210 protein-coding genes, 11 tRNA genes, 1 other RNA gene and 1 pseudogene (2 of these 223 only partly in view) are annotated in these 230686 nt (G+C 28.2%); 67 read left to right on the plus strand and 156 right to left on the minus strand.

All coding sequences use genetic code 11. From position 1 onward, the window contains the following. The 3 genes from ccsA to I1A51_RS05525 all read left to right on the plus strand — a co-directional run. Positions 1–833, plus strand: the end of a protein-coding gene (ccsA, locus tag I1A51_RS05515; RefSeq protein ID WP_231373967.1) for a cytochrome c biogenesis protein. It extends 2281 nt beyond the left edge of the window; only the last 833 of its 3114 coding nucleotides appear in the window; the start codon falls outside the window, past its left edge; its stop codon occupies positions 831–833. 84 nt (positions 834–917) lie between these two features. Further along, positions 918–1433 carry a DUF2892 domain-containing protein gene (locus I1A51_RS05520; protein WP_196891874.1) on the plus strand — a complete coding sequence of 172 codons (516 nt, stop codon included), beginning with the start codon at positions 918–920 and terminating at the stop codon, positions 1431–1433. Positions 1434–1544: 111 nt separating this feature from the next. Beyond that, positions 1545–2516 (plus strand): YpdA family putative bacillithiol disulfide reductase, encoded by a 972-nt coding sequence (locus I1A51_RS05525; RefSeq protein ID WP_196891875.1) that lies wholly within the window; start codon positions 1545–1547, stop codon positions 2514–2516. Between the two features lie 70 nt (positions 2517–2586). On the opposite strand, the gene radC is transcribed toward I1A51_RS05525, so the two are convergent. Then, positions 2587–3285, minus strand: a complete 699-nt coding sequence (radC, locus tag I1A51_RS05530) for a RadC family protein (protein WP_196891876.1) — start codon at positions 3283–3285, stop codon at positions 2587–2589. Between the two features lie 58 nt (positions 3286–3343). Between radC and trkA the strand changes: the two genes are divergently transcribed. Together trkA and I1A51_RS05540 are read left to right on the plus strand one after the other, a co-directional pair. After that, complete coding sequence (gene trkA / locus I1A51_RS05535; RefSeq protein WP_196891877.1) at positions 3344–4696, plus strand: Trk system potassium transporter TrkA; 1353 nt, start codon at positions 3344–3346, stop codon at positions 4694–4696. A 2-nt stretch (positions 4697–4698) separates the two neighbouring features. Beyond that, the gene (locus I1A51_RS05540; RefSeq protein ID WP_196891897.1) at positions 4699–6198 is read left to right on the plus strand and encodes a TrkH family potassium uptake protein; all 1500 of its coding nucleotides are present in this window, start codon (positions 4699–4701) and stop codon (positions 6196–6198) included. A gap of 57 nt (positions 6199–6255) precedes the next feature. Here the strand turns inward: I1A51_RS05540 and I1A51_RS05545 are convergent, their stop codons facing one another. The 5 genes from I1A51_RS05545 to I1A51_RS05565 all read right to left on the minus strand — a co-directional run bounded on the left by I1A51_RS05545 (position 6256) and on the right by I1A51_RS05565 (position 14553). After that, entirely contained in the window at positions 6256–7776 is a 1521-nt protein-coding gene (locus I1A51_RS05545) for an NAD(P)/FAD-dependent oxidoreductase (protein ID WP_196891899.1), read from the minus strand. Next, complete coding sequence (locus I1A51_RS05550; protein ID WP_196891901.1) at positions 7764–9143, minus strand: radical SAM/SPASM domain-containing protein; 1380 nt, start codon at positions 9141–9143, stop codon at positions 7764–7766. Before I1A51_RS05550 ends, I1A51_RS05545 begins: the two co-directional genes overlap by 13 nt. Then, a complete protein-coding gene (locus tag I1A51_RS05555; protein ID WP_196891903.1) occupies positions 9143–11614 on the minus strand; it encodes a hypothetical protein in 2472 nt (823 codons plus the stop codon). The genes I1A51_RS05550 and I1A51_RS05555 overlap by 1 nt, the downstream gene beginning before the upstream one ends. A gap of 18 nt (positions 11615–11632) precedes the next feature. Further along, a complete protein-coding gene (locus tag I1A51_RS05560; protein WP_196891905.1) occupies positions 11633–13102 on the minus strand; it encodes a ferritin-like domain-containing protein in 1470 nt (489 codons plus the stop codon). A gap of 230 nt (positions 13103–13332) precedes the next feature. Then, positions 13333–14553 (minus strand): NAD(P)-dependent oxidoreductase, encoded by a 1221-nt coding sequence (locus tag I1A51_RS05565; protein ID WP_196891907.1) that lies wholly within the window; start codon positions 14551–14553, stop codon positions 13333–13335. A 109-nt stretch (positions 14554–14662) separates the two neighbouring features. Between I1A51_RS05565 and ssrA the strand changes: the two genes are divergently transcribed. Continuing rightward, positions 14663–15062, plus strand: a transfer-messenger RNA (tmRNA) gene (ssrA, locus tag I1A51_RS05570). Positions 15063–15122: 60 nt separating this feature from the next. Beyond that, positions 15123–15833, plus strand: coding sequence for an AAA family ATPase (locus tag I1A51_RS05575; protein WP_196891909.1), 711 nt, complete (start codon positions 15123–15125; stop codon positions 15831–15833). Between the two features lie 114 nt (positions 15834–15947). Here the strand turns inward: I1A51_RS05575 and I1A51_RS05580 are convergent, their stop codons facing one another. The 10 genes from I1A51_RS05580 to I1A51_RS05625 all read right to left on the minus strand — a co-directional run bounded on the left by I1A51_RS05580 (position 15948) and on the right by I1A51_RS05625 (position 25741). Beyond that, positions 15948–17093: a DUF3103 family protein gene (locus tag I1A51_RS05580; protein ID WP_196891911.1), complete on the minus strand. Its 1146-nt coding sequence runs from the start codon at positions 17091–17093 to the stop codon at positions 15948–15950. Between the two features lie 271 nt (positions 17094–17364). Next, positions 17365–17859, minus strand: a complete 495-nt coding sequence (locus I1A51_RS05585; protein ID WP_231373968.1) for a DUF2165 domain-containing protein — start codon at positions 17857–17859, stop codon at positions 17365–17367. Positions 17860–18165: 306 nt separating this feature from the next. Beyond that, a complete protein-coding gene (gene trpA / locus I1A51_RS05590; protein ID WP_196891915.1) occupies positions 18166–18933 on the minus strand; it encodes a tryptophan synthase subunit alpha in 768 nt (255 codons plus the stop codon). Next, positions 18917–20110, minus strand: coding sequence for a tryptophan synthase subunit beta (trpB, locus tag I1A51_RS05595; protein WP_196891917.1), 1194 nt, complete (start codon positions 20108–20110; stop codon positions 18917–18919). The genes trpA and trpB overlap by 17 nt, the downstream gene beginning before the upstream one ends. Then, a complete protein-coding gene (locus I1A51_RS05600) occupies positions 20100–20717 on the minus strand; it encodes a phosphoribosylanthranilate isomerase (protein WP_196891919.1) in 618 nt (205 codons plus the stop codon). Before I1A51_RS05600 ends, trpB begins: the two co-directional genes overlap by 11 nt. A gap of 197 nt (positions 20718–20914) precedes the next feature. Next, on the minus strand, positions 20915–21715 hold the full coding sequence (gene trpC / locus I1A51_RS05605) for an indole-3-glycerol phosphate synthase TrpC (RefSeq protein ID WP_196891921.1): 801 nt from the start codon (positions 21713–21715) through the stop codon (positions 20915–20917). Between the two features lie 6 nt (positions 21716–21721). Further along, complete coding sequence (trpD, locus tag I1A51_RS05610; RefSeq protein ID WP_196891923.1) at positions 21722–22708, minus strand: anthranilate phosphoribosyltransferase; 987 nt, start codon at positions 22706–22708, stop codon at positions 21722–21724. Position 22709: 1 nt separating this feature from the next. Continuing rightward, on the minus strand, positions 22710–23291 hold the full coding sequence (locus I1A51_RS05615) for an anthranilate synthase component II (RefSeq protein WP_196891925.1): 582 nt from the start codon (positions 23289–23291) through the stop codon (positions 22710–22712). Positions 23292–23302: 11 nt separating this feature from the next. Beyond that, complete coding sequence (locus tag I1A51_RS05620; RefSeq protein ID WP_196891926.1) at positions 23303–24694, minus strand: anthranilate synthase component I family protein; 1392 nt, start codon at positions 24692–24694, stop codon at positions 23303–23305. A gap of 366 nt (positions 24695–25060) precedes the next feature. After that, the gene (locus I1A51_RS05625) at positions 25061–25741 is read right to left on the minus strand and encodes a cell division ATP-binding protein FtsE (protein ID WP_196891928.1); all 681 of its coding nucleotides are present in this window, start codon (positions 25739–25741) and stop codon (positions 25061–25063) included. Between the two features lie 270 nt (positions 25742–26011). Between I1A51_RS05625 and I1A51_RS05630 the strand changes: the two genes are divergently transcribed. Beyond that, complete coding sequence (locus I1A51_RS05630; RefSeq protein ID WP_196891930.1) at positions 26012–29458, plus strand: fibronectin type III domain-containing protein; 3447 nt, start codon at positions 26012–26014, stop codon at positions 29456–29458. A gap of 69 nt (positions 29459–29527) precedes the next feature. Here the strand turns inward: I1A51_RS05630 and rsmG are convergent, their stop codons facing one another. Both rsmG and I1A51_RS05640 read right to left on the minus strand, forming a co-directional pair. After that, entirely contained in the window at positions 29528–30157 is a 630-nt protein-coding gene (gene rsmG, locus I1A51_RS05635) for a 16S rRNA (guanine(527)-N(7))-methyltransferase RsmG (protein WP_196891932.1), read from the minus strand. Positions 30158–30269: 112 nt separating this feature from the next. Next, a complete protein-coding gene (locus I1A51_RS05640) occupies positions 30270–32321 on the minus strand; it encodes a dipeptidyl-peptidase 3 family protein (RefSeq protein WP_196891934.1) in 2052 nt (683 codons plus the stop codon). A gap of 96 nt (positions 32322–32417) precedes the next feature. On the opposite strand from I1A51_RS05640, the gene I1A51_RS05645 reads away from it, so the two are divergent. After that, entirely contained in the window at positions 32418–32948 is a 531-nt protein-coding gene (locus I1A51_RS05645) for an SRPBCC family protein (RefSeq protein ID WP_196891936.1), read from the plus strand. Positions 32949–32996: 48 nt separating this feature from the next. On the opposite strand, the gene I1A51_RS05650 is transcribed toward I1A51_RS05645, so the two are convergent. Both I1A51_RS05650 and I1A51_RS05655 read right to left on the minus strand, forming a co-directional pair. Further along, complete coding sequence (locus tag I1A51_RS05650; protein ID WP_196891938.1) at positions 32997–33485, minus strand: methylated-DNA--[protein]-cysteine S-methyltransferase; 489 nt, start codon at positions 33483–33485, stop codon at positions 32997–32999. Further along, positions 33469–34236 carry a TatD family hydrolase gene (locus tag I1A51_RS05655; RefSeq protein WP_196891940.1) on the minus strand — a complete coding sequence of 256 codons (768 nt, stop codon included), beginning with the start codon at positions 34234–34236 and terminating at the stop codon, positions 33469–33471. The genes I1A51_RS05650 and I1A51_RS05655 overlap by 17 nt, the downstream gene beginning before the upstream one ends. Before the next feature lie 32 nt (positions 34237–34268). Between I1A51_RS05655 and I1A51_RS05660 the strand changes: the two genes are divergently transcribed. The 5 genes from I1A51_RS05660 (at position 34269) to I1A51_RS05680 (ending at position 37385) form a co-directional block, all read left to right on the plus strand. Next, positions 34269–34709 carry a retropepsin-like aspartic protease gene (locus I1A51_RS05660; RefSeq protein WP_196891942.1) on the plus strand — a complete coding sequence of 147 codons (441 nt, stop codon included), beginning with the start codon at positions 34269–34271 and terminating at the stop codon, positions 34707–34709. 28 nt (positions 34710–34737) lie between these two features. After that, positions 34738–35931, plus strand: coding sequence for a molybdopterin molybdotransferase MoeA (locus tag I1A51_RS05665; protein ID WP_196891944.1), 1194 nt, complete (start codon positions 34738–34740; stop codon positions 35929–35931). A 1-nt stretch (position 35932) separates the two neighbouring features. Then, entirely contained in the window at positions 35933–36406 is a 474-nt protein-coding gene (gene moaC, locus I1A51_RS05670; RefSeq protein WP_196891945.1) for a cyclic pyranopterin monophosphate synthase MoaC, read from the plus strand. Between the two features lie 200 nt (positions 36407–36606). Then, the gene (locus tag I1A51_RS05675) at positions 36607–37113 is read left to right on the plus strand and encodes an RNA polymerase sigma factor (protein ID WP_196891947.1); all 507 of its coding nucleotides are present in this window, start codon (positions 36607–36609) and stop codon (positions 37111–37113) included. 2 nt (positions 37114–37115) lie between these two features. Then, positions 37116–37385, plus strand: a complete 270-nt coding sequence (locus I1A51_RS05680; protein WP_196891949.1) for a hypothetical protein — start codon at positions 37116–37118, stop codon at positions 37383–37385. Positions 37386–37458: 73 nt separating this feature from the next. On the opposite strand, the gene I1A51_RS05685 is transcribed toward I1A51_RS05680, so the two are convergent. From I1A51_RS05685 to ahcY, 3 genes are all read right to left on the minus strand, one after another. Further along, positions 37459–38643, minus strand: a complete 1185-nt coding sequence (locus I1A51_RS05685; RefSeq protein ID WP_196891951.1) for a pyridoxal phosphate-dependent aminotransferase — start codon at positions 38641–38643, stop codon at positions 37459–37461. Positions 38644–38667: 24 nt separating this feature from the next. After that, positions 38668–39762, minus strand: coding sequence for a fatty acid desaturase family protein (locus I1A51_RS05690; protein ID WP_196891952.1), 1095 nt, complete (start codon positions 39760–39762; stop codon positions 38668–38670). Between the two features lie 243 nt (positions 39763–40005). Further along, entirely contained in the window at positions 40006–41322 is a 1317-nt protein-coding gene (ahcY, locus tag I1A51_RS05695) for an adenosylhomocysteinase (protein ID WP_196891954.1), read from the minus strand. A 149-nt stretch (positions 41323–41471) separates the two neighbouring features. Here ahcY and I1A51_RS05700 point away from each other — a divergent pair, with 149 nt between their 5' ends. The 5 genes from I1A51_RS05700 to I1A51_RS05720 are packed head-to-tail and all read left to right on the plus strand — an operon-like array spanning position 41472 to position 44241. Continuing rightward, positions 41472–42098 carry a 4'-phosphopantetheinyl transferase family protein gene (locus tag I1A51_RS05700; protein ID WP_196891956.1) on the plus strand — a complete coding sequence of 209 codons (627 nt, stop codon included), beginning with the start codon at positions 41472–41474 and terminating at the stop codon, positions 42096–42098. After that, positions 42099–42854: a geranylgeranylglyceryl/heptaprenylglyceryl phosphate synthase gene (locus tag I1A51_RS05705; protein WP_196891957.1), complete on the plus strand. Its 756-nt coding sequence runs from the start codon at positions 42099–42101 to the stop codon at positions 42852–42854. Next, positions 42838–43098 carry a YkoF family thiamine/hydroxymethylpyrimidine-binding protein gene (locus tag I1A51_RS05710; protein ID WP_196891959.1) on the plus strand — a complete coding sequence of 87 codons (261 nt, stop codon included), beginning with the start codon at positions 42838–42840 and terminating at the stop codon, positions 43096–43098. The genes I1A51_RS05705 and I1A51_RS05710 overlap by 17 nt, the downstream gene beginning before the upstream one ends. Next, entirely contained in the window at positions 43082–43711 is a 630-nt protein-coding gene (gene pnuC, locus I1A51_RS05715) for a nicotinamide riboside transporter PnuC (RefSeq protein ID WP_196891961.1), read from the plus strand. The genes I1A51_RS05710 and pnuC overlap by 17 nt, the downstream gene beginning before the upstream one ends. After that, the gene (locus I1A51_RS05720) at positions 43672–44241 is read left to right on the plus strand and encodes an AAA family ATPase (protein WP_196891962.1); all 570 of its coding nucleotides are present in this window, start codon (positions 43672–43674) and stop codon (positions 44239–44241) included. Before pnuC ends, I1A51_RS05720 begins: the two co-directional genes overlap by 40 nt. Positions 44242–44287: 46 nt before the next feature. On the opposite strand, the gene I1A51_RS05725 is transcribed toward I1A51_RS05720, so the two are convergent. From I1A51_RS05725 to I1A51_RS05885, 33 genes are all read right to left on the minus strand, one after another. Then, positions 44288–44509, minus strand: coding sequence for a hypothetical protein (locus I1A51_RS05725; RefSeq protein ID WP_196891964.1), 222 nt, complete (start codon positions 44507–44509; stop codon positions 44288–44290). Positions 44510–44587: 78 nt separating this feature from the next. Next, positions 44588–46447 (minus strand): phosphatidylinositol-specific phospholipase C domain-containing protein, encoded by a 1860-nt coding sequence (locus tag I1A51_RS05730; RefSeq protein WP_196891966.1) that lies wholly within the window; start codon positions 46445–46447, stop codon positions 44588–44590. A gap of 400 nt (positions 46448–46847) precedes the next feature. Further along, positions 46848–48722 carry a phosphatidylinositol-specific phospholipase C domain-containing protein gene (locus tag I1A51_RS05735; protein WP_196891969.1) on the minus strand — a complete coding sequence of 625 codons (1875 nt, stop codon included), beginning with the start codon at positions 48720–48722 and terminating at the stop codon, positions 46848–46850. Positions 48723–49071: 349 nt separating this feature from the next. After that, positions 49072–50823: a TonB-dependent receptor gene (locus I1A51_RS05740; RefSeq protein WP_196891971.1), complete on the minus strand. Its 1752-nt coding sequence runs from the start codon at positions 50821–50823 to the stop codon at positions 49072–49074. Positions 50824–50834: 11 nt separating this feature from the next. Beyond that, positions 50835–53861, minus strand: a complete 3027-nt coding sequence (locus tag I1A51_RS05745; RefSeq protein ID WP_196891973.1) for a tetratricopeptide repeat protein — start codon at positions 53859–53861, stop codon at positions 50835–50837. A gap of 294 nt (positions 53862–54155) precedes the next feature. Further along, complete coding sequence (locus I1A51_RS05750; protein WP_196891975.1) at positions 54156–55379, minus strand: peroxiredoxin family protein; 1224 nt, start codon at positions 55377–55379, stop codon at positions 54156–54158. Between the two features lie 257 nt (positions 55380–55636). Next, a complete protein-coding gene (locus I1A51_RS05755; protein WP_196891977.1) occupies positions 55637–56320 on the minus strand; it encodes a DUF6962 family protein in 684 nt (227 codons plus the stop codon). A gap of 22 nt (positions 56321–56342) precedes the next feature. Continuing rightward, positions 56343–56936, minus strand: a complete 594-nt coding sequence (locus I1A51_RS05760; RefSeq protein WP_196891979.1) for a hypothetical protein — start codon at positions 56934–56936, stop codon at positions 56343–56345. Positions 56937–57029: 93 nt separating this feature from the next. Further along, a complete protein-coding gene (locus tag I1A51_RS05765) occupies positions 57030–58646 on the minus strand; it encodes an amidohydrolase (RefSeq protein WP_196891981.1) in 1617 nt (538 codons plus the stop codon). An 18-nt stretch (positions 58647–58664) separates the two neighbouring features. Further along, a complete protein-coding gene (locus tag I1A51_RS05770; protein WP_196891983.1) occupies positions 58665–60110 on the minus strand; it encodes a M20/M25/M40 family metallo-hydrolase in 1446 nt (481 codons plus the stop codon). Positions 60111–60247: 137 nt separating this feature from the next. Beyond that, positions 60248–62614: a GumC family protein gene (locus tag I1A51_RS05775; RefSeq protein ID WP_196891985.1), complete on the minus strand. Its 2367-nt coding sequence runs from the start codon at positions 62612–62614 to the stop codon at positions 60248–60250. Between the two features lie 7 nt (positions 62615–62621). Beyond that, positions 62622–63305: a polysaccharide biosynthesis/export family protein gene (locus I1A51_RS05780; RefSeq protein ID WP_231373969.1), complete on the minus strand. Its 684-nt coding sequence runs from the start codon at positions 63303–63305 to the stop codon at positions 62622–62624. Between the two features lie 208 nt (positions 63306–63513). Continuing rightward, entirely contained in the window at positions 63514–65406 is a 1893-nt protein-coding gene (locus tag I1A51_RS05785; protein WP_196891989.1) for a polysaccharide biosynthesis protein, read from the minus strand. A 67-nt stretch (positions 65407–65473) separates the two neighbouring features. After that, positions 65474–66589, minus strand: a complete 1116-nt coding sequence (locus I1A51_RS05790) for a DegT/DnrJ/EryC1/StrS family aminotransferase (RefSeq protein ID WP_196891991.1) — start codon at positions 66587–66589, stop codon at positions 65474–65476. Positions 66590–66595: 6 nt separating this feature from the next. Further along, positions 66596–67246, minus strand: coding sequence for an acetyltransferase (locus tag I1A51_RS05795; RefSeq protein WP_196891993.1), 651 nt, complete (start codon positions 67244–67246; stop codon positions 66596–66598). After that, entirely contained in the window at positions 67239–67880 is a 642-nt protein-coding gene (locus I1A51_RS05800) for an MBL fold metallo-hydrolase (protein ID WP_196891995.1), read from the minus strand. The genes I1A51_RS05795 and I1A51_RS05800 overlap by 8 nt, the downstream gene beginning before the upstream one ends. Then, positions 67858–68577 carry an SDR family NAD(P)-dependent oxidoreductase gene (locus tag I1A51_RS05805; RefSeq protein WP_196891997.1) on the minus strand — a complete coding sequence of 240 codons (720 nt, stop codon included), beginning with the start codon at positions 68575–68577 and terminating at the stop codon, positions 67858–67860. The genes I1A51_RS05800 and I1A51_RS05805 overlap by 23 nt, the downstream gene beginning before the upstream one ends. Beyond that, positions 68578–68790, minus strand: a complete 213-nt coding sequence (locus tag I1A51_RS05810; protein ID WP_196891999.1) for an acyl carrier protein — start codon at positions 68788–68790, stop codon at positions 68578–68580. Positions 68791–68792: 2 nt separating this feature from the next. Further along, the gene (locus tag I1A51_RS05815) at positions 68793–69863 is read right to left on the minus strand and encodes a 3-oxoacyl-ACP synthase III family protein (protein ID WP_196892001.1); all 1071 of its coding nucleotides are present in this window, start codon (positions 69861–69863) and stop codon (positions 68793–68795) included. A 9-nt stretch (positions 69864–69872) separates the two neighbouring features. Beyond that, positions 69873–70103 carry an acyl carrier protein gene (locus I1A51_RS05820; RefSeq protein WP_196892003.1) on the minus strand — a complete coding sequence of 77 codons (231 nt, stop codon included), beginning with the start codon at positions 70101–70103 and terminating at the stop codon, positions 69873–69875. Next, positions 70093–70959: a formyltransferase family protein gene (locus tag I1A51_RS05825; protein WP_196892005.1), complete on the minus strand. Its 867-nt coding sequence runs from the start codon at positions 70957–70959 to the stop codon at positions 70093–70095. Before I1A51_RS05825 ends, I1A51_RS05820 begins: the two co-directional genes overlap by 11 nt. Before the next feature lie 7 nt (positions 70960–70966). Further along, positions 70967–72484, minus strand: coding sequence for an amino acid adenylation domain-containing protein (locus I1A51_RS05830; RefSeq protein ID WP_196892007.1), 1518 nt, complete (start codon positions 72482–72484; stop codon positions 70967–70969). Positions 72485–72495: 11 nt separating this feature from the next. Beyond that, entirely contained in the window at positions 72496–73098 is a 603-nt protein-coding gene (locus I1A51_RS05835) for a sugar transferase (protein WP_196892009.1), read from the minus strand. Between the two features lie 23 nt (positions 73099–73121). Beyond that, complete coding sequence (locus I1A51_RS05840) at positions 73122–74282, minus strand: glycosyltransferase family 4 protein (protein ID WP_196892011.1); 1161 nt, start codon at positions 74280–74282, stop codon at positions 73122–73124. Positions 74283–74285: 3 nt separating this feature from the next. Beyond that, entirely contained in the window at positions 74286–75659 is a 1374-nt protein-coding gene (locus I1A51_RS05845) for a phenylacetate--CoA ligase family protein (protein ID WP_196892013.1), read from the minus strand. Continuing rightward, positions 75659–76801 (minus strand): CapA family protein, encoded by a 1143-nt coding sequence (locus tag I1A51_RS05850; RefSeq protein WP_196892015.1) that lies wholly within the window; start codon positions 76799–76801, stop codon positions 75659–75661. Before I1A51_RS05850 ends, I1A51_RS05845 begins: the two co-directional genes overlap by 1 nt. After that, positions 76779–77960, minus strand: coding sequence for an O-antigen ligase family protein (locus I1A51_RS05855; RefSeq protein ID WP_196892016.1), 1182 nt, complete (start codon positions 77958–77960; stop codon positions 76779–76781). The genes I1A51_RS05850 and I1A51_RS05855 overlap by 23 nt, the downstream gene beginning before the upstream one ends. Continuing rightward, positions 77953–79137, minus strand: coding sequence for an oligosaccharide flippase family protein (locus I1A51_RS05860; protein WP_196892018.1), 1185 nt, complete (start codon positions 79135–79137; stop codon positions 77953–77955). The genes I1A51_RS05855 and I1A51_RS05860 overlap by 8 nt, the downstream gene beginning before the upstream one ends. A 73-nt stretch (positions 79138–79210) precedes the next feature. Continuing rightward, positions 79211–80500 carry a nucleotide sugar dehydrogenase gene (locus I1A51_RS05865; protein WP_196892026.1) on the minus strand — a complete coding sequence of 430 codons (1290 nt, stop codon included), beginning with the start codon at positions 80498–80500 and terminating at the stop codon, positions 79211–79213. A gap of 178 nt (positions 80501–80678) precedes the next feature. Next, positions 80679–82016 carry a UDP-glucose dehydrogenase family protein gene (locus tag I1A51_RS05870; RefSeq protein WP_196892028.1) on the minus strand — a complete coding sequence of 446 codons (1338 nt, stop codon included), beginning with the start codon at positions 82014–82016 and terminating at the stop codon, positions 80679–80681. Between the two features lie 14 nt (positions 82017–82030). Then, complete coding sequence (locus I1A51_RS05875; protein WP_196892030.1) at positions 82031–83017, minus strand: SDR family oxidoreductase; 987 nt, start codon at positions 83015–83017, stop codon at positions 82031–82033. Positions 83018–83111: 94 nt separating this feature from the next. Then, positions 83112–83888, minus strand: coding sequence for a tRNA pseudouridine(38-40) synthase TruA (truA, locus tag I1A51_RS05880; protein ID WP_196892032.1), 777 nt, complete (start codon positions 83886–83888; stop codon positions 83112–83114). Positions 83889–83891: 3 nt separating this feature from the next. After that, positions 83892–84476 (minus strand): hypothetical protein, encoded by a 585-nt coding sequence (locus I1A51_RS05885; protein WP_196892034.1) that lies wholly within the window; start codon positions 84474–84476, stop codon positions 83892–83894. Between the two features lie 238 nt (positions 84477–84714). On the opposite strand from I1A51_RS05885, the gene I1A51_RS05890 reads away from it, so the two are divergent. From I1A51_RS05890 to I1A51_RS05905, 4 genes are all read left to right on the plus strand, one after another. Next, positions 84715–84789, plus strand: a tRNA-Val gene (locus I1A51_RS05890). 38 nt (positions 84790–84827) lie between these two features. Next, positions 84828–84902 (plus strand) — tRNA-Val (locus I1A51_RS05895). Positions 84903–84939: 37 nt separating this feature from the next. Further along, positions 84940–85014: transfer RNA gene (locus I1A51_RS05900), tRNA-Val, on the plus strand. 37 nt (positions 85015–85051) lie between these two features. Beyond that, positions 85052–85126 (plus strand) — tRNA-Val (locus tag I1A51_RS05905). 78 nt (positions 85127–85204) lie between these two features. Here I1A51_RS05905 and I1A51_RS05910 read toward each other — a convergent pair. From I1A51_RS05910 to I1A51_RS05975, 14 genes are all read right to left on the minus strand, one after another. Beyond that, on the minus strand, positions 85205–85888 hold the full coding sequence (locus I1A51_RS05910) for a response regulator (protein ID WP_196892035.1): 684 nt from the start codon (positions 85886–85888) through the stop codon (positions 85205–85207). A 236-nt stretch (positions 85889–86124) separates the two neighbouring features. Next, the gene (locus I1A51_RS05915; RefSeq protein ID WP_196892037.1) at positions 86125–86688 is read right to left on the minus strand and encodes a DUF6515 family protein; all 564 of its coding nucleotides are present in this window, start codon (positions 86686–86688) and stop codon (positions 86125–86127) included. Positions 86689–86760: 72 nt separating this feature from the next. After that, positions 86761–87657 (minus strand): helix-turn-helix domain-containing protein, encoded by an 897-nt coding sequence (locus tag I1A51_RS05920; protein WP_196892039.1) that lies wholly within the window; start codon positions 87655–87657, stop codon positions 86761–86763. A gap of 84 nt (positions 87658–87741) precedes the next feature. Next, on the minus strand, positions 87742–88626 hold the full coding sequence (locus tag I1A51_RS05925; RefSeq protein WP_196892041.1) for an oxidoreductase: 885 nt from the start codon (positions 88624–88626) through the stop codon (positions 87742–87744). 11 nt (positions 88627–88637) lie between these two features. Then, a complete protein-coding gene (locus I1A51_RS05930) occupies positions 88638–89747 on the minus strand; it encodes a DUF3237 family protein (protein ID WP_196892043.1) in 1110 nt (369 codons plus the stop codon). Between the two features lie 6 nt (positions 89748–89753). After that, positions 89754–90326 (minus strand): SRPBCC family protein, encoded by a 573-nt coding sequence (locus I1A51_RS05935; protein ID WP_196892045.1) that lies wholly within the window; start codon positions 90324–90326, stop codon positions 89754–89756. Positions 90327–90436: 110 nt separating this feature from the next. After that, positions 90437–91228 (minus strand): MipA/OmpV family protein, encoded by a 792-nt coding sequence (locus tag I1A51_RS05940; RefSeq protein WP_196892047.1) that lies wholly within the window; start codon positions 91226–91228, stop codon positions 90437–90439. A 185-nt stretch (positions 91229–91413) separates the two neighbouring features. Beyond that, positions 91414–92247 (minus strand): hypothetical protein, encoded by an 834-nt coding sequence (locus I1A51_RS05945; protein ID WP_196892049.1) that lies wholly within the window; start codon positions 92245–92247, stop codon positions 91414–91416. A gap of 44 nt (positions 92248–92291) precedes the next feature. Next, positions 92292–92993, minus strand: a complete 702-nt coding sequence (locus tag I1A51_RS05950) for a hypothetical protein (protein ID WP_196892050.1) — start codon at positions 92991–92993, stop codon at positions 92292–92294. A gap of 152 nt (positions 92994–93145) precedes the next feature. Then, a tRNA-Pro gene (locus I1A51_RS05955) sits at positions 93146–93220 on the minus strand. Positions 93221–93428: 208 nt separating this feature from the next. Continuing rightward, positions 93429–94274 carry a bifunctional helix-turn-helix domain-containing protein/methylated-DNA--[protein]-cysteine S-methyltransferase gene (locus I1A51_RS05960; RefSeq protein ID WP_196892052.1) on the minus strand — a complete coding sequence of 282 codons (846 nt, stop codon included), beginning with the start codon at positions 94272–94274 and terminating at the stop codon, positions 93429–93431. After that, positions 94261–95682, minus strand: a complete 1422-nt coding sequence (locus tag I1A51_RS05965) for a pyridoxal phosphate-dependent decarboxylase family protein (RefSeq protein WP_196892054.1) — start codon at positions 95680–95682, stop codon at positions 94261–94263. Before I1A51_RS05965 ends, I1A51_RS05960 begins: the two co-directional genes overlap by 14 nt. A 245-nt stretch (positions 95683–95927) precedes the next feature. Beyond that, a tRNA-Pro gene (locus I1A51_RS05970) sits at positions 95928–96002 on the minus strand. Between the two features lie 68 nt (positions 96003–96070). Beyond that, positions 96071–96403: a thioredoxin family protein gene (locus tag I1A51_RS05975; protein ID WP_196892056.1), complete on the minus strand. Its 333-nt coding sequence runs from the start codon at positions 96401–96403 to the stop codon at positions 96071–96073. A gap of 144 nt (positions 96404–96547) precedes the next feature. On the opposite strand from I1A51_RS05975, the gene trxB reads away from it, so the two are divergent. Then, positions 96548–97495: a thioredoxin-disulfide reductase gene (gene trxB, locus I1A51_RS05980; RefSeq protein WP_196892058.1), complete on the plus strand. Its 948-nt coding sequence runs from the start codon at positions 96548–96550 to the stop codon at positions 97493–97495. A gap of 271 nt (positions 97496–97766) precedes the next feature. Here the strand turns inward: trxB and I1A51_RS05985 are convergent, their stop codons facing one another. Both I1A51_RS05985 and I1A51_RS05990 read right to left on the minus strand, forming a co-directional pair. Further along, on the minus strand, positions 97767–98681 hold the full coding sequence (locus tag I1A51_RS05985) for a bifunctional metallophosphatase/5'-nucleotidase (protein ID WP_196892060.1): 915 nt from the start codon (positions 98679–98681) through the stop codon (positions 97767–97769). 2 nt (positions 98682–98683) lie between these two features. Then, entirely contained in the window at positions 98684–99439 is a 756-nt protein-coding gene (locus I1A51_RS05990) for a 5'-nucleotidase C-terminal domain-containing protein (RefSeq protein WP_196892061.1), read from the minus strand. A gap of 52 nt (positions 99440–99491) precedes the next feature. On the opposite strand from I1A51_RS05990, the gene I1A51_RS05995 reads away from it, so the two are divergent. From I1A51_RS05995 to I1A51_RS06005, 3 genes are read left to right on the plus strand one after another with little or no spacing between them, the layout of a single operon-like run. Further along, the gene (locus I1A51_RS05995; protein WP_196892062.1) at positions 99492–100010 is read left to right on the plus strand and encodes a DUF6913 domain-containing protein; all 519 of its coding nucleotides are present in this window, start codon (positions 99492–99494) and stop codon (positions 100008–100010) included. Beyond that, positions 100011–100886 carry a 4-hydroxy-tetrahydrodipicolinate synthase gene (gene dapA / locus I1A51_RS06000; RefSeq protein WP_196892063.1) on the plus strand — a complete coding sequence of 292 codons (876 nt, stop codon included), beginning with the start codon at positions 100011–100013 and terminating at the stop codon, positions 100884–100886. It begins immediately after the preceding gene. Positions 100887–100895: 9 nt separating this feature from the next. Further along, entirely contained in the window at positions 100896–101405 is a 510-nt protein-coding gene (locus tag I1A51_RS06005) for a ferritin (RefSeq protein WP_196892064.1), read from the plus strand. Positions 101406–101458: 53 nt separating this feature from the next. Here I1A51_RS06005 and era read toward each other — a convergent pair whose 3' ends face one another. Continuing rightward, positions 101459–102340 (minus strand): GTPase Era, encoded by an 882-nt coding sequence (gene era / locus I1A51_RS06010; RefSeq protein WP_196892065.1) that lies wholly within the window; start codon positions 102338–102340, stop codon positions 101459–101461. A gap of 172 nt (positions 102341–102512) precedes the next feature. Here era and I1A51_RS06015 point away from each other — a divergent pair. Further along, positions 102513–102585 (plus strand) — tRNA-Met (locus tag I1A51_RS06015). 95 nt (positions 102586–102680) lie between these two features. Here I1A51_RS06015 and I1A51_RS06020 read toward each other — a convergent pair. From I1A51_RS06020 to I1A51_RS06060, 9 genes are all read right to left on the minus strand, one after another. Further along, a complete protein-coding gene (locus I1A51_RS06020) occupies positions 102681–103100 on the minus strand; it encodes a nuclear transport factor 2 family protein (protein WP_196892066.1) in 420 nt (139 codons plus the stop codon). Positions 103101–103379: 279 nt separating this feature from the next. After that, positions 103380–104252 carry a helix-turn-helix domain-containing protein gene (locus I1A51_RS06025; RefSeq protein ID WP_196892068.1) on the minus strand — a complete coding sequence of 291 codons (873 nt, stop codon included), beginning with the start codon at positions 104250–104252 and terminating at the stop codon, positions 103380–103382. A 64-nt stretch (positions 104253–104316) separates the two neighbouring features. Further along, complete coding sequence (locus tag I1A51_RS06030; RefSeq protein WP_196892070.1) at positions 104317–105147, minus strand: MBL fold metallo-hydrolase; 831 nt, start codon at positions 105145–105147, stop codon at positions 104317–104319. 166 nt (positions 105148–105313) lie between these two features. Continuing rightward, complete coding sequence (locus I1A51_RS06035) at positions 105314–106126, minus strand: energy transducer TonB (protein WP_196892072.1); 813 nt, start codon at positions 106124–106126, stop codon at positions 105314–105316. 26 nt (positions 106127–106152) lie between these two features. Beyond that, complete coding sequence (locus I1A51_RS06040) at positions 106153–106545, minus strand: ExbD/TolR family protein (protein WP_196892074.1); 393 nt, start codon at positions 106543–106545, stop codon at positions 106153–106155. Positions 106546–106554: 9 nt separating this feature from the next. After that, positions 106555–107247 carry a MotA/TolQ/ExbB proton channel family protein gene (locus I1A51_RS06045; RefSeq protein ID WP_196892076.1) on the minus strand — a complete coding sequence of 231 codons (693 nt, stop codon included), beginning with the start codon at positions 107245–107247 and terminating at the stop codon, positions 106555–106557. A gap of 129 nt (positions 107248–107376) precedes the next feature. After that, on the minus strand, positions 107377–108741 hold the full coding sequence (gene nhaD, locus I1A51_RS06050) for a sodium:proton antiporter NhaD (protein ID WP_196892084.1): 1365 nt from the start codon (positions 108739–108741) through the stop codon (positions 107377–107379). Between the two features lie 13 nt (positions 108742–108754). Then, a complete protein-coding gene (locus I1A51_RS06055; RefSeq protein ID WP_196892086.1) occupies positions 108755–109987 on the minus strand; it encodes a Glu/Leu/Phe/Val dehydrogenase in 1233 nt (410 codons plus the stop codon). Between the two features lie 46 nt (positions 109988–110033). Further along, a complete protein-coding gene (locus I1A51_RS06060; RefSeq protein ID WP_196892087.1) occupies positions 110034–111101 on the minus strand; it encodes an anhydro-N-acetylmuramic acid kinase in 1068 nt (355 codons plus the stop codon). Positions 111102–111258: 157 nt separating this feature from the next. On the opposite strand from I1A51_RS06060, the gene I1A51_RS06065 reads away from it, so the two are divergent. Next, on the plus strand, positions 111259–112401 hold the full coding sequence (locus I1A51_RS06065; protein ID WP_196892090.1) for an acyl-CoA dehydrogenase: 1143 nt from the start codon (positions 111259–111261) through the stop codon (positions 112399–112401). 82 nt (positions 112402–112483) lie between these two features. Here the strand turns inward: I1A51_RS06065 and I1A51_RS06070 are convergent, their stop codons facing one another. The 3 genes from I1A51_RS06070 to I1A51_RS06080 form a co-directional block, all read right to left on the minus strand. Next, positions 112484–115966, minus strand: a complete 3483-nt coding sequence (locus I1A51_RS06070) for a T9SS type A sorting domain-containing protein (protein WP_196892092.1) — start codon at positions 115964–115966, stop codon at positions 112484–112486. A 137-nt stretch (positions 115967–116103) separates the two neighbouring features. Next, positions 116104–116925, minus strand: a complete 822-nt coding sequence (locus I1A51_RS06075) for a hypothetical protein (protein ID WP_196892094.1) — start codon at positions 116923–116925, stop codon at positions 116104–116106. A gap of 629 nt (positions 116926–117554) precedes the next feature. After that, positions 117555–118274 carry a hypothetical protein gene (locus I1A51_RS06080; RefSeq protein WP_196892096.1) on the minus strand — a complete coding sequence of 240 codons (720 nt, stop codon included), beginning with the start codon at positions 118272–118274 and terminating at the stop codon, positions 117555–117557. Between the two features lie 383 nt (positions 118275–118657). On the opposite strand from I1A51_RS06080, the gene I1A51_RS06085 reads away from it, so the two are divergent. The 3 genes from I1A51_RS06085 to I1A51_RS06095 are packed head-to-tail and all read left to right on the plus strand — an operon-like array spanning position 118658 to position 121182. Continuing rightward, entirely contained in the window at positions 118658–118837 is a 180-nt protein-coding gene (locus tag I1A51_RS06085; RefSeq protein WP_196892098.1) for a hypothetical protein, read from the plus strand. 52 nt (positions 118838–118889) lie between these two features. Then, on the plus strand, positions 118890–120515 hold the full coding sequence (locus tag I1A51_RS06090) for an ATP-binding protein (protein WP_196892100.1): 1626 nt from the start codon (positions 118890–118892) through the stop codon (positions 120513–120515). 1 nt (position 120516) lies between these two features. Continuing rightward, positions 120517–121182 (plus strand): response regulator, encoded by a 666-nt coding sequence (locus I1A51_RS06095; protein ID WP_196892102.1) that lies wholly within the window; start codon positions 120517–120519, stop codon positions 121180–121182. 43 nt (positions 121183–121225) lie between these two features. Here the strand turns inward: I1A51_RS06095 and I1A51_RS06100 are convergent, their stop codons facing one another. The 6 genes from I1A51_RS06100 to I1A51_RS06125 are packed head-to-tail and all read right to left on the minus strand — an operon-like array spanning position 121226 to position 127304. Beyond that, entirely contained in the window at positions 121226–122353 is a 1128-nt protein-coding gene (locus I1A51_RS06100; protein ID WP_196892104.1) for an ABC transporter permease, read from the minus strand. After that, a complete protein-coding gene (locus tag I1A51_RS06105) occupies positions 122350–123462 on the minus strand; it encodes an ABC transporter permease (protein ID WP_196892106.1) in 1113 nt (370 codons plus the stop codon). The genes I1A51_RS06100 and I1A51_RS06105 overlap by 4 nt, the downstream gene beginning before the upstream one ends. Then, a complete protein-coding gene (locus I1A51_RS06110) occupies positions 123459–124190 on the minus strand; it encodes an ABC transporter ATP-binding protein (RefSeq protein ID WP_231373970.1) in 732 nt (243 codons plus the stop codon). The genes I1A51_RS06105 and I1A51_RS06110 overlap by 4 nt, the downstream gene beginning before the upstream one ends. Then, positions 124180–125103 (minus strand): ABC transporter ATP-binding protein, encoded by a 924-nt coding sequence (locus I1A51_RS06115; protein ID WP_196892108.1) that lies wholly within the window; start codon positions 125101–125103, stop codon positions 124180–124182. Before I1A51_RS06115 ends, I1A51_RS06110 begins: the two co-directional genes overlap by 11 nt. A 5-nt stretch (positions 125104–125108) precedes the next feature. Next, a complete protein-coding gene (locus tag I1A51_RS06120) occupies positions 125109–126017 on the minus strand; it encodes an HlyD family secretion protein (RefSeq protein ID WP_196892110.1) in 909 nt (302 codons plus the stop codon). Between the two features lie 3 nt (positions 126018–126020). Beyond that, positions 126021–127304: a TolC family protein gene (locus tag I1A51_RS06125; protein WP_196892112.1), complete on the minus strand. Its 1284-nt coding sequence runs from the start codon at positions 127302–127304 to the stop codon at positions 126021–126023. A gap of 160 nt (positions 127305–127464) precedes the next feature. On the opposite strand from I1A51_RS06125, the gene I1A51_RS06130 reads away from it, so the two are divergent. Beyond that, positions 127465–128682 carry a hypothetical protein gene (locus tag I1A51_RS06130; protein WP_196892114.1) on the plus strand — a complete coding sequence of 406 codons (1218 nt, stop codon included), beginning with the start codon at positions 127465–127467 and terminating at the stop codon, positions 128680–128682. A 46-nt stretch (positions 128683–128728) separates the two neighbouring features. On the opposite strand, the gene scpA is transcribed toward I1A51_RS06130, so the two are convergent. The 5 genes from scpA to I1A51_RS06155 form a co-directional block, all read right to left on the minus strand. Next, entirely contained in the window at positions 128729–130795 is a 2067-nt protein-coding gene (scpA, locus tag I1A51_RS06135) for a methylmalonyl-CoA mutase (RefSeq protein ID WP_196892116.1), read from the minus strand. After that, positions 130788–132182 carry a methylmalonyl-CoA mutase subunit beta gene (locus tag I1A51_RS06140; protein ID WP_196892117.1) on the minus strand — a complete coding sequence of 465 codons (1395 nt, stop codon included), beginning with the start codon at positions 132180–132182 and terminating at the stop codon, positions 130788–130790. Before I1A51_RS06140 ends, scpA begins: the two co-directional genes overlap by 8 nt. A gap of 107 nt (positions 132183–132289) precedes the next feature. Continuing rightward, complete coding sequence (locus I1A51_RS06145; RefSeq protein WP_231373971.1) at positions 132290–132547, minus strand: FtsB family cell division protein; 258 nt, start codon at positions 132545–132547, stop codon at positions 132290–132292. A gap of 81 nt (positions 132548–132628) precedes the next feature. Continuing rightward, positions 132629–133234, minus strand: a complete 606-nt coding sequence (gene udk / locus I1A51_RS06150) for a uridine kinase (RefSeq protein WP_196892120.1) — start codon at positions 133232–133234, stop codon at positions 132629–132631. A gap of 89 nt (positions 133235–133323) precedes the next feature. Further along, positions 133324–133944, minus strand: a complete 621-nt coding sequence (locus I1A51_RS06155) for a DUF6515 family protein (RefSeq protein ID WP_196892121.1) — start codon at positions 133942–133944, stop codon at positions 133324–133326. 170 nt (positions 133945–134114) lie between these two features. Here I1A51_RS06155 and I1A51_RS06160 point away from each other — a divergent pair. Next, positions 134115–134198 (plus strand) — tRNA-Leu (locus I1A51_RS06160). 170 nt (positions 134199–134368) lie between these two features. Further along, a complete protein-coding gene (locus I1A51_RS06165; protein ID WP_196892123.1) occupies positions 134369–135571 on the plus strand; it encodes a tyrosine-type recombinase/integrase in 1203 nt (400 codons plus the stop codon). Positions 135572–135838: 267 nt separating this feature from the next. Here I1A51_RS06165 and I1A51_RS06170 read toward each other — a convergent pair whose 3' ends face one another. Continuing rightward, positions 135839–135982: a hypothetical protein gene (locus I1A51_RS06170; protein ID WP_196892125.1), complete on the minus strand. Its 144-nt coding sequence runs from the start codon at positions 135980–135982 to the stop codon at positions 135839–135841. 405 nt (positions 135983–136387) lie between these two features. On the opposite strand from I1A51_RS06170, the gene I1A51_RS06175 reads away from it, so the two are divergent. Further along, a complete protein-coding gene (locus I1A51_RS06175; RefSeq protein ID WP_196892126.1) occupies positions 136388–136582 on the plus strand; it encodes a hypothetical protein in 195 nt (64 codons plus the stop codon). A gap of 83 nt (positions 136583–136665) precedes the next feature. On the opposite strand, the gene I1A51_RS06180 is transcribed toward I1A51_RS06175, so the two are convergent. The 5 genes from I1A51_RS06180 to I1A51_RS06200 form a co-directional block, all read right to left on the minus strand. After that, on the minus strand, positions 136666–137970 hold the full coding sequence (locus tag I1A51_RS06180; protein ID WP_196892128.1) for a DUF4153 domain-containing protein: 1305 nt from the start codon (positions 137968–137970) through the stop codon (positions 136666–136668). Positions 137971–138004: 34 nt separating this feature from the next. Further along, positions 138005–138187, minus strand: coding sequence for a hypothetical protein (locus tag I1A51_RS06185; protein WP_196892129.1), 183 nt, complete (start codon positions 138185–138187; stop codon positions 138005–138007). A gap of 19 nt (positions 138188–138206) precedes the next feature. After that, complete coding sequence (locus I1A51_RS06190) at positions 138207–139103, minus strand: ATP-binding protein (protein WP_196892131.1); 897 nt, start codon at positions 139101–139103, stop codon at positions 138207–138209. 13 nt (positions 139104–139116) lie between these two features. Beyond that, positions 139117–140010 carry a hypothetical protein gene (locus I1A51_RS06195; RefSeq protein WP_196892133.1) on the minus strand — a complete coding sequence of 298 codons (894 nt, stop codon included), beginning with the start codon at positions 140008–140010 and terminating at the stop codon, positions 139117–139119. A gap of 328 nt (positions 140011–140338) precedes the next feature. After that, a complete protein-coding gene (locus I1A51_RS06200) occupies positions 140339–140530 on the minus strand; it encodes a hypothetical protein (RefSeq protein ID WP_196892134.1) in 192 nt (63 codons plus the stop codon). Positions 140531–140863: 333 nt separating this feature from the next. On the opposite strand from I1A51_RS06200, the gene I1A51_RS06205 reads away from it, so the two are divergent. Then, entirely contained in the window at positions 140864–141325 is a 462-nt protein-coding gene (locus I1A51_RS06205) for a helix-turn-helix domain-containing protein (protein WP_196892136.1), read from the plus strand. Positions 141326–141336: 11 nt separating this feature from the next. Here the strand turns inward: I1A51_RS06205 and I1A51_RS06210 are convergent, their stop codons facing one another. Next, positions 141337–141492, minus strand: coding sequence for a hypothetical protein (locus I1A51_RS06210; protein ID WP_196892137.1), 156 nt, complete (start codon positions 141490–141492; stop codon positions 141337–141339). A 328-nt stretch (positions 141493–141820) separates the two neighbouring features. Between I1A51_RS06210 and I1A51_RS06215 the strand changes: the two genes are divergently transcribed. Both I1A51_RS06215 and I1A51_RS06220 read left to right on the plus strand, forming a co-directional pair. After that, on the plus strand, positions 141821–142477 hold the full coding sequence (locus I1A51_RS06215; protein WP_196892138.1) for a hypothetical protein: 657 nt from the start codon (positions 141821–141823) through the stop codon (positions 142475–142477). 415 nt (positions 142478–142892) lie between these two features. Continuing rightward, positions 142893–144131 carry a HEPN domain-containing protein gene (locus I1A51_RS06220; RefSeq protein WP_196892139.1) on the plus strand — a complete coding sequence of 413 codons (1239 nt, stop codon included), beginning with the start codon at positions 142893–142895 and terminating at the stop codon, positions 144129–144131. 276 nt (positions 144132–144407) lie between these two features. On the opposite strand, the gene I1A51_RS06225 is transcribed toward I1A51_RS06220, so the two are convergent. Beyond that, positions 144408–145355: a putative phage abortive infection protein gene (locus I1A51_RS06225; protein ID WP_196892140.1), complete on the minus strand. Its 948-nt coding sequence runs from the start codon at positions 145353–145355 to the stop codon at positions 144408–144410. Between the two features lie 275 nt (positions 145356–145630). Here I1A51_RS06225 and I1A51_RS06230 point away from each other — a divergent pair, with 275 nt between their 5' ends. The 7 genes from I1A51_RS06230 to I1A51_RS06260 all read left to right on the plus strand — a co-directional run bounded on the left by I1A51_RS06230 (position 145631) and on the right by I1A51_RS06260 (position 155813). Continuing rightward, entirely contained in the window at positions 145631–146431 is an 801-nt protein-coding gene (locus I1A51_RS06230) for a phospholipase D-like domain-containing protein (RefSeq protein ID WP_196892141.1), read from the plus strand. Between the two features lie 186 nt (positions 146432–146617). Then, positions 146618–148180, plus strand: a complete 1563-nt coding sequence (locus I1A51_RS06235; RefSeq protein WP_196892143.1) for a type I restriction-modification system subunit M — start codon at positions 146618–146620, stop codon at positions 148178–148180. Then, positions 148177–149412, plus strand: a complete 1236-nt coding sequence (locus tag I1A51_RS06240; protein WP_196892144.1) for a restriction endonuclease subunit S — start codon at positions 148177–148179, stop codon at positions 149410–149412. Before I1A51_RS06235 ends, I1A51_RS06240 begins: the two co-directional genes overlap by 4 nt. Positions 149413–149432: 20 nt before the next feature. Next, the gene (locus I1A51_RS06245; RefSeq protein ID WP_196892146.1) at positions 149433–151076 is read left to right on the plus strand and encodes an ATP-binding protein; all 1644 of its coding nucleotides are present in this window, start codon (positions 149433–149435) and stop codon (positions 151074–151076) included. A gap of 22 nt (positions 151077–151098) precedes the next feature. Then, positions 151099–154311 (plus strand): type I restriction endonuclease subunit R, encoded by a 3213-nt coding sequence (locus I1A51_RS06250; protein ID WP_231373972.1) that lies wholly within the window; start codon positions 151099–151101, stop codon positions 154309–154311. Then, on the plus strand, positions 154304–154996 hold the full coding sequence (locus I1A51_RS06255) for a M48 family metallopeptidase (RefSeq protein ID WP_196892148.1): 693 nt from the start codon (positions 154304–154306) through the stop codon (positions 154994–154996). The genes I1A51_RS06250 and I1A51_RS06255 overlap by 8 nt, the downstream gene beginning before the upstream one ends. Before the next feature lie 19 nt (positions 154997–155015). Continuing rightward, on the plus strand, positions 155016–155813 hold the full coding sequence (locus I1A51_RS06260; protein WP_196892150.1) for a GIY-YIG nuclease family protein: 798 nt from the start codon (positions 155016–155018) through the stop codon (positions 155811–155813). Between the two features lie 41 nt (positions 155814–155854). Here the strand turns inward: I1A51_RS06260 and I1A51_RS06265 are convergent, their stop codons facing one another. Genes I1A51_RS06265 through I1A51_RS06275 form a run of 3 tightly spaced genes read right to left on the minus strand, consistent with a single transcriptional unit; the run spans position 155855 to position 159514 of the window. Continuing rightward, positions 155855–157366: an ADP-ribosylglycohydrolase family protein gene (locus I1A51_RS06265; protein ID WP_196892152.1), complete on the minus strand. Its 1512-nt coding sequence runs from the start codon at positions 157364–157366 to the stop codon at positions 155855–155857. Next, a complete protein-coding gene (locus tag I1A51_RS06270) occupies positions 157363–158028 on the minus strand; it encodes a DarT ssDNA thymidine ADP-ribosyltransferase family protein (protein ID WP_231373973.1) in 666 nt (221 codons plus the stop codon). Before I1A51_RS06270 ends, I1A51_RS06265 begins: the two co-directional genes overlap by 4 nt. Before the next feature lie 7 nt (positions 158029–158035). Continuing rightward, positions 158036–159514 (minus strand): 3'-5' exonuclease, encoded by a 1479-nt coding sequence (locus I1A51_RS06275; protein WP_196892156.1) that lies wholly within the window; start codon positions 159512–159514, stop codon positions 158036–158038. Between the two features lie 375 nt (positions 159515–159889). Here I1A51_RS06275 and I1A51_RS06280 point away from each other — a divergent pair, with 375 nt between their 5' ends. Both I1A51_RS06280 and I1A51_RS06285 read left to right on the plus strand, forming a co-directional pair. Continuing rightward, entirely contained in the window at positions 159890–160060 is a 171-nt protein-coding gene (locus I1A51_RS06280; protein ID WP_196892158.1) for a hypothetical protein, read from the plus strand. 13 nt (positions 160061–160073) lie between these two features. Beyond that, positions 160074–160646, plus strand: a pseudogene (locus tag I1A51_RS06285) (tyrosine-type recombinase/integrase); the annotation flags it as partial. 46 nt (positions 160647–160692) lie between these two features. On the opposite strand, the gene I1A51_RS06290 reads toward I1A51_RS06285, so the two are convergent. The 4 genes from I1A51_RS06290 to I1A51_RS06305 form a co-directional block, all read right to left on the minus strand. Further along, complete coding sequence (locus I1A51_RS06290) at positions 160693–162162, minus strand: leucine-rich repeat domain-containing protein (protein ID WP_196892162.1); 1470 nt, start codon at positions 162160–162162, stop codon at positions 160693–160695. After that, a complete protein-coding gene (locus I1A51_RS06295; RefSeq protein WP_196892163.1) occupies positions 162162–163442 on the minus strand; it encodes an RHS repeat domain-containing protein in 1281 nt (426 codons plus the stop codon). The genes I1A51_RS06290 and I1A51_RS06295 overlap by 1 nt, the downstream gene beginning before the upstream one ends. Before the next feature lie 8 nt (positions 163443–163450). Continuing rightward, positions 163451–163894 (minus strand): DUF6531 domain-containing protein, encoded by a 444-nt coding sequence (locus I1A51_RS06300; RefSeq protein WP_196892164.1) that lies wholly within the window; start codon positions 163892–163894, stop codon positions 163451–163453. A 155-nt stretch (positions 163895–164049) separates the two neighbouring features. Next, the gene (locus I1A51_RS06305; protein WP_196892165.1) at positions 164050–164823 is read right to left on the minus strand and encodes an N-acetyltransferase; all 774 of its coding nucleotides are present in this window, start codon (positions 164821–164823) and stop codon (positions 164050–164052) included. Between the two features lie 214 nt (positions 164824–165037). Between I1A51_RS06305 and I1A51_RS06310 the strand changes: the two genes are divergently transcribed. The 4 genes from I1A51_RS06310 to I1A51_RS06325 all read left to right on the plus strand — a co-directional run bounded on the left by I1A51_RS06310 (position 165038) and on the right by I1A51_RS06325 (position 168727). Beyond that, the gene (locus tag I1A51_RS06310) at positions 165038–165853 is read left to right on the plus strand and encodes a hypothetical protein (RefSeq protein ID WP_196892166.1); all 816 of its coding nucleotides are present in this window, start codon (positions 165038–165040) and stop codon (positions 165851–165853) included. A 135-nt stretch (positions 165854–165988) separates the two neighbouring features. After that, a complete protein-coding gene (locus tag I1A51_RS06315) occupies positions 165989–166744 on the plus strand; it encodes an SDR family NAD(P)-dependent oxidoreductase (protein WP_196892167.1) in 756 nt (251 codons plus the stop codon). Positions 166745–166924: 180 nt separating this feature from the next. Then, on the plus strand, positions 166925–167836 hold the full coding sequence (locus I1A51_RS06320) for a helix-turn-helix domain-containing protein (RefSeq protein ID WP_231373974.1): 912 nt from the start codon (positions 166925–166927) through the stop codon (positions 167834–167836). Positions 167837–167959: 123 nt separating this feature from the next. Then, entirely contained in the window at positions 167960–168727 is a 768-nt protein-coding gene (locus I1A51_RS06325; RefSeq protein WP_196892169.1) for a Rossmann-fold NAD(P)-binding domain-containing protein, read from the plus strand. Positions 168728–168792: 65 nt separating this feature from the next. Here I1A51_RS06325 and I1A51_RS06330 read toward each other — a convergent pair whose 3' ends face one another. The 5 genes from I1A51_RS06330 to I1A51_RS06350 all read right to left on the minus strand — a co-directional run bounded on the left by I1A51_RS06330 (position 168793) and on the right by I1A51_RS06350 (position 172203). Continuing rightward, on the minus strand, positions 168793–169257 hold the full coding sequence (locus tag I1A51_RS06330; protein ID WP_231373975.1) for a nuclear transport factor 2 family protein: 465 nt from the start codon (positions 169255–169257) through the stop codon (positions 168793–168795). A gap of 1 nt (position 169258) precedes the next feature. Beyond that, on the minus strand, positions 169259–170218 hold the full coding sequence (locus tag I1A51_RS06335) for a hypothetical protein (RefSeq protein ID WP_196892171.1): 960 nt from the start codon (positions 170216–170218) through the stop codon (positions 169259–169261). 165 nt (positions 170219–170383) lie between these two features. Then, positions 170384–171094, minus strand: coding sequence for a hypothetical protein (locus I1A51_RS06340; RefSeq protein ID WP_196892173.1), 711 nt, complete (start codon positions 171092–171094; stop codon positions 170384–170386). A gap of 172 nt (positions 171095–171266) precedes the next feature. Continuing rightward, positions 171267–171761, minus strand: coding sequence for a nuclear transport factor 2 family protein (locus tag I1A51_RS06345; RefSeq protein WP_196892175.1), 495 nt, complete (start codon positions 171759–171761; stop codon positions 171267–171269). 4 nt (positions 171762–171765) lie between these two features. Next, a complete protein-coding gene (locus I1A51_RS06350) occupies positions 171766–172203 on the minus strand; it encodes a winged helix-turn-helix transcriptional regulator (protein WP_196892177.1) in 438 nt (145 codons plus the stop codon). Positions 172204–172331: 128 nt separating this feature from the next. Between I1A51_RS06350 and I1A51_RS06355 the strand changes: the two genes are divergently transcribed. Then, on the plus strand, positions 172332–173204 hold the full coding sequence (locus I1A51_RS06355; protein ID WP_196892179.1) for a hypothetical protein: 873 nt from the start codon (positions 172332–172334) through the stop codon (positions 173202–173204). Between the two features lie 23 nt (positions 173205–173227). On the opposite strand, the gene I1A51_RS06360 is transcribed toward I1A51_RS06355, so the two are convergent. After that, a complete protein-coding gene (locus I1A51_RS06360) occupies positions 173228–173935 on the minus strand; it encodes a DUF6000 family protein (RefSeq protein ID WP_196892181.1) in 708 nt (235 codons plus the stop codon). Positions 173936–174179: 244 nt separating this feature from the next. On the opposite strand from I1A51_RS06360, the gene I1A51_RS06365 reads away from it, so the two are divergent. After that, entirely contained in the window at positions 174180–174806 is a 627-nt protein-coding gene (locus tag I1A51_RS06365) for a hypothetical protein (RefSeq protein WP_196892183.1), read from the plus strand. 55 nt (positions 174807–174861) lie between these two features. Here I1A51_RS06365 and I1A51_RS06370 read toward each other — a convergent pair whose 3' ends face one another. Both I1A51_RS06370 and I1A51_RS06375 read right to left on the minus strand, forming a co-directional pair. Continuing rightward, complete coding sequence (locus I1A51_RS06370; RefSeq protein ID WP_196892185.1) at positions 174862–175311, minus strand: DoxX family protein; 450 nt, start codon at positions 175309–175311, stop codon at positions 174862–174864. A gap of 121 nt (positions 175312–175432) precedes the next feature. Beyond that, entirely contained in the window at positions 175433–175891 is a 459-nt protein-coding gene (locus tag I1A51_RS06375) for a GyrI-like domain-containing protein (RefSeq protein ID WP_196892187.1), read from the minus strand. Between the two features lie 216 nt (positions 175892–176107). On the opposite strand from I1A51_RS06375, the gene I1A51_RS06380 reads away from it, so the two are divergent. From I1A51_RS06380 to I1A51_RS06395, 4 genes are all read left to right on the plus strand, one after another. Continuing rightward, on the plus strand, positions 176108–177106 hold the full coding sequence (locus I1A51_RS06380) for a nucleoside hydrolase (protein WP_196892189.1): 999 nt from the start codon (positions 176108–176110) through the stop codon (positions 177104–177106). A 261-nt stretch (positions 177107–177367) separates the two neighbouring features. Further along, positions 177368–178861, plus strand: a complete 1494-nt coding sequence (locus I1A51_RS06385; protein ID WP_196892191.1) for a MotA/TolQ/ExbB proton channel family protein — start codon at positions 177368–177370, stop codon at positions 178859–178861. A 4-nt stretch (positions 178862–178865) separates the two neighbouring features. Further along, positions 178866–179591 carry an OmpA/MotB family protein gene (locus I1A51_RS06390; protein ID WP_196892193.1) on the plus strand — a complete coding sequence of 242 codons (726 nt, stop codon included), beginning with the start codon at positions 178866–178868 and terminating at the stop codon, positions 179589–179591. Beyond that, positions 179581–180420, plus strand: a complete 840-nt coding sequence (locus tag I1A51_RS06395; RefSeq protein ID WP_196892195.1) for an HNH endonuclease signature motif containing protein — start codon at positions 179581–179583, stop codon at positions 180418–180420. Before I1A51_RS06390 ends, I1A51_RS06395 begins: the two co-directional genes overlap by 11 nt. A gap of 55 nt (positions 180421–180475) precedes the next feature. Here I1A51_RS06395 and I1A51_RS06400 read toward each other — a convergent pair whose 3' ends face one another. The 3 genes from I1A51_RS06400 to I1A51_RS06410 form a co-directional block, all read right to left on the minus strand. Then, entirely contained in the window at positions 180476–180952 is a 477-nt protein-coding gene (locus I1A51_RS06400; RefSeq protein WP_196892197.1) for a DUF6314 family protein, read from the minus strand. A gap of 157 nt (positions 180953–181109) precedes the next feature. Continuing rightward, the gene (locus I1A51_RS06405) at positions 181110–181604 is read right to left on the minus strand and encodes a hypothetical protein (RefSeq protein WP_196892199.1); all 495 of its coding nucleotides are present in this window, start codon (positions 181602–181604) and stop codon (positions 181110–181112) included. Between the two features lie 15 nt (positions 181605–181619). After that, positions 181620–182024 carry a hypothetical protein gene (locus tag I1A51_RS06410; protein WP_196892201.1) on the minus strand — a complete coding sequence of 135 codons (405 nt, stop codon included), beginning with the start codon at positions 182022–182024 and terminating at the stop codon, positions 181620–181622. Positions 182025–182091: 67 nt separating this feature from the next. On the opposite strand from I1A51_RS06410, the gene I1A51_RS06415 reads away from it, so the two are divergent. Then, a complete protein-coding gene (locus I1A51_RS06415) occupies positions 182092–182622 on the plus strand; it encodes a GNAT family N-acetyltransferase (RefSeq protein ID WP_196892203.1) in 531 nt (176 codons plus the stop codon). Between the two features lie 4 nt (positions 182623–182626). Here I1A51_RS06415 and I1A51_RS06420 read toward each other — a convergent pair whose 3' ends face one another. Both I1A51_RS06420 and egtB read right to left on the minus strand, forming a co-directional pair. After that, the gene (locus I1A51_RS06420) at positions 182627–183571 is read right to left on the minus strand and encodes an L-histidine N(alpha)-methyltransferase (RefSeq protein WP_196892205.1); all 945 of its coding nucleotides are present in this window, start codon (positions 183569–183571) and stop codon (positions 182627–182629) included. Positions 183572–183576: 5 nt separating this feature from the next. Then, complete coding sequence (gene egtB / locus I1A51_RS06425; protein ID WP_196892207.1) at positions 183577–184731, minus strand: ergothioneine biosynthesis protein EgtB; 1155 nt, start codon at positions 184729–184731, stop codon at positions 183577–183579. A 130-nt stretch (positions 184732–184861) separates the two neighbouring features. Between egtB and I1A51_RS06430 the strand changes: the two genes are divergently transcribed. Further along, a complete protein-coding gene (locus I1A51_RS06430) occupies positions 184862–185896 on the plus strand; it encodes a helix-turn-helix domain-containing protein (RefSeq protein WP_196892208.1) in 1035 nt (344 codons plus the stop codon). 106 nt (positions 185897–186002) lie between these two features. Next, positions 186003–187118, plus strand: coding sequence for a nuclear transport factor 2 family protein (locus I1A51_RS06435; RefSeq protein ID WP_196892210.1), 1116 nt, complete (start codon positions 186003–186005; stop codon positions 187116–187118). A gap of 145 nt (positions 187119–187263) precedes the next feature. Here I1A51_RS06435 and I1A51_RS06440 read toward each other — a convergent pair whose 3' ends face one another. The 6 genes from I1A51_RS06440 to I1A51_RS06465 form a co-directional block, all read right to left on the minus strand. Then, positions 187264–189429: a polyribonucleotide nucleotidyltransferase gene (locus tag I1A51_RS06440; protein ID WP_196892211.1), complete on the minus strand. Its 2166-nt coding sequence runs from the start codon at positions 189427–189429 to the stop codon at positions 187264–187266. 143 nt (positions 189430–189572) lie between these two features. Further along, complete coding sequence (gene rpsO, locus I1A51_RS06445) at positions 189573–189842, minus strand: 30S ribosomal protein S15 (RefSeq protein WP_196892218.1); 270 nt, start codon at positions 189840–189842, stop codon at positions 189573–189575. A gap of 160 nt (positions 189843–190002) precedes the next feature. After that, a complete protein-coding gene (gene accD / locus I1A51_RS06450) occupies positions 190003–190863 on the minus strand; it encodes an acetyl-CoA carboxylase, carboxyltransferase subunit beta (protein ID WP_196892220.1) in 861 nt (286 codons plus the stop codon). Positions 190864–190974: 111 nt separating this feature from the next. After that, positions 190975–192042 (minus strand): class II fructose-bisphosphate aldolase, encoded by a 1068-nt coding sequence (gene fbaA / locus I1A51_RS06455; protein ID WP_196892222.1) that lies wholly within the window; start codon positions 192040–192042, stop codon positions 190975–190977. Positions 192043–192171: 129 nt separating this feature from the next. Beyond that, on the minus strand, positions 192172–193098 hold the full coding sequence (locus tag I1A51_RS06460) for a ketopantoate reductase family protein (RefSeq protein ID WP_196892224.1): 927 nt from the start codon (positions 193096–193098) through the stop codon (positions 192172–192174). A 74-nt stretch (positions 193099–193172) separates the two neighbouring features. Continuing rightward, positions 193173–193790: a MarC family protein gene (locus I1A51_RS06465; protein ID WP_196892226.1), complete on the minus strand. Its 618-nt coding sequence runs from the start codon at positions 193788–193790 to the stop codon at positions 193173–193175. A gap of 190 nt (positions 193791–193980) precedes the next feature. Between I1A51_RS06465 and I1A51_RS06470 the strand changes: the two genes are divergently transcribed. Beyond that, on the plus strand, positions 193981–196446 hold the full coding sequence (locus I1A51_RS06470) for a DUF5686 and carboxypeptidase regulatory-like domain-containing protein (RefSeq protein WP_196892227.1): 2466 nt from the start codon (positions 193981–193983) through the stop codon (positions 196444–196446). 66 nt (positions 196447–196512) lie between these two features. Here the strand turns inward: I1A51_RS06470 and I1A51_RS06475 are convergent, their stop codons facing one another. Then, a complete protein-coding gene (locus I1A51_RS06475) occupies positions 196513–197115 on the minus strand; it encodes an alpha-ketoglutarate-dependent dioxygenase AlkB family protein (protein ID WP_196892229.1) in 603 nt (200 codons plus the stop codon). An 87-nt stretch (positions 197116–197202) separates the two neighbouring features. Here I1A51_RS06475 and I1A51_RS06480 point away from each other — a divergent pair, with 87 nt between their 5' ends. Further along, positions 197203–197619, plus strand: a complete 417-nt coding sequence (locus I1A51_RS06480; protein WP_196892231.1) for a hypothetical protein — start codon at positions 197203–197205, stop codon at positions 197617–197619. 46 nt (positions 197620–197665) lie between these two features. Here I1A51_RS06480 and I1A51_RS06485 read toward each other — a convergent pair. From I1A51_RS06485 to I1A51_RS06605, 25 genes are all read right to left on the minus strand, one after another. Next, a tRNA-Thr gene (locus tag I1A51_RS06485) sits at positions 197666–197739 on the minus strand. 44 nt (positions 197740–197783) lie between these two features. Then, positions 197784–197857 (minus strand) — tRNA-Thr (locus I1A51_RS06490). Between the two features lie 43 nt (positions 197858–197900). Then, a tRNA-Thr gene (locus tag I1A51_RS06495) sits at positions 197901–197974 on the minus strand. Between the two features lie 175 nt (positions 197975–198149). Further along, positions 198150–198842: a response regulator transcription factor gene (locus tag I1A51_RS06500; protein WP_196892233.1), complete on the minus strand. Its 693-nt coding sequence runs from the start codon at positions 198840–198842 to the stop codon at positions 198150–198152. A gap of 6 nt (positions 198843–198848) precedes the next feature. Continuing rightward, positions 198849–199604: a sensor histidine kinase gene (locus I1A51_RS06505; RefSeq protein ID WP_196892237.1), complete on the minus strand. Its 756-nt coding sequence runs from the start codon at positions 199602–199604 to the stop codon at positions 198849–198851. Next, entirely contained in the window at positions 199553–199888 is a 336-nt protein-coding gene (locus I1A51_RS06510) for a hypothetical protein (RefSeq protein WP_196892245.1), read from the minus strand. The genes I1A51_RS06505 and I1A51_RS06510 overlap by 52 nt, the downstream gene beginning before the upstream one ends. A 324-nt stretch (positions 199889–200212) precedes the next feature. Then, positions 200213–200986 (minus strand): hypothetical protein, encoded by a 774-nt coding sequence (locus I1A51_RS06515; RefSeq protein WP_196892247.1) that lies wholly within the window; start codon positions 200984–200986, stop codon positions 200213–200215. Positions 200987–201137: 151 nt separating this feature from the next. After that, positions 201138–201548, minus strand: a complete 411-nt coding sequence (locus I1A51_RS06520; RefSeq protein ID WP_196892248.1) for a hypothetical protein — start codon at positions 201546–201548, stop codon at positions 201138–201140. 117 nt (positions 201549–201665) lie between these two features. Then, positions 201666–202298: a hypothetical protein gene (locus I1A51_RS06525; protein WP_196892250.1), complete on the minus strand. Its 633-nt coding sequence runs from the start codon at positions 202296–202298 to the stop codon at positions 201666–201668. 111 nt (positions 202299–202409) lie between these two features. Further along, complete coding sequence (locus I1A51_RS06530) at positions 202410–202862, minus strand: hypothetical protein (RefSeq protein WP_196892251.1); 453 nt, start codon at positions 202860–202862, stop codon at positions 202410–202412. Positions 202863–202941: 79 nt separating this feature from the next. Continuing rightward, positions 202942–203769, minus strand: a complete 828-nt coding sequence (locus I1A51_RS06535; protein WP_196892253.1) for a hypothetical protein — start codon at positions 203767–203769, stop codon at positions 202942–202944. Positions 203770–203777: 8 nt separating this feature from the next. Continuing rightward, complete coding sequence (locus I1A51_RS06540; protein ID WP_196892255.1) at positions 203778–204254, minus strand: RHS repeat-associated core domain-containing protein; 477 nt, start codon at positions 204252–204254, stop codon at positions 203778–203780. An 81-nt stretch (positions 204255–204335) separates the two neighbouring features. Further along, a complete protein-coding gene (locus tag I1A51_RS06545) occupies positions 204336–204827 on the minus strand; it encodes a hypothetical protein (protein ID WP_196892257.1) in 492 nt (163 codons plus the stop codon). Between the two features lie 19 nt (positions 204828–204846). Beyond that, on the minus strand, positions 204847–208308 hold the full coding sequence (locus I1A51_RS06550) for an RHS repeat-associated core domain-containing protein (protein ID WP_196892259.1): 3462 nt from the start codon (positions 208306–208308) through the stop codon (positions 204847–204849). Positions 208309–208329: 21 nt separating this feature from the next. Further along, positions 208330–208911, minus strand: a complete 582-nt coding sequence (locus I1A51_RS06555; RefSeq protein WP_196892261.1) for a hypothetical protein — start codon at positions 208909–208911, stop codon at positions 208330–208332. 12 nt (positions 208912–208923) lie between these two features. After that, positions 208924–210240 (minus strand): tetratricopeptide repeat protein, encoded by a 1317-nt coding sequence (locus tag I1A51_RS06560; protein WP_196892262.1) that lies wholly within the window; start codon positions 210238–210240, stop codon positions 208924–208926. Further along, positions 210240–211991: a type VI secretion system Vgr family protein gene (locus I1A51_RS06565; RefSeq protein ID WP_196892264.1), complete on the minus strand. Its 1752-nt coding sequence runs from the start codon at positions 211989–211991 to the stop codon at positions 210240–210242. The genes I1A51_RS06560 and I1A51_RS06565 overlap by 1 nt, the downstream gene beginning before the upstream one ends. Before the next feature lie 114 nt (positions 211992–212105). Then, complete coding sequence (gene tssD, locus I1A51_RS06570) at positions 212106–212504, minus strand: type VI secretion system tube protein TssD (protein WP_196892266.1); 399 nt, start codon at positions 212502–212504, stop codon at positions 212106–212108. Between the two features lie 426 nt (positions 212505–212930). Continuing rightward, positions 212931–214529 carry an SH3 domain-containing protein gene (locus tag I1A51_RS06575; RefSeq protein ID WP_196892268.1) on the minus strand — a complete coding sequence of 533 codons (1599 nt, stop codon included), beginning with the start codon at positions 214527–214529 and terminating at the stop codon, positions 212931–212933. Positions 214530–214531: 2 nt separating this feature from the next. Beyond that, positions 214532–219154 (minus strand): LysM peptidoglycan-binding domain-containing protein, encoded by a 4623-nt coding sequence (locus I1A51_RS06580; protein ID WP_196892270.1) that lies wholly within the window; start codon positions 219152–219154, stop codon positions 214532–214534. A gap of 3 nt (positions 219155–219157) precedes the next feature. Further along, complete coding sequence (locus I1A51_RS06585; protein WP_196892272.1) at positions 219158–220234, minus strand: hypothetical protein; 1077 nt, start codon at positions 220232–220234, stop codon at positions 219158–219160. Between the two features lie 3 nt (positions 220235–220237). Further along, positions 220238–222043 (minus strand): type VI secretion system Vgr family protein, encoded by a 1806-nt coding sequence (locus I1A51_RS06590; protein WP_196892274.1) that lies wholly within the window; start codon positions 222041–222043, stop codon positions 220238–220240. 112 nt (positions 222044–222155) lie between these two features. Then, positions 222156–222554: a type VI secretion system tube protein TssD gene (gene tssD / locus I1A51_RS06595; protein ID WP_196892276.1), complete on the minus strand. Its 399-nt coding sequence runs from the start codon at positions 222552–222554 to the stop codon at positions 222156–222158. Between the two features lie 313 nt (positions 222555–222867). Beyond that, positions 222868–224229, minus strand: a complete 1362-nt coding sequence (locus I1A51_RS06600; RefSeq protein ID WP_196892278.1) for a DUF5458 family protein — start codon at positions 224227–224229, stop codon at positions 222868–222870. A 395-nt stretch (positions 224230–224624) separates the two neighbouring features. Further along, entirely contained in the window at positions 224625–225083 is a 459-nt protein-coding gene (locus I1A51_RS06605; RefSeq protein ID WP_196892285.1) for a type VI secretion system contractile sheath small subunit, read from the minus strand. A gap of 110 nt (positions 225084–225193) precedes the next feature. On the opposite strand from I1A51_RS06605, the gene I1A51_RS06610 reads away from it, so the two are divergent. The 4 genes in view from I1A51_RS06610 to I1A51_RS06625 are tightly spaced (at most 6 nt apart) and all read left to right on the plus strand, a layout consistent with a single transcriptional unit that may run on beyond the window. Next, the gene (locus tag I1A51_RS06610) at positions 225194–225625 is read left to right on the plus strand and encodes a GPW/gp25 family protein (protein ID WP_196892287.1); all 432 of its coding nucleotides are present in this window, start codon (positions 225194–225196) and stop codon (positions 225623–225625) included. A gap of 6 nt (positions 225626–225631) precedes the next feature. Further along, positions 225632–227407, plus strand: coding sequence for a type VI secretion system baseplate subunit TssF (locus tag I1A51_RS06615; protein ID WP_196892293.1), 1776 nt, complete (start codon positions 225632–225634; stop codon positions 227405–227407). Position 227408: 1 nt separating this feature from the next. Beyond that, the gene (locus I1A51_RS06620; protein ID WP_196892295.1) at positions 227409–229847 is read left to right on the plus strand and encodes an AAA family ATPase; all 2439 of its coding nucleotides are present in this window, start codon (positions 227409–227411) and stop codon (positions 229845–229847) included. Between the two features lie 3 nt (positions 229848–229850). Further along, positions 229851–230686, plus strand: the 5' portion of a protein-coding gene (locus I1A51_RS06625) for a hypothetical protein (protein ID WP_196892297.1). It continues 100 nt past the right edge of the window; 836 of the gene's 936 nt are visible here — the first part of the coding sequence; the start codon lies at positions 229851–229853; the stop codon falls past the right edge of the window.

Here is a 230686-nt window from a genome sequence, read left to right on the forward strand (position 1 = left end):
ACCTTATTCTTACAGCAATAATCGTAATTTTATTCTTATTACATACTGTAGGTTTAGGAGCAATTTGGTATATCAGTGGACATGCACCATGGAGTAATGCATACGAATCCATCATTTATGTAGCTTGGGCTACAATGCTTTTTGGATTAATTTATGGAAGAAAATCTTCTATGACAATTGCTGCAACAGCTTTCTTAACAGCAATGATGTTAATGATTGCAATGGGTAACTGGATTGATCCAGAAATAGGAAACCTTGCTCCAGTATTAAATTCATGGTGGTTAATGGTACACGTAGCTGTAATTGTTGCAAGTTATGGTCCTTTTGGATTAAGTATGATTTTAGGAATCATCGCGATGATTTTAATGTTATTAATGAATGATAAAAACAAGAAAAAATTAAAATCTCAAATAAAAGAACTTACTTATATCAACGAAATGTCTATGACTGTTGGTTTAGTTCTTCTGGTAATTGGAAACTTCCTAGGTGGAATGTGGGCGAACGAAAGTTGGGGACGTTACTGGGGATGGGATCCGAAAGAAACTTGGGCTTTAATTAGTATTATGTTGTATTCTTTCGTATTACACCTTCGTCTAATTCCAGGTTTAAAAGGAATCTTTACATTCAATTTCTGGTCAGTAATCACATTTTCTTCTATTTTAATGACTTATTTTGGAGTAAACTTCTATCTTTCTGGATTACACTCTTATGCAAGTGGAGATCAAACTATTACTCCAAATTTCGTTTACTATTCTGCTGCCGCAGTTGCAGTATTTAGCGCAATTACATATTGGAGATATAAGAAGAATTATACTGCTTCTTCAAAAAAATAATATTCATAATGTACATTTTTATTGCTGTTTTTGATTACAGTTATAAAAATGTACATTTGCATTTATAATAAACAAATCAAAACAATGTACAATAAGTATATAAAATTAGTTATTGCAGTTGCTGTTTTTGCTTGGGCTGTATTTCAATTTGTGGAAGGAAATATTATGAACGGTATTTCTTTAATCTTATTAGCAGGAATTTTCGTGCTTTTTTATTTTAAAAACGAATTTATCATTATGGCTTTTTTACAACTTCGTAAACAAAACTTCGAAGGTTGTCAAAAATGGTTAGGATATATTAAAAATCCACAATCAGCTTTAGTTACAAAACAACAAGGTTATTATTTTTATTTACAAGGTTTAATTGTGATGCAAACTAATATCAATCAAGCAGAAAAATTATTCAAAAAAGCTTTAAGTATTGGTTTATCAATGGAACATGATATTGCAATGGCAAAATTAAACTTAGGTGGAATTGCAATGTCAAAACGTAGAAAACGTGAAGCTACAGCTTATTTAAATGAAGCTAAGAAACATGACAAACAAGGAATGTTGACAGAGCAAATCAAAATGATGAAAGATCAAATGAAAAGAATCTAATTTTCTTTTCTTTTAAAATATAAAAGTCCTACAAAAATTTGTAGGACTTTTTTTATGCACTTCTGCATCCATATTTTCCGTATTTTTAAATCAAATTTTCAAACAAAAAAAATGTACGATATCGGAATCATTGGTGCAGGACCAATCGGACTTGCTTGTGGAATTGAAGCGCAAAAAAATAATTTAAGCCATGTAATTATTGATAAAGGAACTTTGACAAATTCTATTTATAATTATCCTTTAAACATGACTTTTTTCTCTACTTCTGACAAACTTGAAATTGGAAATATTCCATTTATTTCACATGGAAATAAACCAAACCGTTTTGAAGCTTTAGAATATTATCGAAGAGTTGCTTCTCATTGGGAATTGAATTTAAAATTGTATGAAGAAGTTTTAAAAACAGAAAAAAATGAGGATTATTTTAAAATTGAGACTTCTAAAAATACATTTTTATGTAAAAATATTATTGTAGCAACTGGATTTTATGATTTGCCTTTTTTAATGAATGTAAAAGGTGAAAATTTACCAAAAGTGAAACATTATTACGATGAACCACATCCGTATTTTCAACAAAATATTATTGTTGTTGGAGCTGCAAATTCTGCTGTAGATGTGGCTTTGGAAACTTTCCGTAAAAAAGCAAATGTAACAATGGTAATTCGTGAAACTGAAATCGGACAAAATGTAAAATACTGGGTAAAACCTGACATAGAAAATCGAATTAAAGAAGGAGAAATTAAAGCTTTTTTTGAATCAAAAATTACAGAAATTCGCCCTTTTGAAGTGGATATAATAACTCCTGAAGGAAAAAAAACATTAAAAAATGATTTTGTTTTAGCCATGACAGGTTATAAACCGAATTTTAAATTATTAGAAAAAATGGGAATTCAATTTCATGAAGATGCTTATAAAACACCAATTTATAATGAAAAAACACATGAAACAACTATTCCAAATCTCTATATCGCTGGAGTTGTTTGTGGTGGATTAAAAACAAATAAATGGTTTATTGAAAATTCTAGAATTCACGCAGAACAAATTATTCAAAATATTAAAAATATTAAAAATAAGATTTCTTAAATTTTTAAAGATTAAAATTCGTAAAAGTAATTTTGAATTTATTTGACCTATTTTTTTAAAAAAATTATTATTAAATAATTCCTTCATCGGCAAAACTATAATATGATTTCTGTGTAATAATTAAATGGTCTAATAATTTTATATCCAAAACTTTTCCAGCTTCTTGAATTTTTTTCGTAATATTTTTATCTGCAATACTAGGACGTAAACTTCCAGATGGATGATTATGACCGAGAATAAAGGCAGTCGCTCGTAATTCTAAAGCTTTTTTAAATAAAACTCGAATATCGACAACAGTGGCTGTCAAACCTCCTTTACTCAATTGCATTTGAAAAATTACCTTATTAGAATTATTTAAAAAAATCACCCAAAATTCTTCATGAGGTAAACTTCCTAAAAGTGGATGTAATAACTCAAAAACATTTTTACTAGAAGTAATTTTTGGTTGCTCTAAAGCTGCTTCCAAACGTTGTCTTTTCCCCAATTCTAAAGCTGTTATAATACTAATTGCTTTTGCTTCTCCAATTCCTTTAAATTGCATCAACGAATCCAAAGAAGCTTTCGAAAGCTCATTGATATTATTATTAAAAAACTTTAAAATCCTTTTTGAAAGTGCAACAGCAGATTCATTTCTAGAACCAGAACCAATAAGAATTGCGATTAATTCGGCATCTGACAATGCATTTTTCCCTTTTAAAACTAATTTTTCTCTAGGTTTATCATCATCAGCCCAATGTTTTATAGACTTTTCAATCTCTAAACTCTCCATAGCTAAATTTTTTTTTCAAAGATAAGTGTAATATCTTTGCACTAAATACAATAAATATATGAAAATTATCATTGCCGGAGCTGGAGATGTTGGATTTCATCTTGCCAAACTTCTTTCCTATGAATCTCAGGACATTTTTGTAATTGATTACAGTCTTGAGAAATTAAATTACATCAATTCACATCTGGATGTAATTACTACAAAAGGAGATGCAACTTCAATTCAGGTTTTAAAAGATATTGGAGTCGATAATGCAGATATATTACTTGCTGTAACAGAGTCTCAGAATACAAATATTGCAATTGCTGCTATCGCTAAAAAGCTGGGAGCTAAAAAAACAATTGCCCGAATTTCAAATTCTGAATTCTTAAATACAGAAGATATCAACTTTAAGGAAATCGGTATTGATTCCATGATTTCTCCTGAGGAATTGGCTGCAAAAGAAATTAATCTTTTACTTCGTCAATCTGTTTTCAATGATACAATCGAATTTGAAAATGGGGCTTTACAAATTTTAGGATGTGTTTTAGAAGAAAATTCACCAATCACAAATTTGAATGTAAAACAAGTGCAACAGAAATTCCCAAGCATTGATTTTACAGCAATTGCGATTAACAGACAAGATGAAACTAAAACAATCATTCCTAGAGGTGATACTATTTTCAAAGCTTTTGATCAAGTTTATTTTTCTACACCAGCAGAAGATGCCAAAAATATTAATCAATTAATTGGTAAAGAATCTATTGGAATTAAAGATATTATGATTCTTGGTGGTGGAAAAATTGGTAAAAAATCTACAAGAAATCTTTGTAGTACAAATTTCAACATTAAACTTATAGAAAAAAATAAACAAAAAGCATTCGAACTTGCAGAAGAACTTCCAAATGCTTTAGTTATTAATGCTGATGGACGAAATGTCGAAATTTTAGAAGAAGAAGATATCAATGACATGGACGCATTTATTGCTGTGACAGGAAATTCTGAAACAAATATCATGTCATGTTTGGTTGCAAAATCAAAAGGTGTAAAACGTACCATTGCTTTGGTAGAAAATATGGATTATATCAATATTTCTCAAACAATTGGTATCAACACTTTAATTAATAAAAAACTTCTTGCTGCAAGCGCAATTTTTAAACATGTGCGTAAAGGAGAAGTGGTCGCTCACGCTAGCTTACATAATGTAAATGCTGAAATTTTAGAGTTTGAAGTAAATCCTAATTCAAAAGTAACACAAAATACAATTAAAGAAATTGGACTTACTAAAAAAGCTGTTTTTGGTGGTGTAATCCGTAATGGAAAAGCATATATGACAATTGGTGATTTTAAAATGCAAGAAGGAGATAAAGCTGTAGTATTCTGTTTACGTGAAGCAATTTCTGATGTGGAAAAGTTATTTAATAGTAAATAATGATGAACAGAATTAACTATAAAATCGTAACTAGCTTTTTAGGAATGACTTCTATATTAAATGGATTTTTCATGCTTTTAGCTGTTCCATTTAGTATATATTATGGTGAAAAAGCCTATCAAGGAATTCTTTTAGCAGGATTATTTACTATTGCTATCGGTTTTTCTATGTGGTTTTTTAATAGAAATGCTAAGAAAAATTTACATAAAAGAGATGGTTATATCATTGTAACTTTAGGTTGGTTAATGTTGAGTTTAACAGGAACTTTACCTTATCTCTTTACTGGTGGAATTCCAAGTTTTACGGATGCTTTCTTCGAAACAATTTCTGGATACTCCACCACAGGTTCCTCCATTTTAAGTGATATTGAAGCAATGCCAAAAGGTTTACTTTTCTGGCGAAGCGCAACACATTGGATTGGCGGAATGGGAATTATTGTTCTTACTGTCGCAATTTTACCTCTTTTAGGAATTGGTGGAATGCAGCTTTTTATGGCAGAAGCTCCTGGACCTTCTGCGGATAAAATGCATCCAAGAATTACGGAAACTGCTAAAAGACTTTGGTTAATTTACTTAAGTTTTACTTTAGCGGAATTCTTACTTTTAAAAGTTGCTGGAATGACTTGGTTTGACGCAATAAATCATGCGATGGCAACCATGAGTACAGGAGGTTTCTCTACAAAAAATTCAAGTGTTGCTTATTACAATGGACAACCTTTAATTCAATATATCATTACGATTTTTATGTTTATTGCTGGAGCAAATTTTATGTTAAGTTATTTTGCAATAAAAGGTAAAATCAAACGTGTAATTCAAAATGAAGAATTTAAATATTATTTCTTCGGAATTTTATTAGTTACAACTGTAATTTCTGGTTTAATTATCTTTTTCCAAGATCCAAACTTACAAACAAGTGTAAACCATCCAAAACCTTTTGGAAGTGCAGAAAGTGCTTTTAGACACTCTCTATTTCAAGTAACTTCTGTTCTTACAACAACTGGTTTCGTTTCTGCTGACTTTACAATGTGGAATTCTTTCGCAACAATGATTATGTTTTCTTTATTTTTCATTGGTGGTTCTGCTGGTTCTACAAGTGGAGGTGTGAAAATCGTTCGTCATATTGTGATGATTAAAAATAGTATTTTAGAATTCAAAAAATTATTACATCCAAATGCTGTAATTCCCGTAAGATATGACGGAAAAGGTGTGCAAAGAAATATCGTTTTCAACATCCTTTCTTTCTTTATTCTTTATATGCTGATTTTTATTTTAAGTTCTGTTTTACTTTCCTTTTTAGGATTGGACTTTTTATCAGCAATTGGAGCAGCAGCTTCTTCATTAGGAAATATTGGGCCTGCAATCGGAAGTGTAAGTCCTGTTGACAGTTTTGCTCATTTATCAGATTCTGCAAAATGGTTTTGCTCTTTCTTAATGTTAATTGGAAGGCTAGAATTATTCACCGTTTTAATTCTCTTAACTCCTTTCTTTTGGAAGAAAAATTAATTTTTAAAAATATATTTTATAAAAAAGACCTCGAGAAATCAAGGTCTTTTTTTATGTTTAGAATGAAGAAAGTTGTTTTTGGTTTCGAATTAAACTTTCTTTTGAAATAAATAATAATTTCCATTTTAATAATGTAAAAACAATCCTAACAGCAAATTCAAATCGGATTTCTGTTGAAATTTTATATATAAATTCACCTATTGTTTTTTGATGCTTACTTTCTTCTAAAAGTTTTACAATTTCTAAATGATGTAAAAAAACTTTTTCTTCATTTTGAATCAAAACTCCTTTTTTCACTTTGATTAAATCATCTTCAATACATAAAATATCTTGGATATTAATTGTTGGATTTAGCTCAAATTCTAAATTCCATAACAATTCTATTTGATGTTTTGGAACAAATTCAATCACTTCTAATTTTTCTTCTGAAGTTTCTCTTTTTAATTCTTTATAAAAACATTTTTCAAAATCAGAAATATCCTTTTCACTATTTATATCTAAAATATTTTTCTTTTTATTTTTCCAAAACAATGAAGCATTTGAACACCAAGCAGAATTATAAAAAGTTTGCAACCAATCTGAATGTCTTTTATTTGTTTCAATGATTTGTTTTTCATAAAATTCTTTTGCTTTTTCTTCTTTGTATTCCTTTAAAACAGTGTGAATACAAATTGCCGTTTGCATAGAAAATCGCATTGCTTTTTCAACTCCTGAAGATGATAATGGATCTAAAGTAAAAGCTGCATCTCCAATTTTCACGAAATTTTGCTGCCAAGGATTTTCATGAATATAAGATTGAATGACACAAGAATTTAAACTGTAATCTTTGATTAATTTTTCAAATTTAGAAAACAATTTTGATTGATTTATTTCCCTTTTAAAGATAGAAATTGCTTTAGATTTATTTAATTCTTCCGACTCTAAAAACAACATCATTCGATAATTATTATTTGTCAATGGAGCTCCCCAAATCCATCCATTTTCAACAGCTTCGATTTTCATTCGATTGCAAAAAATAGAATTTTTCACGTCTTGCCACAAACATAAATGAGCTGTTCCCAACTTTATTTGCTCTTTTTGAGAAAAAGAACCTCTTCCTCTTGCATCGACAATAAATTTAGTTTCAATTTCAAATTTTTCATTATTTGAATTAAAAGAAATAAACCAATTTGTTGTTTTTTGTTCCCATTTTAAATGATTAATTGGTTGAAAAACTTTAATATTTCTTTTTCGAACTTCTTCCAATAAATCTGCATCTAATTCTTCTCTATTTACAATTATATTTTCTTGTTTTAAATTTGGTTTTCTCTCAAATATTTCCTGATTTTCCCAAATTACCTCAGCAATAGTATTTTTTAAATAATGCTCTTTTTTTAAAACATGTAAAATTTCTAAATATTCAAAAATATTCCAAATTCCAGGCGATAAAGCTTCTCCTAATTGTGGTCTTGGAAATTGTTGTTTTTCTAAAAGAATCACCTTATGTCCTAATTTTTCCAATCGTAAAGCCATTGTAATTCCAGCTGGACCTGCACCAACAATTACAACTTCAACTTTGGCTTTTTTTACTGATTCCATTCTGGAACTAATCTTTGAATTCTTTCAAAAGATTGTATCGTAAAATACAACCAACTTCGAATATAATCACAAGAAACTCTACCTTTTTCCATCACTTCATGATGACAACCTCCACCACATAAATATTTCGCCCAACATTCTGTACAAGGTGTTTGTTGATGCACATGCCTATCCGACAACCATTTTTCTTGCAATTCCGTGTTAATTCCTGTAGAAATATTTCCCAATTTTGCATTTTCATCATTTACAAAACGATGGCAAGCATACATCTCTCCATTCGCTGAAACTCCCATATAACCAGCTCCTGCTCCACACGGATAAGGTCGATGCGTTTGTTTTTCAATTTCCTTATAAGCATTTATCATGTTTAAAAAAGGATATCTTTTTCCTCTTAAAACTGCACGTTCAAATTGAAGCCCACAAGCAATCATTTCTTTCAGCATAATTGACAAATCCTCTTTTGTCATTTCATTTTCATCATTTATTGCATTTAATAATGGAGAAAAACCAACACTATGAAAACCCATTCCAATTAATTCATCTAACGTTTTTGGAAGATTCAAATTTTTAGGAGTCACTGTAACTCGTGCAGAAATTTGCATTTCTTTTTGTGCAATTAAATATGGTTTAATATTTTCTATAATTTGATTATAGGTTCCTTTTCCGTTTTTTAAAGGACGAAGTTTATCATGCTCTTCTCCTATCCCATCAATACTTACAGTTATTGAAAATTTATATTTTTCAAAAAAAGTAATATCTTCTTCTTTTAATAAAGTTCCATTCGTCGTTAAAGAAAATTGAATAGCAATATCTTTTGATTTCGCTTTTAAAGAAGCATATTCTGTTAAAATTTGAATCTCTTTTTTATTTAATAAAGGTTCTCCTCCTAAAAAAGTAACTTGAACTTTTTCTCCTTTTTTTCTTGGATTTAATAGATAATCAATCGATTCTAAACCTGTTTGCAAATCCATTTTTTGATTAGTTTCTCCAAAGTTTCCTTGTTCTGCATAACAATAAGTACAACCCATATTACATTTTTGAACAATTGCTAAAGAAATAGCATGAAGTGGCGGATTTTCTATTGGTTTATTATTAATAACAGGTCGTGTATCAATTCCAATATTATTTAAATGAAACAATAATTCTGTATCATTTTTTTGAGAAATCACACTTTGTAAAAGTTGTTTTTCTCTTTTTGAAATTTCTACAAATCGACTTCCATTAGATAAAAAAGCAAATTGTTTTTTACCACTATGAATTAACTTAATATGAGAAGAATTCGGTTTGGAAGCTTTTCCTATTTCAAAAGCAAGTACTTTCGAAATTTCTTCCAAAGTACTTGCTTGTTTTTCTAAAGTAATGCTCATTATGATCTTAATTCTTTCGTTCTAATTATTTGTAATTCATTATCAGAACTAATCGCATCAAATCCTTTTACAATAAAATTCAATTCTCCTTCCCAATTGATAAATAAATCATCATAACTCAATAACTGTGAATTCACAATATTATCAGGAATATAATGTCCTGTTCTTTTTTTTGCCATCCAAGTATCACCAGAACTTAAACCTTTACTATTTGGAAGAACATTCACAAAATCTGGTCGAGTTGCAGCCCAATAATAACAAGCACATTCACGATAATCATTTTGCCAAGGCGCACATAAACCTTGTGTTAAATCACCTGGTTCAATAATTGTGTCTGTAAACGCTGCACTATTTCCTTCAAAAATTTTATTTACTTCTAATTCTACAACTTTTAAAGGAAGTGGAGTATCTACTAAATGACTCGGAATTTTTTCATCTTTTACAAAAGAAATTGTATTTAAAAGCACTATAGATTCCATCGGAACTTTTTCTTTCTTATGCTTCTTTTTCTTTGCTTCATATGCTTTATCAGCCTCAGCGAGCATTTCTTCTGTAACAACAACTTCTTCAGGTGATTCTTTTGCTGTAAAATAACATTTCACTTTTTTTCCTTGATTTTGAAGCATTGCAGCCATATTATTTGACCATTCCATAAAAGAAACACCATTCGGATTATCTTTTGTAATTAAAGGAATACTTGGTCCATTCGGCATTGTAGGACCATAAGTTGGAACCATTGTTGGTTTTCCTTCTATTCCCACTAATCTATGATGGATTAAACTTCTAAACTCTTCATCTGCATCTAAAACATAATTATTATTTTCAATTAATAAAATTCCTTTTAAAGCTCTTCTCCAAAGATTTCTAAAATCAAATTCTAAACCTGGAAAACAATTTGAAATAGCCGTTTTAGATAAAATTGTCAAAGGATTTCCTTTTCCTCTATAATTTAATTGTTTTCTAAAATCCGCAGCATCTATTCCATTTGGATCTACATCCATTAAATGTATTTTTGCTTCATCAAACATGGATTGAGAAGCAGCTTTTAAAATTGTATGAATTTGGCGATATGTTAAACAAAGTGCTCTTCCATCTGCTCCACGCATCATTCCAGGCATTCTTCTTCTTTCTTCATTAGATAAATCACCAATTTTTGTCGGCTTACGTAGTGCATCTTCAAACCAAGGAGCAGCATTTGTACTAATTCCATTGAACACTCTTTCATGCAAAAGACGAAGTGCTAAATTATCTACAATAGACGTTGCCATAATTGGCTCAAAAAGTCTTCCGAAATCATTCGTATCTTGACGAACCATTGTACTTGCAACATTCACTCTTCCTTCAAAAGGATTTCCGTTCATGATAGCCGTATTCATCAATCGAACAGTTTCCAAAGCTCTACGAATAATTTCTTCTGCTTCTTCTATTGGAACTGATTTTTCAGCAACATCTGGTCCTAACAATATTTGTTCTAATTCATCTGAAACCACACGGATTGGCAACGTATCTGGGGCAAAAAATGGTGGTCCTGCACTTACATGAGCTCTAGCTGATAAAGTTTCTTCTGTTTCATTTTCTATAGTTATAGAAATAAATCCATCACATTCGTCATCAACATATCCCCAACTCACATGATAATCAATTCCATCTTCTTCCATATCATAACCAGCAAAAATTTGTGCAGGATTTGTATATGTAGGATCTGGAACACTTCCTTCTCTATACCCTCTCCAAGTTCCTTTATTTGGATCATACAATAAAAAATCATGTTTATTTGCAGCCCAAACAGGATCCATTTCTGATTTTCCTTCTTTATTTATAATTCGATTCCTACTTGCTCCATAAACTCTTCCATGAGCTGGCGTATAACGAAAACGAATTTCAGGATATTCTTCTGTAGGTTTTATAAACTGAACCTTTCCTAAAGGAAGTTTATTTATAATTCCTTCCACAGGATTTGCATCCGTGAAAAAGTTCTCACATTCTCCTTCTAGCGCCATTTCTTCATGCGAACAATTAATTTCTTTTGTTGCATAAATTCTATCTTTAGGATCATTTGTTCTTCTATAAATTTTGATATTACCCATATCCACTTTCCAAGTAATATCTTCTAATTTATATCCACTTTGTTCTAATAAATCTTTAGTCAAAGGTTTTAATTTCGTAGGTTCATCTTCCGTAATTGCAAAAACTTCCAAAAACGGTGCAACTGGAAAAATCTTTCCTTCTCTTGATTCTAAATTATCTACATCTTTGAATTTAATAACATGTGTATCTTCTCCTTCAAATGGAATCTCACTTAATTCTCCAGTAACCTTATCTACAAGAAAAGAAGGTTTTGGAATAATCTTTCTAAAATCTAAAGGTTTTTCTGGACTTACATCCAAATCATATGCTTCTAAAGGAAGTTCAGCAGAACCAAGTCTACCAATTGCAATTGGAGGCAGAACTCTAATTTCTAAAATTTTCATAATGTTTGACGAATGGATTTAATAATTGGTTGGAACTAAAGTGATTTTATCAGCTAATTCATATAATTTTCTATCTGCTTCTTTTAAAGAATTTAGATATTTATGATTTGAAGGATCAGAAATCTTCAATAAATGTTCAATAGTTTTCAAAGAAGCTTCAATTGTATCTTGATGAATCCTCCATCTATTTTTTTCACCAAATGGCAATGTTAAAGTATAAGGAATCAAAAAAGGAGGTCCAGCCATTTTTCCATTTGGAACTGCTGGATCTAATGGAATTTTCACTAAAACATTTGAAATACTTCTTAAATTATACATTTCTCCAAAAGTTGCATTAACAATTGCTCCTCTTGGTGTAAATGCTCCCGTATTATTCAATCCATCATCTAATAAAAAACTATGAGATAAAAAGTTTAATAACATTCTATATCGAATATTAAATAAATTTGCCCAAGCTTTTCCAACTGGATTTTTAATTAAATCCGTTTCTAAATCTCTTTCTGCATTTACTGGATCATCTGAAGGATTTTCTTGATAAATAATTGGATTTGTTGCAACATTTCTTGCTGGTTCAAAATCTGGGTTTTCTTTCTTCTTTCTAAACAATTCTACATAAATCCCTAAAAATCGCTCAAAATGTGATAATTCATCATCAATTGGCGAAGTATCTTCTCCTTGTTCTGCAATTGCTTCTACTGCTTCAATTGCATCATCTCGAGATGCAAGTGGCATTACTAAAACATCTGGTGTTCCTCTTGGTGCTCCATTTTCATCATTTCCTTTTGCTCCCCCTCGATATCCTCTTCCCCATTCATCAAACTTTGCTTGGAAAGCATATGTTTTTGGTTGAAAAATAGAATCTGGAATTTGATCTTCATCTCTTAATAGTCGTAAGATTTTATCAAATAAAAGCGCAATAGGCTCTCCATGATCATTCATTTTGATTATTGCTCTAATTTCGTCTTTAATCTCTTTCATTTCTTCATTTTCTGCTGGACTATCTAACCAACCTACAGGAGATTCTGCAAATACATATTTTGCTAAAGATTCTTTTGAAAAAGGTTCTAAAGCAAATTCAAAAGGAAAAAATGGAGAATCCCATGGATAATCTTGTCTTCCCATATTTAAAGGAGCTCCAATTAGTCTTAAAACATTTTGTACAGAGATAAAATGTCCCATTTCTTCTTTGGCAATTCCTAAAATAACTTCTTGCCATTTTTTTACAAGTTCTCTGTCTTCTTCTGGAACTTGTGATCCTCCTAAACTATAAGCTGAATACAAATATTGAATCATTAAACTATGTTCCAATTCTGCATCGATATAGAGAAGAAAACTTAACCAATCTTTTGCATTAAATTCTGGTGGAATTACAACTTTTTCATGTTCTGTTGGCTCTTGTTGAAGACCTCTTAACAAGATTCTCTTTCGAAGATTTTGTGGAGCTTCATCTAAAATAAAAGATAAATGCCTTTGAAAGTTTAATTGCATAGAATACGTTTTTGATTTTTTAATTAAACAATGTTAACCTGTTGATTTTTAACAAATTAAATTTAACAAATTTTAACATTTATAAATCAGAAAAATCTAAATTAGAATCATTATATATTACTGATTATCAATCAAATAATAAAATTATAAACGTATCTTATATATTCTTTTTCATATAAAAAAAAGCTCTCCTATTTTAAGAGAGCTTTTTTTATTTTATTTATATTTTTTTAAATCAAAACCTCATGTCCGTTCCCATCAACATAATCTTGAAGATAAGCATATCTTTTTGTTAGTTTTTTATCAGAAGTCATCAAAGCTCTATATAAAATCCCTGATTCATCATTATCAAAAAATGCAGGAATTACATGTTCTGCAAAAGAATCTCCAAATCCTTCTGAAGCATCTGCAGGAAGCTCACATGGTAGATTATCAACAGCCATTACAGCCATTACATTTTCTTTTGTAAAATCATCTTCAGTTTCTGTAATCGGATTGTAACCATAAACAGGATCTGCAATAGTTGATGGCTTAATTGTACAAGCAACTGGCCCGTCAATATCACAACTGATATCTGCAACAACTTTTATATTAAAATCATGATCTTTTGCGTCTTCTCTAGTAAATATAAATGGCGCATCATCTGCATAAAAATGTCCAGCGATAAACATATCAGATTTTTCAGCAAAACGCATAAAACTACTTTCGTAATCTTTTGGATTTTTATAGAAATCTTGTACTGGAAGAACATCTCCATCTTTACGTTTATTATAATCCAATGAATCTAATTGTACATAAACTGGTTCTTCAAACGTTTCTAATAAATATGCATCTAAATCAACTTCACGCATTCCCATTCCATCAAGCATTTCTTTTGCTCCAGAAGCAACACGACCTTTTCCAGTTAAAACAACTTTAATTGGAGGTAAAGAAATATTTTTTAATTCTTGAATTAAAGCTTCTTGGTTTGGTAAATTCTCTGCTTTTGGCATATCGAATGTTCCAAATTTTAATCCCCAAGCTCTAAAACCATTATAAGCTCCTACGATTCCAGCATATCTTCCAAATGCAACAACTCTTTGTTCTCTTTGATTTGTTAGAACCTCATGATCGTATAAATTGATATTTTTCTCTAAAATAGCTTGTAATAACTCTCTGTTATAAGGCTGCTTTTTAATTGTATGAGAAAAGAAAAAATACTTTTTATTAGGAATTAATGCATCGATTGGAACTTCTTTCACTCCAAGCATTACATCACAATCAGAAACATCTGTTGTAACTTTAATTCCTTCTTTTTCATAAGCTTCATCACTAAAAACTCTGATATCAGAACTTTCAACCACGATTTCTAAATCTTTGTATTTCTCCAAAAGTTCTTTACATTTTTTTGGTGAAAATACAACTCTTCTGTCTGGTGGGTTTTTGCGTTCTTTAATTATTGCAATTTTCATATTTACTAACTAATCTGATTTATCTTTGCGAAGATATTTAGATTAAATTCAATTAACAAGTGATATTGTTAACAATTTTTTTATTACATTTGCATCCCATTAGTTTTAAGGGGACGACTGGTTTTGACAGCGAGGTCAGTCGATATGTAAGCATGTCGAGACAGGAAACAATTCTCGTAAATCTTGGTTTCAAAAAAGTAAACGGAGACAACACTTTCTCTTTAGCTGCTTAATCGTCTGAATCACAGTAGGACTCAAGCCTAGTCACATTAGATGTGAAAGCTAAATGTCTCGGAAAAGCGTTTGTTAATCGCGTTTCTAATAGAGGCACCGTAAAAGTTAACATAGGAAAAATAGTGTTTCGATATTTTTCCGAAATCTTAAGAAACTAAGAATAATGTGGGCGGTTTTTGGTCAGCATTATTACGAAAACTAAACAAGAACTAAGCATGTAGAAAGCGTTGAGATTGCTTGTTTGGACGAGGGTTCGATTCCCTCCGTCTCCACTGAAAAGCCCTAAACTTGATTCAAAAGTTTAGGGCTTTTTATAATTTTAATCTCTTTTTAATATGGTAAATGAATTATACATCATTGATAGAAGTAAAGTTCAGTTAAATGAAATTTCTTTTAGTGAAGATTTAAAACAAGAAATGGATGTTCTTTTGAAAGAATTTGAACATTTAGAAACTTTAAATAAATTTAATTTACCAATTAATAATAAAATTATTCTTCACGGAAAAACAGGTTGTGGTAAAACAATGACTGCAAAAGCAATTGCAAATCATTTAAACAAAAAACTTTATATCGTAAACTTAGGAAGTATTGTTTCTGCTAAACTTGGTGAAACAGCAAAAAATATCACACATTTATTTAAAAGAGCAGAACGAGAAAAAGCTGTTTTATTTTTTGATGAATTTGATTCTTTAGGAAAGATTCGTGATTATGATAATTCCGATAGTGGAGAAATGAAACGTGTTGTAAATTCTATTTTACAATTGATTGATTATTTACCAACTACATCGATTTTAATTGCAGCTACAAACCAAATTCATGTAATTGATAAAGCTTTATTAAGACGATTTGATATGAAATTAGAATATAAATCACCTAATAAAGAAGAGCTAGAAATTTATTATGCAAAAGAATTAGAAAAATATCCAAATCAATATAATTCTATTTCAAAAATCTTTGATATTTCCTACGCAGAAGCTAAAATTCATCTTCAAAAAGAAGTGAAAAAAAATATTTTAGAAACATTAGAGTATTCTTCTGTTTTATAAAGAAATTGTTTGAAAAATTTAATTGACTTATTTTTAAATAATTTCATTATAAAAAAAGCAGAAATCAAATGATTTCTGCTTTATAAACTACTCAATAAAAACTAATCCCCAAAATTAATTTTGATTAATTGTTAAAGGTTCAAAATCAGCCTTTGCATTTACTGCAGCTCCTGGGTGATTTGTATAAGTTTCTCCTTTTTCGATAGTTAAAAATGAATCTACATAATCGTCATCATTTGTATACCAACTATCTGGAAGTGCTTGTAAAATAGCAGTTCCAAGAGAACCTAAGGCACCAACCCATGGCTGATCTGATAAAGAATCAGCGATATCTGTCACTTGTGAAGCAACATCTGTAACCACGTCTTTATAATTTCTTCTATCATCTTGCTCGAATATCTGAATATTTGCAGCTTCAAATTGATAATCATCCCAATACAACATAATTTGATGTGGTTGATAAGCAACTCCAGCATAATCCAAATAAATCATTGGGATTATATTCAGCTCAGGAGAATTGTCTTCATCCTTAATTCCAGAAGTAATTGCATACATTTCTGCGGCACCTAAAATCCAAGGTTCTTTGTCATCTTGTAAAGTAATTTTTGTCATTTTAGTAACATCAATACTTTGCAATTCAGAATTTCTAAATTCTTTGTGTCTAGCTTGAAGTCCAGTAGTTTGTAACCCCCTTTGTTGTAACAAAGAGTTCATTGCATCTGTTTTTAATTTTAATGCTTCAAAACCATTATTCTCAAAAATAATAATTGGTGAGTTTGGTTTTTCTTTTCCGTCTAAATAGACAGATTTCCCATTAATATCAAAAACTTTTACATCAGATAATTTTTGTTCATCCAAGTTTTCTGGTGCAAAAGCAAATAGCAACGAAGAATTATCTACATAATTCTCTGGATTTAGCATCCAAACTTCCGTAGCTTTTATTCTGTTTGTTCTTTGCGTAGCGGCAATTTTATCTAAGTAATTTCTTAAAAAGTCATTTTCAGAACTAGCAACATCTATATCTGTAAACATTGTTTCAAACAACAAAGGCGTTACACTTTCTTGTAAGTTATTTACAATTCTAGAACTGTTTTGTTCTTGTTTAAAAACTTTAATGAAATTTTGGATAAATTGGTCTTCAGAAGATAAAGACTCTACTACGTGAAGATTTTGTTCAGAAGAAAAGCTGTCTTGCTTCTCACATGATACAGAAGCCAAAGCTAACGATACTCCTGTAACGATCGGTAATAAATTTTTCATGTTAAACATTTTTTAGTTTTCATAATTCGTAACAAACTTATCGAATTAATACTTTATTACCTTCTATTAATAAAATTTTAACATTTAAAAATTACAATTTTAACATATACGTTATTTATAAAACTTTAATAAATTAATCTTTTTCATATTAATTATTTACAAATCAATCACTTTTACTAAATATTATCAAATTTAAGAGTTGAAAATTAAATATTAATATTTACAAAATTTTAAGTTTTTAAATAAATGTTTAAAAAATGAATTTTTAGAATTAATCATCTTTTAAGCTAACAAAAATTAATGCTAATAACATTAAAATCGCAAAATCTTCTCCTGCTCTTTTTGCATTAAATGAATTTGATAAATAAGATAGAAACCATTCTCCACCTATAGTTATAAACACAAAAAACCATTGAAAGACGGAAAGTGTAATTCCTATCAAAGCAGTTTTTTTAGATTGATTAAAAACTAAAGCAGGTTTTTTGACATTTCTATACATTTTAATTCCTCCTAAAAAAGTAAAAACAAAAATTAATGTTTCAATAAAAACAATTAGTGCATAAAATATTTTAACAACTAAATCAGAAGGAATATGTCTCCAACATTGACTTTGAACAAATTTTGGCAAAGAATCCATATAAACAATATGTTTGATATAGTTATAGTTTGCTTCCACAAAAAGACAGTTGTTTATAAGCACAAATAAGAAATAAAAAGAGATTAAAAAAACGATTATAATTCTAATATACCTCACAACACCAACCATAATTTAATTATTTGATTTACTGATAATTAAGTTACTGATTTTATCTAGATTTTAAAAAAAATTATTATCTTTAATCTCGGTAGGAGCCCTCCTACCCTCTTTTTCATAGCAATTTTTTCCCCACTCAATTGAGTGGGGTTTTTTTTCTACAAAACCTTTATTTCAAAGTCTTAAATCGTTAAATATTCTAAATTTATGTTGCTTATCTAAAATTAATCTATATATTTGCTCCATGGTAGGAGCCCTCCTACCCTCTTTTTCATAGCAATTTTTCCCCGCTCAATAGAGTGGGGTTTTAATTATCCACTAATTTGTAAAATTCCAATTCGAAATTTCTTTTAAATAATCCTTTGATTCTGAAATCATTTTGATAAAAGCACTTCCGATAATTGCACCATTTGCATATTCACAAGCTGTATCAAAAGTTTCTTTATTTGAAATTCCAAAGCCAATCATTGTTGGATTTTTCAATTTCATTTCTTTAATTCTATTGAAATATGCAATTTGTTTTTCAGAAATCTCACTTTTCACTCCAGTAATAGAAGCAGAAGCAACTACATAAATAAAAGTTTCTGATAAAGCATCAATTTTTCGAATTCGCTCTTCTGAAGTTTGTGGAGTAATCAGAAAAACACTTTGAATTCCATATTTTTCAAATTTCTCTTTATAAAAATTCTCATATTCAAAAATTGGTAAATCTGGTAAAATCATCGTTTCAATCCCACTAGCTTTACATCTTTCACAGAATTTATCCACTCCATATTTTAAAACTTGATTTAAATATCCCATCAAAACCATTGGAATTGAAATTTCGTCTTTCGCTTTTTCTAGCTGAAAAAACAAAATATCTAGATTCATTCCATTTTCTAAAGCTATTTTACTACTATTTTGAATTGTTTCTCCATCTGCCATCGGATCTGAATAAGGCATTCCAACTTCCACAAAATCTATTTTTTCTTTTTCTAAAGTTTTTAAAATCGGAATTGTACTATCTAAAGATGGAAATCCAGCAGTAAAAAACAACGAAGAAATTCTATTTTTTTTCTCTTTGAATATTTTATTTAGCTTGTTCATGTTCTAAGTATTTTTGATAAGTTGCCAAATCTTTATCTCCTCTTCCCGATAAATTTAAAACCACAACATCATCTTTTTTGAAATTAATTTTTGATAAAACTGCCAAAGCATGTGCCGATTCCAAAGCAGGAATAATTCCTTCCAACCTTGTCAATTCTAAAGCAGCTTCTAAAGCTTCTGTATCTGTTGCATTTAAAAAAGTCGCTCTTTTAGATTGAAATAAATGTGCATGTAAAGGACCAACACCTGGATAATCCAAACCTGCTGAAATGGAATAAGGTTCGATTACTTGTCCAAATTCATCTTGCATCAATAAAGTTTTACTTCCATGTAAAATTCCCATATCTCCAATTTGAGATGTTGCAGCTGTTTCCTTTGTTTCTATACCTTTTCCAGCAGCTTCTACAGCAATTAATTCTACATTTTTATTTTCTAAAAAATGATAAAAAGCTCCAGCAGCATTACTTCCCCCACCAACGCAAGCAATTATTTTCGTTGGAAATTCCGTTCCTGTTTTTTCTAATAATTGCGCTTTAATTTCTTCGCTTATTACCGATTGTAATTTCGCTACCATATCAGGATACGGATGTGGTCCAACTACAGAACCTATCAAATAATAAGTATCTTCTGGATTTCCAATCCAATCACGAATTGCTTCATTTGTTGCATCTTTTAATGTTTGACTTCCACTTTTTGCAGGAATTACAGTAGCTCCCAACATTTTCATTCGTGCAACATTTGGTGCTTGTCTTTCAATATCTACAGCTCCCATATAAACCACACATTCCAAATTCATCAAAGCACAAACCGTTGCAGTTGCCACACCATGTTGTCCAGCTCCAGTTTCAGCAATAATTCGTTTTTTACCCAAATGTTTTGCTATCAAAATCTGCCCAATGGTATTATTGATTTTATGCGCTCCTGTATGATTCAAATCTTCTCTTTTCAGATAAATCGGAACATGATATTTTTCTGACAATCGCTTTGCAAAATACAATGGCGTTGGTCTTCCAACATAATCTTTCAAAAGTTGAATATATTTTTTTTGAAAAGTCTCTGAACTAATAATTCGCTCATAATTCAAAGCTAATTCTTCTATATTAGGATATAAAAGTTCAGGAATAAAAGCTCCTCCAAACTCTCCATAATATCCATTTTTATCTACTTTATATTTCATTTTTTAGTTGCGTCTTAAATTGTCTGATTTTCGTAATATTCTTGTATGCTGCCGAAGTTTCAAATCCGCTATTGATATCGATTCCCATAAATTTGTCATGTTGAAAATCTTTTAAATTTGAAACATCATTTGGTTCTATTCCTCCACTTAAAAGAAAAGGACGAATTCCTGTATAATTTTGAAGCAAATCCCAATTAAATTTTGTTCCATTTCCTCCATATTCCAGACCTTTAGTATCAAAAATGAAGAAAGAACAATAAGGTGTATAAGGTATTGTAGTTTGAAAGTCGAAAGTTGAATCCACAGAAAAAGCTTTAATAATCGAAATATTTTTCTTCATCAAATTAAAACACAATTCCGTTGTTTCATTTCCATGTAATTGCACAAAATCAAGATTATATTCATTTACTTTTTGCTCAATTTCCATTTCTGTAGCATTGACAAAAACTCCAACTTTTTTCACATTTTCAGGAAACGTAATTTTTGGATTTTCAACTACAAATCTTTTCGATTTTTCATAAAAAATATAACCAACATAATTTGGCTTTTCATCCAGCAATGCATTAATATTCATTGCATCTCTCATTCCACACACTTTAATTTTCATTTTATTTCGATTTACTTAATTATACTTTTATTCAACTCAAAAACAACAACTTAAAACTTAATTCCTTTTAAAATAAAAGATATAAAGTCTCTAACCTCACTTTTTTAGTGACGTTTTCTTTTTGTTTTTTAAAAGTTTTTGCTATTTGATTTCTTCTACTCCCTCCATAACGGAGGGAGAAATTTAGAAGTTTTTATTTAGGGTTTGGTAGGATATAATTCTGTGATAAATTCTTGACAAGACAATCCAGGATTATCTGTACTCATAAAATGTTCTCCCATCAAAAACCCTCGGAATCCTACTTTTTGTAAATTTCTAATGGTATGAATATCACTAATTCCACTTTCAGAAACTTTTACACAAGAAGCAGGAATCATTTCAGACAAACGAAGTGAATTATCAACAGAAACTGCAAAAGATTTTAAATCACGATTATTCACACCGATGATTTTATTTGACAATTCTAGTTTATCTAAATCTCTTTCATCATGAACTTCATACAGAACTTCCAAACCAAGATCTTCTGCAAGTTTTCCATAATGTTTTAATTCTTCTTTATTTAAAATTGAAGCGATTAATAAAATTGCATCCGCACCAATTGCTTTCGCTTCTACAATTTGAAAAGCATCAACGATAAAATCTTTTCTCAAAATTGGAATGATATTATTTTCCACTCTTGCAAGCATAATATCCATCATATTTCCACCAAAAAAAGCAGTATCTGTCAAGATTGATTGTGCAGCAACTCCAGCTTTTAAATAACCTTTTGTCACATCTGCAATGGTAGATTCTGAATTTATAATTCCTTTTGAAGGTGATTTTCTTTTATATTCTGCAATAATTCCTGTTCCTCCTACACGAGTTAAAGCTTCATTTAGAGAAATTGTTTTTCTTTTAAAATTCGGACTTTCAATCAGTTTTTTTAAAGGAACTTCTTCTTTGATTTTCTCAACTTCTTGCTTTTTATATGCTACAATTTTATCTAAAATATTTTCCATTTTGTCTTATATAATTTTGTCTAACGTATGTTTTGCTTTTAAACCAAATAACGAAGATTCGGCTTGTTCATAAGCTTGTTCAAAATTAAGCTTTTCATTCATTGTTTGAATTGCAAAAGCAGCATTTGTTAACACAACTTCATTTTGCTCTTTTGTTCCATTTCCATCTAAAATAGTTGTAAATATTTTCGCAGAACTTTCTACAGAATTTCCACCAAAAATTGCTTCTGGTTCAATCGTTTTTTTCTCGAAAAATTCTGGTTTTAATAATTGTTCTTTTTCTTTAGAAATAATTTTAAAATCACCTGTCAAAGAAATTTCATCATAACCATCTAAACTGTGAACAATTGTATATTTTTTATTTTCTTTTTGTTGAAAAACATAATTATAAGCTCTTGCAACTTCCAGATTGAAAACTCCAACCATTTGATGTGTTGGTTGACTTGGATTTACTAATGGTCCAAGAATATTAAAAAACGTTTTTAATCCTAATTCTTTACGAATTGGCGCAACAGCCTTCATCGCAGGATGAAAAAGAGGCGCGTGTAAAAAACAAATATTTGCTTCTTCCAATTGTCTCTTTAAGATAGAAGAATCTGTTGTAAATTCATAACCAAGATACGCCAACAAATTCGATGATCCACAAAACGAAGAAACTCCATAATTTCCATGTTTTGCAACTTTATATCCAGCTCCAGCAACGATGAAAGAAGTTAAAGTCGAAATATTAAACGTATTTTTTCCATCTCCTCCAGTTCCGCATAAATCAATCGTTTCATAATCAGATAAATCAACTTTTATAGCCAATTCTAACAAAGCTTCTTGAAAACCAATTAATTCATCAACAGAAATTGGACGCATCAAGAAAACTGTCATAAAAGCAGCAATTTGCGAAGGATTGTATTGATTATTTGCTATAGCAATCAGAACTTCTTTTGCTTCTTTTTTGTTTAAAGTTTTATGTTCAAAAAGTGCATTTAAAATTGCTTTCATCTTAATTCATTTTAGTATGTTCGATAAAGTTTTTCACCATCTGTGTTCCTTCAGGAGTCAACACAGATTCTGGATGAAATTGTACAGCACTAATATTAAATTCTTTATGTCGAATTGCCATAATTCCATCCGCTTCATCTATTGCAGTAATTTCCAATTCATCTGGGAAATTTTCTCTACTTGCAATCCAAGAATGGTATCGAGCAGCTTCAAAAATTTGTGGAATATTTTGAAAAACAATAGAATCATCTTTCACAACTTTCATCGGAGTAGAAACACCATGAAAAACTTCATTCATATTGATTATTTTCCCACCAAAAACTTCTGTAATCGCTTGTAATCCTAAACAAACTCCAAAAATTGGTTTCTTTCCAGCATATTCTTTAATCACAGCTTTTAAAATTCCAGCTTCTTCTGGAATTCCAGGTCCTGGCGAAAGAATAATCATATCATATGCAGCTATTTCTGCTAAAGAAATTTCATCATTTCTAAAAACATTTGGCAATTCTCCTGTAATTTTTTCCACCATGTGAACCAAATTATAAGTGAATGAATCGTAGTTATCTATAATTATAATTTTCATTTTTTCTTCTTTTAAATTGTTTCTGCCAAATACAATGCTTTTTTCAAAGCTGCTAGCTTATGATTTACTTCTTGTAATTCTTTTTCTTCTTCCGAATGAATCACAACTCCAGCTCCAGCTTGGTAATAAAGCGAATTATTTTTACTTACAAATGAGCGAATTGCGATTGCCAAATTTACATCATCATTTAAACCTATAAAACCAATTCCACCACCATAAAAACCACGTTGTTGATTCTCATATTTATTGATTAATTCCATGGCTTTATATTTTGGAGCTCCGCTTAGAGTTCCAGCTGGAAAAGTTCCACCAATCATCTGAATCGAATCATCTTTTAACTTTCCTTCCACAGAAGAAACCAAATGAATCACATGACTAAAAAACTGAATTTCTTTGAAAACTTCTACATTTACATTGGTCGCATGGCGACTTAAATCATTTCTAGCCAAATCTACCAACATCACATGTTCTGCATTTTCTTTTTCATCTTGAGAAAGTTCTACAGCTAGTTTTCTATCTTCTTCATCATTTCCAGTTCTTTTAAAAGTTCCAGCAATTGGATGCATGATTGCTTTTTTATCTTTAATTTTCAATTGTGCTTCTGGAGAAGAACCCATTAATTTAAAACTTCCATAATCAAAATAAAAAAGATACGGAGAAGGATTTATTGAACGAAGAGCACGATAAACATTAAAATCATCACCAGAAAAATCTTGTTTAAATTGACGAGAAACCACCATTTGAAACACATCTCCACGCTGGCAATGTGCTTTAGCGTTAGTCACATAATTTTTAAATTCTTCATTTGTGCAATTAGAAGATTCTCCACCAACAGTTTGAAAACTATAATTTGTTAAAGAAGAAGAAACCAGATATTTTTTAATTTCTTCAATTCTAGAATTTTCATTTTCAGGTTTGTTTTCAAGAATGTATAATTCATTTTTGAAATGATTTATAGCAATGATAAATCTAAAAAAGCTGAATTGAAGTGTTGGAATTTCAGAACTTGGTTTTGGATTTGTGAATTTTAATTTTTCAAAATATTGTACAGATTCGAAAGTCATATAACCATAAAACCCATTAAATTTTTCTGTGTTTTTTGTTTGCTCAACTTCAATATTTCTTTTAAAATTCTCAAAAACTTCTGAAAAATTATTCTCAATAGTTTTCTCTTCTACTATTTCATTGTAATAAGAAAAACTTGCATTTTTCTCTTCTGCTTTAATTGTCAACATTGGTTCTACACATAAAAAAGAAAAACTGTTTTCTTTAGAATGATAATCTGAACTTTCTAGCAAAAGACTATTTGCGAATTTGTCGCGAATCTTCAAATACAAGCTTACTGGAGTGATTGTATCTGAAAGATATTTTTCCGAAATGGTTTCAAATTTAAATTTTCTCATGGTTTTATTGCACAAAAAAAGGGCTTATCGTGAAGATAAGCCCTTTGTATATATTTTTTAAAATAGTATATAGCGTTACTCCTCACTTATTTTGATAAGAGAGTTTTGCCACCAGATAATATTTTGTAAATTCAACATTTGATTATTTTTCTTTTGTAAAAATTATACTTCGAAATATGGTTACAAATGTATAACAGATTTTTTAAAATCAAAATCAAAAATAGAAACAAAACGATTTTTTAACATTTATAAACTATATTTCTACTTATTAAAAATCAATAATAGGCATCTAAAAATCAGTGATTTTTATATAAATAATTCACTTAAAAAATAAAAGTGTTAAAATTAAATTTTAAGAAATCTATTTTAAGATTCTTGATTAATTTCAAACAATTTTCCTGCTTCAACTTTATAAGTTTTATGTGGATATTTCACAATTAAACCAAAATCATGAGTAGCCATAACCACTGTTTTTCCACTTAAATAAATTTGTTGTAAAAGCTCAATCACCTCAGCAGAAGTAATTGGATCTAAATTTCCAGTTGGTTCATCAGCAAGAATAATTTCAGGATCATTTAACAAAGCACGAGCAATTGCAACTCTTTGTTGTTCCCCTCCAGAAAGTTCATAAGGCATTTTATGAGATTTATTTTTCATTCCAACTTTCTCTAGAACTTGTTCTGCTTTTGCAATCATTTCGCGTTTTCGTTTCCACCCAGTTGCTTTTAAAACAAAAAGCAAGTTTTTCATTACAGAGCGATCATTTAATAACTTGAAATCTTGAAAAACGATTCCAATTCTTCTTCTCAAATTCGGAATATCTTTTTCTTTCAAAGTACTTAAATCGAAACTTACTATTTCGCCTTTTCCTTCTAATAGTTCTAAATCTCCATAAAGTAATTTCATCAAACTACTTTTTCCGCTTCCTGTTTTTCCTATTAAATAAATAAATTCTCCTTTGTGTAATTCTAAATTTACATCGGATAAAACAAGGTTATCATTTTGATAAATGAAGGCATCTTTTAAAGACAAAACATTATTTTTCATATCGTACTTTCCTTTACTACAAACTTACATATTACTTGAAAAAATCAAAGTTTTTCATTGACAATTTACATTAAAATTTACAAGAATTTACCTCATTGAAATATTCATAATATTTAACACTAAGATTAAATAATAAGAAACAAAAATTATAAAACGAAAATTATAATATAAAATATTAACATTTATTTTACATTTAACCTTGCATAATTCCATTTTTATAGTAAATTTAACAACTTATAAACGTAATATTAAAAACAAATTTTTACATCTATGAGAAAAATTACTCTATTAATCACATTACTTACTTTGGTCTTTGGCTGGAAGTCTTATTCCCAGTGTCCGCCTGGCTATACAACAGTCTATTTAAACGTCTACGAAGCTAATTCTGGGAGTGTCATAGCAACTGGCGAAGAATGGGTAAATATCACCACTGAAGAAGATGGTGAAGGATCAATAATTTGGTCTCAAGGAGATGAATTAGGAGAAAATTCAGGAACTGACGGATTGAGTTTTCCTGTTGCAATTTGTATTCCTGAAGGTCAAGATTTATACATAAATGCGTATGATAAATTTGATGATGGATGGTATGATTATAATGGAGATGATATCTATTATGAATTAACAGATCCATCTGGAACAATTATTATTGCAAATAATAGTGGAGCTACGCCTGCTCCTGCTCCAGTTACAGCTGTAGTTCCAGACGATGGTGAATCTGATGGTTCAAGTGCGAATTGGCAACATCCAGAAGATTTAGAATCTTCTGAAATGTTTAATTTTACACCACCAACTTGTCCATCGCCTTCAAATATTAGTTCATCAGTAGTTGGACCAACGAATGCTACTTTAAATTGGAATGCAGGTGGAACAGAAACTGAATGGGAAGTTATTGTACAATATGCTACAGATCCTGCACCAGCAAGTGATGCAGTTGGAACTTCAACAACGAACAATTCAACTTATCCTGTAACTGGTTTAGATCAAGGAACTGAATATGCAGTTTATGTGAAAGCAATTTGTGATGATGGAGGAAGTTATTGGGCTAGTAATTATACATTTACTACAACTATTTCTTGTCCTGATATTTCTAATGTAAATACTACTTCTATTCAAGGAGAATCTGTAGTGATTGAATGGACAGCTGGAGGATCAGAGACGCAATGGGAAGTTTTAGTACAAACAGCAGGAACAGGAGTCTCAGGTTCATCAACTGGAACTACAACAACAAATAATAATGATTATACAGAAAATGGATTAACAGCAGAAACAGATTATGAATATTATATTCGTCCTATTTGTGCTGCAAATGATATTGGCGCATGGTCAGGTCCTTTTAATTTCTCAACACCTTGTAGTTTTACAACTTTACCTTATGAATATAGTTTTGCAGGTGGAGAATCTGATTGTTGGGAATTTGAATCTTTCGGTGGGAATCCTTGGGTAGTTGGAAGTGGAACTGCATCAGATGGTGATGGAGGACATTTACAATTTACATATTCATCTTCAGTTTCTGATTCTTGGGCTTATGCTAAAGGAATTTATCTAGAAGCTGGTGAAGGATTCCAATTAGTATTTGATTATAGAGGTTATAGCAACTGGACTCCAGAAAAATTAAAAGTTACTGTTGGAACTTCTCCTTCAAAAGATGCACAGAATACGACATTATGGGATAATCCAAATATTTTAGGTAATACTTATCAAGAATCTGATGAAATTATTTTTACGGCAACAGAAGCTGGTGTTTATTACATAGGATTTAACTGTTATTCGAATGCTTGGTCATGGTATTTATATGTTGATAATATTAGAGTTACAGTACCTCCTACTTGTCCAAAACCTAAAAACTTCAATGTTAGTGATGTTCAAACAACTTCAGCTAAATTAGATTGGGAATCAGGTGGAGCTTCAACATGGGAAGTTGCTTATCAATTAGAAAGTGATGGTAATGTTGTTGATGATTCTGTTGCTACAATTTTAACTGTTACTGATTCTGATGAAATTAATCCATATACATTAAATGGGTTAGATCCAAATACTACTTATAATGCATTTGTAAGAGATTATTGTGCTGCCGATGATCAAAGTGAATGGAGAGGTCCTGTAACTTTTAGAACATTATGTGCTGATTATGATATTCCTTTCACAGAAACTTTAGATACAGACTCAAATACAACTTTTTGTTGGGATGTAATAAATGATGGAGATTTCGCTGGATTATCTGGAAATACTTCTGATTTCTTTGAAGGAAATCAATCTTATAGTGTAACTGAAAACTATTATTCTTGGTCATCTCCTAGAAATTTTGATGAATGGTTAATTTCACCTCTTATTAATATTACAGGTGATGAATTAGTTAAATTCAATTATAAAATTACTGGAAATAATGAAAACTGGGGTGATAATTTGAAAATTGAAATCTTAATTTCTGATACTGATAATCAAGATGATTTTACAACAATACACACAGTTGGTGTGGAAGATTTAGTTTTAGGAGAATATGTTGAAATTGAAAAAGATATTTCTGCATATAATACACCATCTTATTTTGCTTTTAGATTTAGTGGAACTGTAGAAGTAACCACTTCATTCTTCATTGATAATATTAGATGGGAACAAAGACCACCATGTCCAAAACCTGCTGAGTTAGTAGTAGAATCTATCAATATTGAATCTGTATTCTTGAGTTGGAATCCTCAAAATGACAATACCGATTTTCAAGTAGTTGTTCAACCAGCTGGTACTGGTTTACCTACAGAATCTACACCAATGTATGATACAACTATTTCAACTAATTTTGAAGCAGATGGATTGAGTGGTCAAACGTATTATGAAGTTTATGTAAGAAACGTTTGTGGTGGCGATGACGGAAATAGTGAATGGTTTGGTCCAGTAATATTCTCTACTCTATGTGGAGTTGGAAATGTCCCTTGGTCTGAAGGATTTGAAGGATTACCAGAAGTTGGTTATGGTGTTATTCCAGAATGTATGACTTTAGAAGGTGAATCTGTTTACTCATATAATGGAGCACAGCCTTATTATAACCAAACTCCAAATACAGGAGAAAAATTTATCTCTATTGAATATGATTCAGATGCTTGGTTATTTACACCAATGTTCAATTTAGATAAAGATACAAACTATAAATTCTCATTCTCTTATATTGTTGATGGAAATTATATTAATGGAACAGAAGGGTTTAACTTAAAAGTTAAATTTGGAGATGGAGTTAATTCAGAATCTATGGAATTCCCAATTGGATATCCTGAATACAACTTACAATTACCAGTTGAAAATGAAGAAGTGCAGAATGTTTATCAAACTTATGAAGCTGTATTTTCTCCATTAGAATCAGGTGTTTTTACAATTGGAATTAATATAGATGCTGCTTTCGATCCTTATTACATGTCTATTGATGATTTAAAAATTGAAGTAACTGAAGAAGATGTTACTAATCCAATAAATACTGTTTCAGTAGAAGATCACTTCTTAGAAGGATTAAGTTTATATCCAAATCCAACAGAAGGAGTACTTAATATTAGCTCTAAAAATGTTGTAAATTCAATTAGTGTAACTAATTTATTAGGTCAAACTATTATTGAGAAAGAAGTAAACAAATACAATGATCAAATTGACATTACAAGTTTACCAACAGGAAACTATATTGTAAAAGTTCAAATTAAAGATCAAGTTGGAATTTATAAAATATTGAAAAATTAAAAATTCAATTTATACAAAAAGAAAAGGCTATCGTATTGATAGCCTTTTTTTATGTTATTAACCTAAAAATTAAGGTTTATATTTCAATGGTAAATGCACAACTTTTTTAGTTTCATAAAAAGATTCTTCATAAAAATCTTTTAAATCATATAAAGTCGCACTTGGAAATCCTGAAAGCTCTTCTGTAAGATCCCCACCTTTTAAATAAAGAATTCCATTTCTTAATTCATGATTTTGTTTCTTTTTCACTTTTTTACGAACCCATTTTACAAAATCTGGCATTTGAGTTACTGCTCTACTGACAATAAAATCAAATTCATCTTTCACTTTTTCAGCTCGCATATGTGAAGCTTGTAAATTCTCCAAACCTATTGCGTTAGAAACTTCTGTAACTACTTTAATTTTCTTTCCAATTGAATCAACTAAATGAAATTGTGTTTCTGGAAACAAAATTGCTAAAGGAATTCCTGGAAATCCACCTCCACAACCAACATCTAAAACAGAACTACCTGGTTTGAATTCTTGAACTTTTGCGATTCCTAAAGAATGCAACACATGTTTTTCATATAATGAATCTATATCTTTTCTTGAAATAACATTAATTTGTGCATTCCAATGTGCATACAATTCTTGTAATTGTCCAAATTGTTCTATTTGTTTCTCACTAAGATTTTCAAAATACTTCTTGATGATTTCCATAAAAAATTAATTTGCGACAAAATTATAATTAATTCATTTCTTAGAAAAATTTAAATAAAAAAAGCGATTACCAAATAATGATAATCGCTTTGTAAATTATTTTATCTAAAAATTAGTTCTTGCTTGGTAAAAAGCTATAATCTTTAGCATATTTCAACATCTGAGAATCAAATCCATTAGGTTGTACAACTTTCACATCTGTAATGTTTCCGTCTGCATCCTTAACTGGCTCTAAAACTGGATTTACAAATCCACTATATGGAGCTGATTTGAATTTTTTGTTTCTTTCTAAAACTTCTTTATGAATATCTTGATCTACTTTTACACCATAATTTTCAACTAAAGCTTCAGCTGCTTCGAAATCTCCTTCTGATTTAATTCTTTGGATTTCTTTTAATAATTGTCCAAATAAATCACGTAATTTCTTATAATCTCTAATTACAAAATATGTTTTTCCATCTTTTGTAACTTTCTCGATTACATTATCATTTTTACCTTTTTCATAAGCCCATAAAGAAACTAATTGACGGTTTCTCATGTGTGCTTCTTCAATATCATCTCCTAAATTAAGACGAATTAATTGTGTCATTAATCCATTTCTGATATATCCATCATAAGCAGCAATTCCAACTTCTTCTGCATTTGGAGAAAGTCCTAATTCTACTAATTTTCCATCAGGTAAATAATATAAACCAACCAAGTCTGCACGAGCTTCTTCTAAAGTAGAAGCATAATTTTTCATCGTTTCTTTTGGCGTTCCAACTCCTGGATTAATTTTTCCACTTGCATGCCCAATTACCTCGTGTAAAGCAGTGTGCATTTTATCAGCTAACTTTCCGTGTTTTTTCTCTAATTCTACTTCTCTTTCAGTAAAAGCAAACTCTTCTAAACGATTACTTCCTCCTGCATTATTATAAGAATTAATGATATTTCCTAAAGAAACTGATTTAGATCCATGTTTTGCACGAATCCAGTTAGCATTTGGTAAGTTTACTCCGATTGGTGTAGAAGGCGAAGCATCTCCAGCTTCTCCAGCAACATTAACCGTTTTATAAGAAACTCCAACTACTTTTTCTTTTTTATGCTCTTTCATGATTGAAGAATTATCTTCAAACCATTGTGCATTTTCTGCTAAAACAGCCATTTTCTTACTCATCTCAAAATCTTTAATTTCGATAATTGATTCGTAAGAACCTTTGTATCCCATTGGATCATTATAAACTTCGATAAAACTATTGATGTAATCTACATCTCCTCCTAAAGTATTTACCCAAGCAATATTATAAGCATCCCAAGTTTCTAAATCTCCTGTTTGATAATATTTAATTAATAAATCAAAAGCTTTTGCTTGCTCATCATTCTCTGCAACACCTTTCGCTTTTTCTAACCAAAAAATGATTTTATCAATTGCATCACCATACATTCCTCCAGACTTCCAAACTTTTTCAAAAACTTTTCCGTCTTCTTTTACTAATTTAGAGTTTAATCCAAAAGATAATGGTTCATCTGCATTTGGACTTTTCTTTGCTTTATAAAAAGCTTCTACATCAGCTGCAGTCATATTTGGAGAATAAAAGTTCACTGCTGAACCTTTAACTAATCCCTTTTTTGCATCTAAGTTTACTTTCTTTGCATCTTTATCATTAAAAATTACATCAAAAGCTTCTCCTTCAAGTGTTGTATTTGTTTCTTTTAATAACGTTTTTAAATAATCACTAGAAAATTCTGGCTGGATTTTATCATTTGAATAATGGTGGTGAATTCCATTTGAAAACCAAACTCTTTTGATATAAACTTCAAATTTCTTCCAATCTTCAGAATTTTTATCACCTTTAAAATTCGCATAAACATTTTCTAAAGCTCTACGAATTGTAAGGTTATGACGGTAATTCTGATCCCACATGATATCTCTACCTGATAAACCAGCTTGCGTTAAATAATAAACTAATTGTTTTTGTTTTAAAGAAAGTTGATCAAATCCAGGAATTTGATAACGTAAAATTTTAATATCTGCAAACTGCTCTACTTCATAGTTAAAATCATTCTCTGCAATTACTTCTGTAGCTTCCACAACTTTTACTGGTTTTTCGGCCTTCTTACCTTCTCCGCAAGAAAATAAAGTACTCGCAATCAATGCAGTACTAAGCACATATTTTAATCTCATTGGATGTTTATTTAGTTTTTAATGTTTCCAAATTTAATAAAAAAGAAGAAATAATTTAATAAATTAGTAATAATACTAATTTAAAAGTTTTGAGTAATGAAGTTTGTAAAGTTTATCGTGTATATCATCATTATCCTAATTATAGGTTCGGTGATCTATTTATCAACACTTTCTGGAAAATATAATGTATTCAGAACCAGAATTATAAAAGCTCCTGTATCGGAAGTTTTTAAAACAATTGATAACCTAAAAACTTGGGAAGAATGGGGACCTTGGAACGAACAAGATTCAACAATTGTCTATAAATATAATGACAAAACAACTGGAGTCGACGCTACTTATTCATGGACGAGTAAAGCAGATGGACCAGGATCTATTACAACAATTTCTGAAATGCCTGATAAAGAAATTAAACAAACATTATCTTTCGAAAATCGTGGAAGCTCTGAAATTGTATGGTATTTTACAGAATATGAAGGGGGAACTGAATTAACTTGGCAAATGAAGGGAGAATTACCTTTTTTCTTAAGGTTTATGACAGAGGAATTACAAAATAGTTTAGGACCAATGTTGGAACAAGGTTTAGACAATATTGATAATTTTGTAACCAAAAATAAAACAGAATAATCCTAAAAATAAAACATCCTAAACTTATTTTGTTTAGGATGTTTTTATTTAAAATAAAGTCATTTGTTTTTCTATAATTCCTTCTTTTTCTAAAAGCCATTTTTTACGCCAAATTCCTCCTGCATAACCTGTCAATTCTCCACTTTTTCCAATTACACGATGACATGGAATTACAATTGAAATTGGATTTTTACCATTTGCAGAAGCAATTGCTCGAATTGCTTTTAAATCACCAAATATCTCAGATTGTTCTGAATAAGAAATCGATTTTCCGTAAGGAATTTCAGAAAGTATTTTCCAAACTTTAATCTGAAAATCTGTTCCTTTTGGATTTAATTTAAAAGAAAACTCTTTTCTATCTTCAAAAAAATATTCTTTTAATTGTTTGACACTTTCTTCTAAAACTTTAGGAATATTCTCCGAAATTTCTCCTTCAAAATTATCTTTAAAATAAATTGAAGAAACACCTTCTTGTGTTCCAATTATTTCTAAAACTCCAATCGGACTTTCGAAATAAACTTTAGATTCCAAAGACATCTTTTGAATTTTTAGTAGTTATCTCTGCAATTTCTTCTGGTAAAAGTCCGTAAATATCCACTAACTTCTCTACTACATAAGTCAAATAACTACTTTCATTTCTTTTTCCTCTTTTTGGCGTCGGAGCTAGATAAGGAGCATCTGTTTCTAAAACAATATTTTCAATTGGAATTTCTTCTAAAAACTTGTCAATTTTTCCATTTTTAAAAGTTACAACACCTCCAATTCCTAATTTCATATTATAAGAAATCGCTTGTTTTGCTTGTTCTAAATTCCCAGAAAAACAATGGAAAATTCCATATAAATCTTCTCCTTTTTCTTCTTCTAAAATTTCAAAAATTTCATCAAAAGCATCTCTACAATGAATTACTATTGGAAGTTTTCTTTCTTTTGCCCATTTAATTTGTGTTCGAAAAGCTTCTTGTTGTTCTTTTAAATGCGTTTTATCCCAATACAAATCAATTCCAATTTCTCCAATTGCATAAAACTTTTTTGTATCTAAATAACTTTCTACCTGCTTTAATTCTTCCAAATAGTTATCTTTGACAGATGTTGGGTGTAATCCCATCATTAAAAACATATTTTCTGGATAAGCATCAGCCAAAGCAATCATTGACTCATGAGTTTCAGAATCTATTGCAGGTAGAAAAAAACGAGAAACACCAGCATCTAATGCTCTCTGAATCATCTCGTCTCTATCTTCATTAAACTGCTTACTGTATAAATGTGTATGCGTATCAGTTATAATCATTTACTTAAAAATTTTTACAAAAATAGTTTTAAATGGCAAGCTTGAAAAAAAAACTTTTGAAAAAAGGCTATACAAAAATTAAGATCAAAAAAATCAAAACAAATCATCTGGAAGTTAAAGGAAAAATTAATGGAACGAAAGGAAGATTTATTGTTGATACTGGTGCATCTAATTCTTGTATTGGTTTTGAAATGATGGAACTTTTCAATTTACAAGGAGAAGATTCTGAAACAAAAGCTGCAGGTGCAGGAGGAACAAACTTAGAAACGCAAATCTCAAAAGGAAATCGAATTAAATTTAATAAATGGAAAGATGCTAATTGTGATTTAGTATTAATGGATTTAACCCATGTAAATACTGCTTTGACACAATTAAACGCAAAACCAGTTCACGGAATTATTGGTGCAGATATTTTAGAAAAAGCAAATGCAATTATCGATTATAAGTCGAAATATTTGTTTTTAAAAAAATAAAAACCATTTAAATTTAAAACCTTATAAAATGCTAATATCAGTAAAAGAAGCATTACATACCATTCTTGAAAACACAGAAGATTTTGGAACAGAATCGATTCATTTTCTTGAAACAACAGGACGAATTTTAAAAGAAAATATCATTGCTGATAGAGATTTCCCTCCTTTTGATCGAGTGTCAATGGATGGAATTGCAATTGATTTTAATACGTTTAAAAAAGGACAAAAAACTTTTGAAATCGAAAATGTACAAGCTGCTGGAAGTCCACAAAAAACTTTAGAATCTAAAGAAAATTGCTTGGAAGCAATGACTGGTGCAATTCTTCCTTTAAATGCAAATTGTGTCATTCCTTATGAAAAAGTTCATATCGAAGATAATAAAGCAACGATTCAGGAAGAAAACCTACGTTTTTTCCAAAATATCCATGCAAAAGGAAAAGATCAAAAAGCTGGAGATATTTTAATTAAAGAAAATACAGAAATTTCTGCTGCGGAAATTGGAATTTTAGCTTCTGTTGGAAAGGAATTTGTCAAAGTTGCTAAACTTCCGAAAATTGTAATTGTTTCTACTGGAGATGAATTAGTTGATGTAAATGAAACTCCAGAAGTTCATCAAATTCGAAGAAGCAACGTTTATTCTCTTTTTTCTTTAGTAGAAAAATTTAAAATTAAAGCAGATTTAAAACATATTAATGACAACAAAGAAGTTTTAGAAAAAACTGTAAAATCTTTGTTTGAAAACTATGATGTTTTAATGTTTAGTGGAGCTGTAAGCAAAGGAAAGTTTGATTTTATTCCTGAAATTTTAGATACTCTTGGCGTTCAAAAACTGTTTCACAAAGTACAACAACGCCCAGGAAAACCTTTTTGGTTTGGTAAAAAAGAAAATAAAACAGTTTTCGCTTTCCCAGGAAATCCAGTTTCTACGTATGTAAATTGTATCAAATATTTTTATCCTTGGTTTGAAAAATCTGTTTTTGGGCAAGAAAAAACTTTAGACACAGCTATTCTTTCAGAAGATTTCTCTTTTAAACCTAGTTTGACTTATTTTTTACAAGTTAAATTAGAAAACCAAAACGGAGAAACTTTTGCAATTCCAGAAAAAGGAAATGGTTCGGGAGATTTGGCTAATTTGGTAAATGCAGATGCTTTTATCGAATTATCAAATGAAATTACAGAATTCAAAAAAGGAATGATTTTTCCAATTTTAAAATATAGATAAGATGAGTGAATTTACACATTTAAATGAAGAAAATCAGCCAAAAATGGTAAATGTTGGTGAGAAAAAAATCACAAAACGAACTGCCACAGCAAAAGCTGAAATGTTTTTAGGAAAAGAAATTATTTCTCACTTTGAGGGAAATGAATTAAAAACAAAAAAAGGTCCTGTTTTTCAAACAGCAATTATCGCGGGAATTCAAGCGGTAAAGAAAACTTCTGACATTATTCCAATGTGTCATCCACTTTTGATTAACGGTGTAGATGTCGATATTCAAATTGTAGACGAAGAAAACATCAAAATTCTTTGTACAGTTTCTATCGAAGGAAAAACTGGTGTAGAAATGGAAGCTCTTATAGGAGCAACTGCAACTGCTTTGACAGTTTATGATATGTGTAAAGCAATTTCACAAAATATGGTAATTCAGAAAGTTGAATTATTAGAAAAAACTGGTGGAAAATCAGATATAAAGAAATAATTTTTTGGAGCTTCCCCTGCAAAGCTCTTTGCAGGGTCGGGCTTTCCACTATATCTTTTGCTGCAAATCTGCAAGCAGCAAAAGGATGCCGTTTCAATCCCTAAGCCAGAGAAAAACAAACTTTTTTATTTTTTTTAAAATTTTCTGTCATATTTTAAAAGTCCATGTAACTAATTAATATGAATGGTAAAACGAAATAAATGGCACATCCGAAAAAATTAAATTTTGAAGAAATCTTATTGGAAAATAAAACACAAATCTATCGCATTTGTAAAATTTATGCGAAATCTCCATTAGAACCAAAAGATCTTTTTCAAGAAACTGTTTATGAACTTTGGAAATCTTTTAATTCTTTCCAAGGAAAATCTGATATCAAAACTTGGATTTATAGAATTACACTAAATATTTGTATTCGTTCCAAGGAAAAATCGGATCGAAAAAACCATTTAATTTCCTCTTTGGATTCTATTCAAATTACACCAGCTGATGCTCCAATAGACCATGAAAAACAAGAGAAATACGATGCTTTACTTTCTTGTATTTCAAAATTGGAAGAAAGCAACAAACAGATTACCATTCTTTATTTGGAGAAATTACCTTATAAAGAAATTGCCAAAATCACTGGTATATCGGAAAATCATGTGGCAGTAAAAATGAAAAGGATTCGAAAAATATTATTGGAATGTATCACTAAAAAATTGGATTAATTATGTGGAATAAAGAACAAAAAGAAGCTTGGGAAGGTTTGGAAAATCTTTGGAATGAGCAACCAGAATCTGAGAAAATAAATATTCAAATTGAGAATCTTGTTTTAGAATTAAAAAATAAAACAAGTGAATTTGAAAAAAAATCAATTCAAAAAGATCTAGATTATATCAAAGAAAATACAAGTGATTTTGAAAAAGATTCTATTAAAAAAGACCTAAAACAAATCACTTCTTTTCTTGCAAAATTCAAATCAAAAAAGAAGAAAAAATAAAACTATATGCAACAAAAAACCACATCAGAAAATTCAGATGTGGTTTTATTATATTTTAATATTAGTTATTTTCTTAACTCAATATTTTTTTGATTCTTGCAATAGCTTCTCTAATATTTTCTTCAGAAGCAGCATAAGAAATTCGGATACAATTTGGCGAACCAAAAGCATCACCAGTCACAGTTGCAACATTTGCTTCTTGTAAAAGTAACATTGAAAAATCAGAAGCATTTTCAATTTTATGCCCAGCAATTGTTTTTCCAAAATAAGAAGAAACATCTGGGAAAATATAGAATGCACCTTTAGGCATATTTAATTTAAATCCGTCAATTTCGCTTAATAAATTATAGATGATTTCTCTTCTTCTTTCAAACTCATCTACCATATATTTAATTTTCGAAGGATCTGCATCAACAGCAGCGATTGTAGCTTTCTGAGCGATACAATTTGCTCCAGAAGTACTTTGTCCTTGCATTTTCGTACAAGCTTTTGCAATCCATTCTGGCGCTCCAATATAACCAATTCTCCAACCTGTCATCGCAAATGCTTTTGCAACTCCATTTACTGTAATTGTTCTGTCATACATGCTATCAATTGCAGCAAAACTAAAAGTTTTTCCTTCATAAATAATATGTTCATAGATTTCATCAGAAATCACAAAAATATCTGGATATTTCTCTAAAACTTTTGCGATTGCTCTAAATTCTTCTTCTGTATAAATAGAACCACTAGGATTATTTGGTGAATTGAAAACAATTAATTTTGTTTTTGATGTAATTGCTTCTTCTAATTGTTCTGGAGTAATTTTAAAATCAGAATCAATATCTGTTTCAATAATCATTGGAACTCCTTCATTTAAAAGAACCATTGCTTCATAACTTACCCAAAAAGGCGCTGGTAAAATCACCTCATCTCCAACATCTACTAAAGCAGAAATTACATTTGCTAACGATTGTTTAGCTCCTGTTGAAACTACAATTTGATTTGGTGAATATTTAATCTGATTATCTCTTTCGAACTTACGACAAATAGCTTCTTTTAAATCTTGATAACCATCTACTGGTGTATAAGAATTATAGTTATCATTGATTGCTTTGATAGCAGCTTCTTTAATAAAATCAGGAGTATTAAAATCTGGTTCTCCCAAACTCAAACCGATAATATCTTTTCCTTCTGATTTCAATTCTCTTGCTTTTGCTGCCATTGCTAAAGTTTGAGAAACTGGTATACTATTTACACGTTTCGATAATTTTTTCATAAATACTTGTTCGTTGTTTATTGGCTAATGTGCAGGACTATATCCTAATGTTTGTAATTGTCTAAAATGGGAAACAATTGCTTTACTCATGGTTTTGTATTCATGGTAAGGTAAATTGAATTCCTTAGCTGTTTCTTTTACAATTTCTCCAATTTTTCCATAGTGAATATGCGAAATATTTGGAAAAATATGATGTTCTACTTGATGATTTAAACCACCAGTAAAATACGAAATAATTTTATTTTTAGGTGCAAAATTCGATGTTGTATACAATTGATGTATTGCCCAAGTATTTTCTAATTTTCCCTCCTCATTTGGCAATGGCATTTCTGTTTCAGGAACAACGTGTGCTAACTGGAAAATAACACTTAAAATAATTCCAGCTGTATAATGCATAATGAAAAATCCTAGTAAAACTTTCCAAAAAGCAATATTTAAAATTAAGTATGGTAAAACAATCCAAATTCCATAATAAAGCACTTTTGTTATAATTAAATTTAACCACTGTACTTTAGCTGATGGATATTTTCCAAAAGAAAGTTTTCTTTTATTATATCGATAAGTTTGTTTGAAATCTGTTGTAATTGCCCAGTTAAAAGTCAATAATCCATAAAGAAAAATCGAGTAATATTTCTGGAATTTATGCATTTTAAACCATTTTGCATGTTTTGAAAAACGGATAACTCTTCCTGCATCAATATCTTCATCATAGCCTTGAATATTTGTATATGTATGGTGTAAAACATTATGTTGTACTTTCCAGTTATAAGCATTTCCAGCCAAAATGTAAATACTGCTTCCCATTAATTTATTCACCCATTTTTTGCTAGAAAATGATTCATGATTCGAATCGTGCATAATATTCATTCCAACTCCAGCCATTCCAATTCCCATCACAATAGCTAAAATAAATAAAGCCCATTGTGGCATTGAAACTGTCAAAATTAAAATGAAAGGGATGATGAATAAGGAGAACATTACAATTGCTTTACTATACAATTTCCAGTTTCCTGTTTTTTTAATATTATTTTCTTTAAAATAAGTATTAACACGTTTATTTAATGTTCTAAAAAATTTAGTCTTGTCAATTTTAGAGAAAGTGATTGTTTTTGTATTCATTCAATTTCTGTATTTCATTGGGATTAGGCGCAAAAATACATCATTTATTTGAAGTACCTTCAAAATTTGACAAATAAAAAAGCTTGTTTTTAACAATTTAAAAATCAAGGAATAAAGAATTATAGTATTACTATTACCAATTTTAAAATCTTTTAGATAGTTTTAACAAAAAGATTATAGATTAAATAAAAAAACCGATTCCAAAAATTGAAATCGGTTTTGCTATATTTTAAACTAAAAATCTTAGTATCTATAGTATTCTGGCTTGAATGGACCTTCAACTGTAACTCCGATATATTTAGCTTGATCCTCTGATAATTCGTCTAATTCTACACCAATCTTAGCTAAGTGTAAACGAGCTACTTTCTCATCTAAGTGTTTTGGTAACATATACACTTTGTTATCATAGTTTTCAGAATTTTTCCAAAGCTCAATTTGCGCTAAAGTTTGATTTGTAAATGAATTACTCATTACAAAACTTGGGTGTCCTGTAGCACATCCTAAGTTTACTAATCTTCCTTCAGCTAATAAGATGATATCGTTTCCGTTGATAGTATATTGATCAACTTGAGGCTTAATTTCAACTTTAGAATCACCATGATTATTGTTTAACCAAGCAACATCAATTTCATTATCGAAGTGTCCAATGTTACAAACAATCGTTTTGTCTTTCATGTTCTCGAAGTGACGTCCAACAACGATATCTTTGTTTCCTGTTGTAGTAATTACGATATCCGCTTTTCCTACTACATTATCCATTTTACGAACTTCGAATCCGTCCATTGCAGCTTGTAAAGCACAAATTGGATCAATTTCCGTAACGATAACTCTTGCTCCAGTTCCTTTGAAAGAAGCAGCAGTTCCTTTTCCTACGTCTCCATATCCAGCAACTACAACAACTTTTCCAGCTAACATAATATCAGTTGCTCTACGAATTGCATCAACAGCAGATTCACGACATCCGTATTTGTTATCAAATTTAGATTTTGTTACAGAATCGTTTACATTGATCGCTGGCATTGGTAAAGTACCATTTTCCATACGCTCATATAAACGGTGAACTCCAGTTGTAGTTTCTTCTGATAATCCTTTGATTCCTTCAACTAAATGAGGGTAACGATCAATAACCATATTCGTTAAATCTCCACCGTCATCTAAAATCATATTTAATGGCTTTTTCTCTTCTCCAAAGAATAAAGTTTGCTCGATACACCAGTCAAACTCCTCTTCTGATAACCCCTTCCAAGCATACACAGAAACTCCTGCATCAGCAATTGCAGCAGCAGCCTGATCCTGTGTAGAGAAAATATTACAAGAACTCCAAGTAACTTCTGCTCCAAGAGCAACTAAAGTTTCAATTAAAACCGCAGTTTGAATTGTCATGTGAAGACATCCAGCAATACGAGCTCCTTTTAAAGGTTGTTCGTCTTTGTACTCTTCTCTTAAACTCATTAAACCTGGCATTTCTGCTTCAGCTAAACGAATTTCTTTACGTCCCCAGTCTGCAAGACTGATGTCTTTTACTTTATATTTAACGTAAGTCGATGTTTCTGCACTCATATTATTATATTTGTATTTTCAAAACGCAAATTTACACAAAATAAATTTTTTAAATCGTAAAATTATATTAATAGATTCTATGGAAATATTTACACATTCTATATTTAATTTTCTTAGAATCAAATATTAATTCTTCTTTTTATAGAAATATGCCTTTACTTAAAATTATTGAACCTACAGCAAAATCAAAATTATTGATTTGGCATGTAACAGAAAGCTTAGACGAACTAAAAACGATTTCCTTAACAACACACAGTGAAGAAAGAGTTTCTAAAATGAAAAATGAAATGGCACAAAAAGCTTTTTTAAGTGTTCGTCATTTATTAAAAATTGCAGGTTATGCTGATGAAGATGTAACTTACAACCAAAATGGAAAACCTTTTTTGAGTGATGGAAAATCAATTTCTATTTCACATTCTTTTGAATATGCTGTGATTGCAATTAATGAAAATGATTATATCGGTGTAGATATTGAGAAAAAAAGAGATAAAATTGTTCGAATTGCTAAAAAATTTATTGGTTCTGAAAAAAGTTTTGTCAATATGGAAACTGATATTGATAAATTAACTCGAATTTGGGGAGCAAAAGAATCTTTATTTAAAATCCATCCAGAAGGTGCAATTCAATTTGATACACATTTATTAATTTCTCCTTTTGAAATGCATGATTCAAAAACAAAAGGAAGAATTCATAAAAATAATTTTGACGAAACTTTTACAGTTTTCTTCGAAGAGTTTAATGGTTTTTGTTTGGTTTATGCTTTAAAAATGGATTAAATGAAAAGTGAATTTTACTCTTTCCTAAAAAAAGCAAAAACTGAAAAGCAAAAACTTATTGCGGTTTTATTAGATCCTGATAAATTACATTCTGAACTTATTCCTTCAAAAATTAAAAATATTCATCAACATAAAATTGATTTGATTTTTGTTGGAGGAAGTACTGTAGAAAATGGACAATCACAATTAATTTTAAAAGAAATTAAAAAATATACTTCCCTTCCAATCTTCATTTTCCCTGGTGATTTTACGCAAATTTCTGAACATGCAGATGTGCTTCTTTTTCTTTCTTTACTTTCTGGAAGAAATCCTGAATATTTAATTGAACAACAACTTAAAGCTGTTCCATATTTAAAGAAAAGTAATTTGGAAATCATTTCTACTGGATACATTTTGATTGATGGAGGTGTAAAAACTGCTGTGCAAAGAGTAAGTGAAACAACTCCAATTTGTCAAACAGAAATTGAAAAAGTTGTAAATACAGCTGTTGCAGGAATGTATTTAGGAAAGAAAATGATTTATTTAGAAGCCGGAAGTGGCGCAAAAAAAGCGGTTTCTTCTCAAATTATTGAAAAAGTAGCTGAAAATATTTCAATTCCTTTGATTGTTGGTGGCGGAATTCGTTCACAAAAACAAATTGAAAACGCTTTTTCTCATGGTGCGGATATTGTCGTTATCGGAACTGCTTTTGAAGAAAATGATACTTTTTTTGAAGATAAAAACTTAAATTTTGAGAAATATGAAACTATCCGTTGATATTAGTATGTATCCTTTACATAAAGATTTTGAAGAACCTATTAAAGAATTTATAACTAAATTGCGTGCTTCAAAATTTGAAATTCAAGAGAATCCTCTTAGTACTCAAGTTTATGGAGATTATAAAGAAATAATGACTTGGTTAAACGAAAATATTCATGAAGCTTTTTTAAATGAAGAGAATTGTGTTTTCGTTTTAAAATTAATTAAAGGAGACAGAGCTAATTATGAACCCCATATTTGATTTTTTCCTAGAGCCTTATAAACAGGCTTCTTTTTTAGATATTTTTTTAGAAATAACTGCTGTAATTTTCGGAATTGCAAGTGTATACTATGCGAAAAAAGAAAATATTTTAGTGTATCCAACTGGAATAATTTCTACTGCAATTTATGTTTTCATCTGCTGGCAATTTACACTTTACGGAGATATGATTATTAATATCTATTATACTGGAATGAGTTTTTATGGTTGGTATATTTGGACAAGAATGATTGATGATCATCATATTCCAATAACCAAATGTTCAAAAGAAGATTGGATAAAAACGATTACAATTTTTGTTGTAACTGCCGCATTTATCATCGCAATCTATAAATATTTTGACAGGTTTGATCGCATCACAGATTATTTTGATACTTTGACTACAGGAATTTTCTTTGCAGGAATGTGGTTAATGGCAAATAAGAAAATCGAAAATTGGATTGTATGGATTGTTGGTAATGTAATTTCAGTTCCTCTTTATTTTGTAAAAGGTTTAGGTTTCTCTGGAATTCAATTTACTATATTTTTAGTTTTAGCAATTTATGGTTATATAGGATGGAAAAAGATTTTAGACAAGAACGTAGCAATATCTTAAAAGTAGTAATGTTTGGTCCAGAATCTACTGGAAAAACAACACTTTCAAAACAATTAGCAGAAAAATATAAAACAGTTTGGGTTCCTGAATTTGCGAGAGATTTTTTGCAAGAAAAATGGGAAAAGGAAAATAAAATTTGTGAAGTTTCCGATTTAATTCCAATTGCAAAAGGACAAATTAAATTAGAAAATGAACTTGCAAAACAAGCGAATAAAATATTGTTTTGTGATACGAATTTGTTGGAAACAAAAGTGTATTCTGAAGAATATTATGATGGCTACGTACATGATGATTTGGAAAAAGCTGCTTTAGAAAGCGACTATGATTTTTATTTTCTGACTTATATTGATACACCTTGGGAAGAAGATGATTTAAGGGATCGACCTCATATGCGAAAGGAAATGTTCGATGCTTTTAAAAATACTTTAGACAAATACAATAAACCATATATTTTATTAAAAGGAAACAAAGAAACTCGACTAAATATTGCTGTTGAAAAAATAGATGATTTATTAAAAAATAAAAAATAGTGATAGAAAATTCTATCACTATTTTATAAGAGATCTAAGCAGTTGATTAACTAACTTTTTGAAAGATTTCATCTTTCATCTCAAACTTTTCAATTTCTTCTTTTAAATGCATCGCTTTGTTTTGTAAAAAAACTCGAATATCATTGACGCTATTGGAATCATAAAAATTATTGGCATCCAATGAAACAATTTGCTCTTTGATATTTTCTAGCTCCGCTTTCAATTGAAAAAGAGTAGAAGGTATTAAATTGAAACGTTTATTAGTCATTATCTTTGCTTTTTTGTTAATTACAAAGGTAAATTCTCATAACGCCAAAATATGTCGTGATTAAAAATTTATATTAATCTAAAACTTCTCATTTAAATAAATCGCAGCATCTACAGGTCTTGCTCCTTCGATATAATCTAAATATAAAATATTTGGAATTTTAGGAAAATTTAAAGCTTCCGAACCTAAATTCTTATTTGCTTCTGTTGCAAAAAATACCACTCCAGTAACTGGAGTTAACGTCCAAGAAAGTAAAAACATATCGATTTTTGTTCCGTTTGGTGTGTATCCTGTAAAATTATTTAACTTATTTAATTGATCATTTTTCATGTCTTCGTATGAAGTTGTATTAGAATACTCATCAAAAACTATCAAATCCGCATTTTGCAAATCGCTACTTGTCCAATCTCGATAGACATAAATATTTTCAGAAGGAAAATCTACAGGATAGCTTTCATCAACCACAACTACTAATTTTCCACCATTTACAGTAAATTCATTCATCGTTAATTCACCTAATCTTTTTCCTGTATCATTTTTAAATAAATAAGTTCCTAATGTTTGTTGAATTTTTGAAGTTAATTGTTGGTATAAATCTCCATTTAAATTTTTAAAATGAGAAAACTTTAAAATTGCAACTTCTTCTCTACCTTCATCCATGAATTTTTTAATATCATTTAAAACAACATCTACAGAAGGTCCTTGAATTGGCCCATGATAAATATGTAAATCTTCATCAATTCTTAAATCGAAAAAACGAGAACCATTGTGTAATTGGGCATATAAATTTAAATCTTGAGTTTGTCCTAAACTTAATTCATACATTCCTGCATCATGTGAACCTGGAATTGCAATTTCTCCTAAAGTTTTAGAACCAATAGTTTGCATGGAATTTGCCATCCAATTTCCTCTATCAATTACTTTACAAGCAGAACTCCAAATGCCACCTAAAGGATCTTCAGATTCATGAACCTGAACAGCATATTCACTTGTGGCTCCTACATTTGGAAAATCTCCATCATCAAAATAAGAACTTTCTCCAGACCAAATAATTTTATCACCACTTACCTTTCCAATTCTACTCCAAATATCATCATTTAATCCTTCGGAACTATGAACTTCAATTACAGTTCCATCATCCAACAAAACTACAGAAGGTGAAGCTCCGGATTCATATTGATAGCCATTTCCCCAAACAATTTGATTATTTTGAATTTGTCCGACATGATAATATAATTTTCCTGAAGTTTCAGAATTATGAACTTCAATCACAGTTCCATTATTATTTACAGCAATTTCTGGATTATTTCCTGTATCAAATTTTTCATTATCACTCCAAGAAACCGTTTTAGAATCTGGATTTACAATTCCAACTCTTGCGAACAAACCTGAATTTCCTTGCGAGCGGTGAATTTCTACAATTTGATTATTATTATTCATATCAATACTTGGTTGAACACCATTATCATATTTATGACTTTCACTCCATGAAATATCAGTTCCATTATGAATTCCTACATGATAATATAAATCGTATGTTATAATATTCGATGTTTCATGCGCTTCTACAACAACACCATTATCATTAATTGTAATTGTTGGAGCAAGTCCATTATCCAATTTTTTACTTTCTGTCCAAATAATATTAGAAGCTGGATCAATTTCACCCAAATGATACCAAACACTTCTTGAAGTTCTAGATTGATGAATTTCTACTATTTTACCATTAATATTTACATCAATTGCAGGGTGAAAACTATTTTGATCAAATTCTTTTCCATAACCAAATTGCACATCTAATTGATTAGGTGCAGCACCTAAATTATCATTTTGGTTTTGATTATCATTGATATCTGAACCATTTGTTTCATCATCATCATTATTACAAGAAAAAAATAAAGTTGAAATCAATAAAAAATAAATAATTGAACTTCTCATGTTAGTTACATTTTTGGTTTATAATTCTTATTGAAGTTACACACGATTTTTCGAAACAGAAAATTAGAAGTCTGTTTAGCAAATATTTAACGCATAAAAAAAGGCTATTTCTTTAGTGAAATAGCCTCAATCCATGAAAAAGATCGATTACTAATTATAATTAACTAACATCAGGAAAGTAGTACACTTTCTACTGTTTTCTTAATTTCTTTTGTACCTTTCATAGCAATTTTTTTCTGGCAAATTTTTAATGAACAATGACTTTTAGAAACTTAACTTCCTTTTTGTTGAAATACATATGTAGTATTGAAATCAAAACATATAGTTAATACTTTTTCTTTTTCTATACCACAAAGATATATATCAAAATCGCCAATATGTGTCGTATAAAAATTTTCTTTTAAAAATGTTGATTTAAATAAATTGCTACATCAACTGCTCTTGCTCCTTCCATAAAATCTACATAAAGAATATTCGGAATTTTCTCAAAGTTTTTAGCTTCAAAACTTAATCGTTTGTTTGCATTTGGAGCATATAATTCTACACCTGTAACAGGCGTCAATGTCCAAGAAAGTAAAAACATATCTACTTCTGTTCCATCACCTGCAATTCCAGTAAAACTTCTTAATTTATTTATTTGATCATTTCTCATATTATCAAAAGAAGTCGTATTTGAATATTCATCAAACATCACTAAATCTGCATTTTGCAAATCGTCTTTTGACCAATCTCTGAACGTATAAATATTTTCAAAAGGAAAATCGACAGGGAAATTCTCATCTACTAAAACTAAAATCCTTCCTCCTTCTCCAACAAATTCCCCAATAGTAATATCTCCTAATCTTCTTCCTGTTGTATTTTCATATAAATAATTCCCCAGACTTTCTTGAATTTTAGTAATTAATGTTTTGTATTTATCTTCATTTATATCTTTAAAATGTGAAAATTTTAAGATTACTAATTCTTCTCGACCTTCTTCCATAAATTTTCGAACATCACTTAAAACATGATCCACAGAAGGTCCACCAACAGGCCCATGATAAATATTTAAATTCCCATCTAATCGTAAATCAAAAAAGCGTGAACCATGATGTAATTGTTGGTAAATATTTTGATCTTGTGTTTGTCCTAAACTAAAATCATACATTCCTGCATCGTGTGAACCTGGAATTGCTATTTCTCCTAAATTTTTCGCAGCAATCACACCCATTGTATTTTTCATCCAATTTGCTCGATCAATAAATTTACTTGCTGAATACCAAATTCCACCCAAAGGATCTTCGGATTCATGTACTTGAACTGCAAATTCATTAGTAGCAGAAATACTTGTATGTTTTCCTTTATCAAAATAAGAACTCGAAGTAATCCAATTAATCTGATTTCCTTCTACTTTTCCAATCATACTCCATAAATTATTTTTCACTCCTTCTGAAGTATGTGTTTCAATCACTGTTCCATCATCTAACAAAGCAATATCAGGCATGGAACCACTTTGATATTCATAAGAACTTCCCCAGTCAATTCTATCTCCATTTATACGTCCTACATGATACCATAATTTCCCAGAAGTTTCTGAATTATGAACTTCTACAACTACTCCATTATTATTTAAAGCAATTTTTGGGTTATGTCCAGTATCAAATTTTGAATTATTTTTCCAAGAAATTGTTCCATTTGATGGATTCACAGTTCCAACTCTTGAAAACAAACCTGAATTTCCTTCTGATTTATGAATTTCTACAACTTGGTTTTGATTATTTATGGCAATACTCGGATGTACACCTTTGTCATATTTATGACTTTGGCTCCAACTTACACTATTCCCATTATGAACTCCAACATGATACCAAAGGTCACTTGTAAAAATATTTGATGTTTCATGAACTTCCACTACAACATTATTATCATTCATTGCAACAGAAGGTGCTAAACCATCATCAAACTTTTTACTTTCTGACCAATTTATATTCATCACCTCATCTAATTTTCCTGTATGATACCATACACTTCTAGTTGTTCTAGATTGATGAACCTCTACAATATTTCCTTGATTATTTACTGCAACCGTAGTTCTCGAACTATTTCCATCGAACTCGTTTCCGTATCCGAATTGTACATTTTTCACATCAGGAGCAGCTCCTAATGATTTGAATCTTCCTAAATTTTCATTTTGAGAAATTTTTGCATTTGTGGCAACGTCTTTTTCGTAAACGTCTTTATTACAACCAACAAATAAAAATGAAAGAATTATGATTAATAATGCTGTTTTTTTCATGACTTAAGAATTTGAATGGATTTGAAAACTTATAGCCATTTTTAGTTTTTGCTGTATTGAATTTGAAATGGCTATAAGTGAAGTTTTGCTGTAATAGATTTCATTAGTATTATTTAAATTTGAATAATATGACCGTTCGTCTTAAAAACTTATTCAAAGATATGACCGGTCGTCTTAAAATAAAAATATAAACTACTGTTTAGCAGAATTTTAACCTTAAAATTAACAGTTTAAACAAATTTTAAGAATATTCTTTTAAGATTTTATAGCCATAAATTGTTGTTTTTAAAGAAATAAAAAAAGGGATTATAGTTTCCTATAATCCCTTTAAAATCTTATGTTTTTTTATTTAAAATATACCATTCAAATCAAATTTGTAGGTAACTCCAGCTAAAACTTGGAATCCTTGAACTCGATAATTTAAATAAGTTTGATAATCTTGGTTTAAAACATTATTTAAATGAACAAAAGCAGTTAGTCTGTTACTAAAGTTGTATCCTCCTTTTAAATTCACATCAATATATCCATCTACATCAACAGCCATTGGCTCTAGTGGTTTCGTAGGAATTAAAAGCAAATCTTTTCTTGTTCCTACATAAAAAATTTCTGTTCCTGCAAACCAATGTTTTCCTCTATATTCTGCACTAATAGAAGATTTGAAATTTGGTAAATTCCAAGCTTCTTCTTGTTCTGTTGTTGTAAAATTAAAATATTGAACATCTGCTTTAAACTTAAATACTTTTTTATAAGGAACTTCCAATCCAGCATGAAAACTCAATGTTTTTAATTCATCATAAATTACTGTAAATGAATTTCCATATTGATAAGCTTCTGTTGCTTCTATTGTTCCATCTCCAATAATTGGATTTTGAATAAACATCGGACTATGTTTTGCATTTTTATATTCTCCTTTCAAGAAATAATTAATATTAGAAGCTAATTTTCCTTTTGTTCCAAGATAAAAACGATATTTTGTATCTTCTGGAATTGTTGCAATATTTGGTGCTAAAAACTTATTTTTTTCAACAAATCCTTTATAAGTTTGCTGTTCTAAATCTCCTGTAGCTCCAGCAAAAAGAATCATCACATCACTTATTAATTTATAAGAAGCTGTCACATTTGGATAAGCATAAAATTTACTAACACTATTTTCTAAATCGAACGTATAATAAACTCTTGCTCCAAGATTAATTGTTAATTCATCTCTAAAAACTTCCAAACTTGGTGAGAAACCAATATTTGCCCAAGTGTTTTTAATTTCATCTTCAGTTGCATAACTTCTTTCAAAGCTATTATTCAAATATTCTAAGTGAAATTTTGAAGTAATTAATTCTTGTGAAACTGGAAATTCAAATGTTGGTTTTGCCAAAACATGAATTTCACTAGAACTAAAATTATCTGAGAAATAGTCTATATTCAAACTAGCCTTTTTAAAGAACGAATCTTCTAAAGAAATCAATCCTCCAATATTTCCAGAAGTATAATTATGTGTTGGATCAATTGCAGAAATAACTTCAGGAGAAAACTCTATTTGATCATTTAAACCATACCAATTATACGTTTGTAATTGAAACCCTCCATTTAATTCCCAATTCATATCTCTTGAAAATTCTTTATAATACAATTTCATTTTTGTATCGTAGAATTTATCATCTAATTCTACATCTTTAATTCCACCTTGTGAAGAATGATGGTTTAAGAAAATTCCAAAATCATTATAACGAGATGAACTTGAATTCAAATAAATTTCTGCTAATGGTGTGATATAATTCCCAAATCCAGCAGAAACATAACTTTTATAATAATGTTCCGCAGGCTCTTTCTTTAAATCTTTCGCTTTTCCTGTTGCAGGTGTAAAAGTAGACGCCACAGGAAAAGAATTAATACTATAATTTAATTCTTCCTTTTTAATATCGTCATTTTCGATAACAGGATTTTTAATCAACTTAAATGCGTCTGATACTCTAGGTTTATAATTTACTTCAATAACAACAGTTTCTGTTGCTAAAGTATCTAACTTTTCTTCTGTTTCCTCTTCCTCTTGAGCAAAAGTAATTTGTGAACAAAGGAAGATACATAATATACCGAATAATTTCTTCATAATTTCTCTAACTATTGATTATCAGACTTTACAGAATCATTTGTTTTCTTAGCTTCTGTTTTAATTTCACTTAATTTCACTCTTGCTTCTTCTAAAACATCTTTATAATCTTTAAAGTTTTGAATTACTTTCTCTAAGATATAAGTTGCTTGATACGAATCTTTTTGTTCGTAGAAGATTTGCGCCATAATTAATAGTGATTTTGCTCCCCAATATTTATGAGCTGAAAAGTCTGAAGCAATTCTTTGGATTGTTTTTTTCGCATCATCATATTTTTTATCCTTATAAGCAAAATATGCATGATAATATAAAGCTTCTGCTTTCAATTTTCCTTTAGCAATTTTCTCTACTTCTGCATATGCTTCTTTAGCTTTTACAAAATCTTTACTTTCAAAAGCGGATCTTGCAATAATAATTTTCGCATCAGAAATCACACGTTTTTCAACATTTTGTTGCTTTAAAACTTTATCTGCATAAGCAACAGCATTTTTAAAATCTGAAGTTTCATAGTAACCTTTCATTAAATTACTATTTGCAAATATTTTATTTTGTGGTAAAGAAGCAATTTTCTCTAATCTTAATAATACTGGAATCGCTTTTTCCCAATTTACTCTATCCACATAAATTTGTCCTAAACGAGTTAAAGCTGGTTCAGTAAATTCATTATTTTTTCCTTCAACAACTTTGTTATAATAAGTTGTCGCTTCCACATCTTTTCCAGTTGTATAAAGTGATTCTCCTAAATAGAAATTCGACTCTAAAACGTGCATTCCTTGTGGATATTTATTTAAATATTTTTTAAATCCAGCAATCGCTTTTTCATGGTAACTATCTAAATATTTAATTTCTGCAGCCTCAAACTGATCGTGATCTAATTCTGTTTTACTAATATTAATAAATCCAATCGTTTGCACCCATTCTCCATATTCTTCAACTTTTGCAATGTCAATATAAATCTGACGAGCATTTCTTACAGCTTCATTTGCTTCCGAAGCTTTTGGATAATCTGCTACAATTTTCTTATAGATTTCAATAGCATCTTCATGTCTTCCATGGTTATTAAATACCAATGCTTTACGAATTAATATTTTTGGAACTAACGGACTTTTTGGATGTTTTTTTAAGAAAGTTTCATACGTTTCTAATGCTTTTGTATCTTTTTTCAAGATTAAATACGTATTTGCTAATTGATAATAAGCATCGTCATTGTAAGTTGAATTTGGATATTCTGTTACGAATTTTGTCAATTCTTGTACTTTTACAGAATTTTTATCAACATATCCATAGCTAATCGATTTTTGGTAAAAAGCATAATCTTCATCAATACTATTTAATTTAATCGCATGATTATAAGCTTTCATCGCTTCCCAATATTTTTTCGACATCGAGTAACAATCACCTAAACGTAAATATGCATCATTTAGCTTTAAAACATCTTCTTTATTTGTCTTAATATATTTATCAAAATGCATTGCTCCATTTTCATAATCTTTCAATTTCATATACACATAAGCCAAATCATAATCTAACTCTTTCGCTTCAGGAACTTCTTCTACTGTTAGTAACAATTCTTTGAAATTCTTTAAATCAATTAGAGCAGCATTAAATAAGTTTTGCTTATAATTTGCTTCACCTCTCCAATACGTTGCTTTTGCATTAAATTTCTGATTAATTGGATTGTTTAAAGAAGTTGTAAACATCTCGATTGCATCTGTATAATTTCCTTCGTTGAAATATTGTACACCCAAGAAATATGCAACTTTTTGATACAATTCTTTGCTTTTTTTACTTTTTTGATTGTCTAAATATTGTAAAGCACCTTCATAATCTTTCGAAGTTACATAGGAACTCACAATTAATCCTTCAATTTCTTTTTTGTAAATCGATTTTGGATATTCTTTTAAGAAATCTTGTAAAATCTGTGGTGTACTTTTATATGGATTTCCAATTTCATAACTTAGTTTTGCATAATTATACATCGCATCTTCCTTTAATTTTGGAAGAAAATCCATATTTGAAGCATTTCCAAAAGCATTTAAAGCTTCCGTTTTCTTATCTAAACTTAAATAACATTCTGCCAAATGATAATAAGCATTTTGTGAAATTTCATTTTTACCATCAATAATTTTATTAAAGTTTGCAATTGCATTCTCATAATCTTCTTGTTGGTAATAACAATATCCTAAAATATAATAATCTGTATTATTCCACCTTCTTCTCTTTCCTTTATATTGTTTTAAATAAGGAATTGCTTCTTCATATTGTTTTAAATTAAAATAACTTTCTCCAATAATTTTAGCTATTTCAGAAACTTCATTCGGACGAGCTGTTTCCATCAATGGAACTGCGATATCAATTGCTTTTTGAAAGTTTCCTAACTTAAAATTCATATCCGCACGATAATACGGAACATAATCATCAAAATTTGCATTTTTTTCTACTTCCTCAAAATATCTTTCCGCTTTGTCATAATCTTCTAATTTATAAGAAATATAAGCGTAATAATATTTTGCTTTTGCTCCATATTGCTTTGAATCTAAAAGCTGAACAAACTGATCATTTGCTTTTTCTAACTGATTTACTTTAAAATAAGCATATCCTAATTTGAAAATAAAATCATCTGTTTCTGTAGAAATATTCTTTTTTGAAGCTTTTTCATACCAAGTTAAAGCTCTAGCATAATTTCCCGTTTTAAAATAATATTCTCCAACATTTACAAATGCTTCATTTCGTTTTGCACTTGTCGGATATTTAGTCACAAATTCATTCATCAACTCATTTGCATTACTCTCTTTCAACCGAATTGCACAGTTTGCAATGTAATACGCACAATTTGCTTTATAATCTGTGGAGTTATCAAATTTCTCTTCTAGTTCTTCAAAAATATGCTTCGCTGCTGTATATGCTTTATCATTATACAAAGTCAAAGCATGATTATACTTTTTTAAATCATTTTCGTAAATGATCGATTTTTGTGCAAAAAATGTTTTGCTAAATAGTAAAACTATTATTAGTGTTATATTCTTTCTAAAGCTCATTTGATATCTTAATTTCTATTATTATATAACGAGTCAATCTTTTTAAATTGTATTAAATTCTGATTAAACAAATATTTTTCCAAAATGCATTTTTCACATTAAAAAGAAAATAAAACTTTTTATATAATGTGTAAAACTCATACTTGAAACTGTTAAAAAACTATGTAATCAATTATTTTTTACAAAAATACCATTTCTTGTTTGATATAAATCAAGAAATGGCATTAAAAAAAAGAAGTATAAAAATTTACACATTTATACTTCTTCAAGAAACCGTTTAAAATATCTTATTTTTTATTTTTTTGAAGTCAAATTATCAATAGTTTTATTAAACTCTTCGACAAATTTTGCATAATATTCACCTGTTGCTGGACCAGAAAATCCTGTATGAATTTTAGCAACTTTTCCATTTTTATCTATAAAAATTGTTGTTGGGAATGAAATTATCTTGTTTAACATCGGTAATGTTTTGGAAGCTTCTTCCTTGTTTGATGTTCCTGCAATCAAAAATTCATAAGGAACATCAAATGTATTTTTCATTTTTTCTACTCTCGATTTTGCATAATTAAAATCGTCCTTTGCTTCGTATGCCAATCCTATAATTTCTACACCACGATCTATATTTTCTCGATACCACTTTGATAAAAATTGTGTTTCATCCATACAATTCGGACACCAAGTTCCAAAAATTTGAAGAATCACAACTTTTCCTTTGTATTTAGAATCTTCTAAACTAACTTTTTTACCATTTAAATCAGGAAAAGAAAAAGAAACAGTTTCATATCCATCTTTTAAATACGTCAATGCATTTGCATCAGGAAGTTTTGCATTTGGATTTTTCTTTCCTGTAAAAGTTTCTATCCAATTTAAACCAGATTTAAAAGTTCCTTCTAATTCTCCGTTTTCATTTAATTTCATTTTGAAAATAAACGCATGATTTCCATCAAAAGTCAGCAATTCTAAAACATTATTTTCAACAGTTCCTTCTAGATAACGATAATCTCCTGTTGGTGTTAAAAATGTTCCTTTGACTAAATTTCCATCTTGTTTAAAAATTCCAATTGCAACATTTTCGTTCCCTTTATCATCTTTAAAAATGATGTCCCATTTTCCATCAAATGCATTAGAACTTTTCGGATTTTCAAATCGTTTTGATTCACCAAATGTTGCTTTAAAAGGAAGTTTATAATTTGGAATGTAATTTTTCACATATTCTCCATCTAAAGAATTTTCATTGATTTTTGCTTTCAATGTAATATCAAAAATATGCATCGAAATAAAAACAGAATCATTTTTAACTTCAATATCATTTAATGGTATTGTTTCTTCACCATTTTTTAATTTTCCTGTAAAAGAATTTGCATTTTTTTCAATTTCAAAGATAAAAGGTAATGTATCATTTTGCATAAAAATCTCACCTTTCCAATCACCTTTTTTTAAAGTAATTTCCTTTTTTTTCTCAGAATTACAAGCTGTCAAAAGAAGAAAACTAACTAAAAGATATGCTATATTTTTCATTTTTTCGGGTATATTTTATCTATCATGTAAAACCTACGAAATAACAAATCTTAAGTTAAAATCATATCAATTTTTCTAATAAAAATTCGTTAAAAAACCACTCTATTTTTTAATTAATTAAAAATAAAGCAATTGAATTTATTTAAAATTTTAAACTTATACTATTTTAACAAAAGAATAAAATTCATAGACAAATTAAAAAACAGAACGTTTAATAATCTGATTTTCATTTAAAAGTCGGAATGTATAATCAAAAATTACAATTCCTCTTCTAATATTTTTCTTTTCTTTCGAAAACGGAATTCTCCTAAAATTCCACTTGCCAAGAAAAACAATGAAAATATTTCGATGATATGAAAAGCTCCATTATTATCGAAATCCCAAAAAATAGTAAATTTTAAATCTTTAAAAGTTTGAACAACTGCTGCAATAATGGAAAGTAAAATTCCAAAAATCATGTTTGAAGTCCATTTTAATTTTGTCTTTCTGTAAATTCTGTAGTAATAAAAAAGTGCGATTAATAGTATAAGTGCTTCATAAATGATAAAAAAGAAAAAGGTATCTGGACCATAAAAATTAATCAAGAAAAATAAAATACTCATTCCGGCAGCCAACCAATAAATGGCATCTGATAGACGAGATCGATAAAAATCATACAAAGCACCAACTCCAACAAAAGAAATTAAGAAACCAGAACTTAGAAAAATAATATTCCAAAGAATTTTATAGGTTAAATCTGAAATAATCAATCCATGTGTAATTGCTCCAAGAAAAGAAGAAATTGCTACACAAACATAAATTAAACTCCAAATTCCTGTTTTTCTTTTATCGATTTTACTTCCAACCCTTTTGATTGTCATGAAAATTAAAATTGCAATAATCGCTAAAATTAAATCTGTAAAAGCTGTTGTTTGTTCATATGTATTAAAAACGATATCCATAATTTATTCCGATTTTCAAAAATTATTTTCTAATTGCTGTCAAAACATTATATGGTCTAAATTCCTTTTTTTCCCCATCAAACAACGGTTGTTGAATGTAATAAAACACCAAGTTTTCCCCTTTTAAATCTTTATGGTCTGTAATGTCAATATTTGTATCTACATAAGTAATTAAGTGTAAAATTACTTTCGTTTTCGAAGCATCTTCAACTTCTAAAATTAAAAATGGTTTTTCTGTAATTTTAGTTACTTTTCCAGCTACATATTGACTTTCAAAAGTATTTTCATCCGAAGTTTCATCTTCTTTAAAAAGTAACATTAAATAGCTTGGACAAACTTCAATCATTTTAATTCCAACAACTTTTCCAAGTTTTTCTCCTTCTTTTTCACTCGCATATTTTAAATCAATATCATATTCCGCTTTTAATTCTTCCATATAAGGTGTAGAAGCTTTCATCATGCACATTCCAAATTCTAATGTAATTTGCTCTTCTGATAAATTTTCAGAAAGCTTACTTAAACACTCACAAGTTTTATCTGTAATTTGATCTACAACATCTTGTGAAAACATACAGATAGAACTTAAAAAAATGAAAATTTGTAATATATTTTTCATAAAAAAAGGAAACTTGATTTGACAAGCTTCCTTTAATTTACGAAATATTAAATTTTAATATATTTATATTCAATAATTTAACATTAATGCATTTTATTTTAACAGAACACCATCAATATAAGTTTCTTCTACTTTTGTTTCAGGAATTTTCGTTTCATCAATTTTCATAAGATCTTGATTTAAAATGATGAAATCCGCACTTTTTCCAATTTCTATACTTCCTTTTTCATTTTCTTCAAAATTACTATAAGCAGCCCAAATTGTCATTCCTTTTAAAGTTTCTTTTCTAGTTAAAGCATTTTCTTTTTGAAAACCGTTTTTTGGAAAATTCGCCAAATCTTTTCGAGCAGTTGCAGCATAAAAAGTTAGAAAAGGACTAACTCTTTCAATTGGAAAATCAGTTCCTAAAGCGATTTTACCATAAGCATTTAAAAGTTCTTTATAAGCATACGCTTCTTTCACTCTCTTTTCACCTAAACGTTTTTCAGCCCAATACATATCGGAAGTTGCATGCGTTGGCTGTACAGATGGGAAAATGTTTTTATAGAATGATAAATCTTGCTTTGAAACCACTTGAGCATGTTCTACTCTCCATCTTCTTTCTTTTGCTTTCTCACCTAAAATATCTGTATATGTTTTTAAAACAACATAATTTGCAGAATCTCCAATTGCGTGTGTATTCATCTGAAAATCGGATGAAGCAATTCTTTTTGCTGTAGATTTAAAATCTTCTACAGAAGAAAGTAAAGTTCCAAAATGATTATGTTGATCTGAATAAGATTCTTTTAGTGCTGCACCTCTTGAACCTAAAGCTCCATCTGCATAAAATTTAAAAGAACGAACATTTAATTTTGGTGTTTTTACTTTTCCATTTTTCAAATAATAATCCAAATTTTCTTTTGTAGCACTTGCCATTGCATAGACTTTCATGTGTAAAGTTCCAGCTTTTTGCAAGCTATCAATCAATTCGATCACATCTTTATCTAAACCTGCATCATCAACAGTTGTTAAACCTAAATCTGTACAGATTTTTTCTGCATCAATTAGTGCTTGAATTTTTTCTCTTTTTGTAGGTTCTGGAACTTTTGCTAAAACCAAATCCATTGCATTATCAATTAAAACTCCAGTTGGTTTTCCATCTTTTAAAATAACTTCCCCACCTTCAACTTTAGTTTCTCCAGTGATAGATGCTAAATCTAAAGCTTTCTGATTTGCTAAAACAGCATGTCCATCAATTCTTCTTACAGCAACAGGTGTATTTGGAAATAAACTATCTAACTTTTCTTTAGTAGGAAATTCTTTCACTTCCCATTTTGTTTGATCCCAACCTCTTCCTGTAATAAATGGAACATTTTTCTTGTTTTGAAATGCAACAATTCTGTCTAAAACTTCTTGAAAACTTTTAGTTCCAACCAAATCTACTTTTTGGAGTTGCAATCCTAAACCATAAAAATGACAATGTGCATCAATAAATCCAGGGAAAACAGTTTTTCCTTTTAAATCTACAACATTAGCAGCCTTGTAATTTGCAGAAATATCACCACCAACAGCGATAAACTTTCCATCTTTTACAGCGAAATCTTTAACATTGTCAAAAGTTTCATTTACAGTATAAACATTTCCATTTTTATAGATCACATCTACTTCTTCTTTTACAGTACAAGAAGAAAAAGCTGCTAAAATTCCTATTAAAAAACTTATTTTTTTCATTTTAATTTGGTCAAAAAATTATGGTTTTACATTTTCTTGTTTTGGTAAATATTTATCTACTAAATACACCAAAGAAGTCATTGCTGCTGCACCAAGTTCCAATTCTCTTTTATTCACTTTATCAAAAGTATCCGTTTCTGCATGATGATAATCAAAATAACGTTGCGAATCTGGACGATAACCTGAAAGTACAATTGTTTCCGATTTTAAAGGACTAATATCTGCTCCACTACCTTCTTTTGTAAATTCATGAATTCCGTATGGTTCTAATAAATTTCGCCATTCTTTCATCATTTCATAACTCGCTAAATTTCCATCGAATGAAAATCCTCTTGGCGTATGTCCTCCTGCATCTGATTCTAAAGCAAATACATGTTTTTCATTTTTAGCTTTCGCTTCTTCAGCATATTTTTTAGCACCACGAAGTCCATTTTCTTCATTCATAAAAAACACACAACGCAACGTATGTCTTGGTTTAATATTATTTTTTTGAAACAACTGTAAAACTTCTAAACTTTGTACAACACCAGTTCCATCATCATGAGCACCATCTCCTAAATCCCAAGAATCTAAATGTCCTCCAATTGTCATAATTTCATCTGGAAATTCAGAACCTTTTAATTCACCAATCACATTATAAGAAAGAACTTCAGGAAGATTTTCGCAATGTTGTTCAAAGAAAAATGTCAAACTAGATTTTTTCTGGATATTTTCACTTAATAAATCCGCAGCTTTTGTACTAATTGCAGCAGTTGGAATCCTTTTATCTTCTGGTAAATCACCGTAACTCATACTTCCTGTATGTGGATAATCATCATTTTTTAAACTCATTGAACGAACGATAACACCAACAGCTCCAAATTTCCCAGCAATTCGAGCACCAGAATAACGTTGATTTACACAACCTCCATAAGCATGACCTGTTTTAATTAATGTTGGATCCATTGGACGATTGTAAAACACAATTTTCCCAGCTAATTGCTCTCCAAGTTTTTCAGCTTCTTCCAAACTTTTTACTTCAATTACTTCTGCTAAAACACCATTTTTAGGAGTTGCTACGGAACCTCCTAGTGCAGTAATTGGAACGTTTATTTTTTCTCCGTTAATAGTATAATATGCTTTTTCTTTTGCTCCACGAACCCAGTGTGGAACCATCACTGGTTGTAGCCAAACAGAATCTAATTCTAATTCTTTCATTAAATTCTCACTCCATTTTACTGCTTTTGCAGCTTCTTCAGAACCAGAAAGTCGTCCGCCAATTGAAGTTAATTCTCTTAACCATTCATAACAATCAGCATCTGTTAAAGCTGTATCAAAAATCTTACGAATTGCTAAACTATCTTGTTGAATTTGTTCTTTGTTTATTGTAGTTTTTTTTGTTTCTACTTTTTCTTCTTTTTTATGAGAAGTACATGAAGAAAAAAGTAATGAAAATAAGGTTACTGAAAAAAGTAATTGTTTCATTGATTATGATAGATTTTATTTCATTTTATAATTAGATTCTAATTTATAAATAAAAGATTAGAATGAAAGTTTCTTGTATAAAAAAAGAACAAATCTGAATTTCAAATTTGTTCTTTTATCTTTATTTTAACTTTTTATTATCTTTTAAATAGTTTCTGAAAAATATTCTTTTTCTCTTCTAAATGCACTCCATATCCATAGCCATAACCATAACCTTTTTTATAATCTGTACCATTTAGTACAACAGCCATATTTGGTAATTTTCTTTCTTTATATAAATTTTGAGGAATTTCCAGTAATTTTTTATCTAGAACTTCAGCTCTTACAACATATAAGAACATATCTGCATATTTACTAATTGCTAAAGTATCTGTTACTAAACTAACAGGAGCTGTATCAACAATCACATAATCATATTCTTCTTTTGCTGTTTCAAACATTTCTTTGATTCTTGAGCTTAAAAGAAGTTCCGCAGGATTTGGTGGAATAAAACCAGAAGGAAGTAAATATAAATTCTCTTTAGAAGGTGCTTTTACTATATATTCATCCAAACTTGTGTTTTTATCTTTTATAAAGCTAGTTACTCCTTTTCTTTCATCAGGAATATTTAAATATTGCATGATTTTCGGAGCTCTTAAATCCAATCCGATTAACAATACTTTTTTACCTGTATCTGATAAAGTCGAAGCTAAATGAATTGCTGTAAAAGATTTTCCTTCTTTACTTAAAGTAGATGTAGTAAAAATTGTTTTACAACCATTTTCTTGAATATTAGAAAGCATGAAATCTAAATTTGTACGTAATAATCTGAATGCTTCAGCAGTACTTGATCGATCTCTTTTATCTAATAAATATTTGTTATCACTATTATATTCTGGAATATCTCCTAAAAACGGTGCAGCTAAATTTTGAGTTACATCAGATTTATTATGCACTTTTGTATCTAATAAATTTCTACTATAAATAATTGCAATTGGAATTAATAGACCAAGTATAATTCCTGCTAAAAAAATGATATTTCTTTTTGGAGCAATTGGATTTTTTGGACTATAAGCTTTATCAATCACTTTAGAATTTGGTTCAATAATCGCTAATTTAATTGCATTCTCTTCTCTTTTTTCTAAAAGATAAAGGTATAATCGTTCTTTAATTTCTTGTGTACGTTTAATATCTCTAAATTCTCTTTCTTTCGAAGGTACAGAAGCAATTTTAGAATTGATTTTTCCTCTTTCTCTATCTAAAGCTTTTACTTGTAATTCTATAGAAATCTTTAAGTTTTTTAAACTATTAACTAGATTGATTTTCAATTCTTTTAATTCCTCAGAAACTTGAACAACAACTGGATTTAATTCTGTAGAACTTTTCAATAATCTATTTCTTTCTAAAACTAAAGAATTATATAATTCAATATTTTTATTAATAGAAAGATCATCTAGTCCTAAATTAGAAGGAAGTAATTCAAAGTTTTCTTTTAAATTCTCTAAATATTCTTCCATGTAAGTAATGATACTCAATTGTGTATTTACTTCAAGGTATTTCTCATCACTTACAGCAATTTTATCAACAAATTTTGTAGCTTCTGTCGCTAAATCAGTTAATCGATTTTGCTTTTTAAAATCCTCTTCATTAGAATCAACTTGAAATAAATCTTTAGAAATTAGACTAATTCTTGAATCAATAAATTTTGCTGTATTTTGAATAATCGCTGATTTATCTTCAACTGTATTTGCATTGTATATTTCAACTAATTTATTCAATAAAGCATTATTTCTAGCTCTATTTTCTCCTTTAATTTTAATTCCAATAACACTTGATTTTTTATCAACATTACCGATATTTATTTCTTTTATTAAGGAAGTAATTACATCATCAATTGGTTTTACTTCAACAGAAATAGAATTTTCCACAAAACAATCTATATCTTTTGTTGGTAAAATAATCATTTCAATCCCTTCAATTCTTATTTTTTCACCAAAATTGAAGTTATTTATAGGGTTTTGTTCATTATCTAATAATTCAAAAGATGTTTTAGTTTTAATATTAACAGTAAAATTTACCAGATTCTCTCTTGTTTTATTATCTACTGAAACAATATTAATCTCAAATGGTTTAACTTCATATAATAATTTAGATTTCAGAAAATTATTATCTCTATAAATCACATTATATTGAAGTTCATTTACAACTTGTCCTAAAAGTGTTCTTGATTTTAAAATTACTATTTCATTTTCAATATTTCTATCCTTATTAGATACAAAACCTAAATCATTAAACGCTTCTATTTCTGAAACATCTGATCCTTTAGAATCTTTTATCAAAATAGTCGTATTTGATTCATAAATAACTTTAGAGTATTTATAAATAACAAATGATAAAGTGACAAAAATTAAAACACTCAAAAGAATCCATTTCCAATAGGAGAAATATTTTAAAATTTCTTTTTTAATATCGACTTCTTTTCCTTCTTCTTGAAAAGAAAATTCATTTCCAAAATTCTGTTGCATAAGTTCGTTACCTTGTTAAAATCGCTATTAAAGAAATTAAAGTTGATAATAATGAAATTGTTACAGTAGTTGAAGGTCCAAAAGCTGATGAATTTTTCTTTGTTTGATTTGGTTCTACATAAACAACATCATTTTGTACTAAATAATAAGCTTCAGAATTAACAATTTCTTCAGAAGTTAAATCTAAACGAATAAATTTCTTTTCATTATTTAATTCTCTTACAACAAGTACATTTTTTCTTTTACCAGATATAAGCATATCTCCGGCATAACCTAAAGCTTCTAAAATAGTAATTCTTTCACTTGGAATTGTAAAAGTTCCAGGTGTTTTAACTTCTCCTAAAACTGTAACTTTAAAGTTTTGAATTCGAATATTTACAGTAGGATCTTTTATATATTTTTTTAATTTTCCTTGTAGTAAACTTACACTTTCTTCATTGGATAAACCTTCTAATTTAATTTTCCCAAGAACAGGAAAATCAATTGTTCCATCTTTATGAATTAAATATGTCTGTTGTCTTGGCAAAGCTGTGTTTGCTCCAGAAATACTATTATAAGAAGGTTCTGGTAAATTAAACGGTCTGACAGCTTCTTGATCTAAAGAAGAAACTGTAATTGTCAATATATCATCTACAACAAATTTAGTTTCAAAATTAATTTTTGATACTTCAACTGCATTATCACCTTGCATGTATATGATTTTTTTTCTTGAAACACAAGAGACCAATAGCAATGGTATGATTAATACAAACAAAACTCGCTCAATTCGGGGCTTTATTTTCATAATTTAAAATTTTTCGCGAATTTATAAAAAAATAAAGCCCTATAAAACTTTATTTCTTTATAAAAAACTCATTAATGATTGTTTTTTATAAAATAAGGGGGATTATTTTCTGAATTTATGCTTTCTCTAAATCTAATTTCTCATATCTTGAATTTTTAGAAATGTATTCTGGCACAATACTTTTCACTTTTCCAACGATTTCTTCTGGTTTATTTGGACACAGATCTTCACTCAATGATATAATCTTATTAAATTGATCTTCGATATTTATATCTTGTACTTTTGCAATCATAATTTTTTCATGATATGTAGGCATTGTATTTTCTTTGTTGCTCAACAATTCTTCATACAATTTTTCACCTGGTCTTAATCCGACAATTTCAATATCGATATCTTCTGGATATCGTAATCCAGATAAATGAATCATTTTAACTGCCATATCGAAAATTTTAACGGACTCTCCCATATCAAATACAAAAATTTCACCTCCTTTTCCCATTGAACCTGCTTCTAGTACAAGTTGGCATGCTTCAGGAATTGTCATGAAATACCTTGTAATCTCTTTATGTGTTAAAGTTAATGGACCTCCTTTTTCAATTTGTTTTTTAAATAATGGAATTACAGAACCATTAGAACCTAAAACATTTCCAAATCGTGTTGTGATAAATTTTGTTTTAGAAGTTCTACTCAAACAAGATGCATAAATTTCTGCAACTCGTTTTGTAGCTCCCATTACGTTAGTTGGATTTACAGCTTTATCTGTAGAAACCATCACAAATTTATCTACATTATATTCCACAGATAAATCCATTACATATTTAGAACCACAAACATTTACCAAAACTCCTTCATATGGATTTTCTTCCATAAAAGGCACGTGTTTATATGCAGCTGCATGAAAAACGATGTCTGGTCTATAGTTTTTAAATATTTGTTCAATTCTATTTTTGTTTCTTACATCCGAAACAATGGCCTGAAAATTCTTGGTATTTTCTTGTTTAAATTCTTGTTGTAAATCATATAATGCAGATTCTGCTTGATCAACAAGAATTAAATATTTGTATTCGTATTTTGTTAATTGACGTGAAATTTCACTTCCAATAGAACCAGCTGCACCTGTAATCATTATAACCTTTCCTTCCACTTCCTGAGAAATATTAGGATTGTTAATTTGAATTGGATTTCTATTTAAAATATCCTCAATTTTTACAGTTTTAATCTGTTTTGCTTGTAAATCGCCATTTGTCCAATTATCCACAGGTGGAACGATTTTTACATTTACACCAAGTTGTGAAAAATCATCTACAAATTCTAAAAGTTTTGCAGATTGAATATTTTGAATAGAAATAATGATTTCAGATATCTTATTTTTACATAAAAATTCTTCTGTAACTCTATCTTTTGAAATAATTGGAACAGATTCAATTTGTCTTCCAATTTTCTTCTTATTATCATCGATAAAAGCATGAACTTTCACTGCGTGTTTTGTATCTTTTAACAACGCATGTAATGTAATTAATCCAGAGTTTCCAGCTCCATAAATAATTACATTTTTATAATTTCTAACTTCTGATATTACTTTCGTATATAGAGCTTTAAATATAAATCTACTAGTTATCAAAATCACAACATTTGATAAATAATGGATAATAATTATAGATATTGAATTTGTAATCAGATGTAATCCAAGTGACTTTTGAATTCCAACGATTATTAATGATAAAGTTGCCAACAAACTAGCAGCTAAAAATACATTATTTGCATCTTTCACTCCAGTATGTCTAATTACACCTTTATAAGAACCTATAATCAAAAAACTTATAACTCCAATCGCACTAATATATGGGACTTCATACAAAAATTTTGTTTTATCAAAATTTAAGCTAAAATTGAATCTTAATATATATGCAAATAAATAGGTTTGTACTATTAACAATAAGTCAATTCCTAATACAACCCATCTGGATGCATATTTATGTGCGTTTTTTGAGAGTATCTTTAATATCATATTATTTCATTAATTATTAAATGACCATACTAATTCCTTTTTCTCTCTTTTTCGCAATATTTATTTTTTAGATATTTTCTTTTATAACTTTTACAATCAATTCTAAATCATCTATTTCCAGATTTGAACCACTTGGCAAACATAAACCTTTTTTAAATAAATCTTCAGAAACTCCATTTAAATATTTCTCTGAATTTATAAAAACAGGTTGCATGTGCATTGGTTTCCATAATGGTCTAGATTCGATATTTTTTGCTTCTAATGCTATTCTTATTTTCTCTCTAGTTTCAAAAGAATCTGTCAAAATACAAGACAGCCATCTATTTGAATACATTCCTTCTGGTTCTTTTAAAAATTTGATATTTTCAATTCCAGAAAGTTCCTTTTCATAAAAATCATGATTTCTTCTACGAAGCGAAATATGTTTGTCTAATATTTCCATTTGCCCTCTACCAATTCCAGCAGTGATATTGCTCATTCTATAATTATATCCAATTCTTGAATGTTGGTAATGTGGAGCTGCATCTCTAGCTTGAGTCGCTAAAAAAAGAGAATCTTGACAATATTCTTCTTTATTTGATACAATTGCTCCTCCTCCAGAAGTTGTAATTATTTTATTTCCGTTGAAAGAATAAATTCCAATGTCACCAATTGTACCCATTGCTTTTCCTTCATAAGTAGAACCTAATGCTTCGGCTGCATCTTCTAAAACAGGAATTTCATATTTTTTAGAAATTTCCATTATTTCATTCATTTTAGAAGGCATACCGTATAAATGTACAACGATGATTGCTTTTGGTTTAGTACCTTTTGCTATTCGATCTTTTATTGCAATCTCTAATTGTTTTGGACACATGTTCCAAGTATCTTCTTCACTATCAACAAAAATAGGTGTTGCATCTTGATAAATAATAGGATTAACAGTTGCAACAAAAGTAAATGTACTACATAAAACTTCATCTCCTTTCTTAACTCCAAGCTGAATTAATCCTAAGTGAATTGCAGCAGTTCCTGAAGTTAAAGCTGTACAGGAATTCACTCCTGTGTATTTTTTTAAATCTGCTTCAAACCCATTTACATTTGGTCCAAGTGGAGCAATCCAATTTTCTTCAAATGCCTGATTAATATAACTTTGCTCTGTTCCCCCCATATGTGGAGAAGACAACCATATTCTTTTGTTCATCAATTATTATTTTGGAATTGCAATTATTTTTTCTTTAAATCTATGAAAGACTGTACTTTCATCTTTAATATTCTTTTCGATAACCATATTTGGAGCAATAATATTATGATTACCAATTTTTACATTTGGTATCGTAGCTGCATTTATACTAAAAAAATTAGAATTTCCTACAATTGTATTACCTGAGAATCCGACATTTGGACAAATGACATTATAACTTCCAATTTGTGAATCATGACCTACAGAAACATTACTATTAAGTAAATTGAAATCTTCTAAAATTACATTAGGACCAATCACACAGTTTCTACATATCACATTCCCTTCACCAATAACAGCAGTTTTAAAAACAAAGGATGATTTATGAATAAAAGTAAAAAAATTAGCACCTTTACTTTTATAATGTTCTACCACTTTATTTTTTAATTCCACATTAGCAAAACCAATAATTACAGATATATTTTCCTCAGGCTCAAATTCAAACAAACCACCTAATATTGGGGTATTGTATTTATATTTATCTTCTTGTTCTACTTTATCAGCATAAAATCCTAAAATCTCAATTTTTTCTTCGCTTGTAAGATTATTATCCTCAATATATCCAACAATTTCAGCTGCATGAGCACCTGCTCCTAATATTATAACTTTATTACTCAACTTTTATATCTTTTAAAAAAAATTTATTTCCATGTCCAGGAAAAACAAGAACATCGGAACTAAATTTATTATCAATAATTTTTTTTTGGACTAAAGAAATTGATTTTTTCAATTCTAATTTATTTCCTCCAGGTAATTTGGTTGTCAAATATTCTTTGGCGATAATTGTATCTCCAGAAAAAAGCATATCATCAATGAAAATGCAAATACTCCCTTTAGAATGACCTGGTGTTGAAACTATGTTTATATAATTTTCTTCAGTTTCATTTATATGGTTAATTACGTGTGATTTAATATCTAAATTGTAGAAATAAGACAAATTCTTTTTAGAATTTGCCATACCTTCAATTGTAATTAGAGAACATAATGTTTTAAAATCATTCACATTTTTTAATAATTCATATCCAGCATGATGATCAAAATGTTCATGTGTAATGAAACAATATTTAATTATTTTATTATGAGTTTTTAACCAATCGATCAAAAAAGTACTCGTCCATTCACTTGGATCTATAATTATACATTGATTTGAATGAATGAATGATAAAATATAAGTATTAGAATTAAAATTATTTTTTGTTAATTTAAAGACTTTAATTTTATACTTTTCATTAAAGTGCACTTCCTCCACCATCTATTATAATATCTTGTCCAGTAATCCAATTACTTTTTTGCAATAGGTATGACACAAATTCTCCTATTTCTTCTGGCTCACCAATTCCTAAAGGTATATGTTTATTTATATCCTCGTAATTACTATTTAAAATTGACTTTGTTTTCTCTGTCATAATAGCTCCTAGAACCAAATTCACAACCTTAACTGGTTTTAATTCTATAGCTAAATTTTTAGTCAAACCAGATAATGATGCTTTTGCTGCTGCATAAACACTGTAACCTGATTTTCCTCTAATTGAAGAAATACTTGAAAAAAATATAATATTCTTTAGATTGCTTTTATACTTCTTTTTTGATAAAAGTGAAGAAATTTCAATTGCTGAAAAAACATTCACTTGAAATATATCATTTATATCTTCTTTTTTAAAAAGTCTCAATGGCTTTAAAGTAAAAAGTCCACCAATATGGATAAATGACTCTATAATTACTTCCTGATTTTTAATAAAACTTTCCAACGATTCTTTTATGTTTTCAGTTTTAAAATCACATACCCAAATTTTATGAGTAGAGCTATTGTTTAAGCTTTGAGAAAAAGATTTTAATTCTTCTTCTCTCCTACCAGAGAGTATTAAATTAAAACCTTCTTCTGAAAGTTTTTTAGCAACAGACTTTCCTATAGAAGAACTACAACCTGTTAATAAAATATAATTTGACATTTAAGATATTTTTACAAAATTACAAACATCTTCAATTGTCTTGAATTCTCTAATATCATCGTTAGTAACTGAAATGTTATAATCACTATCAATCATTGCTATTAAAGATAGACTAGTCAATGAATCCCATTCGTCAAAATCTTCTAAATTATCACTTAAATTTACACTTTCAACTTCTAAAATTTCAGATATTTTCTCTAAAAACTCTTCCATTATTATTCTTTATAATTAATTATTTCACAAAAATCTAATTTACCTAATTTGCATACAAGTAAACTCCAAGTTAATCCTACACCAAATCCTCCTAAACACACATCATAACTTTCATTTTTAATAGTACTACCTAGGTTATGACAAATATTTAAAGGAACTGTTATTCCACTTCCATTACCGTAAATTTCAGTTATGTTGTTAGGCATTTTTGACCTGTCAACACCCAATTTATCGGCTAACTTTTCAAGCATAAACTTATTAGGCTGATGAAAAAGATAATAATCCAAATTATCATCATTTATAGATAATTCATTATAAACTTGATTCATCATCTCAGGAACACGTGTCATTACAAAATTAAAGACATCATCTCCTTTCATTACTAAATTGTCTAGAGATCTATAGTTACCAGAAACATCTTCGTTCATTATAGCTGTATCAGGAGTTGAAGGCATTTTAAATCCTCCAGCTGGAATTTTTAAGCTTTCCGAACCTTTACCATCTGATTTCATGAAAAGTTCTATATTTTCATCATCATCTGATTTTTCCACAACTGTAATTGTAGCTCCATCACCAATTAATGGATGACTATTTCTATCTCTTTTTGAAACTTTCTTACTTAAAACATCTGCATTTAACAAAACAACCTTTGAAATTGCAGGTTGTTCTAACAGCATATATGCTTGCATTAAACCTACTTCATAACCAGCACAACCTTGATTAATATCCATACAAATTAAATCTTCTTTCAAATTTAATTTTCCAGAAATCACATTTGATGTCGCAGGCAAAAAGTAATCAGGACTCTGAGTAACTAAAATTAATGCGTCTATTTCATCTTTATTCAAATAATTATTTTCAAATAAATATTCTAATCCATGAACACATAAATCTGAAACTGTAGTACTTTCTGAAGCAATTCTTCTAGTACCATATCCCATTATTTTAGCAAGTTTTAACGATTGTTTTTCCGTAAAATTATATTCATTTATTCCATCTTTAAAATGAACTTCATTTTCTGGTAAAACACTTAAAACTCCTGTTATTTTTTTATTTTTAAAACTAAGTCTCATAATACAGAATTAACAGCTGCTTTCTTTAATTAAGTCTTCTATTGCCTGTAAACTATCGAAATTCTCAGGTAAAATTTTATCTCCTTGAATTGAAACACCTAATTCAGTTTCAATATCTGATACAATCGAAATAATATCAAATGAATCTAACATTCCACCTGAAATAAAATCTTCTTGTATTTCATTAAAATCAAACTCTGGTCTTGCTTCAATTAAAATTTTAATTATTTTATCTTTCATTACAATTGATTTCTATTTTTAAATTATTTTCTTTAATTATTACTTTATTACTAGATATTGAGATTTCCTTTTTCTGAATTGGGTCTTCTAATTTTAGAATTTTATAAGACTTTATTTCTTCAAACTCTCCATTGATTGACACTTTTGAACTTGGAAAAAAAGCAAAGAAAGAATAGTCCAAAGATCTTAAAAAAGCAGAAATTTTATCTATTGACCATTCCAAATCAAGAATTCCATTATTAGGCATTTTTTTTGAATAATATATTTTATCATTCAAAGGAAAAAGCTCTATTGGTGTAAATGATATTTTTTCAGAATTTAACAACTTTGGCAAAAGTTCTTTAAAACACTTTATTCCTAATACCATCAACTGATTAGTTAACTTTATTGCTGTAATTTTAGTATCTAATGGTATTTCTTTTTGAATTAAAATTCTACCATCATCAACTTTTTCATTAACCAAATGCCAAGTAATCCCAGTTTTCTTTTCCTCATTAAAAATCACCCAAGTTTGAGCATTTCGTCCTTTATAACTAGGCAATAAAGCATTGTGAAAATTAATAATTGTCAAATTTTCTTTATTGATGATTTTTTCTGTAAAAAGAAAATTATTATTCGCACTTATTATTAAAGTATTTTCTTCAATACTATTAAAATAAGTATCAATGTCTTTCTTAGAAGTCGAATCACAAACTATATATTCTTTTTTATCAGCATAAACTCTAAAAGAAGACAACGAATTATCTTCATAAAGTACTACACCAATAGTATTTTCAAATTTATTTTCTACTTCTTTCAAGCATTCTAATGCTATTTTACCAGCACCAATAATAATAATTTGTTTATAATAATTCATCTTATTTTTAAATTACTTCAACAATTTTTTTCCTATCAATCTTACCATTAGAATTATAAGGGAATGATTCCGTTTTAAACCATTTTGTAGGAATCATATATTTAGGTAAAAGACTTACTAACTTTTTACGAATTTCAATAAATTCTATCTCTCCAATATAATAAGCTTTGATTATTTTTCTTTCAGAATCATAGATAACACAAATGTTTTCAATTTCTTCTATTCCTAAAATTATATTTTCAATTTCTCCTAGTTCAATTCGGTATCCCATATGTTTGATTTGAGAATCTTTTCTTCCTACGAAAATAATTTCATCTCTTTCATTTACAAACACTAAATCACCAGTTCTGTAAATTATTTCTCTGTAATCGTTATTTACTGGATTTTGAACGAAAACACTTTCCGTTTTTTCAAAATCTTTATAATATCCAAACGCTAAAGAACTACCTTTCACACATAATTCTCCTATCTCCTCTGAAGCACATAATTCATCCTTTTCATTAAGTATTAACAAATCGGTATTTCTACATGCTTTCCCTATTGGTAAAGGCTCTTCATCTTTAAATTCTCTATCAACGATATAATAAGTACAATCTACAGTAATTTCTGTTGGACCATACAAATTAGAATATAAAGCATCTGGCTTTTCTTTTCTCCAATAATTTAAATGCTTATTTGGCATAACTTCCCCAGCAAATAAAATTTTGTGTAAAGAATCTACAGAATTATTTTCTAAAGCTTTTAAATTCGCAGCATTAACTAAAACAGATGGAACCCAAAAGACAAAAGTAATTTGTTTTTGATTAATATATTCTAAAAGTTTTACAGGAAACATATATTTTTCCTCAGGAACTATAATTAATTTTGCTCCCGTCGCCAGCATTAAATAAATATCTAGTGTAGAGTTATCAAAATAAAAAGGCGCTTGACTTCCTATGATTTCATTTTCATCAACAGAATAAACTTCCTTTGCCCATTCAATATAATCAATCACTCCTCTATGTGAAATCAAAACTCCTTTTGGAGTTCCAGTAGAACCTGATGTAAAAATGGAATAAACTGGGTCTAAATCAATTTTACTTTGAAGTTTATTTTCAATTATAGATTTTTCATTTTCATTACATGGATTCTCTGATAAATCTTCAATATAAATAAAACGACCTTCAAAACTAGTTTTACTTAATATCGATTCAAATTTCTTACTTGTAATAAGTATTTTAGAATCTAATTTTTCAAAAATCTTATCTAATCTTTGTATTGGAGATTTTACATCTAAAGGCACATAAAAATTACCACTTAAAACAACACCTATAAACGAAATAATCGTTTCTTTTTCTTTTGGTAAAAAAACAGGAATAGGTGAATTATTTAATTCTGGTTCAATTCTTAAAATATGATTAGCTAAATTATATGCATTAACTTCTAATTCTGAGAATGTTATTTGCCCATTTTTATCTTCAATTGCTATTTTTGAAGAATATTTTGTTGCTGTCTCTTTTAAATATTCAGTGATGTTAATTTTCATTTAATCAAATTTTAATTATTTCCATTAAAAGCTTCGGCAGTTACATTATTATTAGAACTAACTCCTTCAGATTTTAGTACTTTAAGTATTGTTTTTAAAATAATTTTACAATCCATCGCAAAGGTAAGATTTTGAACATACCAAACATCAAATTCAAATTTTTGTTGCCATGAAATTGCGTTTCTACCATTTATTTGCGCCCAACCTGTAATGCCAGGTCTTACTAAATGTCTTTTCTTTTGTTCTGTATTATAAAGAGGTAAATATTGTGGTAAAAGTGGTCTAGGTCCAATCAAACTCATATCACCTTTCATTACATTAATCAACTGTGGAATTTCATCTAAAGAAGTCTTTCTTACAAATTTCCCAACAGCAGTCAATCGTTCAGCATCTGATAATAAGTTTCCTTGCGCATCTTTTTTATCATTCATTGTTTTAAATTTGATGATATTAAAAATACGCTCATTTTTTCCTGGTCTTGCTTGAAAGAAAAATGGTTTTCCACTATTTGCAATTGCAAGAAAAATAGTAACTAAAATAAAAATTGGACTTAAAATCAAAAATCCAATAAAAGCTACTATAAAATCGATAACTGGTTTAAAAATTTTATACATCTATAATTCAATTAATAGTATTATTATCTAAGATTTTTTATAAGTAATTGATACTCTTCCAATAAAGCTTTCCAAACTAATTCTTGTTGATATCTGTCCTGTATCATCAATCTAGCATTTTGTTTTAGTTGATCTCTCAAATTATTATTTTGAGCCATTTCTAACATCGCTTTATACAGTTGATCTTCATCTTTAGGAGGAATAATAATTCCATTTTTATTGTTAATGATAATTTCATTACAACCGTTTATATCTGAAACAATACTAGGTAACTCCATTGCACCTGCTTGTAACACAACATTTGGAAAACCTTCTCTATAACTTGGAAAAGCTAATACATCTGAAATCGCAAAGTAAGGACGAACATCTTTCTGAAAACCAACCCATTTTATATTTGGGTGTGATTCGATATGTTTTTCTGTCTCTTGATTTAAAGGATCTAAGTCTTTTTCAAGAGGCCCTACTAAAAGAAGTTTTGTCAATGGATTTTCTTCATTCAACTTGATAAAAGATGCAACTAATTCATTAACACCTTTATCTTTAACCATTCTTCCTACAAAAACAAATGTTATATTTTCTTCACTTATACCTAAAGATTTCTTTAAGGATTTTTGTTCTTCTAAGGATATATTATCTTTTGAAAAATGTTTAATATTTATACCATTTGAACTACCATTTGCAAGAACTTTTAATTTATTAGAAGTTGTAAATTTTTCTTCTAAAATTATATCTTTCATTACAAAAGAATTTGGATATATCTTAGTCGCACATGCATAAGTCATTTTTTCAACAGAACTCAACAATTTTCGTTTAAATCCAGTCGCTTCCAAAAGAGGTAATCCAGCAATTGTATGCATTCTCACGGGAACTCCAGCTAATTTTGCTGCTAACATACCAACTGTTCCTGCTTTAGGCGTATGAGTATGAACAATTTCTGGTTTTTCTTTTTTTAAAATTTTATATAAATTATATAATGCTTTTAAATCTTTAACTGGTGTAATTTTTCTAGTGAATTCAGTTGCATAAGTTTTGATATTCTCTTTCTCTCCCAACAAATCCAATTTGTTATTTTCGTTTGAAGATACTGCTACCATTTCATAAAATTCACTCATATATCCTAACTGGCCTTCTAATAATTTTGCCATCGATTCAGGAATAGTTGTTATTCGAACTATTTTTTTCATAGATTATATTAAGTGTTTTATATTATTCTTAATCATCCTAAACTTCCCACTATTTTCACTTTCTAAATTATCTACATAAATAAATTCAATAAGCATTTTATTCCCAACTCTATCTGTCCAGTTTTTTCTAAACTTCTCTTCATAATTCTCATTATATATATCCGAATCTCTCATAATATATATTTTTAAAGAATCAAGTTGATCTTGGACAGCTTGAAACTTTATAATACCTTTTATATCTTTTAGCGTATTTGAAATATTTCCTAAATTAATTTTCCCATTTTCTGGAGAAAAAATAAAATCATCAACTCTTCCTAATATTTCTTTTACTAAAGGATTATTATTACCACAATTACAGGTTCCTTTTTTAAGAATTAATGAATCTCCAATATCATATCTAATTAAAGGAGTACCTTTCGTTGTAAAAGACGTTAAAACTAACCTTCCTTCATCAGCATAATTATCATTATCATCTAGAATCTCAAAAACACCACTTTGTAAATCTAAATGTAAGTTTCCTTTATCACATTCAAATATAAAAGGAGCACCTTCAGAAGAAGCATATTGATTATATATTTTTGCTTTAAAAAAAGATTCAATTATTTTTCGCATTTCATCTGTAATACTCTCTGCTGTTGGAAAAATAGCTTTAATTATACCTTTTGGAAAATCAATATTTTTTCTAATTCCATACTTTGCAAGTTCTAAGATTGTAGAAGGAAAACCTACTATAAATTTTGGTTGAAACTCAATTATATTATTTACATAATATTTCAAATAATCATCTTTAATATGAAATGTCGAATAATATCTTACATTATGAAAATAATCTGTCTTCCAAAATCTTTTTTTAATTACATCCTTATTTGTAAGAATTGCTTTTCCTGAAAACCAAGCTGTTTTTTCTCCAAGTTTATAACCAGATTGAAACCTAAAATTGTCTAACATTGCGAATCTCTCTTGTGTATTATCATGAGTAAATAACACTTCAAGAGATTTTCCAGTTGTTCCTCCCGTTTTTGAAACGATTCCTTCGTTCTTTTCAATAGTATGGATATCTTCTATATTTTGACGTAAAGTTTCTTTATTTAAAATTGGAAGTTTTCCTATTTCAGAAACAGTTTTAGGCAATGAAATATCTTTATAAATCTCATTATAGAATTTTGAATTATTCTTCGCATAATTCAAAAATTCAATCAAACGATCTTCTTGAATCTTCAATAATTTATCAATTGGTAATTCTTGATTCTCTTTGAATTTATTCAAGTAATCTTTATACTTTCCACCATATCTTTTTTTATAGGATAATAGGTTAAAAAAACCAATTAAAGTATTCTGAAAAAAATTAGGTAAATTTCTGTATATTAATTCTTTCATTATAATTCTTTATTTAGTACATCTATCATAATTTCTCTATGTGTCTCACACCTAAACAAATTCAAAAACAAAGCTTTTCTTTTTAGAGATGATGTAAGTAAAAATTTAGGTAAATATCCTCTAGAAATAAGTGCTCGTATATACATATTTTTAGTAAACAGCATTCCTTTATATCCAATAACTTGACTTTCTATATATTTTTCCCAAGCCTCGGCATATAATTTTTCATCAATGATAATTTCATTTAACTCATTAACTTTTTCTAAAATCTCTTGTTTCTTTTCTCCTGATAAAACATTTAAAATTGGATTTTCTTTCTTTCCCTGCTCAAAAGGAATGATTTCAAAATCAACTTTTTTTGTATCAAAATTAATCGATAAATCTAGAGCATATCCTAATGTCCATAAACCTTTTTGATATTTCGGTTTGTAATCAAAAACAAAATTTCCTAAGCTATAAAAAATGTGTTTTTCTTTATATTCTTCATAACCACTAAAACAATGTGAATGATGACCAACAACTAAATCAGCTCCTGAATCAACATAAAAACGATATCTTTCTTTTTGATTTGGAGTTGGCAATTGAAAATGTTCTCTTCCACCATGAGCTATTACAATGACAAAATCTGATTCTTCTTTTGCTTTATTTATATCATTAAAGTTGTTAATTAAATTGACCGGATTAGCACCATAAGATTTTTCAGTAGCTGCACAATATTCATTTTCTGCAAAATTTAATATAGCTATTTTTTTATCATTATAAGTATAATAAAAAGGCTTTCTTGCTTCAGATAAATCTTTCCCTGCACCAACAACATCTATATTTTTAGATTTACATAAATCAATTGTATCTTTAACACCTTCTTCATCAAAATCTAGAATATGATTGTTTGCTAATGTTGCTAATTTCACTCCCGATATTTCTAAAGGTTTCAATCCAATTTCACTAGATTTTATGTTCGGACCGCTTTTTGTAATTAATTTATTTGAATCGGTCAAAGGAGACTCTAAATTGACAATTGATAAATCAGATTCTTTAATATGTTTTTCTATATCCAATAAAACTTCTTCTGATTTTCCTTTTTTAATTATCTCCTCTATTCTTCCTATTGGACAATAATCACCTGCTATGAAAATTTTCATTTTTTTTTGTTTTGATCAATTTTAAAGAGCAATAATACATAAGAAGAATTAAAATCCAGACATAATTATTTCTCATTATATCACCTCCTAGAATATATAATAGTATTGGTATAAAGGCTATAAATAATATAACATCTTTTGTAAGTACTTTCAAAATATTAGACAACATTGACATAAAAAGAATTAAAGCTATAATTCCTCCTTGTAAGCCAATTGTAATCATTGTTTGATGAGCATCTGTTTTTATTCCATCAATGATAATACTCGAATCAAATCCATAACCGATAAATGGAGATAAAATAAATTGATTAATTCCTACACCATATATTAAGGATCTACCTCCATTATAATCAAGTTCATTAAAATAATTTACTAAAGCTCCTATTAAATCGTATTTCAAAAAAATCACAACTACAAATATTAGAGCAATAATAATTGCTAGTTTAATCATTTTTTTTGACAAATAATTAAACATAAAAAATAGACTAAAACCAATTAAAATACCTAACATAGATTTTGATGTTTCTGATTTTATGGTAATTAGAATATCAAGTAAAATTAGAGCTATTATTATTATTTGTTCTTTTTTTGTCTTTACATTTTTTAAAACTAAAAGACCAAAAAATGGCAAAACTGAAGAAAAAATAGCTATTTTATGAGGGTTATTGACTAATGGCGCAAACCTTTCATAATAAAAAAGAGACATTCCTAATAAGGATCTAGTAAAGAAGCTAATACCATATAAGATAATTAGCAAAATACTCATCCTAAAGAATATTTTTTCTATAAAAACATATGGTACAATTTCACCTGTTTTTATTTTATTTTCAAATAAAAAAACTGAAAAAAGAACAAAAATGTATGAAAAAAAATCATACCATCCATCAATAACACCGTATCTATTAAAAAAAAGAATATTAAAAATGGAACTAAGAATTAATATAAAAAGAAATCTAATCCAAAAATTCGTAAATCGAAGATTAGAACTCTTAGTTTGTAAAATTTTAGGTATGCTCGCTATCAAAACAATAGCTATTATTATTTCAGATAATCCAACAACTGAAAATCTTAGCTCTGTAAATGGTGCCAATAAAACAGCTAGAATTAATAAGTTTTGCGTAAATCCTATTTTACCTTTTAAGCCTAAAATTTCACCCATTTACAACCACCTTTTTATATGCTAAATAAGTCAAAATAGACATTGTTCCACTAGCTCCAATCATTACTGAAATTGCTCCAAAAACTCCCATTTTAGGTATAATATACATTGAGAAAAAGAAGAAAAACAAACTACTGTATAACACAATATTTTTGTATAGTTTTTCTTTTCCAATAAGCATCAAAAAATTTGGTCCATATATTAACCTAAAAAATATAAATACAACCATCAAAATCAGCCATTTAAAATATAAATTTATATCCTTTATATTCTCATCAACAAATATATCTATAATTTGAGTTGAAAAAATGAATGCTACGCAACAGACAGAAATCCCTACGAAATACATGATTCTTTTATAAAGTACATGATTTTCGATATTTCTTGATAAATAAGGTAAAAAAGTACTTGAAATTAAAACAGCTAACGAATTTAATGCATCAATTACTTTGGTTGCAGAAACATAGATTCCTAATATCGATGAAGAAACTGTTAATCCTAAAACAAAAGTTGCTGTGTTATTATAAAAATTAGGTGCAAATTGCGTTATAAAAGCATGTCTTCCAGATAAAATAACGTTTTTGATTCGATAAAAATTAGGAACAGTCAAAGAAACATTAAACCTTTTTCTTATTATTATTATCGAAATAATATTACCTACCAATACATTTAAAGCATATAATAAGTATACATAAACATAGTCTGAAGGTTCATTAATAAATATAAACAATGAAACTAAATACAAAAATTTAGTCAATACATTGATATATGCAATAAGTTTCATTTCTTCTACACCTTGAAAAAACCAATATGGAAAAACTGATTGCATTCCTACTAGAAAAAAAGTATAGAAATATAGCTCTGCTTCTCCAGAAAATTTTGGAACAATAAAAATCAATAATAGTAAAATCGAAAAGGAAATTACCAACAAAGAAATACTTGTCCAAAAAAAATCATTAAACTTTTGATTTAAAAGTTTTAAATCTGTTTTAATTCGTGCAATGTCTCTTACAGCAGTTATTGAAAATCCATATTGTATAAGCGCTCCAAAATATGCACATACAGATAATGAAAAAGAAATTAATCCAAATTTATCAAACCCTAATACTTTTAATAAAAATGGAAATATTATTAATGGAATTAAAAAATCCATTCCCTTAATTGAAACCAGAGACATGAAATTTTTAATTAACTGTAAATTATTTTTTCCTTTTATAAACAAACTATTATAATTAATTTAAAGTTATTATTTATAAATTTTTCTTTATCCCTTCTATAGATAATGTATTCTTCACGTCATAAACAACACCACCCTCTTTCTTTAAAGAATTTAAATCTAAATCTTTGTAAGAATCATGTGCAACGGTTAACACTATAACTTCGTATTTTTTGTTTGGAATATCTTTAAAACTTTCCAATTTATATTCATGCATCACTTCTTCTGGATTCGCCCAAGGATCATAAATATCAATAGAAGCTCCATATGATTTTAATTCATTTACAACATCTACAGCTTTTGTATTTCGAACATCTGGACAGTTTTCTTTAAAAGTAATTCCTAAAACAAGAATATCGCTTCCTTTTACCTTTAAATCATTGTGAAGCATTAGTTTAACGACTTCTGAAGCAACATATTGCCCCATACTATCATTCATTCTTCTTCCTGCAAGAATGATCTCTGGATGGTAACCAACTTCTTGTGCTTTTTGTGCTAAATAATATGGATCAACACCAATACAATGTCCTCCTACTAATCCAGGTTTAAATGGTAAAAAATTCCATTTTGTTCCTGCTGCTTCCAAGACATCATGTGTATTAATTTCTAATAAATTAAAGATTTTTGCCAATTCATTTACAAAAGCAATATTGATATCTCTCTGTGAGTTTTCAATTACTTTTGCAGCCTCAGCAACTTTAATTGTCGGAGCTAAATGTGTTCCTGCTGTAATTACAGCTTTGTATAAATCATCTACTTTTTTTCCAATTTCTGGAGTAGACCCCGAAGTTACTTTTAAAATCTTTTCTACTGTATGCTTTTTATCTCCTGGATTAATTCTTTCTGGCGAATAACCTGCATAAAAATCTTCGTTAAATTTTAATCCAGAAAATTTTTCTAAAATAGGAATACATTCATCTTCTGTTACCCCTGGATATACTGTTGATTCGTAAATAACGATATCATCCTTCTTTAAATATTTTGCAACAGATTCACTTGCTTTATATAAAGGTGTTAAAATAGGACGATTATTTTTATCAACAGGAGTTGGAACAGTAATAATATAATAGTTACAATCTTGTAAAGCTTCTGAATTATTTGTACAAAAAAGACCTATTTCATCTGAATTCTCTTGCTTAAGAACTTCTTGTAATAAATCATTTTCTACTTCTAAAGTACTATCTACTCCAGAATTCAATTCTTGCACTCTTTCCTCATTGATATCAAACCCAATTACTGAATATTTAGTTGCGAATAATCTAGCTAATGGTAAACCTACATATCCCAACCCAATAATTGCAATTTTTATATTATTATTTTCCATATAAATTCCTATCTTATTATGTTTTAACGCGTGCTAAATTACTATTAATTTCTATTCACAATTATTTTTTTCTACATTTTTTGAAACTATTAAAAAAAATCCCTGTTTCCAGTTATTATTATAACCTAGAAACAAGGATTCTTGAATTATTTTAAAGAATTAACTATCAGTATTTTATTTATTTCATCGTAACTCTCTTACCTATTTGATGGTATTCAAAGCCTTTTTCTTCAATATGAAACGCATTGTATTGATTTCTTCCATCAAAAATCACAGGATAATTTAATTGATTCTTAATTTCCATAAAATCAGGCGATCTGAATTCTTTCCATTCTGTTAATAAGATCAAAGCATCCGCTCCTTTCAATACTTCATACTTTGTTTCAGAATATATAACTCCTTCAACTCCTTTTAAATAATGTGATTTTGCTTCTTCAATTGCTTTTGGATCATATGCCTGTACTTTCGCTCCTCTTTTTACTAATTCTTTAATTACATAAATCGCAGGTGCCTCACGCATATCATCTGTTGCTGGCTTAAATGACAATCCCCAAATTGCAAATGTTTTTCCTGTTAAATCTTCTCCAAATCGATTCTTAACTTTCTCTGCAATTACTAATTTTTGCTGATTATTCACTTTTTCTACAGCACTGATCACATTTGTTTCATAACCATATTCAGCAGCAGTCTTTTGTAAAGCTTTTACATCTTTTGGAAAACAAGATCCCCCGTATCCACATCCTGGATAAATAAAACTGTAACCAATTCTTCTATCTGAACCGATTCCAACTCTTACTTTATTTACATCTGCATCCAATAATTCACAAATATTTGCAATTTCATTCATAAATGAAATTTTCGTCGCCAACATCGCATTTGCTGCATATTTAGTCATTTCAGCAGAACGAATATCCATTGTGATAAATCGATCTGAATTATGAATAAATGGTGCATAAAGTTCTTTCATTCTTGAAAAAGCATAATCTGAATCAGCTCCGATAACTACTCTATCTGGCTTCATAAAATCTTGTAAAGCTGCTCCTTCTTTTAAGAATTCTGGATTAGAAACAATATGAAATGGAATATTTTCTCCTCTTTTATCTAATTCTTTTTGAATTGTTGCTTTTACTTTATCTCCTGTTCCAACTGGAACTGTCGACTTATCTACAACAATCAATTCTTTTGTCATTGATTTTCCAATTTGCTCAGCAACTGCCAAAACATATTGTAAATCTGCAGAACCATCTTCTCCCATTGGAGTTCCAACAGCGATAAAAACAATTTCTGAATTATTAAGATTTTCCTCTAAAGATGTAGAAAACTTTAGAGTTCCTATCTCAACACTATTTTTAACTAATGTTTCCAATCCTGGCTCAAAAATAGGGATGATTCCATTCTCTAACTTTTCTATTTTTTCTTCATTTACATCAATGCACACCACATTATTTCCCATCTCAGAAAAACATGCTCCTGTCACCAATCCTACATAACCTGAACCAACAACTGTTATATTCATTTCTCTCTAATTTTTTATTTTAAATTTTCCCAATACCAATGAACTGCTTCTTTTAGTCCATCTTGTAAAGAGTATTTAGGATCATAACCTAATAATTCTTTAGCTTTATCAATACTTGCCAAAGAATGTGGAATATCTCCAACTCTATTTGGTCCATGAATTACTTTTACATCTGCAATTTCGGAATTTTTTTCTGATAAATTCGCTTTTAAACTTCTAACTAAATCATTTAAAGTCGCTCTTTGTCCAAACGCAACATTATATACCTGATTTAGAGCAGCTTCATTTTCTGTGCTCAATGCACGTAAATTCATCTGCACAACATTGTCGATGTATGTAAAATCTCTTGAATATTCTCCATCTCCATTAATTGTTGGAGATTCTAAACGCATAAACTGTGAAACAAACTTTGGAATTACTGCCGCATAAGCTCCATTTGGATCTTGTCTTCTTCCAAAAACATTGAAATATCGTAATCCAATTGTTGGTAATCCATATGTTTTTCCAAATACATCTGCATATAATTCGTTAACAAATTTTGTTACTGCATAAGGCGATAATGGTCTTCCAATTCTTTCTTCTACTTTTGGTAATTCTTTTGAATCTCCATATGTTGAAGAACTTGCTGCATACACAAAACGCTTTACTCCTGCATCCCTACAAGCAACTAACATATTTAAAAATCCAGAAACATTTACATCATTACTCGTAATCGGATCTTTAATAGACCTTGGCACAGAACCTAAAGCTGCTTGATGTAAAACAAAATCTACTCCTTCAACTGCTTTCTGACAATCTTCTAAATTTCGAATGTCTCCTTCTATTAAAGTAAAATTCTCATTATCCTTTAAATGCTCTAAATTTTCTCTTTTTCCTGTTGCAAAATTATCTAAACAAACTACCTTATTGTTTAAAGCTAATAATGCATCACACAAATTGGAACCAATAAATCCAGCCCCACCTGTTACTAATATTTTTTTGTTATTAACGAATTCTGACATATTATGATTCTAAATATTTTTTTTCAAAAGTTTTAAACGTGCCGAATTTACTTAAAATAAAACACATGACTAATTTTATTTAGTAAATTAATTTTTATAAAAATTCTATATCATGAAGTGATAATCCCGAATTTGGCGCAATATATCGAAGTGACTTTCGATCATTTGTTTCTTTTAAAGATGCTTCTATTTCTTCCAAGCTCACATTTCCTCGTCCTAATTCAAACAACATTCCCATAATTAATCGAACTTGATAACGTAAAAATCCTTTACTTTTTATTCGAAATACATAACTTTCTTTAGGAAAAAAATTAGCTTGATAAATCGTATTTTCTTCAATACAACTTTCTAAAATTTCTCTCTGAAAATTAGTTTCTGGACTTGGTTTTGTACAATATTTATGAAAGAAATGTTCCCCTTTAAATAATTTCGCTCCTTCTTTCATCAAAGAAATATCCAATTCTTCTACAAAAGTTGTCACGAAAGGTGCACTAAATGGATGTGCTTTTTCTTTATGTGAAAACAAATAAATATATTCTTTCACTTTCGAATTCTGAATAATATTAAATTCCTTCGAAACTTTTTCAATTGTCAACAATTTTAAATCCGAAGGTAAATATTTATTCAGTTGTTCTAAAAATTCTTCTGTGTCTATTTCTTCTTTTAAAAATAATTCCACTGCGAACTTATTCGCTGAAACCATCGCATCTGTTCTTCCTGAACCTAAAACTTTAAATTCTTCATGCTTTAAAACAAAACATATCGTTTTTTCAAGCATTAATTGTACAGTTTTCAATTTAGGCTGCGGCTGCCAACCATGAAATCGAAACCCTAAAAATTGAATATGTAATAAATAATAATGTGTGTACATTTTCTATCTATGTAGATTTGCTTCAATTTCCTTTTTATATCCATAAAGTTCTTTCCAAACTTTTTCACTTTCATTTGCTGAAACTAAAGCTAAAACTACTTTCTCTTTCTTTTTAGTATAAACTTCAATTTCCATTTTCAATTGAATTTTTTGTCCATTTGTAAATGTGTCTAAAAAATCAATCTCATAAACAAAACTCCCTCCTTCTTTATTAATTAAACGTATTTTTATTTCATTTAAATCAATTTTCTGTTCTTTGCCTCTAGCAACTGCATCCGCTAATCCTTTATAATATTTTTCTAAAAAATCTGTCAATTCTTTTTCTTCAAATACTGGATTCCCTTCTAAAACTAAAGCAAAAATATAAGTGAAATAATGCTCTTTATTTAATTTAAACATCTCCGGAGAAAAACGTAATTCTTCAAATCCATCATAAGTTATGTCTGTTGCAAAACCTAAAGGAAATTCAATCTTCTCATATGTCCAATTTTTGGGAATTTGTAAAAAACTATTTTCTGTTTTTGTCTGAGAAAAACCAATTAACCCAATAAAGCAAAACAATAAAGTATTTAAAATTCTATTTTTCATTTTAATTTAAATTTTCAACAAATATAACTAGGATTTTAACACTAAAAATCAGAATCAATTCTTTTAACAACTAAATATTTTTTTGAACTAAATCTCTTTTCAATTGAAAAAAGTTAAAAAAATGTATTTTGTATTTAATTGTAAATAAAATGGTTGCAAAATAGCTCTCAAAAAAATGAAAATATCTAAACAAATATCTTGTCTACTTAGATTTTTGTTTTATATTTGCATCCGCTAAGGGCGATTAGCTCAGTTGGTTCAGAGCACCTCGTTTACACCGAGGGGGTCGGGGGTTCGAATCCCTCATCGCCCACAACTGTTTTCCTTTTTTAACAGTATAAAATAAAAAAAGGGCGATTAGCTCAGTTGGTTCAGAGCACCTCGTTTACACCGAGGGGGTCGGGGGTTCGAATCCCTCATCGCCCACAACTGTTTCCCTTTTTAACAGTATAAAATAAAAAAAGGGCGATTAGCTCAGTTGGTTCAGAGCACCTCGTTTACACCGAGGGGGTCGGGGGTTCGAATCCCTCATCGCCCACAACTGTTTTCCTTTTTTAACAGTATAAAATAAAAAAGGGCGATTAGCTCAGTTGGTTCAGAGCACCTCGTTTACACCGAGGGGGTCGGGGGTTCGAATCCCTCATCGCCCACAAACAAAAAGCCTATTTCAAATGAAATAGGCTTTTTTAATGGAATCCATTTAAATACAAATAAAATTAATCTTCACTTTATATAAATCCTTTTTCTTTAGCTTTTAAAATTAACTCGCTATCATCTGCTGAATTAACATCAAAAACTTGTTTAAGATGTCTTTTTCTTTTTTCAATTCCTCCAAGAGATAAAGGGATTTGTTTTGGTAATTCTTTTGTTTTTATTCCAATAGATAAATGATATAAAATATTTCTATCGGTTGCATCCAAAAGTAAGTCGTTTGTAAATTGTTTTCTAAAGTAATTTAAAACTGATTTACTGAAAAATGGCTCATCATTTAAAACACATTTAATTGCATTTATAATATCTTTTGCAGTAAAATCATTTTTAATCAAAAAAGCATCAGGATTTACATGATGCATGATACTATGAACTCTGTAATTGTCATTTAAAGAAGTAGAAACTATTATTTTAGATTCAGGCAATCTTTCTCTAATACAAATTCCTAAATCTTCACCCGATAAATATTTAGAATTAGAGGATTTTGGAATTCTTATATCTAGAATTATCAATTTCAATTTACATTTTGACTTTTCAAAATTGTTTATTTTTTTTAAAGCAACATCACAATTTTCAGCTACGTCAATAGAAAATGTAATATTTGGATTTTGATTCGTAAAAGCATTTAAGGCTTGTTTATACGCACTTATAATGATGGGATGATCTTCTATAAGTAGTACGGTAAAACACGAAGTTTTCATATTTTTTTTAAATTAAAAGAAAAAATTATCAAATCATTCTGAAATTCCACAACATCATCATAACAACCTCATATCTAATTTAATAAATAAAAATTAATCTTCTAGTAATTTTCTTATTTTTTAACAAATATTAAAACCTAAAATAATATATTTAACAAATTTATTTAGATAAAAAAACTGATTTAACCTTAAAGATTAAACCAGTTTTCATTAAAACCAAAATATAATAAATTGTTCTACCTTAAATCTCCAACAACTTTAAATCCTTTTCCTTCTGGAGTTGTAACTACTTTATACAACTTTCCATCATATTCATAATAGTTTTTCCCATCAATACTAACCTGCTCTGCTTCTTCTGGAAGTTCAAAAATGACAGCTTCTTTAGGAGCATCCACAACTTTGTATTCTTTTCCTGATTGGATATAATAAGTTCCTTGATAATAAAAATACGGCTTTCCTAAGACAATTATTCGATGGTAACCAACTGGAAGAGTTTTCACTCGAATTCCTTTTGGTGCAGAAACAACAACATATCTTCCATTTATATTTCTATAATAAATTCCAGAATGATAATGATATCGATGTCCATTTCTTTTAATTATAACAGTAGATTCTGGTAAAGTACGAACAACTCGAACATTCGGAGTTGGTTTTCTATAAACTACCGTTCTACCTTTATTTGTTCTAACAACTGTTTTTTTCGGAGTTTTCACCACTACTCTTTTTCGTTGTGCATTCATTTCCTGCACAGAAAAAGTCGTGATAATTGTCGTAATCAGTAAAAATTTAAATAACCGCATCTTTTTATTATTTTGAACTGTCTATGTTTAGACTTTAGAAAAAATAAAAAGTTTAATATATAATAGAAAAAATTAGTTTGCTATTCGAAATTCACTTGGACTCATTCCTGTTTTAGACTTAAATATTTTACTAAAATGTTGTGGATATTCAAATCCCAAATCGTATGCAATTTCACTAACAGAAGCATTACTATTTAATAAAATAATTTTAGCTCTTTCTATCAAAAATAAATGAATATGCTCTTTTGCACTTTTTCCAGTTTCATTTTTAAGTAAATCACTTAAATAACCTGAAGAAAGATGCATATAATCCGCTAAATAAGTAACTGTTGGTAATCCTTTTTGGTGTAAATCTTTTGAAGAAAAATAATTCTTTAATAAAGTTTCTACTTTAGATAAAATATCTTTGTTTTCAGATGCTCTAGTATGAAATTGTCTTTCATAAAATCGAATACAAAAATTAAAAAAAAGCTCCAAACTTGATATAATTACATCATTACTATGTTTATCAATTCTTTCATTAATTTCTTCATTCATCACTTGAATACAATTCGTAACTGTATCTTGTTCTTGTTCTGAAAGATGTAAAGCTTCATGTGTATTATAAGAGAAAAAATTCAATTGGTTTATCTTTAATCCCAAAGAAGTATTTCGGATTAATTCTGGATGAAAAATCAACATCCAACCTTTAATTTTTTGATTAGGTTTTGTGGTAATTTTAAATACTTGTTCTGGTGCAATAAAACTCATAACACCTTCCTGAAAATCATAAGTATTTCTTCCATATTCCATTCCACAACTTTCATCTTTCAAAGTAATTGTATAAAGAGAACTTGTATATTTAACAGCAACCCATTCATCTTTCACTTTAAAATCACTCATATCAATAATGGTAATTAAAGGATTTTTAGGCTTTTCTAAGCCTAAAGCTTTATGAATTTTTGTAATTGATTCTATAAATACTTGCATCTTAAAACTTTTAATTAAAAATTCCCTTTACTCAAATCTTTTCAAATCCAAGCAAAGAGAATTTATTCAAATAATATTACAAAATTACTGCCTTTGCGGCCCATTTAATAGAAGATTATCATATGCTTTATCTCCATATTGTTTACGAAAATTTATTAACCTGTCTGCTAAAAAGCCCTTTACATATCTAGTTTCAGGATTATTTGAATTTATAATTTCATTTATCATAACAGCTATTTCTTCTGGCTCCGTCATTTTCTCTGGAGTAGATTCTGCCATTCTTTTATACATATGTTGGTAATTAGAGTTTGGCTGGTATTTTTGAATATATTTCATCATTGCTGCATAAAAATTTGTATTAATGATTCCTGGCTCTACAATTACAACATCAATATCAAATTCTTTTACTTCCACACGTAAACAATCGCTCCAACCTTCAACTGCATGTTTTGTTGCATGATACCAAGCTCCAAGTCCTGTATAAATTTTTCCTCCCATAGAGGAAATATTAATAATTCGTCCAGACTTTTCCTTTCTCATATATGGAAGCACTTCTTTGGTTACTCTCGCCATTCCAAATAAATTTACATTGAATTGTGCATAAGCATCTTCCATTGTTACCTCTTCAACTGGACCAAATAAACCATAACCTGCATTATTGATTAAAACATCTATTTTTCCCTGTTCATCTATTACTTTTTGAACACCTGCTTTTACCTCAACATCTTTCGTTACATCCATGTTTAAAGCATGACCTCCAATAAAATTTAAATATTCATTTTTTTTATATTGAATATCGCCACCATAAACAATATGTCCTTCTTTAATTAATTTTTCAGCAAAAGCTTTTCCCATTCCAGAAGCTGTTCCTGTTATTAAAATTACTTTTGGGTCTTTTGTTTTTTGAGCAAAACCAAATTGCACATTAAATAAAAAACACAAAATCAAACTAACTGCTAATTGTTTCATAATTTCAAATTTTATAAAGGATTTTCATCAAAACGATACAAACGAAGTGTCAGAAGATTATTGATATTATCAGAAGTTCCAACACCAATAATATATTTATCATTTAAATATTCAAAACCTTCAAAATAACTTGTATAAGAAGCTAATTCAAAGAAATTTCCAATTCCTGGATTTTCTGAAGGGATTAATAAACCATCCACTTTTAAAGCAACTTTTTCTCCTGCTTCTGTTTCAATCATACCGTGAACATCTACAATTAGATTTCCGTTTGGAAGTACAACGACATAATCCGTTCCTGTAAGATTTCCACTTAACTCACCTGTAGTTGTTCCTGCAAAATCGACATTCACACGAATTCCTTCTGCTGGAATTTCTACTTGTCCACTAACAATATCTGCTGGATTTAAACCAAAACCTTCCAAATTTGTAGATTGCGCTTCTGCTTCATAAACTAAAGTCGCATTCGGATTGTCTTGGATATTTTCCCAATTGTAAGGATAATTTTCAAAATCAGGTAATTCTTGGTGTGGATATGGATTTTCTCCATTGAAAGGATCCTCTTCAAAACCGTATAAACTTATTATCAAACTATTAGTTGTATTATCAGAAGTTCCAACACCTACTATAAATAAATTATTTAAATAAGAATAATCCGGATGATTTGAGATCAAAGTTCCTGTTTCTGTCAAATCTGAAATTGTTTCACTATTTGGAATTGTTTCGCCTTTGTATCTAACAGCGATTTTTGCGCCATCATTTGTTTCAATTGTTCCATGAACATCTACAATAACATTTCCATTTGGTAAAATAGTTCCATAGTCTGTTCCAGAAAGCATTCCATTAATTTGCCCAGCTACAGGTCCTTGAAATAAAAAATTCACTCTTCTTCCCTCTTCAGGTAATGGATCTGTAAAATCTGCTCCAAAAGTTTCTACTCCTGTAACTTGTGCTGTTGTTTGATACAATAAAATCGCATTTGGATTTTCAGAAATATTATCAAAAACAGAAGTTTCTTCAATAATAATTTCTTCTGCATTATTATTATCATCATCTTCACTGCATGCAACCATTCCTATTATGGAAAAAATTGCAATACTCATTCTAAAAAATTGTTTCTTCATTTCTTTTTAATTAAATCTTCTTTCAACTTCTACTTTTAATTCGCTATTAAAAATCTGATACGATTCTAAAACACCATTTGCCAAACCAAATGCAGGAACATTTTCATTATTTCCAGTAAATTCATCTGTTTGAATAAATAAAACTTCACTTCCACATTGTTCAATTGTATAAAAATGATTATCGACAATTCCAGGAAGTGTCAGAATTTCATCTGACCAACCAAAACTTGCTCCTTCATTATAAATTAAAGCATGAGGAAATCCGATAATTTGACCTTGTGTTAAAAAAAGTGCATTAATTTGTCCACCATCTCTTACATCTCCTTCTAAACCTTTAAAAGTTGAACTCCATTCTGGCATCGTTTCAAAATCTGTCAAAACCTCCCAAACTTGATTTGGAGTTGCATTAATAACAATGGAAGTATATACATCTGATTTTTCATCATTTACTTGTGTTACAAAACCTGTTTCAGTTTCTTCAGTACAAGCAACAAAATCATCACTATCATCATCACTACATGAAATAATCAAAGAACTCAACAGTATTGTAAAACAGAAATATTTTAATTTTTTAATCATGATTAAATTTTTATTGATAATTAATTTTTACAAAACTGATGAGAAATCAATGTATTGACGTACACAAATCGAGGAATGTTGTATACAAATCACAGATGAGAAAATTTTATTTAAAATCGGTAAATTGCAACCAAAGCTCCAGAAAATTGATTTTCGGTTCCTAAAGCAACAATTGGACTATCAGCAGCATCTCCAACAAGTCTTGTATAATTTAAAGAACCAATCAGCATCCATTTTTGATTTAATAAATAGGTAGTTCTTAATCCAACTCCAATATCTTTTATTCCAGCTTTAGGTGAATAATAATCTAAACTACTTGTTCCAACATTTTCTTCATTAATTCCAAAATAAGTTGACATATAATTTTCAGTTGCAAAAGAACTAGAAGCAGAAATTCTAGTAATCCATTTACCATTTCTACAAGTATAACCTATATCAAAACGTCCAACTCCACCTTCATGTACTCCAGAAACATCTTGTGTAAATTCAAAATTGGTATCGAATTTTTTAAATCGGTATCTCGTAAACAAACCAACAGAAGTAGCTAAATCGATATCTTCTAATTTGTTGATTGTTTCATTATCAACCCAATCTTCATTTCTTGGTGTTCTGAAGGTAAGTTTTGGACCAAAAGACCATTTTCTACTAGGAAGTAAATTAGCTTCAATTCCTGCAACAGACATTCTGATGTATTGCCCTTTATTCCAATTGGCAGAGAAAGCAAAAGTAGGAAGTACTAAATATTCATCGGAACCTTCGTAAGCTGCAAAAGTTGCGAAACCAAATCCAGCAGTATAATGGACTTTTTTCGGGGGAACATTTTCTTTCTGCGCATTCATTTTTGAAATACAACAAAGAGAAATTATAAAACTGAAGAAATAAATCTTGATATCTTTTTTCATTTTACACATTATTTAAATTAATAATGCAAAAATGAAATGTATGGAGAAGTTTAATGTATATAAAACACGGAAGAATGTATATATTTTAAGGATTTTAAAGTACCATATAGAAAATTCAATTTTAATTAATTGATAGAAAAAATAAAAAAACCATCATACAATTAATTATATGATGGTTTTAAGATTTAAAGTTTATTTTTATTAATATTTTTCATCATTCTATCATAAGCTTTACGCTTCATAATTAGTAAATTTCTGTCCTTAATTGAAAAAATAGAAACTTTTTCTTTAGATACTACTATATGTTGTTTCCAACCTGAAATTTCTTCATACAACATTAGAGTACAAATATCAACTGGAGAAATCATGTATCCACTTGATTTTAAATGTGTATGCATGGTCATAGCATCCTTGTTTTTTTCTTGATCTGATGTATCATAAATAAGAATATTTTTATGCAAACTTTTTATCTTTTTCAGTTTATTCTTTTTGTTAAAAGTCATCAAATAATCATTCCCTAAAACAACTACCCCTCCAACTTTAGGTCCAGTAATCGCATAAACTTTTTTTTCTTTTTTAGAGATAATTGGAACCAAATTTAAATTAGCGTTTTGATAGTGTTTAAACAAAGTATCTGTTCTTATTTTATTTAAAGCAATTGTTTTAATCGCAATAAGATTTAATTCTTTTTCTGTAGTTTTTCGTTTATCTTCTTCTATTTTCACATTAGACAAATCAAAATCATCTCCAAAAGAAAATCTAATCAAAACATTTGGAATTTCTTGTTTATCATAAAAAATACAATGATGTTTCCCTCCTTCTGAATAGGAAACATATCCACCAGATTCAGATCTTAATTCTTTATATTCTTCTAAGAAAATATCCGTACCATGCCATGATGTTTTTTCAGAATTATATAGCAACATTGCTTCTTTCATAATCTTTTTTTCATCTTTTGATTGTGCAAAAGTTGTTGTTATTGAAAGAAATAACAACATAACAATTTTTATTGTTTTCATATATTAAATTAAATAAGTTTCGGTTTTCTTTAGCAATTGTTTTTTTATCTAGAGTAATATTCTCTTATGTCTGCTGATTTTCCATATTTGAAAGAAAGTTCATCAACAATAAACTTCAAAACTTCTTTTTTAGAAACGTCATCGTGTGTTTCTAGAGAAAAACTATAATTTGAATCAAACTTTAAGCTCCAAATATTCATTTCATCTCTTTCACTAAATTTTTTGTGGAAAATTTTCACAGATTGATCTTCTTGAATACTTCTTAAATCAAAAATCCAAAAATCTTTTCCTCGCATTCCAAATTGAACTAAAATATCTTTTTTAGGACTTTCTAAAAATCCTCCACTAGATAGTGTAAAAAATATTTCATTCAAACTTAGATCATACATTCTAAAATTTGCACAATTTGTACCACATCCCCATCTATGAATTATTTTATTATTCATTGTCCATTCAAAACTTCCACCAAAGCCAGGAGTTATTTCAGCAATTTTTTTCTGAGTTTGAAAATCATATAATGTCAACTTATAAGCTTTTCCTTTATCTTCTTTATGTCTAAAAAAGAAATATCTTTTATCAGGAGACACTTTCAAATCTAAAACTTGTTCCCAAGGTTTGAAATTTGTCAAATTAACATCCCCTATAAAAACATCATAGTATGCATTATCATGAAATTCTATTGAAACATTTTTTTGTGCGAATGTTTTAAATGTAATTAATAGCAATACAATTAAAATTCTTTTCATTTTCATTTTTTTGGTCTGGAAATCTACAATTTTTCTGAGAATTCATATAAGTCTTTTGATAAAATAATTAATAATTTTTGAAAGTATTCAGAATTCAAAACAGGAAAGTCTATAAAAAGAAAAAGCCTTACTATTTCTAGTAAGGCTTTTTGTCGGGGTGGCAGGATTCGAACCTGCGACCTCCTCGTCCCAAACGAGGCGCGATGACCGGGCTACGCTACACCCCGAATTTCTTCGTTTTTTCGGTTGCAATGATACAAGCTTTTTTTAGTATTTACAACGATTTTTTTGTTAAATAAATAAACTTTTTCTCTCGTTTTTTTAAGTTATTGATTCTTAATATTATTTTGAAAATTTAGTTCTCTTTTTTGATATTTTTTTGGTGTAATTCCTGTAATTCCTTTAATAAAAACTTACTAATTTCATTAATATTCTTTATTCATTTTCCAATTTTGATGCTTCCCAACCTATTATAGCTTTCTTTCTTATGGGATTCCAATGATATCCTCCAAAGTTTCCTGATTTTTGAATAACTCTATGACAAGGAATCAAATAAGCTATTGGATTATTTCCAATAGCTGTTCCTACAGCTCTTGATGCTAAAGGCTGCTCAATCTTTTTTGCAATTTCTCCATAAGTAGAAATATTTCCATATGGAATAGATAATAATGCTTCCCAAACTTTCAACTGAAATTTCGTTCCTTTTAAATGCAATTTGATTTCTTTTAGATTAGACCAATCATTTCGAAAAATAAGCAAAGCCTCTTCTTGAAATTTATCAAATTTCTGATGAAATATTGCATTTGGAAATATTTCTTTCAATTCTTCAAACGCTAAATTATTATCTTCACTAAAAGCTAAATGACATATTCCTTTTTTAGTGGCTGCCACAATAATTTTCCCAAAAAGACTTTCTGCAAAACTATAATTAATTATTAATGTTGAACCTCCATTTTTATATTCTCCAGGAGTCATTCCTTCAATTGTAATAAACATATCATGTAACCTACTTGTACCTGATAAACCCATATCAAAAGCTGTATCAAACAAATTACTTTCTTTTTTCTTCAATAAGCTCTTAGCGTAATTTGAACTTATAAATTTCAAATATTGTTTAGGGCTAATTCCAACCCAATCTTTAAAAAGTCGTTGAAAATGAAATGAGCTCAGATTTACATGCTTAGCTATATCATCTAAAGATGGTTGTTCTTTAAAATTATCATCTATATATGAAATAGCTTCTGCTACTTTGTTATATTGATAAATTTTACTGTCTTGCATAAGTTGTAACTTCTTTATTTAGTTCATCAACTAATTCATCTATTTCTTTTTTAGTAGTATTATAATTTGTTATACACGCTCTAAAAGTAGGAATTCCTTTAATTGGATACACAGATAACCATGATTTTCCATTTGATAAAATATTATTTAAAATTTTATCTGTGAAATTGATATCATTTTCAAATTCTTTTATTGTAAAACAAACTACAGGTAAATTAGTATTATTTTTAATAATCCAACCAAATTTTATTAATTGTTTTCTTAAGTAATTTCCCATTTCTGTCTGATTATTAATTGTTTTTTCATAACCTTGCCAACCATAAAAAAGAAGGGAAAGGTAAATTTTCAAACCTATAAACCTTCTCGACCATTGAATTGAATGTGTAAAAGGTTCTGTAACTGTTAGCTTATCCGCTTCTTTTGGCATGTATTCAGTTGTAATTCTAAAAGTTCTACCTAGAATTTCATTTTTTGAAGTTAAAAAAATACTTGTACCCATTGGAACGGACATCCATTTATGAGCATCAAAAGTTATAGAGTCAGACTTTTCAATCCCAGATAATTGATATTTTAAATCTCGACTTAAAATAACTCCTCCTCCATATGCTGCATCCACATGAAACCAAATATTATTTTTTTTACATATAGAATTTAGCTGATTTAAATTATCAATTGTACCCGTTCCAGTAGTTCCTGCTGTTCCAATAATCATCAATGGTGAAAATATGGATGTATCTAATTTATTTAATTCTTGCTGTAAAATATCTGAATCTAGTTTTAAATCATCAGTAACTGGAATAGGTTTTACAAGATTATATCCTAATCCTACAATTTTTGCAGCTTTTTGAATCGAATGATGAGCTTCTACAGAACAAAATACAATAGGCTTTTTATCCAATCCAAATATTCCATCTTTAGCAAAATTTGGATATTTATGATTCAAAGCACAGAGTAAAGCTGTAAGATTCGCTTCTGCTCCTCCTGTTGCAAAAACTCCATCTGCATTTTTACCATATCCAAATTTATCTACAAATTCTCTAATTAACAATTCTTCAACTTCAACAGCAAATGGAGCATGACTCCAAGCTGCTAATTGAGGATTATAGGTAGCAGTAATCAGATCAGCAATAATTCCTGCATAATTAGAACGAGGATTAAAAAGTCCAAAATATTTCGGATGTGGAGTGTGAACTGAAAAATTTTCAAGTCCCTTTATAACATGATCAATTGCTTTTTCAGGAATAATTCCATTTGTTAATTCCTTAGTAAGTATAGATTCTCTGATTTCTTTTATATTTAAATCAGGATTCGTTTTAAAGTCTTTTGTTCTGCTATAATAATTCTCTAATTTTTTAAAAACTGTTTCAAGTATTTCTTTTCTCTGTGTATTGTCAAAATCAAATTGCATAAAAATTCTTTTAAATATTTTGACAAAATTCTCAATTCTTTAAATAGAATAAAATCCGATTCTTGCGGTTTTTCAAATACTTAAAATTGTCTAAATATGGAATTCTATTTTAAATATGATTTACAAATTATTGAAATTTTAAAACTCTTTCTTATTCATATTTTTTAAGAATAAGAAATTACAGTTTACAAAAGAAAAACTTATATCAAATAAAAAAGCCTCACTATTTCTAGTAAGGCTTTCTGTCGGGGTGGCAGGATTCGAACCTGCGACCTCCTCGTCCCAAACGAGGCGCGATGACCGGGCTACGCTACACCCCGAATTATTTCGTTATTGCGGTTGCAAATATACGAGCTTTTTTTATTCTTGCAAGCCTTTTTCAAAAAAATCAATAAAATATTTTATAAATTCTAGCAATTGCTTCTTCTAGTTCAAATAGCCCAAAATGCCTAGATTTTCTAACATATTCTTTTCCAGAAAAATATACTAAAATAGTAGGTTCAGAGAATGCATTATAGGTTGCAGCTAATTTTTCAGAAAAATTTATATTCACATAGAAAAATTTCATTTTTGGAAACTTATTCCCTATCATTTCTTGTACTTTTTCTTCCATAGAAGTAGAAACTCCACAACTTAGAGTTCCAAAATAAATTAGTACACTATCATTATTTTCTAAAATTTCTTGATATTCTTTTTCAGATTGGATTATTTTTGGTGTCATGTTATTTAATTAATTTCGTCAAAAGTAAATGAAAAAATAGATTGATTGTATTTCATTATACTAAAATCATAAAAACTTATTACGATAAAGTTTTCTATGTGTAGAAATCTTCTATTTTTGTTTTCAGAAAAAAAGAAAAAAATCATGTCAGAAACTATTGAAAGAATAAAATGCCTTATCATTGGATCAGGGCCAGCAGGATATACAGCAGCAATTTATGCAGCAAGAGCAGATATGAAACCAGTAATGTATACTGGAATGCAAATGGGAGGACAATTAACAACGACTACAGAAGTTGATAACTTTCCAGGATATCCTTCAGGAACAGATGGAAATGCTTTAATGGAAGATTTAAAAAATCAAGCAGAAAGATTTGGTACAGAAGTTCGTTTTGGTGTTGTAACAAATGTTGAATTTAGCACAGAAAAAGGTGGAATTCACAAAGCAACTATCGATGGTAGTAAAATTGTTGAAGCTGATACTGTAATTATTTCTACAGGTGCTTCTGCAAAATATTTAGGTTTAGAAAGTGAAGAAAGATTAAAAGGTGGTGGAGTTTCGGCTTGTGCTACTTGTGATGGATTCTTCTATAAAGGACAAGATGTGATTGTTGTTGGAGCTGGAGATACAGCTGCTGAGGAAGCAACATATTTAGCGAATATTTGTAATAAAGTTACAATGTTAGTTCGTAAAGATTATATGAGAGCTTCAAAAGCAATGCAACATAGAGTTGAAAAAACAGCAAATATTGAAGTAAAATTCAACACTGAAATTGATGAAGTATTAGGAGAAAATGTGGTAGAAGGAGTTAGAGCTTTCAACAATGTTTCTGGGGATAAAGAAGATATTTCAGCTACAGGAGTATTTATTGCAATTGGACATAAACCGAATACGGATATTTTCAAAGGACAATTAAATATGGATGATGTTGGATATTTAATCACAGAGCCAAAATCAACAAAAACAAACATTCCTGGAGTTTTTGCTGCTGGAGATGTACAAGATAAAGATTATAGACAAGCAATTACTGCTGCTGGAACAGGATGTATGGCTGCTTTAGATGCAGAACGTTATTTAGGTTCTTTAGTTTAAAATAATCTTAATTTATAAAAAACAGTAATTCCCCTTACTATTTATAATTCAAATAATTAGACTTTTGTAAAGGGAGAAAAAACATAAAGCAAAACTAAGATTAGTTTTCATTTTCTAATATTAGTTTGGTGGTCGTAGTTGTTAAAAGACTTTAGTCATTTTAAGAAGTTAAACAATTACTCTAAAATTATCTAATTCTGTAAAATTAAAAAGCTGTCTTATTTATTTTAAGACAGCTTTTAATTTTTTATTTATGTTTAAAGTGAGGTAATTATACATTAATTACTGTACTTGTACTCACTTTATTTTTGTCTGTATCAAAGTAGAAATCGATTTTTCCAAGGTTAATACCATAACATCCAACTTGATTTACTAAAACATCTTTCCCTGCACTATTTTTTACTACAGTTGGTTTTGGTAAAAATGTATGTGTATGTCCTCCGATAATTAAATCAATATCTTTTGTTTGTTCTGCAATGTGTAAATCGCAAACTTTATCTTTATTTACATCATAAGAATAACCTAAATGAGAAAGACAAATAACCAAATCACATTTTTGTTCTTCTTTTAAAATTCTACTCATATCTTGTGCAACACCAATTGGATCAAGATATTTAGTTTCTTTATAATTTTTCGGATCAACTAAACCTTTTAATTCAATTCCTAAACCAAAAACACCAATTTTAATTCCATTTTTGATAAAGATTTTATACAAATTAGTATGCGTATCCATCACCGTATTTGTAAAATCGTAATTTGAAATTACAAAAGGAAATTTTGCGTGTGGTAATTGTTTGTATAATCCACCTATTCCATTGTCAAAATCATGATTCCCTAAAGTAGAAGCATCATATTTCAACATACTCATTAGTTTAAACTCCAATTCTCCTCCAAAAAAGTTAAAGAAAGGTGTACCTTGAAAAATATCTCCAGCATCTAAAAGTAAAGTGTTTGGATTTTCTTTACGTAATTGCTCTACAATAGTTGCCCTTCTTGCAACTCCTCCTTTGTTTGCATATTTAGAATGAGAAGCTTCAAAAGGTTCGATATGACTATGCGTGTCATTTGTGTGTAAGATTGTAATTTTCGTAGAATAATCTTCTGTAAAAGATTGTAATGATAATCCACCTAAAGTCAACAAAGTTGAAGCTGCTGCTGTATTTTTTAAAAAATCTCTTCTTTTCATAATTAATCTACTGTTTGAAATCTACCGTCTAAAGTTACACGTAACGTATCTTGTTTTAAGAAGTAATCGATAATTGCACCTCTTAATAAATAATCCAGTTCATACATATTCACAGGATCTTTGAAAAACATCATATTATCTCCTCCATTTTGTAAGTAATCTGAAGTAAGAACATAATAGTTTCTGTTCTCATCAAATTTATTTCCATTAACCATCACTTTATGAGGATTTTCATTTTTGATTGCAATTCTAAAATGTTTTGAAATCGGATGTGCTCTTTGAGCTTTGTGAAGATAATCCACCAATTCATGCATTTTCTTTCCTGTAATTTCTACAACAACCAATTTATTTTCAAAAGGCATTAATTCGAATGCATTTCTATATTTCACAGGTCCAGAAGGAATGCTCGCACGAATTCCACCATAATTAAACACAGAAAAATCAATATTCTTTCCTGTCATTTTATGAAAAACCGGATTTCCTTGTTCATAAGCTAAATCAGCTAATAGGTTTCCTAGTGAACTTTCTAATTTCCCGTCATATCTGTTTAAATCTTTTTTAGTAAATGTCAACACTTGGTTAATTTGTGTTTCCAAAGAATCTTTATAAGGCGCAACAAGTTTCTCTACATCTTCATTTGAAACGATCTTATCATCCACTGGAATCTGTGATCCCTCAATCTTATAAAGAGATTGCTTCTTTTCTTCGCAAGCTACTAGAACTAAAAGAGAAAAAAGCAAAAGAATGTATTTTTTCATGGTTTAAATACTAATGATTTTAATTAAATTTGCTATTCAACTTATTTTTTAAATGAACTTAAAACATTTTAAGAGCAAAAGTATTCAAAAATATTATCAAAAAGAAATACTTTCACAAAGCAATAACATCCAGTTTAGTGCCTCTAAAGTGAAAAAAATTGGATTTATTGTTGAAGACGACCAACAAAAAGATCAAATTGTTAAACTATTAAAAAAAGAATTAGGCTTAAATGAAACACAAATACACTTTTTAATTTATACAGAATACGTTAAAGGAGAGGAAGTTGATAGATATTATTTCAGTGAGAATGACTTTGGTTGGAATGCTGCTTTAAAATCAAATTATGTAGAAGATTTTATAAAAAAAGATTTTGATTTATTAATAAACTTTAGTGATATAGATAACTTATATATCAATCTTGTTGTATTACTGTCAAAAGCGAAATTTAAAGTTGGAAAACCAGGCATAGATGATGCTCTTTATCAGTTAATGATAGCTTGTGATATGACGCAAATTCCTACCTTTGTAAAAGAATTAAAAAAATACTTACATATTTTAAATAAGTTATAAATGAATAAGTTTATAGGAACTGGTGTAGCTTTGGTAACACCATTTAAAGAAGATAAATCTGTTGATTTTGACGCATTAGAAAGATTGGTAAATTACCAAATTGATAATGGAATAAATTATTTAGTTGTATTAGGTACAACAGGAGAGCCAGCAACTTTAACGAAAGAAGAAAAAGAAGCTGTTAAGCAAAAAATTATTGAGGTAAACAACGGAAAATTACCTTTAGTTTTAGGAATTGGAGGAAACAACACAATGGCAGTTGTAGAAGAAATCAAAAACACAGATCTTTCTGCTTTTGATGGAATTCTTTCTGTTTCTCCTTATTATAATAAACCAACTCAGGAAGGAATGTATCAACACTTTAAAGCTGTTGCAGAAGCAAGTCCAATTCCTGTGATTTTATATAACGTTCCTGGAAGAACTGCTAAAAACATGGAACCAGAAACAATTATTCGTCTTGCAAACGATTTCAATAATGTAGTTGCTGTAAAAGAAGCTGCTGGAGATATGGTTCAAGCTTTACGATTAATTCAAAATAAACCAGAAGATTTCTTAATTATTTCTGGAGATGACATGATTGCTTTACCAATGACTTTAGCTGGTGGAGCTGGTGTTATTTCTGTAATTGGAGAAGGATTACCAAAAGAATTCTCTCAAATGATTCAATTAGGATTGGAAGGTAAGACAAAAGAAGCATACGAACTTCATTATAAGGTAATGGATAGTATCGATTATATTTTCGAAGAAGGAAATCCAGCTGGAATCAAATCTATGTTAAACGAATTAAACATTACATCAAAAGAAGTTCGTTTACCATTAGTTTCTGTTACGGATACTTTGGAGAAAAAAATTCAAGATTTTTTAAAAGAACTTTAATTACAAATTATGTTATCAACAAAAGTAATAGACGCACTTAATCAGCAAATTCGTTATGAAGCTGAATCTTCTCAAATTTATTTAGCGATGGCTTCATGGGCTGAATTTCAAGGTTTAGAAGGAGTTGCAACATTTATGTATGCACAATCGGATGAGGAAAGAATGCATATGCTGAAATTAATCAAATATGTAAATGAAAGAGGAGGACATGCAATTGTTTCTGAGTTAAATGCTCCACCTGTAGAATTTGGTTCTTTCAAAGATATGTTTGAGCAATTATTAAAACATGAATTGTTTGTTTCACAATCAATCAATGAGCTTGTTCACATTACTTTGGAAGAAAGAGATTATGCAACACACAATTTCTTACAATGGTATGTTGCAGAACAAATTGAAGAAGAAGCAACAGCAAGAACAATTCTTGATAAAATCAACTTAATTGGTGATGATAAAGGAGGTTTATACTTATTTGATAATGATGTAAAACTTTTAACTTCGGTGAAACCACCTCAAGTATAAAAATAAAAAAGGCTGCAAATTTGCAGCCTTTCTCTTATCTTTTATTTTGTTCTCTATTCTTGATATCCAAATCTTCTTAATTGCTTTTTATCACTTCTCCAGTTTTTATTGATTTTTACATATAAATCTAAAAATACTTTTTTATCAAAAAACAATTCTAAATCTTTTCGAGCTTCTGAACCAACTTTCTTTAAAGCTGAACCTTTATGCCCGATAATAATTCCTTTTTGTGAATCTCTTTCTACCATAATTACCGAACGAATTTTAATAATATCATCCGATTCTGTAAATTCCTCCGTTTCTACTTCAACAGCATAAGGAATTTCTTTTTTATAATTTAAAAGTATCTTTTCACGAATTTTCTCATTTACGAAAAATCTTTCAGGCTTATCCGTTAACTGATCTTTTGGAAAATAAGGTGGACTTGAAGGTAATAATGAAACAATTCTCTCAAAAACAGGTTCTACATTAAAATTCTCTAAAGCAGAAATAACATACACTTCTGCATTTGGAACTTTTTCTTTCCAATATTCTATTTTCTTCTCAACTTCTTCTTGATTCGAATTGTCAATTTTATTAATTAATAATAGAACAGGTATTTTTGACCTTTTGATTTTATTAAAAAAGGCTTCATCTTTTAATTCAGACTCTCCTATTTCTACCATATAAACCAAAATATCAGCATCTTCAAAAGCTGATTTTACAAAATCCATCATCGATTCTTGTAATTCATATGCTGGTTTAATAATTCCAGGAGTATCAGAAAAAATAATTTGAAAATCATCCCCATTTACAAGTCCAAGGATTCGATGACGTGTTGTTTGTGCTTTTGATGTAATAATCGACAATTTTTCACCAACAAACGCATTCATCAATGTTGATTTTCCTACATTTGGATTTCCTATAATATTTACAAAACCTGCTCTGTGCTTCATTTAGAGTATCTTTTTATTTAATTCTTGGCAAAGGTACGTCTTTTTATTCTATAAATTTTAAATACAAAAAATATTTAAACAACACATTATCTTATAGTTAAAAAATATTTATGAAATTTTTATTTTTTTCTCTTGCCAATTAAGGAAATAGTTCTATATTTGCATCACAAATCGCGGGATAGAGCAGTAGGCAGCTCGTCGGGCTCATAACCCGAAGGTCACAGGTTCGAGTCCTGTTCCCGCTACAAAACAAAAGGCTTTACAAATTGTAAAGCCTTTTTTCTTTTATAAAAATTAATATTCCCCACTGAATATAATTGCATCCAATTTTTGAATTTATTTATTCTGACAAAGATCTTAGGAAAATTGCTTCTCGAATTACTTGCCATCTTCCATCTTCAAATTTTAATTCAATATTACATAGGAGCTTCATTTCTTCTCCATTCATTCCACTATGCCTTCTTGTTAAAACACAAACAGCAGAATCACCAATAATATTGAAATCATGCCAGTCAGCCCAAGTATTTAATTGTGTTTTTCCTTCTTTAGCTTGTTTTGCAAAATGATCTTTAAACTCTTGTTTATTATATGTTGTTACTTTTCCATCTGGCATCACTAAAGTTGTGTGAAAATCTTTATGATAAATCATCTCTAAAGCTTCTACATCAAAATTTGTCGCACGATCAATTAAATGTTCCATCGCTTCACGAATTGCTTGTTTTGTATGCATTTTATCTTGTGCATTGCTTGTTTTTGTCATAATAAATAAAGTTAAAAATGTTAAACATATTTGCTTAAATGTTTTCATCAATGTTTTTTAAATGTTTAAAATTTAATTGACCTATTTTTTTAATCTTAAAAATCAAAAAATTTGAAAACAATAGACGAGAAACTGTCTGAGCGATAACGAGTTTTTTGAGTCTTTTTCAAATTTTTATAGATTTTTGATTTAAAAAATACAAGTCTTGATTTTTTTGGTTCGTTTTTTTATCAAGGAAAAAATAAACAATCTAAAAACCTGAAAATCAATATTATATTTTCAAGAAATGCCATTTTGATAATCCAATCGATATTCAACAGGTGTTTGCCCTGTTTTTTGTTTAAAAAATCTAGAAAGATGGTTTGCTTCTGAAAAATTTAATTCATGTGCGATTTCAGAAATCGTTTTTGTAGTATGAATCAATTTCATTTTAAGTTCAAAAATCAATCTTGATTTGATAAATTCTGTTGTCGTAACATTAAATTGTTCTTTTACTGCTTTATTTAATGTAATTCGACTAATTTTCATCATCGAAGTATAATCTTCTATTCGTTGATTTTTAAAAATATTTTTCTCGACTAATTTTCGAAACTGATATGCTGTATTATCTAAAGAAATTGCATCTTTTATATGATTTGCTTCTGAATAATGACGATTTAAAGCAATTAAAATATAATATAAAAGAGAGCGAATTAAATGAACACTATCATTTTTAGGAAACACTAATTCCTTTTTGATTTCTTTTAATTTCAATAAAGTATCATCTAAATATTCAGGAGAAACTGAAAGAGCTAAAGGATATTCTGTTTGATAAAAATAAAGTAACCGAAAAATAAAATACTGATCCGAAAAGAAGTCATTTAAAAACTCATCTTGAAAGACTAAAAATTGTCCTTCAAACTTTCCAGGATCATCTAAATGCCAAGAATGGCGCTGGTTTTTAGAAATAAAAACAATCGTATTTGGACGAAGATGAATAATCTTATCATTTAGTTTTAAAAATCCATTTGCTTTCTTTATAAAGTAAATCTGGAAATAATCTGCAATTTGTGTTTCTGATTCAAACTCAAAAGCACAACCCGACTGAAAATCTATGACATTTAGTAAAAAACTTACTCCGCAAACTGTTTTGTCAAACTTTACATACTTCATTTCAAAACTTTATTAAAATTACACTTATTAAAATCTAAGTCCAAATACCTGAATTCCAAAAAAATTATAAAACAATTGTTTCTCCGTCTTGAGGAATTATAATTTCTACATTTTCTTCTTGCGCTTTTTCTTTTAAAGAAGCACGAGTAGTTTTACAATGATCTAAAGCTTCCATATGTACAGAAACAATTTTTGCATTTGGAGCAAATTTCGCAAGAGCAACAGTATTTTCTTCATCCATCAAAATAGTTTCTCCCATAAATTGAGCTCCACCTGAATTTGTAATAATAATATCTGGATTAAATTTTTTAATATTTTTCTTTATTTCTTCATCCCATAAACAATCTCCAACAATATAAATTGTCGGATAGTTTTCAGCTTGTAATACAAAACCAGAAACTTCACCTAAAACTTCAAACAATGAATCAGAACTATGTTTTCCTCCAGTTCTATGAATTGTTATTCCATGATAATTTGAAGAATCTTCTACGTAATTTACATTTGTAAAAGGTGTTTGCTCTTCAAATGTTTGTTTATCAATAGGCTGAGCAAATAAAGGAATCGTTGGTGAAAGCGCATTTTTGGCTCCTTCATCTAAATGATCTACATGTGTATGTGTAACCAAAACTGCTTCCACTCCAGTAACAATTTCTTCAACAGATAATTTTAAATCAATTGTTGGATTTAAATTTTCATTTGGAACCACAAAAGACATAAAACTCTCTTTTGACGAAAGTGATGGATCAACCAAAAGCGTTTTTTCGTTATAATTGATTTTTAATGTTGCATTTCGAATCAATTGTATGTCTACTTTTTTCATATTATTTGATTCATCAGACTGTGAACAAGATACTGTAGCAATCAGTATTGTCAGTAATAAAATTATTCTTTTCATTCTCATTATATTTGATAGAACAAAATTAATTTCAACCCAACATTTACTTCATACCAAATTAAAATAAAGATATACCATTTTGATAAATTCGCTTTTAAAAATATTAGAAAACAAAAAAGCATCAATAATTATATTGATGCTTTTTTTATTCTTTTGATCGATTAATTTATCTAAAATGATAAATAATTTTTCCAATTTGTTTTTTTCGACCTTGACTATCTTCATTAAATTTTGTTGCTAATGCGGCTTGTCTTGCAGGTTCAATTAAACATTTACTTGAATTATCACTTCCTTCTGCTAAGAAATCTGCTTTTATCACATTTCCAGAAGAATCAACAATAATTCGAATAACAACTGTTCCTGTTTCACTACACTCTGGCTTTTTCTTTGGAGTTTTTAATGCTTTTCTTCCTGAAAGTAAATAATTTCCTCCCGAACCATTTGCTCCTCCTTTATAACCACCATTACTAACATCTCCGTTTTCTTTCCCTTTATTTCCAGGTTTATCATCATCTCCATCACCCTCTGAAGTTGTTCCATCCGATTTTTCACCATTAAAAAGATTATCTAAAAGATTTGTTGTCTTTTCGTCTGGTTTTTTCTTCACTTCTTCTTTTGGTTTCTCTGTATCTTTTTCAGGTACATTTTTTTCTGGAGTCGTATTTTTTACTGGATTTTTACTTTTAGTAACTGTAGGAACATCTTCTGCTTTTTCATCAGTGATTACATCTTCTTCTTGTGTTTTAGAAGCAGTTGGTTTTGTTGGTGTTTTCACTGTTTTTTTTGGAGCAGTTTTTACAGTTTCATTTGTAAATTTCTTTCCACTTCCGACATCTGAAGTTCCGTAATTAAGTGCAACTCCATATTCTTCTGGTGGATCTTGATACTTCATTCCAGCGAAAAAAATCACAATTAACAGCAACGACATAATTATCGTTGTTATAACTGCAGATTTTTTTTCATGTTTAGTTTCTAACATAGTCTTTATTTTTTAAGCAAAAGAAATTACCTTCCTTTTACTGCCAAAATCATTTTAAGCTTATTCTTATTAGCAATATCAATAACTTTCATTACATCTTCATAAGGAGCATCTTTTTCTCCTCGAATGATAACTGTTTGTTTTAAATCTCCACCTAAAGATTCTATTAAATCTTTTTCTAAATTTTTAAAACTTACTTTGTCTTTATTGATATAAAACTTCTGTCCTTTTTTGATAGTTACAGCTACAGATTTTTTGTTTTCTGTCTTTCCTCCTGCCTTTGGTAAAAGAACATCAATTGCATTTACAGTAACTAAAGTTGAAGTTAACATAAAAAATATTAAAAGTAAGAATACAATATCCGTCATTGACGACATATTAAATTCTGGACTTACTTTATTTCTACCACGTATATTCATAGTTTAATTTTAAAGTGGTTCATTTAATAAATCTAAAAACTCAACAGCTTTAGCTTCCATTTCATAAATAACTTTGTTTGTTTTATTTACTAAATGGTTGTAAGTAATATAAGCAACAATACCAACGATAAGTCCTGCAACTGTTGTAGTCATTGCTGTATATAATCCATCAGAAAGCATTTTAATGTCAATTTGTCCTCCTGAATTTGCAATTTCGTGAATTGCTACAATCATTCCGATTACAGTTCCTAAGAATCCAATCATTGGAGCAGCTCCAGCAATAGTTGCAAGAATACTAACGTTTCTTTCTAATTTATAAATTTCTAATTTTCCTGCATTTTCAATTGCTGTATTAATATCTTCCAAAGGTTTTCCAATTCTAGAAATTCCTTTTTCAATCAATCTCGCAACAGGTGTATTTACTTGAGAACACATCATTTTTGCAGCATCTAACTTACCTTCAGATACATTTTCTTTGATAGAATTCATAAAATTTCTATTTGGTTTTGAAGCGGCTTTAATCGCAAAAAACCTTTCAAAATAAATATATAATCCTACTGCAAGTAAAATAGTTAGAAGTAAAATAATTAATTGTCCTCCTACTCCTCCGTCCATAATTAATTGAACAATTGAAAGGGTCTTTTCTTGTGGAATTGCTTCCTCTAAAACTTCTGCATCTTGCTGTACAAAATCTGTAATCATAGTTTTTTATGTTAGTGTATTTAGAAAGAACGAATTTACAATTTGAAAATTGTTTTACAAATTATTTAAAAAAAAATCCCACTAGTGTGGGATTTTTTATTCTATTTTATTTTTATGTCTTAAAAATCATTATATCATGAATAAAGCTACAACGAATCCTGCTAAGAATCCAACAAGAGCTAACCATGTGATTTTCTTTAAATACCAAATAAAATCGATTTTCTCCATTCCCATTGCAGCAACTCCAGCAGCAGAACCAATGATTAACATACTTCCTCCTGTTCCGGCAGAATAAGCAACTAAATGCCAAATTTCATGATCTAATGGGTAACTAAACATTCCCATAGATGCAGCAACTAATGGTACATTATCGATAATTGCAGAGAATACCCCTAAAAGTAATACTACAACATCTAAGTTAGGAATTGCTTCACGAAGAACCTCAGCTAAATAACGTAATGTTCCTACTTGTGTTCCATCGGCAGCAACACCATAAACTAAACTTTCTAAAGCTCCTACTGCAAGTAAAATTCCTAAGAAGAATAAGATACTTGACATCTCAATTCTTGATAAAGCTTTATGTGGAGAATATAAATGTTTTCTTTCTTCTGTAAAGTCTTCTTCTGGATGAATATATTCAGAAACTAACCATACAACACCTAAAGAAAGCATCATTCCGATATAAGGTGGTAAATGTGTAATCGTTTTAAAGATTGGTACAAAAACAATCATACCTAATCCTAAATATAACATTGTAGAACTACTTAAAAGTTTTTCCGCTTTCACATCACTTTCAGCTTCCTCTACTTTAATATTTCCTTTAAATGCAGGTAATAAAGTAGCGATAAATGTAGGAATCACCATTGTAAAAATTGATGGGATTACTAATTTTTGAACTAAAGCTCCAGCAGATACTTTTTTACCAATCCATAACATTGTAGTTGTTACATCCCCAATTGGAGACCAAGCCCCTCCTGCGTTTGCAGCTACAACGATAAGACCAGCGAACCACCAACGTTCATTCTTATCCTTAACAATTTTACGAAGCAGCGTTATTAGTACAATAGTCGCTGTAAGGTTATCAATAATTGCAGATAAAATAAAGGCTAAAATAGATAAAATCCATAGTAATCTTTTCTTACTATTTGTTCTTACCCAACCTTTTAAAATTTCAAATCCTCTATGTAAATCAACAATCTCTACAATTGTCATCGCACCAATTAAGAATACCAAAATTTCTGCTGTTTTCCCTAAATGGTGTAATAAAAGATTTGTAAATCCTTCTTCTGCGTGATGGTCTCCTGCTACAAATGTGAATACTTCTTCATGTCCATCGATAACGTTAAACCAACCTGAATGATATCCTACTGCTAATAAAGCCCACATAATTGCCGCCATTAAAAGCGCAGGAACTGTTTTATCTAGTTTTAGAGGATGTTCTAACGTAATGGCTAGATATCCTATTACGAATACTAAGATTAATAATGCTGTCATTTTTCTTTAAAATTTATACTAATTGTTCTAGTGCTATCTCAAAAGCAGTCTTACAGATATCTGTTTTACTACTATTTCTAGCATGTGCTTTTTCCAAAGCATTTTTTATTGTGTTTGATGTATCTGCAAATATTGCGTCATCTTGCATTGGTAATGGAATTTGAGAACTCATGAAATAAGCAAAAACACGAGCGATTCCACAGTTAGAAATAAAATCTGGTAAAAGACTTACTTGCTTATCTGTAGCTTCCATAATTGGTCCAAAGAAAATTTCTTTATCTGCAAATGGTACGTTTGCTCCTGGAGTAATTACTTCTAATCCATTTGCAATCATTGTATTTACTTGCTCTTCAGTTACTAATCTTGATGCAGCTGCTGGTGCAAAAATTTCAGCTCCTAAAGACCAAATTTTCTCATTCATTTCTTCAAAAGGAATCATTGCATCAGACACTAAAGTATTACCATCTTTAGCTAAGAATAATTCCGTCATTTCTTCCATTGTGAATCCTTCTTCCTTGATCACTCCTCCAACTCTATCAATAATTCCAACAACTTTTGCTCCTAATTGAGTTAAGAAATAAGCTGCTGAAGAACCTACATTTCCAAAACCTTGAACGATTGCTTTTTTTCCTTCAATATTTCCTCCGTAAATGTTATAATAATGTTTTACAGCTTCTGCTACTCCATATCCTGTTAACATATCAGCAACTGTATATTTACGATTTACATCTGGAGAAAATTTTGAATCTTCGATTACTTTAATTACTCCATGACGTAATTGTCCAACTCTGTTGATTTTTTCAGCTTCTGTTGGCTTGAAATGTCCGTTGAAAATACCCTCTTGCGGGTGCCAGATTCCACAGCTTTCTGTGATTGGAATTACTTCTTTATCTGCGTCTACGTTTAAGTCACCACCTGTTCCATAATAATTCTTTAATAATGGAGCAACAGCTTTATACCAACGTCTTAAAACTCCTTCTTTTCTTGGATCTTGAGGATCAAAATTAATCCCAGATTTCGCTCCACCAATAGCAGGACCAGCAACTGTAAACTTTACCTCCATAGTTTTTGCTAAAGAAAGAACCTCATTCATGTTTAATCCTTTACGCATTCTAGTTCCTCCACCAGCTGCACCTCCTCTTAATGAGTTGATCACTACCCATCCTTCAGCTTCTGTTTCAGAATCTTTCCAATTAAAAACTATTTCTGGTTGTTTGTTTTCGTATTTTTTTAGTAATTCTTTCATTGTGTGTTTTTTTGGTCTTTTTTTCGTGAATGAGCAAATATATAAATTACACTTCAATTATTTGCCCACTCGAATGGTCTTTTATGGCTCCTGTGACGCTAGAGAGACAATTTATTTTATTTTCCAACCTTCTTAAGCCCAAAAATGAGAATATTAATGCTTCTTTATAATTAATTAATTTTGTGTTTTTTAAATCTTTCTCCACAGAAGAATAAAAAGCAAATCTTTCTATCAAAAATGAATTAAAAGCACCTCCTCCTGTGATTAAAATATTTTTCTCTTTCGAATTTAAAATATTTACATGTAATTGAAAAGCAATATGCTCAATAAAAGTTCTTAATTTATCTTGAATAGAAATTTTATACTTTTCAATCAAAGGAATGATTTTTTCTAAAACGAATTCAATTCCTAAAGATTTTGGTGTTTCTTTTTGATAAAAAGGAATTTTATTTAAAGCTTCCAACAATTCAATATTTATAGTTCCTTTTCTTGCTTCATCGCCATTTTCATCATATTCTTTTCCTAATTTATTTGCATAATAATTCAAAACAGTATTTATTGGACAAATATCATAAGCGATTCTTTTTCCTTCTTGATGAAAAGAAATATTCGCAAATCCGCCCAGATTTAAACAATAATCATAATTAGAAAAAAGCAAAGCATCACCAATTGGAACCAAAGGTGCACCTTGTCCTCCAAGAGCAACATCTTGCGAACGAAAATCGCAAATTACTTTTTTATTCGTAATTTTTGCAATCTGATATCCACATCCAATTTGTTGTGTATATTTCTCTTTTGGATTATGAAAAATTGTATGTCCGTGCGAAGCGATAAAATCTACTTTTTGAATTTTATTTTCTTTGATAAATTCATTAATTACATTTCCTAAAAGCTCTCCATAATCAACGTGTAATTTTGTAATTTCTTCTGCGGAACCATTAAAAATTTCTTTTAATTTATTCTTCCATTCTTTAGAATAATCAACCGCTTTAGAGTGAAAAATCTCAAATTTTGTATAATCATCTAAATTCCATTTTACATATACTAAATCTATTCCATCAAGGGAAGTTCCTGACATCATTCCGATAGAATACATTGTATTTTTTTCAGTCATTTTTACAATATTTTGATGCTAAAATTACATATAATTCAAAAATGATATATAACTTCGGATTTTAGCACTAATTTATTAAACTATTCTTAAGCTAATCCTAAAAAAAAATTATATTTGGGCTTCAAATAACTTAACAACTAGAAAAGCGAAAATTTTTATGGATTTTAAATTGACTGAAGAACAAATTATGATTCGTGATGCTGCAAGAGATTTTGCGCAAACTGAATTATTACCAGGAGTAATCGAAAGAGACGAAAAGCAGGAATTCCCAAAAGAGCAAATCAAAAAAATGGGAGAGCTTGGATTCTTAGGAATGATGGTTTCTCCAGAGTATGGAGGAGGTGGAATGGATGCCGTTTCTTATGTTTTAGCGATGGAAGAAATCTCAAAGGTTGACGCTTCTGCTTCAGTTGTAATGTCAGTAAACAACTCTTTAGTTTGTTGGGGACTTGAAACTTTTGGTACAGAAGAGCAAAAGCAAAAATACTTAACAAAATTAGCTACAGGAGAAATTATTGGAGCATTTTGTTTAAGTGAGCCAGAAGCTGGATCTGATGCAACTTCTCAAAAGACTACTGCAATTGATAAAGGAGATCATTATTTAGTAAACGGAACTAAAAACTGGATTACGAATGGATCTACTGCAGAAGTTTATATTGTAATCGCACAAACAGATGTTGAAAAAGGTCATAAAGGAATCAATGCTTTAATTCTTGAAAAAGGAATGGAAGGATTTGAAGTTGGACCAAAAGAAAATAAATTAGGAATTCGTGGATCTGATACACATTCTTTAATGTTTACAGATGTAAAAGTTCCAAAAGAAAACAGAATTGGTGAAGATGGATTTGGATTTAAATTCGCAATGAAAACTTTATCAGGAGGAAGAATTGGAATTGCTTCTCAAGCTTTAGGAATTGCATCAGGAGCTTATGAATTAGCTTTACAATATTCTAAAGAAAGAAAAGCTTTCGGAAAACCAATTTGTGAGCACCAATCAGTTGCTTTCAAATTAGCAGATATGAAAACAAGAATTGAAGCTGCTCGTCATTTATGTATGAAAGCTGCTTGGGATAAAGATGTTCATGAAAATTACGATTTATCAGGAGCTATGGCAAAACTTTATGCTGCTGAAACCGCAATGTGGGTAACTACAGAAGCTGTTCAAATTCATGGAGGATATGGATTCGTAAAAGAATACCATGTAGAAAGATTAATGCGTGATGCAAAAATTACACAAATCTATGAAGGAACTTCTGAGATTCAAAAAATCGTTATTTCAAGAAGCGTATTAAGAGATTAATTTTGACTTTGATATAGAACGTAAAAAAGCAGGATATCCATTTGGGATCCTGCTTTTTGATTTTATTTAGTATTTTTAAATATTAATTTTTAGTAATTTTCTTAGTATAGTTTTTTCCATTAATATTAAATGAAACTATATACAGTCCACTACTTAATTTTGAATTTAAAATAACTTTATTGTTCTTTAATTTATCTGAACGATAAACAATTTCACCATTTGAATTATAGATTTTTAAATCTAGAACTTCTACTTCATCAAAGAATCTAAAATTTAATTCATCTTTAAAAGGTATTGGATAAATATCAAATGATAAAATTTTATTTTCATTTGAAACATAAATGTTAGAATTTTCTTCAGCTATTCCATTTCCTTTAACAATATATGTATCTCGTAAATGTTCTCTACTAGAGCTTGAATTTACTCTATTTAATGATTCATCACAATCTCCTCCATAGCAATCAAAAACACTTTTATCAATTAATGCTGTAAAAGTTTGATTTGTTGCACTAAATCCTGGATTTAATTCAATTTCATTTCCACTTTTAAAAATTGTATTTCCATTTGTGGCAGTATTCCCATTTGAATAAATTTTATTTAAAGCTTCAAAATTACCAGTAACATTTCCAGAAACTAATATATTATCTTCTAAATCATTGCAAATAACATTACTTGGCAAATTAACAACTCCATTTGGACCTTTTACAATTTTATATTTTGTTGCTAATTCATCACTAAAAGTTAATGTTCCATAAACTTCAAAAACTAATTCGTCACATTCTCCACATGAATTAAAAAATGCCTTTTTATCTAAAAATAAAGATGAACCTTCTTCAATAATAATTTTACCAGTTTTTGGAATTAACACTTCAACATTTGGTTCAATAGTTAAAGTAGCATTATTTCTAATCCTTAAATTTTTTAAAAGTCTAAATTCAGTATCCAAAGTAACATTTTCTGAAATTATATAATCATTTTCTGGAATTTCATCAGAAATTAAATCTATTTCCCACATTCCTCTACCAAAAGTAGATGCTCTTAATAAATTATTACATCTATTGATTTTTAATTCTGTAACTCTTACGTTTGGTAAATTTCCATATTCTACCCAATCTGAGTCCGCGTCTTTTGTAAAAACTCCCACATCTGTAGCTAAATATAATCTATCATTTGTACCTTCTTGATAAACAATATTATTTGCAGGCATATTTAAACTTGCTAAAACACCATTTGGATCTGCATTTTGCCATGTATCTCCAGCATCTTCAGAATACCAAACTCTATGTGTTTTATAATATCCACTAAAACTAATCCAAATTCTTTCTGGATTTTTAGGATCAATTGCAATTCCTGTGATTACTGGAATAAAATTTCCTATCGGTGTATTTACATTTGGTAAATTACTCGTAATTTTTTCAAAACAATTAAAATCTTCTAAATAATTTAAATTTTGATTTGTACAAGACTCTGCAATCTTTGACCTAAATAAATTCCCTCTAATTCCAGTTGTTTCATGATGTCCTTCTAAAGTAACTATATATTGATAATTAGGATCTTTATCTGAAATTAAATATTCTGTTATTTGAAATCTATGTATTTCAACAAGTTGCATATATTTCTTTATATCAGATTTTCTTTTCCAAATATCTGCAATATTGTCATTGGCAATATCTATTTCATCTTTTAATCTTTCATAAATCTCAGTAAACCCCATTCTTACAGATCTATTTCCTTGAGGGTGTTGATCCATTTTTACTGTTTCTGGAAAGAAAAGTGATGGTCTATAGTTTGTTTCAGGAATGTCTATATCTAATTCATAATCATATCTATAAAAAATAGAGGAATTTTTCTTTAAAAAAATCTGTTTATTATCTATATCATTGATTTGTACTCCATAGCCATCTCCTTCTAATATATGTCTATCCCATTTCTTTAAATTATCTTCTTCACCATTAAACCACGTACCATTATCTTGTAGACTAATAATCATAAAATCCTTATCAAAATCATAATCATCAAATGCCCAAATTAAAGATGTATTTAAACCAACATTCTTATATACAAAATTACTACCATATGATAAGTTTGATTCTGAATAAGATACACCTCCATCATGTCCTACTGCTATTTTTTGATATGAATTATTACCTCCAAAAGTATTAGGTCTAAATTCAATTGCATGTACATCGGGATGAAAGCCACTATTATGATGAGTTATATTTCTAAAATCATTTGCTCCTCCTGCTTTTCTAATATGAATTGCCACATCTCCAAAATAAACAATATCAGCATTAAGAGGTGAAGCTGCTATTGCAAGTCTATCAGGTCTTTTTTCATGTCCTTCATTTTGTGTAAAAATTATCTTCCATTCACCAGTAATATTAGAACTTGTTTTCTTATATTCTAAAATTACTAGTCTATAGTTAGAGTTTGAATCCGTATTTCCTACAACATAAGCATATATTCTATTTGGATCAGCAGGTGTAACAGCAATATTAATTCTAGTAACATCTAAATACCCTTGTCCTGTATTTATCTGATTCACATTCACTCCATGAATTCCACCAGTAAAGAAATGCCAAGTTGCTCCTCCATCAGTACTTCTATAAATACTCTCACCACTTGCATAAAGTGTATTTGGATTATCTGGTTTAAATTCTAAACCTTTTAACTCTACATCTTCAATACCAGAGCTGCTCCCTATTTGTGTGTTTAAAACCAATTCCCATGTAACAGATTCAAAATTGCTACTTAATGCATTCGTTGTTTTATAAATACCAACTGACGTCGCAGCATACATTATATTAGGATTTGTAGGATGAGAAATAACTCGACGAATTACACCTCCTTTTTCATATAAAGGCAACCCTGGCTCGTATAAACCTTTATTTATAGGACTCCATGTTTCTGTCCCATCTGTAGATCTATAGATTCCTACAGTCCAATATGGATTTATGGTTGCTCTATTTTGAGTATATCCAAATCCATATAAATCTCCAATTCCAGTTGAAATAAACACATTTTCACCATTTGTTGCATCGATCGCAATATCCGAAACTGATGCAATTGGTAAATCATCTGTATTTGCAACAGTCCATTGATTTCCATCATCTGTACTTTTCCATAATCCACCAAATGGAGTTCCAGCATAAACTGTTTTTACTGCTGGATAATCTGGATGAAAAGCTAATGCATCTATTCTACCAACTTGTTCTCCATGACCGTTTGAAATATTTTTATCTGGACCTAAACTTGTCCAATCAATATTAGAAAAATTCCTTTGAAGAGATCTATTTTCTATATTTTTATTATAATTGGAATAATATTCTCCTATAGCTTTGGCTGCAATATTAAAATTTCCTTCTGGATATAACCTTGGAGACCAAACTTTATTAATTTTCTCATACATTTTATATGTACCTCCCTCAGCAGCCTCTTCTTCATCTTCAGGTTGATATTCTTTTAATTTTTCATTAAGAACATCATAAAAATTCTCATCCTCTTGAGCGAATAAAACTCCACTTACAAAAAAAAGAATATAAATTAAATTTCTCTTTGCAATCATTTTAATCTTATTTTTTCATTTTACAATTTTTACCCTCTATTTAAAGTCAAATATTTATCGGGTATCTTCTTTAGAAAATAAAAAAAGAGTAAAACATTGAAGTAATACTCTTTTAATATTTATTTTTTTATTTATTTTTATTTAGTTGATTTTAACTCTTCAAGCTCCTTTTTCATTTCATTAATTTTCTTCTCTTGCTCAATAGTATATAAAGTTAATTCTTCAACTTTTTTAAGTAATAAAACAGTCATTTCTTTTAATTCCACTCCTTCTTTCAATACTTCATCAGTAGATGGAACTTCTGGTAAATGTTTGTTTTCTTCAATGTATTCTTCAACTTTATCTAAAGTTCTTAATTGATAATCATCAGCGAAAACATAATCTGCCCATCCATTTTCAGATGCAATATGTACTTTTACTCTTTCTGTTTTAATACCTTTTCCAACATAAAGTAAATAATCCCCATCAGTATCAAAATTATAATTATTTCCAATTACAACTTTTTCGTTATCAAAAACTCTAAAGGTTTTTGCTTTTGATTTTGTTCCTAATGCAATAAATCTTTCTCCTGAATTTCCATTAGGATAATTTCCTGTCAGATATATAAACATATTTGATTTATTGTCAAATTGTGAATCTCCAAAAGTAGTCACAAAACATAAATCACCTCTATTTGCACCAGTAACCATTTGATTATTCCAGCTCTGAACTCCGATAGTTGTTTTTGTTTGTCTATTTCCAATCAACATTCCTGTTACTCCATAATTATCATTATGTACTTGTAATCCATACCAATGATTAGATGTTCGATTCGTTCCAACAGTAAAATATCCTGAATGCCCTACATCCCAAACTCCATAATTCCCTGAAGTTTCTTGTTCAACTCTAAATTTATAACCTTGAGCATTCATAACGAATGTAATTAAAAATAAACCGATAAATAACTTTATTGTTTTCATAGTTTCTAAATGTTATATTTAACCAATTTTATATAATTCTATATTCTAATTTAAGTACAGTTATAATGAATATTATACATAGACAATTCTAATTTGTCATATTCACAACAAATTTTCTTTTTAAATGATTACATTTTTAAATCTAATTTCTTATTGAAAAAAAGTATAATTCTCATAACATCAGAATTTTATTTTCTGATTTTTTTCTTTTTCTATTACTTAATAATTCTGGCGCAAGATACTAATAAAACCTTATAAACTATAACATAAAACTAACATTTAACAAAAAACAAAAACAGCATTACAAATCTTTTTGATTTTCAATATTTTAAACAAAATCTTATCTATTTCTTAAGATTATCGCTTAAGGTTATAATTTAAATTCAAAATATCTATTTGAACATTTTAAAAAGGTAATGTTCAAAACAATTTTAATGAAAAAAAAAGTTACAATAAATAAATATTGTAACTTTTTAATAGGTTTTACTCGCAAGTAAATTCTTAATTTACTAAAGAACTCTCTGTAGCTTTTAGCAATATATTTCTCTTTTTTTCTCTATTACAAAATTCTGATTTTTATTTATCCTAATCATTAGGGATTTTCCTAGTTTTTATAAAATCGTAAAATTTTAATTATTCATTTCGTAATCTTCACAAATATATTTTCGTATCATATATATTGTTATTGGTTTTAATGTTTTCCCCGTTTCTGGATGAAAACCTAAAGTTGAAAAAAGCTCTAATTCTTTTGAATTTTTTTTAAAATACCAAACATTTGGTTCTCCAGAAGTAGTAAAAAATTCTGTTTCACAATTCGACTCAATTTTCCTAAAATAAAGAATCATTTCTTCTTTATATGGCTTTAATTTTCCTTCTTCATAATTTTCAAAATCAGAAGTTATTTCTATATAATGATCACCATTCCAAGCCATCCATTTTAGTTCTTTTTTAGCTGAATTAAAAATTAGTGATATAAACAATATTAAAACTATCACATATAATACTCTTTTTGAAAATAAACTAAAACGTATTGCTTTAGAACCATTTTTTTGATTTTCTTTTTCAAGCAATTCTTTCTCATTAGTTTCATTTTTCAATCGAAAATCTTCATAGTTTTCATAACCAATATATTTAGATGCTGCATTCAAGAAATCAGTGTTTAAATTACTTTTCTTCACACTTTCATCAATATATTGATCATAATATCTCACTAAAGTTTTTGTACTAATTGGAAATTTAAAATCTTCAAGAAAAATAGTTTCTAAATGTTTTGCTAAACCATTCTTTTTGTTGTTTCCTGTTTGAATTTCTGCTTTTTTAAATACTTCTCGTATTAATTTTTCATTCATAATTTATAGCTGGTTGATTTTTAACTAATTGACAAACTTCAGACAACCATTAGACACAAAATAGACAGCTAAATCTCACTAAAAATTGACCAATTTTTTTCCATTTCCTGACTAACTGTCCACTGTTATTTCACCCAATCTTTGCAACAGAGATTTGAACGAAACCTTTGTTGTTTAAAGGATTTTAATCATCATTTCTTCTAAGAGAATTTGCTTGTAAAAATGCATAAAAAAACTGGGAAGTGTTTATCCCTTTTTACATCCAAATTCTCCACTTCCCACAAGACGTCTTGAGTCGCATTTAGCGCAAAATGCAAAACTAACTATCACAATCGATGAAAAGATCGAACAGAAAATCTATGTCTAATAATTAACAGTACAAAATGAAAAAAATTAAACTAATTATACTTACGGCTTTCCACATTTTTGCATTAATTTCTTGTGAAAAAGATGATGATGTAACGGGAGAAAATTTTGAAAATAAGCAAACAGAAATGCAAGCATGTTGTGGGGACGATGATCCTATTTTTCCTCCGCCTCCACCGCCTCCACCAGGAAACTAAAATTTATTTTAAATAAACTGATTTACTAAATAATAGTTAATAACTTTGAGGAATGAAAACAACACTACTTTCATTCCTCTTTTTTATTTTCTCTTTTTTTCCTCTTTTTTCACAAGAAAATATTGATAGTCTTCAATATTATTCTTCAATTATTAATTCTCAAAAAGATATACACCAATTCAAAAAAGCTTATAATTACTTTAAGAAAAAATCACTCAATAATCCTGAAAACACTAACAATCAAAAGGTTTATTCTCTTTTTCATCTTTCTTTAATTGAATTTCAAAACGGATTTTATATAGAAAGTGAAGAAACAGCTATTAAAGCTTTAAATCTAACTCACAATTCTAATGAAAATTCTTATTTAAAATCACTACAAAAAAGTCTATATAACCAACTTGGAATTCTATATCGCAAACAAAAAAATATTTCTAAAGCGATTAAACTCTATGATAAATCTTTTTCTTTAGCAAACAAACCTGAAGATAGTATTAGCATTTATAATAATAAAGCAAATGCTTATTTAGAAAATAAAGATTTTTCTCTTGCTTTAAATGAATCTGTAAAAGCTTTTCAAATTGCTAATCGAATTAATAATCCTAAAAAAATTGCTTTAGTTCTTGGAAATTTAGGTTATATCAAAAGTTTAATTAATAAAAATAATGGATTAAATGATATGTTGAATGCTTTAAAATTACGTAAAGAATTAAAAGATTTTTCACGAATTTATATGAGTTATCAACAATTAGGATATTATTTTCTCCAAAAGAAAAACTATGAGAAAGCTAAAGAATATGCTTGGAAAGCTAAAAATATTGCAGAAAAAATTAATTCTGATTCTTTTCGCCTGAATGCTTTGAGTCTTTTAGTAGATTTAAATGAAAACGATATTATTTCTGAATACAAAACTTTAAATGATAGTATTCAAAATGCAAGACAACAAAACGCGAATAAATTTGCCTTGATTAAATATGATTACAATAAAAAAGAACAGGAAGCACAAGAAAATTTACTTCTCTTTGAAAAAGAAAAAGGACGAAGACAGTTTTTTGTATTTGTTGTAATTCTTATTTTTATCTTGTCGGTTTCTGGTTATTATTACACGAAATTTAGACATGAAAAAAATATGCAAATTAGTATTCTTCAACGAGATTTTATGCATTCTAAAAAAGTTCATGATGATATCGCAAATGATCTATATCAAGTGATGCAAAAAACAGAGGAAACTTCTCCAATCATAAATGATTTAGAAAAAATATATAACAATGCACGTGATATTTCAAGAGAAATAAAACCCATAGAAATTCAAGAGAATTTTTCAAGTCAAATTCGAGATTTAACTTTAGAATATCAAAAAAATGATGTAAAAATTAGTCGACTTGGTCTAGAAAAATGTACTTGGAATCATTTATCAATAGAGAAAAAACAAGCTTTATATAAAATAATTCAAGAACTTCTGATTAATATGCGAAAACATAGTTTTGCAAAAAATGTTTTCTTAAACTTCAAAGAGTCAGAATCAAAAATTGAAATTACTTATAAAGATAATGGTGTTGGATATGATTTAAAAAACAAAAAAAGTCTTCCAAATGTGGAAAGCCGCATTAAAGCTATCAATGGAAAAATTACTTTTGAATCTGAATTACAAAAAGGATTTAAAGCAAAAATAATTATATAATATGTTTAAAAAAGTATTGCTGGCAGAAGATAAGGATGTAATTATTGAAGGATTACAAAACACTTTTAAAAGATTAAATATTTCGGAATTTGATAAAATTCAATATTGCGATGAAGCTTTTCAAAAAGTTCAAAAAAGTTTTAATGATAATTCTCCTTATGATTTATTAATTACAGATTTATCTTTTGAAGAAAATCATGTAAAACAGAATTTAAAATCTGGTGAAGATCTTGTAAAAGCAATTCGAAATAAATACCAAGATTTACCAATTATCGTTTTTTCAGTTGAAGATAAAATAGAACGTGCAAGAAGATTAATTCAAAAACATAACGTTAACGCCTATGTTTGTAAAGGAAGATATGGTTTAGATGAACTTGGAAAAGCAATTCAAAAAGTTTTTAATAATGAAATTTATCTTTCGCAAACTGTTTCAGAAGCAAACAGTACAAACGATGATACAGATTTGAATGATTATGATATAAAACTACTTTCACTTCTTTCTGAAGGTTTTTCCCAACCTGAAATTCGAAAAATACTTCTAAAAGAAAATATCACTCCAAATAGTTTGAGTACAATTGAAAAGAAAATCATTCGATTAAAAGAAATTTTTGGAGCTAAAAATCCAACAAATTTAGTTTCTATCACAAAAGATTTAGGTGTTATTTAATTTTATAAACTGTTTCTCCATTTAAGTCAAATGGAGAAAACTTTTATTCTTGTTTTTTATAACTCCAAATTGCTAAACTATTAAAAACAATAGCTAAAATTATTGTGTAAAAAATCTCAAAGCGAATATCCCAAATTGTACTTCCTTTCATTAAAATTTTTCTTGAAACGGAAACAAATTGCGCTAAAGGATTGGGAATTGTAAAATATTGCGCCCATTTTGGCATGCTGTCAATTGGCGTGAATAATCCACACATTAAAATAAAAATCAGAATAAAGAAAAAAGCAACAAAAATTGCTTGTTGTTGTGTGTTTGCAAAATTAGAAATCAATAATCCTAAACCTAAAACTGCAATCAAATTGATAATTGCATAACCAAAAAGTAAACCTACATTTCCTACAATTGGAATATCAAAAACAATTTTACTTGTCAAAATTCCCACAACTAATAAAACAATTCCAACACATAAAAAAGGTATCAATTTTCCAAGAATAAATTGCCATTTTTTAATTGGTGTTACATTTATTTGTTCAATAGTTCCTATTTCTCTTTCTCGAACAATATTCATCGCAGACAAAACAATCGTTAATAAAGCTGTTAATTCTGCTAAAATCCCAGGAGCCATAAAATGTGTGTACTTCAACTCTTCATTATACCAATTTCTAGGAACAATCTGAATCGGATTTTCTTTTTGTTTTTTGTTTAAAGCTTGTAAATAAATATATTCTTGAATTAAATTTTCATTAAAAGAATAAATAATATTGCTCAAATATCCTGAGCCAACTGTTGCTTGTTGTCCATTAATTGCATTTGCTATAATTTGTAAAGATGGTTTTTCTCTTCTCAAAAAATCTTTTTCAAAATCATTTGGAATTACCAAAGCTATGTCTGCTTTATTTGCTTGTAAAAACTGATTTGCTTCTTTTGTACTAAATGGATTTGCTATTAATGAAAATCGATTGTTCGCTATTATTTTTCGTTTCAATAATCTCGAACTTTCTGTCTGATCTAAATCTACAATAACGATATCTACATTTTTTACTTCATTGGATGCTGCTGTTGAAAGTAAAATCAACTGAACAATTGGCAAAATTGTCATCATCGGCAACAAAGCTTTATTTCTAAGAATCTGAATAAATTCTTTCTGTATTAGATATCGTAAAATTTTCATTGCAATCGAGTTTTAAAATTTTTCCAAGTAAAAAACAGAAAGAATAAAATCATTAAAAACAACACAAAAAGTGGAAACCAAACAATCTCTAATCCAACTCCACGAAGCATAATTCCTTTTAAAATTTCAATAAAATAAGTCGTCGGAATAATATGTCCTAAAACTTGTAAAATAAATGGCATACTTGTCAATGGAAAAATAAATCCTGATAAAATCATCGAAGGCATCATTAATCCCATCAACGAACGCATCATCGCATCTTGTTGTGTTTTGGAAACAGCAGAAATTAATGTTCCGATTGTCAATGAAGTTATTACATAAATCAAACAACAAAATAAAAGCAAAATCAAACTTCCTCGAACTGGAACTTCAAAAACGAAAAAACCTAAAACTAAAATTAAAATTGCGTCAATAAAGGAAAGTAAAGCATAAGGAGCAACTTTTCCAAGAATGATTAATAAAGGAGATAGTGGCGAAACCAATAAAATTTCAATCGTTCCTGTTTCCTTTTCTCTTGCGATAGTTAAAGAAGTTAGCATTGCAGAAATAATCATTAAAATCAAAGCAATGGTTCCTGGAATAAAATTATATGCACTAATTGATTTTGGATTGTATAATAATTTTGTTTCAATATTTATTTGCTGTGGATTTTCTGGAATTTTTAATTTTTGTTGTTGAAAAGAGCCAACAATACTTGTAATATATTGTGTCAAAGTCACTGCATTATTTGGATCTGAACCATCTGTTAAAATCTGAATTTCAATTGGATTTCTATTATAAAAATCTTTGGAAAAATCTTCTGGAATTACCATCACTAATTTTGAAGTTCCATCTTTAAATCCTTTTTCTAACTCATGATCAGCATAAAGAATTCTACCAATTTTAAAATTTTCAGAACTCTGAATTTGCTCAATTAACTCAAAACTTGTTTCATCATTTGCATGGTTTAAAAAATCAATAGAAGCATTTTTAAAATCTGTAGAAATCACAAATCCGAAAATCAAAACTTGTGCAATCGGCATTCCAAAAAGAATCAGCAACGTTCGCTTATCACGCGTAATGTGATAAAATTCTTTTTTTACAAATGCCCAAAATACTTTCCACTTCATCGTGCTAATTTTAAAAATACATCATTCATATTTGTTGCTTGAAATTGCTTTTTCAAATTTTTCGGTGTATCCAAAGCTTCTATTTTCCCATCAACCATTATCGAAACACGATCACAATATTCTACTTCATCCATATAATGTGTTGTCACAAAAATTGTTCGTCCTTGGTTTGCCGCATCGTAAATCGTTTCCCAAAATTGTCTTCGCACATAAGGATCTACACCACCTGTTGGTTCATCTAAAAACACAATTTCCGGATCATGAATCATTGAAACAGCAAAAGAAAGTCGTTGTTTCCAACCAAGCGGAAGTGAATCCACCAATTTGTTCGCAACACTTTTCAAATCTAAATCAACTAGAATTTTTTCTGTTTTTTGTTTAATTTCCGATTTACTTAAACCATAAATCCCACCATAAAACCGAATATTTTCTCGAATTGTCAAATCATTGTATAAACTGAATTTTTGTGACATATATCCGATATTTTTTTTGATTTTTTCCGCTTCTTTATAAATATCAAAATTTGCCACTTTTCCAGTTCCTGAAGTTGGAATACTCAACCCGATTAACATTCGCATTGCTGTCGTCTTTCCTGCTCCATTTGCTCCAAGAAAACCAAATATCTCTCCTTTTTTTACTGTAAAAGAAATTGCATTTACCGCAGTAAAATCACCGAATTTCTTTGTCAAATTCTCTACTTCAATAATATTTTTATTTTCAATTCGCATCTTCTTTTTTTTCTTGTCCTAAATGCAAAAAAACATCTTCAATAGTTGGTGTAATTTTCTCTATTTCTACTTGTTCAAAACCTTGAGTTATAATTTCTTTTTTTAGTTTTTCTATTTCTACTTTTTCTTTAGTAACTAAATGTAAATTTTCACCAAAAGGCAAACAACTTTCTGTGTAATCTTGTGTTCTTAAATAGTGAATCAAATCATACAAACGATTGCATTTAATCGCATAAATTGTTTTATCAAAATTTTGAATCATTTGATTTGGAGTGTCAATATTCAGAATTTCACCATTCAAAATCAAAGCAATTCGATCACATAAAATAGCTTCTTCCATATATGGTGTGCTTACCAAAATCGAAATTCCTTTTTGTTTTAAAACAGCCAACATTTCCCAAAATTCTTGCCGACTAACCACATCTACTCCAGTTGTTGGTTCGTCTAAAAACAATACTTCTGGTTTATGAATTAAAGCGCAACAAAGTGCTAATTTCTGTTTCATTCCTCCAGAAAGTTTTCCAGCCAATCGTTTTTTAAAAGGTTCTATTTGCTCGTAAATATCTTTGATTAAATCATAATTTTCTTCAATCGTAGTTCCGAAAATTGTGGCAAAAAAAGAAAGATTTTCTTCCACACTTAAATCTTGATACAAAGAAAATTTCCCAGGCATATAACCCACTTTTTTCCGAATAGATTTAAATTCTTCTACAATCGGATGACCAGCAACAAATCCTTTTCCAGAATCTGGTAATAAAAGTGTTGTCAAAATTCGAAAAAGCGTTGATTTTCCAGCACCATCTGGTCCAATCAAACCAAAGATTTCTCCTTCTTTTACTTGAAAAGAAACTTCTTTTAAAGCTTGAATATCTTTATAATTTTTCGAAATATTTTCAACTATAATTGCTTCCAAATTCTTTATTTTTTTTCATGAAAAATCACTTCTCCTGGCATTCCAATTTTTAAAAAACCATCATTTTTCACTTCAACATCTAAAGCATAAACCAAATTCACTCGTTCATCTTTTGTTTCAATTGTTTTTGGCGTAAACTCAGCTTTATCCGAAATCCATGTGATTTTTCCTTTATATTTTTTTGAATCATTTTTTCCTTTATCTGTCAAAACTGTTACTGAATCTCCAAGTTTTACATTTTGCAATAAAAGTGCACTTGTATAAGCTCTCAATTTTAAAATTTCAATATTTGCAATTTTATAAAGTGGTGTTCCAATTCCTACAAATTCATCCTCTTCCACTAATTTTGTCAAAACAGTTCCTTTAATTGGATTAATAATTTGATAATTTTCCAAAGTATTTTCTAACACTCGAACTTGTGCTTCTAATGGTTTTTTCGAAGATAAAATTCCACGATTTGCAATAGAAGTTTGTGAAATTGTTGCATCAATTCGCTGATTTACCAAATTGATTTCTCCATTATAATCATCTAACTGTTTTTGCGTTGCCGCTTTCTTTTTCAATAATTTTTTAGTGCGATTTCGTTCTCTGACCAAATTCTTTTTTTGTTGTAATAAAACTTCTACTTCTGGCGCAGCTTCCTGTAATTTATCTTCCAAAGAAGATATTTGAGAAAGCAATTGTTCTTTTTCTAAAAAAATATTCAAAGTATCAATAAATCCAACAAAAAAATCTGGCTCCAACTCTTGTCCTTCTTCTATTTCAAATTGTTTTAATTGTCCATTTCCTTGTGCGCTAATCAACACACTTGTCGCTTCAAAATTCCCATAAGCATCTGCTTTTTGCTTTCGATTGCAAGAAATCAAAACCAGAAAAAAAAGAGCGAACAGTATAGAAAAATAACTTTTTTTCATCTTTTATAATTTTCCAAAAATGGTTAGATAATTCGTTATAGATTGCGCCAACTGAACTTTGTGCAATTCCATTGTTTGCTTCGCATTTAGTTCAGCATTTAGTTGTATTAAATAATCATCTGAAGTGATGACACCTTCTTGAAGTTGCGCTTTTGTTTGCTTCGAAATTTCTGTCTGAAGTTCTACAATTTCTAAATCATTTTGAATCTGATTTTTCAAAGAAGCAATATTTTCAACATATTTTGCTTTTTGCGAATTGATATTAAACTCAAAAACTTCTTTTTCAACTTCTACTTGTTCCATTTCCAATTGCAAACGATTTTGTTCTTTTTTTGAAATTCCCCAATCTAAAAAATTCCATTCCAAACGAAAACCTCCAATTGCATAAAAAGAAGTGGAAACATCTGCAAAATTCACAGGATTTGGATAACCAACTCCACCTTGACCAAAAAGAAATAGTTTCGGAATATTTTTCGCTTTTAAAATGTCATTTTGTTTGGCTAAATATTCTTTTTTGGAATCGTAGAAAGCTTGTTCAGGACGATGCAATTCAATTGCTAAATCAATATTTTCATAATTTGGCAAGACCAATTCCGAAGTTTCGAGAATGATAATTCCCAATAAATCATTTAAAACCAATAAAAATGATTTGACATTTTTTTTCAAATCTGTAGCTTGCGATTCTAATTCTAGTTTTTTGACTTTTAATTTTAAAACATCACTTTCTAAAAAAATGCCGTTTTCATAACCAGCTTCCACACTTTCTAAAGTGTATTTTAAATCTTCTATTGAATAATTTAAAATTGCTTGTTGTTGCTTGGAAAGTTTGATCAAAAAGAACAAATCATTCACTGAATTTTTCAGTTCTCGTAGCGAAACTTTCAATTGATTTTGTTTTAAATTTTCATCTAAAACTTCTAATTCTTTTTGCGTTTTTAAAATTCCGCCATCATACAAATTATAATTTGCTTCCAAAAATGCTTTAAAAGATTCTAAAGGTAATTTGATATTAAAAGGTGTGTTTACGTTTCCAAATTCTAAATTTTCAGATTGAATTTGTCCAGTTCCAGAAAGATTTAAAGTTGGTAATTTTTCTTTTTTCAGCAATTGTGAATTGACTTCTGATATTTTTCGAATCAATTCTTTATTCATCGACAAAGGATGATTTTCCTCAATCAATTTATAAGCTTCTTCCAAAGTTAATTTCTCCACAGTTTGTGCAGAAACTCCTTGAAAAAAACAACAGAATAAAACTAAAATCAAATATTTTTTTTGAATTAAATGCATGATTCTTAAATAAGTAAAATTCAAATTTTGTTTACTCTACTTAAGTTACATGATTTTTGTTAAATATTGAAATTCAAAACTTTAAAGCTTCCGATAGTTAATATAAAATATTTCAAAAATGATTTAATTATGATATTTTTGTAATCATTATTAAAATTATATGAAAAAAAACAAACAAGAAACACTGAGTGCAATAAGGCTAGTAATCACAACTATTGGAATTGTTACTCTAGCTTTTAAACTTATTCAAGAAGGTGATGTTTCAAAATATGAATTATTATTAATTGAAAATAAAAATGAATTTGTAAAAAATAAATTGTTTGAAGAGCAATTAAGATATAGAGAGGAGATTATTTCTAGTTTTGAAAAGAATTATAAAAAATTAGATTCTATAAAAAATCTTTCTCCTAAACTAAAATTTAAATTAACCAGCTTAGAAGAAAAAGAAAAAATAGATACTATTTTTGTTAAAGACATTGAAACTCTTCCCAGTTATTTCTTAAATAAATTACAATTTATAAAATATAAATACTCTCTAAAAAAAGATAAAATACTCAGCAATTTTAATCCAACATTTAACCTTGAAGATTTTAAGGATAAACTTAAATACTATGATTATATTAAAATTGAAGGTGAACTTCATAAAGTTTTCAATACTAATTTGATTATTTATTTTTTAATCTGGTTTGTTATTATAATAATCACTTACATACCACAATACATTTATAAAAACACAAACAAAAAGTATATAGTTACAAACCAAGATAAAGATGAATTGAAAGATTCAATTAACACTATCAAATCAGATGAAACATCTAATAATGAAAAGTTTTTAAATAGAATTAATGAATTAGAGTCACAAACTAAAAAATTACTTGAAAAAGATAAACTCGAAAATCTTATAAATCTAAATATTAAAAATATTGAAAATTTAGTTTTTGAAACAAAAAATAGAGCTAATTTTATGCTTGTATCAGGAATTCTAATTGCAATATTAGCAATACTTTTCTTCTATTTAAATCTATCTGAAATTAATTATAATGACGGAAAGAATTCTTATTTAAAATTAATTAGACCAATTACTATTCTAATTTTTATAGAAAGTATTTCATGGTTTCTATTAAAGCAATACCGAAAAATCATTTCGGATTATAAATTCTTTTATAATATTTATCAAGAAAAAATGAAAATATTAGAACTTTATAAAGTTTCAAAAGAACATGAAAACCTTGACATCAGTTTATTTTATAATTATCTATCTGAACAAAATAATAAGATGAATTTAGATCAAAAAGAAACTGATATTTCTAATGATAATAATTCAGATAAATTATTTAAGTTAATATATCAACTCATATCAAAAATAAATCCTAAATAAAAAAGCGATTCTAACGAATCGCTTTTCCCTTATTATTTTAAATCTTTTACTCTTCCGAAACAGATTCAATTAAAATCTTCAGAATTTCAATAGCAGCTTTGGCAATTTTGGTTCCAGGACCAAAAACTCCAACAACTCCACTATCAAAAAGATATTGATAATCTTGTGCAGGAATTACTCCTCCAGCAATTACCATAATATCTTCTCTACCATATTTCTTTAATTCTGCAATTACTTGTGGCACCAAAGTTTTGTGTCCAGCAGCAAGCGAAGAAACTCCTAAAATATGTACATCATTTTCTACAGCTTGTTTTGCAGCTTCCGCAGGCGTTTGGAATAATGGTCCGATATCTACGTCAAAACCTAAATCGGCGAAACTTGTAGAAACTACTTTCGCTCCACGATCATGACCATCTTGTCCCATTTTGGCAATCATAATTCTTGGACGTCTTCCTTCCAATTCTGCGAATTTATCTGCTAATTCCTTTGCTTGTGCAAAATAAGCATCATCTTTTATTTCTTTAGAATACACTCCTGAAATCGATTTAATTGTTGCTTTATATCTTCCATAAACAGATTCCAACGCATCTGAAATTTCTCCTAATGTTGCTCTAACTCTAGCAGCTTTCACCGCTAAATCCAACAAGTTTCCTTCTCCAGTTTTCGCACAGTTTGTCAAGTTTTCTAAAGCTTCTTTTACTTTCTCCGAATCTCTAGATTCTTTGATTTCTTGAATTCTTGCAATCTGTGACTGACGAACTGCTTCGTTGTCAACTTCTAAAATATGAAGTGGATCTTCTTCTCTTAATTGGTAAGCATTTACACCTACAATAATATCTTGTGTACTATCGATTCTTGCTTGCTTTTTTGCAGCAGCTTCTTCGATTCTCATTTTTGGAATTCCAGCTTCAATTGCTTTTGTCATTCCTCCAAGTTCTTCTACTTCTTGAATTAATTCCCAAGCTTTATCTGCAATTTCTTTGGTCATATTTTCCACAAAATACGAACCAGCCCAAGGATCTACAGTTTTTGTAATATTTGTTTCTTCTTGAATATAAATCTGCGTATTTCTAGCAATTCTCGCAGAGAAATCTGTTGGTAAAGCAATTGCTTCATCCAAGGCATTTGTATGTAAACTTTGCGTTCCTCCAAATGCAGCAGCCATTGCTTCAATTGCAGTTCTAGCAACATTATTAAACGGATCTTGCTCTGTTAAACTCCATCCACTTGTTTGACAGTGTGTTCTTAATGCTAAAGATTTTGGATTCTTTGGTTCAAACTGTTTTACTAATTTTGACCAAAGCATTCTTCCAGCTCTCATTTTTGCAATTTCTTTGAAATGATCCATTCCAATTGCCCAGAAAAATGAAAGTCTAGGTGCAAAAACATCCACATCCATTCCTGCTGCAATTCCAGTACGGATATATTCTAAACCATCTGCTAAAGTATAAGCTAATTCAATTTCTTGCGTTGCTCCAGCTTCTTGCATATGATAACCAGAAATAGAAATCGAATTAAATTTTGGCATATTTTTACTTGTAAATTCAAAAATATCCGCAATAATTTTCATCGAAGGAGTTGGTGGATAAATATATGTATTACGCACCATGAATTCCTTTAAAATATCATTTTGAATCGTTCCAGAAAGTTGTTCGTGTTTTACACCTTGCTCTTCTGCTGCAACAATATAAAATGCTAAGATTGGAAGTACAGCTCCGTTCATCGTCATTGAAACAGACATTTTATCCAAAGGAATCTGATCGAATAAGATTTTCATATCTTCTACAGAATCAATCGCAACTCCAGCTTTTCCAACATCACCTTGCACACGCTCATGATCCGAATCATAACCACGGTGTGTTGCTAAATCGAAAGCTACAGACAAACCTTTTTGTCCTGCTGCTAAATTTCTTCTATAAAAAGCATTACTTTCTTCTGCTGTAGAAAATCCTGCATATTGACGAATCGTCCAAGGACGACGAACATACATCGTTGAATATGGTCCTCTTAAATAAGGAGGCATTCCAGCAATAAAATCCTGATGTTCTAAAGGAGCAACTGCTGGCTGATTGCTCTTTTTAATTTCTAATTTTGAAAAATCTTTTCTAGCCATTTGCTTCTTCTTTAGAGTTCGCATTTACTTTTTCTGCTTCCAATCTTTCTTTTTCCATCTTTTGTGAAAGACGTTTACGAATGATTGGAGTAATCACAGTTTTGTTTTTGTTCGATTTTAAGAATGGATATAATTCTAAATCTTCACTCATGAAATCTTTTGGATTTGGAAATTTATTTGTTCCCAATAAAATTTCACTTCCATTATCAAAATCTGCTTGCTCTTTAAAAGCGCTTTCTGCGATTTTTCTTTGTACATTTCCTTTAAACAATTGTTTGATAAACCCTCCTGATTCTTCAATTTGCTTGAAAATGTATAATGCTTTTTCCATTAATTGCTCCGTTAAGCTTTCAATATAATAAGCTCCGTCTGCAAAATTTTGTGCATTTTCGAAATAAGATTCTTCTTTTAAAATCAATAATTGATTTCTTGAGATTCTTTCTCCAAATTCGTTTTTCTTATGGAAAATAGTATCGTAAGCTATATTTGAAACTGTTGTTGCTCCACCAAGAATTGCGCTCATACATTCTGTTGTTGTACGAAGCATATTTACGTTATAATCGTATAATGTTTTATTTCTTAAACTCGGTGTCACAAAAACTTCAATATTTTCAACTGTTGTATTGTATTCTGCTAAGATTGAATTCCAAAGATTTTTGAAAGCTCTGATTTTTGCAATTTCAAAGAAATAATTACTTCCAACCGCAAAATTAAATTGGATATTATTCGCAATTTCAGCTCCAAATTTCTCTAAATATTCTGTTCCTTGTGCAAGTGCATAAGCAATTTGTTGCATCGTTGTTGCACCAGAATTTTGATACAATTCTGCATTTACTCCTAAAACAAAAACATTTTTTCCTTTTGCATATTCTAAAATCGTAGCAACGTTTTTAAAATCTTCTGTTTCACTTGCAAACCAGTTTCCAGAGGTTGCCAATTGGTAAACAACATCAAGATTTAAATAAAGAACATAATTTGCCGCAGCATCGATTAGTTTTTTATAAAAATCAACATCTATAAATTGTAATTGAAATTGGATTTTTGTTTGTACTGGAATGTCTTTTAGAACATCCTCTATTACAAAAACTCCTTTTGATTTGAATAAAATAGAAGTTGCTCCTCTTTGCAAAGCATCATTTGCTAGGAAATTAGCAGTTTTTTCGTCAGAAATATAAATTTCTTGACAAACTTCGTAGGCTTTATTTTTTGTTTCTGGCGCAAATGATTCTGTTTCTCCAGCAAAGTAGAAAGGTTTTACAGTAATTCCTTCTCTAGAATGCCAAAGTAAAGTGTCATTATAATCTGCACCTTTTAAATCTACCTGAATTTTTTGCTTCCAAGCAGCCGCAGATGAAGGCTCAAATTCATTAAATAAAAAATCACTCATGTTTTAAAAGTGGTTTAACTATGTTTTTGGTCAGTAAAAAAATAAAGTCATTTAAACTTTTAGCAACTAAAATTTTAAATGACTTTTATATAAAAAAACAATTGTTTCTAATCTGAAATTGTGTCGTATTCGATTATAAAAATATCTTCATTCTGGCGTTTCATCATATAGGTTTCCCTTGCGAAACGCTCAAGATTTTCTTCATTTTCAAAGCTTTGAATTATCTTTCTATCTTTTGCGATTTCTTCTTGATAATAAGCCTTTAATCTTTCTAACTTCTTGATTTCATCATCGTACTCCACATGACTTAGATACGAATTTTCGTCAAAAAAAAGCATCCAAACAACGAATATTAGTAATATCAAAAAGAATCTATTACTAATAACTTTGAAAAGAATATTTTTTTTTAGTTTTTTTAAAATCATAGGGTAAAGGTAGTAAATTTCCTATAATCTTTCATTAATAACTGTACGAACAATATCAATTGCAACTGTATTGAACTTATCATTAGGAATAATGATGTCTGCAAATGATTTTGTAGGCTCAATAAATTGTTGATGCATAGGCTTTAAAGTATCCTGATAACGATTCAAAACCTCATCAATTGTTCTTCCTCTTTCTGTGATATCTCTGCGAAGTCTTCGAATTAATCTTTCATCTGCATCTGCATGTACGAAAACTTTAATATCACATAAATCTCTCAATTCTCTATTGTTAAAAATCAGAATTCCTTCTACAATTAACACCTTTTTAGGATGTGTATTAATCGTATCTTCTAAACGATTGTGTGCGACAAATGAATAGATTGGTTGCTCAATTGTATTTCCTTTCTTTAACTCCTTTAAATGAGAAACTAATAAATCAAAATCAATAGATTTTGGATGATCAAAATTTATTTTCGTTCTTTCTTCAAATGACAACTCGTTTGTTTCATTATAATAGTGATCTTGAGAAATGATACACACTTCATCTTGTGGAAGATCTTTAATGATTTTGTTTACAACTGTTGTCTTTCCACTTCCGGTTCCTCCGGCAATTCCAATTATGAGCATTTTAATTTATTTTGATATGTATTACCGGAATGCAAAAATAATAAAATTCTATTCCGATTTACATTTTTATTATAGCTAATCAAAATTATCTAATTCACATAGTTTACTACTTTAAATACTTTACCTTCAGGAGTTCGAACAACTTTGTATAACACATGATTATATTCATAAAATCTTTTCCCTCCAATATATACTTCTGTAGCTTCTTCTGGCAACTCATAAACTACAGCGTTATAAGGTGCTTTAATAACTTCATATTCTTCTCCATATTTTTTATAGAAAGTTCCTTTAAAATAAAAATAAACATCTGGACCGATAAATACTTTATGATAACCAGTGGGAAGGAAATTAATTCTCAATCCAAAAGGTGGTACAGAAAAAATAAATCTATTTCGATTTGGTCTCCAAAAATACCCATTATAAAAATGATAAGGATGTCCGTGATGGTAATAAACTCTTGGTCTATGAGGGAAATGATACACAACACGATGTCTATAAGGAGGAAAATAATGACGATGATTTGGATAGATTATATGTGATGGAATTGGTTTCACATGCGGTGGATGAATTGGTCTAGCTGGCCTTGGTGGATGAATATTTCTTGCTGGTCTAGTTTTTTGAATCTTAGAAGCATTTTGAGCTTCCATATTTACGGTAAGAATTGTAAATAAGCAAAACAATAGGATTTTTATATTAAATGTTGTTTTCATGACTTATAGGGTTTTCTTACTTAAAGTTAATCAGAAAAGAAGGGAGTTTTTATTAGAGAAATATTAAAGTAATTATGATTTTATTGAATTTAACTTTTATTTAAAATCTATTTAATAGTATTTTTTTAATTCAAAAGAGATTTTATATTTGCAATATTCTACTTACCAATGCACACATGGCGGAATTGGTAGACGCGCGGGCTTGAGGGGCTCGTATCCTAACGGATGTGCAGGTTCAAATCCTGTTGTGTGCACTTTTTCAAAATTCTTCAGAAAAATAAGAAAACATTGATAATCACTGGCATTAATCAATATTTTTAATATTTTAGTAATGAAGAAAAAAGCAAAACTTTCTATCACAAAAAATTTATCTCTTCAAAAAGGGGATGAAAAAGGGCACAACTATTTTTTAAAATTAAATTGCATGGAATACACAAAACCGAAGATTCATATCGACTATAAAATCGTAAATGGTAAAAAAATAAAATATGTTGGAAAAGGCAGTAAATGGTATATCTGGTTTCGATTTAGAAATCCAGAAACTGGTGAAATGAAACAATTTAAGGTTTATAATAACTTAAATCGAATAAAAGGAATTTCTGAAAGACTAAAAACTGCAAAAAAGATTCAACGTGTTTTAGAGAATCATTTAGCACAAGGATTCTCTCCTTTTTCAGAAAAAGAATCGGAGTTAAATTTTAATAAAGAGTACAATATTATTGATGCTATTGATAAAGCTGTTGAGAAAAAAAGCAAAGTTTGGTCCGCTAGTTATATTCATCAAAACAAACATCAAATTGATTATTTAAAAGAATTTCTTTCGAAAAACAAATTGGATCATCTTCCTGCAAAGTCGATTACAAAAAAACACATGATTTATTTGTTTGAACATATTTCAAAGAAAAATCTTTCTGCATATAGTTATAATAATTATAGAAAAGTTTATTTGTCTTTGACAAATCAAATGATGCAAGACGAAATCATAGATAAAAACTTTATGATAGGCATCGAAAAACTTCCAGAAAAAGCTGTAAAAAATGAGAGTTTGACAGATGAACAAGTAAATAAACTAAAAAAATATCTTCAAGAAAATGATACTTACCTCCTAACTTATATTCAGTTTCTCACTTATTCTTTTTTAAGACCAATTGAAATTACCAGGATAAAAATTGGTGATATAAATTTAAAGGAAAGAACAATTAAAGTTCAGACTAAAACAGAGAAGATTTCTGTAATTTATATCATTGATAAGTTAATAGAATTAATTGAAAAAATGGATATTCAAAATTATCCAGATGATTATTATTTATTTTCCAAAAGTGAAAAACCTGACACTTGGATAACAACCAGAGAAAAGTCAAAAGCTGATTTCTTTTCTTACCGATTTTTAAAAGTTAAAAGAGATTTGAATTTAGGTGATAATTATGGAATTTATTCCTTTAGACATACTTTTATTAAAAACTTATATTTTTCATTTCTAAATCAAGGTTTACCTCCTATTGATGCTAAGAATAAATTAATCACGATTACAAGACATACAACTATAAAAACTTTAGATAATTATTTAAGGAATATTGGAGCTTATCTTCCAGAAGATTACTCTAAGGATTTTACTATTGATTTTTAAAAACATTTCAAAAAGAAAAAGAACTCACTTAGAATATTTATGTTGTAGAAAACTAATAACCATTAAAGAAAAAAAGTAGGTGTAAAAAATTATCTAAGCGAATTCTATAAAATGAGATTTCCTTATCTACTCTTCTAAGACGTCTATTTTTGAAATTGAAAAGTAAAGTTCCTAATAGTTTCTGTAGGTTTTAATAGTTTTTCTGTAGTTATATTTTATAAAAAATTAAAGCGATTGTAATATTATATTTTTCAATCGCTTTTTCATTTATCTTAAACAGTTTTTACAAGTAATTTTTCTATTGGTATCTTTCCAATGTTCAGATTTGTATTTTGTATCTCTACCACATTTTGTGCCAGCTCTCTTTGAACCACCATGAACTACTTGAGTTGGTATATGAATCACAGCCATAAATAAAAATTTTATTAGTTAATAATTATAAATTTAGAAATATTATCAATAAAAATTTTATGGGATTCCGTATAATTCTAAAATAAAGCAGCCCGAAAGCTGCTTTATTCACTTTTAAAAACACTTCAAAAAGAAAAAGAGTTCACTTAGAATGTTTATATAGTGGAAAACTAAAAACCATTGAAGAAAAAAACGTAGGAGTAAAAAATTATCTAAGCGAACTCTATATAACGGGATTTCCTTATTTACTCTTCAAAGATGTCTGTTTTTGAAATTAGAAAATAAAGATTCTGATAGTTTCTGTAAGTTTCTGTAAGTTTCTGTAAGTTTTGATAGTTTTTTCTGTAGTTGTATATGAGTAAGCCTCTCTCCTATTATTTTAGAAGAAATTAAACTTCTCAAATAATGAATCCAAAAGAACAAGCACCACGAAAAGGCGAAATCCATGATTTATACAAGGATATGCCTAGAAATATTATCAATAGCTATATTAGAGATGCTATGGAAGAAGCAAATCCAACTAAATCTTGGAATGAATTGAAATGGAGAAAAACTTTAACTCCCAAAGAATATAAACTCTTTAAAAGCTATTTTGAATAAAAAACTGGAATATTATTATTCCAGTTTTTTTTTAATACATATTATTTAAGATGGATGCTAAAGAATTTAAATCATAATATTTATTACTTAAGAGATTGATTATATTTTTCTATTTGTAGATTTAATTCCTCCAATTTTGACTGCCAATATTCTAAATTTTGAAATCTATTCTTATATACATCTGTTCCTTTTTCTGCTTCTTCTACTCTTTTTTTGTAAATATTTATGTTGTTTTTAATTTTTGTTTTATCAACTCTTGTCTTTTTGTGTGGAACTGTGTGTATATCTGTTAGCTCTTGTCTAGACAGGGATTGTAGCTGTGTTGTGTTTTTGTGTTTTGCTGTTTTTTCATCTGTTTTTTTTATTGATGACATATCATATCCAATTTTATTTTGTCGTTTTTTGTTTTCCAACAAATTCGATTTTTCTTTTGTTTCTAAAATTGGAGTAGGTACTAAATCATTTTTTAAATTTTTGAATTCCTGTCTTGTTCGTTCCCATAGAATTTCTATGTCAGTTGTTTGTGTTTTTTCTTCTTCAACTTTTTTAAATTGATTGAAGGATCTATATCGATAATACACACTAAAAAACATTGCTGGGAAATAAATCACTTGAAAAAGAATTGATAAATAAGCAAGTGAATTTCCTTTATTGGTCATTTCTTTATCATAATCACTTTTTAAATTCTCATATTTTCTTTCTGCTTTTTCTTCCTTAGTTTGATTTCTTTCTCTGATTTCTTTTAATTCTTCTGCTTTATTTTCTTGTGCTACAATTACTTTTTTCTTTCGATTGTCATATTGCTTTGCAAACCATTCATTCGTTTTTATTTTTTCCTGGTATTTATTGTAAAATCTTTGCGCAATTGATTCGTAGTTTTCAATAATGGCATTATGCTGTTTTTCTACATCTTTTGTTGAAAGAAGAGTAGGAGCTAAAAATTTAGGTGCTTCTTTAATTAGTTTTGGGACTTCTTTTCCTCCATGATAACTTGAAAAAACAGATACATAAGAAATGAAAAGTACAATTGCAGCTATTACAAAGGAAGAGAATTTAATGCCATATTGTAAATATTCTTTTATAAGTGTATAAGTAAAAACTCTGCTCGCTGCTTCCAGTGTTGCAATCACAAAAACAGTAACTGTTATTGTAAAATAAAATGAGTTTCCAAATGTATTTGCTACCAAATGATTTAGATAACTAAAAATAAAGGTGCTTTCTGAAAATATCGAAAATAAATTACAGAATACAGATACTAAAATTGCGATGATATAAACTCCTAAACGTCTTCTATCATAAGAGTTATGAGAAAATTCTTTCTTTAATTTTTTGTAATAGTTTCCCTTTTTGAACGCCGTGAAACGCTCATCGAATATATTATTTTCCATTGTTAGTGCTTTTTAAAAGTTGATTGGTTTTTGATTACCAAATAATTTTTCCATCGACGATTTTGCTTCGTCTGATATTGTGAATTGTAGTGGTTGAAATGAATAATTTCTCTTCTAATTCGAGCATTATCTCTGAAATGCTTTTCTTTGGATTTTCAGCAAAATAATTATCAACAAATCTTTTGCGTCTGATTAATAATTCATGACTTCTTTTCATATTTGAGGGTGGGAGGTTTTTAGCGTTTACTTTGGTTTCCTTGCCATTGTATGATGTTAAATTGTGAAAATAATCTGTCAAAAACTCGTCCGCCATATTTCTCTCCATATTCAACTAATGCCATTTCCAAATTGTTTGGATGATCTGGATGATAATTTCCTAAAACATAGGTTTTATAGCGGTGTTTCTTTGTTTCTCTACTTTCCAAAATCTCTTTGAAAAGGTTTAATTTCCCGAAATCCTTTGCAAATCTTTCTGTTTTCACATCATCGAAAAGCCAATCTCCTTGTAAAACATCATCCCAAAATGCTTGTAAATTTTTATTCCAAGACTCAAACTTTCTCACCAAATCATTTGCCGATGCATATTGAAATTTATGATGTTTTAAATCGGAAAACATTTTATGTAAAACTTTCATTGTTGATGTTTTTCCTGTTCCAAAATTCCCGATGATTAAAAGTCCTTTGTCAAAACTTGGAGTAGAGGATTTTTTTGTATTTCCATAAACCAAATCTCGCTTTACAAGTGCTTGAGATTCAAAAAATCTTTTGTCTTTTGCAAAGTAGAAAAGCAAGGTTTTTAAATTCTCAATCATCATTGGATCTTCAATCAGTTCTGTTTGTTTTGAGTTTTCTTCCTGAAGAAATTCATTGTATGAAACTCGAAACTGAACATAAGCTGTATTTGCTCGAAAAACATAATTATCTTTTTCTCTTTTTTTCAGTTGATTGTTTACGTGATATTTTACATAGTCAATCTCGTTTTGCGATGGAATATGTTGTTTTTCATAGTTCCAAATTTGCTCTTTTTCCTCACTGGTCAATTCTGACTCTTGCTTGGATTTCAAAAATTTGTATTTATACAATCCAATCAATTTGATATCCTGTTGTGTTTTTTCAAGTGTAGTTTTCTGCATAATTCAGCGTTTTTTAATTGATTGGGAATGGAACATTAGGAATTTCGCCAGCTGTTTGTCTTGCTGGAGTAGGACGGTATTTTCTCGGTGTTTTTTCCGAAGGCGTTCTTTTGTATTCTTTCCACGAAATCGCCAGTTTTTCAAAACATTTTAGAATCTCAGCATCACGATAAAAACGACGTCCTCGCATTTCCGCATTGAAGAATCTTCCAAATTTTGACCAATCTTGCACATTTGGATTTTCTTTAAAAATTCTTTCAAATTCTTTTTTATATATTTTTTTTATTTCTTTATATAAATTATTAATATTAGTATTATTATATGTCGGAATTCTGTCCGATATCGGTTCGTTTATTTTTACAACCGAATCTTCTTTAAACGAAGTAGAGTTTGGAGCCAAAAAAACACTTTCACTAAAGTTTAATTTTGAATTTTCATAGGTAATTACAATCGGTTTTTCTACTGTTTCAACTTCTTTTTTAGGTTCAATTGGTGTTATTTCTTCTTTTTCGATTTCAACTACTTTAGGAGCTTCTTTTTTGATGTTTTGTGTCTTTTCTGGAGCATTTCTATCATTCCATTGTTCACCTTTTTCTGTAAGACACATCATATCCATATTTTCGTGTTTTACATAGTAAATAATTCCACGACGTTTTAACTCTTTTAAAACTCGATATACTGAATCAAAGAAATTGTCTTTTGCATTTTTCTTCTCTTTTTGTGGAAAGAGTACAGGAAGTTCATCTGCAATTTTTGCTCTCGAGATATAATAGAAAATCTTTCCACCAATTTGCATTCGTGATGCCCAAGAAGATGCTTGATTGATTAGATCAATAACGGATGCTTGTTTTAAATTGATTTCCCATTCTAGAGCTTTTACTTGATTGATTTGGATATTATAGCGCATTTTTAATGAATATTTTTAAAATAGGTGAGACATTATTTGGAAGAAAAACTAAAACCGCAACGAGTACGGTTTTAGAATTGGGAAGCACAAAAGTGTGTATAAAGAGCAACAAAACATTCGATACAAAAGAAGTATCTAACAACAAATGTTTTTTAATAATTTCTGGGTGATATACCTTTGATTTTAGGCAATACGATTCTGTTTGAAGTGTGGTTGGCTTCATAGAGATATGTTTTTTGAAAAGTGAAAAATGACGACCGCAACCACTCAGCCGCCATTTTTAAAAATGTCTTTATTTTCATAACGTGGTTGCAAATATAATTTTCAATTAGTTACTGTGTTTTTTCTGCCACTTTCGGAAACAATTCTGTATGTCCATCACAATTTTTAAATCCTCTTCGTCTTGCTTTTTTGCTTTCGCTTCGGATTCTTTGGCATTTACTGTGTCAAGAAACAGTTTCTGCTCTTCTTGTGATAATGAAAAGAATTGTTGCATGGCAGTATAAACTCCTACTGTCATATACTTCAGAACTTTTTTTCTTATATTTGCAACTGTCAGGGAGCAAATATAAATTGGTTAATTAATCAGTTTATAAAGCTTTTACAAACACTTAGAATTGGCGTTCTAAGTGTTTTTTTTTGCTTTATATGAACAAATATAATTAAATTTTATTTAAACCATAAAACTTTTTCATTTTTTTGATAAAATTTTTTAATGTTTTACATATATAAATATTATTTTTTTCATGAATAGATAGTAAAATCACCTTTGTAACTACATAAATAGGTCGTATATTTGTATTTATAGTACTATATTTGTAACTATATAAAACAACTATTAACATTTGTATTTATGTCAAAACAAACTGTGGTAATCCGTAACATCAAAGAGCTTTTAAAACAAGCTAATTTGAGTAATTTAAGATTTACTGAGATTACCAAAATAAAATATACTTCATTTAATAGCATAATGAATGGAACTCAAAAACCTTCATTAGAAATATTACAAGTTGTTTCAGAATATTTTAATGTTACCATTGATAGTTTACTTAATGATGATAGTTCCGAATTAGATTCAGATAATAAAAATTACACTAAGATTTCAAATGATGAAATCATCAGAATTAAAGAAGAAAATGAACTTCTTAAAGAGCATATCAAATATTTAAGAAAAGAGCTAGAGAGAATCAGAGAAGATAAAATGACCTTGACTGACGACGAAGTTGAAATCGCTAAAAAGCTCTTAAAAGACGATAAACATTTGACAGATATAATCGAAGAAATAGTGAATAAAGTAAAAAATAAAAAATCCTAGGATTAATATTACTAGGATTTTTTATTGGATAAAATCTTCATACCCAATTCATGTTTTATATTCTCTTTAATCATTTCTTTATCAGAAATTAAAACTGAATTCTTAATAATCTTCTCAACAAAGTTTAATTCTTTTTGCCTCTTTTGGTTTTTACTCTCTTTTTTCATTTTTGAAGGGTTTTTATATAACAAACTTCAAAAAAAATTTCGAACTCATTCGGAGTTAGTGATAGTTAGTAAGAGATTTTAATAGATAATGATAGTTAGTGTGAGTTAGTGATAGTTTCGAGTAGTTAATGATAGTTGTCTCTTTGGACAAAACTGGACAATTTTGGACAATCACAGCCAAATTTGGACAAAAGTGGACAAATACATCCTAAAGTGGACATTTTTGGACAAAATGGGATGAAGTTTTTTTGGGTTTTACGGGTTTCCTTAAATTTTTGTTGAGAAGGATTTATATTTTTGGTATAAATCAAATTTTTATTAAAAAGAAATGAAAGACAAAAGCTTAATAATTGGATATGATAATAATAAGAATAAAGTTGATATTGAGATATTAGAGAATTGGTTATCTAATATAGATAATCATCGTATTGATATTGCCAATTTAATATTTAATAGACTATACAACAGATATATTAAACCCTTTAAAAATAACTCAAAAGAAAATAAAAGTGGTTTTTTAATAATGGCTAGTTGTTGTTTGTTAATTGAATCCTACATGTCATTTAAAGTTCGTGAATTTTTATCTACACACAAGAAAAGTGCAAGATGTTTTGGTTATTTTTTTGTAACTGAAGAAAGATTTAAAATATTTTCTCAAGGAGGCTTAGATAAAAATCAATATTTAAATTTAGACAAAAAAGTATTATTCAAAGGCAAAGGAGTTCCTCAAAAATTTTATAAGGGAGTTAGATGTGGAATATTACACAATGGAGAAACTAAAAATAGTTGGAGAATCAGAAGAGATTCTAAAAAATTATTAAAAGTATCAAAAAATAAAAAGGTTATTAATGCAAATCTCTTTTTAGATGAATTACATGAAGTTTTAAAAGAATTCAGACAAACTTTAATTGATAATGAAAATACAAATTCTGAATTATGGAAAGTATGTATTCTCAGATTAGAAAAAATTATAAAAGATTCATAAATAAAAATATTTCTTCTAGAAAAATACAATCAATCACAGTCTAAAATGAACAATAGAGGATTTTAAAAACTTTAATATATCATATCCGGTTATCTACTGTTTTAAAAATAAAAGAAAATCAATTTCTTGATTACGGAATATTTTGGACAAAACTGGACAAATTTAGACTTTTTAATATTATCCTAGTATTTCCTCATTGGTTATTTTTGGACAAAAGTGGACAAACACAGACAAAAGTGGACATTTTTGGACAAAATGAGATATTTTTTTTTGGTTTTTACGGATTTTCGTAAAATTTTGTTGAAGAAATAGAAAAATATTTCAATGTGTGACAGAATCTAAAATTAATAATTATGAACTAAATAAAAGATCTAATAAAAATATATTAATATTTTTGCAAAAAATTAACACGAAAATGGAAGAAATAAAACTAGAGTATATAGTTATTTTTGAAAATAAGTCAACTTTTTGTACGGATATTAAAACGTTTAACAATTTATTAATGACGGATATTAATATAAAAGTTAATCGAAAAGAAATTCTATATAAAAATTTAAAAGTAAATTATAATAATTCTATAATAAAAAATAATAATCGTAGAATATTTGATATTACCTTTACTCTTAAAGACATTGATAAAATTGAACAATTCTCAGAATTTACTAAAGTATTTAGATCTTTAATTATTTATTTAAAAGGACATATTAACTTACAGAGAGATGAAGTATCTCATTATTATTCAAAATTAGCATATCCTAAAATAAATAAAATTGAAAATGTTCTTAGAAATCTAATCTCTAGGTTTATGATAATTAATGTAGGTACAAATTGGGAAGAAAACTATTTTCCAAAAGAAATCAGAAATACTATTAACAAAAAAAATATAAAAAATAAATATACGAGTGATTTACATAGTATTGATTTTATTGATCTTGCTGGATTTCTTTTTAATAAATATTCTACAAAAGAAAAATCTATAAGTCAATTAATAAAACTTATTGATTCAACTGAAGATATACAAAATTTAGATTTACAAAATTTAAAAGATCATACTCCCAAATCTAATTGGGAAAGACATTTTTCAAATTTAATAGATTCTGATGGAGATACTTTACAAACAAAATGGAAAAAGTTATATGAATTAAGGTGTTTAATTGCTCATAATAATATGTTAACTCATAATCAATTTCTTGAGGTTGATTCTTTAACAAATGAATTAAATATTGTATTTAAAAAAGCTATAGAAAGTTTAAAAGATATTTCTATAGAAAAAGAGGATATAGATTTATTATTTGAGGATTGGTGGAATGATTTAAATTATAAAAAGGATGAAATAATTATTATGTATAAATCTAAACCAAAAAAATATCTTTATCATCCTCCTAAATATAAGAAAAATCTATTCTTTATAAATAAAAATATAAATAGTTATTTCAATGAAAATGATGACATTGAAATTGATAACATTAAAATCAAAAACATTGAAATCGATAACATTGAAAATGATGACATTGAAATTGATGACATTGAAATTGATAACATTAAAATCAAAAACATTGAAATCGATAACATTGAAAATGATGACATTGAAAATGATAACATTGAAAATGATGACATTGAAAATGATGACATTGAAAACGAAAAAGAAAATTAAAAAAATTGTTAATTTCTCTAAGTTTAGAGAGCATTAAATTAACTAATTTTCAATTAAATAATTTAAATTTCATATTTAATTACTTTTTTGATGTTAATACTCTTATTTTAAAGTCTTTTTTAATTGTCATTGATAAAAATTGATTCTTTTAAAGAAATTTATAGTAGATAATAGAAAAACAAACCAAGCGTATTTCCTTAATATGATTGGTTTGTTTTTTTATTTAAAGATTTTTTTGGACAAAACTGGAAAATTACAGCCTAATATGGACAAAAGTTATTTTTTCTCCCAATCAAAAGTTATTTCTGGATAAAACTCTTTTGGTTCTACATTTAATTCACCTAATTCAAATAAAACTTTAGGTAGGTTTTTAAATAATTTATATTTCTCTATAAATTTAAAAGGTTCCTCATTCCAACTTTTCCCATGAGAACTTAAAGAATTATATAATAAAATTTCTAATTCAGGTTGTGATAATTGAGCTCTTAAAAGTTTAATATATTCATATTTTTCTATGTCACTCAATAAATCATTTTTATCTACAAATTTTATTGTTTGATTTAAATGTCTAAAATAATGACTGAGCCTTAATTGATGTCCGCCATACTTAACAAGATTAGTATTATATTTTGCTTTTTTATTATGTAGTATCTCTATAATTTTTGATAAATTTAATTCTTTAAGATTCATTTTTTCAAATTTATCTTGTAAGGTTGAGAGGGACGATTTAGAAACTCCATAATATAAAAAAAGAAAACTCACATTTATTACATCTTCTATTTTGAGATTATAATTATTCTTATGTGTCAAAATAAAAATCTCTTTGAAATGTTCCTTTAACTTTACAAAATAAGCTTGAGATTCTAAATATTCTTCTAATCTCGAATCTGGATTTTTATACTTCGGAAAACTTCTTACGTTTTCTCTATGAATTTTCAGCAATTCAAAAAATCTATTTTCAAACTGTTGTCTATCAAAATTTTCTTGTTGCTGTTTATTATTATTTTGAGAACGAATAATAGTATCATATAAAAAAATAATTCCTGCTAATGAAAATAATATTTTAATATAATTTTGATCAATTATATCTTCACTAAAACCTACTCCTCTTAAATGAAAAGCATTTTTTATTATAAATATTATTCCAACTACAACTAATAATGTTGCTAAACCTAAAGGGAAAGTCAAATTCTTTATTTGATTACATATTTTATTCTTTTTCATTTTGGATAATTCACAGCATTAAAATCACAAATCTAAATTATTCACATAATAAAAACAATTACAGAAAATAAATTTCTTGTTTACGGAAAATTTTGGACAATATTAGACAAATTTGGACAAACACAGCCAAAAGTGGACAAAATTGGACTTTTTAGTATAATTCTTAAGTTTGCCATTTTTCAAAAGTTTTATAGTAATTAATTTAAAACTATTTGAATATATAAAATGTATTTAAAGAAAAATCCTAAATTTCAAAAATATTTAAAAACTAAAAAATGCTAAAAGCTACATTCCAAAATATCAAAAGTCAATTAAGCGAATTGATTTCAGAATCTAAAGAATCTATACTTATTTCAGTTGCGTGGTTTACCAGTAAAGATTTACTCGGACAACTTGAAAATAAAGCTGAACAAGGATGTAAAGTTGAAATTATGGTAAGTGATCATTTTGAAAATAAAAGAATTTCCTTTAAAAATTTTCAAAAAAAAGGTGGTTCTATAAAAATACTGCCAACAAAAAGTGGTAAATTTTTACATGACAAATTTGCTGTTTTTGATAATAAAATTGTTGCATCTGGTTCTTATAATTGGACTAATTCTGCTGAATATTATAATCATGAAATTATAATAATTAGTGATGACAAAACACTTGTAAAACAATTTAATTTTAGATTTCAAAATCTTCAACGAATCGTAAAAGAATATGATGAACAAATACTCATAAATAATCAACTAATCAATAGAGATATAAAAGAAGAAGAATTTTCTAATCTTGAAAAAGATTTGGAACAAGATTTTGTTTCTACTATTAAAGAAGCTAATAAGCTTGGTGCAAAAATTAATTCAGAAATGGTTTTAGATTATATTCATCGTTATGGTGCTATTGGAGGAGCAACAAGACTTATAAACAAAGGAACTGAAAACCTTCAATCTGGTTTAATTAAATTATTTGAAATAAATAAACTTGATATTAGTTTTGAAAATATCATTTTAAAAGAAAAATATAAAGTTCTCTTTGATAAAAATACCATTGAAAATGCTGAAAAAAGATTAATTAAATTAAATTTCAAACCTTAACTTCAAAAGGTTAGAATTTCATAAATCAGTTTATTGATTTTAGTAATTTCTCTCCCTAGATTTCTTATTTTTGAACTCTCAAATTCTTATCTTCAAAAAAGATAGTTTTTGATATTAAAAGTGAGAAACTAAATCATTACAGAATTAAATAGAGCATCTATTTTTTAAGCAAAAAAAACAAATAAAATGGAAATCAACAAATTATCTTTAGGCCAATTGGAAAGTTGGTTGTGGGATTCTGCAAATATATTGAGAGGAAACATTGATTCTTCGGATTTTAAAAACTATATCTTTGGATTACTTTTCTTAAAACGTTCAAATGATATGTTTGAAGAAGAAGTAGAAAACTTGATGAAAGAAGAAGGTTATTCTAGAAAAGAAGCTGAAGAAGATTCGTATTTTCAACTTCCTGAAGAAGCCAAATGGGAAAACTTAAAAAAAGAAACGGAGAATATTGGTGTAACGCTAGACAAAGCTTTTGCTGCTATCGAACGTGAAAACCCTTCTCTAGAAAATGTAGTTACTACTACTAAATTTGGAGATAAAGAAAAATTATCAGATGATGTATTACAACGTTTACTACGTCATTTTAATATGCATTCGCTTCGAAACGATCATTTAGAATCTAACGATTTACTAGGTGCTGCTTACGAATATTTAATCAAACAATTTGCGGATGATGCAGGTAAAAAAGGTGGAGAATTCTATACGCCGAAAGGCGTGGTACAACTTATCGTACAATTGATCAAACCGCAACCTAAACAAAAAATTTATGACCCAACTTGTGGTTCTGGTGGAATGTTGATTGAAACTGCCAAATACATTGCCAAACAAGAAGGCGGAAAAGAAGAAAATGTAATTAATGTTTCGCTTGCTGGACAAGAAAAAAACTTGAGTACTTGGGCAATTGGTAAATTAAATATGATTCTTCATAATTTTGACGATGCCGACATCCAAAAAGGAGATACTTTAGTAAGCCCAAAACATAAAAATGAAGAAAATGAACTAATGCTTTTTGATCGTGTGATTGCCAATCCGCCTTTTTCGGATAAAGAATGGTGGACACCTGCGGAAGTAAATGTGGAAACCAAAGTAGGAAAAGACGGAAAAGAGAAAAAAGTAACGCCAAATTACACCAAAACAGTATCAGATCCTTTCGGACGTTTTCAATATGGTATTCCACCAAGAGGTTATGCAGATTTAGCTTTCTTGCAGCACATGATTTCTGTTTTAAAACAAGATGGAAAAGCGGGAGTGGTACTGCCGCATGGTACGCTTTTTAGAGGTTCTTCGGAAGCTAAAATTCGTAAGGCATTGCTAGAAAATGATTTGGTAGAAGGCATAGTTGGTTTGCCTAGTGCTTTGTTCTACAATACAGGAATTCCTGCTTCGGTTTGGATTATTAATAAAAACAAAACCGAAGCCCAAAAAGGAAACGTAAGCATTATTGATGCTAGTAGCGATTATAAAGAAGGAAAAAATCAAAACGAACTTTTAGAAACGCATATTGATAAAATTGTAAATGCCTACGATGCTGCGCAAGATGTAGATAAATACATGCGCATTGTACCGATTAGCGAAATTGAAGAAAACGATTTTAACCTAAATATTTCAAGATATATTGACACCAGCGAACCTGAACCTGAAGTAGATTTAGAAGCGGTACAAAAACAATTAGCCGAACTTAAAAGTGAAGAAGCTACAATTGATGCTAAATTATCTGGATTTTTAAAGGACTTGGGGATATGAGGGAAGGTTATAAAATGACAACGCTTGGGGAGATTCCTGTGGATTGGGAGGTTGTGAAGTTGGGGGAAGTTTCAGTTAATTATGATAACTTAAGAAAACCTTTAAAATCAAGTGATAGACAAAATATGCAAGGCTTATTTCCATATTATGGAGCTCAGGGAATAATTGACAGTATTAATAATTATATTTTTAGTGGAGAATATTTATTAATTGCTGAAGATGGAGAAAATGTAAAGTCTAGAAAATATGATATAGCATTAATAGCAAAAGGTCAATTTTGGGTAAATAATCACGCACACGTTATACTTAATAATGATAAATCTAACCTAGTATACTTGAAATATTATATCAATTTTATGGATATAAAACCATATGTTACAGGGTTAGCTCAACCTAAACTTAATAAAAATGCTCTTGAAAATTTACAAATCTCGCTCCCTCCTCTCCCAGAACAACAAAAAATAGCAGAAATCCTTAGTACGGTAGATGCCAAAATCGAAAATATTTCGAAGCAAATACAAGCCAACAAAGCACTTAAAAAAGGAATGATGCAGCGTTTGCTTAGCAAAGGTATTGGGCATAGTGCTTTTAAAAATTCACCTCTTGGGGAGATACCTTTGGGTTGGAAGGTTGTGAAGATTGAGGATATTGCGGATGTAACTTCAAGTAAACGAGTGCATAGAGCTGACTATACAAATTTAGGTATCCCTTTTTTTAGAGGAAAAGAAATTACTCAACTTTCTAAAGGTGAGGTTTTAGATAATATTGTATATATCAAAGAGGAAAAATTCAATGAATTAAAACAAAAATACGGAGCTCCATTAATGGGAGATATACTTATTTCAGCTGTTGGTACTATTGGGTCAATATATTTAATCAATAACGATAATGATTTTTATTTTAAAGATGGTAATCTAATTTGGTTGCGAGAAATATCTAATAAATTAAATAAAAAATACTTATCGCAATATCTTAAATCAAACGTTTTTCAAAAAATCATCGATAATATTTCGAGTGGTTCAAGTCAAAAAGCTCTTACTATTGTCAAATTTAAGAAACTAAACATTCCTATTCCTAACTTCCCAGAGCAACAAAAAATAGCAGAAATTTTAAGTAGTATGGATGCTAAAATAGAGGTTTTAGAGGCAAAAAAAGTACAGTATCAAGAACTTAAAAAAGGTTTGATGCAGCAGTTGCTTACGGGGAAAATCCGAGTAAATTCTTATATTTAAAGAATTTATAAAAATTTCTTATGGAAGAAAACAGTTATTTTGATAAAAAATCATTAAAACTTATAAAAGGAAAATCTGCAAATTGGGAAGAATTAGCTAAGGATTGTGTGGCATTTGCCAATGGAGTTGGAGGAGAAATACATATAGGTATAGAGGATGATCAATCTCTTCCAGCTTCAAATCAAAAGATAGAAAACTCTTTGATTGATAAAATCAATAAAATAATTCCACAATTAACAGTTAATGTTGCAATTCAATCAAGAAAGGAAGTTGCTGAAAATAAAGGAGAATATATCATCATTACTATTTTTAGGAGTAGTCAAACAATTGCTAGTACTACAAAAGGTAAATATTACATAAGAATAGGGGATGAATGTAGACCCTTAATGCCTGAAGATATGACTCGATTGGCTTCTGAAAAACAAGCCTTTATTTGGGAAGAAAGAGTTGTAAAAAAAATCCCAATTTCAGAAAGTGATTTTAAAAAAAGAGATTCAGTATTATCAGATATTTATCATTCTGAACGCGTAAAAAGTTTTGTAAAAGAAATGTCTCAAGAAGAATTAATGGAACATTATCTTTTTTCTTCTAATGGATTTCTTACAAATCTAGGAATTTTATGGTTTGGTTTACGAAAAGATAGAGCGCTACTTCATTATGCTCCTTCTGTACAGTTTATAAAGTATGATGAAAATGGCAATAAGGTTAATAAAATTGTTTGGGATGATTTTAATCAAAACCCTAAAGAGTTATTAAATGAAATTTTAGCTTTACCTGACTGGAAAGAATCTATTGAGATTTCGGATGGAATTTTCAGAAAAACAATTCCTAATTATGATATTGTAGTTATAAGAGAAATTATTGCAAATGCACTTGTTCATAGAGTATATACAATGAGAGGTGATATTTTTATAAACCTTTACCATGACAGATTAGAAATTCATTCTCCAGGAAGGTTGCCTTTAGGTGTTACACCTTCAAATATTATTGCAAAATCAGTTCAAAGAAACCAACATCTTTCAAAAGTTTTTCATGATTTAAAATTAATAGAAAAAGAAGGCAGTGGTTATGATAAAGTTTATGAAGTACAATTATTTAATGGAAAATTTGAACCTATAGTTGAAGAATGGGATGATAGAGTAGTTGTAACTTTAAAAAAGCAAATTATTAGTAATGAAGTTGCACGTTTAATGTCAAATGTGAATGAAAATTTTGGTTTAAATCAAAAAGAAATTATTGTTTTAGGATTAGTTGCTCAACATGGAAGTATTTTAGCTATAAAATTGTCCGAAAAATTATCTTTAAGAAATAATGACAACTTAAAACATTGGATTGGTAAATTGGTAACAAATGGCATCCTCTTGAGTAAAGGAAAAACAAAAGCAACACAATATTTCGTAAACCCTACTTTGTTAAAAGAATCCGAATTTAAAGGAAAAACAGATTTAAAACGTATTGAGCCTCACCGCTTAGAACATTTAATTTTAGAAGATATAAAAATATATGCTCCATGTTCTAAATCAGATATACATAAAAGAATTGGAGTAGAAATACATGAAAAAACTTTAAAACGAGCAATTGATAAGTTAATTGAAGAAAATAAAGTGATTAAAGAAGGTGAAAAAAAAGGGACAAAATACATTTTATCGGACAAAAACAAATAAATAACAATAAATGTCCAATAAAATGTCCGATAAAGTGTCTGATAAAACAAAAACAATGAATCAATCCCCAGAATACAATTATAGCGAACAACCAGCTATCGAATTATTTCAAAAAATGGGCTATCAATATGCAAAAGGTAGCCAGCTAGAAGAGCGAACAGAAATTACACAAATACTTTTAGAAGAACGCTTAAAAAAGGCAATTCAAAAAATCAATCCGTGGATTAATGAAATTAATTTACAAAAAGCATTTCAAGAAATTAGTTCTATAAACGGAAGCTCTTTGATGGAAATTAACCAAGAAGCGTGGAAATTAATTCGTGGTGGGAGTTTTCGTGTAAAACAAATCATCGAAGGAAAAGAAACTTATTTACCTGTTCATTTTATAGATTATGAAAATGCAGAAAACAATGATTTTTTGGTCGTAAATCAATTAAAGTTCCATGGTATAGCAGAACATTCCATTCCTGATTTAGTAGTTTTCGTGAATGGATTGCCTATTGGAATTATTGAATGTAAATCGCCTAAAGCACAAAACGCTTGGGATAAAGCTTTTTCAGATTTAAAATATTACCAAAAAAACTCCGAAAAACTATTTCATTTCAATCAGATTTGTTGTGGAATTTGGGAAGTTGGCGGAAAATATGGAGCCATAGAAGCACCAGAGCAATTTTATTCTGTTTTTAAAACAGCCAAAGACGAATCCCTAGATTTTTTAGGAGATTCGCCAAAAGAGCAAGATATTTTGCTGTATTCTCTTTTTAGAAAAGAACGTCTTTTGGATTTGATTCGTCATTTTGTAATCTTTGAATTGAACGAAGGAAAAACTATCAAAAAACTTCCGAGATATCAACAATTACGAGCAACCAATAAAACCATTCAAAAACTACAAGAAGGAGAAGGAGGTGTGGTTTGGCATACGCAAGGTTCAGGAAAATCAATTACCATGGCGTATGTTACCAGAAAACTACAAGCACCAGAATTTGGTTTTGATAATCCTACAGTTATCATTATGACTGATAGAAAAGATTTGGATAGACAGATTACAACTACTTTTCGAAATGTCGGTTTTAAAAATGTAAATCAAGCAAATTCTGTAGCACATCTAGATGGATTGTTACGAAATGATTATGGGACGATTATTACCACTACTCTACAGAAATTTCAAGAACCAGATCAAGAAAATACGACTTCTAACGATCAGACAGCAGTAGAAGAAAATGGTGATATAAGAATAGAAAAAGAAATAACCGAAACGACACTGACTAAAATTTACAAACAAAAAATAGATGGAAAATGGCAAGAAATCGATAGAGAAACGATACAACTAGAAAAGCTTTCTGCGAAAGAAAATTTATATATCCTGGTAGACGAAGCACACCGAAGTCATTATGGATTTTTAGCATCTTTTATGCGTACTGTATTACCAAAAGCAAATTTTATTGCATTTACAGGAACACCGATTTCCAAAGAAGACAAATCGACTTTGGGAGAATTTTATGGAGGAAATTATATTGATGTTTACACCATTAAAGAAGCTGTAGCAGATGGTGCTACGGTAGATTTGTTATACGATTCTGGAATTGCAAAACTATCGATTAAAAAAGAAGCATTAGAAGCAGAATTTGAAGAAAAATTTGGCGATGCATCTGAGGAAAAGAAAGACAAGCTTAAAAAAGATGCTTTAAAAAAATATCAAATTTCTTCAGAAAGAGTTGAATCTATTGGAAAACATATTGTAGATCATTTTAAAGAAAAAATATATCCTGATGGACACAAAGCCATGTTGGTTTGTAATGGTCGAGAAGCTGCAATTCGATACCAACAAATTTTACATCGATTAAAAGAAGAAGGTTATCATGATTTTGATTCGAAAGTGGTAGTGAGTTTAGGTTCGCCAAAATCAGATAAAATAGCGAGAGAATATCATGAAACAATGAGTTGGAATATAAAAAATCCGAATCATAAAAAACCTGTGTTTGTAGTTCCTACAGAGGATATTAAAGACGTTACAGAAGATTTTAAACTTCCTTTTGGAAACGAAGAAGAAACAGAAAAATCTGGAAAAAAGAAATATGACAATACTGCTTTTCTGATTGTGTCTGATATGCTATTGACAGGTTATGATGCTCCGATTGCCTCATGTTTGTATTTAGACAAACCTTTGAAAGAACATAATTTATTACAAGCTTTGGCCAGAGTTAATCGTTCCAGAAAAGGGAAAAATGCTGGTTTTATAGTAGATTATAGTGGAATTACAGAAGATTTAAAACATGCTATGAAAATTTTTTCTGGAGATGTGGTTGCAGAAGATATTTTGAAAGATTTAAATGAAGAATTACCGAAGTTAGAGTTAAATCATACCAAGCTTGTTTCTTTATTTAAACCCATAAAAATAGACAGGAATTATCAGCGAGATGAATTTATAGACAGAGCCATCCGATTTATTGAACCTTTGGACATTCGAGATGAATTTAAAGATTTACTGAAGCAATTTAACAAATCTGTAAATCTAGTATTGCCCAATGAAAAAGCAATGAAATATCAGAGTGATTTTAAACTATTCAATGAATTAAAAATAAGAGCTAAAAATGCTTTTCCAGAAGATGAAGAATTAAAAATCACCAAAGACGAAAGTAAAATGTTACAAGAAATAATTGATGAGCATTTGAAATCTAATGGAGTTCAGAATTTATTCAACGAACCTATTTCAATTATAGATAGAGAAAAATTTGAGGAAGAATTAACCAATACCTCTCCTGCTACAAAAGAATTGAAAATGCGAAATAATTTAAAGCATACCATCAAAGTTGGAATAGATAAAAACCCTGATTTTTATAAACCTCTAGCGGAAAGATTAGAACAATTACTAAAAGAAAAAGAAGCAAATCAGATTACGCAAGCACAGTTATTATTCGCTTTTGGAGAAATTCAAAATCAAATTATAAACGAGCGAAAAGAAGGAGAAAATAAAGGATTTGTTACTGTGCAAGAAATTGCTTTATTTAATTCCATGAAAACTATTTTTGCAGAAGAAGCAGAAGAAAAAACAAGAACCTTTTTTGACGAAATCCAAGCACAATTAAATATCATTGGTTGGGAAAGCAAAGGACGAGTTCTGAAAAAAATTGAAAATAAATTAATGCGAGTTCTAAAATTAAAGTTAGAACATGAAGATGCGAAAGAAAAGATGAGGGAAATGATAGACGTATTAAAGAAAAATAAAAATGCCTAGTGTAGAATATGGAAATAAGACAATAGAATATATCTTTCAAGAGCAAAAAGATTTGAATACACATTATATCAGTGTGGAAAAGCATACTGGTGTTGTGTTGAAAGGAAGTTTTCTGGAAGAAGAACAGCAAAAATATTTGATTTTAAAAAAAGCACGTTGGATTTTAAATAAGCTAGCCTTGGTAAAATCTATAGATACTGACACGATTGTAACAGGTTCTAGAATGCAATATTTGGGAAGAAAATATTATGTGCAACTTATTTTGGATAATGATTTGAAAAAAATCAAAATTTCTTTTACGGAATCTATATTTCAAGTCTATTTACCTGAAAATTTAAATACACAAGAGAATTTACAAAAGGCTTTTAATAAATTTTTGAATGCAAAAGCAGTAGAAAAAATAACGCCTAGAGTAAAAAAATGGGTTAAAAAAACAGGATTAGAATTCCAACAATTAAAATTCAGAAAACTAGAAAAACGTTGGGGAAGCTGTACACCTTCTAATACTATTATTTTAAATTTTGATGCAATTCAATTGCCATATAGTTTAATTGATTATTTAATTGTTCATGAATTGGTTCACACAAAAATTAAAAATCATTCCAAAGAATATTGGGCAGAAGTTGCAAAATATATTCCTAATTTTCTGCAATTAGATGCTAAAATGGATGATATGAAGTTGTGAGAAATAAATTATAAATAAAATGTCAATAAAATTAAATGACTTATTACACTTAGAAAACCTAAGTAATGTAAAAATAAAATTAAATGTTTCAAATGGTCATGAAGACCCATTTGATTTGTATAAAAACAAACATTCCGACTTATTAGCTTGGCAATTTTGGAATCGCTCAAAAAAGATTTATAAGGTTGGACAAATTGCTATTGGATTAGTTCGAATAAAAGGAAATAAATGGCTCCTATTTGATATCAGTAGAATAACAAAAGATCTTAATATTTTTGAAGGAGTTGGTTATGAATATGAAACTATCAAAAAATATGAAAAATACTTTGGAAGGTTAATTATTCATTTTGAGAATAATGCTCAACAAATGGCTAGAAAGGCAGAAAGCATTATAGATGATTGTTTTGTTTCTCAAATTCTGGAAGATACTTATGACGAAGATTTATTTCCTGGATATGAAAATGTAAATTTATCATGGAAAGAATTGAAGAGAGTTTTAAATAAAAATACTTGGAAAACTGCATTAGAAAATCAAAAAGGGATCTACCTTATTACAGATAAATCTAATGGAAAAAAATATGTAGGTGCAGCTTATGGAAATTCTATGCTACATGGTCGTTGGTCTAATTATATATATAATGGCCATGGAGGAAACACACAATTAAAAAAATTAGACATTGAACATATCAAAGAACACTTCTCCTACTCTATTTTAGATATTTTCAAATCTACTGTAGATGATAAAATTATATTAAATCGTGAAACTTTTTGGAAAAGAACTCTATTAACTAGAGATTTTGGATATAATTCAAATTAAAAACTACACCTAATATTTGAAATATTAGGTGTAGTTTTGGTTTACTTTCTTATTCCTTCAATAATTTCAATAAATTCTTTTTTATCTGATTCTTTCAAAATCTCCATAAATAACTTAATTTTATTTATAAGTAAAGAATCTAAACCATCTAAATATTTATTGAATTGTTCTATATCATTTACATCTATTTTCAATTCATCTTTATTTAATATTTTAGTAAATTTCCCAGACTGCCCAATTTTAAAATCTACATTAATAATTAAATTATATTTTCCTTTAGTCAATGTGTCTTGCCTATCTATATAAGTAACTATTCCTTCTCCTAAAGTATCTAAGTATACTTTTTGATTTATATATAAATCATCTTTTTGAATATTGGATAGATAATTAAAATCACTATTAGAATCCTGATTAAAAAAGTCATTGTAGTTTCCTTCCGATATTTTTAATAATCTTTCAGAAATCACATCTAAATATTCTAAATCTTGAATTTTTTTCCATTTATCTGGAATTATATTCTGCCCATATAAAGCACCTAATAATCCCCCTGTAAATGCAGCAATACTATCAGTATCTATTCCTAAAAAATTTACAGGTTTCTCTAATGATTTTTGAGGTGAATCGAAATATTTACATAAAAAATAAATTCCAGCTACAACAGTCGAAATACCAGAGCCCTTTGTTTCTTTATCAAAACATCCTAGAGATTTTAAAACTTCTAAATCAATAGGCTCACTTATTAAATATCTATAAATTATTCTTAAGTATTCTTGAGTTTCATCTAATGTCTTTTGATATAATTCTCTAAAATTTATTTCATATTTAGAATTCCATTTCATCTCCCAATCAAAAAACTCTTCTTCAAGTAAATATTTTATAGAATATTTTGAATGCATATCCTTTCCTAGTTCTATCAAAAATGTATTAAAAGAAAAGCTATCCTCTCTATAAAGCAGAATTGTATTTATTGCATCCCCATATAAAATTGCTCCTATAATAGCCCTTGGATGACCATGAGTAATAATACTATTTTTAAATATTTCTTTTTTTATTTTTTCAAAATCTCCAAAATTTGCTAATGCAATTGGTAGAATTCTCATTGCAGCACCATTTGCACCACAATCTCTGTAGTCTATATTATTAGTATTAATTTTAAATTTAAAGAAGTTATCATTCCATTTAGCAGATTTTCTTTGAATCATTTTTGCTGCATTCTTTACTGTTCTACCTGCACCTCTTGAATATAATAACCAATTTGGTAATTCAAATTTAGAGAAATACTCATTATCAACATCTCCTCCATTTTTTATTGACCTTGCAACACTTAAAACAAGTTGTGTATCATCAGAATATGAACCTTCTTTAATTTCATCTACATATCCATTAAATTTACCTCCTACTTTTTTTTCCCAATTATAAAAAGTCTTTATTTCTTCTACATTATATTTTTCTTTTAAACTTTGTTTATTATTTTCAAACTCAGTAATCCACCCTAAAGCATCTCCAATAGCTGCTAGCTTGATACTTCCTTTATATTTTGTTATAGGTTTCATATATTTCTATTTGGTGAAAATATTTGATTATCAACAATAAAATTGCTTGTATCAAATTCTGACATTGCTGCTCTAGCTTCTGCCAGTTTTTCTTCTGATTCAAAACAAACTTCGATAATATTATCAATAAAAATTTCATCTTTAACCAAAACTTCTGCCTGAATATCAGTTGGATATTTATCTTTAATTAAATTTCTATTAATTACTCGCTTATCTTGAATAGATATATTTTCTTTAAACATTAACTTAAATTTATCTATGTCATTTGATATACCATATTGATATTTAGCTGAAGAAGATGCTGCATTAGTTACAGAGAAAAGAGTGTCATTAATGTATACATATTTTGGATCAATTTTTAATATACACCATGTAATAAAATCATCTTTTGTTTTTTCTTTAAATTTTTTTAAAAGAAATGTATTTGGTGAAGAAATAGATAAATTTATATAATTTTTATCATCATATCTTATATTGTCTGTAAATTGAGCATAATCTAAAATATCTGAAACCTTAATATCCAAACTTTCTAGTTTAGCTCTGCTCAACAATTTTCTGTTTTCTAAAATACTATATAAATTAATAGTTGGAGTAAAATGAATTAAATATTCAATTTTTCTTTTTTTTATTTCTTCTTTGAATTCTATATAATTTTCTTTCAACATTCAATTAAATATTTTGAGTTATAGAAATATTATCTATCAAATCTTCATCTATCTCATCTAAATATCTAGAAAAATTTAAAATATTACTACTTAATAAAAATAGTTTATTTTTTGCTCTAGTCATACAAGTATATAATAATCTTCTCTCAGTTGAAATATGAAATTCATCATTATCATCTATAAATCCCTCATTACTTGGAATTATATCATCATTTAAATCAGTTATAAATACATTATTAAACTCTAAACCTTTAATTGAAGACATTGTACATAACTTAATATTTGTACTATTATAGTCTACTCCATCTTTAGATTTAATTAATTCAGTTGGAAATCCATTTTGATTTAAAAAATATCTTAATTGATTAACTCCCTTATTATTCCTATGTAAAATAACTGTACTATTTAAATCATCTTTTTCTTTTAAATCTGTAAGTTGCGATTCTAAATATTCAAATTGTTCATCATATGTTGAGAACACTCCCAATATTGGTTTTTTACCTTTTCTATATGAATATTCAATTTCTGTAAAATCTTCTCTATCTTCTTCTTTATCTAATAGTGAATTAGCTGCTTTTGCTATTTCAATTGTATTTCTATAATTTTTTTTGAAAGATTTAGACCTACCTCTTAATTCTAATCCAACTTCTTTCCAAGTAAAACCACTTTTATAAATTCTTTGAGCTGCATCAGCAATAATCGACAAACTATTAGTTTCAGACGAAACTAATTTTGAAATAGTTAGAATTTGAGCTTTATTTAAATCTTGTGCTTCATCAATAATGATATGAGTAAATGGTTTTTGAAAATTTGATATTGAATTTATTTTCTTTAAAGCTAATAATGCATAATCATCAAAATCATAATTACCTTTGGCTTTTAATATTGAATTATATTTTTCATAAACAATCCAAACAAATTCTTTATCTTTTTTTGTAACACGATCTGTTGTTCCTCTACCTACCCTTGAAGATTCAATATATTCACTTTTATTTAAAAATACTTTTCCTTTCATCCACGATATTTCTTCTTGAAAAAATTCTGGACTTTTTTTCAAAATATTGGAATTTAGATAATTTAAACTAAGTAAAATCTCTTTAATAATATCAATTTGTTGATTTTGAAATAAAGTTTTTCCAAAAGGTAAATTAAGAAATTTAAATGCCCAACTATGAAAATTAATAACTTGAATATCTAAACCAATTGGAGATCTTTTTATTAATTCATCACTATCCTTTTGATATCCTCCATTTATATATGGCTTAACTGCATTGATATATTCTGCAAGTGTTTTATTAAAAGTAAAAATTATTACTTTAGCTTTATTAAATAAGTTTTGTTGGGTCTCTAATAGATGTTTTGCTCTATAAAGTGCAACAGTAGTTTTTCCACTTCCTGCTACTCCTTTTATTTGAATAGGGTTTTTAGGTGGTAAAAATAATATTTGTTTTTGTTCTCCTGTTAATGTGATTTTTTTCAGCATTTTGTAATTTTTTAAATTTAGTGTTCTAAAGTATTAAAACTGAACATTGAAATTTTACGGGTTCCCGTAAAATCAATTATTTAATTAAAAAAACATCACGTAAAAGAGCACAAAAAAACATATCTTTATATTAATCAATCAAAAAATACATATTGATTAACAGCTAGTTATAATAAATATTCTTATTTTATTCTTTTGAGGGGCTCGTATCCTAGCGGATGTGCAGGTTCAAATCCTGTTGTGTGCACTTTTTCAAAATTATTCAGGGAAATAAGAAAACATTGATAATCACTGGCTTTTATCAATATTTTAGTAATGAAGAATTTCGAAAAACAAATTAAATCATCTTCCTGCAAAGGCAATTAATAAAAACATATGATTTATTTATTTGAAGAAATTTCCAAAAAAAATCTTTCAGCATATAATTATAATAATTACAGAAAAATATATTTGTCTTTAACAAATCAAATGATGCAAGATGAAATTTTAGATAAAAACTTCATGATAGGTATTGAAAAACTACCTGAAAAACCAGTGAAAAAATGAAAGCTTAACAGATGATCAAGTGGAGAAACTAAAAAATTATCTTCAAGAAAATGACACTTATCTCCTAACCTATATTCAATTTCTTACTTATTCTTTTTTAAGACCAATTGAAATTACCAGGATAAAAATTGGTGATATAAATTTAAAGGAAAGAACAATCAAAGTTCAAACTAAAACCGAGAAGATTTCTATAATTTATATCATAGATAAGTTGATGGAATTAATTGAAAAAATGGATATTCAAAATTATCCAGATGATTATTATTTATTTTCGAAAAGTGAAAAACCTGATTCTTGGATAACAACTAGAGAAAAATCAAAGGCTGATTTCTTTTCTTACCGATTTTTAAAAGTTAAAAGAGATTTGAATTTAGGTGATAATTATGGAATTTATTCCTTTAGACATACTTTTATTAAAAACTTATATTTTTCATTTTTAAATCAAGGCTTACCTCCTATTGATGCTAAGAATAAACTAATCACGATTACAAGACATACAACTATAAAAACTTTAGATAATTATTTAAGAAATATTGGAGCTTATCTTCCAGAAGATTATTCTAAAGATTTTACTATTGATTTTTAATAACAAAAAGCTCCAATTTAAATTGGAGCTTTTATATTTTTATTTCCTAAAAAACTATTTTCACATTATCAGGAATCTTTCCATCAATCTTTTTAATTGGATTTCCTATTAGATAAATTGTACAATTTCCTTTTATCTTTTCTAGCCAATTTATATCAATATATTTTATATTATTTCTAGTTAAAACAAGCTTTTCAAGTCCTAACATTTCATCTGACACTTCATTTATTGAATTATCTATTAGAAATAATGTTTTTAAATTATCAAAAGGAATATCTTTAAAATCTTTTATTTGATTTCTTCCAATATTTAAAAACTCTAACTTTTTCAAGTTTCTAATCTCACTAAAATCATCAGTATTAAAACCTATTAAATATAATCTTTTAAGATTTTTTAAATTCTTTAAACCTTCTACTTTAGAAAATTTGTTCTCAGATAAATTCAAATATTCTAAATTTACTAAAGAATCTAAGCCTTCTACTTTTGATAATTTATTTTTTGATAAATCTAAATATTCTAATTTATTCAATTCTTCTAAACCTTCTATTTTAGATATTTCATTTTCTTGTAATTCTAAAGTTTTTAATTTCTTTAATTGGTTTAATCCTTCAATTTTTGAAATTTTATTATCATTCAAAATTAAAGATTCTAAATTTACTAAAGATTCTAAGCCTTCAATCTTAGTTAGATTATTACTCTCTATTCTCAGTATTTTTAAATTCTTTAATTTTTCTAAACCTTCTATCTTAGATATTTCATTACTAGTCAAATTTAATATTTCGAGATTTTCAAAATTCTCTAAATTTTCTATTTTTAGAATATCATTAGAACTTAAATTTAATTCCTTTAAATTTTCGATATTTTTAAAACCATTTATCTTTTCAATAGAACAGTCTGATAATATAAGTTTTTCAAGATTTGGAAATTTATCAAATTTTCTAATTTTGGATTTTTCATAATATGGAGTTCCATCCAAATTTAAATAATGTAGGTTTTCCATAATATCTACATCTTCAAAATTTTCTATATCACAACAACTCAATATTAAAGTTTTTAACTTTTTTAAAGATTCTAAACCTTTAAAAGTTGAAAGTTCATAATTAAAACTTAGATTTAAATATTCTAAGTTTTTTAATTTCTTAATGTATTCAAAATCATTTTTATCATCAATCTCTAAACCACATAATTTTAATTCTTTTAATTGAATTAATTTTTCTAAATCCTTTATTTTTAAATCTAATTCATCCCAATTATGAATAAATAATTTTTTAAGTTGTTTAAAATCTCCTATTGATTTCAAGCTTTTTATTTCACAGTCTATTAAGGATAAAAATTCAAGAGAATTTAATACCTGAGTAATAAATTCAAAATCTTTAATAGTAATTTCTCTTAAATCTAGTGTTATTATATTTCCTTTTATATCTGTATTAAATGTATTTTTAAATGGATGAAATGTTTTAGATTTTATAATTTTTGTATTAAATTCTTCTTCTATTCTCTTTATGACATTCTCCATCATTTACATTGATTAGGCAATTTATCAAATCTATTATAAAAATCATCTCCATGAACATGAACACTTGGATTAATTTTTTCAATTAATCTTTGTAGGTATCTAAAACAATCAATTCCTGCATCCATATCCCAAACTTTTTGATTAAACTGTCCACTTTCTACTATAGATTTTATAGCATTTTCAATCATTTTCTTCTTGTTTTTACCTTTTTTATTAACTCTAATTACTCTTTTATTTTCATCTGCTATATCATCTAAGTTAACCATTGTATTCTCCTTTGTCACAATTTTAGTTCCTAAATCATCACCTGATAAATGAGTAAACATTGATTTTCCTTTAGAATTCGTAAAATATGCATAATAATGTACACCTGTTTGAGAATTTTCAGTAAACACTCTAACAATTGTTAATGTTTCAAATAATCCCAAAGGATCTAAATAAGCTCCCACATCATGCACATAAGAATACATATTCGGCATTCCTCCAGCAAGTCCAATCGGATCCTGAGAAATAAACGTTCCTATATCTGTACAATAATAGCGAAAACGATTGTAATACAAGCCTGTTTCATGATCATGATATTGTCCTTGATATCGAAATGGAATAAAAGAACGTTTCCCTTCAATACTACGCACTTTTCCATAAATATCCAATTCACATGACCATACTTTTTGACCATTTTTGTCATAAGTGAATAATTCCTCACTCTTATCATCATGAATTATCTTACTGATATTTCCTAAAGTATCATAAGTATAATTTGTAATTTTATGGTCAGGAGTAATCACTTTTTCTACATTTCCTCCTGCATTTCGGCGATATTCTCGTTTTAATCCATCATATCCACTTTCTTCAATCAAATTCCCTAATTCATCTCTTTTAAAGTGATAAATATTTTTATGTTCATTTGTAATTGAAAGTAATTGATCATTTTTATCATACAAAAATTGAATCTCTGTATTATTTTCTGAACGACTTAGTATTCTTCCTGTCGGACTATAAGAAAATGCAACATCATGATATTTATCTTTTGCTTTGACAATATTATCCATCGCATCATATTCAAAATCTACGTGATTTCCATCCTCAGTATCTACAGTTTTTACGCGACCTAAATCATCATACTGAAAAAAGGATTTTATCTTACTGTCTGCAACCTGCTCTACTTGTCCATTTTTATTGTATTTCCATGCAACTTCTCGACCATTTTCCATCGTCATTTTTTCAACACGACCTCTTTTATCATAAGACAAATCAATCTCCGAGCCGTTAGATTCCACAATTTTAATCAATAAATCATCCTTATATTTAAAAAAACAATTTCAAAACGCAAACGTGAGATTTCACTTAGCAAAAATCGACGTCTATTTGTTGGAGAAAACAAACTTACTTTTTCCTTGTAATGATAGGTTAAATTCGCATTGTAATCTTCTATTTCAATACCATCTTTAGTATGGCGATAAATAATTTTATCTTCATTTAAAACAGCCTCGTCACCAAGACTCAAATAAGGCATTTCTAGAATATTTCCATTATCATTTTGCCAGAAAAAACTATCTAAAGCTTCATCTATCTCAACATATTGATCGTAATTAAAATGCCAATGTTTGTGGTAAGTGTCTTCCCTCTCTACAAAGGAAAATATATTTCGCGTCCAACGAAAAGGAATTGGGCCATCGTAAAAAATATCTTCTTCATGCAATACAAATTCTCCAATTACTATATTAATCATACAAGCAATCTTTCAACTATATTGGTATAAATTATATTAAGATATTTATTATAAAAGTATTTTTTTCTACCTGAAGATTATTCTAAAGTTTTATAATAGATTTTTGAATTAATGTAACTGGATTTTTATTCGTACTAGAAGTTTTTTTATTCTATTCAATTCAATATTTTATTTACTATTTTATCAAACTTAACATCCATACAAATACTAATATCAGTAGTTATAAATTTTCCATTATAGAACAAACTAAAAATTGTTGCGGGACTTGGAGCAGATTGAGCTTGAGCCATCGTTTCTAATTTAATTATTTTTAAAGGGAGATTTCTATTTTTAACTGTTTCTAACAAAGAATTTTTAGCATGAAATTCAGCAAATGGACAACGATTTGAATAATAAACAACTATTCCTCTTTTTTCTTCACATTCTCCACTTTTTACGGATTCATTAAAAGCAGGTATTTTTCCAGAAGATTTGATTTTTTTCACTAATAAACTAAAACCACTTGATGTTTTTTCAACTTCTTCAAATCCTTGTTTTAAAAACCATTTTCCATCACTCATGAAATTAAACTTCTTAGTTCCTACAACGGTTACTAATCCATCCATACCTTGCTTTTTAGCATCATTTATTGCTGAATTTAATAATTCTTTACCATATCCATTCTTTTTATATTTTCCTGAAACCCAAAAACAATTAATATTCATATAATTAGGAGCCGTAATCGGAATCCATGCTTTTTCTGCTGGCCCATATTCTATAAAAACTTTTGCTCTTTCGTTGATTCTTCTAAAAATATATCCATTATTAAATTCTCTTGATAACCATTCCTTTTTAGCTTGATAACTATCTGAACATTTTTTATCTGATATTGCACAACAAATATGCTCTTCACTAATATTTTCTGTATTTAAATCTATTAACTTTTCCATTTTATATTTTTAGAATATTTCTTAAAAGTATTAATTTTTTATTTCTCATTTATAGACTTTTTTAACTAAAATATACGAAAGTAAACATGTGAATAATTTTATTTAGAATATGAAAAACAAGTCGAATTAAAATATACATACCTGACAATGAAGTTTTTTGTATTTTTAAAAAATAAATAAAGCAGTTTACTGAAATCAAAAAATCAAGTGAAATATGCGCACTAACATTGATAAAAAACAAGAGAATAAAAATCAACCAATAAAAGATACTATTTCTCAAAAGAAAAGTGTTAGTAATTCGAAATTTCAATTTATAGATAATAGACCTGAGTCTGTTATGCAAATGAAACTACAAGAAATAACAAATAATAACCCACAACATCCTATTCAATTAAAAATAAATGCTGATAAAGTAAGAAACTCTAAAGTTTGGAAAGATTTAAAAGACGATGATCAAGGAAAAAGTATAATTAAAGATATAACAAAACAAAGAAATACAGCTTATATTGATAATTCTCCAACTGGTCCTTTCTATGCAGAACCAATTACAAGAGCTACTCGAGGAAAATTAGTTGGTGATGTAAACGTTCAAATTCCAATTAATGATAGACTCGAAGCCAAACGAAAAAAAACAGGCTATAGATTAGAAGATGGAAATGAACAAGAACAAAATCGAGCTACAACAATTGCATATCATGAATTAGGTCATGCTCTTCATCTTTTAAAAAATGAATCACCTTCCATGGATAATTTAGTATATCATGAAGTTTTACGAGGTGGTGTTCAAATTGTTGATGAACTTATTCCATTAGAAGAAATATTAAATGTCGGATTCAAAGACAATCCTGGTAAAAATATCGAACACAAATATTATGAGATGGATGGTACATATCGTATAAATCATAGACGTGGAGATGATATTACAAATGAAATTAATGAACGAATCGGCAACCGTTCTCATAAAGAAAATGATTTTAGAGAAACTCATGGAAAAGATATTCGAGTTGGATATAACTTACCTCCTCAATAAAACATTCAGAAAATTAAAATTAGGTTAAAAAACAAATTCTGTAATATGACTTCTTATTCCTGTAATATGGTTTCTTTCCTGAAAATCTCACAATCTAACTTTGTCATACTAATTTATAAAACAAAATTTTAGAGTATGAAATCAGCAATTATTACAGGTGGTGGAACAGGAATGGGCGCTGCCACAGCTAAAAGATTAGTAAAAGATGGATGGTCTGTCACCATTTTTGGACGTCGAAAATCTAAACTTGAGGAAGTTTTAGAAGATATATCAAAACCTGAGCAAACTCTTGCTATACAGGGAGATGTCACAAATCGTGATGATGTTCAAAAGTTAATTAATACACATTTAGAAAAGTTTGGACGATTGGATGGTCTTATCAATAATGCAGCTGTTGTTGTTGGTGGTCCAATTGGGGATGTAACTATTGAAGATTGGAAAAAGGTAATGGAAATTAATGTTGATGGAGTCTTTAATACTATTAATATGTCCATTGAACATTTGAAAAAAGTAGGTGGTTCCATTGTAAATGTGTCTTCTGTTTCAGGAATTCGTGGAGATTGGGCATTTAGTCCATATTGTGCATCTAAAGGTGCAGTAACAAACTTTACACATGCTTTAGCTCTAGAACTAGGTCCCCAAGGTGTTCGAATTAATGCTGTTGCTCCAAGCTTAACAGATACGGATATGGCATCTTTTGTAACAGAAAGTGAAGAAATGATGGCAAAAGTTAGAAATCGAATGCCTTTAGGAAGAGCAGCAAAACCAGAAGAAATTGCAGCTCCAATTGCTTTTCTTTTAAGTGATGATGCAAGTTTTATCACTGGTGCAATTTTACCAGTTGATGGCGGAGTAATGGCCTCAAATGGACAACCGAACTTTTTAGGATAATTTTATTACAAATTGCATATTTAAATTGATTTTAACGAAGTTTATTAGCTCTTTTTTTCATATTAACTATTGATAGAACTAGCTAATAAACTTTAAAGAAATTCATTTTATAATATGTTTTAAGTTTAATAATTTTATCAGAGAAAATATTAATTTTAATTAATTTAAAAACATAATATTATGGAGACTGTTAAGATAAATTCGATAAGTAAACTCCATGAGTTTTTCAGTTATCCACATAAACCCACACATCCTTTAATTACATTAATAGATTTTTCAGAAATTGATTTGAATGCGATGGAAAGTGGCACTCGAAAAGTTTTTAATTTTTATTCTATTGTTTTAAAAAAACTCAAAGGCGCAGGTGTGATTTATGGAAGAAAAGATTATGATTTTTCAGAGGCTTCTCTATTGTGTATGGCTCCTGATCAACTTAGTGTTGTAACAGATATTGAAAAAAATGCATTTAGTGAAGGTTGGGGATTGTATTTTCATCCTGATTTAATTCGTTCAAGTTTACTTCACAATAAAATAAAAAAATATTCCTTTTTTTCGTACAATATAAATGAAGCTCTTCATTTATCAGAAAATGAAAAAAACACTTTATTTTCAATTGTTCAAACGATTCAAAAAGAATTCAGTGATAAATTAGATCCTTTTAGTCATGACTTAATTATTTCAAACATAGAAGTTTTACTGAATTATTGTAATCGCTTTTATGGAAGACAATTCCTAACTCGTAATCATCATAATAAAGGAATTGTAGTGCAATTTGAAGAAATTTTAACTAGCTATTTCGAATCAAAAGAAGTTAAAACAAATGGATTGCTAACAGTTAAATATTGCGCAAATCAATTGCATTTATCACCAAACTATTTAGGAGATTTATTAAAGCAAGAAACTGGAAAAAGTGCAATGGATCATATTCATTATTTTCTTATTGAAAAAGCCAAAACACTTTTATTAAATTCACCAGAATCCATCAGTGAAATCGCATATAGTTTAGGTTTTGAACAACGTCAAAGTTTTAGCAGATTATTTAAAAACAAAACTGGAATGAGTCCGAAAGAATATGCAAATAATAAAAATTAAAATAGCAATATAGGACAATCTTTTCTTTTAAATTCTTCCAAAATTTGTATGGTCAAACTTTTGAGTCAATTCTAAAATAAATTATATTTTTTTCTAGACTCAAATCTTTAATTAAATTTTATCATGGAAGATTTAAAAAACAATTTTTCTTGTGTTTTAGGCGCAACAGGTTGTATTGGAATTGAAATAACATCTCATTTATTATTACATAAAATTCCTGTGCTTGCAATTGTAAGATCGAAATTAAAATTGAAAAATTTATTAAATGAAAGAAATATTTCGTTTAAAGAAAATCTTTTAAAAATTAGAGAAGTTGATTTTTTCAACAATGAAATAAAGAATAATGAATTATGGATTGAAATAATTTCATGTAAAAATATCTTTAATTGTGCTTCACCTAAAATAGCATATAATCCTTTTTCTAAAATAAATCGAAATTGGAAAACTCCTGTTTCCGATTTAACAAAGAAAATTATCGAAAACACTATTTCTCAAAATAAAACTCCTCACCTATTTTTCTTTATAGGTCCAGAAAAATTCAAACAAGTTGACGGTTCTTCGGGTTTATTTTGGGGAGGAATTTCAAAAATCACAAGAACTTTAATTAAAGCTTTACATGACAAATATGTAGAAGCAAATTTTATAATTAATTCTGCTTATAAAAATTGGACTATTTTTAGATGTGGAAATGTTCGATTTGGCTCAGGAAATATGGGATTAGCATCAAAAGTCGAAATGGATTTATACAAAGACAAAAGTAATTACCAAAAAGGGAAAGGGAAATCATTAATTGCAGAAGATTTAGGAAGTTTTGTTGTAAATTTGATTGTAACAGAACAAAATAAATCTTTAAAGGGAAAATTACCGTTTATTTTTAATGTAAAATTTTAAATCTATTTTAATAAAATTAAAATGCGCAAAATTAAAATTAGATTTTACGCATTTTAGTATTGATTTTACCAATATTCTGTAATTCTATATATCTTTCCATTTTGAAATTCAAAATGTGTCATTTGTGGATTTCCATCTTCAAGTTTCCCGTCTTTTTTCAACACATAACTTCTTTGCACTGAAACAGCATTTAACCCAATTATTTTATTAATAATTTTCACATCTGCTTCTTCTCCTGTATATCCACCATTTTCTTGATTTCGAACATATCCATCATATAAATCTTTTCGAGAATAAACTCCTCCATATTGTGGGTGTATATAAGTGAAATCTTCTGTAAAAAGTTCGAAAACTTTGTCGATATCTTCACGTTTTGAATCTGCTTGAAAAACTTTGATATTTAAATCGTAATATTTCTCAACAATGTTTTCTAATGAATCTTTATGTGGTTCTAAATTATTTTGTCCAATAACATTATTCGTTGTCCAAAGAATCAAAAAACCAGAAAATAATAATCTTAAATTCATCATTTTATTTAGCATTTAAATTATTAGAAAACACTTTTTCAAATTTAACTTTATTTTCTCCAGTTAAATACTTTTTAGCTAATGGAATTAATGCTTTTGGTCCCATCTCAATCCATGGCTTTAAATTTTTATCATCTCCTTTCGCTTCCATTGCAAGCCAAACTGCAACAGGCAAAGCTCCCCATTTTCTTTTCATTGGACCACGAGAAAGGTTTCTACGAAGTTGCCATTTCTCTTCTTCTGTTAATTTTTCTGAAGTTTCAATGGTAGTTATTCTTTCTGTAAAAGTTGGATAAAGGGTTTCAAAAGTTTTATTCGCAATTGTTGATAAAGAATCTCCTTCTGGAAACCATTTATCAGACATTGAACGATACATTCCTAAACCTTCAAACATACATTGCCAATAAATGGTGTCTTTAAAATTCTCTAATTTTTGTTCCGTTTGCCTCGCCCATTCATTTGATAATAAATGTGTGTATTCATGTGCAAAAAATCGATCAATTCTTACTTTATTTTTATCTTTTTTAGCAGAACCATATTCTCTTGTAAGCGCTGTAAGATTCAAACAAACAGTTTGATAACCAGTTGTAAATGCATCATCATATCCTTGATATCCAAGAAAAACATTTGTAGAATCATTGATAAAAATATCTCCAAAAGGTACTTTCAACGAGTCTTTAAAATTATTCCAATTCTCTGCTCTTGAATTGATTAATGTAAACCAATCTTGTTCTTCTTGTGTTAAAGGTCTTTCAACTTTAGCTAGAGAATCTATAAATTTTTTGCTATGTCTTCCTTGCAAAGCTTGGATCCAATCCGAAGAAATTTTATTGTCTTGAATACATAAATTTACTTTTGTACTATATTGATGTTTTTTCTCTTTTTTTGACGTATTTGGTTTTTCATTATTTGTACAACTTATCATTAATAAGAAAAGTACAAATATTTTAAAGGTTGTCTTCATTTGATAATTTGGTTTTTAAATATTTAGATTTTATTTAAATCTAAACGGTTTTTATAAACTGTATTTAAATAAAGACTAATCCTTTTTTAGAATGTGACACTTTAAATTGAAGATTTTTTAATCTTAACTGAGAATATTATTTTATTTTTTTACAAATCTAATTTACTAATTTTCAGACTCTAACTTTTCTAATCTAGTTTGTAATTCAATTAATTTCTCATTTAATTGCTTAATTTCTTTATTCTCTTTCTTTAATTTCTCAATTTCTTTTTCTTGTTTGATTGTATATAATGTCAACTCTTCAATTTTTTGAAGTAAATTTGAACTCATAGATCCAAGATAAAAACCATTACTTTCGACATCTTTTGCACTAGGAATATCTTTTAAATGTCCAAATTGTTTAATATAATTTTCAACTTCTTTTAAAGATGGTAAATTATATTCTTTTTCAAATACATAATCTGGCCAGTTAGCAGTTTCTACTAAAATATCTTTTGCTCTAATTCTTCCATTTACAGCTAACTTCCATCCATCAGGATCTGTTGTTCCAATTCCCACATCACCATTTAAATTAATGACCATTTTTTCTGTTCCTGGTGTACCATTATATCCTGTATAAAAACGATGGTTATGTTGGCTAAAATAATCTAAATTTGTATTACTTATACCAAAACCAAAATAGTTATTTGGACCATTTGACCATAATGTGATTTTATTAGGATATGTAGAGGGATTTGAAAAATTTGTTCCAAAATCTAATTTACTTTTAGGTTCAGAAGTTCCTAAACCAATACTTCCATCTGGTAAACCTGTGATTTGTGATTTTGCGCTAAAGCTTGATAGAACAAGTAAAAAAATAAAGATTTTTTTTTTCATAATCATTTTTAAAAATTTAATTTTTTATATCTAGGATAATACTATTTTGACAAATAATTTAATTTGTTATTATTCTTAATAAATTCTTTAAACATCTAAAAAGAAATCTCATAGTACTAAGAACGCAAAAGTAAAAAAATTATCATAAAATTCTTATTCTTTAAAAGCCAAATTAAAAAGTTGGATTATTATTTCTAATAGCTCCTCCAATCAATAAAAACAACCATCTAGAGAAAAAATCAATTGGTTGCATTGCATCCCAATGTTCTGCTAATTTTCCATTTTCTAAGCGAAAAGTATCTGTTATAATAAATCCTTTTTTCTCATTTCCTCTATGTTTTGCTTTCATGGTAACATGACTGTGAAAAATGACAAAATCTTTATCAACATAAACTTTCTTTAAATCATATGAATATTCTGGAAATCTTTTCACCAAATCTTTAATATAATTTATAAGTCCAGAAATTCCATTTGGAATTGCACGATTGTGTTGTATATAAGAACCTTGTCCATATTTTTTTTGAATGTAATCAAAATCATGTTCGTTCATCAATTTTTGAAAGAAATCAACAACCATTTTTACATTTTCTGATTCTTGTTTTGTCCAATGTTCTTGTGTGAAATTTTCAAAAACAATTTGTGGCTTTTGCTTATTTGAAATACTCATTTTTTTAATTTTTAAAAAGGGATTTTTTAAATTGATTATATGATTTTACAATCTGGCTAGCTGCATTTTCTTTATTCTTTTTTATCCTATTTAAATCTGGATGAATATTTAAATTTGGATGAAATTCTTGTATATTTTCTTTACTCCAAATCATTAATTCAATCAAAATTGGCGTAAATGACAATGCTTTTTCTGTTAATGTATAAATATTTGTTTTCTTATTGTTTGGATGATTTTCTTTTTCAATTAAACCAAATTTTTCCAACATTTTTAAGCGAGATGAAAGAATATTTGTAGCAATTGCCTCCTCACTTTCTGTAAAATCTTTAAACGTACTTTTCTCTTCAAAAAGCATTTGTTTTACAATCACTAAAGTCCATTTATCTCCGAAAATATCTAAACTAGAAGTTATCGGACATTTACATCTAAAAAAATCTTCCATTTTTATTAATTTAAATTTTACTTGCAAAACAAAAGTAATAATTATTTTATCCCTTGCAAAATAAAAGTAAAAATTCAGAGATTTACTTTTAGATTTTTCTGTATTTTAGAATCTCAAAAACTAAAAAAATGCTGCTTAAAAATTCAATAAATATTTTAACAAATAATCCAACTTTGGAAGATTTATTAATTCCATTTCTAGAAAAAGAAAAAAGTAATGCAATTCAAAATCCATCTATTCTTTTTAAAGAATTGGAAAATGATTTAATAAGAATGGACATTCCAAAAGGGATTTTAAATTTTGTAAGAAAAATAAATGTTGAATCAGAAAGCAATAATTTATTTAAAATTAAAGAGCAACTAAAGATTTTAAAGAAAATAAAACTTCTAAAATCGAAAAATCAGATAAATCAAAAAATTCAGAATCTTATTAAAGTAATTAATCAAAAAATAGAAGAGAAATATAAAATTTCACCTTATGAAAAAGCTTTATTTTCACTTTCAGAATTACTTTTTTCAGAACATTCTATTTATACTCCTTTAGAAGAATTTAAAAATATTCTTACAGAAGAAGCTTTTACATTATATATTTCCTTTCAAACTATAGGAAATGTAAATTCGGATGGTTGGGCTTTTGGAATTTTTGGAAATATGCCACAATTAGTTCCTTTTATTCCAGAATCATTTGAAAAATTAGGTTATTCTAAAATTCCGCAAGCAATTCGTGAAACAATTCATGTTTTTCCTAAAAACACTAAATTTCTATTTGATAATCAAGAATATATTGATGTTTTAAATTTTATTGAAAATCCAAAAAGAAAAATAAACAATCCAAAACTTGAAAAATTTTCAACAGAAGAACGAAAGCAATTCAGTCAAAACTACCATAATTCGTTAGATGAAATTGAAAAAGTAGAAAGTGAAATTTGGAATCAAAATAGTGAATGGGAACATGTTTTTAACTATTATAATCAAAATCTAAAAAAGAAAGTTTGGAAATAATTTTTATAACATCTAAAAACTATTTATTCATAATCAACAACATTTTTAATCACCTTAAAAGATTCTGTAAAATCACAATCAATATTTTCTTCATTTTTGAACCAATCATAATAATAAAATCTTGAAAAGGAACTTGAATTTTCATTACATTTAATTAGAATTTCTTTCCAAATATTTGAATTAATCATATTTTCAAAATCTTTTGTTTTATTAATTGCATCTAAATATTTAAGAGCATTAAATCCCCATCTCAAAGAATTTATTTCAAATAAATTCCATCCATCATGAAATTTATTTTCTTTTATTAAAAATAAAATTTCTTCTAAAAAACCTAAAACGTGTTCGTTTATTGCTTTTCTTCCTTCAAGAGAATTAAATAATACTAAATTCGAAATTACATGCTCACAATAAATAGGATATATTTTTAAATATTCTATCAACTCTTTTTCTAATTCTTTTATTTGACATAAACCTATAACCCAAGCACCAACTTTACGAGGTCTCCAATTTTCTTCAAACATTAAAATTGTTCTTAAATCATCTAATGTGAAGTCATCTTTTAGTGATTTAACAGATTCTAAAAATTTTATTGGATTATCATCTCTTAAAAAATTAAATCCCATCAATTTAAGATAATAAGGATTAATAAATTTTCTATGCGTATCTACATCGTTTAAATCAATGTCTTTTTTAAATTTTCTGATAAATTGTTTAAAAAAAGTTTTTTTCATAGTTATTTTCTTCAAATTTCAATATTCTAAATCATTCTTTTTCCTTGATAAAAAACGAATCAAAAATAAAGACTTGATATTTTTGAACTCGGATATATATTATTCTTCAATTATCAAACTTAACAACATTTCATCCCAAATCTTATGGGGAAAAGCAAATTTCGCTCTTTTTAAAATAAAATCTTCTATATTTGGATACTCATTGTTATGAAATATTTTAAAAATAAACTATAAATTAAAATCTATGAAAAAATTATTATTAGTTCTTTTAGCAATTATTGTATTCTCTTGTAAACCTGAATTTAGTTCTAAAAATGAAGAAAATTATACGTTTGATTTAACTTTTAAGTTATATGAAGAAACTGCATATTTTAACTTACGTTTAAAAGAACAAATTCAAAAAAGTCTTAAGAATAAAAAATTAGTAAACAATAAAGATGTTGAAACTTACCATCAACTAACAACAGATTATATAAAATATTTAGACGAAGTAAATTCTGAACTAATTAAAAATCAAAATATCCAAGATTTCATTTATAAATATGAAGAATTTTTAAATAAAGAAAATGTCGAAATATTGTTTTTTAATGGTGAGAAATATAATTCAAAAGCGGAAGAATTTGTTTTAAAATTAAATCAATATAGAGATAAAATTTTAAAATTAGTAAAAGATGAAAGTTTAAAGCAAAAAATTGAAACAAGACTTAATACAAGTTCTATGCTTATTCAAAATGGAGAGCAAATTTTTTATCTGAATTATATGTATAAAGATCAACCAGCGATAAGTGTTTTAACTCATATGAAATTAAGACAATTTTATCTTTTAGATTATGAAAATGAGTTTTTAAAAAATCAATTAATAAATAACTAGAATATATTTTAATACAAACTTTTCTACTGAAAATGTAGAAAAGTTTGTAATTATTTTATTCTTCAACTTCTATTTTTCTATCTAATTTATTTTGCATTATAAAGTCAATTGACCATTTTCCACCACCAATGAAAGACAAACCTAGAGCTGTCAAAACAAATAAAATATGAAATTGCACTCCTTCTCCTGCTTGACTTCCAAACCAATTTATGAAAAATCCATTTTCTAAATGAAAATAAGAAGCTCCTAAAATTAAAAACCCAATGATTAAACTATTTGCTCTAGTAAACAAACCTAAAATCAAAAACATTGGAGCTAGAAATTCAATTAAGATTACCAAAACTCCAATAAAAGTTGGTAAACCATAAAACGAATTTAAGATTTCTAAAATATTTGAAAAGTCAGAAACTTTCTGAATTCCATGTGGTAAAATTACAATTGCCAAAGCTAATCTGATAAATAAGGAAGCAATTGATTTTTCTGCGTTAAAAATTTTCTGCATCATAATTTCTTCTTTTAATAAGGCAAAACTATGTGCAACAAAATTGGAAAATCTTAATGTAGTTTAACGCTTTTCATCTATTTTTTTGATTTGAGAAAAAAATTATCCTTAAAAAAAATTAAAATTAATTGTTTACACCAATAAAAATCTCGACTTCTGAAGCATCTCCATTTTGTGATTTCTTTCCATAAATTTCAAAATCTGCAATATAATTTCGATCTAATTCCTCCTCTTTTTTCCAGATTTCATTCCAAGTTTCTCCAATTACATCTGGCATTTTTCCTTTAGCAATAAATTTTTGATAAACTCCTTCTTTAAATTCTCTTTTTGTGAAATCATTCGGAACTTCATCAAACGTATCAACACAAAAACCAATTATCGCTGTATATTTTCCAGTATAATCCGATTCATAATCTGTATAAACTGCATAAATATCTTCACTGTTTTTATTAGGAATTTTCTCTGCAATATTTTTAGTGTAGAAATCTCCCCAAAGTTTGCCTAAATCAATTAATGCTTGGTTATTCTCATTTGTTGTTTCAACTGAAATTCCAACAATTCTAAAACTTTTCTTATGTTCCATTTTTAATTTTTTATGATATAATTTTCAATATAATCTTTTGGATAATTAAAATTCACAATATTTTCTATTTGTTTTATTTCAAGATAGTATTTTTTCATGCACAGAAAACCTTACAAAACCTTATCAATTTACTAAACTAATAATCAATTATTTACCTTTTAATTTTTCGTAAATTAATGAGTATTTAATAATAATAACCTTGTAATATTTTAAATTATGTCTGAAAAAAAAGATATTATTATCATTCATGATGGTGCTACAGATGAATTAATGTCAATTCTCTTCGCTGCGTCAATGCCAAATATTAATATTAAAGGAATTATGGTTGTCAACGCAGATTGTCAAGGCTATCCAACTGCAAAAGTTTGTAGTAAAATTCTTGATTTAATCTCTCTTAAACACATTCCTGTTGTTGTTTCTGGAGCTCGTGGCTGGAATCCTTTTCCATGGACATATCGTCAATATTCTTTGATGGTAAATGTACTTCCAATTATCAATCAATTTAAAAAAAACATCAAAGTTCCAGAACCACAAATGGAATATCCTTTGATTGATATGGTGAATAAAGTTTATAAAGAAAATAATCAAAAACCAATAACTTTACTTTGTCTTTCTCCTGTGACTGACATCGCCAATGCTATTAAATCAGACGCTACTTTTAGAGATAAAATTCATGAAATTGTTTGGATGGGTGGTGTTTATATCAATCAAGAAACACCTGCTGGAAATATTGACACAGGTATTGCTCCTGGAGCAAATCCAAACGCTGAATGGAATGTTTATTGGGATCCAAAAGCAGCTAAAGATGTTATTACTTCTGGAATAAATCTAAAAATGTTTCCTTTAAATGTCACTAACAATGTAACACTTTCAACAGAAATTATTCGAAAACATTTCCTTCCTGAAAGTGGAAAATACCCAGCACTTTCTCTTGCAACTCAAATGTATTCCTTAGTTGCTTTTCAATATGGATTTAGTTTTTGGGATACAGCTGCAACTGCATATTTAGGTAAACCAGATTTATATTCTTTTCAACAAGCTTTTGTTTCCGTTGATATTTCTCCAGATCCTGAAACACAAGGAACAATGCATGTGGAACTAATTCCTGATATTGAACCTTTAGAAACTACTGTACAAATTGCAACAAAAATCAAAGTTGAAGATTTTTATAATTATTATGTCACGCAATTAAAAAAATTAAACTTTAAATCATAATAAATTAACATTCTGAAATATTATTTTTTCAGAATGTTATTTTTTCAAACTTAAATTCTTCTAATATCTACATATTATTCATTCATCTTTTAAACTTTCAATAATTACGGGAAACCGTAAAATATATTCAATTATTTTTTATTCTTTTGCTTAATTTTTATTACAATAAACATATTTATTAACATTAATAATTGTTTTTATATTTTATTTTAACATTAATTAATCAAAAACTCTTTTAAAAAATAATTACCCCCTCTAATTATGGATTCATTTTCTATTATTTACAGCTTATTTTCTTTTGGAATTTGGCTTTTATTTTCATACTATTATGTATTTCGACTAAACAAATTTCAAAATTTAGATAAAATAAATATTCATATTTACAATTCTATTCCTTCAATTTTCACAACTTTAGGTGTTTTAGGAACTTTTTTAGGAATTTTTAAAGGTTTAAATAATTTCGACGTAAATCAAGTTACAGAAAGTATTCCTAAATTATTAGAAGGAATGAAAACTGCTTTTATCACTTCAATTATTGGAATTATTCTTTCGATTATTTTCAAACCAATTACACAACTTATCTTAAAAAAAGCAGAGAAAAATGTTCCTAAAAAACAGTCAAATGAATTAGTGGCTTTATCTGAAATTGTAAACGTTTTGACAGAATTGAAAAAAGAATCTAAAGCTAATTTTCAATTAATCAATGAAGCTTTAATCGGTGATTCAGATAAAAGTATTTCTACACAATTTCATAAATTAAAAAATCAACTTTCAGACAATTCTAAATTAGAAGAAAAGCAAAATCAAACACTTGATAAAATTCAAAATGCATTAGTTGGAAACGAAGAAACAAGTTTATTAACACAATTTGAAAAACTTAGAAGTGTAACTAATGATTCATATTTAGAATTAATAGAACATAAAGAAGAATTACAAAATTTAAATATCTCTTTAACTTCTGATTCAGAAAACAGCTTGTTATTTCAATTTAAAAATATACAATCTGAACTTGTTTCTAATCGAAAAATGTTATTCCAAAAATTTGATGAATTCGGAGAATTATTAAAGAAAAATAATACAGAAGCATTGGTAGAAGTAATGAAAAAAGTTACAGAAACATTTAATGCACAAATGAGCAAATTAATTGAAAAATTAGTACAAGAAAATTTCAAAGAATTAAATAACAGTGTAAATCAATTAAATGTTTGGCAAAAAGAAAATAAAGAAATGATTTCAAGCTTAACAAATCAATTTAAGCAAGTAACAAACGACTTTGAAATCACTTCTACTTCTATCAAAGACATTACAGAAAATACTTCAAAACTTACAAATAAAAATAGTCATTTAACAAATCTTATTAAAGAATTACAAAGTGTAATGATTGAAGACACAAAATTCCAGGAAGTGTCGAAAAAACTTGTAAATGCAGCAGAATTGGTTGAAAAAAACACGAAGTCATTTGATAAAACAACTAATAAATTAAATGATTGGATTTTAAAAGAACATGAATTTAAACAGTCTGTAGATATTTTAATTTCAAGATTACATGAGGTTGAAAAAATAAAAGATATCAATGGAGAATTTTGGAAAAACACAAAAAATCAGATGGAACAAGGAGTTTCTATTATTTCAAATGCATCTATTGAATTGAGAAATAATTTAGACAATATCGCAGGAGAATTTGTTTTGCAATTAAATGAAACCTTAACAAGTCTTGATGAATTAATCCAACGTTTAGTAAGACATTACGTATAAAATCATGAGTGAAAATACAGATAACAATTGGATATCTTTTTCAGATATTATGACAGGTTTAATGATTATTTTTCTTTTTATTTCTATTTCGTATATGTTGGAAGTTCAGAAAAAGAAAGAAGAAAGAGATACTATCGTAAAAGATTTTAATTCCGTAAAAACAGAATTATATCATGAAATAAAAAAAGAATTTGAAAATGATTTTAAAAATTGGGAAGTTATTTTAGATAAAGATTTATCCATAAAATTTAAAAACCCAGATGTTTTGTTTGCTTCAGGAGAATCTAATATTAGACCTTATTTTGAGTCTATTCTAGAAAGTTTTCTACCAAGATATTTTGAGATTTTATTGAAAGAAAAATATAAAAATAAAATATCTGAAATTAGAATTGAAGGTCACACTGATAATGTTCCAGCTCCAAAATTTAACAATGACCCTTACATTGCTAATTTAATTTTATCTCAAAAAAGAGCTTTAGAAGTAATCAAATATTTTAGAAATACTCTTTATTTCCAAAATTTAAATAATAAAGATTTAAAAACAGTAGAATTTTTAATGACTGCCAATGGACTTTCATTTGGTCATACTGTTGATAGAGATGGGAATTTTACAATTAATAGCAATCAAGAAATTGATAAAAAGAAATCCAGACGTGTTGAATTTAGAATTGTAACTAAAAGTGAAAAACTTATTGATGAAATCTTAAAAAACATGAAAAATGAATCTTAAGAAATTTGATAAAGCACATCGTTTTTTAGATAAATTAAATATTCCTCGACTTTCTGATTATGATAATAATGTAGAATTGCAAAAAATTGATTTAACAAAGCAAGAAGTTTCTGGAAAAATCAAATTTGAAGATGATGGAGTGTATCTTGAACATCTTGGAAATTGGCAAAGAGGATATATGTATATTAAAAAACCTTTTCTTGGAAAATATGGATTTCCTAAGTTTCATATTTTAGAATGTAAAGCAATTATTGACCAAAAAAATAGAAATAACTTTGATAATCGTTATTATTGGGCTAATACTGCTTCCGTTGATCTTATAGATTATAATACTGGAAAAGAACATAAAAACACATTATTAGATTTATGTAAATATTGTCAGCGAGAATTATTAGAAAATACTGGAGAAGGAATTGAAACAACAGAAGATTTTTATGAATTATTAGATATCAATAATGAAAATATCATTCATCATCAAGATGAAATTAAAACAGATATAAAAGGAAGACCTTTAAATTGGCGAAAAATTTCAAATGCATATAGAGCAACAAGAAACTTCACTTGTGAAGAATGTGGATTTGGTGGAGAACAATTAAAAAATAATTTCGATAAAAGATATATTCATGTACATCATATTAATCCGTATGAATTAACAAATACACACACAAATAATTTAAAATGTCTTTGTATTTTATGTCATAGCGAACAAGATGAACATCATCAAAACAAATCTGAAAAACTACAAATTGAAAGTTTTATTTCTTCTTATTCAAATGAACTTGAAAAACAAAACAATCCATATTTAAAGAAATATCAAGTATTTTTTTAAAACAATATAGCTAGCTTTTCAAATCTTTTAAGCTAGCTATATTTTCTTTTTAATTTTAATTCAAATTCATTTTATGTCTTGTATAAACAGAAGTTATTTTCATATTTGTATTTGGTCCAATTACTGAAAATTCTGTTTTAAAAGAAGAATTATCTTTAAAATAATATCTTCCATTATGTGTATCTAAACGACAAATATGTTCCGTTCCATGAAATAAATTTTCTTCTTCAGATGGAAGTAAAACTTGAAAAAGTTCTCCTTTTGTCACACCATCATTCAACACAATTTCTATCTGATCCTCAAATAATTTATAAATATATTTTTTGCTAAAATTAATATTTCGTAAATTTTCTTGTAAAGTAATTAGTCCAATTTCTACATAATCCAAACAATTTGGAGCTTCAGAAATCAAAGTAAAAGAAGCATTTCCACTTGCTAAAACAGTTGTTTTGGTTGTAACATTATAAATTTTTCTTTCAAAAGCCCATTCTCCTTTTAAGCTTTCAAAAATCTCTTTGCTATCTCTATTCATCAATAAAAGCGTATTTAAATAATTATTCCATTAAATTCTTTTCACAATTTAATCGAATGTATGAAATTAAATCACATATAAATTGCTTAAACAACTTTTTAGCAATAAATATTCAAACAATTATAACGCTTTCTATAATCAACTTTTTTAGATTCATCTATAATTGAGCTCTTTTCCCATAAAACAAATTTGGTAATTTAAATGCACAATATAGACTCAATATTATTCCAATATGTTCTAAATTCACAACATCAATTTTATTTTTTTCAATCCTAGCAATTAACTGTTTGTTTAATTTAATTCTTACATCATAATAATTATCATTCCAAACGATTAAATCTTTTCTATTAGAATTTTCGTAAGTATAAATACTTGAATTTTTATCAATCATTCTCCACCTTTCTTTTTTCGCCAAATCTGAAATCAAAAAACGAACTCTTTTTCCAAAACTGCCTTCTAAAACCATCTGACACTCTTCCCCATAAAGAATAAACTCTCTTTCTTCAATATTCTTCTCAGATAAATTCACAAAATATTTCAATTCTTTATTCTCATCATAAAATTCGATTTTTAGAGCTTTTAACCTAAAAATAGTTTTATAAATAATTTTAGCTTTAAATTTAATCAAATCACTTACTCTTATTTCTTTCATTTTCTAATGCTTATTTTAATCTTCATCTTCAAAAAAACAATCATCTCCAAATAAAAATTTTGCTAAAAATTTAGAAACAGATTTTAGCTTTTTTTCTTCTCTTTTAACATTTCCATAATAGGAATCTGGAGGAAGAATTACAGATTTTCCAACCATTTTTTCTTTCATTTCATCATAATCTAAATTTTCTCCAATTTTTAAATGATAGGTATCAAATTCATTTTTGGACGCAAAAACACTCATAATCCAACTGTGCCATTCTTCTGCATCTACAAAATAAAACTTTGATTTCTGGGAAGCTTCTAAAACTTCAGTAGCCAAATAATGTTGTTTTTTTCCAAAATTTTTCAGCAAATATGTTTGGACGTCTTGCATATAATTCTCCTTATTTACAGGAGGTAATGAACTTTTTCTTTTCATTTTAATATAATTTTTTCTTTTTCTGTTTCTAAAAATAATAATTTTGCTCAAAAAGTAAATTTTTCCAATGGAAATAATTATTAGACAAGAAATTAAAGAGGATTATCCTTTTGTTTTTAATTTAATTAAAGAAGCATTTGAATCTGAAGAATTCAGTGATAAAAAAGAACATTTCTTAGTAAAAAGATTAAAAAGTTCTACAGCTTTTATTCCTGAACTTTCACTTGTTGCAATTTTTGAAGAAAAAATTGTTGGTCATATTATTTTAACGAAAATCCAAGTTCAAAACTCCAAAAATAGCTTTGAATCTTTAGCTTTAGCTCCTGTTTCTGTTTTACCTAAATATCAAAATAAAGGAATTGGTGGAAAACTTATTAAAAAAGCTCATGAAATTGCAAAAAATCTAAATTTTTCTTCGATTATTCTTTTAGGTCATGAAAAATATTATCCAAAATTTGGTTATAAGCAAGCGCATACTTTTGAAATTTTTCTTCCTTTTGAAGTACCAAAAGAGAATTGTATGGCAATAGAACTTTTTGAAAATAGTTTGGAAAAAATCCATGGAACAGTAGTTTATCCAAATGTTTTTTTTGAATAAAATTTCACTCAACTTCTAATAAATAATCTGCAAAATATTGCTTTGAATCTAAAAATTTTTGTTTGATTTGAAAGGTTGTTTTTTGCAGTAAGTTTTTTAGAATTTCATCATTATATTTTCTAGAAATCTCCATAAATATTCGTTCATTTTTCTCAAAATCAATGGAAATATCTAAATCTTTAAAATGAATTTTTTGCTTTTCTAAACTTTTTAAAAAACTTTTTGCTTTTCCTGTTTTTTCTGAATATTCTGGTTCATGTTGAAATTTAGCTAAATTAAAATCAGCATGTAATTCTCGATTAATTCTTTGTAACAAATTCAAATTAAATGAACTCGTAATTCCTTGTGAATCATGATAAGCAGGTAAAACAATTCTTTCTTCTTTGATTAAATCCAAACCAATTAATAATAAATCTTTTTTATTCAAATTTTTCTGAATTTCAACCAAAAAATTAGTCGCAATTTCATCTTCCATGTTTCCTAAAGTTGAACCTAGAAAAAGCACAATTTTTTTTGTATTATCTTGTTGTAATTCATGTAATTTTTGAAAAAAATCTCCTCTAATTAATTCAATTGATAAATCTGGTAATTTCTCTCGAACATTTATCTCCAATTGTTCCAAAGCACCAATCGAAATGTCAATTGGTTTATAAACAAATGAATGTTTTTTATCTAATTCTTTCAACAATTCAATTGTTTTATAACCATCTCCTGCTCCCAATTCAATTACTTCTATTTTTTCTCCTTTTTCAATTTTAAAAGCATCAATAATTTTAGAAGATTGTTTCTGAAATATTTCCATTTCACAAGCTGTCAAATAATATTCTGGCATTTTCATAATTTCTATAAAAATCTCCGAACCTTTTTTATCATAAAAGTATTTTGAAGGCAAAAATTTAGGTCTACTCTTCAATCCTTTAATTATATCTTTTGCAAATTGATTTTCCATATTTTTTATTTTACTAATCGAATTCCTGAAAACTGCCAACTCTCTTCTGGATGAAAAAAATTTCGATAGGTTTTTCGACTATGTCCTTTCGATGTTACACAAGAACTTCCACGTAAAACCATTTGATTACTCATAAATTTCCCATTATATTCTCCTTTTGCATCCGCAGAAACTTTAAAATTTGGATAAGGTAAATAAGCCGAATTCGTCCATTCCCATCGTTCTCCCCATTCAAAAGTATCGGAAGCAATTTCCCATTCAAATTCCGTTGGAAGTCGCATCTTTTTCCAATTTGCAAAAGCATTTGCTTCATAAAAAGAAACATGACAAAGAATAGAATCCAAATCTAAATTTTTCTCTCCTGAAAGTGTAAATTGTTTCCAATTTCCTTTCGTTTTTTCCCAATACAAAGGTGATTCTAACTGATTTTTAGTTACCCAATTCCAACCTTCATCTAACCATAATCGAAAATCTTCATATCCACCATCTTCCATAAATTCTAAATATTCTCGATTTGTAACGTATTGATTTGAGATTTCAAATTCTTGTAAAAAAACTTGATGAACTCCTAATTCATTATCATAACAAAAAGAATCTTTTTGATGTCCAATAGTATAAAGACCTTCTGGAATTTTCACCCATTTTTGTTTTGTTTTATTCTTTGCAAATATTCGTTGAAAAGTCGAATCAAAAGCTGGTTTTAAAGGGTTTTGATAAAAATTAAATTTAATATCTGTTAAAAGTAATTCTTGGTGTTGTTGTTCGTGTTGAATACCTAAATAAATAGTTTTCTGGAATTCTTCTGAAATTGATTTTTCTAATAATTCTTGTATTTGTTGGTCAATATATTTTCGATATTCAAACACTTTTTCAACAATTGGTCGACTTAATAATCCTCGTTTATTTCTTACAATTTTCTCGCCAAAAGTTTGATAATAACTATTAAAAATAAATGAATATTTTGGGCAAAATTCTTCATAATTCGAAGATGCCTCTTTCAAAACAAATTGCTCAAAAAACCAAGAAGTATGTCCTAAATGCCATTTTGCTGGACTTACAAAAAAAGCTGCTTGTAAATTATAATCTTCAACCAAAAGTGTTTTACAAATTCGTTCTGTTTCTTTTCTTGTTTCTTTATATTTTTCTAATAAATCATTCATAAACAAACACACTTTCAGTTACTTATATTTTAAATATACAATTTAAGAATCTTAATATCAAGGATTTACAATTTTCATTTTAAAAGAAATTATTTAGTAGATTTAACTTCTCAAAACAAAAAATCTTGAAATGAATCTGGAAAATCAATTTCTATTTTTCTTTAGTGCTTTAGGAGCTTTTAATAGCTCGATTCTTAGTGTTTATTTTTTATTTTTCACAAAGTCAAAAAATATTTCCAACTATTTTTTAGGCGGATTATTAACTGTTTTAAGTATTCGAATTTGGAAATCTTTGTTTTTCTATTTTAATCATAATTTATCAAAAAACTATTTACAAATTGGACTTACAGCTTGCTTTTTTATAGGTCCTTTCTTATATTTTTTTATTAAATCAAAACAAAAAAAAGAAATTCATTGGAAAGCTCATTTAGGAATTCTATTTGGAATTATTTCTATAATTGGTTTTCTTTTTCCTTATAAATTACATGTAGAATTTTGGAGTAAATATTTATATAAAATCATCAATTACCAATGGTTAATTTATATGATAATTTCAACATTTCTATTAAAAAACTCCTTAAAAAAATTGACTAAAAAATCGGAAAAATGCACCAAAAATGAAATCTGGATGTTGAGTATTTATTTCGGAATTTTCTTGATTTGGGCTGCTTATTTCACTTCGTCTTATACTTCATATATATCAGGAGCTTTGTCTTTTTCTTTTGCCTTTTACATTACAATTCTTTTATTTTTCATCAATAAAAACAAGGAGAAACAATCAATTCAAGCCAAGGAAAAATATGTAAATTCTAAAATTACAAAAGAGGAAGCAATTCAAATTCTTTCACAAATTAATTTACATTTAAAAGAAAAAGAATTGTATAAAAATTCAAATTTAACTTTGACAATTTTAGCAAAAGAATTAAAAATACGACCGCATTTAATTTCACAAGTTTTAAATGAAAATTTACAAAAAAATTTTCCACAATTTATCAATGAATTTCGAATTCAAGAAGCCATTAAACTTTTAAAAACTGAAAATCACTTAAAAATGGAAATCATTGCAGAAAATTGTGGATTTAATTCAAATAGTACTTTCTATTCTGCATTTAAAAAAGTAACTGGTACAACTCCAGCAAAATACGCTAAAATTCCTGTTTCTTAATTCTTCAAATGTATACATTCGGAATTTGAAATTATAGGATTTTAAACCAAAAAAAGCTAGTATTTCTACTATTGCTAAAAATTAAGTTTAACTAAAATTAAAGTAAATGAAACGATTTTTAGCAATTGCATTTTCCATCATTTTTGGAATTAATTCTTTTTCACAAACAGAAGAAGAACAAATAATTAATACCTTAAAAAACTACATTGAAGGAACTTCTTTTAATCAAACAAAAACTATTCAAAAAGCATTTTATAAAGATGCAAATTTGTATTTAAGTCATCCTAAAAAAGATATTTGGATTGTTCCAATTTCAGAATATCAAAATTGGTTTGACAACAAAAATAAAGGGAAATTTAATGGACGAATTGGAAATATTATTTCAATTGATTTTTTCCAAGATATTGCTACAGCAAAAGCAGAAATTTTAATTCCAGAAAAAGAAACCAGATTTATTGATTTATTTCTATTAAAGAAAATAAATAATCATTGGAAAATTATAAGTAAAACTGCTTCTAAAGAAAAAAGTAAAAACTCAGGAAATAAAATTCTTTTTATCGTTTCCAATGCGCATTTTCATGGAAAATCTGATCTTCCTACAGGAAATAGTTTTTATGAGTTAATCAGTGCTTTTGAAACATTTAAAAATGCAGGATTTACAGTTGATTTTGTAAGTCCAAATGGTAAAGCAATTCCAATAGCATATATCAATACATCAAATTTAAATCATAAAAAATATTTGTATAATTTTGATTTTATGTATGCTTTAAAAAACACTAAATCGCCGAAAGAAATTACTCCTAAAGAGTATAAAGCTGTTCATTATATTGGAGGTGGATCAGCTATGTATGGTGTTCCTGAAAATAAAGAAATTCAAAAAATTGCAATGGAAATTTACGAAAAATATGGAGGAATAATTTCTTCTGTTTGTCATGGAACTGCTGGAATTGTTCATTTAAAAACTTCAGATGGAAAATTTCTTGTTGATGGAAAAAATATTTCTGGTTATCCAGATTCTTATGAAAAATATGATGCAGAATATTACCAACAATTTCCATTTAAAATTCAACAAACTATCGAAAAAAGAGGAGGAAAATTCCAATATTCACCAAGAAACACAGCACATGTTGAAAGTGATCAAAATGTTATAACAGGACAAAATTATCTCTCTTCAAAATATGTTGCATTAAAAATTATTGAAGAATTAAATAAACAAAAATAATTGAAGTCTTTTACGGGAACCCGTAAAAACTCTTCCTAAAATTAATTCATTTTTGTAGCAATGAAAACAAAGTATTTTTGGGAAATATTGCTACAAAAAAAATCCATATCAATTTGATATGGATTTTTAATATTATGTAATAAAACTATTGTTTATTATTGTTATTATTTTCCTTTTTTACAGGCTTCTCTTTTCTTGGAGGCCTTGGTAAAAGAGCTTTTCTAGAAACTTTAGGTTTCTTAGTTTTAGGATCAATTCCTAAATATTTTACATCAATAACATCACCAACATTTACAACATCAGTAACATTTTGTGTTCTTTCCCAAGCTAATTCAGAAATATGTAATAAAGATTCTTTTCCTTTTACAAATTCAATTACAGCTCCGAAATCTAACACTTTTACAACTTTTACTTCATAAGCTGAACCAACTTCAGGCTTGAAAGTAATATTATCAATTTGTTGGATTACAGAATCAATTTTAGCTTGATCAGTTCCTAAAATCTCTACGATACCTTTACCGTCTTGTTCCTCAATAACGATAACTGTATCTGTTTCTTTTTGCATTTCTTGAATTACTTTTCCTCCAGGTCCAATAACAGCTCCAATATATTCTTCAGGAATTGCGATTTTAACCATTTTAGGAGCATGTTCTTTCACAGCTGTTTTAGGTTCTGCGATTGTTTCTGTAATTCTATCCATAATATGAAGTCTACCATCACGAGCTTGATTTAAAGCTTGCTCTAAAATATCATAAGATAATCCTTTGATTTTGATATCCATTTGACAAGCAGTAATTCCATCTCTTGTTCCAGTAACTTTGAAATCCATATCTCCTAAGTGATCTTCATCTCCTAAGATATCAGATAAAACTGCAAAATTTCCTGTTTCTTCATCTGAGATTAATCCCATTGCGATTCCAGTAACAGGCTTTTTAATTTGAACTCCTGCATCCATTAATGCTAATGTACCAGCACAAACAGTTGCCATTGAAGAAGAACCATTTGATTCTAAAACTTCAGAAACTACACGAACTGTGTATGGAGATTCATCTGGCATTACAATTTTTAATGCTCTTTGTGCTAAGTTTCCGTGTCCAATCTCTCTTCTTGAAGTTCCTCTTAAAGGTCTAGCTTCACCAGTTGAGAATGGAGGGAAATTATAATGTAAATAGAAATTTTCTTCTGATTGGAAAGTAGGTAAATCAATTACATTAGCTTCTCTTGAAGTTCCTAAAGTTACAGTTGCTAATGCTTGCGTTTCTCCTCTTGTGAAAACTGCTGAACCATGTGTAGATGGTAAATAGTCAATTTCACTCCAAATAGGACGAATATCTGTTGTTTTTCTACCATCTAAACGTAATCCTTCATTTAAAACCAAATCACGAATTGCTTTTTTATGGTATTTATTGAAATATTTTCCAACTAATTCTCCTACTTCTTCTAATTCTTCTTCTGAGAAAGTTTCTTTTAATTCATCTTTGATGATAGAGAATTTTTCACCTCTTTCTTTTTTAGAACTTCCTTCTTTTGCGATTGCATATACTCTATCGTATACAAAATCTTTAATTTTTTCTGCTAAAGCTTCATCTTCTGCTGCTTCAGCATATTCTCTTGTTTCAGTTACATTTAACTTTTCAGCTAATTTTAACTGCGCTTCACACTGAATTTTGATAGCATCATGTGCAACTTTAATTGCTTCTACCATTTCAGCTTCAGAAACTTCTTTCATTTCCCCTTCTACCATCGTTACAGAATCTGCAGAAGCACCAACCATTAAGTCGATATCTGCTTGCTCTAACTGCTCACGAGTTGGGTTAATGATATATTCTCCATCTAAACGTACGACACGTACTTCTGAAATTGGAGCTTCAAATGGAACATCAGAAATCGCTAAACATGCAGAAGCAGCAAGACCTGCTAAAGCATCTGGCATAACATTTTCGTCATGAGACATTAATTGAATCATGATTTGTGTTTCATTGTGGTAATCTTTTGGGAAAAGAGGACGTAATACACGATCTACTAGACGCATTGTAAGAATTTCTTCTGTACTTGGTCTCGCTTCACGCTTGAAAAATCCTCCTGGGAATCTACCTGCAGCTGCAAATTTTTCTCTATAATCTACAGTTAATGGTAGGAAATCTACACCTTCATTGGCTTCTCTGGCTGAAACAAGAGTTGCTAGCAACATAGAATTTCCCATTCTTACTACTACAGACGCGTCTGCCTGCTTTGCTAGTTTTCCTGTTTCGATGGAAATGGTTCTACCATCCCCTAAATCAATAATTTCTGTATGAACTTTAGGAATCATAAAAAATTTTTAGTTCTTAATTAAACAATTGGTTTGTGTGTTGTGTTGTTGTGTTGTTTTTGTGTGTAAACCAATGAAAAGTTATATTTAAGCTTTCTTAATATAAATAAAAAAAGAGGCAAAAAGCCTCTCTTTTCTTGGAATTATTTTCTAATTCCTAATTCTTTTATGATTGCACGATATCTGTTGATATCTTTTTTCTTTAGGTAGTCTAATAAGCTTCTTCTTTTACCTACTAACTTTACTAATGAACGCTCTGTGTTATAATCTTTACGATTTTTCTTTAAGTGCTCAGTTAAATGGTTAATTCTGTAAGTAAATAAAGCAATTTGTCCTTCTGAAGTTCCAGTATCAGTTGCTGACTTACCGTGCTTTGCAAAAATTTCTTGTTTTTTCTCTGCTGTTAAATACATGCTAACATTAAATTTTAATTAATAATTTTTATGTATTGATAACTTCAATAGTTATTCAAAGCTGCAAATTTACTATTATTTTTTTGAATACAAGTCGTAAAATTAAAATATTACAAATCCTTTGGAAAATTCTAACAAATAATAGTGAATCCTTAAGTTCTTAGGAACGAATAGGATTATTTTGCACTAAATCAATATATAAATTAATTTGCTTCTTTAAATTCTTTCTTTCTACAATCTTATCTAAGAATCCGTGTTCTAATACAAATTCAGCTCTTTGGAATCCTTCTGGTAAGTCTTTACCTGTAGTATCTTTTACTACGCGAGGTCCTGCGAAACCAATTAAAGCATTAGGCTCTGCGATGTTGATATCTCCTAACATTGCGTAAGATGCTGTAGTTCCTCCTGTTGTTGGATCTGTACATAATGAGATGTATGGTAATTTAGCTTCTGCTAATTGTGCCAACTTTGAAGATGTTTTTACTAACTGCATTAATGAAAGTGAAGCTTCCATCATTCTTGCTCCTCCTGATTTAGAAATCATCAAGAATGGAAGTTTATTTTTAATAGCATAATCAATTGCTCTTGCAATCTTTTCTCCTACTACACTTCCCATGGAACCTCCAATAAAACTAAAGTCCATTGCAGCAACAACTAAATTTCTTCCAAAAGATTTTCCAACGGCTGTACGAACAGCATCTTTTAAATTAGTTTTGCTTTGCGCAGCTTTTAAACGGTCTGTATATTTTTTTGTGTCCTCGAATTGTAATGGATCTTTCGATACCATATCTGCATCCAATTCCTCAAATTCATTATTGTCAAATAAAATTTCAAAGTATTCAGCACTACCAACCCTCACGTGATATCCATCTTCAGGGCTTACATATAGATTTCTCTTTAACTCGTCTGAATCAACTATCTTACCACTAGGTGTTTTATACCATAATCCTTTTGGGACATCTTTCTTAGCTTCTGTTGGCGTTTGTATCCCTTTATCTTTTCTTTTAAACCAAGATGACATAGTGTATATGGGTTTTATGATTTCGTATTTAAAATGGGGAGCAATTTAATAAAAAAATAAAGAGTATTTAAATTAAGTTCAAATACTCTTCATTTTTATTAAATTATAGTATTATAATGTATCTACATTATTTAAATCTTCAAAAGCTTGCTTTAAACGAGCTTTAAAAGTTAATTCTCCTTCTCTAATCCATTTTCTTGGATCGTAATATTTCTTATTTGGAACGTCATCTCCTTCTGGATTTCCAATCTGAGTTTTTAAATACTCTTTCTTTCCCTCCATATAATCTCTAATTCCTTCCATATAAGCAAATTGAAGATCTGTATCAATATTCATTTTGATAGTTCCATAAGAAATCGCTTCTCTAATTTCTTCTAAAGAAGAACCTGAACCTCCATGGAATACAAAATCTACAGGGTTTTTCTCTGTATTAAATTTCTCTTCAATATGTTTTTGTGAATTATCTAAGATTTTTGGTGTAAGCTTTACATTTCCAGGTTTGTAAACTCCATGAACATTTCCAAATGACGCCGCAATTGTAAACTTATCACTTACTTTCTTTAATTCTTCATAAGCATAAGCAACTTCTTCTGGCTGTGTATATAATTTTGATGAATCAACATCTGTATTATCAACTCCGTCTTCTTCTCCACCTGTAATTCCTAACTCGATTTCTAATGTCATCCCCATTTTCGACATTCTTTCTAAGTATTGTTTACAGATTTCGATATTCTCTTCCAAAGGTTCTTCTGATAAATCAATCATATGAGAACTATATAAAGGTTTTCCTGTTTCTTTATAAAATTGTTCTCCTGCATCTAATAAACCATCAATCCAAGGAAGTAATTTTTTTGCACAATGATCTGTGTGTAAAATCACAGGAACTTCATAAGCGTCTGCTAATAAATGAATGTGTTTTGCTCCAGCAACAGCTCCAGCAATCGCAGCTTTTTGATTTTCATTAGACAATCCTTTACCTGCATTAAAATGTGCTCCACCGTTTGAAAATTGAATAATTACAGGTGCATTTAATTCTTTTGCTGTTTCTAAAACTGAATTAATTGTACTTGAACTTGTAACGTTTACTGCAGGAAGTGCAAAATTTTTGGCTTTTGCTAATTTGAAAATTTCTTGAACTGCATCACCTGTAGCAACGCCTGGTTTAATTTGATTACTCATTTTGTTGATGTTGTTTTATAGTTGTACAAAGGTAAAAAAAAAGTATTCCGATACTCCGAAAATTTTCGGAATGTCAATTTGCTTCTTTTTTTCTCAAAAAAACCTTTGATTTTTTAATAAAACAAAAATTTACTCTCCTTTTCTCGCCTTATATTCTCTAGGTAAATTACAATAATAAATCATATCATTAATAGGTGTAGGAACATCGTTTTCTTTTCCTAATTTTACCACCATTCCATTTAAATAATCAATTTCTGAATGCTTTCCATTCCATAAATCTCTACATGTAGAAGTTGCTCCTTCATATGGAAAATTATCAATTACATCCATTATTTTATCTGCAAATTCTAATTCTAATTTTCCATTGACTTTTTGACTTACAGCACAAATTTCTATCAATGAATCTCTTAATTTCTCTCTTGTTTCTGGAATTTCTCGAACTCTTCCAAAACTTGTTCCTGTGATGCTAATTAATCCTCCAGTACAAATCAACACAAATTTCTCCCATAATTTCTTTTCAATATCATCAGTCATTATAGTAGGAATTCCGGCATTTGTAAAAGTATTTTCTAATCTTTTTAATCTTGGTGTAAATTCTTGATTATATTCTCCAATCGTTATCATCGGCGTATCTCCAAAATGATTTATCATTCCTGGCTCTTCAATTTTACTTAAAATTTTACAAGAACCTTGAATAATATTTTCCTTTGGAATTCGTGATTGCATTTCTTCTGCAATTGAAATTCCATTTTGAAGTGGAATTACAATCGTATCTTCTTTCATTATTGCAGAAATCGCTGGAAGTGTATCTTTTACTTGCCAAGTTTTTGTCGTATGAATAATCACATCTGGATTTTGAATCGAATAAATATCATCTGTCGCTTCTACTTTATCCAGATGAAAATTTCCAAGTGCACTTTTTACTGTTAATCCATTATTTTGCATTGCTCGTAAATGATTTCCTCTTGCTACAAAAACAACATTATTTCCTGCTTTTGCTAAAAGCGCTCCAAAATATCCTCCAATGGAACCAGCTCCAATAATTACTATTTTCATTTTTGATCGTTTTTTGAAATAATATTAAAGATAGTTAATAAATCAACGCATATGAAAAGAGTTTTTTGCTAAAATTATTTTAAAGAAAATGCAATTTTCACTCCTTGAATAAACATATCTGTTCCAATAATTGAAAGAATTAATCCCATGATTTTTCCAATTACTAAAATCAAATTATTTCCAAAAAAGCGAAGAATTTTTCCACTTAAAAGAAAAGAAATATAAGTCAACAAAATCATAAATCCGAAAATTAAAATCAAAACTAAAATCTTTGTATAACTTACATTTGCAACGAAATTCATCGCTGTAACAATAGTTCCTGGTCCTGCTAAAATCGGAATTGCCAAAGGTGAAACCGCAATCGCTTCATCCAATTTAAAATTCGATTGATGTTCTGTTTTTACTGGTTTTGATTGTAACATTTCAAATCCTACATAAAAAAGTAAAATTCCTCCTGTGATTTTAAATGCTGGAATTGTAATTCCAAAAAGTTGAAAAATATATTTTCCTAAAACAATAAAACAAACCACAATTCCGAAAGCAATTAAACAGGATTTTCTAGCAATTTTTCGCTTATTTTCTTCTGTTTCATTTTCAACTAATCCAGCAAAAATAGAAGTATTTGCAATGGGGTTCATCACTGCAAAAAAACTAGTTATAATACTTAATCCAAATGTAAATAACTCACTCATTTTCAGAAAAAAATTATGCTAATAATCAAAATTAATTGATTTTATTGAGCTAAAATCAAAAGAGTTTCCCAAAATTAAATCGCAGATTTTTAGATTTTTATGTTAATAAATTCCTAAATCGGCATATGATTTGCTAGTTATTCGAAAATTTATCATTTTTTTACGAAATCTTAAACTATAAAAATTGAACATGAAACAAACTTTTACTCTATTATTCCTACTAATTTCTATACAAATTTCAGCGCAAATACAGGGAAAAGTAACAGATTCAAAAAAAGAAGGTCTTCCAGTTGTAAATGTTTATACGGACAATGAACTTACTGGTACAACTACAAATGATGACGGAATATTTGTTCTTGATATTCATAAAAAAGGAACTTACACTATCGTTTTCCAATATTTAGGATTTCAGACACAAAAAAAGACAATTACTGTAGATAAATTTCCTTTTGAACTTAATGTTATTTTAAAGGAAGAAAGTGTTTCTTTAAGTGAAGTAACAATTAATTCTAATGAAAATCCTGCAATTCCAATTATTCGAAAAACTATTGAAAACAGAAGAAAAAACTTAGAAAAAATCGGGGAATATTCTGCGGATTTTTATTCAAGAGGATTATTTAAAATTAAAGATGCTCCAAAGAAATTTTTAGGTCAAGAAGTCGAAATGGGAAATACTGTTTTAGATTCTACAAGATCAGGAATTATCTATCTTTCTGAAACTATTTCAAAAATTAGCTATCAAAGACCAAATAATTTTAAAGAAAAAATTATAGCTTCTAAAACAAGTGGAGAAGACAATGGAATCAGTTTTAACCAAGCTTCCGAAGTAAATTTCAATTTGTATGAAAATACAATTGATATGGGAAAACCAATTATTTCTCCAATTGCTGGAAATGCTTTTGCAAATTATCGTTACAAATTAGAAGGAACTTTTTATGATGAGCATGGTTTTATGATTTATAAAATTAAAGTAATTCCACGAAGAGAAAATAATCCAGTTTTTAGCGGATTTATTTATATCGTAGATGAACAATGGTCTTTATATGGAGCTGATTTAACGATTACAGGAAAGCAAATGCAACAACCTGTGATTCAAGATTTACAAATCAAGCAAACTTTTAATTATCAGAATCAAGATAAAATTTGGGTTGTAATTTCACAAACAATTGATTTTAAAGCTGGAATTTTTGGTTTTAATTTTGATGGTCGTTTTTCTGCTGCTTATAGTAATTATAATTTTTCGCCAGATTTTACTAAAAAGACATTCGGAAAAGAGATTTTATCTTTCACAGAAGATGCAACAGAAAAAGATAGTACATTTTGGAAAAATGAAAGAAAAGTTCCTTTAACAGAGGAAGAAATTAAAGATTATAAAGTTCGTGATAGTATTGTTGCAAGAGAAAAAACACCAGAATATTTAGATTCTATTGACCGAAAAAATAATAAATGGCGTTGGGGAAATCTGATTTCTGGTTATAGTTATCAAAATTCGAAGAAAAATTGGAGAATTTCTCTTGAAATGCCATTGGATAAATTTCGATTTAATACAGTTCAAGGTTGGAATTCAAATATAGATGTCAATTTTAGAAGATATAATGAAAAAAAAGGTTCTCGACTTTATGCTTCTACAAAAATTGCTTATGGTTTTTCGGATGAAAGAGTTCGTCCTTCTGGTTTTATCGGATATCAATTTAATCAAAAAACATATCCTTATTTAAGTATTGCAGGAGGAAATAGAGTTCGACAATTTAATAAAGATGAACCAATTTCTCCATTGATTAATACGTTTACCTCTCTTTTTTATCAAGATAATTATATGAAAATTTATGAGGAAAATTTTACCTCAATTCAATATTCTCAAAGAATCGCAAATGGAATTCGTTTGACAGGAAATGTTGGATATTATGATAGAAATCCACTTTTCAACACTACAGATCAAACATTTTTCCCAAAAAAATATAGAGCTTATACTTCGAATAATCCTTTTAATCCAAATAGTACACAAGCTAGCTTTGAATCAAATTCAATTTATAAAGCTTCTGTTGCGTTACAAATTCGTTTTGGAGAAAAATATATGAGTTATCCGAATTTCAGAATTACAATTCCTTCTTCTAAATATCCAACATTGACTTTTGCATATGGAAAAGCTTTTGGAGCGAGTAATTCTGATTATAATTATGATAAGGTTATTGGGAAAATTCAGCAAAGTTTCGACATTGGGAATAAAGGAAATTTCAGATATAATATTGAAGCAGGAAAATTCTTTAATGCAGACAATATTTCAGCAGTAGATTATCAATTTTTTAATGGAAATGAACTTAATTTCTCTACACAATCTCATTATATAAACGTATTTAATTTACTTCCTTATTATAAAATTTATTCAAAATCTGAATATGCTACTGCTCATGCAGAACATAATTTTAATTCGTTTATTCTTGGAAAAATTCCTTTAATCAACAAATTAAATTACAATTTAGTAATCGGTGGACATGCACTTTTTACAAAAGAAAATAAACCTTATACAGAATTTTCTGTCGGTTTAGACAATGTCGGTTTTGGAAAATTTCGAATTTTTAGAATCGATTATTTAAAATCTTATTTTGGAAATGAAGAGAATGATGGATTTGTGATTGGAGCCAAATTAGGATTTTAAATACATACTTAATTTCTTACAGTTTTTCTTTGGTAATGTAGAGAAGTTTGTACTTCTCTACATTTTTTATATGTTCATCTGCCTAAACGTTAAACTTATTCTTGGTTTTGTAATTTTTTTAGAAGTTAAAATACTGTGTTTCCAAAAATTTTGCGTTTCTCCTTTCATTTCTAATAATTCACCATTTTTCAGTTCAAAAACTATTTTTTCTTTTGTTTCATTATGTTTAAAAGCAAATTTTCGAGTTGCGCCAAAAGACAAAGAAGCAATCGAACCATTTTTCTTCAATTCTTTTTCATCATCACTATGCCAAGAAACACCTTCATTTCCGTCGTGATATAAATTCATCAAACAAGAATTATAGCTTTCGTTTGTATAATTTTCTACTTTCTTTTTCAATTCTAAAAGAAGAGAATTCCATTGCAGCGCTTCTCTTTTCAGATTAGAATATGTATAATCCAAAGGAATATCGGCATACCAAGCAACTTTTCTTTTAGTGATAATATGTTTTCCAAAAATAATCGCTTCATCATTTTTCCAAGCTACTTCTTGAAATAATCTTTTAAAATAAGCATCTGCTTCTACGGTATTAAAAATCTCACCAAATAAGTGAATTTCTCCATCTTTTGGCAACCAATTTTTAGTTGAATCTTCTTCGAATAAACGCATTTATTAAAAATTTTAATGAGCTAAAGTACTCTAAATTAAATAAGAAATAGATATTTTTATATTACTATTAACTATAAAATGAATTCTATGAAGAAACTATTGCTATTGTTTATGGCTTTTCTTTTCACCACAACTTATGCGCAAAAAAAATCAGATTTCTATGGAAAATGGAAAGGAAAAGACGAAAAAGAGGGAATTGGGTATTTTAAATTTACAAAAGATGGTTTTGCTTACATGCTCATGAATGGACAAGAAAAAGGCGGTCCTTCTTATCAAAATGGAGAAACTACAGAAAGTTTAACCTATAAAGTAAATCTCAAAAAAAAATCTGGAGAACTTCAACTAATTTTCACGGATACAGAAACTGAAGAAAGTTATATTATCTCTTTTTTATTGCGTTTTTTAAATAAAAATGAAATAAAAGTCGCTTCTAATTTTTCAGAAGAAAAACCAACAGATTTTACAGATGATAATTCATTTATTTTAAAAAAAGTAGAAGAATAATATGCATAAAAAAACACCTTAAGAAATTAAGGTGTTTTTAATTTTGAGCCGATAGAGGGACTCGAACCCACGACCTGCTGATTACAAATCAGCTGCTCTAGCCAGCTGAGCTATATCGGCAAAAAAAATGTGTAATATAAATATTTTAGAATATATTTTAAAAGAGCCGATAGAGGGACTCGAACCCACGACCTGCTGATTACAAATCAGCTGCTCTAGCCAGCTGAGCTATATCGGCAAAAAAAATGTGTAATATAAATTGTAAAATATATTCTAAAAAGAGCCGATAGAGGGACTCGAACCCACGACCTGCTGATTACAAATCAGCTGCTCTAGCCAGCTGAGCTATATCGGCTTTTTCACATCGATAATAAAAGAGTTATCCTTTATTATTTTTGCGATGCAAATATACATACTTTTCTTAAGTATGCAACTTTTTGAATTACATTTTTCTGCTTTTTTTTAATAGTTTTTTTTAATTATTTATTTTTCAAACAATTAAAAACTACATTTTTTACAAAAAAGAATCATTATGATAATAAAACCAATTCGTCAGGATTGATGATTTTATTTTGTACTGCATAAATAATTAATCCAGCTGTATTTTTTGCTCCTGTTTTTACATATAAATTGGTCTTATGCGATTCAATAGTTTTTACAGATAAAAATAATTTATCCGCAATTTCTTTTGTACTTAATTGCTGACAAAGAAGTTCTAAAACTTCTATTTCTCTATTAGTTAGCTTTTGCTTTTCATCAATTTGAAGTTTAGGAATTTTCCCAGAAACTTGTCTTCTCATTACAGTAACTTGTTCTGGTGTAAAATAGAATCCTTGATTTTTAACTGTTTCGATAATCTCTACTAATTCTTCTTGATCAATTTCTTTAGGAAGAAAAGCGTGGACACCTAATTTCAACATTTGTCCGAAAAAAGAAGCTTTATAAAACGTTGTTAACACGATGATTTTGATTGTACTATTCATTTTTTTTAGCTCTTCCAAAACCATCAAACCATCGCCATCTTTCATTCTTAAATCTAAAAGAATAACTTCTGGTAATTCTATATCAGATTTAATTTTTTCTAAAAATTCATTTCCGCCATTTGCAACTAAGATAGTTTCAATTCGTTCTGTATTTTTAAAATATCCGCTTAAAAGTTGTACAATTAATTTATCGTCATCAACAATTCCAAGTTTCGTTTTTACTATGTTGTTTTGTTCCATTATTTTTTAAAATGTTTCGTGATTGATGTTTAAAATAAAGATAGTTCCTTTATTTAATTCTGACTTCATTTTTGATTTTCCGTTTAATAGTTCTACTCTAGAATTGATATTTTTCAATCCAATTCCACCAGTACTTTCTTGTTGAAAACCAACACCATTATCTTCTATTTTTAATTGTAAATTTGTTTCTGTGATTCTTAAATAAATTTCTAAATGCGTTGCCTTTGCATGTTTTATAATATTATTTATCACTTCTTGAAAAACTCTAAAAAGTTGTAGTTTATGTGTTTTTTCGAGTTTTAAATCGTAAAATATTTGTGTGTAATAATTGATTTCAAATTCTGATTTCAAATCTGCAATTTGCTCTTCTAACAAATCTTGTAATTCCATCATTTCAAAAAAAGGAGGTGTTAAATCGTGTGAAATTCTTCTTGCTGTTTGCATTGCAGAAACAATTTTTTCTTTAATCGAATCGTGTTGACCATTAATATAAAGCAAACGAAGAATATTTAATTGACTAACAAGATTATCATGCAAATCTCCTGCAATTCGATTTCTTTCCTCTTCTTGAATATCAATACTTCTTTGCAATAATTGTTTTTGAGCTTCCAATTTCAAATCTGCATTTTTTCGTTCTTGTTTTTGAATTTGTTTTACATAATTTCGAACTAAAATTACATTAACCATTACTAAAATTAGAAAGAAAAAAATTACAACCCAGATCCAAATTGCAATGATTTCTGGTTTTTGCCATTCTGCCATGCGAAGTAAATTATTGAGATATAAATTAGTTGAAATAAAAATGCTCTAAACATCCAAAAAGGAGCTACTAAATCGATATGTTCATTGATTAAATAGTTGGATGCTAAAGAAATAATCGTATCTGTTGTATAAAAACTTAATATTGTAATATTGAAAAAAGTGGCGCCTTTTTTTAATTTTATTTTTCCTTGAATTACATCATTGAAAAACAAGAAACTCATTCCTATAATCATTAAATTAAAAAGAATGACACTGAAAGAATGGTAATCTTCTACTTCTTTCATATCATAAATTTGAAGAAATAAAGTAATACTACTTATCCCAAATATATAATATTTGAATTTCTTTATCCAAACGGTAAAAAACTTCTTATAAATCAAGTAAAGTAAAATAAGATTTACAAAGCTCGCCAAAGGAATGATATAAATATTTATATCATATTTATAAAGTATAATACTGTTTACAATCTCAAAAAATAAATTTGAGATCGTAAACAGTAAAAAATATTTTCTAATTCTTTTCACAAAGAAAATTAAAAATAAGCTTGTTATAATTGAAATTGTAATTGGTACGAAAACCAATAATTCTTCAACTAAATCATAATCCATTTATATCAAATTAAAGTCGTCTTTTCCTATATCACCAGAGAAAGGAGGAACTGGTCTACTTGTATTATACATTAAAAATGATTGCGGTTTTTCTTCTGTAGTATTAATATAATTTGAAATTATAAATTCTACTTCATATTTATTGGCTAGAGGAGTTTGTTCTCCAATAGGTAACGGATTTTCTACTTCCTTCTTTTTTAAACCATAAAAAGCTATCGCTTTATTAATTCCTGAACCTAATTGAAATAATTTTTCAAAATTTTCTCTTGGCATACAAATAACTTGTGGTTTATACTGTGTATTTGTCATCCATTGATACCCATAAACATTCCATAAAAAGTTTCTATTTAGTGCTTCCTCTCGAGAAACTTCTGTTCCATTATCAAATTCTGCGAAAGGATTGAAAATAGATAATTTCTCAGAATTTTCAATTTCTCTTGTAAAATTTGCTTTTAAAACTAAATTCGAAATCTCCGCTTCTGGATCAGCTCCTTTCAAATTTTTATCTGCCTTATCACCAATCATATAAACATAAAATTGATTATGTTCTTCATTCGTAACAAAATAAATATGTACGTAATTTTCAGAATTATCCTTTAAATAAGTATTATATTGTTCTCTAGTTATTTCAAAACAAAATCCAAGATTCATCACATTTATTGCAATGGAAGGTTTCTCCGCAATTTCTTTCCACTTGCTTGTGTTTTCTCTAGCTTGATTTAAAGTTAATGTTCTAGTTGTAGTTTTTGTTAAATTTGATTCAAATGTCTCCATTTCTCTAATATATTTTTTCGTTATCTCACAAATTTAACATTACTAATGTATTAAAGTGTATTTTTTTATATTTTTTTTAATCCATATCAATTAATTAACAATCCAATCTTGAAGGATTTTTCTCATTGTAATAAATGAATATTTCTTTCTACTATCTGAAAATTTTTAAAATGTTTTTTACTATAGAAATTTTAGAATTATCTAATTTTTCCAACATGAAATTCAAACGAATCATCGCATCTCTTGGATCAGGTTCTAAATTCATTATGATTTCAAGTAATAATTCTTCTTTATGAATTAAAAAATCAAATCTAAGTTTCTTTGTTTTTGAAATTGCTTCCCAAATTTGAATTCTTTCTTCTAAATTAAAATTTTCAAATGAATCCAATAATAACATCTGTAATGATTTAACAATTTTTATTTTATCCTGTTTTTCTTCTTCAACATTTAGTTTTAATTTCTCTTTCCAACCCTCTTTGTTAATATTAATTTCGGGCAATTTATTTGAAACTAAAATTAATTCTTTATCTATTTTTAAAATCTCTTTAAGAATAAATTTCATAACAATTTTCTACAGTTTTATTTATAAAAAAAGCCCAATTAAAATTGAGCTTATCTATTTTTTTAATAATTAGTTCTAATAAAAAGGTATTCCTAATTATAAGATTTCTTTTTTATATCACTTTTTATCAATATTCTCTTCTGGATTTATCATAAATAACTCAATTAGCTCGATAACTTCATTCAAATCATTAAGTTGAAATTCTTTTTTCTTAACATAATCATTTGAAACATAATTTATTCCTTCAAAATTATATTTATTTTTTCCACAACAAAAATAATATGGTTTAGGATTATTTTTATCAAAATGTACATTGATAAAAAATTTATTTTTCGTTATGAATAAAATTTGTTCAAAATCTGTAAACTTTTCTAAGTTATTCAATAAACTATTTTTACAAATTGTCCATCCAGCATGAATTTTTAAAGAAACTAAATCTTTTGCATCTGGATTTAAAATTTTTTCTAAATCTCTATTAATAACTTCTAGATTTTTATCACTTTTTTCAACATCAGGAATCCGATCAAAAATATCTCTATTCCATATTCCGTTTTCAATTTTGTCTTTTGAATAATATAATGTGTATCCAATATTTTCATCAGTAAAATACACATCTACTACTTCTTTTGTTTTTTGATTAATTCCATTAAAAATTAAAATATCTTCCAAATAATCATCTTCAATCATTCTATTAACAGCAACATGCCAACATTCATTAATTTTTAATTTTCTAAAATCTTTGTTATTCATTAGTTCAATTATTTTTGATTGAAATCTGTATAATAAAATCGAAAAGAAATAAAAATTATTTCCTTAAAAAAGAAAAACCCAATTTAGAACTGGGTTTTTATTATCATTAATTTATTCTATTTTCAATATATTATATTTTGAAGCTATAATTTCAATATAACTATCAGCTCCTACAATAAGAAAATGTTTTAATTTCAATCTATTTAATGGATCATATATCTTATTATTTTTTTCAAGTTTTTTTGAATTATCAACTTGGTAAAATCCCGAATCAGGATGATAATTATTTTCTTTCCAAAATTCCAAATCAGTTAATCCTTCATTTATTTTAAAAATTTCAAATTCATTTTCATCATATTTTTCAAAAAAATTTAGAGAAATACAATTAATTTCAGCTACAATTTCAAATTCAATTTTAATAGTATTATATGAATCATTTTTTAAATAATTTTTAAAACTTAAAACATCTAATAATATCTCCGTTTTATTTCGTTCTGTGTATTTAACTAATAAATCTGTTGTTGAAATTTCAAAATTTACTTCTTCAGGTATTAATATTTTCATGGTTTTGAAAAATATTAAATTGAATATTTATTGCTTAATTTTATTAGCTTTAAGTTATTCTTTAGCTTATTATTAATTGTTAACTCATATAATCAAACCAAAAATTTGATCTATTAATATTCATCATATCTCCTAAAAATTTCTTTTTTCTAAAATTAAATTTTTGAATATTAAAATCTTCATTCATAGTAAAAAAAAACAATTCCATATCAACCTTATTCAACCTTAAATCAATATAACTTTCAAGTTCAATATATAGTTTTTTAAAAAAAGTATATTCAAGAAAATTATTAAAAATTTTCATGTTAACTTCCCTCCAATAAAAACAAGAACTATTAGACTGAAATTCATAAAAAAGAGTTGATTCATAACACATTTTAGTTTCTTTATAAAAAAGATTTTCTTTTTCAGAAAATAAAAAAACCGAAAAAAACAAAAACATTGAATATTTCCCTTCAATATTTAAATAATTCCAAAATGATTCTCTATTTAATTCAATAGTATTATTAAGAGCAATAAAAGTATTAAATAAACTAACCCATTCTAGGTTTTTATTATTGTTTATTTTCTTAATCAATATTTTTAAAAATTCATGTAACAATTTATTGTAACATTCTATTCCAATAACTTTAATTATAGCATTTTTATTAATAAAAAGTGCATCATTAAATTCATTTCCTATTAATTTAGAATTTTTATTACCGTTTTTAGACTGCATTTCAATAATATTCCTTAAATAAAATGGTTTAATATATTGAAATAAATCTTTTTGAATTTCTTCTGAATATTTTAAGTCTGTCGCAAAATTATATAAAATTAAATCATGATAATCTTTATTATTTTTTCTCAAAAATTCAGAAAAAATTTCCTTATCTGTTTCATATAATTTCATTTTTATATCAATCATTTTTTTCTCTATTGACAAATTTTTGGAACTTTTGTATCTGACCCTTTTGGAGGAGACAAATTAGCTACTTTATTTATATTTGGATATTTTTCTAAAACCTTATCCATAATACCTCTAATTCTAGCTTGATCTAATCCTTCACGTAAATTTTTTAATGCTGATTTAATTTCTCCTTCATGAGTTCGCCAACCTTGACTCGGTGGTCTCATTGCACCAGTTATTTGCTCTCTAATTCGATGAATTACACCATGAAATCCTCTACTTCCAAAATTACGTTTATTTCTATATGCAACTTCTCCTATTTTATCTATAAGTTCGTTATCTGTTAAATTTCTAAAGTTTATTAATCCTAAAGGATCAATATTATTATTTAAATCTTCTACATAAGAATACATATTAGGCATTCCTCCAGCAAGCCCAATCGGATCCTGAGAAATAAACGTTCCTATATCTGTACAATAATAGCGAAAACGATTGTAATACAAGCCTGTTTCATGATCATGATATTGCCTTTGATATTATAATAAAAAAGTTCAATATAAAAATTGAACTTTTTTAAATATTTTTTAATTATTCTTTATTATTAATTTTAATAAATCACTCATAGATTTATCATTTCCATTTTTTCTTTTATCAGAAAATGGGATTAATTCTTCAATAATATTTATTTTTTTTTTGTCACAATTTTTAATTAGAGAATTTAATCTTAGCATGGCATCTCTATAGTCAGGCTCTAAATTCATAATTATTTCTAATAATAATTCTTTTTTAAAATTGTAGTTTCTTTTACTCATTATAAAATCAAATCTAAATTTTTCTGTATTTGAAATTGCATTCCAAATAGCAATTCTTTCATTAATCTTTAAATTCAAAAAAGAATCTAATAACTCTTCTTGTAGAGGCTCAATAATATCTATTTTTTTATTATTTTCTTCTTGAGCTCTCTTTTTTAATTTATTTTTCCAATCAACTTCTTTAATATTTATCTCTGGTGAATCTTGAGATATTAAAATTAATTCTTTATCAATTTCTAAAATTTTTTCTATTATAATTTCCATTTACATTTAATTAATAACTTTACTTACATGAGGGAGGTATCATTTTTCCATTCTTTTCTTTATAACCAGCTTTATCTAACATTTCTAATTCATCAGCATAAACTGAAGGAATATTTAATTTTTTATTCCATAAATTATCTAATGTTTTATCAGAAACCAATTTAAATGTTGCCTTACTATCTATTAATCCTTGCATCCATGCCTTATTTACTCCTGGGCTCCACCTTCCTGATTGTAAAACATGATAACCAGGCATTTTTTTGTATTTAGCTGTATCTTTAATATTTCCAATAACAGGTGTTTTACTAGTATTATATGCTTCATTATACCATTTCCAACCTTCTTGCATATCAAGAGAATTAGACTTAGGATTATTCCATTTCATGTGATTACTATCAACAAAAGTATCTTTAAAAGCTTTCTGAAAATCTTCAAATGAGGCAATTTTCAATCCAAATTGATCAATATATATATTATTATCTTTTGTATAACCATAAATATTTGGATTATTTCCAGCAAGTCTAATCGGATCCTGAGAAATAAACGTTCCTATTTCTGTACAATAATAGCGAAAACGATTGTAATACAAGCCTGTTTCATAATCATGATATTGTCCTTGATATCGAAATGGAATAAAAGAACGTTTCCCTTCAATACTACGCACTTTCCCATAAATATCCAATTCACATGACCATACTTTTTGACCGTTTTTATCGTAAGCAGCAGTCGGTGTTCCTAAGTAATCTGTGATAATCGAATAACTTTGCTCATTTTGAAGCTTCGCAATCGGTACAAATGTTCCTTCCTCAAAAACCCAAGTAATCAAATCTTTTGGAATCTCTTGTTGTAATTCTCCATTTTCATTAATACTCCTTGTAGTTTCCTCTGTTTTACAAGTCCATTGATGAATCGGAACATCTCCATTCCAAACAAAATATGTAGTTTCTTCTCCAAAAGTTTTGGTCAATCTTCTTCCTAAAGCATCGTATGTAAAACTAACTTTTGCTCCATCAGGACGAACAACTTCTCCAAGCATTCCCTTTTGATTCCAATGATATTTCCACTTCTCAAATAGATTCGATTTCTCTATTAAATTTCCTATCGCATCATATTTATACTTGAATTTCTCATCTTTTAAAAGCTGCCCTGCTTCTCCATATTTTCTATCCTTCTTTTCTGGAGTTTTAAACAAATTACCCACTTCATCTGGTAGCTTATAAATTTGTTTAAATCTATCATAAGTTCCATAAGCCAAATTCCCAAATGCATCATGATGAAATAAAACTTCTTTGTTTTGCAATTCATCAATTATCGCTGTCAATCGGTTATTAACATCCCAGTGATACGATTTTTTGATAGACATCTTCTCATGAACACTCACACTATGTCTTTGCGGACGTCCTGAACTATCATACAACCACTGTGAGCGTAATCCTCCTGGCAAGGTTCTCTCTAATTCTAATCCTAATTCATTTCTTAAATATCCTACTTCCCATTTGCTTTCTTGTTGAGTAGCACTTGTGTGAATAATATCTCCTTGTTTGTCACGCGTAACTTCAATATTTGCTCCCAAACTCGAAGTAATATTTGTTCGCTGACCTTGCCTGTCATAGGTACTTTCAATACAAATATCATTTTGATATTCCTTTAAAACGCGACCTAATGCATCTCGCTCCAAACGAACATTTCCATGAATATTTGCCGCTTCTATCAACAATCCATTTTTATCATAAGTGAATAATTCCTCACTCTTATCATCATGAATTATCTTGCTGATATTTCCTAAAGTATCATAAGTGTAATTTGTAATTTTATGATCAGGAGTAATCACTTTTTCTACATTTCCTCCTGCATTTCGGCGATATTCTCGTTTTAATCCATCATATCCACTTTCTTCAATTAAATTCCCTAATTCATCTCTTTTGAAGTGATAAATATTTTTATGTTCATTTGTAATCGAAAGTAATTGATCATTTTTATCATACAAAAATTGAATCTCTGTATTATTTTCCGAGCGACTTAGCATTCTTCCTGTCGGACTATAAGAAAATGCAACATCATGATATTTATCTTTTGCTTTGACAATATTGTCCATCGCATCATATTCAAAATCTACATGATTTCCATCTTCAGTGTCCACAGTCTTTACACGTCCTAAATCATCATACTGAAAAAAGGATTTTATCTTACTGTCCGCAACCTGCTCTACTTGTCCATTTTTATTGTATTTCCATGCAACTTCTCGACCATTTTCCATCGTCATTTTCTCAACACGACCTCTTTTATCATAAGATAAATCAATCTCAGAGCCGTTGGATTCCACAATTTTAATCAATAAATCATCCTTATATTTAAAATTACTTACATCTCCATCTGGTCCAATTTTCGAAGTCAATAAACCTCTCTCGTCATATTCCCAAATCCAAACTGCATCATTCGGATTTTTAGCCATCGTCAAACGATTATTCTCATAAATAAACTGACTAGTTGCGCCATTTGGCAAGCGAATCGAAGTTTGATTTCCATAGTCGTCATACCCATAATAAGTATGTAATCCCATCTTATCGGTATAACGAATAATTTCATTATCAATATTAAATTCCCACGATTCTGAATTCCCTAAAGCATCTGTCGTTTGAATAATCTGACCATCTGAAATTGTATGCACAGTTTTTGCTCCTAAAGCATCCGTTACAATCGTTTTTCCTTTTGCAAAAGTGAATTTTTCGTTTAAAACTTTTGTATCATATCCACGCTCAATACATTTTGGCTCTTCTGATTTTTCTTCATATTTCCAAAATTGTTTTGCGCCATTGGCATTTATTTTTTCAATTAATAAAGCACCATCATATCCATATTGCGTTTCTTGTCCGATTGAATCAATTCCTTTTAAAAGCTTTTTGTCTTCTGAATATTTATAGCGAACAAGATCTTTTTCTTTATTATAATAATGATTAAAAGTAAACACAGATTTCAGCAATCCGTTGGCATAATAAGTCACGAAAAATTCTCGCTGCGTGCTATCAATTATCTTTTCTAATTTTCCTTCTTGATTATAAGAAAAAACAATTTCAAAACGCAAACGTGAGATTTTACTTAGCAAAAATCGACGTCTATTTGTTGGAGAAAATAAACTTACTTTTTCCTTGTAATGATACGTTAAATTCGCATTGTAATCTTCTATTTCAATACCATCTTTAGTATGGCGATAAATAATTTTATCTTCATTTAAAACAGCCTCGTCTCCTAGACTCAAATAAGGCATTTCTAAAATATTTCCATTATCATTTTGCCAGAAAAAACTATCTAAAGCTTCATCAATCTCTACATATTGATCGTAATTAAAATGCCAATGTTTGTGGTAAGTGTCTTCCCTCTCTACAAAGGAAAATATATTGCGTGTCCAACGAAAAGGAATTGGACCATCGTAAAAAATATCTTCTTCATGCAATACAAATTCTCCAGTTACTAAATTAATCATATGAATATTTTTAAAGGAAGTTTAGCAATTACACCCAAGGCGTTTTTTCTTTTTTAATTTCTTGAATAGTTTTCCAGCCTTTTTTAATAAAAACTTCAAACCACATTGTGAAAGAAGACTCATTAAAACTCCTGCTACATCGGGAACTTGTGGACCACCAACAAAAACAGGCATTCCTCCAGCCATTGGTAAAGAAACAGATGTTGGTAAATATTTTTCTGCTCCACCCAAAGGCATTCCAATACAACTACAAGTCATCATATTAAAAGTTGAAACACTTGTATAAGAACCATCTGTTTTAACAGTCATACTTCCAAAAAAATGAATTCCTTCATGAGCAATCATTGGAGCTGTTGATGGGTGAAACCCTGCTCCTAAAGGAATATGAGCCATTGTTCCAAGCGTACTAATTGTACCTGCATTTGCTCTTTTTTGTTTGTTTACGTGCACTTGTGTACCTACAACAGGGATATAATCTAATGGGTCCATAATAATTCCGATATATGGGTGTGGAATCGGAACTGGAGCTGGTGAAGGTGGAATGGTAACCATATGCACATCTACACCCGTTACCATATTTAAATGTTTAGATGCTAATAACATATTTTATAAAATTTAAGCGTTAGATAATTGTGGAGTTTGTTGTTCTAACCAATCGTTATTTTTCCAATTTTCACCCCAAATATTTATACAGAATTCTGAAATTTCTTCTTTTAATTGAATTTCCTGATTTTCCATAGCAAATGTGTATAATCGTTGACAAATTAAAAGAAGTGAAGAATATTGTTGTAAACTTATATCTAAGTTTTTTCCATAATCAAAAGCATTAGTTAAATAAGTAACAGCTTCTTTTGTTTGCCCTAATTTTTCACTGATAAAAGCAGAAAAACGCAATGCTTCAATATAAATCATATCATTTTTTTGCTGTAAAGCACCTTCGGCAGTTTTTTCATACATTTCTAACGATTCTCTAAAAGATTTCATCGTGTATAAAGTTGCTGCTTGGAAATGATAAGATTGTAATAAAATTGCTCCTAAAACAATATCTGTATTACCTTTATCTCCTATAATTTTTTCAATTTTTTTATAACATTCCAATGCACTTTGGAATTTTTTAAATTGAAACCAATTACTTCCATAAGCCAAATAAACTGTTGCTAAAGTATCTACTGCTTTCGTTTTTTTTGCAATAGAAATAGCTTTATCTCCCCAATGAACCATATCTTTTTGGTTATTTTTAGAAGTAGCTTCGGCCATTTCCATAATACATAAATTAATTCCAACATTTGGATCATTTTGATCTCCTGCAGCCATTGCTTCTTTATAAGCTTTTGCCATATTTAAATTTGGAACTAAAACTGCTTTTTCAATGTGCGATGGAATATCAGAAAACAAAGGACGTTCTTTTAAATCTACGATTCCAATACGTAAATTAGAAGGTAATTTTTCTAAACAAGCATAAATCCATGTTTTAAAACTTGGATTACCTATAAAACCATTTGGAAAAAGATTTAATACAATTTTTGTTTTAGAATCAATTGCCATTGCAAAAGAAGCCATACACATAATAAATCTCCAAATTCCATCTTTCTGATTTTCTGCATATTTTGAAGAATCCCAATTTGGAATTACACTTTTATCTATAATTTCATCATGAGCATTTGCATCATTCCATAAAGAAATCCAAGCATTCGTCAAATCATTTCCAAAAGTTTCTGCATTGACAAACGGAACATCAAAATTGATAAATAAATCTGGAATCTTCCCTTGGTCAGAAGCTTCTAACATACAAAAACCTTTGACCATTCGAACTTCCTCTCTATCTAATTCCCAAAGAATACATTGCGTATTTTTACTTACTTTCTTATTCCATAAAACTTGCATTTGTGATATTCTGTAAGTAAAAGGATTTTCATCTTTAAATGTTTTCATTAATTTAAATTTAAAATTCCTCCTTTGATATTCGTCATTGCTGTACCATTGATATCAACAGTTGCATTTGCTTCTAATTTATAAGTTGCATGCTTTTCTTCTTTTGCTTTTGATTCAACAGACATACTTGCACCACTTGAAATTCCAACAGTAGTTTCACCTTTGACTTGAACTTCTTTAGAATTTACATCTACCTTATTATCTCCTTTAATTGTTACAGAATTTTCTGCATTTAAAGTGATATCTTTAGAGTTTAATGTCAAACTTTTTGGAGCTGAAATGGTAATTGTTTCATCTCCATTTAAAACTATACTATTTCCACTCGGATCACTTACAGTAATACTTCCCTTTCCATTTGTATCATCAATAGTAATTGTTGCACCACTTCGAGTTGTAATACTTTTAGTCTTATTTTTATCACTTCCTCCTGCTCCTGTAACACCTGTAAACATACTTCCCATTACAAAAGGTCTAGAAGGATCATTATAATTAAACCCAACCATTACTTGATCGCCTGCTTCAGGAATAAAAACATATCCACGATTTTGTCCAACTTCATCACTTTTTCCTGCATCAGGACTCATCACACGAATCCAACTAGTTTTCATCTCTCCCGTTTGCCATTGAAATTGAACTTGTACACGTCCTTTCTTTTTTGGATCCTCATTGCTTAAAACAGTAGCAATTTGAGCTTCTGCAATTGCTTCTTGAAAAGTCGATGCTGGTAATTTTTTAACTGTAGACGAAATAGCTTCAAGTTGGTTTTCATACTGTCCAGAACCTGTAGCTCGGTGTTTTATTTTTGTAACAAAATATTCACCATGTATTTTCTCTTCAAAGTTTTTTTCTTTAAATAAAGCAGAACTTACTTTAACAATTGATCCAACTCCAATTCCTTGTTTTGTACTTGTGGCTGTTAATCTATGTAAATCCGATGCTAATTTATTTTGTTTTGAAACTAATACTTCATCCATTTGACTTTTGTCCGGAAGTGGTGGAACTGTCATATTATGAGAACGAAAAGCAAATAGTTTTTTCGCTGCTGTAAAAGCATTATGTCCTAATTCATTTAATCCTTCAGGAGCATTTAATGAAGGAGAAATATTTTGTTGATCTGCTAAAGCATTATAACCATATTCTTGGAAATTATTATGTTTTACTTCAATTGAAATATCAATATTAGAAGCATCTTTTCCATATTCTAAAGTTACAGCTGAAGATTTTTGAGGTTTTCCAAAAATCAATTTCACACCATCATAATAAAATCCTTCTTGATAAATTCCAGACATTCGCTTTAAAAAATCAAAATGAGATTCTTTATATTGTGATTGGTATTCAATTGCAGAACTATAATCCGTATCAACTTTGACAGTCAAACCTACTGAATCGGAAATATCTTCAACTATTTTTTTTAATGGTGAACCTAACCAAGATTGATTATGCGAATGCGTTTCTAATAAAATTGTATCTGAAAATCCACTCACAACAATATGACCATGATGACCATATTCATGAGAAAGACGAACTTCTGTAGCTTTTCCTAAAAACTCTTTTTCTCCAAAGCCTATTACAACAGAAGAGCCAAGCCAGTTTTTTGATTTATCTAAAGTGTGAGAACCTTGTGTTTCTACTACTTCAAGATCTAATATAATTCGAAAAAAATGGTGTTCGTTTATGGATTGTTCTAAAATAATATCTTCAAAATGGGAAATCTTTTTCCCATCGATACTGAGATTAATAATCGGTTTCAATAGGGGATGTATTTGAAAAAGTTAATAATATTATTTAGAGAGCTTAATTCTTTAGAATCAAGCAAAAAAATTAGGAGTAAACGGTCGTTTACTCCTATAAATTCTTATAAAAAATTAAGCTACTGGCCAACGGTTTTCGATAGCAGCATTTCCAACAGACATTTCTTCTGCTGAGAAAGTAACTCTAATTTTCATCGGTGTTTCTCCTGATACATCTAAAGTTTCTCTATAATATACGATGTAAGCATTTTTGAAAATGATTTCTTTCATTTTTGAATCTTCATCTGTCTTTTTATAGATTACTTTCCCTTCAGTCATTTTAAATTGACTGTTTAACATTGCTTCTAAAACTGAAGTATCTGCTGTTGATTCAATTTCTACAGTGATACGTCCTCCGTAAACTCCTGATGCTGGTTTTCCTTTTTTATCAGTATCTCTACTGAATTCGTAGTTTGAGTATAAAACGTCAAAATTTTTACCTCCTAGTTCTAATGATGCTCTAAATGAACCCATAGTAATTTTAAATTTTTAAAGTGAATAATAATTGATTTAATCGCTCCTTGACTAGTATTGAAGCATTGTTTTTTTGAGAATTAAACCATCTTATCAAAAAGAATAAAGTAAACTGAATCAGGCAGTATTTTAAATATATGTTCTCTTAATATAGCCTATGACCTTTTATTTTTTGAGAAAGATAAAGATTATAAATTGTCATAAAAACATAACGAATATAGTTAATATTTTAAATTTAAAAAAATTAAATAGTTAATTTTTTCTATTTTACATATTATTTTAACACTTAAACCTATTGTTTTTAAGCAAAATTCAATAAAAAAACCATGCAAATTCAACATTTTTATGGTTTTTGTATATTATTTTACAAATCAGTAAATTACCTCTATAGAAAATTAAATCTGTATAAAGAAAAAGTATTTCAAATTATTTTGTAATTCCTTCTTCTTCTATCAATTTATTATATTCTAATTGTTCTTTGTATTTATTTTTTATATAATCTTTCAATAATTCATTTCCAAAATATTCATTTTCTTTAATCATTTCTACTTCTTTTGGATTCTCTTCTATATATTCAAAAATCAAATGAGTTTTGAAAGAATTTTCATTTTCAGTTTTTAAAATTGTTTCCAAAGTTTTAGAAATAATTTCAGATTTTTCCATTTCATCTTCAAATTCATCTGGATGTTTAGGAATATAATTATTTAAAAAAGCTAATAAAGATTTACAATAAGGTAAATAAAGATTGTTTTTATCCGCATTCAAAGAATCATTTTTAACAACAAAATTTAAAAACTCTTCTTGTGGAAGCACATTTTTATTTTTACTCTTTAAACCAAAACAAATTACACCAATCATTTCTTTATTTTCACTTAAACATGTATCAAAGACAGCTTTGGTTATTTTTGAATCTTTTACATAAGAAAATTTCAATAATAAATTCTGTAAAAATTGGAAATCATCTGAAATCAATGAAGGTAATCTTGATTTGTTATTATTTAAAAAATATAAGTTTCGATTTATAATTTTGTTTGGAATATGAATTTTATAATCTTTCTCATTAAATGTAATCAAATCTGAAATTAAAAAATTATCTAATAATATTGATTTATCAAAGGAAATCATGGAAGCTCCATTTTCAGAATAATTTGTCAATTGATTATAATGATAATCAATCAATTCATCAGTATTTTTCAAAGGATTCCATGTATCTGTTTCTTTGTTATAAACATGAAATGCATCAACAAATACAAAAGCAACATCATTTTTGTCATCTATCAAATAAAAATCGTTGTTTTCTTTATTCGGATTAAATTCACCAAAAATACTTTCAATATTAGATCTAAATTCATTAGAATCCTTTTTTTGAAATCCTTGCATTCTTAGTCCTTCAGCTATAATCATAGAAATAATAGAAAAATCCTCAGAATTTAATTGATAGGTTTCATCTTTTAAATCATCTGCAATACCATCTGAAACATAGTTTTCTTGTAACTTTTGATGTTTTTTTATTTTTTTAATTTCATTTTCATTCATTGTATTATAATTTTGAGAAGTCGTGTTACTACTTATCCAAACAGCTATTTTTTCTGGTTTTTTAGCAATTTCTTCTTTATTCGTAGGAAATTCTATTTCTGAAAAATCAACATTTACAAATAACCAATTACGCTTTTCAGCTTTCTTGACTGCCAATAATTCCAAAGTAGTTCCCGAATTAACTTGACCGATTATTTCTGAATTTACATCTGGTTGATAACGAATATTTGCTTTATCACTTTCTACAAAAAGAATTATATCTCCCAAAAATGGATCTTCATCAACTTTTATTTTTGATCGTTTTTCATCTATTTTATTTGGTATTTCTGTTGTAGAAAAATATTGATATTCTTCATTTTGAAGAATTCCTATTTTCTTTTGTTTTAATGAATCAATTATTTCAGATTTTGCATTAGTTTCTACTTTTTTTTCTTTACAACTAATAAAAAAAAGCATTAAAATAGTTAAAAGTAAATTGTATTTTATCATCCTTAATTTGTCATATCTGAATTCGATCCAACTCCAATTTTAAATTTCTTACTAATTTCTTCAGATGAGGCATATTTCAATTCTTCATCTGTTAAATAATCAGCATCTGTTAATTTATATCCTGGTGGTAAAAAGAATCCAGCTAATTTTTTCGTTTTTGTTGTTTCTCCCATTTCCATACAAGTAATTTTTTGTGTTCCATTACTACCTGTACCTCCTTGATTTCCTCCTAAAATTAAATATTTTCCATCTTTTGTTTTTCCAACTAAAAATCCAACATGTCCTTTTTCTGAATTACTATAATTCGTATAAACAGCAATTGCTCCATAAACCAATTTATCACCTTCAATTTTTTCCATCGGAGATTTTCTATAAGATTGAGAAGCTGCACTTTCAGTACTTTTATAACTTGTTTGATTGATACACCAACTTACAAAACTAGAACACCAAGCCGTTTTATGACTAAAAGTAAAATTATTTATATCAGAATGATATCCTCTAATCATATATTTTAAAGGATTTTCAGATTCCATTTTTCCTTTAGATTTTATCGCCTCATTTACTGCAACATCAATCCATGGAGCTCGCTCAATCTCTCCAATTACTGGAGCTCCTATTTCACAACCTGCCGTTTCAAAAACTTTAGAAGACTCTACAAAAGCTTTTCTTCTTTTAACATAAGATTCTTTATGAGTTGCTACCAAAATAGAGACTCCATCTACTTCTCTAGAATCATTTAAATAATTTGAAATAATATGTAAACCTTTCATATACCAATATCCCATAGAAGAAATTGCTGCTCCACGTGGTTGTCCAACTTGATCTGGTGATTCTAATATATCTAATCCTAATATTTCTTTTGTGTATTTATTTACTTTTGAATAATTACTTTTCCCAGTTAATTGTATTAATCCACGACCTCTATATTTCCATCCATCTCCTTCAGCTGTATTTCCTAATTTATAACCTTTTCCTCTATTTTTATCTGCGTAAACTATGTTTGCAATTCCTTCTTGATCTGCACTTTGAACTCCACCATCACCCAATGCATTTAAATCCTTTCTTCCTAGTTCATCTACTTTACTTTTATTTTTTATAAAATAACTAAATGGGCTTTTATATTTCTTTCCTCCTCCTGTATATTTTCCTGTTAATTTTTTTTCAACATCTCCTTTCACCCAAGTTCCATCTCTATATTCAAATCCTTTTAATCTTGTTGAAGAATAATTCAAACTCTCATTTTTAATTTTTAAAGTCGTTCCAACTTCTACCATAACTTGAGCAAAAAAATGAGCTTTATTTAAACAAGAATTCATTCCAAAATCAATATAATTTTCATTAAACGCACTAACAATTCCTTGCAATTCGGAACTATTGGCTTTTGGAAATAATTTCTTTAATTGAGATAAACTAATCTCAGAATCGCAATTACTACAACTTGTATTTCCTCTTTTAATTTCAGCAACCTCAGTTAATACAGGAACTTTTTGAACTTTTTCTGGCTCAATAGCAATTGGTAAAGCGTGTAATTTAGTGTGACAAACCAATTGTTTACTCAACATTTCTTTAATCTCAATTGGACTTTCAGATAATTCTGTTGGTATTTCAATTTCAATTTGTTTTGCTTCTGGATCTATATATTTTTTCACAAAAGTCTCAGAATATCCACTATCTAATTGTTTTAAAACTTCTTTATCATCTTTTTTGATTTTTTCATAGACAACAGCTGTATAATCCACATAATCTGTATCAGCATCTATTTCTGGAACAGTAAATGTTGTTTCAACAATTCCTTTTTTAGATATTTTCTTATTTTCAATTCGTTTTACTTCAACAGCTTTCACCATTTTATTTGTGGAAGAATCAAAACTTTCTGCACTTTCTTTACAAGTGACTTCTTCATAAATTACAATTGTGATTTCCTTTCCAACCATTCCAGTGGTATGAACCCAAATTGCGTGTGTTTTTCCACTTGAAGTACTTCCATAAGAAATATTCGATTTACTCTCATCGCTAAAAACAACACTTTTTACTTTTTCTTGTTTCGTGATGAACAACCTTTCATTTGTATCTAAAACAACAAAATGCTGTATATTATCTTTCGTAATTACACTTGGTAATAAGTTTCCTTTCGTGTCTTTAATTTTATTTTCCTCTGCTAAATCAATAGATCTATTTTTTGTATCAAAAGACAATGTGTAAAATAATGGAACTTCTAAATTTGTCTTATCTGTATAAATACTTTCTATTTTTTCATTGTATTCCTTTGAAGTATTTATCATTATTTGTCCTTTCCCTTCATCATCAAACATCGCTTGTTTTTTCTCTAAAAAATATTTTTTTTCTTCATCAGAAATAATTTCTTTCAAAGTTTTTCCTGGTGCTTGAATCCAAACATTTATTGTTGCTCTTAACTTACTAACTCCTTTTAAATCAATAAAAGCATAACTCGATTCTTCAAAACCAGTCTGCCACCTTTTTCTTCCTGTACTATAAGCCCACAAAGCTTTTTCAAAAACGATATGAACCGAATTAATTTCAAATGTTTTTTTCTTGGTTTCATCAACAGAATCTCCTCCTGTTAAGTAAGAAGTCAATGTATATTTTCCTACTTTAAGAACAGAAATTGATCCATCATCATTTATTTTTATATTTCCTGCTGAAATATCTTCTGCTTTTGCTTCAAAAACTACTTTTTCATTTTCCAAAAGTTTAGAAAAAACAGTTTGAACAGTTGGTTTAATAGAGCTTCCAACTGGAATATTTTTAGATATTCCACTAACATTAGTTACAGAGTTTTTTGCAACTGTGAAAATATAACAATCAGCCCCCCTAAACTGTTTTTTACCTTCTTTTGCTTTTCCATAAACTTCCAAAACATATTTACCATAAGGGTTCGAAATATTTGCTTCAGAAATTAAATCTGATATTTTTTTCTCAATATCTAAACTTATAGCTTTAAACTTTGTAATTTCAACACCATCTTTTTGCAAATACCAATAAGCAACCTGCCCTGAAACATAATGTTCATTTACATTGGTAGATTTTTTATTTACTCGAACTTTAATTGAATCTGTCTTTCGTAAAACATTCGCACTATCAGCAATTACACTTTTTATACTTAAATTATCAACAATCTTTACTTTCTTAGTATGTTTATTTAAAGGATTTTTTTTGTCAAAAACAGTTATTTCATAATTTCCTTTATTTGAAAAAGTTGCTTTTAATATATTTTCACTTGCTTCAAAATGATCTTTTTTAGCTACATAATTATCATACATTGTAAGTATTTGACCTAAAAGATTATTTTCTTTATTAAATAAAACAGTTCTTCCTTTTTCTGTAATTTCTGCAACTTCCCAAGAAAGTACATGAGATTCTTTAGTATCAATCAAGTATTTTGCTTCAAATTCCATCAAGACATTACTCAAACCATTATCTCCATGTAAAGTAATTAACTTTTCAATTTTATTTTTAAAATGATGTATTTCAATACTTGTTGAACTTAATCTTGAAGAACTACTTCTACCATACGGTTCTATTCTATATTTTCCTTCAGGTAAATTTTCAGTATCTAAAACAAATGTTTCTCCATAATGCAAATAATTTAAATATTGCTCATATTTCGAACCATTCAATTTATAAATCATCCAATGGATTAAATCTTGATTTTTATTATATCTTTCCTTTGCTGTAAGTGTTATTTTCTTTCCTTTTTCCTTTTTTTCTAATTTTATGATTCCTTTTCCTTTTACTTCTGTACAAATATCTTCTTCATTATCATATTTTGCTGAAACTCGATCTACATATGGTTTGTTATTTTTTAATTTTTTCTTATCCAACATCGGATTTACCATATACAAATTTGGATTTCCAACAGTTCTTTCCTCCATAATTGCACTCACCTCGCTTCCTTGCCCATGCATTCCAATTTCAACTGTTCCTCCACCTGTACTACAAGTTCCTTTAGAACAACTTAATAATGGTTTTTGTCCAGCTTTTTCAATATCAATATTCTCATAAAAATCAGCCCAAACAATATTTGGAACACAAGGTCCATTATTTTTCGGTTTACAACTTCCAAAATTAAAACTTGATTGATCAACTTCTTTATTTGTAATTACTAATTTACTTTCAGCAATAACTACTTTTTTTGTTTTTGTAATTGCAATTGGCGGAATTGCATTTCCTTTTGAATTTGCAGCATTGGATTGATTACAGAAAAAAGTTGCTCCATCACAAACCAAATACCCAGTTTTTCCTCCTTTTTCAACACTTGCATCCACTGTTTCTTCAACAACATTTGTTTTTGAAGTTGAAAACTCATAAAATCGTTTTGCAACAAACGTATTATCAATTGCAACATTAGTACTTTTTGATGTTGTATTCCAAAACCTATCCATTAATGAATTTGTTTCAGGTTCTACAGAAACTTCTTCTAAAATTTGTGTACAACAGTTTCCTCCAGAATTTGGAACAATCAATTTTTGCCCAATCTGTAAATGATCTTTTAAACCTAAATTATTTTTTTTTGCAAGCTCACGAGAACTAACATTATGTTTTTTAGAAACTGAATATTGTGATTCTCCACTCTTTACAGTATGTTCAAAATTCCAATCTGCCATTTTTTATACTAGTTTTAAAGAAGTTTTTTCGAAATAATTGAATAATTCTCCACAACTTATATTTAAATAAGTGTTTTTTTCAGAAAAAGAAACTGGATTGTTTGCTAGTTTCGTTTGTACATTTATATTTCCTTTCAGCGTATGCTCATTGATTAATTCTTTATCTGAATTATGTAAATGATATTTTAATTGTTTTAGATTTAATGGAGTAATATCTAAATCAGTTTCGTAGTTAATCCCTTTTTTTTCTTTATTTAAAAGAACTTCTCCTTTCGATAAAAAACTTCCAATATTTTGTAAATACCAATAATATTTTGTCTCTTTTTCTATAGAAAAATCTCGATAAATAGGGAAAAATAAATTTTGTAAAATAGGATGTGATTTTAAATACGATTCAAAAAGTAATTTGCTTTCTATTTTTGCTTTAATATCTTCTAAAAGTCGCATACAATATGGACTTTCATAAGTTTTTATAATAATTTCAGTTCTTTTTTGAAATTCTTCTTTCCAAGTTTCAAAAAGTAAAATATCCAAATAATGACCAAAAAAATCTACTTTAATAAAAATTGGAAATAAAGCCATTTCAAATAAAGAAGCTACTTCCAGCATTTTATTTTTAAATTCAGAAGATGTTTCAATATCAACACATAAAATATGTCCATTTTTATCTTCTGTGATATAATTTAATTTTAAATTTTTAGCAACTGTAAAATCACTTACCTCTCCTTCTTTTGTAATTTCTATTCTTTGTGTCGCTTTAAATATTAATTCTTCATCAAATTTTTTAAGTTGAATTTGCTGCCTTATTATTTCTTCTCCAAAAGATGGTTTTTTCTTTTGCTCTAAAATATTAGCAATATAAATTTGATCTTTTTTAATATCGTATTTTGGTAAATACAATTCTTCTTGCTCAGTTAAGTTATGAAGCACACTTATCTGATTTCCATTCGGACAATATCTATTATGGTATAAACACAAATCTTTAACACTCTCAAAACCAAACCTCTTTCTTAAACTTTCTAAAGTATCTCCATTTTCAACATGATAAATATCTCCTTGATATAATAATGTTAAAAGCATATTTTAAAATAATTTAATTTTTTCTCCACTTTGAGAAACGATTTGCTTTTTACTTGTTAATTCCATGTTTTCTTTTGTACTATCTACAGCAACTTTTTCAGCAGTTTCACTTACATTTTTCGCTACACGATCAAACACATTTGTCGCTCTTTGTTTAATATCCGTTGCAGAAACATTATATGTATCTCCTGCATATGTACTTATATTTTCTCCTGCTCCTGTACTTATATTTTCTGAAGCATTAGAATTTATATTTCTTGCGTTATTTGTAATTGATTCTTCTGCTGTTAGAGAAATATTTTTTGCTTTTAATTCAATATTTTCATTTGCAGAAATCAATATAGAATCATTTGCTGTATCTATAAAAACTCTATTATTTTTTCTATCCGTAATCGTTATATTTTCTGCATTTGAAGTATCATCAAATTGAATGGTATGACCGCTTTTTGTAATTATTGTTTTAATATTATTTTTAATTCCTCCTCCTGCTCCAGAAACTCCTGTAAACATACTTCCCATTACAAACGGTCGAGAAGGATCATTATATTCAAATCCAATCATCACTTGATCTCCAACTTCTGGAATAAAAACATGTCCTCTATTTTGTTCTACATAATTACTCACGCCAGAATCCAGGCTCATCACACGAATCCAACTAGTTTTCATTTCTCCAGTCTGCCATTGGAATTTCACTTGAATTCTTCCTTTTCCTTTTGGATCATCATTACTTAAAACGGTTGCTATTTGTGTTTCTGCTTGTGAAAATTCATAATCTAAAACTGGTAATTTTTTAATTGTTGAAGGAACAGCTTCAAAATTATTTTCATATTTTCCTGAACCTGTTGCTCTATGTTTAATTCTTGTAATAAAATATTCACCGTGTGTTTTTTCTTCAAAATTATTTTCTTTTAATAAAGCAGAACTAACTTTAACCACAGAACCTAAACCGATTCCTTGTTTGTGACTTGTAGCGTGTAATCTATGTAAATTTGATGAAATTGTATTTTGTTTCCCAACCAATAATTCATCCATTTGACTTTTGTCTGGAAGTGGTGGAATCGTCATAGTATGAGAACGAAAAGAAAATAATTTATCCGAAGATGTAAAAGCATTATATCCTAATTCATTTAAACCTTCTGAAGTATTTAAGGAAGGCGAAATACTTTCTTGATCTGCTAAAGAATTATAACCATATTCTTGGAAATTATTATGTTTTGCTTCGATAGAAATTTCAATATTAGAAGCATCTTTTCCATATTCTAATGAAATTGTAGATGTTTTTTGAGGTTTTCCAAAAACCAATTTTACACCATCGTAATAAAAACCTTCATGATATGTTCCAGACATTCTTCTTAAAAAATCAAAATGTGATTCTTTATATTGAGATTGATATTCAATAGAAGCATTATATTCTGTATCTACTTTTACTTTTAATCCAACAGAATCTGAAATATCTTCCACAATTTTTTTCAATGGAGTATCTAACCAAGATTGATTATGAGAGCTATTTTCTAACAATATAGTATCTGAAAATCCACTAACCACAATATGACCATGATGACCATATTCATGTGTAAGACGAACTTCTGTTACTTTTCCAATAAACTCTTTTTCTCCAAAACCAAGAACAACAGAAGAACCTAACCAACGTTTGGACTTATCCAAAGTGTGTGATCCTTGTGTTTCTATTGCATCATGATCTAAAATAATTCGAAAAAAGTGATGTTCATTTAAAGATTGTTCTAAAATAATATCTTCAAAGTGGGAAATTTTATTCCCATCAATACTAAGGTTAATTATTGGTTTCAAAGAAAGCAGTTTTTTGAGATAGTTAATAAAAAGATAAGAAAGCTTATTTCCTAAAAAACAAGCAAAAAAATAGGAGTAAACGATAACTTACTCCTATTTTATTTTATAAAAATTAAGCCGTTGGCCAACGATTTTCAATCGCAGCATTTCCAACAGTCATTTCTTCTGCTGAGAAAGTAATTCTAATTTTCATTGGTGTCTCTCCTTTTACATCTAAAGTTTCTCTGTAATATACGATGTAAGCATTTTTGAAGATAATTTCTTTCATTTTAGAATCTTCATCTGTCTTTTTATAAATAACTTTTCCTTCTGTCATTTTAAATTGACTGTTTAACATCGCTTCTAAAACTGAAGTGTCTTCTGTTGATTCGATTTCTACAGTAATACGTCCTCCATAAACTCCAGATGCTGGTTTTCCTTTTTTATCAGTATCTCTACTGAATTCGTAGTTTGAGTATAAAACGTCAAAATTTTTACCTCCTAGTTCCAATGATGCTCTAAATGAACCCATAATTTTTTAAATTTTTAAAGTGAATAATAATTGATTTTACTCGCTTCTTGACTAGTATTGAAGCAACGTTTTTTTGAGAATTAAATCGTCTAGTTAAAAGAATAAAGCGGACGCTATTTAGGTAGTATTTTATTACTGTAAAATCCTTTACAAAACCTATGACCTTTTATTTTTTAAGAAAGAGAAAGATTATAAATTGTCATAAAAACAAGTCTAATATAAAGATTTATTTTAATTATAAAAAGAAAAAGTGTTAAAAATATATGTAAAACATATATTTTTAACACTTAAGTAAACTAAACTTTATATAAATTTATTGTTGTTTATATTCGCTGTGCCATTCCGTAGCTTCTGGTCCTTCCCCTTTGTATCCGTCTAATTGAATCACGAAACTTTTCGCTGGGAAATAAGGTGTAATATGAATATCTAAAAGAACACGATCTTTTTGATTTGGATCTTGTTCAATTTTTAAAATTCTAAATTTTTCAATTAATCCAGATGGTCCTTGAATTCCATCTAAGAATTTTACGATTTGGCTACGTAAATCTGCTTCCGTACGAGTCGTCCAGTTTTCAAATGCTTTACGATTTAAGAAATCAAATAAAACTTTTGTAATATGGTCAAATACTCTAACTACAGAATATGTTTGTAATCCTAAGTTGTCTCCGTTAAATAAAGTTTTAGCAGAGAATGCCATCACTTTACTATATTCGTTTACCATTGGAATTAATCCCATTTTTTCTAACTCTGAAATTTCGCTTTTCTTTAAATCAAAGCGAACACTTTCCACTTCATTAATTCCTCCAAATTTCTTTCCTGCTACTACTTGAGACATTAAAGTTCCGTAAATTTTCCCTGCTAATGCAGAAGACCCAGGAACGTAAAGATTTTCTTCTTCACCAATTACTTCGTCTTTTTTACGACCTAATAACCAGTTACAAGTCATCATTGTATTTGACTTAAAGATATCTCCTCCAGTATGGTTTGCATTGTAGAAAATATCAACTACATCATCCACTGATTCTAAATCTTGGAAATCTGTAATTAAAGTTGCTTTGTTATCGTGTGCAATTTTAGACCATTTTTCTAAAACAGCATTTGAACCTAAATAACCAGGAATATTGATAATAGAATAGTTATTTCTTAAATCTAATCTATCGAAATTTTGTTTTATCTCGCTAGAAATATGATTAATAAATAAAGGATTATCTAAGTCTTTTAGTTGTTCAATATCCGCATTTACAATCGTGATATTCTTAACTTTATCAGATTCTGTATTTTTATAAAATAAAGCAACAGAACGATAAGATCTTTCTAATTCACTTGTTGATTTTAAAGCAGATTTTAAGTTTTGGTGAAGTGTTTTTTCTGCAATATCAGCTTGCTCTAAAGCAATCTCACGCATTGCATCTGCTTCTTTTCCACTGTTCAATAAATCAATCCAAACATTTAAACGGTTTGATAAACTTTTACGTTTATTTTCCCATTGTGCATCGTTTAAAAATATATTTCTACGAGCTTTACGGTCTGGATTTAAATTTGAAAATTCATCTACAATATTCTCTAAAAAAGAGAATCCTCCAAATTCTGCTAAAACATTAACTGCTTCAGCTTTATTCATTTCAGGTGTTCCCTGAGTTGTAACATTTTTTTGTTCTTGCGTTGCTACAGACATAATTTTAATTACAATTTTTTAAAAATTCTTAAATAATTATACACAGAACACTAAATAAATCTGTGTTACTTATATGTAATTTTACAGATTAATAAAATAGACAGCTTATATTATTCTTATAAGTTTTTATGCTTAATGAGTTAATCAAATTCCCAATTAAAGAAATAACTCTTAAGTATATATTTTCAATATTTAACTAATTAAAAATCAGTTAATTAAAATCTTAAAACCTTCGCTGTATTTCTAAAAGATTTTAATTTCATTCAAAAAAGTAGAATCAAATATTCAGAAATCACGCAACAGAAAAAAGAAAAAGAAAAGTGATTTCATTTTGAAATAATAGAAATGCCATTAAAGCAAATCTGAAAAATTTACATAGCTTGTTAAAGGACTAATTATCCTTTTTGTGCTTGGTCGATTTCCGCCAAGGCGTCAGAAAGCATTTGAACCATAGCAGCTCTTGCTTCAGGGTTTTCTAGCGCTTTTCTTAAAGCTCTATTAGAAGATAATTGACGCGCAATCTTGTTATGTTGCTCTTGCTCGATACTAAGTTTACTTAAAAAGTCACTATTCTCTTGAATTGCTTTTGCATTAAAGTCACCTAAATTTGAAAAATTCATTTGCTCTTTTACTTCTGTTCCTTCTTGATCTTGAAATTCTAATTTCACAGAAGGCTTGAACTTATCAAATACATCTTCAACAGATGATAACCCATAAATTGATTCTGGTTTTATAGGTGCTTCAGTTGTTAATTTTTGTACTAGTAAAGTTCTGTTTGATGCGATTTCAGAAATAGATTCACTTGCGTCGGTCTTAACTTCGTTACCCCCTATTCCATAATTATACATAGACATAAAAATGCATTTTTTTAAATTAATTATAAGCTAAAATAAAAAATATTAACAAAATAATGTTAAAAAATTAATTTTTTTTCGATATTTGTTAGAGCTAAAAGAGAGAGACTATGGAATATTTGAAGCTTCCCTTACAATTTTCTGATGTTATTAAGGGAAAAAAACAAGCAAAATGCTCTTTTGAAGAATCGATAGCGCAACATATAATGATACAAGTGTTATCGCAATACGGAGAAGTGGTTTGTAGAAAGGATTTTGGTACGGAGATTTGGGAGTTGGAGTTTAACCAACAATTAAAGTCTTACAAATGGGAAGAGAGTATAAAAAAATCGATTATTCGTTCATTAACAAAATATGAAACTCGTATAAAAAATATAGATGTTGAAGTTAAACTTAGTGAAGTAGAATTCAGAGAAAGTAGATATAGCGCATATAATCAAGTCAAAAAAAAGGCAAATATTTATGTCTATGCTACAATTATACAAAGTGGTGAACCTTTTAAGTTTCATACTTCTCTATTTGTAAGTCCTCTATCTCAATAATTAATTATGATTACAGATTTTAATAAAATCAAAGAGCGTGTTCAAAAGCGCTCAAAATTATTTTGGGGGATTGAAGAACATCAATCAATGGACCCAATAATAGAGCTTATTTTAGATGTTTTTTCTTACGAGCTTTCTAAAATACATCAAGAAATTGAAGTTTCGGATGGTATTTTATTGGAACGTTTAGCCAAAATTCTAGTAAAAGACGAATGGGTTTTACCAAGCCCAAGTCACGCTTTACTTCAAGTTCAACCAATTGAAGTTACGAATCAACTTAATATAAAATCGCATTTCTACATTCAAAAAATGATTCAAGGAGATCATGTACAAACGATGTATTTTACTCCAATTTTTGATTTTAAAGCGATTCAAGCTTCTGTTGTTGCCAAAATTACTAAGCAAAAATGTATTGCCTACGATGAAAATCATTTTGTTGAAGTAGAATTAAATCCTATTCAAAAGCCTACAGTTAAAGAAAATAGTGTTTGGATTGGGATTAAATTACATCCAGAAATTCTAGAAAAAGAAGTAGAAATTCCTGTTTGTATTTTACCTCAAGAAAACGAATTAACTTCATTATTTTCATTGATTAATGTATTTGATGCTGATGGAAATAAACTTCCTTTCCAAAAGAGAAAAACTTCTAAAAAATCGTCAAATGAACATTATTTTGATAATATAAATCGACATTATCAAGATTATCTTTATACAATCGACACAAAAAAGCATGCATTTAAAACAGAATCTATTGAAGAAAAATGGAGTAAATATTTTGATGTAGAAGAAATTGAAGATTTCGCTGAACCTCTGATTTGGTTAGAATTTCAATTTCCAATTGCTTTTGAAACTTCTTATTTAAACAATATAGATATTAGTTTAAATACTTTTCCTGTTGTAAACAGAAAACATGGGTATAAACAACATGAAGTAAAGAAAAACGGGAAAATTATCTCCCTTCTTGCAAAATACCAAGAACATTTCTTGAATGTTGATTCTTTAAATGATGATCATGGAAGAACGTATGATAATACAATGAGAGATGGATTGTCAAATCTGGAAGGAACTTACACTGTTTTTTATGGTGATATTCAACGTTTTGACAAAAGAAATGCAAAAATAATTCTACAAAATGTAATCCAAAAAGTTCGCGAAGAAGGAAGTGCTTTTTCTGCAATGGGTTACGATTTATTAAACACTTATCTAGATGAATTGATTCAAAAAATTGATGTTCTCGATCAGAAAATTCAATACGAATATAAATCCATCGATGCAGATAGTGAACAGCTTTTTCTTCAAACAATTCCACACAAAAACACAGCATTTTTTGAATGTCATTATTGGGAATCAAATGGAGAATGGGCAAATAATATTAAGAAAAACACAATATTAAATCAATATCAATCAAGCGGTTTACAAGTTCAGAGTATCCGATTAAAAACTAGTACAGTTGGTGGATTACTTAAAAACAGAAGCAATGATAAAATCAATAGTTTACGATATGGACTTATTTCGAAAGATCGTATTGTTTCTAATGAAGATATCAAAGGATTCTTAAAAAATATTTTAGGTAAAAAGCTTTCTGATTTAGAAATTAAATCTGGAACTATGATTTCAAAAGATCCAAAAAAAGGAATTGTCAGAACTGTTGATGTTACATTAAAACTCAACAATGACATTATGTTAGAAGAAGAAAATAAAAACCGCTTATCACATTATTTAACTTTGGAATTGGCGCATCGTTCCGTACATCAGATTCCATATCAACTTAAGATTATATAAGATGAATTTGAAAGAAAAAATATTAAGCAGCAGCTTATTATTCATATTAGAACAAGCAAAACAAAAAGCAAAAAAATCAGGAAAACCTACTTTTGGTGTTCCACATTTAGCATTAGCAATTCTTGAAGAAAAATCAGGAGTTAGCAGTATTTTAAAAAGTATTCAAAAAGATGTAGAATACATCAAAGAATGGTTTGAAATGCATTGTGAAATGTATCAATCAAATGCAGAACAACAAAGCGAAGTTTATCCTGACGATTTGGTTGAAAAAGTGATTGATGAATCTGAACGTTCTATGATCAAACTAGGAACAGATGCAATCGATCCTTTATGTGTATTTACAGCAGTTATCAGGCAAGGTGTTGTATATACAAACAAGCAATTGTATTCTTTAGGAATTTCAGAAAATGATTTCTATAAATTATATGATTCAGACAATGTAAAAGTAGCTGATTCTTTTTTAGAAGATTCGGAAGAAGCTTTTATTGAATTGCCTTTTTGTAAAAAATTAAAAACGAAAGAATCTTGTGATAAAGGTGCTTTAATTCTTGGTAGAGATGCTGAAATTCGAACAATTTTAGAAGTAATTCAACGAAAAGAAAGTCGAGGAGTTTTAATTGTTGGAGATCCTGGAGTTGGGAAATCAAGTATTTTAACTTTATTAGCAAAAACATTGGTAGAAACGGAAGTTCCAATGGAATGTATCAGTTTGGAAACTTCTAAATTATTAGCTGCTTCTAATTCTGTAAATGAAGTTTCTAAAAAATTAAGCACAACAATTGATAAAATTTCTCAGAATTCACAACCAAGCATTTTTTGCATGGACGATTTACATGTTTTAATTGAAGCAAATACGGGAAATAATAATACAATTATCAATTTAATTTCTTCTTATCTGGATGACAATTCTTGTTATTTCTTAGCAACAATTACTTCAGATAATTATAGAAAATCTATTGAAAAGCATCCGATAAAACGAAAATTAGAAGTAATACAATTGGAAGAATTGGCAGAAGATATAATTCCTTTATGTATCGGAACATATGTCCAACATCTTTCAAAACATTTTGATTTACAAGTTACGGCGGATGCAATTAAGGAATCTATTCACCATTCTCAACGATATTTTAAAGAAGATAAACTTCCTGCAAGTGCAATTGATTTATTAGATAGAACATTGGCATCTGTAGATTTAAGTAATCATAATTCTTTAAAAACGGTTCAACTTTACCAAAGTAAAATTCAGGAAATCTCTTTAGAAGAAGAAAATAGTAAAGAAGAACTTCAGTTAATTCTTTCTTTGATTCAAAATGGAATGAGTCCTTTGATTCTTTCCAAATTAAAAGAAAATTATGCTTTTGAATCTTCTTTAGAAACAGCAGATTTTAAAGAGCTTTTAATTAAATATACAGATGAACTAATAGAAATTTCTAATTATCCAATTTCAGAAGTTACAGATGAACATATTTCTGCAATTACAGCTGAAATGACAGGAATTCCTTTAGGGAAAATTCAAGCAGATGAAAAGGATAAATTATTACAAATCGATAGTCATTTAAAGAAACGCGTAAAAGGACAAAATATCGCAATTGAAACGCTTGCGGATGCGATTATCGAATCTCGTTCTGGTTTGAGTAATCCAAAACAACCAATTGGTTCTTTTTTCTTCCTAGGTCCTACAGGAACAGGGAAAACAGAACTTACAAAATCCTTAGCTTCTTTACTTTTTGATGATGAAAGTGCAATGATTCGTTTTGATATGTCAGAATTTAAAGAAGAACATTCAGCAGCTTTATTATATGGAGCGCCTCCAGGTTATGTCGGTTATGAAGAAGGTGGAATGTTGGTAAATAAAATTAGACAAAAACCATATTCTGTTGTTCTTTTTGATGAAATTGAAAAAGCGCATCATTCGGTTTATGATGTCTTTTTACAAATGATGGATGAAGGACAAATTCATGACAAACTTGGAAGAACTGGAGATTTTTCTAATGCGATTATCATTTTTACTTCAAATATTGGAAGTGAATGGATTTCAGAGCAATTTGAACAAGGAAAAACACCTACTTCTTCTGAATTAGTAGATATTATGGCTAAATATTTTAGACCAGAATTTTTAGGACGTTTAACAGAAGTTGTTCCATTTGCATCTATTAATAAATCTGTTGCAAAAGATATTTTCCTATTACAATTTAATAAGTTAAAAAAGCAATTACAAGAGCAGAAAAACATTGAATTAACGCTTACAGAAACTGCTTTAGATTATTTAGCTGATAAAGGATTTTCTAAAAAATATGGAGCTAGACCAATTGCTGGTGTAATTCGAACTTATATAAAGAAAAATATTTCAAAAATGATTGTTTCAGAAGCAGTTATTTCTGGTGATACTATTCAAATTGATATTAAAGATAACGCTCTACATTGGGAAAAGGTTTCATAACAAATGGATTTTAGCAAAGTAAAACAAAGTGAGATATTTTATTATCAAGCTGAAATATTCTTTGAAGCATTTAAAGATTTAATCAAAGAAAATGGCGATAAAGAATTCTGGATTAAAAATCAAGGAATTACTTCTAGAGCCTCTTCAAGAGATATTGATGATATTTCCGTATTTACTTATAATGATAACGATTTTGTTAAGGAAGGACTTATTTTACATTTAAGTCGAGATGGAATTTACCATCAACTTCCAGAAATTTTATTTCACCCGATGAACATTGGAAGTCCAAGTATGAGTCATCGGGAAATTGTAAATACAATTAAAGAAAATCGAAAAAAGGAAAAAGAAAACATGAATTTCTTTATTCCTTTTGATACAGAAATATTTCGTGAAAAATTAAATTTAGTAAATCGCTATTTACATATTTATACGGATAAATATGCAAAAAACAATCTTTATTCATTTGCTAAAGAAATGATTGAATTAGATCTTTCTTTACATGAAAATGCAATGTTTAAGCTATTTCAAAATCTATGTAAAGCAGAAGAATTAAAAGAAAATCTTCCAGAATTGGCAAAATTAATCGAAAGTATTTTAGCTCTTGAAGTAGAAATATCTTATACGCCACACTGGATGCATAATATTCCTTTCGAAGCGATTAGTGAGGGAATTTTAGGTGTAAGTTTAGGTTTAACTGGTCCTGTAAAAAGTGATCAAGATGACATTTTAGTTACTATTAAAATTCCCCAAAATTATAGTTATAAAAAAATCACAGAATCTAAGAAATTGATAAAACAAATTCTTGGTTTCTTTATTTTTTCAAACAGAGATATTCAAGT

The sequence above is a fragment of the Aureivirga marina genome (assembly GCF_015767265.1).
Classification (GTDB): Bacteria; Bacteroidota; Bacteroidia; order Flavobacteriales; family Flavobacteriaceae; genus Aureivirga; species Aureivirga marina.

What these genes read in the sequence shown, in the direction of transcription:
- I1A51_RS05520 (WP_196891874.1), top strand. Translation starts at nt 918, where the DNA reads ATGTACAATAAGTATATAAAATTAGTTATTGCAGTTGCTGTTTTTGCT.
- I1A51_RS05525 (WP_196891875.1), top strand. Translation starts at nt 1,545, where the DNA reads ATGTACGATATCGGAATCATTGGTGCAGGACCAATCGGACTTGCTTGT.
- radC (WP_196891876.1), bottom strand. Translation starts at nt 3,285, where the DNA reads ATGGAGAGTTTAGAGATTGAAAAGTCTATAAAACATTGGGCTGATGAT.
- trkA (WP_196891877.1), top strand. Translation starts at nt 3,344, where the DNA reads ATGAAAATTATCATTGCCGGAGCTGGAGATGTTGGATTTCATCTTGCC.
- I1A51_RS05540 (WP_196891897.1), top strand. Translation starts at nt 4,699, where the DNA reads ATGAACAGAATTAACTATAAAATCGTAACTAGCTTTTTAGGAATGACT.
- I1A51_RS05545 (WP_196891899.1), bottom strand. Translation starts at nt 7,776, where the DNA reads ATGGAATCAGTAAAAAAAGCCAAAGTTGAAGTTGTAATTGTTGGTGCA.
- I1A51_RS05550 (WP_196891901.1), bottom strand. Translation starts at nt 9,143, where the DNA reads ATGAGCATTACTTTAGAAAAACAAGCAAGTACTTTGGAAGAAATTTCG.
- I1A51_RS05555 (WP_196891903.1), bottom strand. Translation starts at nt 11,614, where the DNA reads ATGAAAATTTTAGAAATTAGAGTTCTGCCTCCAATTGCAATTGGTAGA.
- I1A51_RS05560 (WP_196891905.1), bottom strand. Translation starts at nt 13,102, where the DNA reads ATGCAATTAAACTTTCAAAGGCATTTATCTTTTATTTTAGATGAAGCT.
- I1A51_RS05565 (WP_196891907.1), bottom strand. Translation starts at nt 14,553, where the DNA reads ATGAAAATTGCAATAATTAAAGAACGCAAAAACCCACCAGACAGAAGA.
- I1A51_RS05575 (WP_196891909.1), top strand. Translation starts at nt 15,123, where the DNA reads ATGGTAAATGAATTATACATCATTGATAGAAGTAAAGTTCAGTTAAAT.
- I1A51_RS05580 (WP_196891911.1), bottom strand. Translation starts at nt 17,093, where the DNA reads ATGAAAAATTTATTACCGATCGTTACAGGAGTATCGTTAGCTTTGGCT.
- I1A51_RS05585 (WP_231373968.1), bottom strand. Translation starts at nt 17,859, where the DNA reads ATGGTTGGTGTTGTGAGGTATATTAGAATTATAATCGTTTTTTTAATC.
- trpA (WP_196891915.1), bottom strand. Translation starts at nt 18,933, where the DNA reads ATGAACAAGCTAAATAAAATATTCAAAGAGAAAAAAAATAGAATTTCT.
- trpB (WP_196891917.1), bottom strand. Translation starts at nt 20,110, where the DNA reads ATGAAATATAAAGTAGATAAAAATGGATATTATGGAGAGTTTGGAGGA.
- I1A51_RS05600 (WP_196891919.1), bottom strand. Translation starts at nt 20,717, where the DNA reads ATGAAAATTAAAGTGTGTGGAATGAGAGATGCAATGAATATTAATGCA.
- trpC (WP_196891921.1), bottom strand. Translation starts at nt 21,715, where the DNA reads ATGGAAAATATTTTAGATAAAATTGTAGCATATAAAAAGCAAGAAGTT.
- trpD (WP_196891923.1), bottom strand. Translation starts at nt 22,708, where the DNA reads ATGAAAGCAATTTTAAATGCACTTTTTGAACATAAAACTTTAAACAAA.
- I1A51_RS05615 (WP_196891925.1), bottom strand. Translation starts at nt 23,291, where the DNA reads ATGAAAATTATAATTATAGATAACTACGATTCATTCACTTATAATTTG.
- I1A51_RS05620 (WP_196891926.1), bottom strand. Translation starts at nt 24,694, where the DNA reads ATGAGAAAATTTAAATTTGAAACCATTTCGGAAAAATATCTTTCAGAT.
- I1A51_RS05625 (WP_196891928.1), bottom strand. Translation starts at nt 25,741, where the DNA reads ATGAAAAATAATGTTTTGTCTTTAAAAGATGCCTTCATTTATCAAAAT.
- I1A51_RS05630 (WP_196891930.1), top strand. Translation starts at nt 26,012, where the DNA reads ATGAGAAAAATTACTCTATTAATCACATTACTTACTTTGGTCTTTGGC.
- rsmG (WP_196891932.1), bottom strand. Translation starts at nt 30,157, where the DNA reads ATGGAAATCATCAAGAAGTATTTTGAAAATCTTAGTGAGAAACAAATA.
- I1A51_RS05640 (WP_196891934.1), bottom strand. Translation starts at nt 32,321, where the DNA reads ATGAGATTAAAATATGTGCTTAGTACTGCATTGATTGCGAGTACTTTA.
- I1A51_RS05645 (WP_196891936.1), top strand. Translation starts at nt 32,418, where the DNA reads ATGAAGTTTGTAAAGTTTATCGTGTATATCATCATTATCCTAATTATA.
- I1A51_RS05650 (WP_196891938.1), bottom strand. Translation starts at nt 33,485, where the DNA reads ATGTCTTTGGAATCTAAAGTTTATTTCGAAAGTCCGATTGGAGTTTTA.
- I1A51_RS05655 (WP_196891940.1), bottom strand. Translation starts at nt 34,236, where the DNA reads ATGATTATAACTGATACGCATACACATTTATACAGTAAGCAGTTTAAT.
- I1A51_RS05660 (WP_196891942.1), top strand. Translation starts at nt 34,269, where the DNA reads ATGGCAAGCTTGAAAAAAAAACTTTTGAAAAAAGGCTATACAAAAATT.
- I1A51_RS05665 (WP_196891944.1), top strand. Translation starts at nt 34,738, where the DNA reads ATGCTAATATCAGTAAAAGAAGCATTACATACCATTCTTGAAAACACA.
- moaC (WP_196891945.1), top strand. Translation starts at nt 35,933, where the DNA reads ATGAGTGAATTTACACATTTAAATGAAGAAAATCAGCCAAAAATGGTA.
- I1A51_RS05675 (WP_196891947.1), top strand. Translation starts at nt 36,607, where the DNA reads ATGGCACATCCGAAAAAATTAAATTTTGAAGAAATCTTATTGGAAAAT.
- I1A51_RS05680 (WP_196891949.1), top strand. Translation starts at nt 37,116, where the DNA reads ATGTGGAATAAAGAACAAAAAGAAGCTTGGGAAGGTTTGGAAAATCTT.
- I1A51_RS05685 (WP_196891951.1), bottom strand. Translation starts at nt 38,643, where the DNA reads ATGAAAAAATTATCGAAACGTGTAAATAGTATACCAGTTTCTCAAACT.
- I1A51_RS05690 (WP_196891952.1), bottom strand. Translation starts at nt 39,762, where the DNA reads ATGAATACAAAAACAATCACTTTCTCTAAAATTGACAAGACTAAATTT.
- ahcY (WP_196891954.1), bottom strand. Translation starts at nt 41,322, where the DNA reads ATGAGTGCAGAAACATCGACTTACGTTAAATATAAAGTAAAAGACATC.
- I1A51_RS05700 (WP_196891956.1), top strand. Translation starts at nt 41,472, where the DNA reads ATGCCTTTACTTAAAATTATTGAACCTACAGCAAAATCAAAATTATTG.
- I1A51_RS05705 (WP_196891957.1), top strand. Translation starts at nt 42,099, where the DNA reads ATGAAAAGTGAATTTTACTCTTTCCTAAAAAAAGCAAAAACTGAAAAG.
- I1A51_RS05710 (WP_196891959.1), top strand. Translation starts at nt 42,838, where the DNA reads ATGAAACTATCCGTTGATATTAGTATGTATCCTTTACATAAAGATTTT.
- pnuC (WP_196891961.1), top strand. Translation starts at nt 43,082, where the DNA reads ATGAACCCCATATTTGATTTTTTCCTAGAGCCTTATAAACAGGCTTCT.
- I1A51_RS05720 (WP_196891962.1), top strand. Translation starts at nt 43,672, where the DNA reads ATGGAAAAAGATTTTAGACAAGAACGTAGCAATATCTTAAAAGTAGTA.
- I1A51_RS05725 (WP_196891964.1), bottom strand. Translation starts at nt 44,509, where the DNA reads ATGACTAATAAACGTTTCAATTTAATACCTTCTACTCTTTTTCAATTG.
- I1A51_RS05730 (WP_196891966.1), bottom strand. Translation starts at nt 46,447, where the DNA reads ATGAGAAGTTCAATTATTTATTTTTTATTGATTTCAACTTTATTTTTT.
- I1A51_RS05735 (WP_196891969.1), bottom strand. Translation starts at nt 48,722, where the DNA reads ATGAAAAAAACAGCATTATTAATCATAATTCTTTCATTTTTATTTGTT.
- I1A51_RS05740 (WP_196891971.1), bottom strand. Translation starts at nt 50,823, where the DNA reads ATGAAGAAATTATTCGGTATATTATGTATCTTCCTTTGTTCACAAATT.
- I1A51_RS05745 (WP_196891973.1), bottom strand. Translation starts at nt 53,861, where the DNA reads ATGAGCTTTAGAAAGAATATAACACTAATAATAGTTTTACTATTTAGC.
- I1A51_RS05750 (WP_196891975.1), bottom strand. Translation starts at nt 55,379, where the DNA reads ATGAAAAATATAGCATATCTTTTAGTTAGTTTTCTTCTTTTGACAGCT.
- I1A51_RS05755 (WP_196891977.1), bottom strand. Translation starts at nt 56,320, where the DNA reads ATGGATATCGTTTTTAATACATATGAACAAACAACAGCTTTTACAGAT.
- I1A51_RS05760 (WP_196891979.1), bottom strand. Translation starts at nt 56,936, where the DNA reads ATGAAAAATATATTACAAATTTTCATTTTTTTAAGTTCTATCTGTATG.
- I1A51_RS05765 (WP_196891981.1), bottom strand. Translation starts at nt 58,646, where the DNA reads ATGAAAAAAATAAGTTTTTTAATAGGAATTTTAGCAGCTTTTTCTTCT.
- I1A51_RS05770 (WP_196891983.1), bottom strand. Translation starts at nt 60,110, where the DNA reads ATGAAACAATTACTTTTTTCAGTAACCTTATTTTCATTACTTTTTTCT.
- I1A51_RS05775 (WP_196891985.1), bottom strand. Translation starts at nt 62,614, where the DNA reads ATGCAACAGAATTTTGGAAATGAATTTTCTTTTCAAGAAGAAGGAAAA.
- I1A51_RS05780 (WP_231373969.1), bottom strand. Translation starts at nt 63,305, where the DNA reads ATGCAAGGTGATAATGCAGTTGAAGTATCAAAAATTAATTTTGAAACT.
- I1A51_RS05785 (WP_196891989.1), bottom strand. Translation starts at nt 65,406, where the DNA reads ATGATATTAAAGATACTCTCAAAAAACGCACATAAATATGCATCCAGA.
- I1A51_RS05790 (WP_196891991.1), bottom strand. Translation starts at nt 66,589, where the DNA reads ATGAACAAAAGAATATGGTTGTCTTCTCCACATATGGGGGGAACAGAG.
- I1A51_RS05800 (WP_196891995.1), bottom strand. Translation starts at nt 67,880, where the DNA reads ATGGTGGAGGAAGTGCACTTTAATGAAAAGTATAAAATTAAAGTCTTT.
- I1A51_RS05805 (WP_196891997.1), bottom strand. Translation starts at nt 68,577, where the DNA reads ATGTCAAATTATATTTTATTAACAGGTTGTAGTTCTTCTATAGGAAAG.
- I1A51_RS05810 (WP_196891999.1), bottom strand. Translation starts at nt 68,790, where the DNA reads ATGGAAGAGTTTTTAGAGAAAATATCTGAAATTTTAGAAGTTGAAAGT.
- I1A51_RS05815 (WP_196892001.1), bottom strand. Translation starts at nt 69,863, where the DNA reads ATGAGACTTAGTTTTAAAAATAAAAAAATAACAGGAGTTTTAAGTGTT.
- I1A51_RS05820 (WP_196892003.1), bottom strand. Translation starts at nt 70,103, where the DNA reads ATGAAAGATAAAATAATTAAAATTTTAATTGAAGCAAGACCAGAGTTT.
- I1A51_RS05825 (WP_196892005.1), bottom strand. Translation starts at nt 70,959, where the DNA reads ATGAATTATTATAAACAAATTATTATTATTGGTGCTGGTAAAATAGCA.
- I1A51_RS05830 (WP_196892007.1), bottom strand. Translation starts at nt 72,484, where the DNA reads ATGAAAATTAACATCACTGAATATTTAAAAGAGACAGCAACAAAATAT.
- I1A51_RS05835 (WP_196892009.1), bottom strand. Translation starts at nt 73,098, where the DNA reads ATGTATAAAATTTTTAAACCAGTTATCGATTTTATAGTAGCTTTTATT.
- I1A51_RS05840 (WP_196892011.1), bottom strand. Translation starts at nt 74,282, where the DNA reads ATGAAAAAAATAGTTCGAATAACAACTATTCCTGAATCGATGGCAAAA.
- I1A51_RS05845 (WP_196892013.1), bottom strand. Translation starts at nt 75,659, where the DNA reads ATGAAAGAATTAATATACAGAAATTTACCTAATTTTTTTCAGAATACT.
- I1A51_RS05850 (WP_196892015.1), bottom strand. Translation starts at nt 76,801, where the DNA reads ATGAAAATTTTCATAGCAGGTGATTATTGTCCAATAGGAAGAATAGAG.
- I1A51_RS05855 (WP_196892016.1), bottom strand. Translation starts at nt 77,960, where the DNA reads ATGGGTGAAATTTTAGGCTTAAAAGGTAAAATAGGATTTACGCAAAAC.
- I1A51_RS05860 (WP_196892018.1), bottom strand. Translation starts at nt 79,137, where the DNA reads ATGTCTCTGGTTTCAATTAAGGGAATGGATTTTTTAATTCCATTAATA.
- I1A51_RS05865 (WP_196892026.1), bottom strand. Translation starts at nt 80,500, where the DNA reads ATGGAAAATAATAATATAAAAATTGCAATTATTGGGTTGGGATATGTA.
- I1A51_RS05870 (WP_196892028.1), bottom strand. Translation starts at nt 82,016, where the DNA reads ATGAATATAACAGTTGTTGGTTCAGGTTATGTAGGATTGGTGACAGGA.
- I1A51_RS05875 (WP_196892030.1), bottom strand. Translation starts at nt 83,017, where the DNA reads ATGTCAGAATTCGTTAATAACAAAAAAATATTAGTAACAGGTGGGGCT.
- truA (WP_196892032.1), bottom strand. Translation starts at nt 83,888, where the DNA reads ATGTACACACATTATTATTTATTACATATTCAATTTTTAGGGTTTCGA.
- I1A51_RS05885 (WP_196892034.1), bottom strand. Translation starts at nt 84,476, where the DNA reads ATGAAAAATAGAATTTTAAATACTTTATTGTTTTGCTTTATTGGGTTA.
- I1A51_RS05910 (WP_196892035.1), bottom strand. Translation starts at nt 85,888, where the DNA reads ATGAAAACTTCGTGTTTTACCGTACTACTTATAGAAGATCATCCCATC.
- I1A51_RS05915 (WP_196892037.1), bottom strand. Translation starts at nt 86,688, where the DNA reads ATGCGGTTATTTAAATTTTTACTGATTACGACAATTATCACGACTTTT.
- I1A51_RS05920 (WP_196892039.1), bottom strand. Translation starts at nt 87,657, where the DNA reads ATGCAAGTATTTATAGAATCAATTACAAAAATTCATAAAGCTTTAGGC.
- I1A51_RS05925 (WP_196892041.1), bottom strand. Translation starts at nt 88,626, where the DNA reads ATGAAACAATTAGCAGTTAGTTTGATTTTGTGTTTTTTATTTAATGTG.
- I1A51_RS05930 (WP_196892043.1), bottom strand. Translation starts at nt 89,747, where the DNA reads ATGAAGAAACAATTTTTTAGAATGAGTATTGCAATTTTTTCCATAATA.
- I1A51_RS05935 (WP_196892045.1), bottom strand. Translation starts at nt 90,326, where the DNA reads ATGATTAAAAAATTAAAATATTTCTGTTTTACAATACTGTTGAGTTCT.
- I1A51_RS05940 (WP_196892047.1), bottom strand. Translation starts at nt 91,228, where the DNA reads ATGAAAAAAGATATCAAGATTTATTTCTTCAGTTTTATAATTTCTCTT.
- I1A51_RS05945 (WP_196892049.1), bottom strand. Translation starts at nt 92,247, where the DNA reads ATGAAAACAATAAAAATTGTTATGTTGTTATTTCTTTCAATAACAACA.
- I1A51_RS05950 (WP_196892050.1), bottom strand. Translation starts at nt 92,993, where the DNA reads ATGAAAAGAATTTTAATTGTATTGCTATTAATTACATTTAAAACATTC.
- I1A51_RS05960 (WP_196892052.1), bottom strand. Translation starts at nt 94,274, where the DNA reads ATGCAAGACAGTAAAATTTATCAATATAACAAAGTAGCAGAAGCTATT.
- I1A51_RS05965 (WP_196892054.1), bottom strand. Translation starts at nt 95,682, where the DNA reads ATGCAATTTGATTTTGACAATACACAGAGAAAAGAAATACTTGAAACA.
- I1A51_RS05975 (WP_196892056.1), bottom strand. Translation starts at nt 96,403, where the DNA reads ATGACACCAAAAATAATCCAATCTGAAAAAGAATATCAAGAAATTTTA.
- trxB (WP_196892058.1), top strand. Translation starts at nt 96,548, where the DNA reads ATGTCAGAAACTATTGAAAGAATAAAATGCCTTATCATTGGATCAGGG.
- I1A51_RS05985 (WP_196892060.1), bottom strand. Translation starts at nt 98,681, where the DNA reads ATGAAAAGAAGAGATTTTTTAAAAAATACAGCAGCAGCTTCAACTTTG.
- I1A51_RS05990 (WP_196892061.1), bottom strand. Translation starts at nt 99,439, where the DNA reads ATGAAAAAATACATTCTTTTGCTTTTTTCTCTTTTAGTTCTAGTAGCT.
- I1A51_RS05995 (WP_196892062.1), top strand. Translation starts at nt 99,492, where the DNA reads ATGAACTTAAAACATTTTAAGAGCAAAAGTATTCAAAAATATTATCAA.
- dapA (WP_196892063.1), top strand. Translation starts at nt 100,011, where the DNA reads ATGAATAAGTTTATAGGAACTGGTGTAGCTTTGGTAACACCATTTAAA.
- I1A51_RS06005 (WP_196892064.1), top strand. Translation starts at nt 100,896, where the DNA reads ATGTTATCAACAAAAGTAATAGACGCACTTAATCAGCAAATTCGTTAT.
- era (WP_196892065.1), bottom strand. Translation starts at nt 102,340, where the DNA reads ATGAAGCACAGAGCAGGTTTTGTAAATATTATAGGAAATCCAAATGTA.
- I1A51_RS06020 (WP_196892066.1), bottom strand. Translation starts at nt 103,100, where the DNA reads ATGACAAAAACAAGCAATGCACAAGATAAAATGCATACAAAACAAGCA.
- I1A51_RS06025 (WP_196892068.1), bottom strand. Translation starts at nt 104,252, where the DNA reads ATGAAGTATGTAAAGTTTGACAAAACAGTTTGCGGAGTAAGTTTTTTA.
- I1A51_RS06030 (WP_196892070.1), bottom strand. Translation starts at nt 105,147, where the DNA reads ATGAAAAGAATAATTTTATTACTGACAATACTGATTGCTACAGTATCT.
- I1A51_RS06035 (WP_196892072.1), bottom strand. Translation starts at nt 106,126, where the DNA reads ATGTTAGAAACTAAACATGAAAAAAAATCTGCAGTTATAACAACGATA.
- I1A51_RS06040 (WP_196892074.1), bottom strand. Translation starts at nt 106,545, where the DNA reads ATGAATATACGTGGTAGAAATAAAGTAAGTCCAGAATTTAATATGTCG.
- I1A51_RS06045 (WP_196892076.1), bottom strand. Translation starts at nt 107,247, where the DNA reads ATGATTACAGATTTTGTACAGCAAGATGCAGAAGTTTTAGAGGAAGCA.
- nhaD (WP_196892084.1), bottom strand. Translation starts at nt 108,741, where the DNA reads ATGACAGCATTATTAATCTTAGTATTCGTAATAGGATATCTAGCCATT.
- I1A51_RS06055 (WP_196892086.1), bottom strand. Translation starts at nt 109,987, where the DNA reads ATGAAAGAATTACTAAAAAAATACGAAAACAAACAACCAGAAATAGTT.
- I1A51_RS06060 (WP_196892087.1), bottom strand. Translation starts at nt 111,101, where the DNA reads ATGACTGAAAAAAATACAATGTATTCTATCGGAATGATGTCAGGAACT.
- I1A51_RS06065 (WP_196892090.1), top strand. Translation starts at nt 111,259, where the DNA reads ATGGATTTTAAATTGACTGAAGAACAAATTATGATTCGTGATGCTGCA.
- I1A51_RS06070 (WP_196892092.1), bottom strand. Translation starts at nt 115,966, where the DNA reads ATGATTGCAAAGAGAAATTTAATTTATATTCTTTTTTTTGTAAGTGGA.
- I1A51_RS06075 (WP_196892094.1), bottom strand. Translation starts at nt 116,925, where the DNA reads ATGAAAACAATAAAGTTATTTATCGGTTTATTTTTAATTACATTCGTT.
- I1A51_RS06080 (WP_196892096.1), bottom strand. Translation starts at nt 118,274, where the DNA reads ATGAATGAAAAATTAATACGAGAAGTATTTAAAAAAGCAGAAATTCAA.
- I1A51_RS06085 (WP_196892098.1), top strand. Translation starts at nt 118,658, where the DNA reads ATGAAAAAAATTAAACTAATTATACTTACGGCTTTCCACATTTTTGCA.
- I1A51_RS06090 (WP_196892100.1), top strand. Translation starts at nt 118,890, where the DNA reads ATGAAAACAACACTACTTTCATTCCTCTTTTTTATTTTCTCTTTTTTT.
- I1A51_RS06095 (WP_196892102.1), top strand. Translation starts at nt 120,517, where the DNA reads ATGTTTAAAAAAGTATTGCTGGCAGAAGATAAGGATGTAATTATTGAA.
- I1A51_RS06100 (WP_196892104.1), bottom strand. Translation starts at nt 122,353, where the DNA reads ATGAAAATTTTACGATATCTAATACAGAAAGAATTTATTCAGATTCTT.
- I1A51_RS06105 (WP_196892106.1), bottom strand. Translation starts at nt 123,462, where the DNA reads ATGAAGTGGAAAGTATTTTGGGCATTTGTAAAAAAAGAATTTTATCAC.
- I1A51_RS06110 (WP_231373970.1), bottom strand. Translation starts at nt 124,190, where the DNA reads ATGCGAATTGAAAATAAAAATATTATTGAAGTAGAGAATTTGACAAAG.
- I1A51_RS06120 (WP_196892110.1), bottom strand. Translation starts at nt 126,017, where the DNA reads ATGAAAAAAAGTTATTTTTCTATACTGTTCGCTCTTTTTTTTCTGGTT.
- I1A51_RS06125 (WP_196892112.1), bottom strand. Translation starts at nt 127,304, where the DNA reads ATGCATTTAATTCAAAAAAAATATTTGATTTTAGTTTTATTCTGTTGT.
- I1A51_RS06130 (WP_196892114.1), top strand. Translation starts at nt 127,465, where the DNA reads ATGAAAAAAAACAAACAAGAAACACTGAGTGCAATAAGGCTAGTAATC.
- scpA (WP_196892116.1), bottom strand. Translation starts at nt 130,795, where the DNA reads ATGGCTAGAAAAGATTTTTCAAAATTAGAAATTAAAAAGAGCAATCAG.
- I1A51_RS06140 (WP_196892117.1), bottom strand. Translation starts at nt 132,182, where the DNA reads ATGAGTGATTTTTTATTTAATGAATTTGAGCCTTCATCTGCGGCTGCT.
- udk (WP_196892120.1), bottom strand. Translation starts at nt 133,234, where the DNA reads ATGCTCATAATTGGAATTGCCGGAGGAACCGGAAGTGGAAAGACAACA.
- I1A51_RS06155 (WP_196892121.1), bottom strand. Translation starts at nt 133,944, where the DNA reads ATGAAAACAACATTTAATATAAAAATCCTATTGTTTTGCTTATTTACA.
- I1A51_RS06165 (WP_196892123.1), top strand. Translation starts at nt 134,369, where the DNA reads ATGGAATACACAAAACCGAAGATTCATATCGACTATAAAATCGTAAAT.
- I1A51_RS06170 (WP_196892125.1), bottom strand. Translation starts at nt 135,982, where the DNA reads ATGGCTGTGATTCATATACCAACTCAAGTAGTTCATGGTGGTTCAAAG.
- I1A51_RS06175 (WP_196892126.1), top strand. Translation starts at nt 136,388, where the DNA reads ATGAATCCAAAAGAACAAGCACCACGAAAAGGCGAAATCCATGATTTA.
- I1A51_RS06180 (WP_196892128.1), bottom strand. Translation starts at nt 137,970, where the DNA reads ATGGAAAATAATATATTCGATGAGCGTTTCACGGCGTTCAAAAAGGGA.
- I1A51_RS06185 (WP_196892129.1), bottom strand. Translation starts at nt 138,187, where the DNA reads ATGAAAAGAAGTCATGAATTATTAATCAGACGCAAAAGATTTGTTGAT.
- I1A51_RS06190 (WP_196892131.1), bottom strand. Translation starts at nt 139,103, where the DNA reads ATGCAGAAAACTACACTTGAAAAAACACAACAGGATATCAAATTGATT.
- I1A51_RS06195 (WP_196892133.1), bottom strand. Translation starts at nt 140,010, where the DNA reads ATGCGCTATAATATCCAAATCAATCAAGTAAAAGCTCTAGAATGGGAA.
- I1A51_RS06200 (WP_196892134.1), bottom strand. Translation starts at nt 140,530, where the DNA reads ATGACAGTAGGAGTTTATACTGCCATGCAACAATTCTTTTCATTATCA.
- I1A51_RS06205 (WP_196892136.1), top strand. Translation starts at nt 140,864, where the DNA reads ATGTCAAAACAAACTGTGGTAATCCGTAACATCAAAGAGCTTTTAAAA.
- I1A51_RS06210 (WP_196892137.1), bottom strand. Translation starts at nt 141,492, where the DNA reads ATGAAAAAAGAGAGTAAAAACCAAAAGAGGCAAAAAGAATTAAACTTT.
- I1A51_RS06215 (WP_196892138.1), top strand. Translation starts at nt 141,821, where the DNA reads ATGAAAGACAAAAGCTTAATAATTGGATATGATAATAATAAGAATAAA.
- I1A51_RS06220 (WP_196892139.1), top strand. Translation starts at nt 142,893, where the DNA reads ATGGAAGAAATAAAACTAGAGTATATAGTTATTTTTGAAAATAAGTCA.
- I1A51_RS06225 (WP_196892140.1), bottom strand. Translation starts at nt 145,355, where the DNA reads ATGAAAAAGAATAAAATATGTAATCAAATAAAGAATTTGACTTTCCCT.
- I1A51_RS06230 (WP_196892141.1), top strand. Translation starts at nt 145,631, where the DNA reads ATGCTAAAAGCTACATTCCAAAATATCAAAAGTCAATTAAGCGAATTG.
- I1A51_RS06235 (WP_196892143.1), top strand. Translation starts at nt 146,618, where the DNA reads ATGGAAATCAACAAATTATCTTTAGGCCAATTGGAAAGTTGGTTGTGG.
- I1A51_RS06240 (WP_196892144.1), top strand. Translation starts at nt 148,177, where the DNA reads ATGAGGGAAGGTTATAAAATGACAACGCTTGGGGAGATTCCTGTGGAT.
- I1A51_RS06245 (WP_196892146.1), top strand. Translation starts at nt 149,433, where the DNA reads ATGGAAGAAAACAGTTATTTTGATAAAAAATCATTAAAACTTATAAAA.
- I1A51_RS06250 (WP_231373972.1), top strand. Translation starts at nt 151,099, where the DNA reads ATGTCCGATAAAGTGTCTGATAAAACAAAAACAATGAATCAATCCCCA.
- I1A51_RS06255 (WP_196892148.1), top strand. Translation starts at nt 154,304, where the DNA reads ATGCCTAGTGTAGAATATGGAAATAAGACAATAGAATATATCTTTCAA.
- I1A51_RS06260 (WP_196892150.1), top strand. Translation starts at nt 155,016, where the DNA reads ATGTCAATAAAATTAAATGACTTATTACACTTAGAAAACCTAAGTAAT.
- I1A51_RS06265 (WP_196892152.1), bottom strand. Translation starts at nt 157,366, where the DNA reads ATGAAACCTATAACAAAATATAAAGGAAGTATCAAGCTAGCAGCTATT.
- I1A51_RS06275 (WP_196892156.1), bottom strand. Translation starts at nt 159,514, where the DNA reads ATGCTGAAAAAAATCACATTAACAGGAGAACAAAAACAAATATTATTT.
- I1A51_RS06280 (WP_196892158.1), top strand. Translation starts at nt 159,890, where the DNA reads ATGATTTATTTATTTGAAGAAATTTCCAAAAAAAATCTTTCAGCATAT.
- I1A51_RS06290 (WP_196892162.1), bottom strand. Translation starts at nt 162,162, where the DNA reads ATGGAGAATGTCATAAAGAGAATAGAAGAAGAATTTAATACAAAAATT.
- I1A51_RS06300 (WP_196892164.1), bottom strand. Translation starts at nt 163,894, where the DNA reads ATGATTAATATAGTAATTGGAGAATTTGTATTGCATGAAGAAGATATT.
- I1A51_RS06305 (WP_196892165.1), bottom strand. Translation starts at nt 164,823, where the DNA reads ATGGAAAAGTTAATAGATTTAAATACAGAAAATATTAGTGAAGAGCAT.
- I1A51_RS06310 (WP_196892166.1), top strand. Translation starts at nt 165,038, where the DNA reads ATGCGCACTAACATTGATAAAAAACAAGAGAATAAAAATCAACCAATA.
- I1A51_RS06315 (WP_196892167.1), top strand. Translation starts at nt 165,989, where the DNA reads ATGAAATCAGCAATTATTACAGGTGGTGGAACAGGAATGGGCGCTGCC.
- I1A51_RS06320 (WP_231373974.1), top strand. Translation starts at nt 166,925, where the DNA reads ATGGAGACTGTTAAGATAAATTCGATAAGTAAACTCCATGAGTTTTTC.
- I1A51_RS06325 (WP_196892169.1), top strand. Translation starts at nt 167,960, where the DNA reads ATGGAAGATTTAAAAAACAATTTTTCTTGTGTTTTAGGCGCAACAGGT.
- I1A51_RS06330 (WP_231373975.1), bottom strand. Translation starts at nt 169,257, where the DNA reads ATGATGAATTTAAGATTATTATTTTCTGGTTTTTTGATTCTTTGGACA.
- I1A51_RS06335 (WP_196892171.1), bottom strand. Translation starts at nt 170,218, where the DNA reads ATGAAGACAACCTTTAAAATATTTGTACTTTTCTTATTAATGATAAGT.
- I1A51_RS06340 (WP_196892173.1), bottom strand. Translation starts at nt 171,094, where the DNA reads ATGAAAAAAAAAATCTTTATTTTTTTACTTGTTCTATCAAGCTTTAGC.
- I1A51_RS06345 (WP_196892175.1), bottom strand. Translation starts at nt 171,761, where the DNA reads ATGAGTATTTCAAATAAGCAAAAGCCACAAATTGTTTTTGAAAATTTC.
- I1A51_RS06350 (WP_196892177.1), bottom strand. Translation starts at nt 172,203, where the DNA reads ATGGAAGATTTTTTTAGATGTAAATGTCCGATAACTTCTAGTTTAGAT.
- I1A51_RS06355 (WP_196892179.1), top strand. Translation starts at nt 172,332, where the DNA reads ATGCTGCTTAAAAATTCAATAAATATTTTAACAAATAATCCAACTTTG.
- I1A51_RS06360 (WP_196892181.1), bottom strand. Translation starts at nt 173,935, where the DNA reads ATGAAAAAAACTTTTTTTAAACAATTTATCAGAAAATTTAAAAAAGAC.
- I1A51_RS06365 (WP_196892183.1), top strand. Translation starts at nt 174,180, where the DNA reads ATGAAAAAATTATTATTAGTTCTTTTAGCAATTATTGTATTCTCTTGT.
- I1A51_RS06370 (WP_196892185.1), bottom strand. Translation starts at nt 175,311, where the DNA reads ATGATGCAGAAAATTTTTAACGCAGAAAAATCAATTGCTTCCTTATTT.
- I1A51_RS06375 (WP_196892187.1), bottom strand. Translation starts at nt 175,891, where the DNA reads ATGGAACATAAGAAAAGTTTTAGAATTGTTGGAATTTCAGTTGAAACA.
- I1A51_RS06380 (WP_196892189.1), top strand. Translation starts at nt 176,108, where the DNA reads ATGTCTGAAAAAAAAGATATTATTATCATTCATGATGGTGCTACAGAT.
- I1A51_RS06385 (WP_196892191.1), top strand. Translation starts at nt 177,368, where the DNA reads ATGGATTCATTTTCTATTATTTACAGCTTATTTTCTTTTGGAATTTGG.
- I1A51_RS06390 (WP_196892193.1), top strand. Translation starts at nt 178,866, where the DNA reads ATGAGTGAAAATACAGATAACAATTGGATATCTTTTTCAGATATTATG.
- I1A51_RS06395 (WP_196892195.1), top strand. Translation starts at nt 179,581, where the DNA reads ATGAATCTTAAGAAATTTGATAAAGCACATCGTTTTTTAGATAAATTA.
- I1A51_RS06400 (WP_196892197.1), bottom strand. Translation starts at nt 180,952, where the DNA reads ATGAATAGAGATAGCAAAGAGATTTTTGAAAGCTTAAAAGGAGAATGG.
- I1A51_RS06405 (WP_196892199.1), bottom strand. Translation starts at nt 181,604, where the DNA reads ATGAAAGAAATAAGAGTAAGTGATTTGATTAAATTTAAAGCTAAAATT.
- I1A51_RS06410 (WP_196892201.1), bottom strand. Translation starts at nt 182,024, where the DNA reads ATGAAAAGAAAAAGTTCATTACCTCCTGTAAATAAGGAGAATTATATG.
- I1A51_RS06415 (WP_196892203.1), top strand. Translation starts at nt 182,092, where the DNA reads ATGGAAATAATTATTAGACAAGAAATTAAAGAGGATTATCCTTTTGTT.
- I1A51_RS06420 (WP_196892205.1), bottom strand. Translation starts at nt 183,571, where the DNA reads ATGGAAAATCAATTTGCAAAAGATATAATTAAAGGATTGAAGAGTAGA.
- egtB (WP_196892207.1), bottom strand. Translation starts at nt 184,731, where the DNA reads ATGAATGATTTATTAGAAAAATATAAAGAAACAAGAAAAGAAACAGAA.
- I1A51_RS06430 (WP_196892208.1), top strand. Translation starts at nt 184,862, where the DNA reads ATGAATCTGGAAAATCAATTTCTATTTTTCTTTAGTGCTTTAGGAGCT.
- I1A51_RS06435 (WP_196892210.1), top strand. Translation starts at nt 186,003, where the DNA reads ATGAAACGATTTTTAGCAATTGCATTTTCCATCATTTTTGGAATTAAT.
- I1A51_RS06440 (WP_196892211.1), bottom strand. Translation starts at nt 189,429, where the DNA reads ATGATTCCTAAAGTTCATACAGAAATTATTGATTTAGGGGATGGTAGA.
- rpsO (WP_196892218.1), bottom strand. Translation starts at nt 189,842, where the DNA reads ATGTATTTAACAGCAGAGAAAAAACAAGAAATTTTTGCAAAGCACGGT.
- accD (WP_196892220.1), bottom strand. Translation starts at nt 190,863, where the DNA reads ATGTCATCTTGGTTTAAAAGAAAAGATAAAGGGATACAAACGCCAACA.
- fbaA (WP_196892222.1), bottom strand. Translation starts at nt 192,042, where the DNA reads ATGAGTAATCAAATTAAACCAGGCGTTGCTACAGGTGATGCAGTTCAA.
- I1A51_RS06460 (WP_196892224.1), bottom strand. Translation starts at nt 193,098, where the DNA reads ATGAAAATAGTAATTATTGGAGCTGGTTCCATTGGAGGATATTTTGGA.
- I1A51_RS06465 (WP_196892226.1), bottom strand. Translation starts at nt 193,790, where the DNA reads ATGAGTGAGTTATTTACATTTGGATTAAGTATTATAACTAGTTTTTTT.
- I1A51_RS06470 (WP_196892227.1), top strand. Translation starts at nt 193,981, where the DNA reads ATGAAACAAACTTTTACTCTATTATTCCTACTAATTTCTATACAAATT.
- I1A51_RS06475 (WP_196892229.1), bottom strand. Translation starts at nt 197,115, where the DNA reads ATGCGTTTATTCGAAGAAGATTCAACTAAAAATTGGTTGCCAAAAGAT.
- I1A51_RS06480 (WP_196892231.1), top strand. Translation starts at nt 197,203, where the DNA reads ATGAAGAAACTATTGCTATTGTTTATGGCTTTTCTTTTCACCACAACT.
- I1A51_RS06500 (WP_196892233.1), bottom strand. Translation starts at nt 198,842, where the DNA reads ATGGAACAAAACAACATAGTAAAAACGAAACTTGGAATTGTTGATGAC.
- I1A51_RS06505 (WP_196892237.1), bottom strand. Translation starts at nt 199,604, where the DNA reads ATGGCAGAATGGCAAAAACCAGAAATCATTGCAATTTGGATCTGGGTT.
- I1A51_RS06510 (WP_196892245.1), bottom strand. Translation starts at nt 199,888, where the DNA reads ATGAAAGAAGTAGAAGATTACCATTCTTTCAGTGTCATTCTTTTTAAT.
- I1A51_RS06515 (WP_196892247.1), bottom strand. Translation starts at nt 200,986, where the DNA reads ATGGAGACATTTGAATCAAATTTAACAAAAACTACAACTAGAACATTA.
- I1A51_RS06520 (WP_196892248.1), bottom strand. Translation starts at nt 201,548, where the DNA reads ATGAAATTTATTCTTAAAGAGATTTTAAAAATAGATAAAGAATTAATT.
- I1A51_RS06525 (WP_196892250.1), bottom strand. Translation starts at nt 202,298, where the DNA reads ATGAATAACAAAGATTTTAGAAAATTAAAAATTAATGAATGTTGGCAT.
- I1A51_RS06530 (WP_196892251.1), bottom strand. Translation starts at nt 202,862, where the DNA reads ATGAAAATATTAATACCTGAAGAAGTAAATTTTGAAATTTCAACAACA.
- I1A51_RS06535 (WP_196892253.1), bottom strand. Translation starts at nt 203,769, where the DNA reads ATGATTGATATAAAAATGAAATTATATGAAACAGATAAGGAAATTTTT.
- I1A51_RS06545 (WP_196892257.1), bottom strand. Translation starts at nt 204,827, where the DNA reads ATGGAAATTATAATAGAAAAAATTTTAGAAATTGATAAAGAATTAATT.
- I1A51_RS06550 (WP_196892259.1), bottom strand. Translation starts at nt 208,308, where the DNA reads ATGATTAATTTAGTAACTGGAGAATTTGTATTGCATGAAGAAGATATT.
- I1A51_RS06555 (WP_196892261.1), bottom strand. Translation starts at nt 208,911, where the DNA reads ATGTTATTAGCATCTAAACATTTAAATATGGTAACGGGTGTAGATGTG.
- I1A51_RS06560 (WP_196892262.1), bottom strand. Translation starts at nt 210,240, where the DNA reads ATGAAAACATTTAAAGATGAAAATCCTTTTACTTACAGAATATCACAA.
- tssD (WP_196892266.1), bottom strand. Translation starts at nt 212,504, where the DNA reads ATGGGTTCATTTAGAGCATCATTAGAACTAGGAGGTAAAAATTTTGAC.
- I1A51_RS06575 (WP_196892268.1), bottom strand. Translation starts at nt 214,529, where the DNA reads ATGATAAAATACAATTTACTTTTAACTATTTTAATGCTTTTTTTTATT.
- I1A51_RS06580 (WP_196892270.1), bottom strand. Translation starts at nt 219,154, where the DNA reads ATGGCAGATTGGAATTTTGAACATACTGTAAAGAGTGGAGAATCACAA.
- I1A51_RS06585 (WP_196892272.1), bottom strand. Translation starts at nt 220,234, where the DNA reads ATGCTTTTAACATTATTATATCAAGGAGATATTTATCATGTTGAAAAT.
- tssD (WP_196892276.1), bottom strand. Translation starts at nt 222,554, where the DNA reads ATGGGTTCATTTAGAGCATCATTGGAACTAGGAGGTAAAAATTTTGAC.
- I1A51_RS06600 (WP_196892278.1), bottom strand. Translation starts at nt 224,229, where the DNA reads ATGTCTGTAGCAACGCAAGAACAAAAAAATGTTACAACTCAGGGAACA.
- I1A51_RS06605 (WP_196892285.1), bottom strand. Translation starts at nt 225,083, where the DNA reads ATGTCTATGTATAATTATGGAATAGGGGGTAACGAAGTTAAGACCGAC.
- I1A51_RS06610 (WP_196892287.1), top strand. Translation starts at nt 225,194, where the DNA reads ATGGAATATTTGAAGCTTCCCTTACAATTTTCTGATGTTATTAAGGGA.
- I1A51_RS06615 (WP_196892293.1), top strand. Translation starts at nt 225,632, where the DNA reads ATGATTACAGATTTTAATAAAATCAAAGAGCGTGTTCAAAAGCGCTCA.
- I1A51_RS06620 (WP_196892295.1), top strand. Translation starts at nt 227,409, where the DNA reads ATGAATTTGAAAGAAAAAATATTAAGCAGCAGCTTATTATTCATATTA.